Below are 230,686 nucleotides of genomic sequence, written 5' to 3'. Positions count from 1 at the left end.
AGATTTAATCTGACAGACACACATTTTCTGGCATCGATCTTCAAACTGCTCGAACAGGTAGAGGCGGATAGTCAATATTTAGTCTTTGTTCTAGCCTCTTGCCAATTGTTTTCAGTCTTCCTCTGCGTTCTTTGTGTCTTCCTGTCCGACGAGTTGTTTGGCGGAACGGTGAACCTTGCCTCTTCCCTTTTATTATCACTTAATGTCAATCCGTGCCCGCCTGACCTGTCTTTCGTGCAAGCAATTCACGTCTAATCTTTTATATTGCAAAACATCCCCCCTCTTTTATAATAACAACAAAATCAATTGTGTATCTAAGGCCTAGACACTCAACAACAAGAAGTTGACAGAAATGACAAAACTTACTGTTGAGACAGACAACACATGATAAATTGAAGGAATTTGAGAATAAACACGGGAAATTTGATAGAAATTCTTTTTACGGCAAAGTAGATGATTTAATTCTTGTTGAATAGAAAGGAGAGTTAAATATGAAGAGGTGTTTACATCTTTATCCTGTCTCAATAGTTTTTATGATCATTATTCTGCAGATTATCTCAGGCTCTACGGCAACGGTGGCAGATGATATGAAAAAGGATGGGGTAAACAGAGAGGGAGTACAGAAAGAAGTACGAGAGAGAGAGAAACTCTACAGATATAAATGTTCTCTCTGTCATCCACTACCGGACACTGATGCTTATAGTTCCTATGAACACTGGATAAAGGTCATGAAAGCCATGCACGAACCCGGGAGATACAACGAGTCGGTAAATACAGAAGATGATGCTGTAATAAAGGAGTACCTGAGGTTTATGAGCCAGAAATGATAACGGTATGAGTATATTAGACTAAAGATTAGATGGAGAAGAAAGATACTATCCGCTGTCCAGCATCTAGTATTTTACTTCTCTCTTTTAGTGTCAATTCGTGCCCGCCTGACCTGTCTTTCGGGCAAGCAATTCTCGTCTAATCTTTAATATAGAAGACAAGGATATTATTGTTTTAAGAGTAGGGCATAAAAGAGCAATGTATAAAAGGAAGTAGATAGCTTTTCTGTAGCATTGATTATCCATCTTACCATTTGCTTGTTATCGGCTGTTTATTGTAGCTTCATTTCCAACTTGATTGGAAATCTGAAAGCAGCACAAGGATAAAATTGACCGGCTAATTATTCATCTTTGACAAAAAAATTTCTTCTTTTATTTTTTTTCTGTGTTTATCTGTGAAAAACTGTGGCTGAATTTATCTTTCATTCTTTTTCTGAGTTCTCTACGACTTCGCGTGAACAGCTCTTTTGCTTTTTAATTAGTACCTTGTCCTCCCCGCCCGAACGTACTGTTCGGTACGGACGGGGGTGTCTTTTATCTGGGAAAATTCGTGAAATTCGTGTCCAGTCTTTTACTATGAATACCTTGATCACTTATCAATACAGAGACGCATCCAACTACAAGGAGTATGATACCGTAATTATCAGTGGCTTGCTATCCTTAAACGATGTTGAGGAATATCTATATGAAAAAGAGCTTTTCATTCCTTCAGAAATCGGCCTGAAAGACCTGCAGCCGGATAACCTGAACCAGGATGATCATATCTGGCATGAGATACTGGAAATCAAACACTCACACGAAAAGCCTACGGTAAATATTTCTGCTGAAGAGATAGTATCTCATTTCAGAAAAGCTTCTTTAGAGGAATGGAACATACTTGAAGCTTCAAAACGAATAGGGTTATCTACATAAAGAGGAACGATTTTTATTCACTATATTACATAATATTATTAAATGCGATGATCTAACCTTAAGGGTTAGAAGTGTTTTAAAAATTGTATTATGATTCAACAAGGACTCTACGAACAGCTTATAAACAAATTGATTTCATCTAAGTTGAATGATTTAGATAGAAATAATTTCTACATAAATGAAACTGCAATTGATAAGGACGAAGCTGCTGGCATTCTTTCGCAATATTTGTGTGATGTCATCAGGTTTGCCTTAAATTTAATATCTGGTGATGAGAAAATTGAAAAACAAATAGAACTGTCTAACAAAATTATTATCTTATTACGAGATGAATTAAACAATGAAGAGTTTGATGACAATTTGATTACAACAGAGGCGAGGGTTCTTTCCGCTATTTTTTCAAAAATTGATGCCAGATTTTCTGACATAAAAAAGCACTTGAAAGAAATTACTCCTTACACGGGACTATCTCAAAGCGAATTATTCACTGGTAACAATGCTGGCATCTCGCTTGAAAGTGAAATCAAAAAGGAAATCCTTTCTTCAGATAGGATTAATTTTATAGTCTCATTTATTAAATGGGCAGGAATACGAATATTTGAAAATGAATTATTAGAATTTACTAAAAGAGGTGGGAAACTTAGAGTAATCACAACTTCTTATATGGGAGCAACAGACTTTAAGGCGGTAGAATTCCTCTCCGAATTAAGAAACACAGAAATAAAAGTTTCATATAATTCTAATAATGAAAGACTACATGCAAAAGCATATTTATTTTGTAGAAATACTGGATTTCATACAGGTTATATTGGTTCATCCAATATTTCTCGTTCAGCTTTAACTAACGGCTTAGAATGGAATCTTAAAGTGACCACGAAAGAAGTTGGACATATTATTGACAAGTTTCAGAAAACATTTGACACTTATTGGCAGGATAAAGAATTTGAGCTATTTAAAAAAACACTTCATTCAGAAAAATTAAGATCTGCTATAAAAAGCGAACGAATAACAGAAAGAAACAATCCCTCCTTCTATTTTGATATTAAACCTTACCATTTCCAGGAAGAAATTCTAGAAAAACTGGAAGCGGAAAGAATAGTTCACAATCGTTATAGAAATCTAATCGTTGCCGCCACAGGAACTGGGAAAACTGTTATATCTGCATTTGATTTTAAGAATTATAAGAAACAGAACACAAGTGCTAAGCTCTTATTTATTGCTCACCGGAAAGAAATATTACAACAAGCCCAAAAAACTTTTCAAGGTGTCTTAAGAGATAACAACTTTGGTGAATTATGGGTTGATGGAATTGAACCAGAGAAATATGATTGCATCTTCGCTTCGATTCAAACGCTGAACAACAGAATTGACACATTGAATCTTTCGAAAACATTTTATGATTTCATTATTGTAGATGAAGTCCATCACATAGCTGCATCAAGCTACAGAACGATCTTAGAGCATTTTAAACCGGAAATAATTTTAGGGTTGACAGCAACACCTGAAAGAATGGATGGCGAAGACATTCTCAAAGACTTCTGCAACTGCATTGCTGCCGAAATAAGATTGCCAGAAGCATTGAATAGAAAACTTCTATGTCCTTTTCAATATTTCGGAGTTACGGACAGTATTGATTTATCGAATGTAGAATGGCGCAATGGAAGATATTTGCCAAGCGAATTAACACATATCTACATGCATAATGACAAGAGAATTGGCGAGATAATTTCTAATTTGCGTAAATATTTAAGTGACATAAATGACGTGAAAGCACTTTGTTTCTGCGTAACACAAGAACATGCTAAATACATGGCTGAAAAGTTTTCACTTGTGGGCTTTAAGTCCGATTATTTAGTCAGTTCAAGACAGCATTTAAGAGATGAGATAAGAACAAAATTCTCAAAGAATGAAATTAATTACCTTTTTGTTGTCGATATTTTTAATGAAGGTGTTGACTTACCAAACATTGACACAATTTTGTTTCTACGACCAACAGAAAGCTTAACAATTTTTCTTCAGCAACTTGGAAGGGGTTTACGATTTGCAGAGGGGAAAGATTGTTTAACAATATTAGATTTCGTTGGTAATTCACGACCAGAATATGATTTTGAGGGAAAATTTAGAGCGTTGGTTGGAAAAACATGTACTTCTATTCAAAAAGAGATTGAGGATGATTTCCCTCACTTGCCTTTAGGGTGTACAATTATTTTGGAAAAAAAAGCAAAAGATTCTATTCTTGAAAATATTAAAAAAGCAACATCCTTTAGCAAAAACCAATTACTGACAAAACTCCGAAACTTCAAACACCAAACAACTCTATCTCTTAATCTAAAGAACTTTTCAACGTTCTACCACATTCCGCTTCAAAGCATTTACAAGAGAAAAAACTGGAAAAGATTATGTGTTTTAGCAGAGCAAATTGAAGATTACTCTACTGAAAATGAAAATGAAATTTGTAGAGTAGTCAAAAACATATGGCTTTCTTGTAATTCATATTCCTATTTTAAGTTTATTTTATCATTAGCAAAAAAAGGTTTTTGTATAAATTTCAACCAATTCAATGAAAATCAAAAAATCATGTGTCTAATGCTTCATTATGATGTTTGGCAAGCAGCTGGTAATTTTAATTCACTAGAAGAAAGTATCAAAACAATCGGATATAATAAAATTCTAGTTGAGGAAATAATTGACGTTCTTGAAATACTAATTGACAAAATCGACTTCATTGAAAGAGACATTGATCTTCCATTTGCACAACCTCTGAAAATTCACAGTAGGTATACAAGGAGCCAAATATTAGCAGCATTCGGATTTCACACTTTCACAAAGGAAAGTAAAAAAAGAGAAGGGGTTGCCTTTAACAAGGACAAAAACACAGAATTGCTTTTTATTACTCTTGATAAATCCGAAAAGGATTTCTCGCCAACTACTTTATATAACGATTTTGCTATTAGTGAAACCCTTTTTCACTGGCAATCACAAAACGAATCTAAACCTGATAGTGGCAAAGGATTATCTTATATACAGCATAAGGAAAAAAAGATGAAAATTCTTCTTTTTGTACGAGAAAAAAGCAAGGATGAGTTTGGCAACACAATGTCATTTGTTTTTCTTGGCGAAGGCAATATAATTGATTATTATGATTCAAAACCAATGAACATCAAATGGAAACTTAATGAGCCAATGCCTCCTTATCTCTGGAAAGATTCGGCTAAAATGGCTGTGGGATAATCTTAATATCTAGATTCCCGTTCAAAAGATAGCCTGTCCGAAGATACAGGCGGGCAGAAATAACAGAGGGTCAAACCTTGATCAGTGATTAGCAGGCAGTAATACGCTTCTCTTTAAATGCTTACATCAATGAAAAAAATTCATTCCATTTGAGAATCCTGATAACAGAACTCTTTCTTAATTTGCCGGAAAATGGAGAATTAAAGGAGTCAACACTTGAAAAAAACATCTGTCAAATATTCCGTCTTGAAGGACAATGAACAGCTTTTTGCTTCAAAATATAGGCTGGTTCTTCCCACAGAAGAAGAATTGAAAACAGAACTAGAACGAGAAATTCTGCTAATTGAAGAACAGCAAGCTGGCAATGAAAAATAACAAACGATATATACAAAGAAGAGAAATTACTAAAACAAGGTGTTGATATTTTAATGAAACAAATAGGGCCAATAGAGACGAGATTAATGGGAATCCAGGAACTGGAAAAAAGAAGGGGCAGACATTTATTATTGTATACAATGAAGTACTATTGTTATGGATGAACTGATGCTACTTACTGATGGAAGTGTAAATATTCAGTCAAAAACTGGATATGGGGCTTACCTCGCTGTGTCAGAATGTGGACTTTCGTTGGATTTGTTGAGAGCGTACGTGAAGGTGAAGCGATTTGAGCATACGTCTTCAACGAAACTGGAATTGCAGACTCTGTTATGGGCACTAAAGGATATACAAACATTGGAGGCCAAAGTGACAGTTTATACCGATTCTCAAAATATCATGGGTCTGCCGGGAAGACGTGAGCGGTTTGAGCAAAACGGTTATCTTTCAAAAAAAGGCAGGCTCCTCAATAATCATGAACTATATCAAGAATTTTATAGAGTGACCGATCAGTTGAATTGCAGATTTGTTAAAGTGCGTGGACATCAGAGATCGAAACAGAAAGATGATATAGACAGGCTTTTTACCCTTGTGGACAGAGCATCAAGGAATGCGTTGAGAGGAGATAGACAAGTTTGAAGTGCCTGATTTTAAAAGGTTTGAGGATCTACTTTTCTCTTTTGCAGAGAGAGTGGGGCATGTAAGTGGTATTCTCAAAGTGATGCCGGAAATAACCCAGACTGATACTATGATCGATATGATGGTTTCTGAAGCTATTAAAAGTTCAGAAATTGAAGGAGAATATCTAAGTCGCCGGGATGTCATCTCTTCAATCAGAAAAAATCTTGGACCCAATCGGAATATTGTGCGTGTTAAAGATAAAAAAGCGGAAGGTGCTGCGGAGCTGATGATTGATGTTCGAGATTCATACGCTGAAAAACCTACTCAAAAAAACTATATTCATGGCACAAGATGATTATGAAAGGGAGTAAAGGCAAATAAAACATTACTAAGCCTGCCTTACAGATTTGCAATTTAGCTGCAAATTTGTAAGAATTGTAATGTGTTCTCCATATGAGCTGGTGACCATAAAGATAGTAATATTATAGACTATAATGTCAAATCTTCCTTTCCCACCCGAAAGACTAATGGTCAAACCCTGACCAGTGATTAGCGGATATTAATGATTGTCTCTTATTACCTCAAGTCCTACATTTCAAACGTAATCAATTGGATGAACCAGGGGCAAAGGGAAAACCTTTTATCTTTTGTTTTACGAAATATCAGCAAAAATACGGTTCCGACCATTCTCTTTTGCTCGATACAGAGATTTGTCTGCAGCTTTAATCAAGTCCGTTTCATCTTTATTCATACAGGGGTACGTCATCGTAACCCCGAGACTGACGGTAACCCCCGGAAAGGAGTTAGAATATTCGTGTGGGATTGCTAAATCACGGATTGAATGAAGTATGGCATTAGCTATTTGTGTTGACTCCCTGATGTCAATATTACCCAGTATTAACGCAAATTCTTCACCACCATACCTTGCAGAAAGGTCGCTGGGCCTTTTCGCATATGAATTGAGAACAGTACCAATCTTTTTCAGACATTCATCACCTGCTACATGGCCGTAATGATCGTTGAAGAGTTTGAAATGGTCAACATCTAATAGTATCAGTGACAAAGGCTGTCTCAACCTCTCACATCTACGCCACTCCTTATTTAAGAATTCATTAAAAAATCTTCGATTCGCTAAACCTGTAAGGCCGTCCAGTCGGGAACACCTTTGAATCTCTTCTTCGGCAAGTTTTCTCTCGGTAATGTTCTGGTGTGATATGACTAAGTGATCAGGATATTGCCAGTTTAAGGGTGTGACCCGCATAATAAACCATCGTTTTTCGTCCTTACTGTGGCAGGGGTACTCCATGTAGAATGAATCAAGTTTATTCCGGGCAACTCCTCTGATTCCATCTGCCGCAGTCTTTCCGTACTCTTCATCATTCTCTGCTGCTTTATCACAAACTTCCAGGTAATTGACCTGCTGCCATTCACTTGTTATGTCAAGCTGATTAGCAATGCCGAAATCTATCCATGCCGTGTTAACGTATTGTATCATGCCTTTCTGGTTGATAACTACTATGTGTTCCCTAACGGAATTAACTATCGATTTGAAAAATTCTGTGGAATGACTCATCGTGTTTTTGTTTTGTTCTCTTTTTGTTTTCATAGTTATCATTGGCAAACCTCGATCAGTGATAAGGAAAGAGGGTCAGGTCTTTAATATTGATAAATCCAGACAAGTAGGGTGCATTCCATGCACCGCTAACAACGTTGGATACGGCAATGGTGTTATATATAAACAAATACTTGATTATGCTGTCATATTTCTGGTGCGTAAAACGCACCCTACAATTTTTGTTTCCGGATGTAGAATGTTTTTGGTGGGCAGTGCCCACCCTACAGCGACTATGATTATCTTTTGTTTTATTTTTAGCAATTTTAATTTTCGTATTTTTTCTATCCGTTCTTCTTGCCCGGCCAGCCCGACAACCAACCCGATAACCAGCCCGACAATCAGACTGTGTCACAATTTCATTCTGAGGCTTTAGCCGAAGAATTTCTATTATCAAAATCGTTGTAAACATTAGATCCTGAAACAAGTTAGTTCAGGATGACAAATCGGACGCTTTTACTATTATAACACAGTCCGGTAGTCGGGCAGGTCTTTCAGCGTTCATCCGTTGACAAATGATTATTCAGCTTTCTTTTCCTGTGGCGATAACCATAATTTACGGCAATATAGATAAGATACGGACTCATAAATATAATGAGGTTCCCCAATGTTGTATCCCATGAGCTACGGAATAAAATCAGTGCAGCAGTACCAAGAAAAACAGATATTGTATAAATGATAAGACTCGAAGTTATCAGCCTGAATTTATTTCTACTTTTCGTATAAGCCATTATACCCTCAGTGCTTCCCGTTTTCTTTAATCTCTTCTGAATTTCTCTATGATCCTGTTAATTTAATTATCGGTAAAGAGAGAGATTTTTTTAGACACGAATTAACACAAAAAACAATAATGGCCACAAAAAAGACAAATAAAGTTCACGCTAAGGCACTATGAGCGCAAAGAAAAGAAAAAGCAATATTATAGGAAAAAACGCGGAAGACAAAAAAATTGAGCCACTAAGGCAGGAAGACACGAATTTCCTGCCCGAAAGACAGGTCAGGCGGGCACGAATTGACACGAAGAAAAGCTGCAATAACTGTTAAATCGTGATCTCAAAGCTCAATATTAATTCCTTGGCCACCATAACTTTATTTCACTTTAACCATTTCTGTTCAAGCACAAATGGAAATTAAATTAAAGATTGACTACTGACAAACGATTCAATTCCTGCTTTAATAGAGCAAAGATATACACTGCTAAAAACCAGATGGATTGAATAACAAAATGACAACGCAACAAATGATAAATCTCAGGAAAGCAAGAGTTATAGGAAGGGTTTAAAACCCAATGTTTTATCATGTATTTTTTCCCTTAGTTCCTGCATTCCTTAGCGAATTAAGTTTTTTGCATCCTTCGTGTGAAGGATTAAGGAATTAAAATGACGAAAGAGTTTGATGCATATTGTGAGATGCAACAAGAGTACCGCAGCTTTGTAAAGCTCAACTATACCCCCCTGTATACCCATCTCTATACTTTAAACACAGATATCTTCGTTCCATCATTTTTACAGGCGATAGAGCTTAATACACGGGAGGCACTCCAGCAGATATTACATGAAGAGTATCCGGGTATCTATTCATTCGATGTCCTGAAAGCGGAATTCTGCAGTCAATTAATAGAGGAAATTATGTGGTTTGAAGCCTGGTGCAAAAAACAGCAGGTTACCATTAACAGACCAAACAGTATGAATAACTACGGAGCCGTTCTTGATGATTTTGGTTTTGACTCTTTTCTTAACCGACTTATGACTGAATACATCTCTCCGTTATCAACACTGTTGTTCAATGATACCGGAGGAGGCTCACTCGACGAGCATCACGGATTTGTTGTGGAATATAAAATGGGGAAAGATGAGTCTCTCGGCTTTCATTCCGACGATAGTGATGTCACCTTCAATGTGTGTCTGGGCAGAGAATTTACCAATGGCACAATCTATTTTAACGGATTGCTGTGCCGTATGTGTCAGCAAATATTATATTCGTCATCCGCATTAACACAGGAACAAGTCGAAATTGAGCATAAAATCGGCCGAGCCCTTTTACATAGAGGTCTACACCGGCATGGAGCGAACGATATTACCAGTGGTGAGCGTTATAACCTGATTTTGTGGTGCAGAAGCAATCAATACCGGACACAGAACAACTCTGGTGAATGCCCGGACTGGTGTGACAATAAGCGACTATAGTATAAATAAATACCGAAGTTATTAAGAAAAGGGAATTTCTTTTTAATTCCAAAGTTCAAAGGCAAATAGACAAAAAGGGAGATCCGCGCACCCATGGGACAGGAAGGCGAAAGAACTGTTCACTGCCAAGCTTTGCGAGAATGTTATTTTTTCATTGACTACAGTATTGATCCGTTTTTTCGTGGTTAATTTTCCCTTTTCTCTTTTAGTGTTAATTCGTGCCCGCCTGACCTGCCTTTCGGGCAGGAAATTTGTGTTCCTGCCTTAGTGACTACATTTTTTCTTCTCAGACCTCCTGGCTTCCCTACGGTGGACCTGTTTTTTCTCTACGACAGCTCACATCAAATTTACAACTAGAAATATTGAGGTAAAAATGGTATGTTCCTCTTCAGTCTGTTTTGCATGATTGTGTCTTAATTAATCTGTCAGAAAGTCCGGAGTTTACCCATATGTTAAAAAGAGATAAAAAAGCTGAATTTCTTGAGGTCGGTATTGTTTCCCTGAAATACCAATTCACTTCCGAAAAAAAATACAGTAAGCCCCCTCTGTCAAAGGCAAAATATAATAAGTTACTGGAACTGCAGAGCAGTGACCCGATACAAGTTATGGAAGCAGCAGATGTTAATCAAAGATGGTGGATGTTTCAGGATGAGTTCTTCGTGGAGGACGAAGAATTAAACGCGGGTGACGTAAAGGCATTTGCCCTTAAAGGGACCAGGAAGAAAAAGAGTTAAAAAGTGAGTGAAATATGCAGTGCATCATCCCTGCCCGACTAATGACAGGCCGGCTTCATGAGTATTTATAGCAGTGACACCCGATAAACAGAGATGCAGTTACCGCACTCCAAAAAGCAAGAAACAATTCATTCCTTATATGAACTCATGAATATCTGTACTTATAATATTGGATTAAACAGCTTTCGGAAAGAAGATTTGTAGAATAGTGAACTATGATTGATCCGTCTTTTCGGTTTGTCTTTTTTTATCGCGTCTCTCATTCCGATTGCGTAAGCTAATACATCTTTCTGCCAGTCAATTTTTATATTATAGTTTTTAACACTTTTCTGCATAACGTTCAGGTATTTCCACAGCACGGTCTTCTCTCTTTTCTCTTTTGTCAGATTGTTAATTGAACAACAGAGACTTTGTTTGTAGAGATTACAATTAAAGCAATTTGATTTAAACTCTATACAATATCCACATTTACCAATGACGTTTAAAAAAGAAAAACCTCTCTTTGTATGGAATCTAATGCGCAACCTTGCCAGGATTACAAGCAGCTTCCATTTCCGGTAAGACATTTCCCAATTTTTTCTTGATATGCCTGTTGATGCCTTTCCTGAAGCTGCTGAATGGTTTTCTTCCGCGAACAAACCATCCTGCTGGTAATTTCGATGCTGTAATATTTTTTCTGACATAGTTATACTATACAAAATGTAAAGACGATTCAAATTTCCATAAAATAGAGGTTCCAAACAGAAAAAGTATCTAACCTTGGTTGGGCTATTATAGCAATTGGTGTACCATAGCCTTGAAATGTCAATCCGGGAGTGGTAAGCCTGTACGATGCCACCATGTATCTCTTTTTAACATAGCTACTTATGCGAGATATAGGCAAAAATCATAATTATCTACCAGTTTATCCAGGCAGCAAAAAAATTGTAGCATTATGAAACAAGTGAGAAAAATAATATAACATGAGAAAAAATTCTTGATGTTTCATAGAGAGGGCGGAGGATTATAATTACAATAATTTTCAAGTAAAATTAATTGAAGAGACAAGGAAGAAAAAAGTTAAAAGCAGCTGACGTGGATAGAGATGATTTAAAGGCCTAAATTGTTCAAACTGTGCCCTCTTATTTAAGGCACTATTAACTTCTTTCTACAATCCGGATTCCTTCCTGAGAGTATCTGCAATATCCGTCTTTTCCCATGTAAAATCCGGATCGTTTCTTCCGAAGTGACCGTAAGCTGCAGTTTTTTTATAGATAGGCTTCAACAGGTCAAGCCTTTTGATGATTTCCCCGGGATTAAGGTTAAAGTGTTTTTTGACAAGCTCTACAATCTTCACTTCCGGTATCTTGTTTGTACCTGATGTATCAACATTTATAGATGTAGGTTCAGGAATTCCAATTGCATAGCTTACCTGCACTTCACACTTATCAGCCAGTCCGGCAGCAACAATGTTCTTTGCAATCCACCTTGCAGCATATGTCCCTGATCTGTCAACCTTGCTCGGATCTTTGCCGGAGAGAGCTCCACCGCCATGCCTTCCCAGACCGCCGTAAGTGTCTACGATTATCTTTCTGCCAGTCAAACCGGTATCGCCTTCAGGTCCGCCAATTACAAACTTTCCTGTAGCATTGATGTAGATCTTTGTCTTATCATCCAGAAAGTTACCGCAAACGGGCCTGATTACATGCTCGGCAATGCCATTCCTTAACTCTTCTTCCGAAGTCCCGTCAATATGCTGCTGGGCTATAACAACAGCGCTTAGTCTGACAGGCTTTCCATCATGGTATTCCACGGAGACCTGGGTCTTTCCATCAGGACCAAGGTCTTTTAGAATCCCCCCTTTCCTGGCATAAGCAAGTCGCATTGCCAGCTTATGTGCCATCATTATGGGCAATGGCATCAGTTCATCAGTTTCATTAGTGGCAAATCCGTACATCAGACCCTGGTCACCGGCGCCTTGTTCCCTTCCGATACCTTCATTTACTCCTTGTGCAATATCCGGACTCTGGCCATGAACACTCACCATTACACCGGCATCATCACAATCAATTCCGAATTCAGGGTTAGTATAACCAATTTCCCTGAGAGTACTTCTCACAATATCCTGGATTTCAACATAACCCGTTGTCGAAATCTCTCCTGCAACTATTACGAGCCCTGTTGTTGTCAGACATTCTGCGGCACACCTCGCATTCTTATCCTGCTTCAATAACGCGTCCAGTATTGCATCGCTTATCTGGTCACAAATTTTATCAGGGTGGCCTTCTGTCACGCTTTCTGAAGTAAAAAACTCGATCTTTGCCATTTTATAAGTCTCAAATTGATTGAAATTACTTTTTACCTATAAAGAAATAGTATCAACATTGAATATTCCTAAATCTTAAGTTACAAAGACAATATATTTCTGTCAATATGTATATTATAACATTACTAATTCTCATATCAGAACATGGAAATAGGTAGAATCGCTGATATGGTACAGGAGGCGGAAGAGAAGCTGTCGCCTTTACAGATAAAACTCAAGAAGTTTGGCAAATGGCTCGGCTTTGTAACGATCGGTATCTGCATTGTTGTCTTTGGTATTGGAGTTTTGAGGGAATACCTGAAAGCAAAGAGTGTAAGAGACGGGAAGAAGGAATAGCATCGCCACTCACCCGTATTATCCTGTGCCGCTCCGTTGTTACTTGCCTTTTGTATATTTTTTATCTATAATTCCATTCCGTTTTTTTCAATTGATCTATCTTTTGATATCCAATTGTATATGTAATCATCTCCTTTTCATTATTTTTACCATACAGAAACAAATGTGTGTGTTTTTATTTTCGAAATGTTTTAATAAATTGGTTGAGGTGTTTTTATGGGAATGTTAGGCGCTGCACTGGTATATGTCGGTTTTGTATTGTTTATGAATGGTCTGAAAACACTTGGAAAACTTAAGGCTATCCATGTTATCCCCATGAATCTATTTACCGGCACACTCATTGTTACCAGTGCGATAAGGACCGTACTGCTCCATGGAGAAGGGATTACACCATATTTTCATGCAATGCAGTCTCTTCTGTTCGGATTCACCTACTTATGGGTAGGTATCAACTCAATATGGAGTCTGGAGGATGATGGATTAGGATGGTATTGCCTGCTGGTTACTGTGGTAGCGGTGCCAACCGCATTCACCACTTTACCGGATAAGGGCATGCTCGTACTCTGGTTGATGTGGGCAAGCCTGTGGTTCATGTTCTTTCTCCTGCTAAGCCTGCGTATAAAAATAACAAAGGCTACTGGTTACTGGACCATTGTTAATGCCATTGTAACTGGAGCGGCTGGGTATACTATCCTGATTAAAGCATGGCCATGGCTGTAACAGACGGTTATGTTAATCACCGTAATCTACCATAGATGCGGAATCCGGAGTATGGCTTTTGTGCAGAGCCTTCGCTTTCTCAAAACTACTGGTAGCATAACAGTATTGGCAGCCGGACAAACAGGTATTGTACACACCAATGTCTCTACTTACTACGCACCCACATGACTTTCTTTGAGACGGATCTTTCTTGTGAGTGACATTTATCCCGAACACTTTTTCTATGTAATTGTTATCTATACACTTACCGGGCTGTATATTATATCTTTTTAAATCCGGATCTTCAGCACAACTGACAACCTCCATCTTATTCTGTTCTGCAATGCCAGCTAATGTATACATAAACTTATCAAATCGCTTATCACTTGTTTTATTGCAATCAACTATTTTCACGCCATTATCTTTCAACAACTTTAACCGTTTTGTCAGTTTAGGGTAAAAATCCAGCAGGCTGATTACAGACCGTTTAGTATAATTTCTCAGGGTTTCTGCAATCCGTTTATATGTTTCAATATGAAAATCGATATCTGTACTATTGCTTATTATAACAGGGTCATAACGCCAGATAACCTTTTCAGACCCGATAAGGCCAGACAGCTTTTTAAATACTTTCAGTGAAGACGATAGAGATGGTGTCGTGGTGTCAATGAGTCGCGGATTATTCATAACCGTGTATTGAAAATAGTACCGGTAGCCAAGTTGATTCAGTTCTTCTAGATATCGGATCAAGGGTTGCGGATTTCTTGTCCAGAAGACAATGATTGTAACATCTTCGGGGCGGAGAGAGACACGGGAGCACTGTTTTCTGTTAAAAGGATTTGGAACGGTACAAAAGCCGGAACGTATTCGATTAATAAACCACTGAGCATAATAGGCAGGAATGTCTGTTCTTCTACTTGCACTTACAATCAAAAGTGTTCCTCCGCTCAATGTTAATTGATCATCCGCAAACCTCTAAATCCTTAAAGCCCTTTATCGCTCAATTATTAACCTTCCATCTATTTATAGTTTAACACCAGCAATCTGCCGGGAATTCTTCTCCCCTTAAGTTCAACTATCGAGAGGGAAGTATTCATAATATTTATTTTATTGGCATACTCTTCCAGAGTAAGATCAAGTGCGGCCATAATCAGACATTTTGTAACATAAGCGTGTGAAACTACCAGGATGTTACCCTTACTGTTTTCACTGAGAATTCTTATTAACTCTTTCTTTTTTCCGTTGTAAAAATCGAAAAAAATATCACCTCCGGGAGCCTTAAACTTATAAAGGCTTTTCGCCCTCAACTCAGTCAGTTCAGGGAATAGACGGTCCGCTTCTGTCACGGACAAACCACATAATTCCCCGAAATTAAAATCCCTCAGGCCTCTTGAGATCAGTATTTCATGCAATGGCTGATTCCGTTCTTCATTAATTAATTGAGCCGTATGTATTACTCTATGCCAGTCACTCGAATAAATTTTTTTTATCGAAATGTTATTAAGCTTTTTTCCTAAATTTCTAGCTGAAGTCACGCCTTCAGGGCTTAATTGATCGCCCTCCGGTGTCCATGGCTGAAATATTCTATCGGCATTCAAATGTGTCCTGCCATGGCGGGTAAAAATAATTCGAAGAGTATCCTCATCTTCTTTGAGAAGAACTTTCTCTGCATCTTCAAAGGTCGCGTAAACTGTCTCCATAAACTATCCTGAAATTGAGTGGTTCTTATTTTAACTTTTGCGGTTTATCCAGCCCCTTATTAGTCCATTGCCTACCGAGTTCTCCAACTGATTTTGGAAGGTCAACATTTGGCACTTCATAGCGATACATCCTCCTACGCTCACGGAGCTTTTCTGTTGAAACGCCAAACTGCTTATCACGTTTATCAATCAGCTCTTTACTGATCTGGCCATCAGCACCTGCAGACCACATTAATAAAGGCGCACCCATCGGTATGTCTGTATCCGGATCGGGCCATGTATGAAATGTTTTCCCCCATGTATTTAAAAATCCCTCAAGCGCTATATCTCCCATATCATACAGATCAGGTACAATAAGTTGCCCTGATACTATTTCATATGCATGAGGATGCCAATACATTTTTTCATTATGCGGCAGATTCTGATACGTATCATTACTGATAATATATTCTATGCCAAGGAGTTTAGCTGGCGCTTCTTTGGAATCATATATTACACATTGATGGAGGTCTCCTTTTTCCAGTTTGAGGCTGCGCATTGAACAATAGTGGTGCGCCTCTACCTCAAACTCCGGATTGTTCTTGGCAATATGAAACGCACACAAGTACAAGTGAATATCTTTAACGGGGTCCGCATACTTCAGCTTTGTAACGTTATCAACACCATGCCCTTCCTTCTTTCCCGCATAAATTTCTTTATGTGCAGAAATCGTTATTCCAAGAAAGACCGCAATTCCGATTACTGCCAGTTTGCTTATTATCTTTTTATGGTAATAATTAGACATTTTTGCCTCCTTTCGTATTAATAGTTAAATTCTAACCACTGAGGAAAGCGGGAAATTCAGGAAAACTAAACCACTATACACTGAAAGCCCCTTTCGTTTTATGAAATACATTAACCTTTTTATTTGGCATTCCCGACTCGATCGGGAATCCAGGCTTTCCTTACTCTCTTGATTCCCGTTTTCCTGTTCCCGCCAGAATGCACGTCGGGCTGGCGAACGGATTCGCCCGGGCGGGTACGAGAATGACAGGAGTCAAATTCAACACTGTCATGAATAAAACGATAGCTAAGAGCCTTGCACTTTAAGTACAAAGTTTAAACCAGCTTGCTGATACAATAAAATCAGGTATTATCCATCCATTGAAATATGTAGTCCGTTTCCCAAACTGGCATATTAGAGATCCGTTTGAAAAACGAGGATACGGTTGCTTTTTTCTCTCTATTGAGAGGAATTTAAAAAAACTATCTTCTTTGATGTTAGACAGTAATTATAGAAGATGCAAATAAATTCTCATTTGGATAATTTGTTTTTTTCTTTTATAATTTCAGGAACTTAGTAATTGGAGAGAATAATTTCTTTTATTTATTACATTTCAGGAAGGAATATATTATGGCAAAGAATGTCCTTGTCCCAATAGCAGATGGCAGTGAAGATATTGAGACTGCGAGTATTGTAGATGTTTTGAGTAGAGCAGGCGCTACGGTGACAGTTGCCTCTGTCTGCGCTTTACAGATTACTGCTTCAAATGGTTTGAAACTGATCGCGGACCAATTAATTTCAGAATGTGTTAATAATTCGTATGATCTGATTGTCTTGCCTGGCGGCATGCCCGGTGCAGAACATCTACGTGACTCTAAAGAGTTGGTGAAAATGTTGAAGCGTCAGCAAGAGGAAGGCAAACTGTATGCTGCAATTTGTGCATCTCCATTTGTAGTATTGCATCATCACGGTCTACTGGCAGATCGAAAGGCAACTGCGTATCCTGGCTTTGCAGAACAACTGGAGAATTCAGATTCTATTGATTCACGGGTAGTAGTTGATAAAAACTGCATAACAAGTCGCGGCCCCGGAACAGCTGTGGAATTTGCCCTGAAACTGGTAGAGGAGCTCTATGGAGAGCAGAAGGCAAAAGAGATTGCAGAGGCAATGCTAGTCATTTAATAATTAAGGAATTGAAGAATTTAGAGATTCTGGATTTTCATATATCCATTATCAGGGGGCAATGTTCATGGTTGATTCTGGTTTGCTGCCTGTACCTACACGTTTCGGTTCAATCTACAAGTGTGAACCGGCAACAACAGATCAGTTATCCTTTCGAATCATTCTCTTATTCTCTTTTTGTGTAGTATCAGCGAGAGATCCTGTCAGGGGAGTTACCTTTCCATAAAGAACACAACCCTTGCATGATGGATCACATTTAATTCTCAGCCGGTTACAATAATAATCACGTGTCAGATGTGGACAATCCCAGCTCATTTTTCATCTCAAAAAAATTCTTAATTTATATAATTTACTCATCAGTCCAAAAACTCTTTCTCACCGGTAATCAAGTCTTCATATGTCTCTCTTCTCCTGACAGTCGAAAAACTATCACCGTCTACTAATATCTCACATGTACGCGGCCTTGTGTTGTAACTGGAACTCATGGTAAAGCCGTATGCACCGGTACTGAAGAAGGCAATCAGATCACCCTCCTTTACATCGGGAAACCACCGCTCTTTTGCGAGAACATCACTACTCTCACATACAGGACCTACGATATCTACCAACTCCAATCTTTTATCCGAACCTTTCTCTTCCCCCGGAAGCTCTACTTCCGGCATAGGCACATCGGTTTTCACAGGCCAGGCCCTGTGGACGGCATCGTATAGGGATGGACGGGCAAGGTCATTCATTGCCGCATCACAGATAACAAATTTCTTCCCCCAGGTAGCAACCTTTATATAGGTTGTTCTGGTCAACAGTATCCCCGCATTCGCGATAATAAATCTCCCGGGTTCCATTACAACCTTACAACCGAGTTTCTTTATTAAGGGCACAATATCTGCTGCATAATCACGCGGCCTTTTCACCTTCTCACCCGTATACGACATACAGTATCCACCTCCAATATTGACGTATTCAATACCCTGTTTACCCTTCTCATCAAGCGTTTCCTGGACAAATTTATATACTTTTTCAAGGCCCTGTACATAGGGCCCGGTTGAATAAATCGGTGAGCCAAGGTGTACGTGTATACCTTTGAGATCTATATTTTTATAATTATCGATATTCTTTATTAACTGACTGGCGCTTTCAAAGTCAATTCCGAATTTGTTCTCCTTCTTACCTGTAGTTGTCTTGTCATGGGTCTTGGCGTCAATGTCAGGGTTGATTCGCAAAGCAACCCTCCCTCTCTTCCCCATGGACCCTGCTATCCTGTCAATATTAGCCAGTTCTGCCGGAGACTCAACATTGAACATGAAGATATCATTTTCCAATGCGTATTTAATCTCCTCAGACGTTTTACCTACTCCTGCAAAGACGATTTTGTCCGGGCTGACACCTACTTTCAGTACCCTGTATAGCTCACCTCCGGAAACGACGTCAAACCCGGAACCTGCATCAGCCAACACCTTAATAACTGACAAATTAGAATTGGCTTTAACAGAGAAGCATATAAGAGGATCTACCTCTTCAAACGCATCCCTGATTTCAATAAAATGTTCCAGGATAGAATTTTTGCTGTAAATATATGCCGGGGATCCTGCTTTTTCTATTATCTCTTTTACCTTTACGTCTTCGCAATATAATTCATTATTCAGGTAGTTAAAAAAATCAAAACTAGTCGTCATCCTCTTCTCCATATTCATAAATCCACCTCAGTGTTCACAAAGAACACCGGGTTAAATTATTAATAGCAATGAAACTTCATTTTATCCAGCAACCTGCCTGATTTCACTATTCTAACGACAGTCCTCTTGAAAGAGAGGACTACGTTTTTTATGTAGGCAACCCCGTATTTAACAAGCCATTAACTTTTTAAGTTTTCTTTCCCACGCACTAATCTGCTTCTTTACAGACCCGGGAGAAGTCGAACCGTGACTTTTAAATTGTTTAATATAATTCTTCACACCCAGAACCCTGTAAACATCTTTGCCAATGAAAGACGAATGTCCTTTAAAATCCTCCAGGCTGACATCACTCAACTCCTTACCGTTTTTGCTGCATACCCCAACCAGTCTACCGACAATCTCATGTGCCTCCCGGAAGGGAACACCTTTCTCAACAAGATATTCCGCTAAAACCGTAGCATCCAGAAACCCTTTTCTGCAGCTATTCTCCATATTTTCAAGCTTCAGAGCGGTCTTGTTTATCAACTCTTTAAGGATAGACAGGCAATTCTTCACCGTGTCGGACGAATCAAATATCGGCTCTTTATCTTCCTGCATATCCCTGTTATAGGAGAGCGGGAGCCCTTTCATTAAAGTAAGCAGAGAGAACAGGTTTCCGTACACACGGCCGCATTTGCCCCTGATAAGTTCAAGTATATCCGGGTTTTTCTTCTGCGGCATAATGCTGGAGCCTGTACAATAGGAGTCGTCAATGTCCAGAAAATCAAATTCCTGGCTTGACCAGATAATCCACTCCTCACAAAATCTTGAGAGATGCATTGAAATAATAGACAACGCTGAAGCATATTCCAGGCAGAAGTCTCTATCGCTTACAACATCAAGACTGTTATTAAAAGTAGAAGCAAAGCCAAGGAGCTTACTCGTAATTTCAGGATTTGTATCAAGTGTCGTACCACCCAGAGCACAAGCACCAATCGGAGATTGATTCAGACGTTTCAGACAATCAACCAATCTCGTACGGTCCCGTTCAAACATCTCTACGTAAGCCAGGAAGTAGTGTCCGACCAGGACAGGTTGAGCATGTTGAAGGTGTGTAAAACCCGGCAATATACCATTCCATACGGGTTTAGCTTTTGTAACAATCTCCTGCTGCAGGTTGAGAATTATCGTTATTATTTCCTGAATCTGATCCCGGGCCCAAAGTCTCAAATCCAGAGATATCTGGTCGTTTCTGCTTCTGGCCGTATGAAGCTTCTTTGCTACATCACCTATCCGCTTGACCAGGGCAGACTCAATATTCATGTGTATGTCTTCATGTTCTGCCTTGAACTTAAACTTGCCGGTTTCAATATCTTTCAGGATGCCTTTTAAGCCTTTGATAATCGCATTTTTCTCTCCGGTCGTTAACAGTTTGCATTTCGCCAGCATTGTAGTATGCGCTATGCTCCCTTCAATATCGTATTTGTACAAACGGCTATCAAACGATATCGATTCAGTAAATGATTCGACCGAAGAAGCTGTTTTCTTTTTGAATCTTCCTCCCCACGCTTTTTTAGTTGCCATAGTTTCTTCTCATTTAAGTTTTTTTCGTGTTCTAAATATATCCAAAGGCATTATTTGTGTCAAGTTCTATATATACTTCAATACACACCTAAATCTTATTAATTCTTTTACTTAGAGCAGGCAGAAAAAATTCTGCAAGGAATTATTATTTGCCATGCACCAGGCTCGCAATGGAGATCAAAGGTGGAAAAAACAGAAAATGCAGAAAACTTCATATTTGAAGAAATTTTCACGCAGAGGAAAGAATTATTTTCTTTTGAGTTTTGTTTTCTTCGTTATTATATTACCAGGAAAAAGATAGCATTATATCCATTCCTGGAAAAATGTGATGCTTTAACATATCACCTCTTCGTCTTCACGTGAAGAATTACAAGTTACGAATAAAAATTGACTAATGGCAGACAAACTAACATATTCTCAGATAAAAGGTGTTACAACAACGGACAGGGATTTATGTGTTGTCGCCGGTCCTGGCTCAGGAAAAACGCGTGTTCTCATTGAGCGATTTGCTAACATTGTAACTACCCGCCAGGCATCAATAAATGAAATCCTCACTCTCACTTTCACGGAAAAGGCTGCAAATGAGATGAAGATAAGGGCTGCCGGTCTGTTCGAACGGAAAGGAATGGAAAAGGAGCGACAGGAGATAGAGTTTGCATATCTCTCTACCATCCATAGTTTCTGTGCTCGATTACTCAGAGAAAATGCGATAGAAGCAGCGTTGGATCCCCAATTTCGTGTTATGGATGAACTCGAAGCCGACAGGTTGAAAGAGCGTGCGCTGGAAAACACCCTTAAGGCGCAAACAGATGAAAAAACTCTTGATGCATTTCTGAATAAAATCTTCTGGAAGCAAACAGATTCAAAAACGAGCGGACTTAAGTCTTTCAAAGAAAACCTGATGCAGCTCTATGAGAAAATCAGGAACGCGTGTGTGCCGATTGAAGAAACGGTAAACTTTAATGATTTGTCATCAGATATTTCAGGTTCTTATAACAAGAGCAAAGAGTTGATAAAAGAGATCAGGCATATCTACTCAGAGAGCAAACTTACACCTAAAACAAGCGAAAAAGTAGAATACGTTTTAGAACAATGGAAGACCTCACACATACAAAGTGAAATAGATAAGCTATACTGCGGCAAAGAAGAAAACCACCCCTTCTCCCCTCCTTCCCGCCCGGCCATGCCGTTCAGACGGGCACAAAGAGGGGAAACAAAAGAAGCAGAATCCACTGGAAGTTCAATTGATACTAACGAACAATCCATAAGAGGCGACATTGCCCTTGCATTGTTGAACAAAGTGAAAACCATTCACTCTTCCATAAACCTGCAGGTTTCAAAAGACGTAAAAAAAATCTTGAGCAACTTACGCGACGAATTGAAAACACTAATAGCATCAATCGTTGAAGATTATTCAATATACAACAAGATAATGCTGAGGAACTTTCTCTTAAATTTCAGCATTGCTTACTCAGAGCAGAAAAAGGCAGAGAGCCTCATCGATTTTACCGACCTTGAAGTAATAACAATAGAGTTACTGGAAAACAGAGAGCACATAGCAAACGAAATAAAACGAAAATTCAAGCACATATTAGTAGATGAATTTCAGGATATAAGCAGATTACAAAAAAAGATAATTGATCTCATAAGAAGCAAAGATAATCTGTTTATAGTAGGAGACGCAAGACAATCCATTTATGGCTTCAGGAACGCGGATGTTGAGATATTTCAGGACATTCAGAATGAAATAGATTCCGAATCTTTAATAAGCCTGAATAAAAACTTCCGAAGCAGACCACAGATCCTGGATTGCATAAACCATATATTTAAAGAATTATGGCCGAAAAACTTGACCAGCAAGGATAGTACTGCTTCTCCGTATAAAAAAACTCCAGGACTTTCACTCCCTCCTTACGACAGTCAGAACTGCATGGCCGGGCAGGAAGGAGCGGAAAAACGGGTGGTTGAGAACACTCAACTAAAACCGGGAGCAGAATTCTCCGAGAAGTCTCTCCCATCAATCGAGATAATTGTTGCCGAAGGGAAAGATAAGATTGGGGCTCGAAAATGGGAATCCATAGAGATTGCAAAACGGATAAAGGAGATTGTTGACTCAGGCGAGATCAAGATAACAAACAAAAGAGAGCATGAAAGAGATATCTCCTACAGGGACATTGCTATCCTATTCCGCAGTACAAAAGACATTAAGCTCTACGAACGCAGCTTTTCGCATCTTGATATACCCTATTATGTTGTGAGTGGAAGGGGGTTTTATAATACAACAGAGATTACGGACTTGATTAACCTCTTAAAGGTTATTGAATCACCCCTTGACGAGATAAACCTGGCGGCAGTCCTGAAGTCTCCGTTTGTCGGGATAGATGATGATGTCCTTTTCAAGTTAGCAGACCACGCTCATAGTTCTAATCAGAAACACCTGCTTTACCAATCCCTGAATGTCGTTGATTCTATAAAAGAGATCGAAAAAGATTCGAGGGACAGGATTATCCAATTTGTTCAATTACTGAATGAAGTACACAATATTAAACCCCGAACCTCATTATGGAAACTTATCTCCTTCATCCTCAGGAAAACCGAATTTCAAACAAAAATGCTTCTTTTCTCAAATGGAAAAAAGAGATATGCAAACCTTAGAAAGCTGGTAGAGTTATGTAAAAACCAGGAAGAGTTTGAACCTTTGGCATTAAAAGATTTTATTGAGATTGTAAATAGTTATAAATTCAGGGAGATCAGAGAATCCGAAGCACCTATAGAATCTGAGGAGGATAATGTTGTTAAAATGATTACAACACACTCAGCGAAAGGATTGGAATTCCCGGTTGTTATTGTTGCCGATACTGACAGAGACAATACAAGGTCCTCAGACTATTTAGTATACTCAAAGGACCATGGAATCAGCTTTAAGATACTTAACCCATCAACCAATGAAGCGGAAATACCTCTTAGTTATGAACAGATTAACGATGAAATAACACAAAAAGAGTTACAAGAGTCAAAACGGCTGCTCTTTGTTGCTATGACAAGGGCACAGGAACACTTGATACTGTCAGGGGGAATAAGCAAAAGCAGATCCAGAGGAGACAGTGACAAAGGGAACTGGTATAACTACATCTCTGCCTCCCTTGACCTGAACGATGAATCTAAAGATGAGCGGAAAACCATAAAACTCGGACTGGATTCATCACGCCTGATCGAGGTGAAACATACGTGCATAAAGGGAGAAAACAGACCGTCTGCCCAAAAAGAGGAGAGCAAACTGAAAACAGGAAAAAGGCTAAAACTTATGACTCAACATAGAAGGGAGATAGCAGCATGCAATAAAATCGATACTCCATCACCTTCAGAAAAGATTGTAGAAACAGGAAAAAGGGTTTTATCAAGAATTAACTATAATGCAGAGATTGATAACCGTCACTATGTATACTCAGTTACAGAGCTGCTCAAGTTTCACTTCTGTCCGCAGCTATACTATCTCAATTCCATTCTTGGCCTGCAGGGATTAAGAGAAAAAAACATGGATCGCCCACATTCCGTTGAAGAAGATGAAAACAGACTGAATGATGATGAAATACCTGGACAGGAGCTGGGAAATATCGTACACAGCATCTTTAAGAAATATGAGTTCCCGGAAGACAATCTCAATGAATATATCAAAAAAGAACTATGTGTCTATGCTCCGTATAAAAATCAGAAAAGCGTAGACCTTATCGCAAATTGGGTAAAATCATTCTACAATAGCAATATAGGGAAAGAAGTTCTCTCAAGTGAACAGTGTAAACGTGAAAAATCATTTATTTTTAACCACCGGAACAATCATATAAGGGGGCAGATAGATCTTTTCTTTTTTGATAAAAAAGGCGTATTAAAAATTATTGATTACAAGGCAAATGATATAACCATTGATGAAATACCGGATAAAGTAAAACTTTATCAACTCCAGATGCAGCTTTACGCCCGAGCGTTGCAAACAATTTATGGAAAGAAGGTGGATGAAACCATACTCTACTTCCTTATACCGGATAAATACGTAGTAGTAGATACGACGGAAAAAGCATGCAGAGAACTGGATTCAACCCTGGATAACTTTTTCATAACACATAAGGATGGAGTGTTTAAAAAACTGAGAGATCAAAGATGTCAATGGTGTGAGCACAGTACGATATGTTAGAAAAAGATCTACCTGGATGGTATGGACCCCGTCCGAACGGTAAGGGCGGGCGGGAACTTGTTTGTCCTTGTTTTAAAATGTTTTGGTTCAGTCTGCTTGCCCGAATAGATATAGGCGGGCAAGATTGAATCTGGAAAGAGTAATTATCTTGTACTTCCGGTTAATCCTGTCTAAAATTGAAAAAAATGAACAAAAGCAATTTGCTTCGTAAAAGATTAGCGGAACCGGGCATAATATTGAGTCCGGGTGTGTATGATTGCCTATCAGCCAAAATAGCAGAAAGGACAGGTTTTGAGGTATTGTTTACTTCCGGTTTTGGTATCTCAGGGTCACTCCTCGGCTATCCTGACTATGGTCTGTTAACAGCTACTGAAATGCTGAATGCTGCAGGGAATATTTCTCAATCCGTAAATATACCTCTTATTGCCGATATTGACACAGGCTATGGAAATCCTGTCAACGTTGTACGTACAATTAAGGATGTTGTCAATCTTGGAATTGCAGGTGTTATTCTGGAGGACCAGATGTGGCCAAAGAGATGTGGCCATCTTGATGGCAAACATGTCATCACCATGGAAGAGCATGTAGAGAAAATACGTGCAGCCAGATTTGCCAGTGGAGAGAGTGGACTGGTAATAGTTGCAAGAACGGATGCACGTGCTGAATTGGGCCTGGAGGAAGCAACCAGGCGTGGCAAAGCATATTATGAGGCAGGTGCAGATATCATCTTTATTGAGGCACCTCAAACAGAAGAAGAACTCAAGAAGATACCATCAGCGCTCCCCAATGAGCCGCTATTAGCAAATATGATAGAAGGAGGAAAAACTCCCTGCCTTAATGCAAGAGAATTGGAAGAAAATGGTTTCAAAATAGGAGTCTTTGCACTATCCGGACTGTTTGCCGCAACCAGGGCAATTGAAGATTGCTTTCGCTTTCTCAAAGAGAATGGTACCACCTCCGGCTTTGAGAACATTTCATCATTTCAAGATTACAAAGAGCTCATTAACATAAAGAAATATAAGGAACTGGAAGAAAACTTTCTTATACGTAAACCTTCTTCTTAAGTAAATTAACAATAGATGGAGAATCAATACTGATAGCACTTCGACTCCCTCAGGATGACGTCACACGGGACGGAGCCGAAGGATGGTTTTTATCGTGACAAAGACTTGAGCCTTGTCTATTTCCTCTGAATAAGCAATGATTTCAACTCTGCATGTATCTGCTTCTGTTTGATCCTGTCTTTTGCAATCTCTATGTTGAATTCAGCATCAAGTTTATCAGGGTTATAAGCAAGGACTTCTTCCCATTTTAAAATAGCATCTTCAAATTTATCTTGTCTGTACAATTTAATTGCACTGTCTAATAACTCATTGGTACGGCTTATTTCTGTATCGGAAGGTTTTGAAACAGATTCTAATTTTTGCAACTGACCCCCCAATCCTTCCAGCTGAGTTCTTAAATCTTCAATTTGAGCAATTAGTTCCTGTATCTGTGGCCCCACTGCATCAAGTTGGGCTTTCATTATCTCTTTATCTTCATCTATGAGTACCAGATTTTTTTTGATCTCATCAATCATCTTTTCGGTTTCTGCTAATCCCTCTTCCAGGTGGCTTTTAATTGTACTTTGAGTGTTCAGTATAGTTCCAATCCCTGACTGTTGTGTATCAAGCTTATCTCTGAGAACATTGATTTCCGGCTCTATGTCATCAACGCTTTTGGACAGGGTATTTAATTTTTTATCCAGGACAACAACTCTTTCGGGCTGGTTAATACATCCACTACTAAGCAATACAAGAGAAATTAATGTAATTGCTAATAAGCAAAAAAATGTTGGATATATTTTATTCATGACTTTCTCTCCTTTTTGTACAAGTTTTGTAAAGGATATACCAGTATGTAATTTCTGAAAAAGGGTTTAAATACCGGAATTAATATAGCATTTCAACTAAACGGTTTAAAGAGGAAAATATGCTTTAATATGCTCTCGTTGTTGTCCAGATGCTGCCGGCTTATAGTTTGTTTCACGTCAGGCTCTTTGCTTTACCATTAATGCCCTGAATCGGTTCAATGTAGCGGAAAGTTCATAACTTCTGAATTCAGCAAAATCACCCCTTGCTTCCCGGTCACTTAAGCAGTCCAGCCCTTTTTCTTGAATATCTGCCAAAACTAACCGGCAAATTTCTTTTATGCTTTTCTCTCCGTCAATATATCGGCTGGCATAGTGAATAGCATAGCCTATGGCCCTCAACTGACTGGGATGTACAAGTTGTTCGACTGCGCTGACCTGGACTTTATGTATGCCGAATTGCACGTAGAGAAGTTCATCTATCTTGATATCCACCGACCTTTTACCTCTCTCCGCACTCAGTTTATTTGGTAATGGAATGCGCTGTGTTAATGAAAGAGATATGGTATCCAGTCTTTTTATAGCAGGACTTTCTTTAACTATTTGATGGGCTTGTGAGGTCAAATCATGAGGCCTGTATTCAATCATCCCTATAACCGCGTCAGCCAGACTGAAGTAGTCTCCACTTCCTCCCATAACAATCACGGTTGAGACCCCTTTCTCTTCATAAAGACTGCGAACATGTTCTACAAACGGCGTAATCGGTTCTTTGTCCTTAGCGATAAGGGCCTTCATTCGTAAATCACGAATCATAAAGTTTGTTGCCAGTGTGTCCTCATCCAGTAAAAGTGTTTTTGCTCCCACTTCGAGCGCCTCCAGGATATTAGCTGCCTGAGATGTACTTCCGCTGGCATTGGCAGTAGAAAATCCCGTGGTATCCTGATTAAACGGCAGATTAGAGATAAAGGGGTCTATATTCAGGTTTTGAATACTGCGTCCGTCCTCCGCCCTTATCTTGACAGCATCAGAATTAGTTACTACAAACTCCCTGCCGTCATCAGGAATGTGGTTATAGACACCATACTCCAATGCGCTTAAGAGAGTTGATTTTCCATGATAACCGCCACCGACAATCAATGTCACTCCCTTACGAATGCCCATCCCTGTTACCTCACCATGATTTGGCAATGTCATACTTACTCTCATCGATTGACAAGCCTGGAAATGGATAACTCCTTCCGACCTGAGTGGTCGTGGGTCAACACCACTTGCTCTGGGGAGCACAGCATTATCTACGATAAATGCGATCAAATCCTGTCCCGACAGACCATCCCTGATAAATTCAGCGTCTTCAATGGTCTCGATATGGCGATACAATATGTCTGACGAGAGTCTTTCATAACACAATGACTCATTTACAATCAGTGGAATAGTTTCCGAGAACATTCGTGCGGCTATTTTGCCGGCGATCTTACGCCCAAAAGCGGGTAGTCCAACCAGAAATCGCGCTTCGATATTATTATTTACTATTACCATGGCAGATGTTTTTAGTACTTCCTGACCCGGACGGTCTATTTCTATAGCACCACTTTTCCCAGAGCCCTCTCTTTGTGTATTATGTTTTATAATGGAATGATAAAACCGTCTCGTCAGAAAATCACATAAGGCAATTTTCCTACACTCATTATGATATGTATTTCCAGGGAATCCGGCTGTACTTATAGGGATTCTGACTCTTGCTTTACTTGGAACGGCAAATGGGTCTCCCTGGACATGGTCAATCCACATTTTATAACCATGGCATTCATAACCTCCTTTTATAACCTTATAAGCAGGGTAAGGCTTACCATCCACTCTTGTTAATGTCTGGAGTAGTTCATTTTGAGATTTCATCTCTATCTTGCTAAACAAAAAACTTTTATTGTCAGTTTTAATCAAGCTGTCCGAGAACAAGCAAAAGCACTATTACTATGTTATTCTATGAATTTATTCCTGAATACTAAACGCATTATTATATCATAAAATCTCCTTTTTTGTTTAGTACTTTGTTTGGCAGTTTAGTTGAGATTCATTTCTACATTAACCATGATTTGTATTGCTTAACAAAAACACTCCTTTATAATAATATGATATTTAACATTTGATGTCTCTGTAATTTAAAAAGGTGAGTGTAGAGTGAATAACATTAGCGATTCCGACTTGCAGATAATCTTAGAATTGTCTGTAAATGTGGGAACAAACTATTTAATGTGGTATGGGACCCATCAGGACCTGACCACAAAGCAGATACGTGAGGAATATGATTGTTGTGATGAGTTACATAAGGTGCTGGACGATTATGATCCTGATGGTGACAAAGGCCTTGATTCAAAACGACTGGCGGTAATGGTATACGAATACCTCGACAATAAATATTCAAAAAACCATGCAATACTCTATAGGGTCGGGTTTTCGATAGCACAGCAGACACTTGGTCTTTCAGCCAGACTGTCCACAAGCGACGAAGAGGATTCAGATAAATCGATAAACGACATATTGCCTGAACATATGAAAAATCTTAAGAGCAGGCTCAAAGGCATTTTACCATCTGATATAACAAAAACGGTTCTTGAGCTTGTGAGAAAAAAAATAGAAAAGGCCGGACTTGAAGTAGATATTGGTGATCTATTGGTCGAGGTTTTTAATAAAGTAGCTTTTCCGGAGAAAGGACGAAAGTTTACCGTTACAATGGGAGAGGGGCAGAAAACATACCAGACCTTTACGGAAATGATCGGTGACCTTCTCAGTTGTAGCGTGCAGGGTTTTACAAAAAGCTGTACATCTTTAGATGACCTGAACAATAAAGGTAAGTTTATGGAATCAACAGGTATCATTGTTGCTGATTTCCTGAAAAAGAACAAACATATCTTACAGGTAAATGAAAGCTATTTCCTTGAAGAGTTGAGGCAGTCCAGCCAATCTGATACCGACCAACCCGCTTTATCTTTCGATAAACTTGTTCTTTGTGCAATTGGTGGAATGGTCGAAGGCTATTGGCTTAAGCATCAACAGCAAAAGTATGATTCACCAAACTGAAACTATTTGTATGAACACATATTTATTTAAGGAGCTGTATTGTGAGAAGAGTACTGACAAACATAATAAAAAGAAAATCGCTATTAATTGTGATTTTGATATTAAATATTTGCTTAACTACCAAAGACACATTCGGGGCTGAACCGGAAGCGAACACAGAGGGGACAGCAACAGAGCAAAAAGCAGTAGCGAAATCGACAGAAAAAGCTGCCGATGAAAAAAGAAAGGACGGAGAATGCACTGAAGGTGACTGTGAAAACGGTAGAGGCACGAAAGTATACCCTGATGGCACTCAATACAAAGGTGAGTTTAAGGATGGCAGAAGGAGTGGGCAGGGCACCTATACATATTCGGACGGTGGCAATTACACAGGAGAGTGGAGTGACAATTTGAGACATGGGAAGGGAACAGATACTTTTACAAATGGAGTAATATATGAAGGAGACTGGGCGCTTGGGAAAAGAGATGGACAGGGAAAACTGTTCATGCCGGACCTAGGTACATACGAAGGAGAATGGAAAGAGGGAAAGAAAAACGGACAGGGTATATTTACTTTTGTAGAAGGTGGTAAATACGACGGAGAATGGGCTGATGGCATGTGTAATGGAAAAGGTACTCGAATATTTACTAATGGCAACAAATATGTTGGTGAATGGAAAGACTTTGCCGCTACCGGTGGCTGGTACTTCTGGCCGGACGGAAGCAAGACATGGTCTTACATGAACGAGAATTGGGAGTGGATCCACAAAGACTCAAGGCCAGGACATACTGACCACTGAGTTTTGCCTCGGTATACAGCAAAATACTTTCTCTGCAAAATCATGAAATATCAAACAAATATTTTTTTGTTCGTGTGTTTCGTGGACTTTTTGGTTAAAGTGAAGCAATCACCCTGCATAAAAAAAGCTATATTTATACTCGATCAATATGAAAGTAGTAGGTATCGAAACATCAGGTTTTATCGGAAACATAGCAGTCTGTGATGCCAACAGAGTCGTCTGCAAAAAAACGTATAGCAAAAACTTGAGCCACGGTAAAGAGATTGTCTCTTCTTTAGAATCAATCTTTAAAGAAATCAACTGGGATCCGAATGATATAGATCTGATTGCCGTCAGTATAGGACCCGGCTCTTATACTGGCCTCAGGATAGGTGTTACATGCGCAAAAACTCTGGCATACGGATTGGAAAAGCCGGTTATTGACGTACCAACACTTGATGTATTAGTAGAGAATGTAAAGGATAATTACGCAAACGCAAAAATCATTTGTCCTGTTATTGATGCAAAGAGAAAGAGTGTCTATGCGTGTATTTATGAAAGAAGCAATAATACATATAAAAAAGTTACAGATTATTTAATTATTTCACCTGACAGGCTCATCGACATCCTTCCTGAATCGACCTTGATTTTTGGAGATGGCATAACACCTTACAAACATATTTTCGCAAAAAAAGAGCTTACAATATTATCGGATCAGAAGCTGAGTATTACTGATGCGGCCAACGTTGCCAGATTAGGCCTGCAAAGATATGAAAATGGTAGACGCTGTGAAGTTAATGCGCTTGCACCACTATATTTAAGAAAATCAGAAGCAGAGGAAAAGCTGGAAGGGCGCAGGCTAAAGCCTGCGGCTACCGATTATTAAAAACCATTTTATACCTCCTGATCATTTACTGTTCTTCAACAGAATCAGCCAGTACAACAACCTTATTCCCTCTGACTTCCATAAAACCTCCACCCAGAGTCATTGTAACTACTTTCTCACCGGGCTCCGTAATCTTAAACGGACCCGGTTCAAGTGATGTTACAAGAGGAGTATGATGAGCCAGAACACCAAGATGCCCACTGGTCCCATGGGCAACTAGAGCAGTTACCTCTTTACTATAGACTATCTTCTCCGGAGTAATTACATCTAAATTATAAGTACTTTGTGCCATTATTTTATATTAACCTTGTTCATAATAGAGTGTTTAAATATTACGATTTAGCTTCCATCTCTTTCGCTTTTTCTACAACTTCTTCTATGCCACCGACCATATAGAATGCCTGTTCAGGAAGATGATCATGTTTGCCGTCAAGAATTTCCTTAATACTTTTTACGGTATCCTCAATCTTAACATATTTACCTTTTATGCCGGTAAACTGTTCTGCCACAAAGAACGGCTGAGACAGGAATCTCTGTAGCCTTCTGGCCCTGCCCACTATAAGTTTGTCTTCTTCGGACAGCTCTTCCATACCCAGGATCGCAATGAAATCCTGCAGGTCATTATAGCGCTGTAAAACTTTCTGCGTGTCTCTTGCAGCAGTATAGTGTTCATCTCCGACGATAAGCGGATCAAGTATACGCGAAGTTGACTTTAAAGGGTCAACAGCAGGATATATACCCATCTCCGCTATCTGCCTGGAAAGCCATATTGTTGAATCCAGGTGAGGGAATGTTGCAACCGGAGCAGGGTCAGTAAAGTCATCCGCAGGTACATATATAGCCTGCATAGAAGTAATAGAGCCTTTCTTGGTAGAGGTAATTCTCTCCTGCAGGTCTCCCATCTCATTAGACAGAGTCGGCTGATATCCAACAGCAGAAGGCATACGTCCCAAAAGCGCTGATACTTCTGATCCTGCCTGTACGAAACGGAATATGTTATCTACAAATAAGAGCACATCCTGCCCCTCAGAATCCCTGAAATACTCTGCCATGGTAAGCCCTGACAAGGCAACCCTTAATCTCGCACCCGGAGGTTCGTTCATCTGACCAAACATGAGGACTGTTTTATCCAAAACTCCCGACTCTTTCATTTCAAGCCAGAGATCATTTCCCTCTCTCGTTCTTTCACCTACACCGGCGAAAACGGAGAATCCTCCATGCTCACTGGCAATACTTTTGATAAGCTCCATGATAAGAACGGTTTTCCCTACACCAGCACCACCGAACAGTCCAACCTTTCCTCCCTTTGCAAAAGGAGCGAGTAGATCAACAACCTTAAGACCGGTCTCAAAAACGGTTGTAACCGCCTCCCTTTCCTCAAACGACGGTGGCGTGCGATGAATAGGAAGGCGTTGCTTTGCCTTTACATCACCAATCTTGTCAAGCGGTTCCCCAAGCAAATTGAATATCCTACCCAGTACTTCCCTGCCTACAGGCACTGATATAGGTTCCCCTGTATCAATAACTTCAATTCCCCTTACCATTCCGTCTGTCGGAGCAAGCGCAACACATCTGGCAGTATCGTTACCAATGTGTTGTGCCACCTCTGCGACAAGGCTGATGTTTCTCTTTTTATCCTCGATCTTCAAGGCATTTCGAATGGGAGCCAACTCCCCTGGGGAAAACCTTACGTCAACCACAGGCCCTATTATTTGTACTACTTCCCCTTTATTCAACGTAATTACCTCTCTTTCCTTACAATACTATTATCATTAATTTTCATATTATCACATAAAATCAATTATGTTTTCCTTTATCAATTGACTTTTTATATTTTAACTCATAAGCATGAAGAGTGACATACCAACAATCAGCTTGCCATTGCCTCTGACCCCGACACAACCTCCAGCAGTTCCTTGGTAATAGCTTCCTGCCTTGCCTTGTTATACACCTGCGTAAGATCGCCTATTATCTCTTCCGCATTTTCTGACGCGGCAATCATCGCCATTCTTCGCGCCGCATACTCTGCTGTCAATGACTCGAATATTGCCTGGCGCAACTGGCATTCAAGATATTTTGGCAGTAGCTTAGAAAAGATTGCATCTGAAGACGGCTCTAAAATGCTATCTCCCTGCAAAGCCCTCTTACCTTCAGCCTCTGCGGCATCTGCATCAATATTCTCTAAAGGTAATAGTCTGACCCGGGCAGGATCAGATTTCATCACGGTTTTGAATTTCGTATAAACCAGATGAATTTCATCAAAACTGCCTCCTTCAAAGTCATTAATCATCTTAGCGACTATTTCAGATACTTTATGATCTCCTGCCTTCAGCGAAGAGAGCCCTATCTCTTCTACTGTATCGGTATAATACTCATCGATCGTATATGGCCTGTTCTGAAAGAAGATATTGCCCTTCTTACCCATCAAATATAAGCTTATTTCCTTCTGGGAGTTTTCCTTAAGAAATTTAAGTGTATACTGTATAGCATTTGTATTATACGCACCGCATAATCCCTTGTCAGAAGTAATTAGTAAGACCATAATCCTCTTTACTTCGTCTTTTGGCTCACAGAAGTGCGCCTTCTCAGGGGTAGACCCGGTCAGATTACTCAATATAGATGTAATGTTCTGAGTATACGGACGTGAGGATATCGCTCTACCTTCCGCTTTTTTAAGACGGTTAGCGGCAACCATCTCCATTGCACGGGTAATCTGTTTGATGTTTGTAATACTTTTGATTCTATTTTTTATATCTCTGGTACTTTCCATAGTATTTCTTCTTAAGCGTTAAATCCTTTCTTGAATTCTGAGAGTACCCTGTTCAGGTTACTTGCAGTATCCTCTTCAATCTTCTTCTTCTCTTTTATTGCCATAGCAATTCCTGAATGTTTGTCTCTAATTTCCTGCAGAAATTTACTTTCGAAATCTTTTATTCTTTCAGTCGGCACATCATCCAAATGACCATTAATAGCGGCAAAGATCATTATAACCTGTTCTTCTACCGGTGCAGGTGTATATTGAGGCTGTTTCAATATTTCAATCAACCTTTCACCTCTGGATAACTGGTCCTGTGTTGCCTTGTCCAGTTCTGAACCGAACTGGGCAAATGCAGCCAACTCTCTATGTTGTGCAAGATTAAGTCTCAGCGCCCCCGCAACCTTCTTCATTGCAGGAATCTGCGCGTTTCCACCTACTCTTGAGACCGATAATCCCACACTAATAGCAGGACGAACACCTGAATTGAAGAGATCACTTTCAAGATAAATTTGTCCGTCTGTAATTGAAATTACGTTAGTAGGAATATAAGCAGCATAATCACCGGCCTGTGTTTCCACTACCGGAAGAGCAGTTAAGGAACCTCCTCCGAGCTCATCATTTAATTTAGCAGCTCTTTCCAACAAGCGAGAGTGAAGATTAAAGATATCTCCGGGGAACGCTTCTCTACCCGGCGGTCTTCTTAACAGCAACGACACCTGTCTATACGCAACAGCATGCTTATAAAGATCGTCGTACATGATAACAGCATGCTCACCTTTATCTCTGAAGTATTCACCCATAGCACAACCTGAATAAGGAGCAAGATACTGCATAGGAGCAGGATCACTTGCAGAAGCAACAACAACGATAGAATTCTCCATAGCGCCTTTTTCTTCAAGGGTTTTGATCACACCCGCCACCGTAGAAAGTTTCTGTCCTATTGCCACATATATACTGACGACACCCGTATCCTTCTGGTTCAGGATTGTATCAATAAGGATAGCAGTCTTACCGGTCTGCCTGTCACCAATTATCAATTCTCTCTGGCCTCTCCCAATTGGTATCATAGAATCGATAGCCTTTATACCTGTCTGTAATGGCTGAACAACCGGCTGTCTTTCAACAACATTGGGAGCAGCACCTTCGACCGGCCTTGATTGATCTGAAACTATTGGACCTTTTCCATCGACTGGCTGGCCAAGTGCGTTTACTACTCTTCCAAGCATTCCTTCTCCAACAGGAACTTCCACAATCCTACCTGTCGTCTTTACGGTATCGCCTTCTTTAATATCTTTATCAGTACCCAGCAACACACAGCCAACATTGTCCTCTTCCAGGTTAAGGGCTATTCCAAAAATCCCTCCCGGAAACTCCAACAATTCGTTTGACATGCAGTCATCCAGTCCATAGACTCTGGCAACGCCGTCTCCAACCTGGAGGACAGTACCAACGCTCTCCATTTTTAATTTGTCTTCGTACTTCTCTATTTCCTGCTTTATTATAGAAGCAACTTCATCTGGTCTTACAGTCATACCTCATATACCCCCACAAAATAAAAACGCCCTTATGCAAAGGCTGTCTTTAACAAACTCTTTTTTAAATTTTTCAGATGGTTAGTGACACTGCCATCAATTATGTTATTTTCTATTCTGACAATCATCCCACCAATGATATCTTTATTAACTTCCGTTTCTATTAGAACTTTTTTCTTCGTCAGCTTTTCCAGGTTTTTCTTCAATTTAGCAAGTCTGTCTTCGGTCAATGGGATTGCAGTTTGAACTATTACGGGCACAATACCTCTGATTTTTCCAGCAACGCCTTTGTATACGTCCGGCAGAAAATCCAGCATCCTTTCCCTTCGCTTATCAATAAGAACAGAGAGAAGGTTCTTTACCCACTTACTGGAACACTGAGACACAAGAACCTTATCAACAATTCCTTTTTTATCGGTTTTTGTAATTGCCGGATGGTATAGAATATCACGAAATTCTTTACTCGAACTCAGTAGCTGCTTAATACCATCAAGATCTTTTTCTATATCACCGGTATCACCATGTTTAACAGCAACTTCATACAATGCCAGCGAATAACCTTCTATTAAGCTATTTTCTATCAAGACAGCGCCCCCACTCCCTTAATAACATCATCCACTAATTTTTCTGCTGTTTCACGTTTTGTCGACTGTTTGATCAATCTGGAAGTTGAAAGAATTGTCAAATCCACAACCTGATTTCTGACTTCTGCCAGCGCCTTCTTTCTTTCCATATCGATATTCTTGTGGGCTTTGGCTTTTTCATCTGCGACAGCTTGATGTGCCTCTTCCAACATTTTGCCACCAACGTCCTTCGCCTTATCTACTGCAGCCTGAATCTTTGCCTCAGCAGCCTCATCAGCCTTAACCGCTTTCTGCTGATACTCTTCCTTAAGTCTTGCAGCTTCTGCCCTGTCATCTTCACTTTTCTTGTACGTGTCTTTTATCTCATCAGCCCTGGATTTTATTATTTCTTTAATCCTGCCGAAGAGAAATTTCTTCATCAACACCAATAGTATCAGAAAACCTACTGCCTGGATGAAGACCATTTTAAAATTAACGCCTAATGCTTCTAATAAATTCCCCACATTTATTCTCCCATGTTACCGCTTTTAGTTTACTGACCAAGTCATTAATCAAAAATATTTTTTGTCAGTACCTATTACTTATATATGTTAATAATCCTAGTGCAGAAAGCCTTACATATTTTTAACTTTAAAGGCCTTTTCTGTAATTTGTTCAGATGGAACCCTTAAGATGATTTTTATGATCTGGCACAACACATGACTTACCAGAAAATCATTAATACCTTAATTCAGCAATTGAACAGTATTAATAGTTAAGGCATATCAATACGGCTCGCCACACTAGAAATTATTGTAAGGGGTACCTTGACACACTAGCAATAATATTAATGTGAAAGCACTTTTAAAACTGAAGCTGCATCCGGCAATTTCCCGAGCAGAATAAACGACAGAACAAGCGAGTAGATTGCCAGCGCTTCAATAAATCCCAGACCGATGAACATAAGCATCTGAATCTTCCCAAAAAGCTCTGGCTGCCTTGCTACTGAAGTTGAAGCTCCATGGACTGCAATCCCCTGGCCTATTCCACAACCAAAAGAGGCAAAAGCCAGCATACCAATTGCAATTGCTACACACGCAAAATAAATCATTTTCGAAATCTCCCTTCTCTAAAAATTATAAATGTTTCTCTCCAATTGAGCCCGCTATATAAAAACTAGCCAAGAACGCGAAAATAAAGGCTTGGAGTGATGCTAATAGTAAATCCAATAAAACAAACGGGAAATGTATCGGTATAGGAATCAAACCAAGTAATAAAGGAGAAAGTCCTATAAATATCGAGAGAACCGTATGCCCTCCCATCAAATTCCCGTAAAGACGCATTGAAAGAGATAACGGACGTGTCAAGAACTCTGATATAATATGCAGAGGAAACAGCATTGGAGACATCCAACGTGGCTCTCCCATCATGTGCTTAACGTATTTTACCGGCCCGTTATGTTTGAGTCCGTAATAATGAGTGGCAACAAATACCAGTAAGGTAAGCGCCAGTGTTGTATTATAGTTTGTCGTTGGAGAATGCAGCAACGGAATCTGGCCTATGAGGTTCATTATCAGAATATATAAGAATAGAGTACCTACAAAAGGCAGAAACTTATCTGACATCTTCCCAAGAATTGATTTCACAAAACCGTCAAGTGCTTCCACTAAAAGCTCAAGAATTGCCTGCACTCCTCCCGGTATTTTCTTCAGATTACTCGTTGCAATCATTGAAAAAATACCAAGTAACGCAATAATCATCATTGACATGACAATCGGAAGCAGCTGGTGAAGTGTAAGCCCGAATATTTCAGCATGTTTATCTATAGGCAGCAAATCAAAAAATGTAGGAAGCTCAGGTACACCCCCACTAGAACTGCCATGTGTCTCTTCTGTCAAACCTTTACTCCTTCTTAAACAATAAACTATAAAGCATTCTCAACTATCTGATGAGTATGAATATTCGAAACAGAATCTGATTTAATATCTAAACTTACATCATGTTCTGAAGAATCGTTCTCTTTGTACTCGGTACCATCATGTTTGGCCTTATTGAGAAAATTTACTAAAACCATGCTTACGACCATTGAAAGCACTACCATCTGTACTATTGAAATACCTATAAAAAAGGCCAATAGGTGAATTGGTAGATATTCAAAGATAAGATAAAATACCAAGGCCAACACCAGTATCTTTCCGGTACCCATAAAGGCAAACAACATTGACTTTGTTGTAGATCCCTTGTTCGCAGATTGCGCCCCTATATCAGCAAATGTTTCAGGATTAAGCCCCTGAAACATATATTTTATAAATTGCCACAATGCAAGCGATGTACAAAAACTGATGACAATACCAATTGCAAGACTAAGGGTAATGTCGAATGATTTGTAGCGGAAAGAAATCAGTATCATCAATACCGACACAAACAGCGTCGTGTAAAATGCCTGTTTTACAAAATTCTTCTTAACTGTTAGCAGTTTTTGTGATTTATTATACAAATCCATTATCAATTTTCCTTATCTTTTTCTTCAATTTCCTTAATCGCCTTCTTCAGCACATTACAGATTTCTACAACTCCTGCAGTTAAGCATAGCAGAAGCGAAGCAATTAGAAGCCATGGTTCTGTACCAAGCTTCGAATCCAGATAACGCCCTCCAAAATATCCGCCCGCAAGGCAGGCGGCCATCACAAACCCTAAACTACTGGTAAGCCCCAAGGCACGAAATGTGCTTCTGGAATCATCAAGATTCAATACGCAGATTCTCCGCTCATTTCTTTAAAGTCTTCATAACTTGACAACTGGCAGCGATTGTCGCGTCAATATCCTCTTCACTATGCACGGTTGAAATAAAAGCAGCCTCAAACTGAGAAGGCGCGAGGTATACCCCTTTTTCCAGCATGCCATGGAAATAAGATGCATATCGTTCAGTATCGCATTTTTTAGCAGACTCATAGTCTGTCACTTCCCCCTCACTGAAAAACGTACACATCATCGATCCAACACGTGTATGATATGTTGGGATACCTGCCTCTTCGGCAGATCTTTTCAGACCTTCAGCCAGCCTCTTTGAGTTTCTCTCCAGCTTAGTATAAACACCCCTCTTTTTCAGCTTTTCCAGAGTAGCAATGCCGGAAGCCATTGCCATCGGATTTCCTGATAACGTTCCCGCCTGATATACTGGACCGGTTGGCGATATACAATCCATTATCTCCGCTTTGCCGCCATATGCCCCTACCGGCAATCCACCTCCAATTACTTTACCAAGAGTAGTTAAATCGGGGGTTACTTTTTGCAGCGCCTGCACTCCCCCATGAGAAACCCTGAATCCTGTCATTACTTCATCGAAAATCAGTACAATACCATATTTATCCGCAATTTCTCTTAACCCCTTTAAATATCCTTTTTTGGGCGGAATAACCCCCATATTCCCTGCAACAGCCTCTATTATTATACATGCAACACTTTCACCCTTTTCCCGACATACTTCCTTTACGATGTCAAGATTATTATAAGGCATTGTTAATGTATTTTTTACATAATCTTCCGGAACACCAGGGCTTGTCGGAACACCTAATGTAGTCGCCCCCGAGCCAGCCTGTACAAGAAGGCCATCTACGTGTCCGTGATAACAACCATCAAACTTAATAACAATATCTCTCCTGGTATAACCCCTTGCCAGGCGAATAGCACTCATTGTCGCCTCTGTTCCGGAATTAACCATCCGGATCTTCTCGATTGAAGGCATAGCATCTTTTACGAGCTGGGCCAGATGCGTTTCCAGTTCCGTCGGAGCACCAAAGCTCGTACCTTTCTTCAGGACCTCCTTCAAAGCTTTTACGACAGACTTATCAAGGTGCCCTAAAATCAGCGGACCCCAGGAAAGCACATAATCAATATATCTATTGCCATCGATATCATTAAGATAGCAACCATGGCCCGATTCTATAAAAAGAGGATCGCCCCCTACTGCCCCAAAAGCCCTTACCGGGCTGTTCACACTGCCGGGAATACTTTTAAGGGCCTCACTGAACGCATTTTTTGACTTTTCAACAGTTAGCATATTACAAAACTCTTCCTGATATCTCTAAAATTTCTGGAATTTTTCAAAAAAATTTAACATATCAATAATGGTTTTTAATGTCAATAATAAACTGAAAATATTAAAGAAAAATCTGGCTGCTTACACCCACCTTACACTGACAGACAGTTTTCAAACCTTCCTAATATTGACGTGTCTTCTTGTCAAAATACTTCTGCCATACATTCTTACATGTTAAATCATCTGAAACATCAGGGTTTTTGTAGCCGCATACATATGTCTCTATATCGTACTGTTTTGCTAATAACGATATACTCTCATACTTTTTCAACCTGAAGTCCAGATTTAAGGCATTGACCCTGGACTTACTGGACAGAAGCCGCATGTCAACTTTATCGCGGAAAGCCTGAGTGATTTTTTCCATGATTTTTGTGTGACCTAGTTCCTCAGAAAGATTTCTGTTTATGATTGGCCTGAGAAACAGATAATTAAGACCTGCACTTTTTATACCCACTTTACCTACAATCTTTAACAACGGACCGAGATTGCCGGCAGAATCTGTCAATCCGGGAATTAATGGATCGAACCTTATTTCAGGCAGTATCCCTATTTCGGCTAAAGCACTTATATTTTTTAATCTGGTACCGGGTGTTGCCGCATGTGGCTCAATCCTTTTTTGAAACTGTTTGTTTAAAGTCGTCATCCCTATATGCGCATTGACTTTATTACTATGTGATTTAAACAAGGCAATAAATCTATCCGGGATACGCCCTTTCGTAAGAAAACTTACCCCAATACCTTTCCGCAGCAAAAGAGCCATTACACTATAAGCAGCATCTAAAACCTGTTTTACCGGTTGAAACGCATCACATGAAGAGCTGAAGTATACAAATTTCGGCAGTCTCCTTTTACGGCTTAATTCATTTTCAAGTTTTTCGACCAGGTTGGCGTACAATACAATTGTCCCGTCTCCCGGATAATTCGAATATCCTCTAGCGTAGCAATATGAGCAGAGATGTGCGCATCCGGCAGTAAGGTTAATGGTTGGTATATTATCAAGACACTTAAGAGTCGATGGAGAGAGCACACTGGATTTTCGCTCTTTATGGACTACTTTCATATTTCCTTCTTTATTTCCCGCATCTTAATCTTACCATCTACCAGCAACTCTTTTTTGATTTTTGGAAGTTTTTTTACTTTTGCTTCAACCTTCAGTGCCGAACTCTTGTCTCCAACCCTCTTTTTCAGGACCAGTTTTAAAGGGGCTTTTCCTCGTAAGTATTTTGATCCTTTTTTATCATTTCTCTCGTGCTCTTCAAATCTTCTTTCCACATCAATAGTGATGCCTGTATACAAGCTCCCATTTTTACATCTAATCAAATACAAAAACCAGTTATTCATTTACTTAGCTGCAGTGCCCATTTCCCAAACAGGCTTAATACTTTTCCCGTTTGGGAAACTGGCACTACACACTCCCGACCAAATCTTTTTTACAACAGGACTATTTCTTTTTTTCAGCTTTTTAGGGTTTAGCCACTTTCTTTCCCATGCCACGGTTTGGACGAAAAGGCCTTTTTCTTGTTTTTCTTCCTTGAGGTGTGCTACCCTTTTGGAGCGGATCTTTGCCTAGCCAGTATGGAGATATTTTATTTCTGTTAATCAGCTCACGAAGATCAGAAAGCTCATGCCTGGTTATAAATGTCAAAGCCTTTCCCTTTTTACCCATTCTTCCGGTACGTCCCGTTCGGTGCGTATATAGTTCTTTCCCTCGCGGCAAACTCCAGTTGACAACATGCGAAACATGCGAAAAGTCAAGACCTCTCCCTGCAACATCACTGGCAAGAAGGTACCGGATTTTCATATTTTTGAATTGCCTGAAAACCGAAGAACGTTTGTCCTGGCTGAGCCCTGCGTGTATATAGCCAACATCTTCAAAATCCTTCCGGATAGAACTGAACAGTTTATCAACCATGTGACGGGCATTACAGAAAATAAGCACCTGCTTAACATCCTCCTCATTAAGATACTTGACTAGAGCTGCCTGCTTCTCTTTTGGGTGGTGATAGGTAAAATAGTGATCAATACTTTCCGGTGCTTTCCTTTCTGTAATAAGCGAAATATGTTTGGGATCACGCAAACAGTCATGAGCTAGTGTTTTAATATCTTCAGGCATAGTCGCGGAGAAAAGAAGGGTCTGATGCTCATGAAGGATACATGACATGATGAATTCAATATCTTCGAGAAACCCTACCTTGAGAAGCTCATCCGCTTCATCAAGAATGGCACATTTCACATGCTTAAATGAGAGTACTCCACTGTACAGATAATCCAGAAGCCTACCAGGTGTTGCTACCAGTATATGCACGCCATGCTTAAGCTTGGCAATATCTATATCTTTGTCGAACCCCCCATAAACAGCAAATGGAATAACATTGGTTTTTTTCGAAATCTTCTGTATCTCTGTTACATACTGTATGCACAACTCACGTGTCGGAACAATTACAAGTCCCTGAATTGCGTTGAGCTCAGGATCAACTTTCTGTATGAGTGGTATAGCACAGGCGGCAGTCTTTCCCGATCCTGTTTCAGCAAGAGCACAAAGATCATGTCCATCTGAAATGATCGGATAGGCGGCCTCCTGAACAGGGGTCATATCTTCATATCCCATTGTCTCAAGAGATTTTAGAATATCGGAAGGAATGCCAAGTTCACTGAATTTCATAAATTATTTATCTTTCTTTACAAGGTTACAAAAGGCTTTAAGACGGTAATTGGGGATACTTCCTTGATTAAGTGTGTAAAAATGGTTAATATACCTGATTATCCTCTCTTTTATTATCATAATTGTGGACACTTTACAGCGTGAGTGGTGTTGGTAATGAATGAATACTGGGTATGCATTAACTTTCTACTAATGTTTAGATTGCAATACAAAATCTAAAAATGACAACTACCATAAAACAAGTACTGTATAGTACCCTAAAATGGATTTAATTGCTATATAAATGTTTTGATAATATAAAAGCATAACAGGAACTGTCCTATAGTTATTCATTCCGCATAATGGCGAATATTTAATTAATGCTTAAAATGAACAAATACCCTTCCAAAGTTTTTACGGTCCTTATTAATACGGTGATACTGGTTTTTAATGTCAGGACGTTCAAGGAAGCGCAGGACAGTTTTCTTTAGCTGACCACTCCCTTTTCCGGGAACGATTTCCACGAGAGCAATCCTTTTTTTGCAGGCTTCCTCTATTACACGATTGAGCTCTTTTTCAATCAATTTTCCATTTTTACATATTTCATGCAAATCCAGTTTTAGTTTTGCCATAAAATATCTTTGTACAAAGGCATTTAATTTTCACTTGAATGAATGTTTATCTGTTTCACTGACACTAGACACTGCAATTACAATTTCAGCACATGCTCTTGCATCCGACAAAGCGTCATGATGATTTAACGGGATGTCTAAATACCGGCATACATCCGGTAACTTTGTCGGAAATATCCCAAATTCCTTCCTTGCCAACGTTACTGTACATTCAAACGGAATTGATGGTGGCAAAATATCTGATTTTTCACAGCAGGCGTTTAACACGGAGCGGTCAAAGGATGCATTATGCGCGGCGATAAAATCTGCGCCATTTAACAGGCTTTTCATTGATGGCCATAACTCCCTGAAATCCGGTTCCGAAGCTACCATATCCCATGTGATTCCATGTATGTAGGTAAATTCGAAATGCTTTCTCGGTGGACGAATAAACCGATGCTCTTTTTGAACGATTTTTCCAGATTCAACCCGGACCATGCCCAGAGCACAGGCACTGTCTCTGCAACGATCAGCAGTTTCAAAATCTATGGCAACAAAAATATCATTCATTATTTTCTTTCCAGCATCGACATTTTGTCCGAGAATAAGCACAGTATCATTGATATGTCATTCTGAAGGAGGAGTGATCCCTGCCCGAGGCAGAGAAAACCTCTTTACGTCAAAGCAATAAAATAAAAGGTGCTTAAAACCAAGGCACGGATTTCTGTAATTGCCTGTGAGATAAATTTCTAAGATGTTTAGTTACCGATACTGAAGTAAATTACTTTTTACCTCCGTATATGGCTTCCCGATACTCTTTCCAGAAACAATCTACCATGGAAAATCCTGCTTTTATAAGGAGTTGAGTCTCTTCTGTAATGGAAAGAGGATTATCACCATCTCTTTTTTCCTTTGTTGTATATTCAGACTCAATATATTCCAAAGTTTTCTCCTCATTCTTCATACTTCGGGATCTCTCTTGCGTCCCTTTGTATAGCAAGCGACGATACAGCGCTTCATTCGCAGGATTAACGGCATTAAAAATGTCACAATTGATAAACCAACCATCTGGTTTGAGTATTGAGTGAACATATTTAAATAGTTTCAGCTTTTCATCTCTCAGTAAATGATGGAGTGCGAAAGCAGAAACTACTGCATCCAACCCAATAATATTTTTTGTTTTTTCAGATAATTCCTGAAAGGTTGATGTTTTGAATGTGATCTGTCCCAATTGCGCCTTAAGCCTTATCTTTGCCTTATCGATCATCATTCCTGCAGCGTCTATTGCAACAACAGAAGCATGTGGAAACATCTCAATTATTTTATGAGTGAGATAACCGGTACCCACACCAAGGTCTAGAATTTGTATTTTTTTATATCTATCAAAAGGTAGTACTTCGCAGGCAATTGATGCCATGTGTTTACGATTTGGATGCCAGACATCCATATCCAAATCATATGTCGCGATAATATCACTGCTATTAAAAGCGTATGCTGTCTCTCTCTGGTTATTTTCAGGCATTCAAATACCTCATAAAAAAATCACAAAGATTTACAAAAAACCCCCAACACCATTTAACAGATATTGGGGGCTTTCACGTCTTCATTATAATAATATTTACAATTACTCTATATTTTTATATGCAGCCTTCTCTCGTCAACTTTTACAATAAAATATATGAGTGGACTTAATAATATATTTATAATTTGACAACATTTGAGGCCTTAAAGCCTTTTTCGTCTTTAACAAGCTCAAAATCTACTTTGTCCCCTTCTGCAAGGCTCTTGAAACCCTCACCCTGGATTGAAGTATGATGCACAAAAACATCATCACCATCATCCTGAGAAATAAAACCATAACCCTTTGAATCGTTAAACCACTTGACTGTACCGGTCGGCATACTGAAAATCACCCCCTTCTCTATAAAGAAAAATAAACAATAAAAAAGGCGACAAGGGTACGTCCCTTGTCGCCTATCTATTACGGAATATATGGTATTAATGTATTTAATGGTATTAATTTTGGTGCTATACAAATTAACGAATACTAATATTTAAGACGCGTTAATGATATCAAACATAATTTCTTAAAGCAAGACAAAATAATGTTTTAAAAACATAATTTATTATTTACTCATGAAGGGTATATTTCATATAATCCTAAAATTAAATTCTATCCGAAGTTTTGGTAGGAGAGGAGAAGACATTTTTCGGTATTTTACCATTTCCACTTATTAAGAACTTACAAGTTTGAATAAATGAAACAGGAAACAATAGTAAAAAATTTAATAAGAGATGATATCTCTTCTTCACCTCCTTTTACTGTCTCTGAACTCCCACACAAAGCAAAGCTGGACCAGAACGAATCACCATTTGACCTGCCGGATGATGTCAAGGTGATATTACTGAAAAAGCTCAGGGAATATCAGTGGAATCGATACCCACAACCGTCTTTGTATGCAAATGTTAAAAAAACTTTTGCTAAAGCAATCGGGTTCCCACCGGATAACCTGATACTTACTATAGGCTGTGATCAGCTTATTCAAGGCATTTATCTTATTTGCGGTGGACATGATCGGAATGCATTGGTCTTTGAGCCTACGTATCCTATGTTTTCACATGCTGCAAGGTTTAACCAGACCGATGTGACCAGAATACAACTTGCCGCAGAAGAAATTCCGACTAAAGATCACATTAACAGATCAGAGCACAACATTATCTTTATTGTTGCACCTAATAATCCAAACGGGGCCTTTCCTGAAGAAGGTGTTATAGAAACGGCTCTTTCTAAAAACTCGTTAATATTTGTTGACGAATCATATGTTGATTTCTCTAAACGAACATGGTCTCACCATTTAAAAGAGCATCCTAATCTCTTTATCGCCCGCTCAGCATCAAAGTCATGTATGGCAGGACTACGTCTGGGATTTGGCATAGGCCACCCTGACATTATTAATGCCATGGAAACCACTTTTACAGCGCCATATCATTTAAGTTGTCTACAACTGGTAATCGCAAAACACTTTGATCTTATACTGCCTCACCTGAAAAACCATGCGGATACTATTATTTCGGAAAGAGAACGCGTTGCAAATCAGTTCAAAGAGATGGAAATACCTTTTATTCCATCACAAGGAAATTTTATTCTATTTAAGGTTAAAAACCCACCCGGTATTTTTCAGCGATTATCTGAATCCGGTGTGCGTATACGCAGTCTTCATACCATCCCTGGACTGTCTGATTATGTTCGTGTAACAATAGGCAAAAAGGAAGAAAATAATTTGTTTCTTGAGGAACTTAGAACACTCCCGTATAAATAAAATGATGAAAGAAACAATAATAGAAGAATTTGTTGAAAAAATAACATACGGCAATAACAAATACTCTGACCGTTTTTTTGAAATTTTTTCAGCACGAGGATTCTTGTTGGAGAGAGACAGTGGTACTGGAATAGTAAGGCTAAGCCGGGAGTCACATATCGATGATTGTGAGTTCCTGGAGGTCCTGCAGAATATTAACTATAAAGAGATTTATAAAAAACCACATTTCGATTCTATCGACGAGGCCGGTGAAGAAAATGTTTCGCAACGTCAACACGCATACTTTGACGCCATCGACACTCAGCTTTTTGACATAAACAATATTAAATATTTACATGAACTGTTTTCGCATGTTATCCCTATTGACGAATTTCGTTTAAATTGGATACGGGATTGGTATGGTAAATTCAATCAATTCAAGGGAATTGTAGATTTGCCAAAAATACGGGTCTATGATTTGGAACCATTTATAGCCCGTTTTGCAAAAGCGATATCTTCTATTGGAATATCAACATGGTCATCATGCGAAGGACATTGGGGTACGACTGCCTATATCATCTTTGATAGAAAGTATCATCTTGTCTGGTTTCAAACATTATTGAACAAGTTCATAAAGAAAAAGCTGGACCTTGCCTGCAATTGGAAGTGGCTGAATAATCGCGGCACCATAAACCATCCCGGAGCTGACACATTGGAAATGTATTTAGAGCTCCAGGAGATTGCTCGATTGATTTACAAATATAGAGATGACTTAATAAATATAAAAAAGTATATAGCATCGCTTCTTACAACCGAACATAAGAAAATGAATAAAAAAAATCTGCTCACTGTTTTTGAGGGTTTTTTTGATGTTGCAATTACGGTGAACCAAATAGACATTTTAACCATTTGAACTTTACAATAGCTCTTTTCTTTTCAGGCTTTTTAAAACAACCATTGATTTAGTATATATTTTAGCTATGCTTTACAAAAAGGAAATAAAATATGAATAATGTAGACTTGATGAGGGACACAAACATTTCAACTATCTGTGAAAAGCTTAAGCAGGATGGCTTTCAATTTAAGGATGAAAAATTTGACTACCTTGATGTCCGTATCGCCTTCGGCCAACAATTCAAAATGTCCTGGCTCAAAACAACACAAGTAAATATATTTGCGATTATGGGTATTGTTGAGAAAATAAGTGGAGAATTTGTTGAGGCTTACTCCAGGATGGCACTGAGTTACGCGATGAAAAATCATAAGCTCTTCCCAAAACAGATGCATAATATTACCGCAAGTTTTCCACTCCTGATATCAACTTATATAGATAACGACGCGAAACAATGGGTCCAGCAACAGTACAAAAGCCAGCTTGGCTTTCATGAAATTCCTGTTATCCTTGATTCCGGTAATAACACCCTATTGCATTGTGATAAATCTAAACTGAGTTCAGGAATTAAAAAATTCCTGGCCGGCCTTATTCAAAAGTATTTTAATACAGTAAATATATAACTTTTAATATTTTACAGTAAATGAGAAATACTGTAAAAAGTGAAATGACAGAATTATGGATGACGAAATAGCGGTGTTGTATCTCAAGTCAACCTTTTTAATCTTTTCCTAATGCAAACACCACCCATTCCCGCAAGGCCGATGCCGAGCAGACACACTGTGGCAGGTTCAGGGACAATCGTTGCTGCAAGCGTTTCTCTATTAGAGAGTAATGTTGCAGCGAGTTCGATTTCAGAGAGTACAAAATTGCCATCCGCACTATGACCTGTCCCAAGGTGAGGCAACAAACTGACATGTTCTAAAAACTCCCAGTCTTATACCCGTTATACCGCTGAAAGCACCAGTAAATCCAACGTCATAAATGGCCTGGCCTGGCAGTGTATTTGGTATTGTTTCACTTGCCAGAATACTGCTGTTGCCAAGTATTGAAAATGTCAATCCTGCAACACCAGTTACGGTTGGGTTTGTAAGTACTGTCCAATTTGTTTTCCATCAAAAATGAATAGTTTTTTTATATCAATTTGAGACGAAGATCTTATCTTTAAACAAAACCATGTGTTTTAAAAAATAAACACTATAAACAAAAATAATTAATTGTCTGGCGAAAGTGAATAGTCTTTTTATAACAGCTTGTATTGTTAATAGTTTATTTCTATATTATAGTAAAAGGAGTAAATTCCAAGTTAATATCTACTTGTCAATGACATGATGGATACTATGCATTTTAAATTTTCACAAATTTTATTGAGAACTACATTATAATGAACAAATATACCTTATTTTTCTTACTGATACTATTAGTTGTATATATAGTGAGTCCACTGGATCTGTTTCCATTTGTTTTTGATGACCTTATAGCGTTAGGATTTTTACTCTATTTCTGGCGAAAGTTCAAAAACCGAAAAAATCAGAGAGGCTATAATTCGGGAAAGAGGTCACAATCAAATATAAAGAGTGAACCTGTTGGACAAATGAGCTTGGACGAAGCATACAAATTACTCAATGTTAGTCATGAAACCCCATGGAGTGAGGTACAAAAAGCATATAAAGAGAAAATGGCCAAGTCCCATCCGGACAAGGTTGCTCACCTCGGTAAAGAGCTTCAGGAAAAAGCAGAGGAACTCACCGTTGAGATCAATAAGGCCTACAATATAATTAAACGCTATAAAAGTTGATTAAACTCCAAGTAGTTTACACTAAGCTTACGAATGTACCTGGTGGAACGTGGTTACAAAACCCGCCCGTGTCGAAACGGGCGGGGGGATTTTATTGGAATATTGTAATAGCTGGCTTAATTTAATACTCTCCATAAGCTAATCAAAAGGAACATAGTTGTTTTCTCCATGATTACCGCCAGCAGGCAGACCGGTTTTTAAAAAAACAGAAATTATCAACTTTGTGGCAGGCATAATCATCCCTTTCCATGCTGAACATTCTCCACCATAAGCTTCGAAATCGCTTTTGCAAAAGCAGCAGAATCTTTTGGCTTGGAGCCTTCTAATAAAAGAGCCTGGTTATAAAGCAGGTCAGTATAATCTGCAAGAACTTTACTCTTCCTGTCTTCTTCAAATATTTTATTCATAGATTCAAAGATCGGATGTGTTGGATTTATTTCAAGTATTCTTTTCCTCTCCGGCACCTCCTGACCCATCGACTTTAAGAGTTTTTCCATCTGTGGATCCATCTCTCCCTCATCACCGACAAGGCAGCAGGCAGAATCTTTCAACCTCCCTGAAAGCCTGACCTCTTTTACGTCATCAAGACGGTCCTGTATAAGATCCAAAAGTTTTCTGTATTTTTTGCCCGCCTTCTCCTTTTCATCTTTTTCAGATTTATCCAGAGTAACATCACCCTTTATAACAGACTTGCACTTCTTTCCCTTATACTCAAAACTGCTCATAATAACATCATCAACGTCTTCCAACATAATAAGGACTTCGTAATCCTTGTCCTTAAACGCCTCAAGGTATGGTGAAGTCAACGCTTCATCCAGTGATGAACCGGTAATATAATAAATCTCCTCCTGCCCCTCCTTCATAGCATTAACATATTCAGGTATAGTCCTGAATTTGTCCTTGTCCGCTTTTGTAGAATGAAAAATAAGAAGCTCTCCAATAGACTCTCTTCTATCAAAATCCATATGGACACCTTCTTTCAGAATCCTGCCAAATTCCTTATAAAACTTCAGATATGTTTCAAACTCCTTCTCTTTCATATCACCTAACGTTGCAAGCACTTTTTTAGTAATACTGTTTTTTATAACTTCAATCTGCCTGTTGTTCTGCAATATCTCTCTTGAAACGTTTAATGGCAAATCAGAAGAGTCCACAACTCCCTTTACAAACCTCAGGTAAGGCGGTATTAACTCTTCGCAATGATCAATTATTTTTACCCTCTTGACATAAAGGGTTGGACCAACTTTATACTCTTTATAGTAGATATCAACAGGCCTCATTGATGGAATGTAAAGAAGTGATGTAAACTCTGAAGCTCCCTCTGCTTTGTAGTGAACTACCTTTGCCGGATCGGTAAAATCGTGAGAAACATGTTTGTAAAATTCATTATACTCGGCGTCAGATATATCGGATTTATTCTTAAGCCAGATCGCCTTTCTCGAATTAAGAATCTCTTCTTCCTTCACCTTTACCTTTTTCGTCTTATCAAGCTTGCTCTCTTCCTCTCGTTCGATATCCATTACAACCGGATGCTCAATAAAGTCAGAATATTTCTTTACGGTACTCTTTATCTCCCACTCTTCAAGATAGTTTTTTTCATCTTCTTTAAGGTACAGGGTTACGTCTGTGCCTTTACTCTCTTTTTCCACATCTTCAACGGTAAATGAGCCGTCTGCACTGGATTCCCACTTAATACCACTTTTATCACCTGCCCCTGCCTTTCTTGATATGACAGTAACCTTGTCCGCAACCATGAAAGTTGAATAAAATCCGACACCAAATTGACCGATCAATTCCGGATTGTCTTTAACCTCTTTGCTTTGGAGAGCAGCGATAAACTCCTTTGTTCCGGAATGTGCAATCGTTCCAAGCTCCTTCACTGCATCATCTTTTGTCAAGCCGATCCCATTATCGCTGATAGTTAACGTTCCGGCATCTTTGTCAGCAATAATCTTGATTTTCCAATCCTTTTCATCTTCAAGAACCTCTTTGTTTGTTAAAGACTCAAAATGTGCTTTGTCAATTGCGTCAGATGCGTTGGAGATAAGCTCTCTGAGAAAAATCTCTTTGTGAGAATAAAGAGAGTGTACCATTAGATCAAGGATCTGTTTTACTTCAGTTTTAAATTCCATTTTTTCTACTGTCATTATAATTTACCTTCCTAAACTTGATTTAATTGTTTGCAAGAAATAACATGAATTTTCAATAACTTGAGGGATACTTCCAGATCTCTGAATTATCCATTCTTACTCCTTTCCACCATGACACCCACCAGCACAATACCATTCCAACGGAGTAGGATACAAGGAGAGGGGCAGAACCTTCTATGCCTTTTGCCCGGGGAAAGCCCTCGGTCCTGTTTGTTCGAGGAACGGGATGCATTCCTCAATTCATTGAAAATTTATCAGCTAGTCATATTTAAACAAAAACTTAATAAATGTCAATAAATGGTTCTAAAAAAATGAACTTCTCAGGCTATTTCCTTTCGTTTAAAGAGGAAGACAGCTACCCACATAACAGCTATACAATATATAGTGCTATGCATTATATTATAAACAACATATTGAATGACGATGCAGTCCTTCCAAAGTAATGCTGGAAAAACAACTACTTTATTGATTGCTGCCATATTGAGGTTTTGAAAATTTGGGAACACGGTATAGCATATTGTAATAATAGCACTTAGGCCAGCTTCACCATAGCTATGAATAGGTAGAATATAACTGAAAGCGTTACAGCATATAAAAAAAAACAGGCATATAGTTAAATTTGCAATTGTATTGAAATAGAGAGACACAACAAGAGAGACCGTTGTCATTATCATAATTTGTAATAAGGAGAAAGCTATGCCTAGTATGCAAACTAAATCAACCAGACCTGCAAGATTTGCTATATCATTCTGAATGGTATTATAATTTCTCATTATTAAAGCTACTTCGAGAACAAAACCTTGAAAAAAAACTATCAGGAAGGTTGCCGCTAGAATCCCCAGGTATTTACCTAAAATAAAATACACCTTTGATACGGGCTTAGATAGCACGATCAGCACTGTTTGCCTTTCAAATTCACCGGCAATCATGATAGAAGAGGACAGGCACCCCGAGAGCAGACCACAGATTGTTATAGTAGAAACCGCCATATCTCGTATCATTCTTGACTCTTCTCCAAACGCAAAAAAAGTAAACCCAAAGGACATTAAAATAATAAAACAGCCTGATAAAAGAATAATATAATAAAAAGGCTGCCTGACAATCTCCATGAAGTTACTGAAAACTAATGAAACAAGAAGATTCATTGCTAAATAAGCCCCCCATTAAAAAAACACAAAATCAAAAGACTAGACATTGCGCAAAACAGCTAAAAAGCCTTTTGGCGTTAAATATATTTCCCTTGAACTTTATAACATAATTTGTTACGTAATACCTTATATTTTATCTAAAATAATAATTTTTTTAACTTGTACTCAAAAAAAAAAGAGGCAAAAATGGCTAATAAAGAAAAACTTGGGCGAGGCTTAGAATCTTTGCTGGGAGAGGCAATCGGCATAGAATCTGGAGAAAAAATAATGCAGATCAAGCTAGCTGAAATTCAACCAAACGACGCACAGCCTCGCAAACAGTTTACACAACCCCAAATGGAATCCCTTATAAACTCCATACATGAACATGGAATACTACAACCCATCATTGTACGCTCTACAAGCAAAGGATATAAAATAATTGCTGGAGAGAGGCGATGGAGAGCATCGAAACAATTAGGAATAACAGAAATCCCTGCAATTGTCAAAAAAGCTGATAGCCTTAAAACTATCGAACTGGCATTGGTGGAAAATATACAGAGAGAAGACCTGAACCCGATGGAAAAAGCCACTGCTTTTTCTGAATTGAAAAATAATTTTGGACTGACTCAAGAACAAATAGCGACAAAAGTCGGACAAAACAGGTCAACCGTTGCCAATACGATCAGATTACTTGATTTGCCAGAAGAAGTACAAAGCTATGTTTCACGTGGAACAATTTCAATGGGTCACGCGCGCTCTCTTTTATCTTTGAAAGACCCGGTTAAGCAAAAATCCTTGAGCGAGAGGATCGCAAGGGAGGATCTCTCTGTTCGTGAGGTAGAGATGATCACTTCAGAAAAAAAAGATCGTGAAGATTCGATAAAAACAGCTAAAGAAATGCAGCCAACTCCAAAATTAATCAAATCGCATCAAATCCTGGACCTGGAAGACAGATTAAGGATGGCAATTGGAACAAAAGTCTCTATTATGGAAAAAAGCGGGAAAGGCAAAATCACTATTGAATTTTCAAATAATAATCAATTTGAAAGCATTGTGGGAAAGATAATAGCTCTGGCTGATTAGAATAAGTAAAAAAAAGGAGATAAGTATCTTTTTTTACAATGTAGAGGTATGGGTAGGGGCGTATTTAGTTTTTGTACGGAAATGAAGTTCATAATACGCCTCCCATCCGATCGCCAGTCTTTTTGTTTTTTAAAATAGCAATAATTTAAAAAACTTTAAAACCTGTTTACGCTCTGAATTTATACACACCTCTTCTATAGCCCTTTTGTTAATAATATTACATTCCTTAAAGGTTCCCAGGTGTGTGGCGTGCAGAATGGTGTTTTAGTTGTTTCGGCCTTCTATTAATCTCAAATAGCCTTCCGCGCATCCTTTGGCCAAGCCCCTTACTCGGCCGATATACCTTGTCCTCTGCGCAACCCCAATAGATTTTCTTGCATCCAGCATATTGAATGCATGAGAACATTTCAGGACATAGTCATAAGCAGGAATAACAATGTCCTCTTGCAGTAATTTTTTGCATTCCTTTTCATACATATCGAATTGTTCAAGAAGCATAGATGTGTCCGCCAATTCAAAATTATACTTCGAGAATTGTACCTCGTCCAATTTGTGTACATCACCATAGGTGCTGCCCTCCACCCATTCCAAATCATAAACCGACTCCTTCTCTTGGATAAACATTGCTATTCTTTCGAGGCCAAAAGTTAGCTCAAGCGATATCACATCCAGCTCAATCCCTCCAACCTGTTGAAAATAGGTAAATTGAGTTATTTCCATACCGTCAAGCCACACTTCCCATCCTAGACCGGTAGCCCCCAAGGTAGGTGATTCCCAATCATCCTCCACGAAACGAATATCATGCTTGACCAAATCAACTCCGAGAGCACGCAAGCTGTCCAAGTACAAAGCCTTAGCGTTTTCTGGCGATGGTTTTATAATTACTTGAAATTGGTAATAGTGTTGAAGCCTGTTCGGATTATCACCATAGCGCCCATCAGTAGGTCTCCTGGAAGGTTCGACATAAGCACACTTCCATGGTTTGCTGCCAAGGACTTTCAGAAAAGTCGACGGGTTAAAGGTACCAGCGCCAACCTCTATATCGTAAGGTTGCATTATCACGCATCCTTTGTCCGACCAGTATTTCTGAAGATTAAGTATAATTTCCTGAAATGTCATCTTTTACTTTTAAAATTTATTTATTATTTGTATGTGAATGCATGTCCTTGCCGCAATCAGAAACCTTTCCCTTTGCCACTTCTATAACATGCGGTATTGCATCCAGTATAACCCCTAAACATTCCGAAACTGCTTTTGGGCTTCCGGGAAGATTAATTATCAGAGTGTCCTTGTACATTCCTGCCACCGCTCTTGATCCAATAGACCTTGGAGTAACCTTAAAGCTTTCTGCTCTCATAGCCTCCGAGAAACCGGGCAGTTCCTTTTCAACAACATCCCTGGTTGCTTCAGGAGTTACATCCCTGGGACTGACTCCGGTTCCACCAGTTGTCAAAATTAAATTTGATTTTTCAGCAAAACTCTTTAGTCTCTGAGATATGATATCCCGTTCATCCGGCACAATCTCATAGGTGGTAACATCAGCATTGATTTGTCTAAGCTTCTCCTTTATCACCTCTCCGCTCTTGTCTTCTCTTTCGCCTCTAGAACCTTTATCGCTAATTGTTAGAACTGCTGCTTTTATCATTTACGAACCCTATATAATCGTCAATTTTAATTTCGCCGCCTTCTATTACTTCCGCAAATATACCTTCCCTTGGCATGATACAATCACCTACCTGGTAATAAATATTGCATTTATCGTGACACTCTTTTCCAATTTGAGTAACCCTGACTAAAGCATCATTACCAATTCTTAACTCACTGCCAATAGTAATGTTAGAGTAATCAACACCCTCTGTCAACACATTCTCTCCAAAGTCACCTGCGTCTAGTTTGGCACCCTTATCTTCCATCACCTTTCTACCTTCTGTAGAAAGCAGGCTGATCTGACGGTGCCAGGAACCTGCATGCGCATCACCCTCCAAGCCATGACCTTTAACTAACTTACACCGTTTAACATCCTTTTTCTGAACACCTTTTTTCGTACTTATACAAATTGCAACAATTTTTCCCATAACCAGATATACCAAAAATTTTATTGTTTATTTTCACTGACGACAATCGTTAAAGTGCCAAACCATATCATGTACTCCATAAATTTATAATGATACCAGAACATTATTTAAATAGAGTCGTTTCACAAATTTGAGTCAAATAGTTTCATACTATACATTATTAAGCAAAACATCTGTGGTCACTCAATAACCATTAAAAGCTTTACTATCACGACAGCATTACAATATATTGTATTCATTTATCATTGCCGTACAATATATGCCATTTTGTGGCAGTCGGCAACAGTGCAGAGAGCTATTATTGAGACTGACGGATTAACAATTCTTCTCTGGAGATATGCTACTACAATCAGGGCAATATCTTCAAGACTAAAATATTAATTTTAAATCATTATAATATCTAGCTAAAATATGATTCAATTAATATAAGAAAACATTTTTGAAAGCTGTCAACTGTCAAATAGAATTATATGAAGAAAAACTCCCTATACTATTTCTACATTATAGTACTTTTATATATAATCGGTGCCGTTTTTGATGGAGTCGCTATATATAACCACAGCAAAGAGTATGTAAAAGATAAATCCGGTTATGTGGAGATATTGAATTTTGAAGACCGTATACTGAACGTTGAGGAGTGGATGTTTACCGGTTCAGGGTGGGATAGCAAAAAGTCTACTTCGACAGAAAAATTGAAAGGCTCAGAGGTACATTATAATGCCGCATTGACCTCCTCATATTATTTTATTGTAAGTTCTGCTGCTTTCATACTCATGGTGCTATTCGTCTATTGGGGAGGAAGTCATTTATTCAAGGTAGTCGGCTTAAGCATGATTACTATTGCCCTTGCTTGTCTGGTGATAGGCATAATTACCCCTATGTTGGAGATTGGGGCATTCAGCACAAACCTTACTATACCCTTAAAATTCACCATGCCTTTTATTGGAGAGCTTGATATCCCTGACAAGGTTTTCGAAGGGAGAATGTACTACTATTTCCAGAGCAAATCGGTTATTGATCTTATCTATGTTCTTCTGGAAAGCAGAAACTATGTAGTGGCAGTTTCCATCTTTGGCTTTAGTGTACTTGTACCATTCATTAAACTGACATTGTCCGTCCTTTTATTACTGAGCAGGCATTTCAGAAATAGCGGACTTGTTATTAAAACTGTAGGCAGGATAGGCAAATGGTCTATGGTAGATGTATTTGTCGTTGCGACATTTCTCTCCTACTTATCATTTTCTAATATGAATTCCGGAATAGACACTGAAGCAAATACATTAGTTGGACTCTACTTCTTCTTGGGATACTGTATCCTTTCAATAGCATCTTCACAAATTATTGATCTTGCAGTAAGAGAGGAGCATGACACGTTTTGATAATTATGTACCGCACAATATTTGCTGTTGTCTGTTTTCTAACAACCGGACTTCCATCAATTACCCGATGTATCATGATGAAAACTTTAAAGATACTTCCTTTAAGCCTTCATTCGTCCCGACAACAGTAATTTTGTCACCCTTTTCAAACCTGATATTTCCGTGTACAAACACAGTTTCTCCTGCCCGTTGGATGGAAAGAATAAGAATATCGAGTGGCAGTTTCAAGTCACTGAGAAGAGTTCCATATAAGTCTGGATTCGTTACCTCAATATCGATAATATCCTTATTAGAAGTCATCCCTAAGAGAAGTGATGAACCCGCAGGTGATCTTACAAAATGATCAAGGAGGCTTACAATTGCTGTTGATTCAATTACAGTCAAAGCACCAAGTTCTTCAAAACGTCTTGAGATATCTCTTTCATCCAGGTCCACTACTAATTTCGTTTTTGGAAAATTCTCATATGCTAATTCACAGATATTATAGCTGTCATCATCAGGAAGTATCGTGACTATCGTTCCCGCACTGTTGCATCCAACCTCTTTCAATGTTTTTAAAGAGAAGTCATCAACCGGTATCAATTCTGTACCATGACTTGCAGCTCTTACACTGTCCCTCAATTCTGTAGAGATAACTTTTACATTCCAGAAGTGAGATCGTAGCTGTATGTCGAGTGTAATTGCACGAGCATCCTGACCAAAAATTATCGCACTTCGTTTTGACTCACTTCCAAATTTATCGCGCAAGTGAGACTCTTTAACCAGAACCAGGACCCACTTAAAAAGTAGAGGTCCAACCAATTGATTTAGTATAATAATTGCCATTATTATTGAGGAGAACTCTCTTCCCCAGTCAGGAAACTCTACGGCCACCTCTTTTGCTAATCCCAGTCCGACACCCGCCTGTGTTATATACCCCATCCACGCAAGTCGATTGTGCCGCATCCGCTCTCCCGCAATTACACCACCGGTAAAGGTACCAACAAATAGTGAAAATATTCTAACGAAGAAAAGAGCAAGTGCAATATGCCAGACGCCAGCGAGAACATCTAACTCCATACTCGCCCCCGCAAGGGTGAAAAAAATTATGTAAACCGTAGGACCCGCTTGCTGGAGAACTTTGCTCAATTCATTTCGTCGATTCGTAAAATTTACGACAAAAAAACTTCCAATCATACATAATAGCAGAGGTTCCAGGAGTACTTCAAAAGAGAGGTATTGGTCAGATATTTCTCTTAAATACTCGGAAAATAGAAAGACCAAATATCCGGTTAATAAAACAAAAGCAGTCTTTATTTTATCGGGAACTCTTAAAGACAGTACTCCCTGTAAAATCTTTCCAATTACAACTCCCAGCACTATAGATATCGCAAATTCACCCAATAGGAGCAAAACAAAACTATAGTCAAAATTCAATTGTGTAAAGATAGCATCAGCAATAGTTGAAGTTATTGCAAAGATCATAATTACCAGAACGTCTATAACAACAGTAACCCCAATGACTGTCCTGGTAAAGCGACCCTTGGCCCGCATCTCTTTTATAATAGCGATTGCCGAAGCCGGGGATCTTGCTACTAATATTGCCCCTGCTAAAAGAGCAATTGCCAGCCTGGATGGATTAGGCATGTCGCTCATAAATGGAATATAGTCTGCTATTAAATAGACGGCTGTACTGCAAATAATAAACGCGCCAAGAGCAAGAGATGTTGTAATGATCCTGATACTGCGAAAGTGGTCTTTGTACTCTTTTAAAAACAGTTCTGAACCTGCAGCAAATGCGATAAAACCAAGTGATAATTCATCAACAAAATGGACCTGTGTAATGACTTCAACATTGATAAGCTTTAATACATAAGGGCCTGCAATAACACCGGTAAAAATAAAGCCACTTATAAGTGGTAGCTTTATTTTAGAAAAATATTCTGCTATTTGTTTTGATGCCAGCGCGACCATTCCAAAGCTGGCTACAAAAAATAAAATTGTCAAATAATCATCCATAAGTATCTCTCGTCAGTTTATTTAAGAGATGAGATAAAGGGCAATTGTCTTTTAGAGAATTTGTTAGGTTAGTAAAATTATTGACAAAATTCAAGTGCTTTTCAAAAATTAAGCCCTGAATTGTCCACTTTAGAAAAAAAGTGGAGAACCCATTACAAAAACGTTGAAAACTTTATGTAATGTTAATCTTCAGTGAAGTTTTAACTCATTTTTCGTAATTGTTTCTTTATGTTTCCGACGTTTTACGGAAGAAATTATTATCAGGAATCCAGAGTAATAAAAGTATAGAGAAGATTACACTATTAATTGTATAATACGGTTGCCTCTCAACTAAAAATGCTTCAGGATTGTATTTTGAATTATTTATGAATAAAAAGATAGAGAAATATAATTAATACCTGGGAACAGGCTCCATTTTGATACTACCGGTAAAATCTATTATTCTGTGTACTATGCTACAAAGTCTCTTTTGAAACCAATTGAATCAGTGTTGTAAAATATTCGACATGCAAGAAAGGTTTTTAGTCTTAGGAAAGGCCGGTAGTGGCAAAACACATCTTGTTCTTCAGAGATTTCTTCATTATGTTGAGGGACACAAGGAGGATAACGTTCTATTTATCCTGCCAACTCACAGCCAGGTTGAACATATCAGAGACCATATCTTAAGGAGTTCCTCTTACGAAGGTTATCTGGATACGGGGCTTGTCACCTTCTCCGGCCTTGCAACTAAAATAGTTGATCATATAGATAATTTACTTTTGCGGAAACCTCTCAGTGAAAGAGAAAAGGACCTAGTCCTTTCAAACGTTCTTAAAGATGCCAATGCCGGTTATTTCTCTGAGGTTTCAAATTATGCGGGTTTTAAAAATGCCTTTTTGAGTTTTGTAAGAGAGATCAAGGAAAATTCACTTGATCCAACTGCCTTTAAGGACTTACTCAAAACAGTTCAAGTCAGCAAGGCACTTTCACCCTTCAACCTGAAGTGCAACGAACTACTCTCTCTTTATAGTAGCTATCAACAGGCTCTGATCAAAGACAGTGTAATTGACAAAGAAGATCTCTTAACACAAGCGTTATCAACTCTTGACAAAACCACTTTTCCAGAAGTTGAAATGTTATTAGTAGATGGTTTTCACGATTACACACAACTGGAACTGAAATTTCTAAACAAATTGTCTTCTCTTATACAAAATGTTTATATCACACTGCCTCATCAAATCTCTGATCCGGTACTACCTGCTTTCCGGATTTCTAACAAAACCTTCTCCAGGCTTTCAAGGTTGGAGCTTAAGGTAGTGAAGCTTAATGAAAACAGAAGAACTCCCTCTAAGATGTTAAGATATATTGAAACCAACATATTTTCCCCTTATGACAACCAATCATCCCATGAATATATTATTCCGAAAGAGTCATTACAGATCACCGTTGCTGCTAATGTGCAGGATGAGGTGGAACAAATCGTCCGTAGAATTAAAAAACTGACTTATGAGGAAGGATACACTCTCAGTCAAATTGTAATAATATTCAGAAACATAGAAAAGTATCAGGGTATAGTTGAAGACACATTTACAAGATTCAGCATTCCGGTAAGAATCTACAGCAAAAAACTTTTAAAAGAGAATCCCTTGATTAATTCCATAATTAATACCGCAAGAATATATACTCAAAAGTGGCAGGACAAAGCTGTCTGGAAGACATTGAAATCTAATATAGGTATAGACAGAAACATTATCTATACATTAGAACAGGAATACCTGAAAAAAGGCAAAACAGACGATTATAATAAGTGGTTGAGACTTGCCTCTCTTCCAGAATTAGAATCTGTTACTGATTTCCTGAAAAAGTTAAAGAAGATTTTTAGCAAATTAGAAAAAAGGAACACGTTCCGTCATTTTTGCGACTGCTTTACTGACATTGTGGCCCTGTTTTACATACCGGCTTTTGGATCATCTGGCAAACCTGATGACAGGTATCGGACTGACACCGCAGAAAATAATTTTAACAGAGAAATCACAGATCTGATGAAATCTGATGCTGGGGCATTAAGAGAATTTCTCACTATCATTAACAGTGCAACCATAGAAGAACTTGCCGGTGGTACGAAAACCATTTCATTCGAAGAATTCATTCACATACTTGAATCACAGGTAGACTTGACATCATATAAGAAAATAGACAGAAGAAAAGAGGTAGTTAATGTTATCAACGTACTGGAAGCCAGACAGTGGGAAATGCCTGTAGTCTTTTTAGGAGGTTTATTGGAAAAGGAGTTTCCACGCCAAATTCGTGAGGACATTTTTCTGAAGGATTATTACAGAAGCAGGTTGAACGCTACTGGAAAGATAGTCCTGAGGGAGGCCAGTGAGCAGATAGACGAAGAGAGGTATCTGTTCTATATAGCCATTACGCGTGCAAAGGAGAGGCTTTATCTCTCCTACCCATCTACGAACAGTAACGGCAGTTTGACGCTACCCTCATTTTTCCTTTCTGATATGCAAAAGTTGTTTTCTAAAAAGGAGCTTGAAGAGTTTACGACATACAGAAAAATTTCAAGTATAATTCCCGAGCCTGAAGAGATCGCTGGATCCACTGATGCAAAGAGTTATGTCTATTATCACCTTAATACCCCCTGTACATCTAATAGAGAGCAATACGAAAAAGATATCGCATTGTGGCTCTACAACAATACAGAAGATAAAGACTTATTAAGGGAAGAACTCCGCTCGTTAATCGTATTGGCCGATTCCTACAATAATCTGATGCTGAAATTATCTGACAAAATGGTAATAGAAAAGATTAGTAGGGAGTGTACAAGGTTTTCTCCTACAAAGCTGAAAGACTATGCCCAATGCCCTTACAAATATTTTGGAAGAACGACGCTGAAACTCAGGCAGTCTATCCCGAAAACACTGGATTTATTGATGCAGGGCAGTATCATGCACAAGGTCCTTGAGAAATATTTTAATGAAATTAGAGATGTCACAGAAATATTTGATAACATTTTTTATCAAAAAACAAGGAGAATTATTATTGGATTTGAGGAATTGAAGATCAAATATGAGATGATAAAGACTCTACTGGCATTTGAATCTTTGGAAAAATTGTTAAATGAGCCAACATTCAAACCTTCCCTTTTGGAAAAGGAGTTCGGGAATGATGAATTGGCAACATTGAAAATCAGTGATGGCAAGAAAGAGAGTATCGAACTCTCGGGTAAGATTGACAGGGTTGATATCTCAGAGGTTGACGGGAAAAAAATAGGTTTAATTATTGACTATAAATATGGACAGACAGAATTCAAAAAAACAGATTTGGAAGAAGGACTGGATTTACAACTGCCAATCTACCTGCTTGCATTGAGAGACGTGTTTAAAATTGTACCCGTTGCCGCAGAAATTTACGCATTGAAATCATCTAAAAAGACCGGAATATACAATCAGGAACTAATTGATAATCTCAACCTCAATATAAAACCAGTGAAAAAATCACTTTCGGTTGATAATAAAGAGTTTAACAAGATGTTGAAAAATGCTGAAAAACATATCCTGAAATTCGCAAGAGAGATCCGAAACGGAAGGATTGAACTTGCTCCGGCAAATATAGATTTTTGCGGTGAAGGGATCTGCGATTTCGCGAACGTCTGCCGTATTGATAAATGGCGATTGAGTTGATTATTAGACATAAATTTCTTGCCCGAAAGACCGGTCAGGCGGGTACAAATTGGTACAAAAAGCTAAACAAACGACTGGACACGGATAAACATGGGAGTATTCCAAAAGTTAATCAATCTTATGCCACCCCATGATGTCTACATAGAGACACATTTGGGCGGTGGCGCAGTTATGCGGAACAAACGTCCTGCCAGAAGTAATATTGGGATAGAATTAGACCAGGATGTTGTTGAAATGTGGACGAATGTTAAACCACCAGGTTTTGAATTGGTCCATGATGACGCAATTAATTATCTGAATGATTATCCTTTCACTGGCAACGAGCTGATATATTGCGACCCACCGTACCTTCGCGAGACAAGAAGGAAGAGTGGTCGGCTCTATAAATATGAATATAGCCATAAAGACCACACGGTACTTTTGGAATTATTGAAATCACTTCCCTGCATGGTGATGATATCCGGTTATGAGTCGCTTTTATACAGAGAGTCTTTGAAGGGATGGCATACACATAGTTATCAGGCGGCCTGTCACCATGGTGTGGCGACAGAGTGGCTATGGATGAACTATAATATTCCGGTGGAACTACATGAATATCGTTATCTTGGCAATAACTTTCGTGAACGAGAACGGATAAAGAGAAAAACACAAAGGTGGACGGCGAGACTTCAATCAATGCCAATATTAGAGCGCCAGGCGTTACTCTCTGCGATGGATATAGTCAGGGAACAATAGAAATATTTTAAGAGGAGATATTTTTGGGTTTTGCGGCGAGAAAAGCAGAGTCATCAGAGAACTGGAGAACTTTATTTTATGACTTTTTGGACAAGCGACTTGACAAGATTGAGCGAGAGTACCCAATGGAAGATTTAGGAGAAATCTCAAAAGCTGTTTTTCAGGAAAGATCCGAAATATTGGGTCAGATGATCCTTGGATTGATAAAGAGGAAGTTCGGTCATTTATTGAATCAGCAAAATTGTGACTGCCCCGATTGCGGCAAAAGCATGCAAAGGCACGACAAATTATCCAGGACAATCCAGACCCTTGCGGGTCAATTTGAATTGGAGAGACCTTATTTTTATTGCAGAGCGTGCAGTTTTGGAAATTATCCATTAGATGAAGCCCTTGGGTTGTCTCGATCCTCGAAACAGTATGATATACAGGATGTTGAAGCCTGGTTGTCTAGCGAAACCGCTTATGAGACGGCCAGCGAGACCTACGAGAGGATAACTGGTGTAAAGCTAAGCGAACATCATATGCATGAGGCCACGAATACCATAGGTCAGGAAGTGGGGATTTTAGATATCTGTCCGTCTAAAGAAGAGATTCACAAAAAGATAGAAAACATCTCAAAGAATAAGTTTCGTCGTCCCATTATGATGCTCGCCCTGGATGGAGCCCACGGCCCGATGCGTCCAGAGCCCAGCCCTCACCGCCGCAAAGAGAAAAGAGGAAAAGGAGAATGGAAAGAGATTAAAGGTTTTAGGCTTTATCTCATCGATGGTACAAGCATTAATCATTTAATCAGCTGGCATCAGGTCTGCGAAGATCACGAATTAGCTCAAGATCTAGTGAAGATCAAGGAGGCAGGTCTTATCCCCGAAGCGGAGATACGCTTGGGAATCATAGGAGACGGAGCTCACTGGATTTGGAACCGTTGCAAAGAGATATTTCCCTCAGCAAAAGAAATCCTCGACTACTACCATTGCTCAGAGTATGTACATGGTGTGGGTAACGCACATTATGGAAAAGAGACAAGAGAGTCTCGCCAGTGGTGCGAGGCGACTTTGACAAGAATACATTTTGGCGACCACGAAGATGTGCTTGGCGGTCTTGGAAAGATGAAAGCGCAAACTCAAGAGGTTCAGGATAAAATTGATAAGTTTTATACCTACCTTACAAATCATTGCGAAAAGATGCATTACGATACCACCAAGCGAGGAGGGTATCACATTGGTAGCGGTGCGATTGAAAGCGCTAATAAATTCATTAGCCATACAAGGCTTAAACGATCAGGAGCTTGGTGGTATGCCCAAAATGCTAATAACATGCTCAAGATCAGATGTGCGAAATATAACGGTACGTACGATAAAATTATCGAAAAATACAAAAAAGACGACCAAGAAAGAATTAAAAACAAAAAATCTAGGAAAAGTCTCCGACTCGTTAAATAAATTTACAAAAAAATGGGAATACTCCCGATAAACATGGAAAAGATAAGTGAATGAAGAATTTTAGGTATTCGCATTGGAAATAAAAAGTCAAAAACCACTAAACAGTAGACTACATGGAAGAATTACTTTTAAAGATATGTATGGTAAATTATAAATCTATATTCAACAATAACTCATGTTCTCTGTTTAAGGCTTCTGTTTCAAGTTCTTTAACCCGTTTTGAAGTTTTGTCGATAAACGCTTTGTTTTTTATCGCTTTCAAGTTGATTTTAATATTGTATATGGCGGACAGAACTGCCGTTCTTGCCATCATAACTGCAACGGCACCGTCTGTAACGGTATTTTTATTTCCCTTTTTCACGGCCTTTCCGGCCAGTTCCATTACCTGGATAGCATATTCAGCTACGTCTAATGGCACTGTGACTGCATGTTTCAACCCACGTTGAATCTTCTGTTCTTTAAGGTACTTTTCCTCTTCGCTATTACCTGGCAGCTTTATTGCAGCCATCACATCATCATAAGCATTAGAATCGCTATCAATAGTCAGGATAAGGTCATTTTTCAAACGTAAAGCACCTTGCGCAACGGCTTTCATCTCATCACCAACATCATCATAACTTTTTTTACCAATAGTCAAGTTTGCTACCATTTCAGTCAGACTTGCCGCAAGCGCGGCGCTTAAAGCTGCCACGCTTCCCCCACCGGGAGCTGGAGAATCCGATGCTACCTTTTTCAGAAACTCTTTTATGGTCAGTTCTGATAACATGATTTATTTGCTTTATCAAATACAATTATACCGTTTTTAATAACTTTTTCCACACAACTGACACCGATATGATAAGGGATAAATTTATATGACGGAAATTCCAGGATTATTAGATCCCCGAATTTTCCCACATCAACACTTCCTACCTTATCTGCTCTGTCAATTGCCGCAGCCCCATTTATCGTTAATGAGGTAACCGCTTCTTCTATTGTTAAGCCAGTATAAAGAGTGGCCAGAACAAAAATCAGTGGTATCGATTCAGTGTGACAACTCCCAGGATTAAAATCTGTTGCCAGCGCTACCGCACAACCCTGATCAACAATATTTCTTCCTTTAGCATATGACTCCTTCAGACTGAATGCTGTTCCCGGTAGAAGTGTAGCTACAACACCTTCATCTGCCAATTCAGCAATGCCCTTGTCAGAAGCATGGAGCAGATGGTCGGCTGAAATCGCGCCAAGTTCAGCTGCCAGTTCAGTGCCGCCAAGTTGAAAGATTTCATCTGCATGTATTTTCAACTTAAACCCAAACTCTTTTGCTTTAGTTAGTAACCGCCTTGACTGTTCTACCGAGAATACCTCTTTCTCGCAAAAAACATCACAAAATTCAGCAAGGTTTCTATCGACGACTTGTGGCATTACATTGTCTACCATGTAGTCAATAAATTTCTCTTCTCTGTTTTTAAAATTTTCAGGGACCGCATGTGCCCCAAGAAAAGTCCTGACAATATCCACAGGATGATGTTTGTCTAATTCAACCATGGCTTCCAGCTGCTTTATCTCTGTCTTTTCATCCAGCCCATAGCCGCTTTTTCCTTCAATAGTAGTAACACCAAATGACAACATTGAATCAAGACGTTTTCTCCCCGACACTATCAACTCTTCCCTGGATGCTTCCCGAGTAGCATTTACTGTTGCAACAATACCACCGCCTCGTTTCATTATCTCCATATAATCTTCTCCACCCAGTCGCCAGGAAAACTCCTCAGCTCTATAACCACCAAAGACAAAGTGGGTATGGGAATCAATAAATCCGGGTAAAACAGCCTTACCCGTTGCATCAATAGTATCGAACTCTGTTTCAGTAAACTTTTCCAAAACCTCCCCGGACTTGCCGACAGCCGTTATTACCCCTTTTTCGATAACCACTGCTCCATCATTAATTATATGTAACTCGGACATATCTCCCCCCTGTTTAGCCTGAAACCCACTGCAGGTTACAAGCTGGGAGGCGTTTTTGATTATTACATTACCTTTCATATGTTTTTCTCAAATGCGTTTGAAACAAGTTTATCCACGAGTTTATCATCTGCAATAAAAGGGAGCGTAATGTGATCTCTCCCTATACGTTCAATATTATACTTGATACAGGTTTCAATCGAATTCTCATTTCTTGCCCAGCTTCTCCTTGCAACACCGCCCATGACGTCCCAGGGTATTGCCAGTCGGATGATGTTGTCTACTCTCTTGCTTCCGTCCAGTACGAGCCCAAAACCACCGTTTATCGCCTTTCCAATACCGACGCCACCGCCGTTGTGAAGTGTGACCAGGCTCATACCCCTTGCAACGTTTCCTGCAAAACACTGTGTAGCCATATCTGCCATAATATTACTGCCGTCCTTTATATTTGCCGTTTCTCTGAATGGCGAGTCGGTACCTCCAGTATCGTGATGGTCTCTGCCAATCATCACCGGTCCAACCTCTCCATTACGGACCATTTCATTGAATTTGAGTGCAATATTCATTCTACCCGCGGAATCCTGATATAATATTCTTGCCTGTGTACCTACAACAAGGTTATGTTTTTCTGCATCTCTGATCCAGATATAGTTATCTTTATCCTGGAATCTTGCGTTTGGGTCTATGCATTCCATGGCCGCTTTATCGGTCTTGATGAGTTCATCTTTCTTTCCACTGAGGCAAACCCATCGAAACGGGCCATATCCATAATCAAATAAAACCGGCCCCATGATATCTTCGACATAAGAGGGAAAGACAAATCCCTCGGTTGTATCTTTACCGTTTTTGCAGATTTCTTTAACGCCAGCATCAAATACCGCCTTTAAGAAGCTGTTTCCATAATCAAAAAAGAATACCCCTCTATCTACCATAGTCTTTATCAATTGAAAGTGACGCTTTAACGACCGATCTACATATTCCTTGAATTTTGTGTGATCCGTCTTTAGTAGTTCTGTGCGCTCTTCGAAGAACAAACCTTGAGGGCAATACCCACCTTCGTAAGCTGCGTGACATGAGGTCTGGTCGGATAACAGGTCAATGGCAATACTGTTATTTACGGCATACTCCAGCAGGTCTACAATGTTTCCGTAAAATGCAATTGACAGGGTCTCTTTTTTCTGTTGATACTCTTTCGCCAGATTGAATGCTTCCGCCGGATCATGAGCAATCCTGCCAATCCAGCCCTGTTCGTGCCTTGTCTGGATTCTTGAATAATCAACCTCAGCAATGATGCCGACACCATTGGCAATCTCTACCGCTTTGCCCTGCGCACCGCTCATTCCGCCAAGGCCGGAAGATACAAACAGACGTCCTCGTAAATCTTTATCTTCTGCAATTTCGAGTTTCAATCTTCCGGCATTCAGGATAGTACTGTATGTGCCATGAACAATACCCTGCGGCCCGATATACATCCATCCACCAGCTGTCATCTGGCCGTAATTTGCAACACCAAGTGCTGATGCTCTGTGCCAGCTCTCCTGATCATCAAAGCAGCCCACCATGAGGGCGTTGGTAATTATCACCCGTGGTGACTCAGGTGCGGATTCAAATAGACCGACCGGATGGCCTGATTCGATGACCAGCGTCTGATTTCGCGTCAACTCTTCCAGATATTTCTTGATAAGCCTGTACTGCATCCAGTTTTGACACACCTGTCCCGTCTCACCGTAGGTAACCAGTTCGTAAGGATAAAGTGCGATATCAAAATCAAGATTATTATCGATCATTACCTGAAACCCTTTCCCCTCTATGCAGTTACCGTTGTATTGATCAACCGGTTTAGAGGCTATCTTTCCTTTCGGTCTGAAACGGTATCCATAAATCCTTCCTGTAGAAAGTAGCTCCTCTAGAAATTCAGGTGCCAGTCCTGCGTGCCATTTTTCGGGGGTATAGCGAAGCGCATTTTTTAAGGCGAGTCCCGTCTCTTTCCGGGATAAAGTAAACTCCCTTTTGGGAGCCCTCCTGACACCTTTAACAAAATCAGGCATTTGGGGTAATTGATTAAATATCTCTTCGAGTTGGATGGTCATTGCCACGGAAATATCATTATTGTGATTCATTCCCTTTTCCTTTAACCTGAAAATAGTTTCCCTATCTGGTTCCTCTCAGGAAGCAGACAGGGAAACTGATTCTGACTTTCGATACTTTATATTTTTGTTGTGCCTTTAGTTTATTCACTCAGGCGAGTTTCGTGGTACCTTGAAAGAACATGAAATTTTCTCATAGATAGATATGTGTTCGTTGTAATCTGATTTTTCATCAAGCTGAAATATTTTAACCCTCAAGAACTTATGAATCAAAGGGAAATTATCAGTAATCACTATTGCTGTTTTTCCCTTTATACCAGTAATTTTTATTTAAGTAAGCTTTAAATCTCATTATAAACTCAAAAAAAAGTTGTAATATTAAGATATTCTGTTTTAATGAGCCCATTTGAAACATTATTTCCTGCAGATATATGGCAAAGAAAGATTAAAAATTATCTATAACATGATTCGAATACTTTTCGATTTTCAAACATCTATAACACTATAACAATCAGGAGAGAGCAAAATACAATGTCATTCTTTGGACTAAGCAAGAAAAATATCATAGCAAAACCGGGTTTTAATCGCTGGCTTGTACCACCGGCATCTATTGCAATACATTTGTGTATCGGTTCTGTTTATGCGTGGAGCATGTTTAACCCCGCACTGATTAAAGTAATCGGTGGGGCGGCAAGTTCTGCTGACGACTGGTCTCTTGGTCAGGTAGTCTGGATTTTTTCCGTTGCAATTGTCTTTTTAGGACTAGCTGCAGCTTTTGCGGGAAAGTGGCTCGAAACCGTTGGCCCCAGAATGGTTGGTTTTGTCGCGGCCTGCTGTTGGGGTGGGGGCTTCATGATTGGTGGTGCGGGCATAATGACCCATCAGTTGTGGTTAATTTACTTCGGATATGGTGTTATAGGCGGTTGCGGACTGGGACTTGGATATGTCTCTCCGGTCTCTACTCTCATACGGTGGTTTCCTGATAGAAGGGGTATGGCCGCCGGAATGGCCATTATGGGTTTTGGTGGTGGTGCTATAATAGCAAAGCTCAGCATTGATAACCTGCTGGCATGTTTTTATAAAGCACCGGAATATTTAGGTGCGATAGATGCCGTTGAACTGGTTACGGAAGGCGGCAGGCGGTTTGCTGAAATTGCAGGACAGCTTACTGAAGTAGTTGTCGTTGGAGCCAACGACGTTTCAAGGATGATTGTACCCGGGGAACCGGGTGTTTACGTAGTTAATTCCGGGTCTACCGGCGCGACTGAAACGTTCTTTACGCTGGGAATTATCTATTTTGTCATCATGACAATAGCTGCTTTTTCCTATAGAATTCCCCACGAGGGCTGGTTGCCTCAGGGTTGGGTCCCACATACTGCCGAAAAAGCAGAGAGCAAAATGATTTCTCAGAACGATGTTCACATAGACCAGGCGCTGAAGACCCCTCAGTTTTATCTGCTCTGGGTCGTCCTCTGTTTTAATGTTACTGCCGGTATTGGAGTTATCGGCGTGGCAAAAACCATGATGTCAGAAATATTTGGTTCTACTCTGCCATTCATTGTTGATGCGGCATATGCGGGTACATATGTCCTCATGATCAGTGTCTTCAATATGTTAGGTCGCTTTTTCTGGGCCAGTATTTCCGATTACATTGGCCGTAAAGTAACCTATTACATATTTTTTGCTCTTGGTATTTTTCTCTATTTGTCTATACCCTATACGGCTATCAAAGTCCAGGCTTCTCCTGCTGCAATATGGCTGACTATTTTCTACGGCGCTACCATGATAATTTTTACCATGTATGGAGGGGGCTTTGCGACGATTCCCGCTTACCTTGCCGATATATTTGGGGCCCGCTATGTAGGGGGTATTCATGGCCGACTGCTTACCGCATGGAGCACTGCGGGAGTTCTGGGTCCACTGGCAATTACACAACTCCGGGAGGCTTCGCGGATAAACGCTATTGAAGGACTTGCTGCAAAAGCTGACCCTGCAGTTTTTGAACGGACATATGGCGCCGGAATAAGCCAGCTTTCACAGCTCGTCGAACAGAAAACAGTAACAATTTCCAATCTCATGGCAATCGTTCCAAGCGGAGTTACTGACCCTTCTCCAACACTATACAACACAACAATGTACGTTATGGCCGGTTTATTGGCAATCGCTCTTATTGCAAACGTATTCGTTAGGCCTGTCCATGAACGACACCACATGAATGGTGACTGATTAAATAGAGATAAGAGTCGATTGTCGATTCTCCTGTTCCAATAAGGTAATCATGTTATGTAGAAGTAGATTGGAATATAAGAAATTTTTAGTATCCTGCCTGCCCTGGACTGTTACGGTTCAGGGTTTAGCTTTCCAATTCTTGAATTCAATAATCCTTAAATAGTATTTCGTACTTGCCCGAACAACCATTTGCCAGCCCGACATACATTCTGGAGGCGGCTAAAATACTAATATCTTTCTTCTCTCTCTTGAGCCTGTAAATAAAAATCTGTGGCTAAAGTTCTCCTTATTCTTTCATTTGAGCTCTTGGCTCCTTTTGTCCGGCGAGCGGTGAGTTTTTATTTTACTTTTCCCTTCAGTGTCAATTCATGGAGTTTGTGTCTAATCTATTATATTGCATTTGTAGCTCAATTGGGCTATGCTGGATAAACTTTAGTTATAATAAAGGAGTGTAGAAAAATGAGCAAGACTAAAACTGCAACAGTAAGAGCACGAATTAATCCGTCATTGAAGAAAGAGGTTGAGACTCTTTTTGAAAAATTAGGATTATCCACGACTGAGGCAATTAACCTTTTTTACAAACAGGTCAAATTGAGAAACGGTTTACCTTTTGATGCAGTTGTTCCCAATAAAGTAACAGGAAAGGTCTTAAAAGATACTGATACCGGCAAGAATCTTGTACGCTGTGAGGATGCCAATGATATGTTCAAGAAATTGGGAATCTGATGTTAACTCCAGTATACACAAGGCAATTTGCAAAAGACCTGAAAAAGATGCAGAACCGTGGAAAGTCATCAAATAAGATCAAGAACATAATGCATGATCTTGTAAATGGAATTCCTCTTGATGCCAGGTATAGAGACCACAAACTCGTCGGTTACTATAAAGGTAGACGAGAGTGTCATGTCGAAGCAGACTGGCTCTTAATTTATAAAACTACAGAAGAAGAGATAATATTTGAAAGGACCGGAACACACTCAGACCTCTTTAACTAAATTTCTCTTACATCTTCTCTTTGCGTCTTTCGCGCCTCCTTGTCCTCGGCGCCTTTTGTCCGGGGAGCGGTAAATCTTTTCTCTTTTAGTGCCAATTCGTACCCGCCTGACCTGTCTTTCGGGCAAGCAATTTGCCAATAATCTTTCATATTGCAATTCCTGTAGTTCTGGGTTATTCTTAGGCAAAAGTATCTAAGGAGGAATAATGAAAGGGAAAATAAAGATCATAGGTATGATTGGAATAGTAGCATCCGTAACAAATTTGCTAATCAATGGGTGGCACATTTTGGGAATAATTGCTCTGGTGTTATTTTCCGCAATATTTGAAGCAACGTTCCATATTCCGACCAAATCCTCTTAATCAATGAGCCAGAAAAATGAATACGGATTGTAACGACTTGAATCCTTAAAAAAAGAGATTAAACGAAATACATATGCAATTCGTATGTTTAAACCGCTTTCAGACAATACAGAAAACAAGTGTCAGGTTCTATGAAGAGTTAACAAACACGGTCAAGCCAAAGATTGATTGTCCATGCCACCCACCTGCTACTACCATTTTGCTTTGAATCTTAGACTTGCATATTGGATTGTTACCAGTTAAAATATTCCATGGAATTAAATCACGTTGGTATCATTAATAAGAACGAAGAGCAGGCGCTGAAGTTTTATGTGGATTTTCTTGGTCTCAAAAAGACAAGAGAGATTCTCCTGCCATCGGAACTTTCACAGCAGCTGTTTTCTGTTGACAAAGAGATCAAGGTCCTGGTTGTCGAAGGCGAGGGGATAAAGATCGAGGTATTCGTATCGGATTTTCAACCTGAAAATCCCAATTTCACCCATTTCGCTATAATGGTAGATAGTCTGTCAAATCTTACGGGAAAGGCAAAGCAGTTTGATGCAAATGTCATCATCGGGAAATATAAGGATAAGACCGTCTACTTTCTCAAAGACTTTTCCGGTAACTTAATTGAAGTGAAACAGAAACCGTAGAAGTGGTGTAAATAATTTCTTTAGCATTTTATCGATCCTCGAACAAAAAGCGCCGCAAAGCTGATAAAGAACTTAGAGTCATTTGTTAATTAACTGAAAATCCCGGCATATTAACTCGGCAATTAAATACGTGAATATACTATCCAAATATATTACAACTTCTGCATGAAAAAAACCGATGCAAGAAAACTAACAACAGAAGAACAGCAGCAAACACGCAGCCAAGCAATTCGTCTTCACCCCAAGTGTAAACGGGTCGATTTGATCTCTACCGTTACGAATCAAGGCAAAGTGAGTTGATGGTATATGAGAATAAAATAAATTTTGATACTCTCATAAAGTTTTTGAAACGTCTCATTAAAAAATCAGCAAGAAAGGTATTTATGGTTCTTGGTAATTTAAAGGTGTACCATTATAATTGTCAGCCAAATCAACACTTATGAATATTTGCGAGGGACAATATTAATAATTCGCTAAGACAAACCTGTTTCAAAGATAGATTCCTTTTTCTCCTCATCTCTATATTGTGCCTGCTGGTTATCTCACCCATCTTTAAGGACTTTATAGGTATTCGTGTCCTGATGGATGTATTTTTTACGACTACCTTGATATTCGGAACCTACGCTGCAAGCAGGAAAACCTATATTGCCATCATTGCTGCATCGCTTGCCTTGCCAATGCTCGTCTCAATCTGGCTAAACCGATTTGTAGATATACCTTTTCTGATTTTCGTGGGAGATTGCTTTGTAATAGCATTTCTGGTTTTTCTGATAGTAGTTATCCTGTCTTTCATATTCAACGAACGCGAAGTTACAATCAATGTTATCTATGCGTCAATTGTTGTTTATCTGCTCATTGCCATAATGTGGGCGTTCGTTTATTCAGTTGTTGAGAGTATTCACCCGGGATCTTTTGCCACAGGACAAGCTCAAATCGAGGCAGGCAGACGCCTTTATATTTACTACAGTTTTGTTACTATCACAACACTGGGTTACGGAGATATAACTCCCACAACGGATCTGGCAAATACCTTCTCATTTCTTGAGGCTGTTACAGGACAGCTTTATATAGCCATACTGATTGCAAGATTGGTCGGTATTCACATTGCACAATCAATGAGTAGAGAAAAACAGATTAAGTAGCATATAAACACATCATCGTCCAGCAGTTTCAATTGATCAGCTATATGTTCTGATAGAATGTGTCATGCTATTGTCGGCAGTTATAAGTCAAACAAACAGGGACATCAAACAAAAGAATACCTCATTCAAAATTCCTTGAAGCAGATTCCTCTTGCAGCTTTTCAATAATCTCTTTTGCCTCTTTTAAGCGAAAATCCCAAATGAAGAATTCAATCTCGTCCATAGCCACCGGTTCCTCCGAAAAAAGCATCACTGCACGAAGCCCATCCGTCCAGTACTGGTCTCCGAGGATAATTTCACGGGGTTTTTCAGGTGTGGCAGCACCAACACCTTCAACCATACCCAGCTTAGTTAGGCCCTGTACAGCCATGACGTCCATTATCAGATAGTCGCGAGCGTCGTCCACTTCCGGGTCAACCGCATGAGTCGTAAGGTTCCATACGCCTGTTGTCATCCGAATACCTATATCGCGGCTTATTTGTCCAATCCAGACAGACATACCACAGAAGATCCATGGCGTAAGCCAGAGACGCATATGGTTACGCTCATTAACAGAATCTCGCCCCTTCTGGAGAGCAATATCTTGAGCCCTGCCAAATACATATTGGGGACTGATCGGGGCGTTCAAGTACATATTGCCCGTAATGAATGCCTTTGCCATCTTTAAGCCGGTAGAAAATGTGACTGCTTCTGTTTCGTCCCATCCGGCACGAGCAAGAGCACCGTATATCAAATCCGGCCTTCCGACCAGTACAATATTAAGAGGATCACCGTCTTTGGTATCCTTCTCGTTTCGTGCACAGCATTGGAAATCAAAGAGTTTTGCGCGAAAATCCTCTTCTTTATCAAATTTAATGAATTCCTCCGGTTGGTATAGATCATCAAAATTAACGCGCATATGGTCGGCCTTAATGCCAGGTACAGGTATGTAGAAAACAACTGTTCTGACCTGCTTCGGGCCAAACATGACAACTGGCACTACCTTGGTGCCAAAACCGAGGTTTGTAAATACAAAACCTGACTCTGTTTCCCCCGGATTTATGAGTATGTCAAGGGCCAACTTTCTGTAATCCTCTTCCATTTGCTTATTTTTGTCTTTATCCGACACCCTATTAATTTCTGCCGCCTCTGTGGAAGAAAAGTATTTTGGGTCAATAGCTATAACGATAATGGCAAACGGGGTATCTTCGTTATTTATAATCTCCAGCCATACGGGCTGGATCCCTTTCTTTGCCAGCGGTCTGCCGAATATCTGTTTGCTCTCTTTGGGTGATAGCACCGATGCTGTCACCGTCAACTTGCCAACTTTCTTAGTCTGTGAGCGTTGATGAAAATTTACTTCATTAATAGGTATTGGATTATATGTTCCGCAGGCAGAAATCAGAACAAGCATAATAACAGCCGTCAAACTTTGTATTGTAATTTCTATTTGTACAAACTTCATTGACATTATTCTTTCTCTGTATATTTCTGTTCCAGTTTTTGTATCGCCGCTTTTACACTTTTGGCAAAATCCCAATTAAAAAAATCAACCTTGTTCATGGCTATTCGATCATCTGACAAGAGTAGTACTGCACGTTTGCCTTCAGTCCAGTACGGGTTGCCAGACAATGTTTTTCCCGGGGTTCCCGGTGAGGATTTACCCATGCCTTTGACGACCCCAAATTTAGCTAGTCCCTGAACCATCATAACATCCATAAAAAGGTAATAATAAGCATTGTCAATATCCGGGTCAATTTTGTTTGCAAGGTTCAATGATTTGTGCTTTCGTTTAATACCAATATCACGGCTGATATTACCAATCCATACGTTCTGACCTTTGAATATCCATGGGGAGAGCCAGAGGTTCAGACGGTTACGATTGTGTAAGCTGTCACGTCCTTTATGTAGTGATATATCCTGTTCACGGCCGAAGAGATATTGCGGTGTGGCTGGTATACTTAGCGGAAACTCACCCGAAAAGAAAGCTTCTGCTGTTTTAAGCGATGTTGAAAACGAGAAAGCTCCGGGTTTCTTCCATCCAGCCCTGGAGAGTGTATCATGTATCACATTGCGATTTCCAATCAATACAACATTGAGAGGTACATTATCGTTACTATCACTTTCGTCACGTGAACAGCATTGGAAACCGGCAAGCTTTGTTCGAAATGTTTCCTCTTCTTCAAACATGACAATCTGACCCTGCTTATAAAGATTGTCAATATCAATATCTTTATCTTCGCCTTTAAAACCGGTAACAGGAATGTAGAAAACAACTGACCTGACCTGCTGCGGCCCGAACAGGACAACAGGAACAACCTTTGTTCCTAGATCAAACCGCGCAAATACAAAACCTGACATTGTCTCCCCCGAAGGTATGCGGATATCAATGGCCAGTTTTCTGTAATCATCAGCAATTCTCTTATTTGTTTTTTTGCCTGCCACCCTGTGCATATATGCCACTTCGGACGCGGAAAAATATGTTGGATCGAGTGACCGGGAGATGAGGAAATACGGTAATTCTTCACCATTTTTAATCTCCAGCCAAACCGGCTGGATCCCCTTCTCTGCCAGCGGCCTGCCGAATATCTGCTCGCTCTCCTCATGTGAGAGAACTGCCGCAGTCACCGTTAATCCTCCAACGGCCTTAGTCTGTGAGCGTTGGAGGAAGGATACTTCTTCCAACGGTGTCGGATTGTATGTTTGACAGGCAGGAAGCCACACTATCAATAAAGTCAGGAGTCCAAACACTGCTGTAACTCGAACTTTTTTTGTCATCATTATTTCATCCATAATTATTGCATAATTAGAATTATACATGTTTATACTGTAGGGGCTGTTTCCCAAACAACCCTTATTATCAGACTCGTTTGGGAAACGAGCCCTACAATTTATTTTTCACTTATTTTGAGATTGTTACAGGAACGATATTTATAGACACATCTGTTACCGCCAGCTTTTCGATTCGTAATATTAATAGCAGCCTTATGTAGATCAATAATATTTCTTGTTACCGACAGACCAAGTCCTGTTCCCATACCTTCTGGCTCCGTAGTAAAAAATGGTTCAAATAACTTACCGCAAAAACGCCTTCCACATAAGAAACTTTTTCTCCACTGCTGTTAGTGAGTGGAACACCGTATAAAATATATGGAGTTCCGTTAACCCTGATTATATTATACCAATTCTGATTAAGAGGAATCGGTGATTCAGATGTATGCATATGGTCTCGACCGCTCTAATATTTTCATGGTCATTGTCCAGGTATTTTGCAATTTTATTCCGGTCAAGATCAAATATATTGACAATTACTGAATGACCTACCCTGGTATAACGACAGTTACGTAGCTTCAAACCTCGCGAAATTAAATTATCAAGTATGCGTTGTATTATTTAATGTTAGTCTAATATTATATTATTGTTCCCTAGAAAATATTTTTGAATTATTCTATCAACTTCTATTTTAATAACATCATCTTCACGGCCAGCATAATCTTCATAGAGTGATCTGGCAATAGTACAAAAAATATCTATTAACACTGAATCAAAATGGTTTCCAGTGTTCTCACGGATTATCTTCATTGTCTCTTCAAATGTAAAAGGTTCCTTATATGGGCGTCTGGAACACAATGCATCAAAAACATCTGCAATGGAAAATATTCTGGCTGTAAAAGGAATACTTCCTCCGCTAAGTCCATTAAGATAGCCATCGCCATTCAGCTTTTCATGGGGACTGCCAACGACTTCTCCAGCATCCTTCAACCATTCTGACTGCTCTAATATTTGTAGACCCTGTGTGACGTGGCTTTTCATGATATCGAATTCACTGTCTGTAAGATTACCGGGTTTAAGAAGAATATTATCAGCTATGCCAATCTTTCCTACATCATGAAAAAGCGCCCTTAATCAAGGTTCGAATATTGTTCTTATCGAGTCCAGCAGCTTCTGCAAGTCGCACAGAGTAAATTACTACACGGTAGTTATGCGCATCAGTATCGCAATCACGTGTCGCGATTGCACTTCCCAAGACCTTGAGAGTTTCCAATTGTGAATCTAAAAGTCTGTAATTCAGCCTGGTAAGTCTATTCATTAATTTAATTATTACTGGATATAACAGTCCGGTTGTTACAAGAACAATAGAGATGATGATTAAGGTAGTCTTTAAAGCTCTGCATCTAAAGTCTGCTACTACTTCTGAGGAGACAGCAAACGCTCCTACTATATTAGCAACTTTTTCTCCATTGCTGTTAGTAAGAGGCACGCCGAATTTAATATAAGGATTTCCTTTGATCCTGATTAGATCATACCAATCCTTATTATAAGAAAGCGGTGATTGAGAGGAATGCATATGTGTCTCAACCGTTTTAATATTTTCATGGTTACTATCAAGAAATTTTGCTACTTTGTTCTGATCAAGATCAAAGATATCAATAAAGACAGAATGTCCTACCTTTCCATAACGACTGTTGCGTAGCTTCACACCTCGCGAAATAACATTATCAAGTACGCGCTGTATTCCCTCGTGGTCTGGCAAGCCGGGTTCGTCCAGTAAAGAACCAGCTTCTGCATTAAAATGAACGGTTGCCTGAAGTGCACGGTCGAGTACTACCTCACCAACCTTATTACGTTCTATGAGTAGTACTGCTACTCCAAGGATAAAAGAGATTATTATACCTGCTATAGCAAGCCTTGTGGCCAGTATCCTGTGGATAGATACTTTGTTGTAATGTTTTATCTGTTTACTCCCCATATCTCGCTTCTTCATTATGTGTATGTTAGAGATGGAATATCAACTTATAATTATAAAGATGCCGGTTACAAAATATTTAGTTAACCATTTTATTCCCTGCCGCGTGTCTCGTCTAACCAGGTCCTCAACCTCATTGCCCAAAATTCAAAAGCTGTTTCTACAGCTCCCCACTTGGTGAAACCTTCTATTTTTCCACCCGGTCTCCTGTCTATTGCGACACCAATTCGTTCATTGGTCAAAGAAGCAAGTATCTCCACTTCTATTGATACCTCTCCAACGCCGGTATATTTTTCGGTTACTTCTTTTTTTACGGTACTCAAAGCTAATCCTACAGGTAAAACAATTGTAATGGCACCCATACCGGGTTTGTTTGGGACAACATCCGTTATTGCAAATCGAAGCCACATTACATCTGGTCAAGGTTATGTAACTAATGGATAAGCTTCTTAACATAATCGAATAAGTTTGCCGCCCCAAGTAGCAACATCTTTTCCTCCTCCTCTGTGTATGAGGTAGCCCCCCCTTTATCAACCGATTGAGTCGTTATTGCTCTTTTAACCACACCTTTAAGCCATACTCAAGTACTGACCCAAAGTCTCTACTCTTATAAATTTCCCTTTTATGAGAACTATTTGATCCGTAAACATCGAGATGAAACTCGCTTACTCTCCTTTTCCGCATACCCCAAAATAAAAGTGGTCATCATTGTCTACTTACATGCTCATTTTCTGATTTCAGCTTTAATAGTACGCCTTAATGTTAACCATTTTCTATCTCCTTTTGATTCATCCGACGTTTTTTTCTAACATAAGCCCCATCATTTAAATTAAAGTTACTTATTAAACCTGACTGTTAAAACGTTTTTCCAATCTAATCGCTCGCTCTTTACAACGCATAAAACTTAATATTTACAAGCTTTTTTCTCATTTTAACAACTTTACTCGCTATTCGTCATAATATCACTTATTGGAGAAAAAACAAGATAGACAAAAGTTGCATTTTCACTAATTTTTGTTAGATATGACGGCGATAACTTGAAGTTTTCAACAAATACATTTAAAACGAAGGAACGTCAATTAGCGTTAAATACCATCTACCTATTGAATATACGATCTCCCTTCCAATCATTATCCGGAGGAGTTTTTATAAACCAGATACAAGCTTCTTTCAGGTGTATTACCGACTTCTCCTTTTGATAAGAAGGCTTAAGCATGTTCAAATGGCTCATAGCTTTGGAAAAATCTCTTTTAAGATAGAGGCTGAAGGCCTCTTCATATAGTTCCTTGTAGAGCCTCATATCTTTCGGGACCTGGTCAATCGGGCCAAGCAATTCGAATATCTCTTCTACCTGGAGCTTACCTTTAACAGCACCACGGTCTACGTGACGAAACATGAAAAGATCATCTGTTTGTGAAACAACAGATGAAGTAACGAGGATCCTGGTGCCATAATATTTGTTCAATTCTTCCATTCTGCTTGCCAGGTTTACATTGTCACCAAGTACCGTGTAATTTAGTCTTGAACTTGCTCCAACGTTACCTACGACCGCTTCACCAGTTGATATGCCGAAACGTGTTACAAATTCCGGCTTTCCCGACACTTTCCACATTTTGTTCAGATCATCAAGTTTATTTAAACAATTCCATGCCGCTCTTACCGCAGACAAAACGTGTTTTGGATTATCGAGAGGTGCACCCCAGAATGCCATAACTGCATCTCCAATAAACTTATCTACCGTAGCATTCTCTTTGCTTAATTCTTTGAACATCAAATTGAAATATTCTTCTAAATGAGATGTCAACTGCATAGGCGACATCTTTTCAGATATCGTAGTAAAGCCTTGTATGTCGGTAAATAGTATAGTAACATCTGATGCTTTTCCTCCTATTTTAGCAGCATCACCACGATCTAACAGTTGTCTGACTATGTCTATAGGTATATATCTTGAGAAAGCATCAAGTGCAATACGCATACGTTCATTTGCTTCAGTCAAGTGGTGTATTTCTCGAATTGAAGTTTCAGGTTTACTTTGTTGCCTGACGTCAAGCTGACGAAGGGATTGTACCTGTTGAACAAGCCCATGAATCGGTTTTGTAAATCTCCTTGACAATATAAGTGCCATGATTGTTGCAATGATGCTTGCAATCGCTGAAATTGCCAGGATAAGTAAAAATTGGAGAGTAACGTTTCCAAGAATATCAGATGAGGGAATAAGTGTACAGATCCAGGATGGATTGTCATTCCTTTTTGATCTTGTCAGTTTTGAGAAAGCACACCACCATGTATTACCACCGGAGGAAACTTTAAAGTTACCACCATCAGGTTTACCCGATTTTTTCCATAATTCTACAGCACTGCTGATTTCCTCAATTTCAAGGTCCCTGACATCCTTAAAGAGATATTTCTCGATGGCGTTTGCTGCAGTAAATTTATCACCAGAGGGTAGTGCAGTTACTTTTTCGTTGTCAAGCATGATAAATATTTTACCATTCGGACTGGGTTTGAATCCGGTAGTAAAAGATGTGAGGTCTTTGTGCAACATGTCAAATGCAAGTATGAAGGAATTTTGATTCGGTTGAAAAACCTGGATTGCAACTGTAATACCAGGTTCTTTTGTAGTATAAAACAAGTAGGGTTGTGTCCAGACCGGAACTGTCAAATCTTTAGCATTAATTGCAAGCTCATACCATGGTCTTCTGCGTGGATCATAATCACTGTCCTGCATCTGTTTTTTCTGAAATTCCAGTTTTCGATTGAATATAAGCCATTGTACCTTTTTTGAATCCCACTTCCCAGGGCGTACAAGTCTATTTTTCCAGCAGTTTTCACTCTTCAAAATAAGATAACCATTTCCATCCGCATCGCCTGTGTTAATTGAGGTGATATATGGTATCTGGTCCATTATAGGGGTAAAGAAGTGATTAAGCTTTTCTGTATTGTTTACATCAAGTAGTCCTGTTTCAAAAGATCTTTTTGTTTGGAGCAATGCATTATGTACTGGCGTACCGACTGAGTTTAGAAAAGAGTTTGTCTGGACGACAGCATGGTTAAAGAATGAGATAGATAGTTGGTTCGAAATCCTGGAGCCTATAAATATAGTAGAGCCAAGGAATAAAGCTGACTGTATTAGAATGAGAAGCAGGAAACTGTAAAGAAGACTCCTGCGCATAGTGATACCTTTTTTCATTGTGGCTTTCCGGCATCTTTATGTCTTTAGGTCTTAAGAGCTTTCATTGGAACTGGTTTCATCTTAAAATTCTCGACAAAGATTGCATAAAGTGAAGGCACGACGATCAAAGTTAATACCGTGGCCACTATCAAGCCAAATATCATGAGCCATGCCATGCCCTCCCATAGTGGACCTCCGGCCAGAGCGAGGGGCAGAAGACCACCAATTGTAGTAAGTGTAGTCATGGCAATAGGAAGCAAACGTACCTGGCCTGCCTGTACAAGACACTCTCTAAACTCCTGAATACTGAGTCCCATAATGGGGCCTGAACCGTCACATTCTTCTATCTTTTCCTTGATGAGTGTATCGGCAAATTCGATAAAAATAATGGCAGTGTTTACGACAATCCCGAAAAGGGCCAGCAGGCCAAGCTGAGGCATAAATCCCAGTGCATTACCGGTGACATATAAACCGAGGAATGAACCAATGAGTGCCAGTGGTAGTGTAGTGAGTATGATAACGGGTTTTGCAAAACCATTGTACTGAATAACCAGCAATAGGATTATCATCAGGAGTGATATCCCCAGTGAAAGGCTCAATTCACCCTTGGCCTGTTTAGACTCAAACAGCTCACCGCCAGCTTCCCACCAGTAACCGGGAGGAAGATTGTCTTCCCATTGTTTAAACTCTTCGCTCTCTAACAGGCCCGTTACTATGTCATTCGCTCGATAGCCTGGTTCAACCCGTGCCCGTACCTCGATTACGCGCTGTAGAAAACGGCGGTCAATCCTTGCGGGTTTCCAACGTGGCTGAATCTCTGCGACAGAGTCGAGTGGGACTTTTCCGTATTTACCTTCCACATAGGCAAAACGAATTTCTTCAAGAGACCCTCTCTGTTCAGACGGCAGGCGAAGGTAAACGGGGACAAGATGGTCTTCCTCTCTGAAGGTAGTGATATAATGCCCTGAGAAATAGGCATTTAGTGTCTGGGCAAGGCCAAGGTTAGTTATGCCTGCAAGATTTGCCTTATCCTCATCTACATCAATGTGCAGCTGGTAAGCGGATGAGCCCCATGTGTCATAGTTATCCCACGTCCCCGGTTGTTTGCGAAGGAGCACCTCAAGACTATCTGCCTGTTCACGCATAACGGTAAGATCGGCAAATCCCACCCCCAGTCTGGGCCCGAAAATCCTGATTCCTATGGGTGCGTCTACTGAAGGCCCCATGACCAGTTCACGGGGTATAATACGGGCGCCTGTCACTGGTTCAATATTCAGTTTCGAATCTCCCTCTCTGGTCATACGACGGATCTCCTTAACATATCTGGAAGTAACGAGGCCGTTAGTTGTCTTTACTATGATTTCGGCATAGTTGGGCCTTGCTGACTCCGGGTTCCTGCCCAGGTACCAGCGATCGCACCCCTTACCAACGACTGATGTCATGCAGTTTAGACGCTGGCCAGGATTACCTTCTTCGTCTGTATAGGGGCTGAGCTTACGGATTATATCTTCCACACTTTTCGTAATATCATCCGTCTGATGAATATTGGCGCCTTCCGGGAGCCAGACCTCCACGGCAAACTGGTCTCTCATATCCTGTGGAAAGAACTCCGATCCAACCGGGAGCATCATTACGATAAATAACAGGCCGAATGAGACGGCGAGAACAACGAATCTTGCCTTTATGCAGATACGAGCAATGTTCGGGTATAAATCGAAAAACCAGCTCTTCTTCTTTTCAACAGGAGGTTCATTTACCGATTTTTTATGGCCTTTCCCCATCTTCCGCTTAAACCACTGAGCGAGTTGTATTACAGGTGACATGGACTGGTGAGGATCTTTGGGAGGCCTGATAAACCAGTAGGCAAGTAAGACACAGAATGTCATTGCCAGAATATAGCTGAAGGCCAGGGTAACCGTAAGAGTGACCGGGAGACTGTATATGTATTCGTATGTTGAACCCTGGAGACCAATGAGCATGGGATAGAAGGCGGCGATAGTGGTACCTGTCGCAATGAGTATGGGAAATGCGAGTTGATTGGCACCTTTTAATGCTGCATCGAAATTGGACATTCCTTCCGCCTGTAGCCTTCTGGTCTGGTCACATATCTGCACTGCGTTATCCACCAGCATACCCAGCGCAATTATCATTGCAGCAAGTGATATCTGTTCCATCTGCACGCCAAAGACCGTGATTATGGCAAGTGATCCTATAATTACGAGTGGTATGTTTGCACCCATCACCGCAGCAGACCGTAAACCCACCATCAGGTAGACTACTAATACGACAATAACAACAGCACCGACTACATTTGCGATGAAATCACTGATCTTGCGTGTGACAGTTTCCGACTGGTCTGTAACGGAGGAGACAGCTATGTCAGGAGGAAGGACCTTTTGTACAGCCGTTAAGTTATGTACTACCTTTTTTGCATCTGCGCAGACATCAACAATGTTTGCACCTTTTTTCATGGTGAAGGCAACAATGACGCATGTCTCTGAGGTACGAGGATCTCCATAACGTGAAATCACTTGTGGTGGATCTTCATAAGAACGTATAACTTTAAGGTTTAAATCATTCAGGTATACCGGCGCACGGGCAGATTCTTCGCCTATTGTACCCACAACAATGGAATTTAACTCACTCGTTGCGTCTATGTCTCCACTGGGTTTAACCGTAAATCTTCCTACATTGGTGTCAATTATGCCACCCGGAGCAATTACGTTACGTCGAGAAATCAGTTCACCCAGTTGAGTAGTGGTGAGAGACAATTGGGTCCAGGTGCCAAGGTCAGTTTCTATGTAGAGCGCTTCGTTACGAACTCCTGTACGTACCACTTTGGCGACACCGGTAAGGAGCTTTAGCTCGTCTTTCAATCTTTCTGAAAAAATATCGAGTTCGCGATAAGTGTAGCGGTTTTCAGGTTTGATTACGTCCTCTCCGAGTAGTGGTACCTGGTAGAGGGCCATGATCATGATATTGGTGTCACCGAAGTCATCTATGACTACCGGCTTGATGCCAGGTTCGGGCATTGGTACACGATTGACTCGTGAACGTACCTTGTCCCACATCTGTGCTACTGCGTCACCCGGGGTAGGTCTGTCCAGTTCTACGTATACTGCAGATCTTCCCATGGATGTCTCGGAACGTACCCAGCGAATACCATCAAGGGTATTAACCTCTTCCTCAATGGGAGCCGTTATTAATTCTTCTATTCTTTCAGCGGAAGTACCCGGCCAGTTTGTCAGGACCTGACATGTACGTACTGTATACTCGGGATCTTCCCGGCGCGGCATGTTAAAGTAACTCAACATCCCCCATAGCATGAGCAGCGCTACCAGTGCAATGACAATAGCCTTGAACTTGAGTGAAAAAGCAGAGAGGCTCATTGTTTCATCTCCGCTATGTTGATGATCCTGACAGATTCATCGTGCTGAAGGAAATGAATATGGTTTGTAATAACCTGTGACCCTGCAGTCACCAGGTTGGCATCATCAGGATTGAATGCTTCCAGTCTAAATAACTCACCTACGTTATCTAAAATGTTCACTTTTACCTTCTTCGCTTTACCGTCAACAGCTACAAATATCTCACCTGTTCTATCATCAATGGGTTTGATAGAATTCATTGTAAGGTAGAGTCCGGTTTTTGGGATTTCTACCCCCAAAAAGACTTGTATAAGCTGACCCGGGAGCAGACTCCACTGCTTTCTTGCTACCAGAACCTGGTCACCATCCTTGACGTTATCAGGAACATCCATGGCAATCAAAATTCCGGGAGTGAGTTTGCCGACATCAGAAAGTTCCCGCATGAGGTATAGGCCCTGAAAGTTCATTTGACGTTCACCGGGTTTAACTCTAAATTTTCTGAGTGTAATGAGAGGCTTCTCCGGATCAATATCATCACCGAGTTTCTTATCCGGAGCAGTCCATACAAAATAACCATTATCATCTTTCCGCAAGGCGCGGTTCTCTTCCACGAAGAAAGGACTCTTCTCATCATCTTTAATTGCCCGTTGCAGATGCATGTAATCTGAAATGCGAGGGTATTTAAGCAGTGGATCTTCCTGTTGAATATCACCATAATATTGTTGGTTACGGGTGATAATAGAGACTCGAAATGTTCTTGTCTCCGGGTCAGCAACAGTGGCTTTTTCGTAAACACTCCCGTATATGGGTTTTTGATTACCCGGCAGGTAAAGGTTTACAGTATCACGGAGTTTCAGACTTTCGGCTGTCTTTGATGAAACAGAAATGTCTACTTTGATAGGGTCCATCATGACGAGGTGTACTACCGGTGTACCTCTCTGTACATAACCGCCGGCTTCTACATAAACTTCGGAAACTTCTCCTGAGAAAGGAGCGTGGAGGACACACCTTTCAAGATCATATTCTGCCTGCTCGAACTGTGCTTCGCTGGCATCGCGGTCTGCAGTGGCACGAATAAAATCGACCTCAGAAATTGCCTTCTTATCCCATGCCAGTTTTTTCCTCACATATTCGGCCTGTGCACGCTCATTATCTGCCAGGGTCGCTTTTAATCTTATTTTATAATGCCGTTCATCAATTCTGGCAAGGACATCACCCGGAATATGTACCTTGCTGTCTTCTTCCCAGCGCCCTTCAAGGTTGGTTCCCATTTCCACGATCCATTCCAGCCGTCCACTGACTTCGAAGGAGATATCCTGTTCCTTCCAGGACATTACTGACCCCGTCAGCTGTAACGGTTTGACAGGATCAATCTCACGCAATTCAATTACTGTAACAGGCCGTGGACTCTGTATGGTTACAACTGCATCATTTTCTCCGCAACCTGCAAGTATAACAATACTTGCCAGGAGGAGAGGAAGCAAAGTGGATTTGATGGAAAAACTTAAAAGATTTTGATTCGGATAGGAAAATAGATAATAGTTAATTATATTGCGCATATCACCTCTGCCTTTAAAGAATGAATGTTATTTGTCATGCTATCGAAACTATTCATGTTTCTCTGTTCCAGGATCCCACCCGCCTCCTAATGATCTGTATATGCTGATAAGATTCTGTATCACTTTTCCTTCGCTTTCTGCGAATTGATCCTCCTGCTCAAACTGAAAACGTTCCATTTCCTGGACGTTCTGAAAGTCTGTCAAACCGGATATATATAGTGTTCTCACAAGATCAGTTGACTTTCTTGCTGCTTTGACTGAACGTTCCAGCGCATTCCGGCGAACTTTTTCCTGAACATACGAAACCATTGCATTTTCGACATCTTCGAGGGAGTTGAGTACGGTTTGTTCATAACGGTTCAATGCCTGCTCGGTGCGAGCATCCTCTACTCTGATCTTGTTTCTCACTCGACCTCCATCAAAGATATTCCAACGAAATGAAGGACCAAAACTGTGCATTCTGCTCTTACTATAGGAAAAAACATCACTGAAATCATTTGCCGCAATCTCAAAGGTTCCGAATAAGGAAAAACTCGGATACAGGTCAGCCTTAGCTACGCCAATCAAGGCTGTTTGAGCAGCAAGCTCACGTTCCGCCTGACGGATATCAGGACGCTGCCTCAGAAGCTCAACCGGCAGGCCAAACAGTATCTGCCCTGACGGTTTTGGGATGGAAGTCCGTTTTTCTAATTCATCATGAAGAGCATCCGGATGTTCACCAAGCAAGACTCCAAGGCGATTAATTGTTTGAACAAGTTGCATTTGCAGGGTTGGGAGTGTAGATTCCGTTTTTGCAAGGTTTAATTTTGCTTGCTGGACATCAAGATCAGGAGCTAACCCTACATCAAAACGGTCCTTTGTTAACTGTAGTGATTTGCGCTGCGTTCCTATGTTACCACGCACGTACTTGATGCGGTCCTGAAGGGCACGCACTTCGACGTAATTAGTGGAAACATCAGCATAGAGCATAACGAGTACATCACGGTAATCTTCCATCGAAGCATCAAGGCTTGCATCAGCAGATTCAATCGACCGATCGATCCTTCCCCAAAAGTCAATTTCCCATGAACCCTCCCCGCCAAATTTGAAGAACTCGTCCGTTCTTGATCTCTGTGTAGTAGGAGGAAGAAATGTGTGAGGTGAGCGCATCCGTCTTGCGTCTCCTGTACTGTTTAAATCCGGGAATCTCTCTCCGGACTTAATCCCTCTATTGGCACGCGCTTCTTTAATTCTGGCAAAGGCTTCTTTTAGTTGAAGATTACCTTGATATGCTCTTTCAATTAATGTGTTGAGTACAGGGTCCTTTAATATCGTCCACCAAGTTTGAAGATTTGCTTCACCATCTTGAAGCCCTTTTGTTATTTCCTGATGCCAGGCATCCTGCATCTGTAGTGTTGGTGGTGAGTAATCTGGCCCTAATTTTGGACCTATATCAAAACAGCCTTGAAGCAAGAATAAGGAAAATATTAAATAAGGGGCCAACTTTAATGTATAGCACAGTGGAGACCTTTTCATGTATTTTCTCTCGATATTTTTTATCCTGATTTTATTAATACAAACAATTATTAAGATTTTGTAAATCAATATAAATAAATAAACATTCAGATGCCTGAACCTAATCAATTCTATACATACACTTAACTACTAATCAAGAAGAAAAGTATTGCTGTTAACCAGCTACTTCAAAGGTCTTGGGTATTCTGAAGTTGCTTCTTATCGATGACGCCTGTTTTATTTAAGCGATATACCTGTGACTCAGCTACGTCCTTATCCTATGATTACACAGCATCGTTTATTAAATTTAATTTTATAATTGTAATAGTTCGCACTATAATAAAAGGTTAATTTATTTTTTTTCTCGTATGAAAAAAGGAAGATGAAACTATATGAAACAAGTTTTTAGATTGTGCTGCAACCAATATTCGGGCACAAAAAGAGTTGGATTGTGTATAGCTCTAACGATAGGAAGCTTACTGTTTATTACTGATTATTGTAAAGGTCAGGCATCAGACCAACCTGTAGAATATGAAACACCCGGGGTCATAGACGCATACGAAATCTTACCTCCGAATCTGCTCGAAGGCAAGGACTTCTGGATGGGCAGAAGGGTAGTATCCTATGGGCTTAACAACCGCTACACAATTAATTCCCATTTTGGCAAATTTGAGGCAAATGGTGAAGAGATGCTGCACGGCTATCATACACATGTAAAGCCGATAAAAGAGCTGGTCCCTGTTCGTAAATTCGCAGTGGGATACACATCCGATCAAACAGTTGTTGCTACTTTTCCAATTGATCTTCTTTACTGGACAGAACTTGCTGATCTTGGTTCAACGGCTCTAGTTAAATTGGATTTGACAGGTCGTCCTATAAAGAAAACAGAGCTTTGGTTTACTGGATCCGTTACGCTTAGAGCCATGCAGGAACTTAACGCCAGAGGGTTGGTAATTAATGAACGAGCAGGTGAAGTATTAATGCCGGTAACTGATCAATAAATTGAATCTTCACTAAATCCTGTCACTCATAAATAACGATATATTAATTAATATATCGTCGTACCTGTCAAGAAAGGTAGATATTACATGAAATACGTAAAGATTATTGGGTTGATAATAGGATGTTTATTAACCGCACATGTTAGCAAAATTTATGCCAAAGATAGCCGCTCAGTTATAAAGGTTGGAGTATATGTACGCGGCGAAGAGAACCTCAATGGTGTGATAGAAGATTACGTTAGTAAGGAGCTTAAAAGTCTTGGTAACATAGTGGTAACCTTTGTTCAGCTTGACTGCGCGATTGACATTGTAGTAAAAACACTGAATAACGGTAACCGTAGTACCAAAAACGGTTGTGCGATTTCCGTAACCATTATTGACCGGTTTGATACCCTTCCGATAACCAGGGCGATTGAAGAGCTGGATATGTTGGTCCCGAAGATCAGAGCTCAACCGTTAGTAATAAAACAGCTGGAGGCACTGTCGAAAAAGTTAGTTGGTATTGTAATAAGCACTGCTAATATTAAAAGTTTTCAAAACAGTTTTTTATATACAGGGAGCGCGGGGCAATTACGTGAACTATGCTCCGGAATTATCAAAGATTTTAATAACGAATATTTGAAGAAGAGAAAGAAAGCCATGCAGAGAAAATATACCTTATCCTTAGCCACAGATTCTACTGAGGAGGCATCATATTAGACCTCAACTGTAGAAATGTAAGCTTATTGGTCCCAAAATGAGATACGTACAAAAAAAGGTATTCACGAATATAAATCTTTAAATCCCACCCTTTATAGTGGTTGTGTTCAAACTCTCCAAGTACCCGTTCGGCTTCCTCGATCCCAAGGCCGTTTTTCACGGTAAAATAGTAATCGAGCGCTAAATCCCATTCAGGGTTTTTGTTGTAAGTTACCCCAAACTTTTCTGCACTTTTAATGACCGGTGAATACTTGGTCAGGTCAAAAGTCCCAAAACCGATTGAGTGAACGTGTTCTTTGTTGTTTTCTAAAAATTGCATGGAGGATCTTGCATCTTCATAAGTCTCACCGGGAAATCCGAAGAAACCCATCACGTGGTTCCATACACCATGCATGGATGAGAGTTCCAGACTCTGTTGGATTTGTTCCGTTTTGGTTGCCTTACCCATCAATCTGAGCACTCTTTCACTTCCGGTTTCAAATCCCATATGTAAAAATTTACACCCCGCTTCCTCAGCAGTTTCCCATACTCCGTTGTCCAACAGACTTTCTTCAAACCGTAAGTGTGTAGACCATACGATATGTAGATCAGCTTCAATTAATTTTTTTGTTAACTTTTTGAATAAAGCCGGAGGGTATGACTCATCGGGAAAGTGAAAATGTGTTACTTGATATCGATTTTTCAGATAATTAATGTCCTCAATAATCTGATCTATATTTTTTGTCCTGTATCCAGCAGTGTAACCTTCTCCATGATCACAGAACTCACACTTTCCCCAATAGCATCCTCTGGTGGCAAGGTAAGAGAGTATCTTATCCGGCACAAAATATTTGTCGAGAGGAAGTCCATCAAAATCGGGTGGCGGTAATCTTGCCATATCCTCAGCCGTAGTAACGGTAGATGTATATATTCCGTTACAATTTTTATATATGAGGTTGGGTATTGTTGAAAAATCACGGTCTGTTCCGATCGCATTTATTAGCTGCAAAAATGCCGTTTCTCCTTCATGCATGATAACCGTATCGAAAAGAGAAAATAGATTGGAACTTTCTGGTAATACATCACGTAATCTGGTAACCGTGTTTCCTCCAATAGTAATATGAATACCGGGAAAGTCCTCTTTGATCATCGAGCAGAATGTCATGGAAGAGAAGAGTTGCTGACTCAAGACAATGGAAATTCCAATGACATCAGGCTTTTCTTCCTCTATAGCAGGTTTGAGTATGTGGTTGTACACATCTCTGTATACATTTACCTGCTTATCCTCAACTGCATCAAGAATATCGGAAGATATAAACAATTTATAACCTAAGTCAGTTTCCATAGGGGGTATACAAATCCTGGCCGGGGCGTAAACAAGGGATATAACCTGCATCACTTCACGAAAAACACTCATTGCCCACTCTAGTTTATCCACATTATAGAATTCCTGTGAACGTACAATGGTTTTAGCGGTCTCTGCCTTTCTGGCAAGCATGGTAATATAAGGATCTGTACATTCATTAAGAGACTGCTGCAATTTTAGTACTTCGTGAGAATATCCTGGGTCTCTCGATACCGTCTTCAACCGTTCCAATTGTTTGGGGATTTTCTCAAAAACAAGCTGAAGGCAATTTTCGCTGAAAAACCAATCATACATTTCCAGATTCACGTCCTTCTGGGCAACACGATGACCGGCTCTCCTCAAAAAAGCTGTCAGCGTAGGCAGGCTCAAATATGGTTTGGAGGGATACCAATCAGGGGGAAAGACCAACATCACCCTCTTCCCGGAGACTCCGGATTGTCGGGAAGAACGAAATGTATGTGGTTGAACATTTTGACCTTTTGTATAGTCAATTCTCATGTAAAGTCCAAAGTGTATTTTACTAATTTATAAACCTAATGTTTACTGCTCTTCTTTCCCTCGTTTTCTGCTGCTCTTTTACCTGCTGCACTGTTCTCCGGTTCAAGACCTTGTGTTTTGACAAGTAAATCAACAATAACTTTGGATTCATGGTGAGTAAACCAATCTTTTTTCAATTCCTCCCTGGCCAATAAGCGCATATCAGCAACAGTCTCTTTCCAGTCTCTTCTTGATTTACGTTCCAGGAATATCCTGCCTGCGTCATGGCATATCAGGCATTTATCGACTATTTTCTGTGCCACTACGTCATCACGCATTATTGTTCCTCTTTCGGTAAGATATTCTATTATGACAGGAAGGTCCTCATCAAGGAACAGTTCCGGTGCATTATCTCTCATCCTTGTTACTGTTTCCTGCCACTCTTCTCCCGTTTTATCTGCTAAAAGAACTCTGTCCACGCAATGACACGCTGTACACCTGTCGATAAAGAGCAAACGTGCATCATCATACTCTTTCTTCTTAGGAAAGGACCCTGTTATTCCCTCTTTTGAGCCAAGAATTTCTGTAATTATCTGATTGCCCTCTTCACGAGTAATCCACGATGAGCTTTTTGCAATCATTCTGGCTACACACGATTGCCACTCCTCTGCCGTTTTTGGATCTGCAAAAATTCTTTCAAGTGAATGGCATTTTGAACATTTCGATTCGTATAAGTATTTCCAGTCTTCAAACGGAAAAGGTTTTTCTATTTCCTGAGACTGGACATTAGTCCCTGAAAATATAACATATATTGTAAGTACTATAAGCAGTGAGCTAAAACGTCTCATACAAATTATCATTATCCACCTCTTTATTTTGTAAATTATCTACTAGCTCGGTGCATATGTCGAACAGTACATATGCACAAAACGTATAGAAATGCTTGACTTTCTCACCTCAAGCACCTTGCTTCCGGTGTATGGCATAGTAATATCAATATAATTATTATCACTATCAAAGTATCCAGCTTTTATGATCTGCCATTCACCATCTCTTTTTTCCAGTCTTGTGGTAACCGTAACTTCCCCTTTTTCACCTGAAACACGTATTATTAGATTTGCCTTTCCGGATGCTCCATTAAAAACCTTACTGCTTTCTATTATACCAAACTCGATTGTATTACCAACCTCCTGTTGCACCCACATGTTTGCACCTATGTATTGTTTAGACAATTTATATGCATCAGAATCCTTCAGCAGATACACTACTCCTGCAATCAAACTGAGAAGCATAAGCAAGCACACTATAATCAGCGATGTTAACAGTTTTATCCTCACCGGGCCGGGACTAGGTTGCTGATTGGTTTGAACTGGTCTTGATTCAGCCTTAATGACGTAAGTCCCCGCAATCTTATCGTGCCATGCTTGTCTGTCAGGGTCTATAGCTATCCAGAGATAACCCAATCCTAGTGGTATTGCGGACAAGAAAGAGGAAACTGTTCTAACTACTATTTGTTTGATACTTACCTGCGAACCTTTTATAGAGATAATTCTAATCCCAAAGACATTGTAACCGGGAGTGGCACCCCTGTAACTCTTAAACCATAGCATATATGCCCAGAAGATTATTGTACTCAACATCCAGTCGCTGAACCCGAGATAAGAGGTCCCTGTTAAAGAAGCTAGTGCCAGCAATACGACATCTACTGATTTATACGCCATACCCAGGATTGCTCCGTCCAGGAAGTTGGCAGCAAAACGCCTCCAGAAGCCGCAATAATCCTGTCTATTGTATTTGACATGTTCGGCATCAGTTATCGGTTCATATTTGTCTATATCGAACCCTTTCATTTTTCTGATTAAAGGTTACAGGACCAGGCTGTATTTTGGAGGGAGTTGATGTCTTTCAGGGAAAAGTACTTTTTCAGTTGAATGGAATGGTTTCTATAAACTCTCCTGGCTTACTTATTTTTAAGACATTCAAGGCCTGTTCAGGGCTTCATATTCCTCATAGAGAGATTCTTCTTCATTACTGATCCTTTTTGTAAGGGCAGTGAGAAGATTTTCATAATCTTCTGAAAGTTTATCGAGATCCATACCTGAAAATCCTTCAGAATATTTTTCAAAAAAGCCTTGCACAATGGTTGATACATTCTCCATATCCATTTCAAACAGATCTAATGTATCTTTTATACTATTGCTATGCTCAGCTTCTTTTTTGAGAGTCGGGTATAGTTGATCATCCTCTATACCTAGATGTGCAAGTAAACTCACTTCTAAAGACATCAGTTTATCTTGCCCCTCCTTAGAGAGAATACCCAGTTCTTTTACTTCTTCGAGTTTGGCAAGGATTTCAGAATGTTCCTTTTTAAGTTCTTCAATCAGTATTGACATCTCTTTTCTCCTGATCTGTTAGAATTACGCCAGATTTCAATTTCTCTTTTAGAAGTAATGATTTGAGTTATTTATTAAAACCGCCTTCAAATTACTGTATTATCATGCGTACAAAGGATCATTGGTCCTGTATAACAAAGTTTGCCCCGTCATCTGTTGAAGGTATGTACGAACCGATAGGGCACAATACCTTACTATCAGTGTCACAACGTATGACAAGCTTCCATAATGCATCAAGGCTCTCTTTCTCATGCTCTGATTCCGGAATAATTTTTATCCTGGTATCACTTTCCATTGAAATTTTCATTTGAAACTCCTTTCTATATTTTTGTATCATACGAATTAGTTCGTTCTTTTTGTTATCTTTGTTCACTTCATTGTACTGTAGATAACATCAATTTCAAGCTAATTTGAGCAATTTAATAGACTCTAAATCGGTGCCTGACAATTCTTTGGAATTAGCGAAAACATAACGGAGTCATATATCTTGTCACGTACTACATGACGGTTTCTATGGATACCCTCCCTGACAGCTCCAACCTTTTCAGCAATGCGTTGACTTGCCTTGTTCCGCACTGCCGCGACAATCTCAAGACGCGTGAAACCCAGAGTTTCAAATCCAAACTGACTGATAAGCTTGACCGCAGAAGTAGCTATTCCATTTCCCACCTGACTTGCTCTGGTCCAATAACCAAGATTTGCAAAGTTGTGTTTCCGGTTAATTTGATCAATGGCGCATCCACCAAAAAAAGTATTCTCTTTAGCACTAAAAATAGCAAAATCATATTCAACACCTTCCGTCCACATCTCCTGTCTGGAGTCAAGCCACGATTTACAGTCTGATATAGAGTACTCAGGGTGACACCATGGTGCCCATTTTAACATCTCTCCCATCGTCTCTTGCACACCCTCGCAAATTACGGCAGCGTCTTCCGGTTGGCAAGGACGTATGAAAATATTTCCGTCAGTAAGCTTTATTTTATTTTCCATCCTTCAACATTACCTTCAAAGCACTTTCTATTTTATTGGAAACCGTCGTAGACATATTTACCTTGTTTTCAAGCTTTTTTCTCAATTTGTTGGCTCTATTTTAACCTAACCCGAACTAAAAACGAAAGAGTTTTTGTGTTTTCAAGTAATCTACGGTATTATTATACTCTTAACGCAAGTAAAATCAATTACCTGTTCGCTCAAGTTCGTCGATATTATAACCCTATGCGAGTAATTTACAATAAACTAATTACAGAAACCCACGCTAAAAATATTTGAGACAAGAGATCATTGGTTCAGGCAATGTCATAAAATACAATCTCTTATAGGTTGTAAAAACCTCTTCCTTGACAGACCGGTCTGTCTGGTGTATATTGAGTCATGTTTCATCAAGTTAAAGACAGTCCTCGAGAAAAAATAATAGATACTGCTTTACGTTTATTTTATGAGCAGGGGTATCTGGCCACAGGTATCAATCAGATTATTACTGAATCGCAGGTTGCAAAGGCAACGTTTTATAGTCACTTTTCATCTAAGGAAAATCTCTGCGTCGCATATCTGCAGGCCCGCCATGTCATCTGGATGGAGTGGTTGAAAAATAGTGTCGAAAGTCATGCATCATCTGAAGAGTGCTTGCGCGGAGTATTTGTTTTTTTGAGGGAGTGGATGGTGAAATGTAATTATAGAGGATGCGCTTTTTTAAATATCGCGTCTGAAGTACCTCCACTTAACAATAAAATTCGGGCTGAGGTAGTCAAGCATAAGGATGGTCTGAAAACATATCTGAGGCAGTTAATTTCATTAGTAAAGGATTCTCATAAACGCTATAGGCACATTAATGTTGAGGCAAATGCCGATATGGTATATGTATTAGTCGAAGGTGCTATTGTTGCGAGTCAGAATTATGGACATGTATGGCCAATTGAAGCATCTGAGGAAGCAGCGTGCAAACTCTTGAAAATCTGAAAAAAATGTTAGCACTCACGATGAGAGACCTTGAAGCTTTTTACCCGAGGAAAGTCCTTGTCGTGTTGTGACAGGGGAAGAAAAAGTTTTTCATCTACGTGTTGGATAATTACTTTTTATTTTTACGGATTTCATTATTAAGGAGATGAAAGAATGGGACACAGGTTCTTAGTTGATACTTATGAAACGGAACGTTTAAAAACACTCAGCACATGGAGTACATTTAAGGATGAAGACATGTCAAGACGCCCCCATCCTCAGGACAAAAGAGGGAGGAACGCGCATGAACATATGGTGCATCAATGTATGGGAGAGAATGTGTGGTTCTGTAATATGCTTGGAATCGATGTAGGTGCGCCCCCATTACCAGAAGAGGAAACACGCCTGGAATTTATTAAACGATATGCAGAGGATTCAGGCAAACGACTGGAAACCCTACGTGAAAAAGATGATGCATGGTGGGATGAGGAGGTGAAATTCTTTAATGTTTCTCGCTCGCGAGCCTGGGTTCTTACCAGAAGGATTGCCCATACGGCACACCACCGCGGACAGATGACAATGCTGCTGCGTATGGCAGAAAGGGATATTTACAGCATATATGGACCAACTGCAGATACCGGTGGTCTGATGCAGAATAAAGCAGAGACAATTTATCCATATCCCGATATTGAAACCCTTATAAAAGGTGAGAGCGCCGGAGGTAATAATAAGGCTCCGCTACCCGGTCCCGGAGATAAGCCTTGTACAGAACGTCCGGAACAGGTATAAGAAATTTTTCAGTTGAGCGCCTCTCTTACAGACAGATGTATACATTTATGAGGAATTTCAAAGTTTTTGTTATTGTATGGTGACAGGGACAAGCTCGTTTATCTGTGCAAAGTATTACAATATACTGATAGATAACATGGACAAACTTTGTTTGTCCGTGTTATCAGTACAGGTTATCAAGAAAGTCGTTAAAGGCCTAATTCATTTCTCAAACCCTTAAACAGGAAGGAACTGGTGAATTCGGTTTAAAATTAAAAAAAGAACTTGGAGAATTATCAATAATGAAGCATGATAATCAGGTGATTGAAAAGATTAGTACTATACTGGCCAAAAACAGTGAAGAGTCAGGATCGGTATTGACCGGTAAATTGGAAAAGCTCTCGAAACAATTGAGTAGACTCCTTCCTGACGGAATAATAGTCGCCTTTTCCGGTGGCATTGACAGCGCTATGCTTTTATGGGCAGCAAAAAGAGTGAAGGATGAAAATGGTGGCAGGCTACTTGCTGTAACCACTGACAGCCCCAGTTTGTCACGGACAGAACTGGAAGCTGCTTTAAAATTTGCAAAGGATTTGAATGTAGACCACAGAATTAAAAAGAGCGAGGAACTTCTTGATGAAAAATACATTCAGAATGACTATGATCGGTGTTATTACTGCAAGACGGAGCTTTTTGATATTACTGGCTCTATCTCAAAAAACGACAAATATAAATGGGTATTGTACGGTTATAATTTATCTGACGGTGATGATGTTCGACCCGGCCATAAAGCGGCACTGGAAAATAACGTAATATCCCCACTTGCCGACGCCGGTTTTACAAAAGAAGATATCAGGGCCGTTCTTCGGTCTAACCATTTGGCCATTGCTGAGAAAGCGGCAAGCCCCTGTTTGAGTTCGCGGATTATGACAGGAATTTCTATCACGGAAAGGCGATTAAACGATATTGAAGACATGGAAGCTATTCTTAGAAAAACTGGCATAAAGATTTTTCGTGTCCGCCTTTGTCAGGAAAACAGAGGACTCTTTTTACGAATTGAATCAGTGCCTGAAGAGATGCAGGCAGTCTTGGAACAACATGAGGTCCTCGTCGCTGAAGGCAAAAAGCGCGGGTACAAATGGGTGACTCTTGATCTGGAACCTTACAGGATCGGTGGTGGTGTCTCTTGAAGAGGGGCAAGTGTCATTCTTATGTTTTCCAAGTAAATTTATTTGTAGTATTCCTGAATCGGCTTAACATCGAGTTCTCCGCTTGATACTGACCTGATTGCGCTCTCCACGGCTATAGCTCCCGGAACGGTTGTGAAGTAAGGGATGCCTGATATAATTGCGTTACGTCGGATGTTATAAGAATTTTCTTGTGAAATTTTTCCTTCAGCTGTATTTATTACCATTTGGATATCACCATTTTTCAGATGATCTATTACATTAGGACGCCCCTCATATTCTTTAAGGACAGTGGTTACGGGAGTGCCTCTCTCTGCTATAACCTTCGCGGTCCCTCCCGTAGCTGAAATCTTAAAACCTGATTTGTGAAGTTTATAGGCGATATCAACTATAGGTGCTTTGTCTTTATCCCTGACACTTATGAAAACAGTACCTGACAGTGGAATTCCTCCCTCTATGGCCATCTGCGCCTTGGCAAACGCCTTCCCGAAATCAGTATCAATTCCCATAACTTCACCGGTTGATTTCATTTCCGGTCCGAGGATGGTATCTGTGCCATGAAACCTGACAAATGGAAAAACAGCTTCCTTTACGGCAACATGATTGCTTTTATTATTACTTAGATTCAACTCCTTTAGTTTGCGTCCGGCAATAACCTGAGATGCTATTTTTGCCAGTGGAATACCAATCGCCTTACTGACAAAAGGTATTGTCCTGGATCCACGTGGATTTACTTCCAGTATATAGACAACTTCATCTTTTACGGCAAATTGAATATTAATAATACCAAGGACATTCATCTCCAGGGCCAGAGCTTTCGTCTGAGCTTTTATCTTATCTATAATATCCTCTTTTATGGAATAAGGAGGCAATGAACACGCACTATCTCCTGAATGTACACCAGCCTCTTCTATGTGTTCCATAACACCGCCAATAAAGACATCCTCACAGTCACACACGGCATCAACGTCTATCTCAATTGCACCTTCAAGGAATTTATCTATTAATACCGGATGTTCAGGTGAAACGTCAACCGCATGTATCATATACTCTTCAAGTTCATCTTCATCAAAAACAACTCTCATCGCCCTGCCGCCCAAAACATATGAGGGTCTTATCAATACCGGATAACCTATTGAAACTGCAATCTTTTTGGCTTCTGCGAATGACCTTGCGTTTCCGTTGTCCGGCTGTAGAAGATTGAGTCTGGAGAGGAGTTCTGCAAACCTTTCACGGTCTTCAGCCATATCAATACTGTCCGGTGATGTACCAAGGATCTTAACACCCGCATTGAACAGTGGTACCGCCAGTTTCAATGGGGTTTGTCCTCCAAACTGCACAATAACCCCTTCCGGTTGCTCCTTCTCAACTATTTCAATAACGTCCTCAAAAGTAAGGGGTTCGAAGTATAATCTATCAGATATATCGTAATCTGTGCTTACAGTCTCCGGATTACAATTTACCATGATTGTTTCAAATCCCATCTCTTTTAAGGCCAGTACTCCGTGCACACAACAGTAGTCAAATTCAATACCCTGTCCTATACGGTTAGGACCGCTACCCAGAATAATTATTTTCTTTTTTTGTGTAGGATTGGCTTCGCATTCGGTCTCGTATGATGAGTATAAATAAGGGGTGTAAGCCTGGAACTCCGCGGCACAGGTATCCACAACCTTAAATACAGGACGAATATCGTTCTTCCAGCGATAGTCTCGAATATTAAGTTCGCTTGTATTTAACAAGCTTGCCAGCCGAATATCAGAGATGCCATATTGCTTTGCTTTCTTTAAAAGAACAGGATCTATTAAGTAGCCCGAATCAATTGCCGTTGTATCATTCTCTGAAGTGGTTGGTATATCTCCAGGTTTATGCTGGTTTTTGATCTCTTCTTCCAGTTCAAGTATCTGTTCTATGTTATACAGAAACCATTTGTCAATTCTGGTAATTTCATAAATCTCATCAATGTTCATCCCCATACGCAAGCCGTCAACAACAGACCATATCCTGTCCCACGAAGGGTTTAACAGATGCTTTTTAATGAATTCTTTTTTCTCTGAATCGTTTAAGGCTGTTTTACTGTGGTGTTCGGATAATCCGTAGCGGTTGATTTCAAGGGACCTTATCGCCTTGCTCAGGGACTCTTTGAACGTACGTCCAATCGCCATTACCTCGCCAACTGATTTCATATGCGTAGTAAGGACCTGGTCCGCGTCAGGGAATTTCTCAAAGTTAAATTTTGGAATTTTAACTACGCAATAGTCAATAGAAGGTTCAAAAGAGGCCGGTGTGTAACGAGTAATATCATTTGGTATCTCATCAAGCGTATAACCTACCGCCAGTTTTGCGGCTATCTTTGCAATCGGAAAACCCGTCGCCTTGGACGCCAGGGCAGAACTCCTGGACACCCTAGGGTTCATCTCGATTGCAATTAATTCACCGTCAGACGGATTTATCGCAAACTGAACATTAGACCCCCCCGTTTCAACACCGATTTCACGTATGATCTTGATTGCAGCATCTCTCATTATCTGATACTCTTTGTCAGTTAGGGTTTGTGCGGGAGCCACAGTTATGCTGTCGCCGGTATGGACGCCCATGGGATCGAGGTTTTCTATCGAACAGATTATTACAACATTGTCTTTGCGGTCTCTCATCACCTCCAATTCGTACTCTTTCCATCCCAAGATAGATCTTTCAATGAGTACTTCATGGACGGGACTTGCTTCCAGTGCGAAGTTAACGTACTCTTCCAACTCCTCAATGTTGTAAGCCACATTGCCTCCTATTCCTCCCATGGTAAAAGATGGACGAATAATAACGGGAAACTTTACTTCTTCTGTTATCTCCTTTGCGTCTTCAAGTGATTTTGCGTTGCCGCTTGCCGGAACCTTGACGCCTATATTGCTCATAGCTTCTTTAAACTTCTCTCTATTTTCCGCTTTGTTTATAGCCTCCAGTTTAGCACCTATCAGCTCTACATTATATTTATCTAGAACGCCCTCTTCGGCCAGACTAACGGAAAGATTCAGTCCCGTTTGTCCTCCCAGTGTTGGAAGCAGGGCGTCTGGCCTCTCTTTCTCAATAATTTTTGTTAATATTTCAGTCGTCATCGGTTCGATGTACGTACTGTCCGCAACTTCCGGATCGGTCATGATCGTGGCCGGATTACTGTTTACGAGGACTATTTTGTAACCCTCCTCTCTCAGTGCCCGGCATGCCTGTGTACCGGAGTAATCGAATTCACACGCCTGTCCTATTACGATTGGACCTGACCCAATGATGAGTATTTTGTTTATATCAGTTCTTTTCGGCATATTATTAATTATTAAAACGTAATATTTAGAAAATACGAAAAAAGAATAACGAAACTCGAAGCAAATCAAAAATCCAAATGATATAATGACCAAAAGGGTTTACTATGTTTTTTTGAATTTTAGTTATTCGATATTGTTTCGGATTTCATGTTTAGGGTTTTTAATTTTCCATCATTTCAATGAATTCATTAAAAATATAACTTGAATCGTGTGGACCTGGTGATGCTTCAGGATGATACTGGACGGAAAATACCGGTACTTCCAGACATCTTAATCCTTCTATGGATTTATCATTAAGATTAATGTGAGATATCTCTACTTTACCAAATCTGCCGCTCTGTCCATTGTTTAGCGATTCTCCATCAATTGCAAAACAGTGATTCTGCGACGTAATTGCCACTTTTTCTGTCCTTAAATCCATGACAGGCTGGTTGGCGCCATGGTGTCCGAATTTTAACTTAAATGTTTTGTATCCTAATGCCTGGGCGATAATTTGATTACCCAGGCATATGCCCATAACAGGTTTATTGCCTATTATACCTGTTACATTTTCAACCATATAAGGTACTGCAGCCGGATCACCGGGACCATTTGAGATGACAACACCGTCAGCTTTCATTGCTAGCACATCCTTTGCACTGGTATTAGCAGGTACTACGGTTACGTTACAATTATAATTCCTCAACTTCCTCAGAATGTTATATTTAACTCCACAATCGTAGACTACTACATTATACTGTTTGTATTGTTCAGGTTGTTCATGGTTACTTCCACTTGCAGTATTAATGACTGTTTCGGCGTCTTCCCAGTTGTAGGTTTTATCACACGAAACCTCTTTGACCAGATCTTTTCCCACAAGTCCGGACAATCCACTGGCCTTTGAAACAAGACTTTGATGGTCTGAGTCTTCAGTAGATATTATGCCTACCTGCTCGCCACAATCCCTTATATGTCTTGTAAGGGCCCTTGTGTCTATTCCCTGAATACCTATAATTCCTTTATTTTCTAAAAATTCATCCAGGCCCATACTTGATCGCCAATTACTGGGGAATGGGCTAAGTTCTTTAATAATAAACCCTTCCACGTGTGATTGTGTTGACTCATGATCTTCTTCGCAGATACCATAGTTGCCTATCAACGGGTAGGTCATATTTACGATCTGGCCCTTATAAGAAGGGTCTGTAAGTATTTCCTGATATCCGGCGATACTGGTATTAAATACGATCTCACCTGATGTTTCCCCTTCAGCACCAAAGGAAACACCTTCAAATACCTTTCCGTCAGAGAGAGCGAGGATGGCTTTTTTAGTCTTCATTAAGAATTAGTAATTTAATTATACAGGAATTATATTATTATTTTAAGCCTTTGTCATATAACAAGATAAATATGATTGCCATTCTTAACCCTTTGCTTCCTGTCTTCTGAACGCAATGAAGAATCTCGTTCTTCATTCTGAATAACATGTTAACGAGCTAAGTCAGCCGAAAGATCTCATTTAACAATTAAAACAAGTAAAAGAGATATTCTTGTAAATTGTTATGCTTCTCAACTTTAGGTATTTCAAGCACTTTTAACTTGAAACTTTCAGCTAATAGTACTCGTTCACAACTTAACTGTCAAGTTGGAGTATTTTTTCGCTTGACAGTAATTATGCGTCTGCTATCATAACTCTGTACATAGAAAAGTACTTAGGAGAATAATGATTGTTTTTTATTAGATGTAAGTTGAAAGAAGAGTGCATAGTCTACGAATGAAAAGGAGAATCTCTATGCATGCGGCAAACAAATTTCTGACATTGCCAAATTTGATCAGCTTTGCAAGAATATGTTTTATCCCTCCTTTTGTAATCTGCTTAATTCAGGTCCAGCATCATAACTTCTACAGATACATTGCATTAGGCGTGTTACTCATAATTGGTTTAAGTGATGTTTTAGATGGATATCTTGCTCGGAAAAGAGGAGAAATAACAACCTTTGGTAAGTATCTTGATCCTGTTGCTGACAAGCTGCTTCTATTAATTGCCTGTTTTTTGCTCTCTTCAGATAAATTGTGGTCCGGACCCAGATTTCCTGTCTGGGTACTGGCGGTAATTGTAAGTAGGGAAATGCTGTTTTCATTCGGAATGTTAGCTGTCTTTATTACGATAAAACGCAAAATAAAATGGCAACCTAATAAATTGGGAAAGTTAACGACATTTATGCAGATCATGGCAGTTATCGCTGTACTGCTTGGAAACCACTTTTCCTTGAACACTTTTGCGATTTTATGGTGTGTAGTCGCCTTTGTTACTTTACTCTCAGCGATAAACTATACCTATTTGGGTGTCAGACAATTATAAATAATTATTAATTTGTCTCTATTGCAGAAAGCTATTTTTATTTTTTGCTGTAGGGTTCGTTTCCCCGCCTTAATCACTAGTCGTGCAGGCCAAACGGACATTTATCTTAAGGCTGTTTACCCGCCCGGAAGAATCCATTCGGATAGTGGAAACAGCCCCTACATTTAATAGTAGAGAAAAAACAAGGAAGGTTATAAGTTATGTTTAATACAATTACAGAGGTTATTGAAGATCTGAAACAGGGTAAGATGGTTATCGTTGTTGATGATGAGAGTCGTGAAAATGAGGGAGATCTGACGATCATTGCGGAGAAAATTACACCTGATATCATTAACTTCATGTTATCGCACGCGAGGGGTATAATCTGTCTGACGATAACAGAAGAACATTCAAAGCAGATAGGATTAACACATATGGTAACAGAAAATACATCAAGTTTTCAGACTCCGTTTACGGTAACGATAGACGCGAAAGAGGGTATAACAACAGGTGTATCTACAAAGGACAGAGCAACGACGATATTAAAAGCCATAAGTGATGAGTGTCTTCCCGGTGATCTTGACAGGCCTGGACACGTTTTCCCACTCATGGCAAAAAATGGAGGGGTTCTGGTGCGCGCAGGTCATACTGAAGGTGCTGTTGATTTAGCCCGCCTGTCAGGCCTACATCCTTCAGCGGTAATATGCGAACTCATGAATGAAGATGGGACAATGTCAAAACTTCCGGAACTTATAAAGTTCGCGGAAAAACACGAGATGAAAATGTGCACCATTGCGGATATCATCAAATATCGCCATGAACAGGAGCGTTTGATAGAAAAACGTGTTTCCGTTAATTTGCCTACAAAATATGGAAAATTTGTTTTACATCTTTATCGTTCGTTTACTGATGAATACCTGCATCTGGCTTTGTGTCTCGGGAATATTGGCAGTATGGATAATTCACCTTCTTCGATACAGACAGATCCGGTCTTAATACGTGTGCACGACGAGTGTTTAACCGGTGATATTTTTGGTTCTGTTAGATGTGATTGCGGAGAACAACTTCACAGCGCATTAAAGATGATTCAAAAAGAGGGTAAGGGTGTTTTGCTCTACATGCGACAGGAAGGCAGAGGAATTGGGCTTGAAAACAAGCTGCACGCTTATGCACTACAGGAGAGTGGGCTGGATACTGTAGAGGCAAATAAAGAGCTCGGTTTTAGCGCGGACAAACGTGATTACGGAATAGGCGCTCAGATACTCAGGGACCTGGGAATAACGAAGATGAAACTTCTATCAAATAATCCTAAAAAATTTGCGGCCCTGGCAGGTTATGGATTGGAAATTATAGACCGCGTCCCTATCGTTGTAGCGCCACAAGAAGAGAACGAACAGTATTTGCGTACCAAGAAAGAGAAACTAGGACATATTCTATAAGGTTCGCAAAAAAATGAACAAGTATAATAAATATATAGCTGAATTTTTAGGTACACTTCTCGTCGTTTTTATAAGCGCTGGTGCAATTTGTGCGGAACACTCCGTAAATTTGACAGGCGGGCAGAGTATAGTTCCTGTGTGGGTAATAACCCTGTTTGGCATAGTGATAGCTGCTATTGTTTATGCGACAAGCTATATCGCGGGTTCTCAAATTAATCCTGCGGTGACGATTTCTCATTGGGCTACCGGGAGGATGTACGCGGGTACTGCGCTTTACTATATCTTATCTCAACTGGCAGGTGCTGTATTAGCGGCGTACTTCTTGAGAATACTATTTCCCACTGCAATTCTTAAAGTTCATTTAGGCACATGTCTTTTAGGTAATGGAGTCGAGTTATGGAAAGCAGCATTAATAGAATGTGTCGTTACTTTCCTGTTTGTATTTACCATTTTTTCAACTACTGTTGACAAAAGGCTATCAAAAATCCTGTCCGGAGTTGCAATTGGTTTAGTCTATATGTTCGGCGTATCGATCAGTTCAACATTCAGTGGGGGAGCACTGAACCCGGCGCGTGTTTTTGGGCCTGCGGTAGTATCCGGTCATTTCGACAACCACTATATCTGGTGGCTGGGGCCAGTATCCGGTGCGCTTGCAGCTGGATTTCTCTACGGCAAAGTTTTCAAAAAGAAGAGTGATTAAAAAGAATTATCACCGGTAAAATAGAAAAAAATCTGTTAATGCTTGAGGCGTTCATCCCCCTTTTATTGTTATTGGATTGTGCATATTGTCGATTCAATTGACAATACCAATTTGGACAAATCTATTCGCCATAGCTATTCCCTGATTATCTTTCAGCCCCATCTCATCCTCCTTTTTCACCTCAAGCTCAATAAACGGTGAAGATTGGCTTTCGTGTTGTAATTTTTCAACCATGGCTGGCAGAGATTACTCTTTTTCTATTTATTTGACAAACGGGGCTATAGGAACTAATATTATTTCAGAATATCTCTGTTTATAACGATCAAACAGGATATTTTTCCAATAATACAACAACTGTTAAAGATAGTTTTCTCTCATGTTGAAATTTCTATAAAGAGGAGTCAGGTGTAATGCAGACAATTCGAATTGGATATATCAGGCAAGTCATAGTTAGCTCTATTTTTTTTATGTCATTAATGATGGTGGCGCAAGGTACAAGTATACCAATGGTGTTTGCAAAGGACAAGGAGTTATCACCGGAAATACAATTGGATTTATTGATTAGATCTGCAACAAAGGATATGGAAGCTGAAAGATGGGAAAGTGCGGTACAAAATTTTGAGAAATCAATGAAACTGGGTATTGATCTTCCGGGAGAATTTCATTTTCTCTATGGAAAAGCTCTTTTAAAAACGGGAAGCTATACCTTTGCGTTGTCAAGCCTTACTAATTATCTGACATTAGAAGGTCAGGAAGGGAAACATTATGAAGAAACAATTACTTTAATTGTAGATGCCAAAAACAAACAAGATGAAGAAAAACGCCGGACTACAGAATCGCATCATCATCAGACAAAAGCCGCTAAAGAAACTGAAGATGGAATGGTGTTTGTTAAAGGGGGATGTTTTGATATGGGAGATATCTTTGACACAGGAGAAAATGATGAAAAACCTGTGCATACAGTATGTGTGGGTGATTTTTATCTGGGGAAAACAGAAGTGACCCAAAAACTGTGGGTAGAAATAATTGGCCACAATCCATCTAAATTCCAATGTGGAGATTGTCCGGTAGAGAGAGTAAGTTGGAATAATGTACAGGAATTTATCAAAAAGTTGAATGAGAAGACAGGGATGAATTACCGTCTTCCAACCGAAGCTGAATGGGAATACGCGGCAAGGAGTGGTGGCTGGAAGGAGCAGTGGGCGGGGACAAATGACAAAGAGAAAATTGGAGAGTATACCTGGTACGGTTTTACTGCCGATGGACGAACTCATGGCGTTGCAGAAAAAACGCCAAATGAACTAGGCCTCTATGATATGATGGGAAACGTATGGGAATGGTGCTCAGACTGGTATGACAATAAATATTACGAGCACAGTTCAAGCAAAGATGCTCAAGGCCCCTCAGAAGGCAAAAACCGGGTTTTACGTGGTGGGGGTTGGCGCAGCAAAGATAAGGGTTTACGTACGACTGATCGTAATGACTTTATTCCAACCAGCAAAAAATTCAGCGATATAGGCTTCCGTCTTGCAAGAACTCCATAGTACGGCACAGTAAAAATTGAATAATTACTATTTTAAATATTTCTTTAAATTTCGATAAAAATTCTCATACACACCTAATGCTATTAAAACTCTTGAGCAAGGGAGCTGTGAATTAAAGGGATCTCGGCCTCTAATACTGTCCATTGTTATAGATTTATCATTATTATTTATTTGTTTGATATCAAATCATCACTATAAATTTCCTTTTAATCATAAATCTAAAATCGTTATTCGTAAATTAAAAATTACTCTCTTGTCAAATGCCGGTATTTCATTCGATGCGGCTGATCGGCTGCTTTTCCGAGTCTCTTTTTTCTATCTGCTTCATATTCTGAGTAATTCCCTTCAAACCACTTGACGGAACTGTCTCCCTCAAAAGCAAGTATATGCGTTGCAATACGGTCAAGAAACCATCGGTCGTGAGATATAATGACTGCGCAGCCTCCAAAGTTGTCCAGGGCCTCTTCAAGAGCACGCATGGTATTTACGTCCAGATCATTTGTTGGTTCGTCCAGAAGGATTACATTAGCACCCTCTTTTAACATGCATGCAAGATGAACTCTATTGCGCTCACCACCTGAAAGCACGTCTACTTTTTTCTGCTGGTCCGCACCAGAGAAATTAAAGCGCGCAACATAGGCACGGGAGTTTACTTCGTTATTTCCAAGTTCAATCGTATTTCTGCCCCCTGATACAATCTCCCATATTGTTTTTCCCGGATCAAGGGTATCACGCTCCTGATCAACGTAAGCAAGTTTAACGGTATCACCAATCTTAAGGGTTCCGGAATCGGGTTGTTCCTTGCCTGTAATCATCTTAAAGAGCGTAGTTTTACCAGCACCGTTTGGGCCTATAATTCCAACAATACCTCCAGCTGGCAGGGAGAATGACATCTCCTCAAATAGGATTCGTTCTCCAAATGCCTTACTTACATTTTCCGCTTCAAGAACAATATTGCCAAGTCGTGGTCCAGGTGGAATAAACAGCTCAAGGTCCTTTTCCTGTTTTGCGGCGTCCTGTTTGAGGAGCGATTCGTAGGCATTAATACGTGACTTTGCTTTTGCGTGACGGCCCTTGGTGGACATATGGATCCATTCCAATTCCCTCTGTAACGTTTTCTGGCGTTCTGATTCGCTTTTTTCTTCCTGTTTAAGGCGGTTCTGTTTCTGTTCAAGCCAGGAAGAGTAGTTGCCCCTCCACGGGACACCCATCCCCCGGTCAAGCTCAAGAATCCAGCCGGCAACATTATCAAGAAAATAGCGGTCGTGTGTTATTGCAATCACGGTTCCTTCAAACTGTTGAAGATGTTGTTCAAGCCAGGCAACTGTTTCGGCATCCAGATGATTGGTCGGTTCGTCCAGGAGTAATATATCCGGCTTCTGTAGTAAAAGCCTGCACAGCGCCACACGTCTTTTTTCACCGCCTGAGATAACATTAACCGGTGTATCTCCGGGAGGACAACGTAGAGCGTCCATTGCCATTTCCAGTCGCGACTCGATATCCCACGCGTTCTGCTTCTCGATCTCCTCCTGAAGTTTTCCCTGGCGCTCCAGAAGCTTATTCATCTCATCATCGGACATGGGTTCGGCGAATTTTTCACTGATTTCGTTATACTCCTTGACAATGTCAACAATCTCCTGCAGACCTTCTTCCACAACAGCTTTAACGGTTTTGTCCGAATCAACTAATGGTTCCTGTTCAAGATGCCCTATTCTATATCCGGCAGAGAGTCCGGCCTCTCCGTTATACTCTTTATCAACACCTGCCATAATACGCAGAAGCGAACTCTTCCCTGATCCGTTCAGACCCAGCACACCAATCTTGGCTCCATAGAAATATGAAAGGGATATGTCCTTAATCACGGTTTTGTTCTGGTACGATTTATTGACCTTCATCATTGAATAGATAATTTTTTCAGATGTATTACTCATTAGGCTTTGTCCTCGATGTTTATGTTATTTAAAGTATAATTAGTGATTGATAAGAGTGTAATTCGTTATGAATACACATTCAATTTCATTTTCCAGGAATTATCTTTCCCAGGACTACACTCTCCTTTGCGCCTGTGACGGAAGGGACGTTTCCAGGATTACCACATATTGTTTCGTTAGCAAGGATAGCAAACGCGACAGCCTCCTTTGCATCTGAAGGGATACCAAGGTCATCAATCTTTTTTATACTTACGTTTCCAAGATAATTTTCCAGGAATTGTAATAAGACAGGATTATGCACTCCACCACCACTTATTATAATCTCAGAAATTTTATGTGATGGGTGAATGAATTTTCTATAGCTGTCTGATATTGTTTTAGCAGTAAAGGCGGTAACTGTAGCAATCGCATTATGGATATCCATGTTGTCCTGTTTTAATCTCTTAAATAAATCATCAGAAAACTGAATACCAAAATCCTCTCTTCCCGTTGTTTTCGGTGGAGGTTTCGATAAATATGGGTGTGTACACAGCCTGTCTAACAAATCTTGATTCAATCTGCCTTTTGATGCCAACTCACCATTTTTATCATACTTTAGTCTTCCATCTGTTATGATCTCTGCAAACCTGTCTATTATCATATTGCCCGGTCCATTATCAAAGGCGATTATCTCTTCTATATTTCCGCCAGCATACAAAATTGTAACATTAGAAATACCGCCAATGTTTTGTATTACCCGCCCTATCCCGTCTCTTCCGAATAAAATAAAATCACTATATGGTACCAGAGGTGCTCCCCCCCCATCTGCAGCGATATCTCTTGTCCTGAAATCGGCAACAGTGGTTACTCCGGTCTCCTGAGCTATTACGGAAGCTTCGCCAATCTGCAACGTTGACCTCACCTCCTTATCATTTTGTTCTTTCAGAGAAGAGATATGATAAATTGTCTGTCCGTGGGAACCGATAATATCTATCTCTGAAAGAGGAATTGACATTTTTTCGGCAATCTGTGTGACCGCATCGGCAAATAGCTTTCCTAGTGTGAAGTTCAGTTGGCAGATTTTGTCAACGGTTCCTGTCTCTTTACAGGAAGTTTTAAATATTAACTTCCTTATCTCATCATTATAAGGGAATGTCTCAAATCCTATAATGTCTACTTCGGTTGACATACCATTTCCGGTTATCTTAACCAGACATGCATCAATACCGTCACATGATGTACCGGACATAAGGCCAATAACTTTACGGCTCTCTTTTTCTCTTAAACGGATTAAATTCTCAATCGACATGCTGTTTTAAATAAGTAAACCATTGACCATCCTTTTAATACAAAAAAAACAGATTCCCGTACAGCCGTTCACTAAGATAACCTGGGTGCCGTGTTCAAAAAACCATCTCCATGGCCTGGTTAATCACATCGGCCTCGATGTCCCGGTTATCTGCATTAAAGTGGATACTCTGCTCAAGCTCAACAAAAAACTACCTGGCTCAATGGTAATTCCATAGGCCATCACCGGGAAAAGGACCAGGATGAAGGACAGCAAAAAAACGCGCTGGGTCAGGCGGAACATAGCTAACTCCTTAAAGCCTGAACAATCAAATCATAAAAGTCGTGTAAAAGATGCTAATGATAATATAAGAACCTTATCGGTTTTTCAATAAAGTTTTCATCAAAATTTCGCCTTGAAAAAATAGTATACACAGATGAAAATGGAATTATTATACTATCCAGTAGCGCACACAAATAAAATATTAGATTCTCCCAATCATGAAAAATAATCAAGGGCAAAAACTTTCTCGTTCTATGAATCTGTTTGATATTGTCTGCCTTGGCATAAACGGCATTATCGGGGCAGGGATATTTCTTTTACCTGGCAAACTAGCGGCAGTTACAGGCCAATTTTCAATCATAATATTTGCCATTTGTGGTCTTTTATGCCTTGCAATAGCACTCTGTTTCGCTGAGATGGGAGGGATTTACAATGAAACAGGAGGCGCATATATTTATGCAAGAAATACCTTTGGCCCTATGATTGGTTTTATGGTCGGCTGGATGATGTGGCTCTCATCCATAATCGGCTGGGCAGCAATGGCAAAGGGTCTTCTCCTATATGTAAAATTCTTTTCTCCATCTCTTTCTGAAGGGAGGATTGGTGAATTCATAGTAATCAGTCTTATTCTGGCTATGGGAGTTCTCAATTTGTTTGGGGTAAAAATCGGTGCGAGAGTTATAAACTTTTTTACTATAAGCAAACTAATACCAATCTTTGCCTTTATCGCATTTGGATTCTTTCATATAGACACATCTCATCTGGGCCAAATATTCTCTTTGGAAATCAACAGTGTTGGATCTGCAATCGTTATTGGATTATTTGCTTATACAGGATTCGAATATCTGGCAGTACCGGCAGGTGAAATGAAAAAACCCGGAAGGGATATACCAGTTGCTTTTGCTATTGCAATCCTTGTTACCACACTTATCTACATTCTTATTCAAACAGTAGCAACAGGCACTTTTCCCGGTCTTGCACAATCGGAAAAGCCACTGGCAGATGCAGCCGTAAGCTTTATGGGTTCAACAGGTGGGGTTTTAATTGCTATTGGTGCACTCCTCGCGATAGCGGGTGTTAATTCGGGTATTGCTTTGACTGGACCGAGAAACCTTTTTGCCCTGTCAGCGGATGGTTTTCTGCCGGAAATTTTCACAAAGATACATCCGAAATATCACACACCTTATGTGGCAATAGGTGTTAACACCGTTTTGACCTTAATATTATCACTGACAGGCACTTTTGAATATTTAATTTTTGCCAGTGTGCTGGTGAGTATTCTACAGTATATTCCGACATGTCTGGCTGTTATTGTTTTAAGGAGAAAGCGCCCAGATGTATCGAAAAGCTTTAGAGTACCGGGTGGATACATAGTTCCCAGCCTTGCACTTTTAACTTGCTTCTGGATTTTATTACAGGTAAAACCTGTAATAATTCTCGCTACACTTGTAGGGGTTGCGTTATCTCTGCCTATCTACTTTTTCAGAAAGTAAACAACGAGAAGATAATATTGAAATGAATACTACTTACCTACTTTAAAAATCTCACAACTGCAACTCTTTTTCTATACAATTTACTCTCTCTTTAGTCTGCCATATTCTGATTGCCATCAAGTCTCGGATGTAGCCAAACATAATATTTGATCTCCGTTCTTCAATGATATAGGTGTAAGCGTCCATCGCCTTGTTGTAATAATTGACCTTTTCATTCTCATATAAGAGAGCTAACTCTTCGTAAAGATTACCAATTCGACATTGCGCGTTAAAAGGTGTTATTCCCGTAAACTTATCTATTATTTCCTGAAATTTTATTGTTGCCCTTTCATAGTTGATTTTCGTCCCTTCATCATCGCCTACATCATAAAGCGCCAGGCCCACATAATGATAAGCCTCTGCAACTGCATATGAATGTTCCTGCGCCTCTTTCTTAACCCCGTCTTTAAGTTCCTCAAGGATATTTCTGTATCTTCTTTCAACCGCCTCAACAAGACTGATACTTAGAGGGATCTCAGAATCTTCCAGCTCATTCTGACTCTCTATCCTTACAGATGGGAATAGCAAATTCGACAGGCCTTCCAGGCTCAATCCTTTAACAAAATAGAGCTCACTGACAGAATGAAATGTTTCATGTTTCTTCCTGTAAGCAGTAACTATACCTATCTCTTCTTTGCTGATGCCGAATTCCGCATTCAAAAACAGTGATAATTCTTCATCGCTTGCCCGGTTCAATTTTTTATGTAATTTCAGTAATTTGATTAATACTGCCAGCTTATAGGAAGGTGTTTCTCCGTGTAAGACCGTCCTCCTGTAAAAAATAAGCCACGGATTTCTGCAGGAAAAATTGAGTTGTCTTTTATAGTCATAAAAGATTTCCAGCGCTACTCCAAGCTTGCATTTTTCCAGAGTCTTTGGATCTTTATAATTGAGTCCTTGATATATTTTATCAATTCGATCAAAATATTCTTCGATTATGTCTCTCATCTGTATTGTGTGCACCTTCCGATGCAATTTCAATTCGTGCGGGCTATATTCTAATGCTTTGTTATAGTGTTCAAGAGCGTCTTCATATAATTTGTTGCGGTAGTCTTTGTCTCCATGATATTCATAAAATCTTTTGACCATTCTCCTTGGCCTCAGCTGCTCTTTATCTTCTTCATCTAAATGGCCAGATTTTTCGAAATGTTCTATTATCTCCTTTGGCGTCTGTAAGGATTTTTTTGTAAGAAAGTCTAATCCTGAAATGTATTCATACACGGAATTACATCTCTGTAGCATGTCGTTGCTAATACCTTTGCATATTTTGGCCTTTTGAATACAATCTCTTGCCTCTTGAAACAGACCAAACTCGATGTATGTTTTTCCTAATTGGACGAGCAAGCTTACTTCAGCATCGCCATTTACCTCTTTAATATCTTTATATTTGGACAAAAGTGTACCAATATGCGTCTTATACAAAATAGGAACAATTTCAACTCTATTTTCCGCAACTCGAACAACGTAGACATTAATATCTCCGGATTCCGGATTTATTTTCATACCAGGGACCACTTTACCATCAGTAAACTTTATCCATGGTGTCTCCTTAATAATGCTTGCAGTAAAGACATTATCATTTCTTTTAACCAGATCATTTAATGTCAATATCCTGTCCCATGGTATTTCTCCCTCTTTCTCTGTGCCGGGCCTAACAATCTTAAAATTTTTTAAAATATCTACTTCATTTTTTCTGAAAAGACCCCAATTCTTTAATTTTCCCAATAGCCGTTCTTCACGAGCCACCTCAAGTGGCAATATCCTTAATGTCATTTCTCCTCCCAGTTGCGCGACTATTATTCCACTCAAAACCGCTTCGGGAACACCTCCCACTCCTATGATCATATCAATCTCGCCCTTTGTTACTGCAAATGTGGGTGTGAGATCATCTTCTTTTACACGGATTACTTCTGCGCCTAATTTCTCGATGGTTTCTATTAGTTTTTTGTGTCTCAACCTGTCCAGGACAACAATCTTCATTTTTTGTATTTCATCATCAATATTTTGCGGATTGATCTCCTTATTTTTATCTTTAAGTACCTTTTCAGCCATAAGCTTCATGTTTTTTGTAATACCATGCGTTATATTTACCCCGGCGTCTTTGTATTTGTTTCCAACTATAGCCTTTACACAATACATATCGGGTGAATTAAACAACTTCTGTCTTTCGCTATAGCCAACAGCAACAACTACGCCTCCCTCAGATTCCGGATCAACTAAACAACGATCATTCTCGAAGGCACTAAGCACAATATCTGCCTCACAATCTTTTTGTACCGTTTCAGAACCCAATCTTTCGCCTATATACAACATTGGCATCTCTTTCCGCTCTCCCTCCGCGTTTACCACATAAGCCTTCCACCAGTTGAAGCTATTATAAATATGCCTGAACCACCAGACCGCCATACGTCTTGCACGAAATACATTGAATTCTTCTCCGTTAGTGCTGAAATACCTTAAAGTCCTTGCGGCAACGATCCCGACAGCATGTCTCAATTCATTTCTTTTAGATAATTGAAGGCCATTTTCAGAAGAAACCTTCAAATCAAAATGTTCCGGAATATGGGCATCTTTAATAAGAGGGTCATCTATTTTTTTGAAGTCAATACTATTGTCTTTTATGAATGTGGAATTATTTCCCACCGGTTCTTCTTTAATAATATCACTCATGTCTTGTCTTTGCTTAAAAAACGATAAACCTGATTATACTTATGAATTATTTCAGGTGTTGTTTCTTCTCTAATAGTCACTTCTACGAGCATTATTCAGCACTAAGTTATTTATATCAACAGTAAAAAAAGATTGCAAATTAAAAGCACCAATTTTAAAGTTTTTACATATTTTCAGGAACAAGACGAGAAATTGACTTTCAAAAAGAGTTTTGCTAGAATTTTTGACTGTACTGAAAGTATTCTATAAATCACATATCATGTATATAAAATAATCATACAATTTAATGAGAGGCCCAACGATGACAACACTTCGACTCCCCGCCTGAATGAAGAAGTCGGGCAGGCGCTCAGTGCGACGCAATCCTGAACACCTGCCCGTACCGGATTGGACGCGGAGTCGAAGGATAGCCTTTTATTGCTAGCAACTTAATTAATAAATGGGTCTTTTTGAGGTTTCAATTAGAGGAAAAGAAAATGCAGAAATGGTTGAAAAAGGAAAAAGAGTTACGCGGAAAAGGAATTGCTGATAAACAAATTGAAGAGACCGTGGCCTTTTTACGCCAAAAAGGCATCGATACGGTCTGGGATGTACAGGCAGCATACGACTCAAGTCTCTTTGGGCTTAAGGATAGATGCTCTTTTGGAAGTCATGGCCTCTGCTGCCGTAACTGTAACCTTGGGCCATGCAGACTGGATGGTGAAGAGATATCATTTCACACAAAGATTGCAGTGCCCAGGTTAAAGCGTTCCTCTTGTGGTAAAACAGCCGATAATATGGTTGCCGGAATGTTCCTGCAGACTGTTCTGCGTGGTACAAGTTCTCACATTGGTCATGCAATACATGTTGCAAAGTTATTCGTAAAAGCTGCTGAAGGTTCTGATAATTTTCCTATAAAGGCAGAAGCAAAACTCCATGCGGTTGCCTGCGAACTTGGTATTGACACAAACGATAAGAACACCCTTGATATTGCCAGAGAGGTTGGTCAAAAGGCAATGGAAGACCTTGTTGGCCCAGGTGAAGGTCCAATGAGCTTTGCACTTGCTCTTGCTCCGAAAAATATTGATAAACTCGTAGATGCAAACCTCATCCCACAAAAAGGAGCTGCCGAAACAATAGTACAGGGGATCCACAGTACTGCCCAGGGAATGATGAGCAGCACTGATCACTTGATTATGTCGTGTCTGAAATTTGGAATAATAGACGTACTGGCGCTTTACATCTCTACTCAACTTCAGGACATCTTACTTGGTGTCCCCACACCAAAGGAAGGCAAAATCGGGATGGATGTCCTGGACAAAGAGAAGGTTAATATTCTGGTACACGGTCACGTACCCGTACTATCAGAAATGGTAATCAACTATGCGGACAAACTTAAGGAAAAAGCGATAGCTGCAGGCGCTAAAGGTATAAACATCGTAGGGACTTGCTGTACTGGTACCGAAGTGCTGATGCGACTTGGAATCCCTATGGCAGGTAGCACGATCATGCAGGAACTTATTGTTGGTACGGGAGCGGTTGATGCCGTATGTGTAGACGTGCAGTGCGTATATCCATCACTCTCAGCCATGACAAAATCGCTTCACACTCGATTAATTACTACCATGCCGGAACTGAGAATGGACAACGATACCTACATAGAATTTACACCGGACAACGCTGACAAAGCTGCCACTCAGATTGTAGAAGAAGCTATTGCAGCTTACAAAGATCGCTCAGTGGACAGGGTATTCCTGCCAAAGACAAAAGGGAACAAATTGATGGGTGGCTTTTCTACAGAAGTTTTGATTGAAATTTTTAATAAAATAAACCCTGATGAACCGTTAAAGCCATTAGTTGATTTTATTATTGACGGTTCTATTCAGGGTGTAGCGGTAATTGCCGGATGTCTGTCTTCAAAAATTCAAACCGATATGAGCTTTGTAACGATGGCAAAGGAACTGCTCAAAAACAACGTCCTTGTGCTCGCAACAGGTTGTGCAGCAACTGGTTGCGCAAGGCATGGTTTGTTAAATGGGGAGGCAATGCATCTGGTTGGCGATTCACTCAGGGGAGTACTTAAAACACTTGGAAAGTCTGCAGGGTTGAATGGGTCTATGCCGCCAATTCTGCATTTCGGCTCATGTGTTGACAACTCCAGGTGTGCGGTACTGGCATCTGCAATCGCTGACTATCTGGAAACCTCAATAGACAAACTCCCCCTGGTGGCGAGCGCTGCAGAACATGTTGTTGAAAAAGCTGCCGCTATCTACATGGGCGTCATCTCTCTTGGTATAACCACTCACATCGGTGTTACACCAAAACTGGGAGGCTCTCCATACGTAATCAATAAACTCACAAAAGAGATGGAAGGAATTACCGGAAGCACCTTAATAATAGAAATCGATCCCAAAGAATCTGCAAAGGCTATGATAAATCATATTCAGAAAAAGAGAAAAGAACTTGGGATTTAAACCTGAAGGTTGCTTCTTCAATTCCATTCGAATCAGAGCTTCTTTTATAGCATTAGGTAATTAATAGTTTACACAAAAAGTGATACCATCCATCCAATGAATCACAAATTGTGGCTGTTTCACACGTCCCCGCCAGAACAACCTTGTTGCGCTGGTGAACGGATTCGATTGGGGTGGGCAGTCAGTCTTTGTCACACGGCTCATTTGGCCTGGCCGATTTGTCATTCAGGCAGAAACAAGTCATACAATTCTGATCTAGCCCGAGTTTACAAGTTATGACGAAAAACTACCAATACGGTTGTGTAACATTATTTATATCAACAGGTTACAAACAACCAGTCTGTATTACCCTACCAACACACGATAATGGAAAAGCACAAAAACGTAAATATGCGTAACTATCTAATGTTCAATATGTTACATGATATTTCCCTAATTCTACAAGCAAGGAAAGCTCTTGAAATAGGCCGTAACTTGTAAACTCGGGCTAGAATCGCTCAACTTAAGCCATATTATCCCACATGAATAGCAGTTAAAATGAAAAATGAAGGTTTGCCCTCCCACTGCTTTGAAAAAATCAGAAATTTTTTATGAAATCTGCTCCGCGTTCTATGGCTAGTTTGTTTACCTCAAAGAAGGGTTCTTTCCTTCCTTTTAAGACGTTTTTCAGGCATGAGAGGAATATTGGGATGGAAACGAGATTTTTTACCTCGTTATACGCCCCCAACATAACCATGTTTGATGCTACGACGTTTCCAATATCATTCGCGATCTTTGTCGCGGGAATTCTGAAGATGTCTATGTTCATTTCATTGTCTATTTTATCAATCATGGATGAGTTTAGAAAGAGCATGCTGTTCGGTTTGAGAAGGTCTTTGAACTTCAGGTAAGATGGAAAGTTCATCATAATAAGTGCGTCTGCTTCTTCGATAACAGGAGAAAAAATTTCTTCATCTGAAACAGTTAGATGGTAATAAGCCGTTCCTCCGCGTACTTCAGTACCATACGAGGGGAAAAAAGTCACATTTTTTCCTTCAAGCATAACGGCTTGCGCTATCAGCCTGCCAAGGAGCATCATCCCCTGTCCTCCCAGACCCGCTAAAATAACTTTTTCTGACATCTTAATTTTACCTTTCTAATTCCGACCTTCCCAATCTTTGAAAATACCCAGAGGAAAGGCTTTGATCATCTCCTCGTCTATAAATTTTATGGATTCAACCGAGCTCATACGCCAGTATACCGGACATGGGGAAAGGACTTCTATCAGAGAAAATCCCTTTTTCTGTATTTGAGTGTTAAAACCCTTTTCTATTAACTGTTTTGTTTGGATTATATTTTGAGGGGAGGTCACGGACGCCCTGGCAATAAATCTGCTACCGTCTATAACGGAAAGTAGCTCACATATACGTAAGGGCGCACCATCGCTCTGTTCGTTGCGTCCCTGAGGAGTTGTTAATGTTTTCTGGTTGATCAGTGTTGTTGGCGCCATCTGTCCGTTAGTCATACCATAGACCGCATTGTTTACAAAAATCACGGTGATATTTTCACCTCGGTTGGCAGTGTGTATAATTTCTGCAATTCCAATTGCTGCAAGGTCACCGTCACCCTGATAAGAGAAGATGATTTTGTCAGGGTGAACCCGTTTTATTCCAGTGGCTACTGCGGGTGGACGACCGTGGGCCGCTTCACACATATCTATATCCATATAATTGTAAGCCAATACCGCACATCCCACAGGAGCTATCCCGATTGTCTGTCCCTTAATATCCTTTTCGTCAATTATTTCCGCGATCAATCTATGAATGATACCGTGTCCACAACCAGGACAATAATGTGTTGGAGTGTCGATCAACGTTTCCGGTGTTTTATATACAGCTTCCATAATTTAATTTATTGTTTTCTTGTTGACAGATATTATTTCGGTAATCTTTTTGATGATATCTTTTGGAGAAGGAATACCTCCGCCTGTTCTTCCGTAAAAATGTACCGGACATCTGCCCAATACACTTAATCTTACATCTTCTACCATTTGGCCGGCACTCATTTCTACAGTAAGTATAGCACGTACTTTTCCAGCAATCTCTTGTATTATCTGAGAGGGGTATGGCCAGAGCGTAATGGGTCTTAATAACCCTACTTTTATATTTGGGGTCTTGTTTTTCATTAATACTTCTTTACATATCCTTGCGCATGTTCCGTAAGCAACTATGACAATATCCGCGTCTTCAGTATTAATTTCTTCATAGCGTACCTCTTTGCTCTTAATCAGGTTATACTTCTTTTGCAGTTTAGCGTTAAACTCCTCAAGTTCACCCTGTACCGGATAAAAAGACTTTATTATGTTTCTTTTTCTTCCGTTCGCTCCGGTCAGGGCCCACTCTTTTTTGTATGAATCAGGTCCGCATTTTTTGTTAAATATAACAGCTTCCATCATCTGGCCAAGTTGGGCATCTCCAAGGATCATTACAGGATTTCTATAACGATCAGCCAAATCAAATGCATCATAAACAAGGTCTGCTGTTTCCTGTACTGAACCAGGAGCAAGTACTATCGTGTAGTAATCCCCATGCCCGCCACCTTTAACTGCTTGAAAATAGTCAGCCTGGGAAGGTGAGATATCTCCCAGACCAGGGCCTCCGCGCTGTATATTTACAATGACGCTGGGAAGTTCGCTTCCGGCCAGATAAGAGATACCCTCTTGTTTGAGGCTGATACCGGGGCTTGATGAGGACGTCATTGCCCTTGCACCTGCAGCAGCACTTCCATGTACCATGTTTATCGCGGCAAGTTCACTTTCGACTTGAATAGCCGTTCCGCCTACTTGAGGCATTCTGATGGCCATATGCGTCAAAATCTCATTTTGCGGTGTAATCGGATATCCATAATAAAATCTGCAACCGGCCTGTATTGCCGCTTCCGCGCAAGCTTCATTACCGGTTAAGAGGTATTTTTTGTTCTCGTCAGTTAGCATCATAAGCGGGTTGCCCTCTCCAGTTCAATTTTTCTCTTAAGACATCGTAAAAAGTCCTTGTCTGTGTATCAATTAACTGCAGCTTATTTTCCGCTTTTTCAATAACTACTCTATCTCCAACTTTGACATCAAAGTATACTTGTCCATCTACGGTTAAGCCTATTCCTCTGGATTCAGAAATTTGTTCCATTTCAATCTTCGAACATCCGGAAACGATAAGAGGTCGGTTTGAAAGTGTGTGTGGGCAAATTGGAGTTATGGCAAATGCCTCCATCTCAGGCGTAACAATAGGGCCACCGGCGGAGAGTGAATGTGCGGTTGTTCCTGAAGGAGTTGACACGATCAGTCCATCGCAGCTGTAAGTAGTCACTATTTTTTCATTTACATAGAGCTTAATTGAAATCAATCTTGACAAAGAAGTTCTGGAGATTACGGCATCGTTTAAACCAACCGTTTCGTTAATAACGTGCCCGGCACGTACTAACCTGCAGGTTAATAACATTCTTTGTGATACAACAAATTCATCTGAACAAATTCTTTCCAGGGAATCGTTAATATCTTGTGAAGTGAGTTCAGCTAGAAACCCGAATTTTCCTAAATGCACACCAATTAAGGGGATTTGCTTGTCATTCAGCTTTCTGCTTGCTGACAGGATTGTGCCGTCTCCACCAAAAACAAAAGCGATATCGGCAGAAACGTTTTTCAATTCATGTTCATCAGAAATATCAATTACTGATAGATGCGATTTGTTACGAAACAAGGGTTCAAGCTTAGTAATTGTTTCTCTTATTTTTTTTCTACTTATATCGCCCAGGATTATGATTTTTTTCATATCAAATTAGAGGCTTTTTTATACTCTTCCTTCTTTTTGATACCGGCATGATCTGTAGTATTCCAGGCGGAAATAAAGTTATTGTAGATACCCTCCGCATCAAGATTAAGGGTTTTCAAAATAATATCACGAGAACCCTGTTCAACAAATCTGTCCGGGATACCCATTTTGAGTATATTTTCAGTATTAACACTTTTATCTACCAGTAATTCCAGAATTGCCGAACCAAAACCTCCAACTTTCGTGTGGTCTTCTACGGTAATAACTATTCGGTGGTCCTCTACGACTTTTATTATGAGGTCTTCATCTAGAGGTTTGGCAAAACGGGCATTCACGACGGTAACTTCAATCCCTTTTTCCATAAGCAAACGCGCGCATTCCATGGATGGATATACCATCGCACCATATGCAATTATTGCCCCATCCGGGCCTTCTCTCAGGATTTCACCTTTTCCGATTTCAATAGGTATACAATTACTATCAAGACTGCCTTCCGGTATATTTGCCCTTGGATATCGAATGGCAGCAGGGGTGTTGAGCTTTACTGCCGAATGCATCATTGCCTTAAATTCGGCGCCGTCTTTTGGAGCCATTAAAGTGATTTCCGGTAAATGTCTCAAGTAGGCTATATCAAAGACACCATTATGAGTAGGTCCGTCATTTCCCACGATTCCGGCCCTGTCTAACGCAAGTACAATACCATTTTCCTGTAAGCACACATCATGAAAAACCTGATCATACGCACGTTGCAGGAAAGTTGAGTATATTGCTGCCACTGGTTTAATTCCTGCTGATACTAACCCATTTGCCAGCCCAATGGCATGTTGTTCGCAAATCCCCACATCAATATATCTCTCCGGAAATTTTTTGCCAAATGCATCGAGGCCGGTCCCATCAGGCATTGCAGCAGTTATTGCCACTATGTCTTGATTAGACTCAGCGAGTTCAATAATAGTATCACCAAATACTTTTGTATAACTGATTTGTTTCGGGTCTTTTGGTTTTTCCTTCATTTTCCCGTTTTGCACCTGAAAATTTCCTGCACTGTGGTAGCGGGCAGGATTTTCTGAAGCAGGGTGAAAGCCTTTACCTTTTTCAGTAATTACGTGAAGTAATATGGGACCTTCTACATTTTTAATATTATGAAAGATATCGGTTAAAGTCTCAATATTGTGACCGTCAATTGGACCAAAGTAGTCAAACCCCAGATCCACGAAAATCTGTCCCGGAGTGATTTCACGTTTTAACGCTTCAACAATATGCTCGAATGAGTGTTCCATCCGCTTGCCAACGATGGGTAAAGAATGTAGCACATGGCGGACTTCTTTTTTGAAATCGGTGTAAAGAGGCGAAGTGCGAATCTTGTTTAAATGTTTTGATATCGCCCCTACTGTACCGGAGATTGCCATTTTATTATCATTAAGAATTACAATCAGGTTCCTTTTTAAATGACCGGCATGGTTGAGCGCTTCCAGCGACATTCCCGCACCAATCGCAGCATCTCCGACAATGGCAATAACCTTTCTATCTTCAATACCGTTTATTTTATCCGCACAGGCAATGCCAAGAGCCGCAGATATTGCATGTCCACTATGACCACAAATGAATGGATCATATTTACTTTCCTTTATATCAGGAAAACCGCTCAGCCCTTTATATTGTCTTAAGGTAGGAAATGCCTTTCTCCTCCCTGTTAAAAGCTTATGAACATATGTTTGATGCCCAACATCCCAGATTAACTTATCCTTGAGAAAGTCGAACGAACGGTGCAAAGCAATCGTAAGCTCAACTACTCCCAGATTTGATGCCAGATGACCGGGATTTGTGGAGACAACGTCAATTATTACATCTCGTATTTCCTGCGCTAAAACTGCTAACTCTTCATTATCCAGTTTTTGCAGGTCCTTTGGTGAGTCTATTTTTTCCAATATTTTTTGTGACAATTTTATCTTTCTTAAAACTTATATTAGAATCTTAACAGTTAATGTATATTGCTTACTTATGTACTATTCAGTAGTGGATGTGTCTGCATCAGTAGCATTTTTCATATTAAATTCTTCTGTACGAGTTTCTCCAATTGAATTTTTTAATAAGATATTAATCTTTTTTTCTGCTTTTTCTAAAACTTGATAGCACTGTTTGTATATTTTAATGCCACTTTCGTATTTTGCAAGTGTTTCATCTAAGGTCAACTCGTTTGTTTCAAGTTGTTCTACTATCTCTTCAAGCTCTTTTAATGATGTTTCAAAGTCCGGTTTCTTCATAAATCAGATCCTTTCAATTGAAAGGATTTCAGAGATAATACCTCCTCTGGATAGATTAGTTTTAATTTTGTCCCCTTCACTTAAACCTTTTATATTTCGAAGAGATTTATTGTCTTCCCGTCTGGTGGTAATGGTATAGCCTCTTTTCAAAACGTTCAAAGGACTCAAGCTTTCCAGTTTGCCCGCAATACCTGAGAGCTTTTCACGTTCAGTATTTAACGCGTGTGTTATATTTAAATTAAGCCTCTGCGCATATTCGTCCAGCCTCTGTTGCCACCTGTTCAGCCTGTCAAATGGTTGCCTCATCGCGTAGCTGTTCGCAATTCCAGCAAGTTTTTCCCTTGATAGTCTTAACTTGGCAGTTAGGGATTGTAAAAGTCTCGCTTTATATTTTTCTACTTTCTCAATCAGTAAATCTCTTCGGGGAACTACCAGTTCTCCCGCTTCGGAGGGGGTAAGGGCCCTCTTATCAGCGACCAAGTCCGCTATTGTTATATCAATTTCATGCCCAACTGCGGAGATAATGGGTATTCTGGAATTATATATGCTCCTGGCAATAATTTCTTCATTAAATGCCCACAGGTCTTCCAGGCTGCCGCCACCTCTTCCTGTTATAATTACGTCTATATCAGAGTAATTATTAAGTTCTTTAATCGCTTCAGCAATTTCCTGCGCAGCACCATCTCCCTGGACCTTTACCGGGTTAATGAGTATTTCAACATTGGCAAAACGACGATCAATGATATTTAGAATATCTTTGATTGCTGCTCCGGTAGGTGACGTTACTATTCCAATTTTCTTAGGTAAGAACGGGATAGTTTTTTTATGAGCATTGTCAAACAGCCCCTCTTTTTCCAGTTTCTCCTTCAGTTGTAGGAAAGCAAGTTGCAGTGCGCCTATCCCCTTCGGTTCTATTTTATTAATAATGAGCTGGTATTGCCCTCGTGGTTCATAAACGGTTACCGAACCAGAAGAGACTACTTCCATACCATCTTTCAGTTCAAATTTGATTTTGCTTGCAGCATTCCTGAATACGACCGCCTGCAATTGAGAATTTTTGTCTTTAAGTGTCAAATAAACATGCCCGGAACCCGGCTTTCTCACATTGGATATTTCACCCAAAACACTTATATTAGCAAATTTGTATTCCAGGGAGGTTTTGATTTTCCTGCTGATTTCTGAAACGGTAAAAAATTTCTTGCCTATTTCGTCAGGAAAGCGTTCCAATGATTCTTGATTTGTCTTAAAATCCAGAAAACTATCAAGCATATTTACATATTAAATTGTTTGTATATATAAAAACTTTCATTCTTACTTATGTAGCTATACAGTTTTATCATGCTCCAAATACTCAATTTGATAAATCAAACCGCTACAATAAAGACCTTTAACTACCATTGGGTAATTCAGAATTACCCAACGATAATAGAGGATTTAGTAATTGTCGTCTTCAGTCACTCTGATTCTTTTTATTCTTTCTGCTTTACCTGTTTCCCTGTTTACGGTTATAACCACTCCTTCAATATGGAGATCTTTTTCTGCTATGTCATATCGGGTTGGTACCTGGGTTACTATTGATTTTAATACACGATCAATATTTCTTCCTAATATCGATTCGTGCGGACCTGTCATGCCCAGATCTGTGATATATCCAGTCCCTTCAGGCAATACCCTTTCATCGGACGTCTGTACATGTGTGTGGGTCCCAACAACAGCGCTTACTCTGCCATCTAAATACCACCCCATCGCTATTTTCTCAGATGTTGCTTCGGCATGCAAGTCTACGATAATAATGTTTGTCTGTTTTGAGAGCTCTTCTACAGCAGCATCTGCCGCCCTGAAAGGACAGTCTATGGGTTTCATGAAAGTCCGTCCCAAAAGATTGATTATGCCAATAACACAATCTCCTTTTGATTTAATGGCAACATGGCCTCTGCCATAAGCCAATGGTGAGTAGTTTGCCGGTCTGAGTATCCTTTGATCAGATTTCAAAGAATCGTAAATCTCTTTTCTTTTCCAGACATGATCACCCATCGTTATTGCGTTAACACCGTAAGAGAACAGTTTCTTGGCAATATCAACGGTTATTCCGGAACCTCCTGCTGCATTTTCCGCATTTGCCATGCAGAAATCTATATTTTGTTCTTTGATGAAATTTTCAAGTTTCTTTTCTAGAACCTTTCTTCCCGGTTGTCCAACAATATCTCCTATCGCGAGGATATTAAATAGCATTTAGCAATTTTTTATATTTGAATTAAATAAATGGTGTACGAAACACGTTTTTATTGAGTCGTCACTCTTTCAGTTACACATGTTAAAGAATACTTCTCAAGTTATTCACAACCAAATTTCGATTTATTTTTCAGTTGCTTTTGAATGATTCAGGTTTATACTGAAGCAATTAGATAGGCAAAAGGGCCGCCTCTTCTCTTATTCGCACATTATAACCTCTTCCTATCATCCTTTCAATGAAATCTTGGATCTCAAGAAAAGAAAATATTACCTGTTTAAAAGTTCCTTATAAGGTTTTTTCGTGTAATTTATTGAAACAATTTTACATGCTATAGAAATAGATGGTATCAACAGAATATATACTTATACAAAGCTATTATAAGACACTCTCTTTATTATTCAATTCTATTAAAGTTACCGTTAAAGAAGGAAACGAGATAGAATTTTTCCATGTGGTTGAAAATGTAAGTTATTTGATAAGGCTTAAAGCTGATTCCGATCGCAAATTGATGTTTATAGGAAATGGTGCGAGTGCCGCAATTGCAAGCCATATGACAACCGATTACTGGAAAAATGGTGGCATTAGATCGATGACTTTCAACGAGGGGCCACTTCTTTCATGTATCAGCAATGATTTTGGTTATAAATATGTTTTTGAAAAACCAATTGAAATGTTTGCTGATAACGGTGATATACTAATTGCAATTAGTAGTTCCGGCAAATCAGAAAATATTTTAAAAAGTGTTTGCGCTGCAAGATCAAGAGAGTGTAACGTGATAACATTATCAGGATTTAAGAAAAACAACCCGTTAAACGTTTTGGGCTATTATAATTTTTATGTCCCTTCACAAGAATATGAACCTGTTGAAACAACCCACCTCTCTATCTGTCACTCTATACTGAATTGTATATTACGCAGCACTCCTTCATCAGACAAACAGGTGTAATTATGAAAACCATGACTTTAGAGAGTGACAGGAAAGTAAGTTTTTTTAATGATAAGTACCTTTGGACACTTCTGGCAATTTCACTTTCGGTAAGAATTTATCTGAGCTTTTTTACCTGTGTGATTAAAAATGACAGTGTCGCTTTTATGCAAATTGCAAAATATTTTGCAAACGGTGATTTCCTGAACGGACTAAGGCATGATTACCACCCACTCTATTCCCTCTTTATAGCTGCAGTACACAAGGTGATTCCAAATATGGAATCGTCCGGTACTATTGTATCTGTTTTTTTTGGCACATTAACGGTAATTATATTCTATTTTATAGGTAAAAGCGTTTTTGACCACAAGATATCATTCGTTTCTGCTATTATTTTAGCCTTCCATCCTTATGCTGTCAGGTTTTCCGCAGACATAATTTCAGAGTCTACTTATTTCTTTTTCTTCATATCTGCACTTGGTTCCGGTTATTTTGCGATATCAAAGAAAAAGCTTCATTTATTTGCACTATCAGGAATATGTTCTGCGTTTGCCTATCTTACTCGTCCTGAAGGAATAGGGATTATTATCATTGTTGCTGGCTGGTGTTGCATTAAAGACATCAATTGTGTCCGGTCAATATGGAAAGACAAACTTGCCTCAATCTCAATACTGGCCGTTTCATTTCTCGTCTTTTCATCACCCTATCTTATTTACATTAAAAATGAAACAGGTATGTGGCTACTTACCAAGAAAAGGAATTTGTCTCAAAAAAATATTGTAACAATTACGGAAAATCCAAACGGAGACGTATTGATCAACAAAAACACAGGCAATTCAACATCTGGTGTAGATACTAAAAAAAAACAAACTGCTGTCAACAAAATGAACACAAACAAGATATCAAAGGATGTTGAATATAAGAAGCCCGGTACTGAAAAAAAAACACTTGCAAATGTTAAACTCGTAAAAAAACCATCTAAAAGACTTTCTCTTAAAACCTATCTTGAAAGCTTATCATATGTATTAACAAAATACATAAGTACGTTTCATCCATTTTTATTTATTTTCTTTATAATCGGTGTAATTAATTGGTCCAGAATTAAGAAGGCACAATTCTTTGGGCTTTACCTGGCATCAGTAATTGCATTCTATTTGGTTGTATTGTACAGGTTAAATATCGTTAATATTGCAGTGTATAATAATATTTATCAGTATCCCAGCAGAAGACATTTAATGCCAATAGTTATTCCAGCTATCATTTGTGTGGGAATAGGAGTGTATGCTACTGGAATCTGGGTGCAAAAAAAATATCAGAGTAACAGTATGATAGCTGGCTTCAAAGAGTTACTTAAGAGCGTATGGATAATGCAGCTAATTGTATTGATGATTGTTATCAGTGTCTTACTGCCAAAAACATTAAAACCTCAACGCTTTGATAAATTAGGGATTAAAAATGCTGGTCAATGGGTAAAGGGGAATTCCCATAAACCATCTCCTCTGATTGTCAGTACTTCTGTAAGAAATGCTTATTATGCCGGAGGCGGGCACATTCAGATAGGAAATATTAATAACACACTTTCATTGGCAAAAGAGAAGAAAGTAGATTATATATTGCTTACGCAAAGAGAATACAATGCAATAGAAACAGAGTTGAAGCAATCTATAAAGAATAATAAAATTGAGTTAGCATACAAATATCCAGAGGAAAAACATTTAAACAGGCATAGTATATTTTTATACAAAGTGCTATATTGATAGTATCTTTGATAAAAACTACAATATATAGTATGTTGAGTAAAAAAGTTATTGACAAATAACTTTTTTATTGAATAATCGTTCACTTGATGAACGTTTTTTTAACAATCTTGTTCATTCTATGAACAGCCCATCGCTGTTCCTTTCAGCGAAGCCATATCTGATCCGCATCAACTAAGGTGATAATAATGAGAGAAGGTACAAGAGAGTTGGATATCCTGGAAAGGCTGGAAAATAACGCTCATCTAACGCAACGGGAGCTATCCAAAGAAGTTGGTATTGCCCTGGGACTGGTGAATCATCTCTTAAAAAAGATGGTCAAAAAAGGGTGGATAAAAATAAAAAATATTGATGCTAAGAAAATCAGATATTTAATTACTCCGGAAGGTGCCAGAGAGAAGTCGTCCTTATTATACAATAGAGTAGAAAGTACGATTCACTTCTATCTGGAAGCTAAAAAGGTAATTAGAGATAAAGTTATACACTTAAAAAATGAAGGTGTAAAAGATCTTTCAATATACGGAATAAACCATATTGCAGAAGTTCTGTTCATTGTGTTAAAAGAACTGGACTTGGAAATCGTTTTCGTAGTTGATGAAAAGAGAAAAGAAGAAGAGTGGTTTGGTTATAAGGTAATTGGTATGGACGAGTATATAAAATCCAATACGAGCGTATTAATCCTTGCTTCTTTTGATAAGAAAGAAATTGACAATTTTTACCAAGAACAAAAAAATATAAAGATTGTTGCACTTAGAGAATAAATAGTAGCCGACGCCAATGTAAGTTGCTGTACAGAGATATGTTATGTGTATTTTTATATGTAACTGAAGGGGCGTTGGTATGTACTGAAGGAAGGCTATTGGTTTTTTGCCAGCACGTCTCTTACTTATATCTTATTGTTGAAACCAGTAGAATACAAGAATATAAAAACAGAGATCTACTAAAATGAAAAAAAATATTGCAGTTGTAGGTGCTGGATATTGGGGCAAGAATCTGGTGAGAAATTTTTATGAACTAAATGCCCTTCGCACAATATGTGATGCTGATATAGATTTGGTCAATAGTTACGAATCACAGTTTCCCGGTATAAAATTTACTAATTCATTTGATGCTTTACTAAGCGATCCATCAATTGAGGCCATAGTCATTGCCACTCCAGCTGAATATCATTACCAAATGGCCAAAAAGGCTATACGTCATAAAAAACACGTCTTTGTAGAGAAACCTCTTGCTCTTCAACTTGAGCAGGGAGAGGAGTTGATTAGCCTTGCAAATCAACAAGGGCTTATCTTAATGGTAGGCCATATTCTCCATTATCACCCTGCTATTCAAAAACTGAAGGAACTTATTGATAGGGGTGAACTGGGGAAAATCCAATATATCTATTCTAACAGATTGAACATGGGTAAAATCCGTTCTGAAGAAAATATACTCTGGAGTTTTGCTCCCCACGACATATCGGTAATCCTTCTTCTTCTTCAAAATGAGCTTCCGGAAACCGTATATTCTACAGGCGGCAACTACTTACAAAAGCAAATCTCTGATGTAACTATGACCACAATGGATTTCAGAAGTGGAGTAAAAGCGCATATATTTGTAAGCTGGCTGCACCCTTTTAAAGAGCAAAAGCTGGTGGTTGTAGGTGATAAGAAAATGGCGGTCTTTGATGATGTAAGCACAGAAAAATTGTCTCTATTTCCCCATAGAATTGACTGGGTAGACCGTTTGCCAGTGGCATGCAAAGCAGAGGCAGAAGTTGTGTCTATCGGAAGCGATGAGCCTCTAAAAACCGAGTGTAAACATTTTCTTAAGTGCATTGAAGAAAACCAGATCCCTAAAACAGATGGAAATGAAGGCCTGAGAGTTCTTCGGGTTCTTCAGATATCTCAAAAATCTTTAAGTAAGAATGGTGAAAAAATTATTCTGGATAAAGATGGTAAATTACGAAAACCGGCAACAGAAAAACATTTCATACATGAGTCGTCTTATGTTGACAACGGGTGTGATATAGGTGCGAACACACAGATTTGGCACTTCTCTCATATTTTAAGAGATTCTAAGATAGGAGAGAAGTGTACAATTGGACAAAATGTATTAATCGGCCCCGAAGTAACCATCGGTGATAAGTGTAAAGTACAGAATAATGTTTCAATATATAAAGGGGTGACACTGGAAGATGGGGTTTTTTGTGGCCCATCCTGTGTGTTTACAAATGTATATAACCCAAGAGCCTTTGTAGAAAGAAAACATGAATTCATGGAAACACTTGTTAAGAGAGGGGCCACTATTGGAGCCAATGCGACAATTGTATGTGGAGTAACAATAGGCAAATACTCTCTTATAGGTGCAGGTTCTGTGGTAAAATGCGATGTGGCAGATTATGCTGTAGTTGCAGGTGTTCCCGCAAAACAAATTGGGTGGGTGTGTAAATGCGGAACAACCCTGAAGTTTAATGATGAACGCACAGTTTGTGGGTATTGTGGAGATAAATATTCATTAAAAGGGAACAAGTTGGAGGTCAATTAAATGAAAATTAAAGCTATCGTTGAAGGAAGCACTTTGAAACTAAATACACCGATAAAATTTAAAACCAATGAGTTTGAGATAAATATTGCAGACGAATATTTACAGAGAGAAGAGAAAATGGCGGGAATTGAATTTCTTGATTCTATCTGGGAAACAATAGGAGATTTTCCAGAGGGAAATATGAATTGGAAAGAGGAATGGCAAAAGTACTTGGAGGATAAGCATGGATAGCTTTTTGATAGATGTAAATATCCTGCTGGATGCAATTTTTAAGCGAGACATTAAAAGTATAGTTGTTATAGAAAAACTTATTGATCTTGGCAAAGAGCTTTATATTACTGCGTCAATGATACCAACACTCGATTATTTTCTCAAAAAACATAAAACCAATAAGGATAAATTTAAAGAGATTTTTCTTGGTAGTTTTAAAGTTATTACATCAACAGGAAAAGAAGGGGGGGATGCAATAGGATTTACGGATGGGGAAGATGCCCTTATAGCCCTTTCTTTCAAAAGAATTTGTCCCCGTGGAGTAATAGTAACCAAGGATAGTAGCTTTGAATCGTTTGGACTTTCTGTTTATACACCTGACAAATTACTACCATTTCTAGAAGATCGTACTTCCAAAAAGAATTTACAAATCCCCATGCTCGACCTTCAGGCAGAATATCGTTACATGCTTGAAGATATTGACCATGCAATATTGAACACCGTTGCCGAAACAAAATATATCCTTGGCCCGCAGGTAAAAGAACTCGAACAAAAAGTTGCTGCATACATTGGAGTAAAACATTGCATTGGTGTTTCCTCCGGCACAGACGCTTTGGTGCTATCATTAAGGGCGCTTGCCATAAAACTAAAAGGAGAGGAATATTTCGACAGATCGGACAGAATTATCACAACACCTTTCACCTTTACTGCTACTGGCGATGCCATTTTGCGTTCTGGCGCGACTCCCGTCTTTGTCGACATTTCTCCCACAACTTATAATCTTGACGAAAAAAAGGTCAGGAAACTTTTTAAATCGAAAAGCCAGGATCAGAAATCTAAAATAGTCGGTATTCTACCAGTCCACCTTTACGGACAATCTTGTGAAATGGATGAGATTATGAACATCGCCAAAGAACATAATCTGTTTGTTGTTGAAGATGTGGCGCAGGCTTTTGGCGGGACGTGGAATGGCAAAAAGCTTGGCTCAATAGGTGACGCAGGGACATTCAGTTTTTTCCCTTCCAAGAACCTTGGTGGATTTGGAGACGGTGGAATGATTTCAACCAATGACGATCAAACATCAGGTCTCATTCGAATGCTGCTTAAGCATGGCGGGAAGGATAAATATAATGTCGACCATATTGGATACAACGCGAGGCTAGACACCCTTCATGCTGCGATCCTTCTGGCAAAATTTAAAAATATTGACGAATTCAACGAACGAAGGCAGAAAATTGCGGAGATATACAATCAAGAACTTTCAGGTATTGAAGAAATAACTATTCCCGTAAATAATGTACGACATCTAAACGACTCGACATCAACTATTCCAAACGGTCATGTTTACCATCAATATACTATTAATGTTAAAAATGGGAAGAGGGATGAACTCCAAAAATATCTGAAAGAAGAGGGTATTTGTACAATGATCTATTATCCTGTTCCACTTCACAAAATGAAGGTATTTGGGAATAGAAGTAGAGAAATAGGGGAATTAGGAGTATCCGATCAAGTGGTGAATGATGTAATGAGTTTGCCAATTGAACCGTTACAAGAAGAAAAAGATACGATGTTTATAACCGCTAAAATTAAGGATTTCTTTACTAAGCAAGGACGATGAAAAGTCCCAAAATATTAGATTACCCACATAGAATAGTTATAGAGCTGACTCCACAATGCAATTTATCCTGCTCCATGTGTCCACGGAATTATATTGAGACTACTGACGGTTATATGAGCAAGAGTTTGTGGAAACGTCTAATTGACGATATTGCGAAGGCTGAGCCGGACACGATAATTTTGCCATTTTGGCGAGGGGAGTCACTACTTCACCCGGATTTTATAGAGCTAATACAGTATGCATTAAATAAATCATTGAGAATACATATTTCTACTAATGGCAACCTCGTTACCGGGGAATTTGCCGAAACATTAGCCTGCTGTGAATTTGTGACATTTAGCATACACACCCGGATAGGATATAAAAACGCAAAAAATTTTCTTTTATTAAAAGAGAATGATAAGCCGATTGTACAAGTCTCCTTTGTTAAAGGTGAGGATTCCGAAACAATGCTTCAAACGGTAATAAACAGCTCAGACTTAGATGGATTTGACAGTGTAAGACTCTATGAGGAACATACAAAAGATGGAATATTTGGGAAATCCGGAAGTTCATATGAAATTCCACGTACTTTTTGTCCAAAGCTGAATGATACCTTAGTAATTGCCTACGATGGATCCATATCCCGTTGTAATCATATTTGGGAAACAGAGAAAAAAATGAATTTCCATGATATGAGTATTAAGGATATTTGGAACTCAGAACGTATTCGAGAAATTCGTGAAAACTATCCCGACGAAGACTGCGGACCATGTGATCAATGGACCGGTCATACGTGCGGTGAATCCTGGTGTCTGGTAGATGGTGAAATAGAGCATAAAATATACGGAGAAATAAATAGGGTAGATGCAGAATGATTGAGTACAGAAAAATACCTATTACAAAACCTGTTTTTGATGAATCGGAAAAAGAGGCTATAGTAAAACCATTTGAGACGGGTTGGATAGTTCAGGGGCCATTTGTTGCAGAGTTTGAGAAGTCATTTGCCGAATTTACGGGCGCTGGATTTGCGAAGGCTGTGTCAAACTGTACAACCGCTTTACATTTAGCCTTGGATGTATCAGGAATAAAAGCTGGCGATAAAGTTATTGTTCCCTCCTTTACCTACGTTGCTTCAGCTAATGCTGTAGAATATACAGGGGCCAAGGTTGTTCTGTGTGATATAGACATTAAGACATTTAATATTGACGTTAACAAGGCAAAAGAACTTTTAGAAAATGATGTGAATAGAGAAATAAATGCAATTATGCCGGTTCATCTTTTTGGTCTATGCGCGGATATGTCAAAAATTATGGAATTGGCTAAAACGTATAGACTGAAAGTAATAGAGGACTCTGCATGTGGTTTGGGTGCGTGGATAGGAAATCAACACTCCGGAACTTTCGGCAATGCAGGATGTTTTTCGTTTCATCCAAGAAAGAGTATTACCACAGGTGAAGGTGGAATGATTATAACAGATAACGAAGAGAACTCCTATAAAGTTACTTCATTGAGAGACCATGGCGCCAGCAAAACAGATTTACAGAGAGATAAGGAAAAAGGGGGTTCATTGCTCCCTGAATTTAATACAAAAGGATACAATTACAGAATGACAGACTTCCAGGGGGCTCTTGGTGTCAGTCAGATGAAAAAGGCTAATTACATCTTGAATAAGCGGAGAGAAATAGCAAAAAGGTATGACGAATCGTTGAAAGATGTTGAATGTTTAATCACACCCTATGTTCCCGAAGGATTTGTACACGGGTATCAGTCATACGTTTGTACATTCACGAATGACGAAGATATATCCAGTCTTAGTATAGAAAAAATTGATAGATTAAACATAAAAAGAAATACACTTATGGAAAGATTGGAAGAAAGAGGTATTTCTACAAGACAGGGCACACATGCAGTGCATACCCTGGGATATTATAAAAAGAATTATAATTTCAGTGATGAAGATTATATATATTCATATGCGGCAGATAGATTGAGTATTACCTTACCACTTTATGCGGAGATGACAGACGAAGAGTTTGAATATGTAGTCAATGAGATTAAAGTATAAAGTTTAAAACATTAATCCGCAGATTACGCAGATGTTGTAGATTTCAAAGAAAGATCCTAGAACATATGAAATTATTGGCCCCGCCATGGAAGTGCATAAAGAATTAGGCTATGGTTTCTTAGAGGGTGTATATCAAGAATCGTTAGGGATTGAGTTTAAGAACAAGGGAATCCCTTTCAAATCGCAACCGGTTATTGATAGATTTTATAAAAGCAAACTTTTGGAAAAGAAATATCAGCCTGATTTCATTTGCTTTGATAAAGTAATCGTTGAGATTAAAGCATTAAGGTAGCTAGCGGGTATAGAAGAAGCTCAAATTATAAACTTTCTTAAAGCGACAACTCTAAAAGTAGGTCTGATAATTAACTTTGCCACAAAAACCTTAGAATATAGAAGATTTGTTAATAGTTACTAATCTGCGTAAATCCGTGAAATCTGCGGATTGAAATTATGTGTGGAATAGCTGGAATTTTTAATCTAAATGGTGCACCGGTCTCACCCGTTTTACTTCGCAATATGACGGATGCAATAGCACATAGAGGCCCGGATGGGGAGGGATTTTATACAGATAGTTTTATTGGGTTCGGGCACCGACGTCTTGCAATTATAGATCTTTCACCTGCCGGGCATCAGCCAATGATTACTGTGGATGGGAATTATGCCATAACTTATAATGGCGAGGTGTATAATTTCCAGGAAATCAGATTGGAGTTGGAAAGCCGCGGCCACAGATTCAGATCAAAAACTGATTCTGAAGTTGTGCTACATGCATATGTGCAGTGGGGAGAGGAATGCCTGAACCGTTTCAATGGCATGTTTGCTTTTGCCATATGGAATAAATCTCGACAAGAATTGTTTCTTGCCAGAGATCGTTATGGGATAAAACCGCTGTATTATACATTTGTTGGAACAATCTTCCTTTTCGCTTCAGAACAGAAAGCAATTTTGACTCATCCAAGGGTAAACAGGGAGGTAAATATGGAAGCTCTGATTGAATATTTTACCTTTCAAAATATCTTTACTGATAAAACTCTTCTTAAGGGTATCCGTATGCTTCCTGCCGGTCATTGGACAAAGTTGCGGCTAGGATCAATTACCAATAAACTTGAAACGGTCCGTTATTGGGATTTCAAGTTTATTGAGCCTGAGCAACCTGCCAGGGAGGAGGAATACCTTGAAGAGCTTGATCGCCTTTTCTGTCAAGCGGTCAACAGACAACTTGTAAGTGATGTCGATGTTGGTTCTTACCTTAGTGGTGGAATGGATTCTGGCTCTATTACTGCTATTTCAGCAACCCAGCTACCATACATTAAGACATTTACCTGTGGCTTTGATCTTAATTCTGCTTCAGGGTTAGAATTAGTATTTGATGAACGCGAGAAAGCTGAATACATGTCTTATCTTTTCAAGACTGAACACTATGAAATGGTCCTGAAAGCAGGGGACATGGAGAGAGTGCTTCCCAAACTTGCCTGGCACCTCGAAGAACCACGAGTAGGCCAGAGTTACCCAAATTACTATGTTGCTCAATTAGCTTCAAAGTTTGTCAAGGTTGTGCTTTCCGGTGCTGGGGGGGATGAACTATTTGGCGGATATCCCTGGCGTTATTACAGGGCTGTGGTAAATGATGACTTTGAACATTATATTGACAAGTATTATAAATTCTGGCAGAGACTTATTCCAAACAAAGTTATACATAAAGTATTTAGTCCTATATGGAACGATGTCAAACATGTATGGACTCATGACATTTTCAGGGATGTATTTCATGATCATGCTGACCGATTGAGTAAACCGGAAAACTATATAAATCATTCATTGTACTTTGAGGCCAAAACATTCCTCCATGGATTGCTGGTGGTGGAAGATAAGCTTAGTATGGCTCACGGTCTTGAAACGAGGGTCCCTTTTCTTGACAATGATTTAGTTGATTTTGCAATGAAAGTGCCTGTTCGATTTAAACTTGGTAATCTGGGAGAAGTTGTAAAATTGAATGAAAACGAACCTGGCCCAAAAACCTCAAAGTATTTTCAAAAAACAAGTGATGGCAAGTTGCTCTTGAGAAAAGTAATGGAACGATACATTCCCGCAAAGGTTGCGAATAGAGAAAAACTAGGGTTTTCTGCGCCAGATGCATCATGGTTTAGAGGTGAAAGTATAAATTATGTTCGCCAAATAATTTACAACAGTGATGCCATGATTTATAAGTTTATGGACAAAACTGCAGTCCAACAATTAGTAGATGTACATATTGAAGGTAAACAGAATAGGAGGCTTTTCATATGGTCTCTGTTAAATTTAGAAGAATGGTGCAAACAATTTTTGTCAAGTAAAGGTGGGGGAATTTAATAACAAAATAGTAAATTCCGGCATAGGATGTTTAATAGGTTGGTCTGTGGTTGAAAACCTCTATTCAAGATGTTTTGAGGTTTTTTGGCCTTAACAGAACAACTCTTTAGAATAAAAAGAAATGGAATGTTGTAATATCGGGTTTATTAGATTCTTGCAGTAACGGAGAATTTGTAAATATCAAACCCGGTGTAATTGTACACTGTACAGTAACTCTTCCAAAAGTGTTTATGGGAGAAAAAGCATTGAGTTGAATTTATAAAGAGTGATAAATTAAAATGATATTAGGTTTTATATCAGATGCCCATGGTAATTATTATGCGTTTGAGCTCGCGTTAAATATATTAAGGAAGAGAGGCGTTAATAAAATGGTGTTTCTCGGTGATGCCATTGGTTATATACCATCGATTAAAGTTGTAGAATATCTAATGGGCATGTCAGGTCAAGAGATCTGTGTACGTGGGAATCATGAGGATATGCTTCTTGATGGTAAATTTGATAAAAAACGTGATCAAATTTACCAATTATACAAGACAAAATCATTGATGAATCAGGCTTGTATCGATTTTATCACAAGCTGGGATAAAGTTTACACAATGTATACTCTGGCGGGGAAATTACTTTTTGTGCATGGAAGTCCAAAGGATCCAACGAGTGGTTATGTTTACCCAGATAGTGATTTGTCCGTTTTTGATATAGATGCAGATTTTGTTTTTATGGGTAACAGTCATTACCCATTTATAAGAAAACATCAAGGTGTGACCTACATTAATGTAGGTAGTTGTGGATTGCCAAGGGATGATGGGAGGTACGGATCAATAGCATTATTTGATACTGATACTGCTGTGGCTAGAATTATACGATTTGATATTCGTAGTTCCTCAGCCAAAACTCTTGCAGAAGTACCTGATGTTCACGAAACGGTAACAGCTCTCTTTGATAGAAAGGAGACAAAGTTGTTTGGAGAATTCTATGGTTGATAAACGGTTGCCAGTTTTGATTACGGCAATAGGTGGTGGAGGCCATGGCGAACAAATTCTTAAGGCCATTCGCCTTTCTAGTAAATATCAATATTTTATTGTAGGTGCAGATGCAGATGCAGAATGTTCTCAATCTAAACTTGTCGATAGGTTTGTTACACTACCGCTTGCTAATCATCCATGTTATATGAATGAACTATTATTAGTGTGCGGTCGATTTGGTATCAGAGCATTGTTTCATGGTTGTGAACCAGAGTTAAAACGGTTCTCTGCAGAGAGAGATCGTATTGAGGAACGTGGTATTTTATTGCCGATCAATCCAACACGGCTTATTAATGTCTGCATGAATAAGGAAGCAACGAACCAATTGCTTTCTGGCCTTGGTTTTGAAGCACCACGTTACCTGAGTGTAAAAACAAGAGACAGTCTCAAGCAGATCGATTGGTATCCCGTTGTAGTTAAACCTTCAGTTGGTGGTGGTGGTTCTACAAATGTCTTTATTGCCCAGAATACTACTGAATTACTGGGATTGGCAGATTATCTTGGGCTTGAATTAATTGCTGATAGCTTCATTATACAGGAATATGTAGGTAATCCAGAAGACGAGTACACTGTTGGTGTTCTTCATGATATGGATGGTAATTACATCAATTCGATTGCCGTCAGAAGATTGTTGTCCGGGCAACTTCATACCAAAACATCTGTGCCAAATCGTACCAAGAGAACTGATTTGGGTGCAAAGCTAGTGGTCAGTACTGGTGTAAGTCATGGGTATGTAGGGCGGTTCCCTGAAGTGACAGAACAGTGTAAAGAGATAGCAAAAGCAATTGGAGCAAAAGGCCCAATAAATATACAATGCCGTTTGATTAATGGCAAGGTAAAAGTTTTCGAGATAAATCCCAGGTTTTCTGGTACAACCTCTTTGCGTGCAATGGCTGGCTATAACGAACCTGAAGTGTTGATTAGAAAACACATATATGGTGAAACCATAGAGCAAGATTTTGATTACAATGAAGTATTGATTCTTCGTAGTCTTCATGAACAGATTTTATGATTAATGATGGTACAAAAATGAATATACTTAGATATAAACAATGTCCAGCATGTGGCGCAAGTGATATTTTCGCTTTTTATAACTATCTGGAACTTCCGGCAATTCTTTTCCCTATTAATGCAAATAAGTGCGATACAGTCAGAAAACACCCCTTGGTTTCATATTGTTGTAATGAGTGTGAACATATATTTTTAAATGAAATAGAACAGAAGTTTACGAAAAGTATATATGAAGATTATTACTATCTCTATCCCTTCAAGAATCTTGAGTCGATGCAGCAGCCTTATAGGGAGCCCTTTGATAGGGTTGTAGATTTGTATCTAAGAAAAAAGAGTGCTGCTTTGTTAGAAATTGGATGTGATAACGTAGAGCAACTTGAGCAGTTTCTAAAACGAGGTTACGACTGTACGGCAATTAATCCAGGTGCAACACAACATAATCTTGTAGAGTTTATAGATGGTTTCTACGGCGTTACTAAGCTGGATAAGAAATTTGACTATGTGATTTCTAGATTTAATCTAGAGCATATAATCAAATTTGATGATTTTTTCAACGCCTTGTCTGATAACCTAATGCCCACTGGAGTAGCTATTGCTCAAGTACCAAATGTTGAATATTTCCTAAAAGCAGGCATGCTTAACGTATTTGCCCATGAACACCCACATTATTTTTGTAAGACATCATTATTGATACTAGTGAGGCGTTATGGCTTTGAGGTTGAGTTTATCAACGGTGACATAGATCCTAGTTTAATTTGTGTTTTTTCTAAGAGAAATCAAAAATACAACCCACTCCAGTACTTAAATGTATCATTACACACCCTTGTTGAACTTCAACGAGTTATTCAAAATGCCTGTGAGAAGGTTGTTCTTTATGGAGCAGGGCTTTCTCTTACCGGGTTGTTGTATTCTAATACATTTAGCCCTGAATTACTGCAAAAGATTGTGGTTGTAGATGATAACCGATTTCTTTGGGGAAAATATATGCCAAACACAAGTGTCCAAATTATGTCGCCTAAAGAGATAGAATTGCATACACACTCTCTTATAATTCTCGTACTTGGGCAACAGTATCATAATGCTGTCTATCAAAGACTTATCAATGAAGAACGTTATCAAGGAAAGCTTATGGCGATCAGTTATGGCGGATTAAATGAATATAAAGGCGGTATAGAATAAATATGATTTCCCTTGAAAAAAACTTTTTAAATTAAAGAAATAATACAAACTATTCTGGCGGTGAACTAAAATGTTAACGAGAGTATGTCTATTTTTGAGGATTCTAAATGAACAGAAAGATTGTATTAACCAGAAAATTACTGATATTGCTTAGGGTGCTTATTGCCATCTTTGTTTTCCCAGTCGTACTTGTATTATGCATATTTCTAAAAAAACAAAGGAAGGAATTGGTATGGGGACCCGTTCCTATCATAAACAATAAGTATTGGTCTTCCATGATGAACAACGCTGGTTGGAGTTCTAAAACTTTGATGAAGTGCTTTTATCCGTCTATCAACAAGAGGGAGGATTATGATTTATATTTCGAGGATCTGGTATTAAAGTGGATCTGGCCGCCGCGCTTGAGACTTGAAGTGTCATCGTATTTTGCACTTTTGTATATTATTCGAAATGCGAGTGTTGTTCATTTGCCTTTTTCTGGAGGACCTTTGGGTGAAACACCACTATGGAGATTAGAAGCTTATCTATTCCGGTTGGCTGGAATTCGGACGGTGTTGATGCCTTATGGTGCAGACATGTATGTTTATTCACAAATAATTGATCCATCTTTAAGGAATGGCTTGCTATTATCTTATCCGGAGGCAGCACGAAATGAAAAAAGAATTGTAAGGCGTATCCAATATTGGTCTTATCATGCAGATATCATATTAAATGCATTTATGGTTGACTCTCTGGGAAGATGGGATGCTCTAGCATTTAATTATGGTTGTATAAATACAGACCTATGTGATTACAAAACAAAATACTCTACATGTGATGGAACGGTTGGAATTGTAAAAGTGATGCATGCTCCAAATCATCGAGGTGTGAAAGGGACAGAGTTTCTGATTCACGCAGTCGAAGAACTAAAGAAAGAGGGTTTAAAAATTGATTTAGTTTTACTGGAAAAGGTGCCTAACGACAAGGTTTTAGAGCTAATGCAGGAGATGGATATTCTGGCAGACCAATTTATATGTACAGGGTATGGACTGGCTGCTATCGAAGGAATGGCATCTGGTTTGCCAGTAATGTGCAACTTGGAACACGAAGCTTACACTCGTATGTTCCGCAGATATTCCTATCTCAATGAATGCCCTATTGTCTCAACGTCACCTGAAACGATTAAACAAAACCTAAAAGTATTAATCACAAACCCTGAACTACGTGAGCAGTTAGGTATGGCTGGTAGAACATATGTGGAAAAATATCATTCATATGAAACCGGTAAATATATATTCGGTTCTATTTATGATAAAATTTTACATGGGAAAGATGTTGATCTAATGAACCTGTTCCATCCATTAAAATCGGAATACAATAAACAAAAACCTCTAGTAAAACATCCCCTAGTAGAAAACCGTTTAACATAGAATTAGTTATGTGTCGTATTATCAGTGAAGCAGTCCTTTTTCCTTCCAGTTCTCCCAATATTATCTCTTATGAAACTACGGATTCGCGATCTCTTTAAAGACATTGTTGTATACGGTACTGGTGATATCTTACTAAGGTCTACCGCATTGATCACCATGCCAATTTATACCAGAATCTTTACATCGCAGGAATACGGCATTTGGAGTCTTGTTATCACTGTAATTGGATTATTAAATGGGATTTTGATACTTGGAGGTGATTCGGCTTATGCACGTTTCTTCTTTGAGGCCAAGTCCTTGCGTGAGAAGCAACTCCTTACTACTACATGGTTTGGATTCTTAACCTTATGGAGTGGTGGCATGATTTTGTTGTGTTTACCATTCTCGATGTTTTTCTCTCAGTGGTCGTTTGGAACAAACAAATATGGACAGTTATTCATACTAGCGTTAGTTACGGCTCCAGTTAGTCTCATAAACACCATGTGTGGTCAGGTCTTACGTAATCAATTTCGTTCAAAACTGTTCATTACGCTAAATTTCTTCTCGACACTTTTAAGTGTTGGACTGAGTCTGTTTGCTGCTGTTATTTTAGATCTTGGTCTTGTTGGAGTTCTAGGGGGTACCTTAATAGGGACAGTTATCATACTTCCGATACGTATATGGACAGCGCGCACTATGTTAAATCTGATGTTTTCATTCAGAGTGCTTCGAAATATGTTAGCGTTTGGTGTACCACTTGTGCCAACAACATTAGCCTATTGGATTTTTGCCAGTTCTGATCGACTTGTAATTGGAAAGTTGTCTACGCTTGACGAGCTTGGACTCTATACCGTTGCAATTACCGCATCCAGTTTACTCGGGCTCGTTAACGGTGCACTGGGGCAGGCTTGGTCACCTTATGCCATTAAAATATATGAGGAACAACCTAATGAATCGCCTGCATTATTTGGTATGGTATTGACGTATATCATGGTTGGTTTCGGGCTTTTGTGTGTTTTTATAACTACCTTTGCACATGAGGTATTGATGGTTTTGTCAACACCAACTTTTTATCCAGCAGCCATTGCTATGGGGCCTCTAACTCTGGGATTTATGGCTTACGCCTCAACACAGGTTACGGCTATCGGGATCTCTATCACTAAGAAGACAAATTACTTCGCTAGTTTCTCTTGGATGGCGGCAGTTATGAACCTCATTCTAAATATCTTGTTGGTTCCGAAGTGGGGTATGATCGCAGCGAGCTGGACAACCGCAGCATCATATACATTCCTTACGATTGCCTACTTTATGACATCACAGCGTTTATTTCCTGTTGTTTATGAAAAATGGCGGGTACTCGCTGTAGTTGGTCTTACATTTGGTTTCGTTCTATTAGTACCATTCTTGCCAGAGATGACACTTATTACTTGCTTGGTAGTCAAGATCATGTATTGCTTGATTTATGTTAGTTTCTTGTTTGTCCTGAGAATTCTGGATAAACGGGAGTGGCAAATGTTAACCTCGCTCTTATCTAAAAGAAATGCTGTAAGTGATGAAGGTGATAAGCAAGTGTGCTCTGAAACGCAAAATAGTTTTACTACAAGGATTTCCTAGTTATGAAGTTGTATGTTACTATATAACTATTTTTGGGCAGACAAACCTTTATGCCTAGTAGACTAAGCGATTGAGATTTGCTTAGATTTACACCGCAAACCCTTAAGGATTCTGAGAAAAAAAGGTTGGGAGAATAAATATGTCCAGTATATTGATTACTGGTGCGACTGGTTTCATTGGTAGTCACTTGGTTCGTGCTATTCAAGACAGGCACCAAATTTATGGACTGGTTAGGAAACTGACCGGCAAAAATCTTTTTACAGGAGTACATTGGATTGAGCAAGATTTGGCTCAACCGCTGGATTATTCACGTCTTCCAAACAATGTTGACATATTTATTCATCTCGCTCAATCCAGGTTTTACAAGCAGTTTCCTGACAAATCCAAGGACATCTTTGATATAAACATTCATAGCACGTTTCAACTGCTTGAATATGCAAGACAGGTTGGTGCAAAATGTTTTGTTTTTGCCTCATCTGGTGGAGTTTATGGCTATAGCTATGAGAAGTTCGTTGAAACAGACCCTGTTACTCCACTAAATTTCTATCTTAGTTCTAAGTATACTGCCGAGCTATTGATTGCCAATTACAATAAATTTTTCAATACAGTAGCCTTGCGCTTCTTCTTTGTCTATGGAGAAGGCCAAAGGGGCATGCTGTTTTCACGATTGCTGGAAAGGGCAAAGAGAGGTGAGTCTATCATCATTGAAGGACAAGATGGTATCAATATGAATCCAATCTATGTGGGGGATGCAATTAAAGTATTCGAACCCGCGCTATCTTTGCCATCTGACATCTACAATATAGCCGGTGATGAAGTAATAAGTATTAAGGATCTGGTTCTTATGATGGGTAGATTGGTTGGAAAAAGGGTTCGTTTAAAACATACTAAAAATGGAAGCTCTGGGGATATTTTAGGAGATAATGCCAAAATGAAGCAGAAATTAGAAATTTATCCCAAAGTAAGCTTAGAAGAAGGAATATCAAGGATGATAATTCATGAAGCATAATAAAACACTAAAGATTTTACATTGTCTCACACCAAAAGAGAAAAGGAGCATTTTATATTCAAGAAGCAATTGAACAAATCTGTACTGAGGATCAAAATAATGGAGAACCCCGACATATTGGTGATATAAATACAATATGCAACCTTCTGGGCAATTCAAAGATTACATTTGAAGATGGTATAAAAAAATATATTTAGGACAGTTTACAATGGCAAACAGCAAAAAAAAATATAAAATATTACACGCCCCGACGAGCGTAGGAGGGAATCCATATGGTCTGGCTCAGGGAGAACGGGCAATTGGTTTAGATAGCACAGTAGTTTATTTTAAAGATTCATGGCCTAATTATCCTTATGACATTAACCTACACATCGAACAGTACAAATTACTAACACAGTACTACAGGGTTGCATCATTTTTTTTTAAAGCTTTATGTACTTATGATATTTTTCATTTTAACTTTGGTCGCTCATTTTTACAATTCGATAGATTAGGATTATATGATGTTGATCTTCCAATTTATAGGAAAATTGGGAAGAAGGTTGTAGTTACTTTTAATGGTTGTGATGCCAGGCAGAAGAGTTACAGTAAATATAATTTCAATATTAATGCCTGTGCTGAAAGCACTTGTTACGGTGGTTTCTGTAATGACAAATCTGACTTTATTAAGAGAAAAAGGATAGAAAAAATTTCCAAGTATGCTGATAAGGTTTTTTCTGTAAATCCCGACTTGTTGCATGTATTGCCAAATGCCGAGTTTATTCCATATACGATTATAGATTTTCACAATCTACTTTTGTCACCGACTAAAAAAAACAAGGGCAATAGAATAAAAATATTACATGCACCTTCAGATAGAGGCGCTAAGGGTACAAAATATATACTGCCTGTTCTCAAACGTATAGAATCTGAACATAATGATGTTGAAGTTATACTTATAGAAAGAATCCCAAATAATAAAGCACTTGAGATTTATAAGGAAGCAGATTTGGTTGTTGATCAGTTGCTAATTGGTTGGTATGGAGGTTTTTCAGTTGAGGTAATGGCTATGGGTAAACCTGTTATTTGTTACATTAGAGAGGAAGATTTAAAATTTATACCAAAAGAGATGAAGGAAGAGATGCCAATAATTAAAGCTAATCCTGATAATCTTTACGAAGTACTTAAAGAAACTATAGAAGATAGAAATTCTTTACCAATGATTGGAGAAAAAAGTAGAGCTTACGTTGAAAAGTGGCATGATCCCATAAAGATCGCAAGTAGGATGAAGGATGTTTATGAGGATGATCCATTGTGTTAAAAAAATTGGCAATAGTATAATAGAAAATTGAACAACTTTAATTGACAATATGGCAGAGGATATCATTAGATTACTAATAATTAAACGAAACTTCATAGGATTCGTTCCTGCAATTTTCCCTTCTGGAGTAAATAAAAAGGTTGAGGGGAATTATTTTTAACCTACAGCCCCTCTAAGAATTATTTCCTGAAAATATTGAAATGTTATGTTACCAATAGCGCTAGGATATTTTTTGAGAGACTCTTTATATCAAAATGCAAGTCAGTAATTACGGTTTCTGAATGTATAGCTGATCTGCTCAAAAATGACTATAAACTTGCTAATCGCCCTTTGGTCTTAAGGAATACAATTTCATTTGAAAACGTTCCGTATTCAGAAAAGCTTCAAGAGCTTCTGACAATAAAAGATGGCAAAAAACTGATGATAGACTCATCTCAAAATTGTTTTCGGCAATAATCCAAAAACAATTTTGCCCGAGCATAACTGCAACTAAGATCTGGTTTTTTAAGAAGTCAAAAACCAAATCGATTTTAGTATATTTCACGGTGCAATATCTGAAGATCGCAAAATTAAGAGGATAATAAATATTTTATCAATCCCAGGAGATTTAAATGTTATGTTGGTCTTGATGGGTAAGATTGATAAAGACTATCAAATTTATCTGATTAACTTGAGCGATAAACTTGGGGAGAGAAACAGAATTGTATTTTGTTCGGGTTAGGTAAAATACAATGAGATCTTGGAGTATCTAAGCGGTGCAGACATTGAAATCTATTTAGTTAAACCTAAGCCGCTTTCTTATAAGTATTCTATGCCCAATAAATTATTTGAGGCGATGGCGGCCGGATTATCGATAGTAATAGATAAAGGATTTGTAGAAATGAGAAAAATTGTAGAAAAATATAAAGTGGGTATGCAGTAGACTCAGACAATGAAAGGGAATCTGTAAAAGCAATAAGGGCCTTGCTCGAAGACCGGGATTACTATCTTTCCTTAAAAGACAACATAAAAAATGCTAAAAATGAGTTATGTTGGAAGAATGACTCTAAGAAATTAATAAATCTTTATAGAACAATTAAAGATTAATGCAAAATTGGGTCTTTGTACTCATACTATTTATGTTTAATACACAACTTACAATAAATAATAAGCAAGTTTTTGCAATGCAAACTGACCGGGAGGAGAACCAAAATAAATGATGGTAAATTGTATTTTGAAATTTCCAATTTTGAAGAAATTTGGACAAATGGTACTTCAGTCAAGGATGCAGGTATGAGCTTGTAGAAGCAATAAGAAGAGAGGTTCATTTTACAGAGAATGATCCTGTAGTTTATGTTACTGATGCACATTAAGTTAAATGGTGAATCAGTCGAATATAGGTGGTATACTACTAGAGCGTGTGATGAAAAAGAGAAAACCTACCTGCACATCGTGGGTGAAGAAGGATTTTTTTATTCATACAAACCCATGTTCATTTGGGAATAAATAGTAACGATTTTTCAAAAAAGGAGATTATATTATGGCTACAAAAGGAAGCTTAATTTCTTCGATTAAAAGAGAAGAGAAAATCTGTGATTTAGCTGATCATGAATTAAAAAACAAATGTAAGTTTTTTGAAGAAAAATACAATTTATCTTCAAATGAATTTCATAATCTATTCCAGAAAGGGGAAATGGGTGATGAAGAAGACTTTTTTGAGTGGAAAGCCTTAATTGATGGAATTAGGGAATGGAAAAAAACTAAGGAGTGCTTAAAAGAGTTGATAAAATGATAGAGACACATTTGGATGAAATAGATAGAGTAATAAAAGATAATTCTTTAGTATTTTTTTCTGATATCCAAAGGGTTCATACAAGTCCCAATTCTGCCTATATTAAAGCGAAAGTTAAGTTTATAGATAATTCTCTTTTGAATTTTTTTCAGCATATTCACTTCAGAGAAAGTAACCCTATTATTAACTACCGATACCATTATATGGATTCCAAAAACAACTTGATATTTCGGTATGATAATGCGCCTCATTATCCAAATATTAGCACATTTCCTCATCACAAACACATTCTTTCAGGAATGAAAGAATCCGAAATGCCAAGTATTAAAAATCTTATAACTGAAATCCATCGACATATAATTAGAGGGATAATACCTTAATGTGTGGAATAACTGGAATATATTGTAGTAAACAGAGGGTTAAACCTGAGTGGATAGTAAGGATGAACAATGCACTCAAGCATAGAGGTCCGGATGATGAGGGTTTTTTGGCGATAAATACTAATGCAAAAGAAGGTTATGCTCTAGCTGGACCTGATAGTAAAGTGGATCATTCAAGGATTGAAGTTTTTGACAAGGAGGTAAACATGTTTCTTGGACATAGAAGGCTGTCCATACTTGATCTCTCTTCGCTTGGACATCAACCGATGAGCAACAGGGATAAAAATCTCTGGATAATTCATAACGGTGAAATTTATAATTATGTAGAATTAAGAGAAGAATTAAAGGCTTTAGGATATGACTTCTTCACAAATACAGATACGGAGGTTCTTTTAGCTGCATATGAAGAGTGGGGAGAAAACTGTCTGAGTAAATTAAATGGGATGTGGTCATTTGTTATTTATGACAAAAGAAAGAATGGGTTATTTGGTGCAAGAGACAGGACAGGTGTAAAGCCTCTATATTATTATTTAGATTCAAATTTCTTTGCTTTTGCTTCAGAAATAAAATCATTAAAAAGTATACCTATGTTTAAAACAGGTATTAATTCAAATGCGGTATTTGATTATTTTGTGTTTAACTGGCAGGAAAATGATGAGGAAGGATTTTTTAAGAATATTTATGAGCTTCAGCCTTCTCATGCATTTCATTATTGTTTATCAACAAACGCTTTTAAAAAATGGCAATACTATAGCTTAGAATATTCAGAAAGTTGGCAACGATTTGATAAAAGTAATTTGAAACATTTTACAGAAAAAATCAAAGAACGTATATTAAACGCCGTATCATTAAGACTTCGTTCGGATGTACCTGTAGGCTCATGTTTGAGTGGTGGTATTGATAGTTCTGCGATAGTATGTATAGTAAACGAAATTCTTGGAAAGGAGAGTATTGCTCAAATAGGTGAAAGGCAAAGCGTGTTTACCGCCTGTTATGAGAATGACAAATCAGTAGACGAAAGTAAATGGGCGCAGTTAGTAGCTGAAAGTACAAAAACTTCCTGGTATCGGACATTCCCTGATTCTAAGGATTTCCTTGAAGATTTAGAAGATCTGGTTTACACACAGGATATACCGTTTGGTTCTACAAGTATATATGCTCAATATAGAGTCATGAAGCTTGCAAAGGAATCTAATATAAAGGTATTGTTGGATGGACAGGGAGCAGACGAGCTTTTTGCGGGGTACCAGGCGTATTATAGAACATTTTTTGCGGAGATATTGAAAAATGTAAATATTGGTACGTTTGTAAAAGAATTGAAAAATCTTGATAATTCTCCAATAAATATGAGATTTTTACTTACATCCCTTGTAAAGTTGTATAGCGCAAGGTATTTTCCTTCTCCCATTAAAAAATATCTTTTTAAGGCTAATATCAAGGAGTTTAACTATTTGAATGCTGGTTTTTGGGATGAAAACAGTGAAAGATTAGAATTGCTAAAAGATAAAGCAGATACGTCATTGAACCATATGTTATATAAGCACATAAATAGGCAAAGTCTTAAATCTCTGCTGAGGTATGAAGATAGAAATTCTATGAGATTCTCAATAGAGGCAAGAACACCTTTTGCGGATGATATAGAACTCATTGAATATGTTTTTCAGATACCTTCTGTTTATAAGATACATAATGGTTGGAGTAAGTATATTTTAAGAGAGTCTATAAGAGGGGTAATACCGGAAGAAATTAGATTAAGGAAAGATAAAGTAGGTTTTGCTACACCTGAATTTAGATGGCTTAATGAAATGAAAGATGAATTGAAAGATTATTTCACGCCTGAGTTGGAAGAGTTTATTAATACTAAGAAACTATTAAAGGACTGGGATTTACTTATAAATAGTCAGGTAAAATGTGGCATAACCATTATTTGGAGACTTATAAATTTTGCTGTTTGGAAGAAGGTGTTCGGACTATGATTAATGTGGGTTTCAGGTTGCAAATTTCGGATTTTAATAATAAAACATGGAAGAATTAGAATAACCGTATACAAGAATTAACAGCTAGAAATCCAATATTTAATTGGTATTGCAATTGTGTTCGATGAGTCGTTGCCGACGTGGAATGCTAAACATGTAATAAATGCTTAAACCAAAATAAGAAATATCAATATATTTTCAACTGGCATTCGGGCCTGTTTATTAGAAAATGTTGATGGCCGTCTTACCTTTTGTGATTAGTATTAATAAATAATTATGAAACAAAAGAAAATACTGATGATCGCTTACTACTTTCCACCATTTGGAGGAGTGCCTGTACAAAGAACGATAAAGTTTGTTAAATATCTTCCGAAATATGGATGGCATCCATTAGTGCTGACAGTTCGAGATGGATACGATCATTTTCACCCAAATGATCCTTCCTTAATAAATAAGATTCCGGACGAAGTTGAAGTTATCAGGACCAGGGAAATAGGTACGATTGCCAGAGTTGTAAAATTCTTGAATCGTAAAACCAAAAAAGGTACCAACAAAACAAGTAAAAAAGCACTATTTACAAAAAAAATATTAAAGCTGAGAAAACTACTTTACAATACTCTCTGGTTTCCGGATGAAAAGAATTCCTGGGCGCCAAGTACATTTATTAAAGGTTTACGTCTTTTAGCAAAAGAGGATATATCTATCATATATGTATCCGGTTATCCCTGGTCTGCCTTTTTGGTTGGTAATTTTTTGAGTATGTTAGGAGGAGTTCCTTTAATACTCGACTTCAGAGACGCATGGACATTAAATCCAAGAAAGCTTTGGGATAATTGGCTCCATCGGTTATGGGAAGGCGTAGTCTTAAGACAGGCCAGTAAGGCTATATTTGCAACTAACACTATGCGAAAAGACTATATAGATAGATATCCGTGGATAGAAAAAGAGAAATTTATTACCATTACTAACGGTTATGATCATGACGACTTCAATCATTCCAGATTAAAAAAAAGAGTAGATGATAAATTATTAATAACTTTTACCGGTACCTTTAATGATAATGTTCCACCATCAGATATAGACCAAAGCCCATATTATTTTTTGCAGGGGTTGTCCAAATTGTTTAAAGAAAAGAACGTTTCTAGCATTATAAGAGTATACTTTGTTGGTGATTTTGGAAAAAACAATGAAACATTTGTAAAAGAGATGGGCCTGGAGAATGTTGTTGAGCTGAAGGGTCATGTTTCTCACGACAAAAGCCTTCAATATCAGGCCGAAGCAGATTTGTTACTACTCGTAATCTATACGTGTGAGCGTTCAAAATCTGTACTTACCGGCAAATTATTTGAATACATAGGTGCAAGAAAACCCATTCTAGCGTTAGTTCCTGAAGGAGAAGCGAAAGACTTGATAGTCAAAGATAGGCTGGGAATAACTGTTGATCCCAGGGATATAGATGGGATCAAAGACAGTATCCTCGATTTTTATGAGAAATGGAAAGACAATAAATTAAAATTTGAAGAAAATAATAATGTATTTGAAAAGTACGAGATGAGGGTGTTGACAAAAAAACTGGTTGACGTAATAGAAGAAGCATTTAATTAAGACATTATGTTTTCCTCATATGATTACTTCTAATAACAAAAAAGAAATTTCTATCCTGAATAAACTTGTATGGTTTGCAACAAAGTATCCGGAAGGTACGCTCCTACAGTTTCTAAGTTTAGTTGGAGCATATCAATATAGATTATTGTACCGCGTGTTCCACAAATATGTTCCGACTGGTGTTAAAGTGCTTGATTGGGGTGTCGGAAATGGACACTTTTCATTTTTTTTAGTGAAGGCTGGCTATAAAACCTTTGGTTACTCGCTGAACATGTTTCCTAAAGGGGTGGAACTTGCTGATGAACAATACCGTTTTGTACAAGGAAGCACCGGTGATCCTACGAACTTACCCTTTAAGGATTGCTCTTTTGATGCAGTAGCCTCTATTGGTGTCTTAGAACACGTAAGAGAAATTGGAGGAGATGAAGAAAAGAGTTTGAATGAGATATTAAGAGTATTGAAACCTGGTGGTGTTTTTATTTGTTACCACCTTCCTAACCGTTATAGTTTAGTAGAAATGGTATCAAGGTTTTTGCCTAAAAAGCATCACCATCGATACCGTTACACTTCAAGTAAGATATCTAAATTGCTAAATAATGCTCAGCTTAATCTGATATATATAAAACGTTACGGGTTTTTGCCACGTAACTTTTGGGGTAGAGTTCCAACTTTTCTAAGTAATTCTAAAATTATGGCATTATCCTGGAATACAATGGATATCTTTCTCTCTTTTCTTTTTTCTATTTTGTGTCAAAACTATGTTTTTGTAGTCCGTAAATAAATACTTCCCATTAATATAGTATTCTATGAAGAAATAAAGTTTTGACGGAGTAGCTTCTCTACATCAGAAGGTACAAACTTAGAAATATCACCTCCCAGGCTTACGACTTCTTTTATGAGACTGGAATTTAAAAATGAATATTCCTGGCTCGTCATTATGAACACTGTTTCCATATCCGCACTTAATACACGATTTGTAAGGGCTCTTTGGAATTCATGCTCAAAGTCCGATACTGTCCTGACACCCCTTAATATTATATTCGTTTCCACTTCCTTCATGTAGTCAGTCAGCATTCCATCAAAATAATCTATTCTGGTATTTTGCATTTCTTTGGTATTATTTGAAAGCATATCCATTCGTTCTTGAACTGAGAATATGGGATTCTTAAATGGGTTGTGACCAACCGCGACGATAAGTTCATCAAAGATTTTACTGCCACGTTTGATTACATCGATATGACCATAAGTAACAGGGTCGAAAGTGCCAGGATAAACTGCTTTTTTCATGATATGAATTAAAAAGGGTTAACTATTGCTGCTGCTGTTGTGGCACCAAAGTACCCAGGGACCTCAAACGGGATGTTGTGGCGCCTAATCCGCGAGGTAGAATACTAAACCTGACAATATTATCATCATCTCTGGTACCAATCTGATTAAGACTCATCGTCGCTATCCAATCATGAAAATATCTTGTGATTGAAGCGGAGCTGTATAAGCTTTCTTGATCAAAATCATTACCTCTGCCTATAGCGTCTTTTTCTTCAGTCCTGAAAGCAAATTGCTCGGTAAAGTTTACGCTCCATTTTTCACTTAATGACAATGTTGATGAGAAGAGGACTGTTGAGCTGATATTATCAATAAACCTGTTCCCAATTGAGAAATGCCATCTTGGAGAATTTGTGTATAGAAGGTTAAAATTAAAAATATCCACTCCTCCTTTTCTCAAGTTGAATTCATTTCCGTCTGAAAGGATAGAGATTTTGTCGGTCAATCTTATCTTATAATTCCATCCTATGTAATCATCCCGTTGCCTGTTAAGACCTGCACTACCGGGGAAAAGATTTAATTCTGTGTCTAAGTCAATAATATCTACCGTTTTCTTTTTCCCGGTTCTCCTCGTTTTGTCTGGAGTCTATTACGTAAGCCAAATTTGACTGATTGATATGTATCAAGCGCATCTATTCCATCAAACTGATTTAAGTCTTCCGGATCCTGAGTTACTATCGGCATGAAATTAAACATTAATTCCGGTACCATGATATGTCTCAACCTGTTTATATTTAATAATTTATTATATACACTATATGTCCGCGAGAGTGTTGTGCTGGTATTAAAGCCAATAGGAATTGCTACTCTTCCTCGCGGTGAACCGCTGCCTTCATTACTAAGGGTAACAGGATTCACCTTCACACTTTCACTATAACCGGTGAGTCGGAACCCTATGAATGGATTAAATCTTTGACCCATAAATCCAAAAGGAGCATTTAGCATATTGAAGGTATCAAACCTGACAGTTTCTTCCGGATCAAGTCGCGCTGGTGATCTGTCAAAAACTCTTTCCGCTGTCAACCATTCTCCACGACCCAGAAAATTAGTTTCAGCTTTCAAAGGTGTAATTCTATCAAACACCCTGTTTTGATATACCAACTCAGTTTCAGAAGTGAAGTTTAGTCTGCCGTCCCTGAAAGGCTCTCCAATAATTCTGTATTTTAATTCGGGAAATGATTCGTTTTTCCTGCTAAGTCTTACTGAGTCTACCAGAGTGTCGTATGTCCGTAATTGATGTTCTGCCAGGAATGTAGTTCCTCTATTACCTGAAATATTCTTCAAATATAATAAAGTAGTCCTGTCCTTTTGTATTTTGAATTCCGGTTGGAAATATTCTCTAAAGTAGCTTCTGTCACCAACATGTGATATTTCTATATCTGCTACCCAATTATTTAATAACTTTTGTCTGTGCCTCCATAAAAAATGCCCTCTGTTCTTGGAATCGACAGGGACATCATTGATGTCAAGTTCTTCATCATCATTTATGTAATATGTGTTGGCGTATCCATAATAATTGGGCTTTTTGTACTGAAAATCCAAACCAGCCGCCGGTCCTCTCAGTTCCAGAAAATCTGCGCTTAATGTTAAATCACTCCATTCGCTCAGTTTTTCACCAAAACCAAAACCGTATAGATCCCAATCGGTTGTAAAGAACCTCCCAAATCTTGTCGTTTTTCCAGTGTTCCATTCCTGGAGTCTCTTTGGACTCCTTTTTAAATTAAAGTTCAAATAAGGGAAATAAAGAATTGGGACCTTTCCAATCTTAAATACGTTATTTTTGGCGGTCAGAACTGACTTTTCACCCGTTTTAATTATTCTTAACTTTGAATATTTAAATCGATAGTGAGGATGCCCGAAACCACAAAGAGAAAAATCTCCATTATTTATCTCATAATTTCCTTTTGTGTTCTTTATCTCTTCACCACTCATAAAAACAGGTTTCTGTATTCTGACGGTAGGAGGTTTTAGAACACTACTGATTGTGCTATTGACAAAAAGGCCTTTTTCTTCCTTGATATTCTCAAAGATTTTTTCTGCTACGATTAAATCATCTTTACGTCTCAGGGTCACATTACCCTCAGCATATACTTCTTTATATACCTGCTTTGCCGGCTTATCTTGTTCACTCTTTTCCTGATCAAAGTATAAGATTACGTTATCAGCATTTAATGTTTCTTCTCCTTTTTTAATTCTAACGTTCCCTACTGCGACGATTACGCGAACATCATTTTCCAACCATGTATCAATATCGTCTGCTAATATATCTACCAACTCACCTGCCTCTGTAGTGCCTGTAGCAGTTTCATCTTTATATGGTTCGCCATTTTCTTTAGCCCTGAACTTTTCCGCTTGTACATATAATTCGGATCTTTGTTCATCCTCAAAGCTTTTTACTTGATTACGTGCAAGTATAGGTTTGACCGATATTCCGGCAGTAGTAACTAGCTCCAGATATGTTTCTTTAAAATCTTGAATATTCTCTTCCTGAAAGAGTGTTACATTACCACTACAATAAATCTCGATATTCCCTTCTACAAGTTGTCCTGTTTTGATCTCTTTAAACCAGATTATTACATTATCCGCAATAATACGGGCTTCTCCTTGCTCGATTTCTGCATTCCCACCTGCCTGGAAGACTCTAATTTCATTATTTTGCCAAGTTGAAATACTGTCAGCAGATATATGTATGGGATAGTGAGAAATGTTTTTTTTAATTCGTGCTCCCTGCGTTATATTTCTGTTGCAGAGTACAATTAGTAATACAACGAATATGGTTGATAACGATAATCTCATACAAGACCTAACGAATAATTTTTATTTAAAATAGCTTTCTACTATTACCATGGTAAAGGCCAATGCACATGAAGGAGTAAAAAGAAGAAATAATAGAAAAAAAATAGAATTATTTAGATGTGCAAAAAAAATCTTCGACCGTCTCTATAACGTAATCCTGTTCTTTCTGTGTTAATTCCGGAAAAATTGGAAGCGCCAAAGTCTCCTTCGCCGCCATTTCTGTTTCAGGCATGTCACCCGGTTTGTAGCCCAGGTCTGCCAGGCATTTTTGTAAATGTTGAGGGACCGGATAATACACTGCACAATCTATATTATTTGTTTTTAAATGCGCCATAAGTCTGTCCCGCTCTTTTACTCTGATAACATATAGATGAAAAACATGCTTGTTGAAGTCCATTACCTTTGGAGTTACCAAATCAAGCCCTTTCATCTTTTCGGTGTAATACGACGCTTTTTGCCTCCGTTCTTCACACCAATGATCCAGATGTCCCAGTTTCTTGATGAGAATGGACGCTTGTAATGTGTCTAGCCTCCCATTAATTCCTAAGGCAGCATGATAATTCTTTGGTTTACCGCCATGAATCCTCAACATCTGAATTAATTCTTCAAGTTTTTTACTGTTACATGTCACCATCCCGCCGTCACCCATCCCACCGAGATTTTTACTTGGAAAAAAAGAAAAACATCCCAGATCTCCCATTGAGCCTGCTTTCCTGCCTTTATATTCTGCTCCAACTGATTGAGCTGAATCCTCTATGACCCTTAAATCATGTTTCTTTGCTATTTCAAGAATCTGGTCCATATCTGAGCATTGTCCGTACAGATGGACGGGGATAATGGCTTTAGTTTTATTACTTATACTTTTTTCTATTAAATCCGGCCTAATGTTGAATGTCTCATGATCAATATCAGCAAAAACAGGTTTAGCGCCAACATTACAAATAGATTCAACAGTAGCAAAAAACGTAAAAGGTGTTGTAATGACTTCGTCACCATCACCAACTCCTAACGATTTGAGCGCAAGAATCAACGCATCTGTTCCGGAAGAGACACCTACAGCATGTTTCGTATTACAGTGTGAAGCAAAAAGACCCTCAAACTCTGTAACCTGAGGGCCTAATATGAATGCCTGACTTTCAAGGACATCCTGTATTGCAATGTTAATTTCCTCTTTTATACCATTATATTGGCGTTTTAAGTCAATCAAGGGAACTTTTGTTTTTGTTTTCATACTTACAGCAGAACTCATATTATCCTTTTATATAATAAATACTTATAGCTGCTCTCATCCCTTGCTGATTACATTCAATAAACGAAAGCAACCATAGCCACATCTGTTCAACAGACGAACACATGTATAGGTTGAAGAGCTACGATATAAAACTTATAGTAAAGCTTCTATTTCTTTCTTCTTCTAGCACGTCTTTTTAAGATATATTTTTTTCTATTAAGCCTGTGTTTCTTCTTTCCTTCAAAACCATTTGCCATAAAAATCTTCCCCGAAATTTAATAATAAAATTACATGTTTGTATGTACCCTGATATTATGATACTATTTTACCCGTTAGGACTTGACAAGTTGAATTCTGCGCCCTGTCATCTAAACCTTAAGTATGTCCCACTCTTTTTATCAAATCCTTTTAAGTCCTTAGCATTATACTATTTGTAAATTATTTTACAAGTGATTCTTTTCTGGAAATAGTCCTGATCCCTCTTTAAATAAGAGCTTACATAACTTTTATCAAATTTCAGCACAGAATGACACATCGTCCTCTTGTCGGAATCGTAATAGTATTCGCTATCGGCATATACACAAATAATCTAACAAATATTCCGTTTATTCTTGTTTTTTCTGCCGCAGCGTTTATTATTAGTGCGTACGTTATCTGCTCCATATTTCACTCTTTTCCAAATGACACTTATCCAACCGGAATTTTAACACTGAGAAATTGGAGAGTTTTAGCTCTTCTTATTCTTATATTTTTGACAGGTATTGCATATCATCATATTAGATATTATTCTCATCCAGTCAACAATATATCAAATTTCACTAAATCTGAAAAAATCCCCATACACCTGAGAGGTATAGTTGGACGAAGCCGCTATCGCGGAGAACAAAATCGGAAATTTATTATATAATGTAACCTCACACCCTCAACGGGAGGGTGAATCTATTAACAAATAGGAGGTTACAGGTCTATGAAAACATTATCTCAATCCGATTTCAACAAAAATTACCAAACGCATCTAAAGCACCTACGCTTGAAAGGACTCCGGCCAAAAACAATCGAGGCTTATTCACGTGCCATCCGACGGATCGGTGATTATTTTGACAATCAGATACACGATCTATCTGAACAGCAACTACTTGACTATTTTTCCAATCTCCTCAATACCCATTCATGGAGCGCAGTCAAATTAGACCTCTACGGACTAAAGTTTTTCTACACTCATGTGCTTCATAAGCGTTGGGAGCAAGTAAATCTTATTAAACCACCCAAAACGCAACGTTTGCCCGATATTGTCACCATTAATGAAGCCCACCAACTTTTCCAGGTGACGAGAAAACTCAGTTACCGGGCCTTCTACTTTGTTCTTTACAGTCTTGGTCTCCGCCTGGGTGAAGGACTACGTCTTGAGGTTAGCGATGTCGATTCTCAGCGAATGCGGGTGCATATCCGCGATAGCAAAGGCAATAAAGACCGTTTCGTACCCCTGCCAAAGGTAACCGTGAATCTCTTACGCCGTTTTTGGCTTGTTCATCGCAATCCTGTCTTTCTATTTCCAGGCCGTCATGGTGGCTTGAAATCAGCCCACCTGGCAAAAACACCTCTGAATAGAAATGGCGTTCAGGCCACTCTGCGTAAGGTAGCCCGGGAGTGTGGAATTAAAAAAAAATTACACCACACAGTCTGCGACACAGCTACGCAACCCATCTGATTGAGGCGGGTGTTGATCTGCTTGAAGTACAAAAAATCCTCGGCCACCACAGTATTTTAACCACTGCCAAATATACCCACCTGACCTCTCATACAAATCGTAATGCCTTGCAATTAATTAATGATTTGATGAATGGTTTTTCCATAGAATGGGGGAATGTTATATGATATCTCTCTCCTCTATAATTGAGACCTTCATTGCTGACTTTATCACTCTTTATCATGGTTCGATCCTGCCAAGTCAATTCAAAGCCCTGGCAGCCATGAAGGATTGTCGCACTACGCAAAGCCGCGTCATGCTGGTCCAATGTAATGACTGTGAAAAACAGGTTTTTGTACCGCACTCCTGCGGTAACCGCAATTGTCCTCATTGTCAGAGTCATGAGTGTCAGCAGTGGTTGGAGCGTCAACTGAAAAAAGAAGTGCCTGCTGACTATTTTATGCTCACCTTTACTATACCCAAAGAGCTTCGATCATTAGCATGGCAGCATCAACGCTTGCTTTACTCGATAATGATACAGTGTTGTTGGGAAACCGTAAAAACCTTTGTCCAAAATGACAGCGTATTACAAGGAAACGCTGGAGCCATCACTGTTTTGCACACCCACTCTCGCTCTCTCGATTACCACCCGCATATCCATCTGGTAATGCCAGCCGGGGCCATCAATCAGAAGAAAAAGCTTTGGAGCTTCAAAAAAAGCGAAGGAAAGACGCGGTACCTTTTCAATCACAAAGCGCTGGCTAAAGTGTTTCGAGCAAAAATGCTCGATGCCGTGAACAAAGCGGCTCTTACGCTTCCAGTTAATTATCCCAAAACATGGGTCGTCGATTGCAAATTTGTCGGCAACGGTGAAAAGGCACTGGTCTATCTTGGTCGTTATCTCTACAAAGGGGTCATTCAAGAGAAAGATATTATTACGTGCAAAGATGGTCAGGTGACCTTTCGTTACCAGGATAGTAAGAGCAAAAAAATGCTCACAAGAACACTTCCCGGCCCGCAGTTTCTCAGGTTGATTCTCCAGCATGTTCTACCCAAAGGTTTCAGGCGAACACGGAACTTTGGTTTCCTCCACCCTAATAGCAAACGCTTGATTGCATTGCTTCAGTACCTTACCGGTATCAACCCGAATAAGTCGTCAGCCTGGTTCAGAGAGCGTCCAAAGCTTACGTGCAAATGCTGTGGAGGAATAATGAAGATCATAAAAACGATGATACCTCCATCACACAAATCCAGGTCTTTCCCCTACAAGTTAACAAAAGAGGAGGCTGTTCTGGTTATGTAATCGAATCCGCTATGCATCTAAGATTTGCAAAAACGGCATTATCGGGTCGAGATGGCCCCCGTTTGCCCAAATTTGAGGTAAAATGGCCGAAAAACCATGTTCTGTAGCTCCTAAAGCATGACGACAGCAATTGAAAAATCCACTTCTTTGGCTTCATAGCTTCTGCGGTAAAAAAGAGAAGCAATCTTCATAAGATATTTTCTTATACAATGTTTAGCACCCAAACAACGGGCTTGTCCAACAAACGGTTCAGATTGTGGTTCGTCCCTCACACAATCTAACCTTATTCGTTATCTCACCACCGCTTAACAAATTTCTTCCAGATCCTCTTTTGCCTTCAAAGAAACCACGTCAAACGATGTATACTTTTCTGCTGAAAACTGAGGCTATAGAGAGTACGTCAGACAATGTTGAAAGCAACACATTGTTACGAAAGTGGAGAAAAATCTCAGGTACAATCAAAATAAATACCTATCTGACTCAACGAGAAGAAAGCACTCCTGTAAACAAGAGGCGTTATCTTTCGGAAGTTTTACAATATGGAGACAAGATAGAACTTATCGGTAATATATCAACACCATCAACATCTAGAAACCCCGCCCAGTTTAACTATAAATATTACCTTAGAAGGCAAAACCCACGTATTGAGGCCATAGCGAATGTTATCAGTTTAAATAATATAGAGTTTATATCAGGTGGCCATGGTAATTTGTTCTACACATTTGTCTATGGCCTGAAGAAGAGATTAAGAACGGTTATTGAAACACAGGTGAAAAAAGAGAGTGTCCATCTCATCCGTAGTATTTTACTGGGTGATCGTGAAAAAATACCGGAACAACTTATGGACGGTTTCTTAAAGACAGGAACAATACATTTCCTGGCAATCAGCGGATTACATGTGGGTATTCTGGTTATCTCTTTACATTTTTTATTAAGGTTTCTCAGGTTTAATACGAGATACGTGGCAATAACTGTCATACTAATCGTTTTTTTATATGCTGCCATTACAGGAATGAAACCTCCTATTGTTCGAGCAGGTATTATGGTAGCTATGTATTATGGCGCCTTTATTATTAACAGGCGTTGGGACCTTCCAAATAGTATTGCAGCGGCAGTGTTCATTATTCTTTTGATTAATCCTTCCGACTTGTTTAACGTCGGCTTTCAACTTTCGGTGCTCGCCGTACTTGGAATAATATTTACGTCAAACCGGTTAGAAAAATTTTTCTGGAAATCAACCCTTCTTGTACAGAAGCTGCAGGCAAAGGAAGAAAGAAACGAGTTATGGTTTCAATTAACCGCCTATTGTAGAAAAGCATTTTGCGTATCCCTGGGAGCCTGGATTGCAGTGATGCCACTCATCGCATATTATTTCAACATCGTAACCCCTCTAAACATTTTCTTGAATATCATAATTTTTCCAATGGTATGGATTATACTGGTAGGTGGTTTTATCGTATTAATAATGGGGTTGGTATTTCCTGTACTTGCCATACCATTTGCATATCTGGTTTCATATTCTGAGTTAGCACTGCGGAATCTGGTCCTCCTTTTTTCAATAAATTTTAAACCCTTTTTCTATACATCAACACCTTTGTGGTCATGGATTGTAATCTACTATCTGATAGTCATGCTTTTTGTACTGAGAGAGAGGATCAAGAGTAAGCTGAGTCATTTGATAATTGCAACCATGGCAATTTTAACTATTTATGTGTTTTCGGGTCTACCCGGACGGAGTCAGGATTGTTTGAAGCTAACATGTTTTGATGTGAGGCATGGGGCATCTTTTTTTCTACAATTTCCTAATGGTAAAAACATGCTTTTTGACTCGGGTACACGGGGAAATTATGATGTCGGTAAATTTGTAGTTGCGCCTTTTCTCTGGCAAGAGGGGATTAAAAAGATAGATACAGTTATTATATCTCATAAGGATGATGATCATTGCAATGGCATACCCTCCATAATCAACCGGTTCAATGTTGACAATATTTTTGTAAATAAATTTTTTCTGGAATCCGGGAATAAAGTTGAGTTGTTAAAGCTTTTTACAGAAAAGAGAATAAAGACAGGCTTATTGGCGGATGAGTTGGAAATTAAGGGATACGAACCTGTAAATATTGAGGTACTCAACCCCCCTGATAAGGATATATTAAGAAAGAGAGGCATTCTTGTAGATAACATACCGGCAAATGATTCCTCAAATGTACTGCTAATTGAATATATGGGCAACAAGGTACTCTTGTGTGGTGATATCGGCAAAATAGGAATTGAAATGCTTTTGTCAGGAGGTGACGACTCTGATGTAGATATATCTGCGGATATAATACAAATCCCTCATCATGGTGGTTTTATAATGAATACAAGTGATTTGGTCAAGAGAGTGAAACCTGTGCATGGAATAATAAACGGGATTGCGAGGGATATTTCTTCCTCCACAATTGAGCATTATCAGAAGTATGGAGTATGTTTACATAAGACGAATAAGAATGGAGCAGTGTCATTTACAATAAGCAAAGAAGGTATAAGTGTTTCAACGTTTCTATAGGTCTTTACAACAGACATGAATTGAAACCAAACTTTTCGTTGCGATAGCTACCTGGTTTAAAGTGTAGAAAATTCAATGTCACTCTACGTCATATCCATGATACCTGTCATCGGCCTCGATCTGGGAATTAGAGCCTGGTATTCTCTGATGAGTTAGTATAGAATGAATAAATTGCATGATTTGAAAAGTTGACTAAATAGCTTATTATCTCCTTTTTAGGAAGATTTCAATACTGGGTTCCCAGTAAAAGCAAGGCTGATCATATGCATGAATATTTGAATTTTATTAATTTACAAATACAAAACATTACCCAATATCAGATATTAATATGAATGTTATAACTGATTCTGTAGAAATATCTACACGTGGACACACAGATATAATAGATATTACACCTCAATTAGAACAAGCCCTGAAGGACTCAAAACTCAAATGCGGCAATCTTACTGTTTTTGTTTCAGGTTCTACGGCGGGAATTACGTCTATTGAATACGAACCCGGCTTGCTGAAAGATTTACCTGAAGCTTACGATAAAATTGCTCCTACCGGGGTTACGTATCATCATGATGCGGCCTGGGGAGATGGCAATGGTTATGCCCACGTTCGGGCGGCCATGCTGGGCGCTTCCTTCACTGTGCCTTTTGATAGCGGCAGGCTCCTGCTGGGGACATGGCAGCAGATAGTAGTAATAGATTTTGATAACCGGCCGAGAAGGCGTAACATAGTTGTACAAATGCTTGGTAAGTAGTTCCTAAATGCTATGCCGTTAATTAAAGACACATATTAAAATCTATGCAAACAAATATACTCGACAAGCAAGAGGTAATTGTTAATCTGTGGATGACCAAATGACCTGCAGTCATCTATATAGATATTTTTAATAGCTCTTTTTTTTGGGGGCAAAGAACCTTATATATTTCACTACAGCCTTAATATCTTCCGGGCTTAGTTTATGTTTTTGTGCCGGCATTTTTTTCTTTCCGTTAGTTATAGAATCGATCATTTGATTGTCTGTCACAGAATCCTGCCACTCGCCATCGGTAAAATCAGGGACTCCCAATTTCTTACCTCTCTTAGTCCCTCTACCATCCCTCTCGTGGCATTTTTTACAATCATTATTATATATTTTTTTATAATCTATTTTACCGGCAAATGTATCTGATGCGTTAAATTGAATTACAGAAAAAAACAATAAGACTACAACACCATAAAGAACTTTTTTTTTCATTTTTGTGCACCTTCATTAATTAATTAAATAGTAACTATCATTTCTATACCCGATTCCCATAAACAAATTAAACTGCAGAGAGAACAAGGTGACATAAATGCAAGCCTGCTTGAACTCTCTGCAGTAATAAAATACTCCCTGAGAAATACTCTGATCTATTTACCAAATGCCCTTATGATGGGTACCAATGCATGCATCTCTTCTGGAGTAAGTTTACCCTCAAATGGCATCATCTTGTCTTCAGTCCCCTTTGCAATCTGCTCTACAATCTGTTCGTCTGTTATACCGTCCTGGAACGCTTTTTCATTGAAGTCACGTGCGCCGAGTCCAGCCCCTAAATCCGTTTGACCGGTACCGTCTTCACCATGACATAAAACACAATACCGTGTATACAGACCCTGTCCATCAATATCACCGGCAAATGTTTCCGGCAAAACACAATATCCAATAGCAGCTTGTAAGAAAACTATAACCAATATTCTTCTAAACATTTTCTTTCCTCCAATAATTATTAGAAATATAGATTTAAATATTCATTTAAATCAGGGTTAGATAAAGGTATCACTTGATACCACTGCAACCTGATTATTCCGTCTTTACCTGGACTTTACCTTCCCACAGACCGTGTAAATTGCAACGGCTTATCGCCCTTAATGTTGTATCAATTCCTTGATGTCCCAGTTTTATAGGTATGGTAACCTCTGGCTTTGTCATTACCGGAGCAAAATCAAATCTTCCCAGATATACATTACCTACATAAAATTCAACCCACTGTATAAAATGTTCATTCTCATTCGGGTGTTCAATTTCCCCGACAGTAATCTTCACATCATAAAACTCGCCAGTTTTTAAAACAGATGGTACCATGATAACAGGCACATGTTTTTCCCCTACCGTTGAATCAGTCTCTACATCTTCCGGCTTGTTTAGCTTACAAAAAAGTGCTTTTTCATTAGACATTCTTTATACCCCTAAAAGAATTATAACTCCTTGAAATTTAAAAAAACAGATAAACTTTAATGAATCAGTTGTTTGCTGTTTACTATTATACATTATTAAACCCTCCATTCATAACAAAGAATGTTAAATTGTGTGAGGGACGAACCACAATCTGAACCGTTTGTTGGACAAGCCCGTTGTTTGGGTGCTAAACATTGTATAAGAAAATATCTTATGAAGATTACTTCTCTTTTTTACCGCAGAAGCTATGAAGCCAAAGAAGTGGATTTTTCAATTGCTGTCGTCATGCTTTAGGAGCTACAGAACATGGTTTTTCGGCCATTTTACCTCAAATTTGGGCAAACGGGGGCCATCTCGACCCGATAATGCCGTTTTTGCAAATCTTAGATGCATAGCGGATTCGATTACATAACCAGAACAGCCTCCTCTTTTGTTAACTTGTAGGGGAAAGACCTGGATTTGTGTGATGGAGGTATCATCGTTTTTATGATCTTCATTATTCCTCCACAGCATTTGCACGTAAGCTTTGGACGCTCTCTGAACCAGGCTGACGACTTATTCGGGTTGATACCGGTAAGGTACTGAAGCAATGCAATCAAGCGTTTGCTATTAGGGTGGAGGAAACCAAAGTTCCGTGTTCGCCTGAAACCTTTGGGTAGAACATGCTGGAGAATCAACCTGAGAAACTGCGGGCCGGGAAGTGTTCTTGTGAGCATTTTTTTGCTCTTACTATCCTGGTAACGAAAGGTCACCTGACCATCTTTGCACGTAATAATATCTTTCTCTTGAATGACCCCTTTGTAGAGATAACGACCAAGATAGACCAGTGCCTTTTCACCGTTGCCGACAAATTTGCAATCGACGACCCATGTTTTGGGATAATTAACTGGAAGCGTAAGAGCCGCTTTGTTCACGGCATCGAGCATTTTTGCTCGAAACACTTTAGCCAGCGCTTTGTGATTGAAAAGGTACCGCGTCTTTCCTTCGCTTTTTTTGAAGCTCCAAAGCTTTTTCTTCTGATTGATGGCCCCGGCTGGCATTACCAGATGGATATGCGGGTGGTAATCGAGAGAGCGAGAGTGGGTGTGCAAAACAGTGATGGCTCCAGCGTTTCCTTGTAATACGCTGTCATTTTGGACAAAGGTTTTTACGGTTTCCCAACAACACTGTATCATTATCGAGTAAAGCAAGCGTTGATGCTGCCATGCTAATGATCGAAGCTCTTTGGGTATAGTAAAGGTGAGCATAAAATAGTCAGCAGGCACTTCTTTTTTCAGTTGACGCTCCAACCACTGCTGACACTCATGACTCTGACAATGAGGACAATTGCGGTTACCGCAGGAGTGCGGTACAAAAACCTGTTTTTCACAGTCATTACATTGGACCAGCATGACGCGGCTTTGCGTAGTGCGACAATCCTTCATGGCTGCCAGGGCTTTGAATTGACTTGGCAGGATCGAACCATGATAAAGAGTGATAAAGTCAGCAATGAAGGTCTCAATTATAGAGGAGAGAGATATCATATAACATTCCCCCATTCTATGGAAAAACCATTCATCAAATCATTAATTAATTGCAAGGCATTACGATTTGTATGAGAGGTCAGGTGGGTATATTTGGCAGTGGTTAAAATACTGTGGTGGCCGAGGATTTTTTGTACTTCAAGCAGATCAACACCCGCCTCAATCAGATGGGTTGCGTAGCTGTGTCGCAGACTGTGTGGTGTAATTTTTTTTTAATTCCACACTCCCGGGCTACCTTACGCAGAGTGGCCTGAACGCCATTTCTATTCAGAGGTGTTTTTGCCAGGTGGGCTGATTTCAAGCCACCATGACGGCCTGGAAATAGAAAGACAGGATTGCGATGAACAAGCCAAAAACGGCGTAAGAGATTCAGGGTTACCTTTGGCAGGGGTACGAAACGGTCTTTATTGCCTTTGCTATCGCGGATATGCACCCGCATTCGCTGAGAATCGACATCGCTAACCTCAAGACGTAGTCCTTCACCCAGGCGGAGACCAAGACTGTAAAGAACAAAGTAGAAGGCCCGGTAACTGAGTTTTCTCGTCACCTGGAAAAGTTGGTGGGCTTCATTATTAGGGGCCCAATTCCGGCAAACGTGGCGCAATGGGTGGTTGTATAAGATTTACTTGCTCCCAAACCTTATGAAGCACATGAGTGTAGAAAAAAATTAGTCCGTAGAGGTCTAATTTGACTGCGCTCCAAGAATGGGTATTGAGGAGATTGGACAAATTCTCAAGTAGGTGCAGTTTAGATAGCTGGTGTATTCGCTTGTCAAAATTATCACCGATCCGTAGGATGGCACGCCAATAAGCCTGGCTTGTTTTTTTCCGGAGTCCTTTCAAGCGTAGGTGCTTCTTCCGGTTTGGTAATTTTACAAGAAATCGGATTGACATAAGGCTTTCATAGACCCCTAACCTCATATTTAATTCTAGATTCACCCTCCCGTCGGGGGAGCGAGGTTGCATCATATAATAAATTTCCGATTTTGTTCTCCGCGAAACCGGCCTCGCCCAACAATGCTTTTTAAACTATAATAATTGTTTTTGTTATTTACATTAAAACAAATAATTCTTTTGAATAGGTTCCAATATAATTTTTCTTACTAAACTCAAGAAAAAATGTGATAATTACCATTTTGTCAACGGATTGGGAGATGATTTATATTTAATGCAAAAGAATTTTAATGTCAAAATGCTCACTTTATCTGTGAAGATCTGTGGCAAATTTGTCTGTTTTTTCGTTTCAACTCGTGAAATCCTTGCCTAAGTTACACAGAACAAAGTACCCGACAAACCACGCTTGTCTTCTCCATGGAAATATATAATATGCTCGCCCTAAACATTGTCCATCTTTAATCTTTCTCACCTCATCTACCAGACCTATGGTGCACAGATGATACGGCCGGTAATCTAAAGCAAGAGAAGGTTTGCCGTCAACATACGCATTTTTAATGTAGGTATCAAACTTGAAATATTGAGGAAAATTTCTGCTGTTAAACAGATTAATACCATAGCCTTTTTTCTCTTTATAAAAAGGAGTAATAAACTTTTTACCAGTCCATTTCCCCAACGTACTTTTGAACGTAATTTTAATCACCCATGTTAACCACCAGGGGTTTTCTGGATTCAAAGCAAGGATCGCACCTGCGGTTTCACCGGCAACATCTTTATACACGGGCACTATTCCTCTATTAAATAACGTATCAAGATCAATGATTGGTCTTTTTTTAAATCGTTCAATGATCGCGATTGCATCTGTTTCAGAATATTGCATATATCTTGATAAGGTAACGAAAACACTATACACAGCAAGCGCATAGTTTAAAACGAGCGCCTGATACAATAAACCGAACATTTTAAAGTACTTCTCAAAGAAAGCAGGGAAAGGTGTGAATAAAAAAAGGCTTATGTACATGGGCGTTATTGTCATGTATATAAGCCTCTTAGATAGGTTAACCCTGAGGAATCACCCGATTAAGCAAAAGAGTAAATAAACACAATATATTTAACGCATGACTCACTCCTCTGGCAAAAATTCTACTTTTGAGGGACTGAAATTCCTGAATCATCTCGAAAATGCCTGTGCACGTCCGGGGAAAACAGGCCGGACTGAGTTCTCACTCCTGTTCACGATTTGTCAAGTAAGTCTTTAATCCACGTAATAGCAGCTATTGCATTGGGCAGACCAACCGTTGTAATGGCAAGTATACCAACGTGCATGATCTCTTCTTTTGATAACTCCGCCTGTAGCGCGTTTCTTACTGCAGAATGAACCGCACCCTCTGAATTGGTACCAATAGCTATACCAAGCTTTGCAAGCTTTCTCTCTTTTTCGTCTAAAGGTCCCGCATTGTGACATTGCGTCCCAAGGCTCTGGAAAGCCTCACAAACATCAGGGTACTCCCTTGCGATTTCCTTAAACGGTGCAGGTAATTCGTAAGACATTTTTCAACCTCCTGTAAAAGTTCAAATTTACCTTTTAAGACTATTTTTATGTTTTAAATCTCATTTAAGTCAAGCTGGTTGCTTCGTAGCAAAATCAAACAGCCGAACCTCCCACTCGCATTCCTGTTTTCATGAAAAATAACATAGAAAAACATTGAAATAAGAAACAATGGACTAGATGAAAGAAGTAGAACCGAAACAGCACCCTATTTCACCCCCCCTGGTCCATCTGCATAATTTTCGTGTTTTCACTTGAGACTCCAGCAACCTTGCAATAATTTCGCATTCTGGATTTATTTATTATGAAACCACTCCATACTACACTATATGAGCACTTGCCATACCAAATGTTACAAAATTAATTAGTATAACTATTTTTAGTAAACGGTTTGCAGCAAAATATAACCAATAACATAAATGATATATGTTGCGTGAAACTACTACTTATATTACTTCGCAGATATAAAAGATAGAATATTAATAATGTATTGAACTTACAAGCATGTCAACTAATCTACTTAAGCAGAAGCTATAAAATCGGTTATGATGTAAAATAGCAAGGTTTGGAATATGGGGTGAGGGGTCAATGTGATCCTCATCCCATATTTTTATGGTGCAGAACAGAAGACACTAATTTCGAGAACTTACACGAAAAAAAATACACACATTTAATTAAGCCGCTATTCCTTCGTGCTCCAGTCATTAACCGTTATATCAATGCGCAGGTTTTGTGCCCATCCCGGTGATTCGTCAGCACATTTATCAATGCGTCGGATCCTGATCTTTACAAAGTTCTTACCGGTTTCAATAACCTGTATTGCAAACTGGTCCGGCCAGTCGTTATCAACATTTTCCTCCTGTCTTGCCTGGCATATAACGGTACCAGGTTTTGGTGTGCTGAAGTTCCATCCAGTACATTTAATCGTCAAGTCACCGACTTTTTTGTGCTGGACATTAACGTAACCACAAACCCAGTTATTCCCTGATTTATTAATCTCTTTAACTTCTTGAGTTATCTCAGCAGTAGATCTGCTGCTCCCAAGCATTCCCAGACTACCTGCATCAGTTGATTTCCCCATTGTCTTCTCCTTTTACTAAGTGTGAGATCTTTGATCTACCGGTATATAACTTTGCTTAGCAGGGCCGGTATAAATTTGCCTGGGTCGTGCAATCTGCAACCTGTTAGTTGCGGTAGCTTCTCTCCAATGTGCAATCCAGCCGGGTAAGCGGCCAATGGCAAAAAATACAGGATACATATTTGTCGGCACGCCTACAGCACGGAAGATAATTCCACTGTAAAAATCAATATTGGGATAGAGCTTACGTTCGACAAAATATGGATCGCGCAATGCAACATCCTCTAATTCTCGTGCAATATCCAACAGAGGGTCTTTGTGTTTTAACACATCAAAGACCTTTGCCGATAATTCTTTAAGGATCTGGGCGCGTGGATCAAAGTTTTTGTAAACTCGATGGCCGAAACCCATCAGGCGAAAACCGCTTTCTTTGTCTTTTGCCATCTCAATACATTTTTTAACACCCAGATTACCTGAATGAATTTTCTCCAACATCTCAATCACCGCCTGATTAGCTCCACCATGTAGAGGCCCCCAAAGTGCTGCTATCCCGGCAGATATAGAAGCAAAAAGATTAGCACCTGAAGAAGCAACCATACGCACTGTCGACGTACTGCAATTCTGCTCATGATCGGCATGTAATATCAAAATTATATCTATAGCCCGTTTTATTTCCGGATGCACTTCGTAATGCTCGTGTGGTAAAGAGAACATCATATGCAGCAGGTTCTCCGCGTAACTGTACCTGGCCTTAGGATAGATAAACGGCTCGCCACGGGACATTTTATAGGAAAAAGCCGCTATCGTCCGGATTTTACTTATCAGGATTGCCGCCGCCTTCTCAATTTCCTTAGGATTGTGAGGTTTGGTAAGTACCGGATGATAACAGCTCAACGCATTAACCATTGCCGAAAGCATTGCCATTGGATGAGCATCAAATGGAAATCCTTCAAAATGGTGTTTCAGGCTTTCATGCAGGAGGGCATTATCCGTTAGCATATTAGTAAATCTCTCTCCCATCTCCCTGGTAGCAAGACTACCCCATATTAAAAGGTCCGCAACTTCAATAAAATTACTGTTCAGGGCCAGCTCCTCTATAGGTATACCACGATAGCGAAGAATACCCTTCTCTCCATCTATATAGGTAATACTACTCTGGCATGAACCGGTATTGCCATAACCCGGGTCAAGGGTAATATAACCAGTTTCTGAACGTAGCGTTGATATGTCTATCCCTTTTTCATTTTCCGTGCCTGTAACCACGGGAAGCGAGAACTCTTTTTGGTCGTCTTTTAGTGATATTGTTTCCATATTGTAATGCACTCCTTAGTCTCTCAAGCCGATAATTTATTGTTGCTTTTGTACGAGGAAGAGAGTTTCACTTTCTAATCTTTTACTAACTATTAATAACAGAAAAACTAAATGGCAATATGATATTAATATTTTGTCTCAGTAACAACTCTTTTTTTTCAATTGCTTCAAGATGTCAATGTGAAGTATGAAGGTTTTTCGGAGTATCTTTGCAGAACCTGTGATCCAGGCGTCATTTACGTTATTTGTTAATTATTTCTAGACCACTGCTTAATGTGGATCAACTGGTATTTTTGCTAACGATAGCTTATAGTCTATGTGCTTGGCGACTTGAGATTCCAAATTTTTCAGAAATTGGTAAGGAATTTCCCGATATCCCCAATTTACCAACCAGGAAGGTATCCAGCCACCCGGGTCCACATGAGCACGGAGCTCAACACGAGTTAAATTCCGGCCGATTTGCTCAAATATCCAGCTACTTTTCAAATGTGGAATGTGTACCCTGTCTGTAGTGCCAGGAATTACATCCGTTAGTTCAATACGCTCAATATCTACGCGTATAGTCTGTACATCCGGCTTGGAAGTTATAGACATCCTTGCGGCATAGTCCCGGTCAGATGTCGGCCAGACGCCAGCATAAACCGCATATATAATGAGCTCTTGGTCGCTAATTTTCTCAATTTTTTGTGTCTGTAAACAACGAGGCACCCAATCCGGATGTTCATCAGTATCAAGTATTACAGATAGATACTCGGAAACTGTTCCTTGAAGATTACCCACAGCGTTGAACTCAAAGAACTTCGATCCTTCAGTAATACGCTTGTAAACATTGATTCCATCGGCCTCATAAGCAAGATGCCACTCTTTCTCATCAGCTATCACTGCATTGAAAAACGACACAATAGCAACCAGGAGAAAAGTGAATAATGAAAAATTAATTAATCTCATGTTTTTTCAGGACATTTTTAATAAAAAATTTGAGAAAGCCCCCCTCTTACCCGGACACAGAATACCTGGAATTTTCCCCGAATAAAAAAAACCAAGAACCTTAATCCCCCTCCTTTCCACCCGTCCAAACGGCATGGCGGAGTGGAAAGGAGGGGTTGTAAATTCATAAGCCTTCTTCAAATTATCGAATAAATTTTTCAATTAACTAATCTTTATGTAGTAAGCATGCGCCGGTCAGATTGACCTCAACTGAATTGCTTATCAGTCAACCGCAAGTGCTCTCCTGTCTTCCATATCGTAAAGTTTTCTTTCTTTCTTCTCGTTTATTCCCAATGCATCACGCTTCTTCTCTATATGCTCCTTTATGAGAGTACCCATCTCCACAAGATCAGGAGTAAATGCCCACTTACCTCCTACTATCTCTTCCAGTCCCTCACTTAGAAATTTGTCAACATCCGGCGCTCCGGCAGCCGGTGACTTGGTACCAAACAACGTATATACTCCACTTGTTACAAAGTACTGACCAATGGCCAATGCCTTCTCATGCATCCAGTCAAGACAGACTCCCGCAACCGGCAACTCACTGATATCATTACCAAGCCCACCTTCCTTAACCATCTCTGAACATGCTATCAGTATCCTGCTGTTGTCTACACATGAACCGGCATGCAGTACCGGAGGCATTCCAACCGCCTCACACACCTCCCTGAGACCAGGCCCTGCAACCTCCATATGTTCAGGGACCATCATTCCTTCTCTCGCACACTCTGCTGCCGCACACCCCGTCTGGACGACAAGTATATCATTCGCTATCAAATCATTCACCAGGTTCATATACGGCAACTGATCCGGCCACAATATTGAACTCGTACAGCCTACCACACCAACAACTCCTCGTATCCTGCCATTCATTATGTTGTCATTAAGCGGCCTGTATGAAGCCCTGAACTTGCCTCCAAGCATATATTTTATTGTCTCGTGGGTAAACCCAACCACCACATCTGACTTCTTACCCTTTGGAATATATACTTTTGTCTTATCTCGGTTAGAAAAGTTCTCGATTGACAGCCTTACTATATCCTTTGCCTTTTCATAAGCGTTTTCATCGTTAATCTCTATATGCATTGCTCCATCTACTTTTGCCTTTGGTGAAGTCGTTATCATCTTTGTATGAAAAGCCCGGGCCACTTCTTCATCTCCCTGCATCACACACTGTATATCCACCACGATAGACTCTACAGCACCTGTAGCGATAGCCATCTCCTGCATCTTCATATGCCCCGCAAGCGGTATCCCATGTCTGAGCAACATCTCATTAGCAGTGCAGCATATACCGGCGATAGCGATACCTTTTGCACCAACGGCCTCTGCCTCTTTTACTAACTCCGGATCAGACGCTGCAACAGCTACCATCTCAGACATCTGCGGCTCGTGTCCATGTACAAGGATATTCACCTCATCTTCCTTGATTACACCAAGATTAGCCGTTCCGCGTGTAGGCTTCGGTGTTCCAAAAAGTATGTCCTGAAGCTCTGTCGCTATCATCGCACCACCCCAGCCATCAGCCAATGAGGTACGACACGCCTGCATTATAAGGTTTTTATAGTCCTGATCAGTTCCCATACCAGTACGATGCATCGATTCAGTAACCTCTCTGTCTATTGCACGTGGGGTAATCTTCAGTTTTTCCCACAACTTTATTCTGGCTTCCGGGGCTTTATTCGCAAACTTTTGAGTGCCATAGGCCTTGCCGAACTCGGCAAGGGCCATTTCACCAACCTCCTCGGCTATCTCATTTGTCTTACGGCCTTCCGTGGAAACATCAAATAACCTTGCGACTTCATGGAGCTTATTCACATCCGTAACGCGATAGCCCTTGGCCTCGCCTCTGGCGGTTGCTATCAAAAGCTCAGCAACCGATCTACCATGATCCGAATGTGCGGCAGTACCAGCGGCAACATAGCGGACAAAATGCCTCGCAGCAATTGTGTTCGCGTCAGCACCACATACACCTTTCTTCGGCCCTCTGCCAAACGGATCAACATTGCACGGCCCCATCTGACAATGTCTACAGCAGAGACCAATCTTACCAAAACCACACTGCGGCTGCTGCGCATCGTATCTGTCATAAGAGCTCTCTATGCCGTGCTCTTCCATCTTTTTAAGTAATTCAAGAGATTCCTGATCAGCACCTTCATAATTCTTTTTAGTTTTTTCAGTCATTTTATACACTCCTTTAAATTTGGCTATTTTCATATGAACGTTAGATAATAGCAGTTAAATATCATATGCAGCTTTTCCGTGTAAGTCTGACCCAATTGATATGTTAGTAAAACGATTCTCCTGAACAAAGGATTGTCGCTGAGTTATTTATTTAAAAAATTCACAGAAACTTGACTCACAAAATTAAAAATTCTAATCAAAACCACTAAAGAGATACTACTGTTATTACACAACAATGATTACATATTGTCAAATATAAATTTCAAATGTTATATGGAAATCCGGGACTTTCGGCTATGTCCGCACCTCATTTTTATATAAGTGGATATTTTTAAGAAAAAAAATATCTTTATATAGACACTAAAAGAAATGTTTCAAAAAATGGTGACTGGGAAAAATGGTGTGTTTTTTTCTGTAAGCGGTTGAAAAACAGGCTATCAGCAACCTGAATATTACTGAAAAAATAAGCACCCTATACGAAAACATGAAAACAGTTTTTTCAGATATATTTTCTTCACAATGGAGTGTTAATACATTAGATTTTGTATTTACAAATCCTGTTTGTAGAAATAACAAATATACAACAAAAAAGCGGCATACCTGCTACCAGTACGGCAAGGTTTACAAGAGAACTTCTCAATCATAATCTGATTTCTATAATAGAAGGTTCACCAGGAAGACGACCCACACTTTGTTCTTTTGAAACATTAGTGAAACTCGAAAGGGTTTAGGTATAAATTTGCCAGACGAACCTCTATATTCCATGCTATAGGTAAACATTTCTCCCTTTATGGCGTGCAGTAACCGCCGTACACCAGTTTTTTTGTGAGCGTCACGGATTAAATACGCATCATCATCCCCGCCTGCCATTCGTCAGGCAGGGATGATGCACTCCAATTTACCTCAGCTTTGCGCTAACTTTCCCTATTCGTAAGCAACTACGCGTATTAAGCCCATTGTTCCACCATCAACATTTGCGGTTGACGAATCACTAACGGAAACTACTTTTTTGATTTTGTTCTTCTTTATAAAATCATTGACCGTCTTATCAAGCAAGTCCAGTTCTTCCTTAACATGAAAAATTCTTAGTTGTGTACTGAATGTTTTTACTTTTACCATTATCTTTCTTCCTTAAAAAAAGGTTCATAATGTTAACCAAATACGAATAAATTATTACATACCCAAAAGCCCCTTCTGGGCATTGAGGATCTCCCAACCATGAAAGTTCAATTCAAATTTCTTCTTTTTATCATGACATTCCAGACACTTTTTATTACCTTTTTTAGCCCATCTCTGAAGGACCATAGCAGTCTTTGCCGTCTTTCCCGCATGAGTAAAATTCCCTTTTCCCGCATGGCAAAAGCTGCATTCGACATCCATCATTTCTGCAAGTTTAAACATTTTAGCTGCCACTTCCAGTTTCTCTGTAAACCTCTTTTTACCAGCGTGACAAAATATACATTTTACACCAAGCGCGACTGCTGCTTTCATCATAAACTTTGCCTTATCTCCTTTTTCTGTAAATTCAGTAACACTGACATTGTGACAGAAAGAACATTTTCTTCCTAACGCAGGAGCCACCTCCTCACTGCACTGCTGACGTTTTGCGTCTCTGCTTCCAATCAGGAAAGTTTTCAGTGATTCATCAGGCGCGGGTAAAGCTGATTCTTCCGATCTCAATAGCCCTGATGTGAAAACTATTAAAAAGACGATACTCATGATACTCAAATTTTTTATGATCTTTATCATTTGTAACAATCCTTTTAAAAAAAATTATAAAATAGTCGGGATCTATTTCTCTTTTTCGAGAGGATTCCAGCATTGGACTCCACTCGAAAAAGAGGGGCGGTTTCTCGCATCCCCGCCAGAACTTCATTGTCGGGCTGGCAAACGGATTCTTCCGGGCGGGCAAATAGTCTCCAACCAAGGTTCTTTTGACCTGCCCGTTTTGTCATTCAGGCGGAAAAACGAACCCTAAAGGAAAAACATAAATTCCTGAAGAAACAAAAACTATTTACAACGATGAGCCCATTTCAAATGCCATCCTCATCGCATCAGGATGCTTAAGAATGTCACCCTTATATTCCATATCTTTAAAAAGCAACTCACCCGAGTATTCTATATTCAGAGTGCTAAAAATAGCCTTTACACCATAAATGGCCCCTTCAAAAACTTCATTATAGTCTTTAGACCCTGCCGTGGAAATAAAATATCCTGAACGTTTCCCCCTGTCTGGGCTTATCAATGCCTCGTGAAGAACATATTTTCGAGACCACAAAGTCTGGCAGCGATCAATAAATGATTTCAGCTGGGCACTTACCCCACAAAAATAAATGGGAGAGGCAACGACGATACAATCAGCCTCAAGAAGTTTTTTATGCATCAACTGCATATCATCATCAATAATGCATTTACCACTCTTCTGACAGGAACCACAGGATGTGCATGGCGATATTTTTAATTTAGTAAGTATAATTAATTCGGTCTTATGACCGCCAGCCTCAGCACCCCTCATAAACTCCCTTATAAGAAGTTCTGTATTTCCGTTCCTTCTGGGGCTGCCGGCTATTCCCAATACATAAGCTGGTTTCATGGATAAGTTTATTTAAAAAAAACCGCTAAGAAAAACAGGAAGTTCAGAAAAAAGCATTAGAAAACAAATTATTTGTCTTTTCTCGCTTCCTGTAATTCCTGACTTCCTTAGCGGGTAATAATTGATCTATTCTTTTTTACAACCAGGGTATTATTTTGCAATAAAACCCGGTTTAGTCATTGATACAGGTGAAAGCAGTTCATCAAGTTTTTCTTCAGACATTAATTTTTTTTTCAGAATGATTTCCTTTATTGATTTGCCGGATGATAGCGACTCCTTTGCCACCTCTGCGGCTTTTGAGTATCCAATATATGGGTTCAAAGCGGTTACTATCGCCATACTGCCGGTGGCATATTGATAACACCGGGTTTCATTTACCGTTATACCTTTTACGCACTTATTTGTGAAAACCTTCAAGGCATTTGTCAGTATTGTAAGTGAGTCCAGTAGTTTGTACTGCATTACAGGCATCATGACGTTTAATTCAAATTGCCCTGCCTGGGATGCCATGGTAATAGTAAGATCATTTCCTATTATAGAGAAGCAGACCATATTCAGCATTTCAGCCATAACCGGATTAACCTTACCCGGCATGATTGAGGAACCCGGCTGTACTGCGGGGAGTGTTATCTCGGCCAGGCCAGTCTTTGGGCCTGAACTTAAAAGACGCAGATCATTTGCGATCCTGATCATCTCTAATGCTAATACTTTCAGAGTACCCGAAACTTCAGAAATAGAAGCATTACTCTGCATTGCCTCGAAATAATTGGAAGTGGCCCTTACATCTAAACCCGTTAATTTTTCCAACTCCTTGACAATCTTCCTCGCATAGCCAGGGTGGGTATTCAGTCCAGTTCCTACGGCAGTTCCGCCAATACCCAACTCCTTTAATGCGTCACTTGCCCCTTTTATCTTTTCTCCCGCTTTTGCAACAGATGTTGTGTAACCGGAAAACTCCTGACCAATCTTTATGGGCGCTGCATCCTGAAGATGTGTTCTTCCAGATTTTATGATACTATCAAACTCTTCTGCTTTTCCATGGAGTGCGTCTGCCAGTTCATCTACTAAAGGAAATAGCTCTGTTAAAAGAAATAACGCTGCAATCCTCATTGAGGTTGGAAAGACATCATTTGTCGATTGCCCAAAGTTGACATGGTCATTTGGATGTATAAAGGAGTAGTCTCCCTTCTCACCGCCTAAAGATTCAATTGCAATATTAGCTATCACCTCATTCACATTCATATGACATGATGTACCAGCGCCTGCCTGATAAACATCAACAATAAATTGGTCTTGAAACTCACCCGCTATTATCCTGTCAGCAGCGTTAATAATTGCATTGCTCTTTTTATCATCCAGGCATCCTAGCTCACTGTTCACCTTTGCGGCAGCCCGTTTGATATAGACCATGGACCTTGTAAAAACGGAATGAGGAGTTATACCACTGATCGGGAAGTTTTCCAGTGCTCTGACTGTCTGAGCGCCATAATATGCCTCTAGCGGCACGTTTACTTCACCTAAAGAATCTTTTTCAATACGGAACTGTTTTTTTTCACTATCCATTGAAATCTATTTCGTAATGTATATAGGTACACGAAGCATCGTGTCCCTACAATTATCAACCAACCTCTCTTTCGAGAGGACTCCACTCTGGAATCCTCTCGAAAGAGAGGTTCTGCAGAGAGACCTCTAAGAACACCTGCCTGTGTATGTGTGAGGCAGGTGTTCTTTATGCTTAACTATTCAGCCTTTACCGGCACAGAACCTTCCCAGAGACCGTGTAAATTGCAACGGCTTACTGCCCGCAACGTAGAATCGAGTCCCCGATGACTCAGTTTCAAAGGAATGGTTATCTCCGGTTTTGTCATTACCGGTGCGAAATCAAATCTTCCCAGATATACACCTCCGATATAGAACTCAATCCACTGTATAAAATGTTCGTTTTCATTCGGATGCTCTATCTCTCCAACGGTAATCTTTACATCGTAAAACTCACCCACCTTAAAAACAGCTGGTGCAGTAATAACGGGTGTATGTTTTTTCGCCACCGGAGAATCCGGCTCTACATCTTCCGGTTTATTAACTTTACAAAATAGTGCTTTATCATTTGACATTGTATCTCTCCTAAAAGATTCATAATATTATATTGTAATTTAAATACAAACCACAGGGTGCGGAAAGCTGTTTAAGCTGTTTAAGCAGCCCGAACGGTTTAAACCGCATTTGTTAACTTTAGACATTTCAAACTTATCATTCTTCTAAGGGAATAATGTATGCGATACCGCCCAGCAATTTGCCAACCTTACTTGTGGGGTGACAGGTGATACATCCTTTCATGACTGCATGTACACTGGTAACCACCCTCAGGTGGTCTTTGCCTTCAATGTTTTCAACCTTTTCAAAATATGTTCTTCCCGATATCATTGCGTTAATAGCGTCTCTCTCAAACCCATCTCTGGGGTTATTCTCCGGATTAAATGGAGTACCGGTTGCGTCCAGCAACCTCGTTTTGTACCAACCTTTCTTATCCATTGCTTTAAAAACTCTTTTAGATAATGTAGCAGCAGGCAGTACTGAAGGGTTATCAACATACTCTTCAGTAATAAGGACTATGTAGGTTTTATAAAGTTCATCAAGCGTCAGTGCCATCTTTCTCGCATGATCTAATTCCAAACCCTTAATCGATTTGTACAATTCCTCCATTACCTGTAAAGGCTTTTTAGGAATATCCATAAAATAATCTGCTGGCTCCTCCGCAGTTACTTTAGAACCAGTGAAGAATAACATTAAAATAAACACCGGAATTAACTTCACATTTTTCTTTGCCATGATGTGTATTCTCCTAATATTGTTAAATTAGAAAATAACTCGGTTTTCATAGTTCCCTATTGTAACAAAATAATCTATCAGGTGGTAATTTCTACAAATATTTATTTTTAATAACCATCATTTTTGTACGTGTCATTTCTTCCATAGAATATGGAATGCCACCCATACCAATACCAGATTCATCTCGACCACCAAACGGCATCCAATCAACTCTAAATGCAGTATGGTCATTGACCATGACTGCTGTAGCATTCAGCTTTTTTACAATCTCCAGGCTGGCATCAAGATTACTGGTGAAAGCGGATGCTTGAAAGGCGTAAGGCAAAGAATTCGCCTGTTCGATTGCCTTGTTTCGGTCTGCATAACTAAAGAGACAAACCACCGGACCAAATACTTCATAATTTGAAATTTTTGTATCTTCCGGTGGATTTAAAAGAACAGTTGGAGCATAATAGAAGTTCGAAAGCCGTTGGCCTCCACATAGCAAAACGGCTCCTTTTTCAACAGCTTCATTGACCCACTGTTCAACCCGATCAACTTCTCCGGGTTCAATAAGAGGACCTACTTCTGTTTTCTCATCCAGAGGATCACCGACAATAAGTTCCTTCGCCATAGCTGCTAACCTTTGTGCCACTTCATCACAAATTTTATCATGAACAAACACACGTTGCACAGAAACACAAACCTGGCCCGCATGATAGAACCCACCTTTAAGCAGCCCCGGTAACATCTCGTCTAAATCCGCGTCGGGTTCCACAATAACAGGAGCAGCCCCGCCATGCTCCAGTGCACAGCGCGTACCCGGCGATAGTTTTGATCGTAAATACCAGCCAACTTTGGCAGAACCGATAAAAGAGAGATAATTAATACGCGAATCAGTCACCAGTTTTTCAGTAAGTTCTGTCGCTCCAATAAAAGCGGTACACCAACCATCGGGCAAACCGGCCTCTTTTAAGATATCCATGAATGCGAAACAGGAGAGTGGAGTGGCTTTAGCAGGTTTAATAATGACAGGCGAACCCACGGCGATTGCCGGAACTGTCTGGTGAATAATTAAATTCAGAGGATGGTTAAAAGCACTCACTGAGGCAACTACACCAATAGGTTCTCTCATAGTAAAGGCCAGGCGTTGAGAAGAAGTGCGTGTATGCCCCATAGGGATCTGCTCTCCTTTTATCTGTGCAATATGTTCTACTGCAAGTTTAACTCCGTTGACCGCCCTTAAGACTTCCACCTTTGAATCATGGTATGGTTTGCCACCCTCTTCAGCGGCGTTCTTCGTCAACTTATCAATCTGCCCGGTCATAATTTGAGCAGCTCTTTCTAAAATTTCAATCCGTTCGTAGGCAGGCAGCCAACGCTCAGGATTGAGAAATAACCGGCTGGCTTTACTTAAAATATTCTCCAGTATTTCAGCATCCATCTCAGGTACTTCCTGGATTAGACTCTGGTCATGGGGTCTATTTACCTTGATAACCGTCATTTTATAAATCCTCTTTCTCTTGTTACAAAATACAGGTTTTTTCTTTGAGTAACACATTCAATATACTATGGTTTAAAGAGTAGTCAACGGCTAAATCAATCAGGTTAATACCAGGAGTATTCAGTGCTTTATCCAATTTATCGGAAAAATCCTGCACACTATCAGGACGATAGCCGACAGCTCCATAACTTTCAGCATACTTAACAAAATCGGGGTTATTATAATCCAAACCAAAATCATCAAAGCCCATGCCTGCTTGTTTCCACTTGATCATTCCATAAGCACCATCATTCAGAACAATTACTGTCAGGTCTAAGTTCAGCCTGGTGGCAGTCTCCAGTTCTTGAGAGTTCATCAGAAAGCCACCATCTCCACAAACGGCAACCACCTTCTTGTCAGGTTCTATAATTTTGGCAGCTATAGCAGACGCCAATCCCGCTCCCATAGTTGCCAGAGCATTATCCAGAAGAAGAGTATTTGGATGATAACATTGATAACTTCGGGCAAACCATATTTTATAAATGCCATTGTCTAAACTGACAATACCATTTTCAGGAACGTGTTCTCTTACTATACGAACAACTCTTTGCGGGAGTATTGGAAAACGATCATCCTTGACATATTTTGCTAAATGCTGCTTCACATCCTCTTGAATACGTTTGAAATACGAAAAGTCCCAGTTGACACTCTTTTCTACCACATGTCGAGCAAGATGTTCTACGGAAGTCGCGATATCGCCAACAATAATGAGTTGCGGGTAATAAACATCGTCCACATGTGCGGGGAAAAAGTTAACATGAATAACTTTTTGGCGATCAACCATAAAAAATGGAGGTTTTTCTATCACATCATGACCAATATTGATAATCAAATCGGCCCGGGAAATCGCGCAGTGTAAAAAATCATTATCTGACAATGCAGCTGTTCCTAAACATTGCGGATGCCTCGCATCAACTACCCCTTTGCCCATTTGGGTAGTAAAATAAGGAATTTGTGTTTTCTCAATCAGTTTCTTAAGAGCATTGCTTGTTCGCTTACGATTAGCTCCAGCGCCTATCAGGATTAGAGGCATCTTGGCTTCCTGTATCATCTTGGCTGCTTTTGAGATGTCCTGATCATCTGCGTCTGGCCTCCGATAACCAACTGTCTCAAATATGCGCTCTTCACACTCTTCGGCAGCAATATCTTCAGGCAACTCCAGATGCACTGCCCCCGGACGCTCTTCCTGGGCTATCCTGAAGGCTTCTCTAATCATAGATGGAATACTATTGCCGTTAACAATTTGCTTACTATATTTGGTAAGAGGACGCATCATATCAACAGTATCAATAATCTGGAAGCGGCCTTGTTTGCTTTTCTTTATTGGCTTTTGCCCTGTAATCATGAGCATGGGCATAGCGCCTAAGTTAGCATAAGCTGCCGGGGTCACTAAATTGGTTGCTCCGGGTCCTAGTGTGGAAAGACAAACTCCTGGTTTACCTGTTAATCGGCCAATGGTAGCTGCCATAAAACCGGCACCTTGTTCGTGACGGGTTATAATTAACTTTATTTTCGAATCTTTAAGGGAATTCAAAAAATCTAAATTTTCTTCACCAGGTATCCCAAACACATACTCGACTCCTTCATTTTCAAGGGCTTTAACAAATAAATCAGAAGCTTTCATCATTTTTTCCTTCCCTTTTTAACATCACTGAAAATGTTAAAAAAAAATTTTCTTGTACAAAAATAAGATCCTCACATTTAGCAATCTGTCTTGCCAGGTTAGATCTTTCTAATTGTGGCCATTGTTTATGAGAACTCCTTGTATCAGTCTCCAAATAGCCGTTTGTCCAGAATTCAATCACAAATAGCGTGCCCTTATAGATACCCGGGCGAGCAGGCATACGGAGATGACAACTTTAGAGACAATAATAATAATAAAATACACGCGCAAAAACTAACCGCAAACTAATGGTTCGGTAATATAAATAAATATCGGATTATTTATTTAAAATACTTTAATCTGATTTAAGCTGTTCTTCCTGCGATCAGGAAGAACAGCTTTTAACTACTTTTTAATGTAACTTATCACTAGCAATATTGATACCCACAATGAAATAATTACATACAAAATAAAAACAACCCATAAGCACTGATATAATAAGCCATTACACACAAAGGCGATATTATTAAAATAAAACCAAGTATTGGAATATTAATATATAGCGCATAAATTACGGCTAAAATCTTTGTTTAAAGCAGGTTTATGCGCAAATTTTTCGCTTTATTTTATAAAGCGTGTATATTATGTTTTTACATAAAATTGTAAGGCCTTGTCGTTTTAATCCTTACGTATTACCATATGTATTTGGCTACGAAAAAAAATTATTGGTATAAATATTGCTATCTTTATACAAGGACAACATTTATAAATACTTACCAGATGTTTAATATTTCTAACGATTATTTCATTAACACTCATTATAAAGGAAAATGATTATGTCAGCCAGGAGAACGTTTTTAAAATCATCATTAGCAGTAGCTGCCGGTGTGGTGGCAGGCCGTATATCTCCAGTATCAGCTGGTCCAACTTGTTCTTTCCCCAAAGGCATTGTTTATACAAAACATTATCCGGGTAAATGGTCTAAGAAGGTTAAAGGACACATGCCAAATGTAAAAGTTGCAGGAAATAAGGTAACCGTCACGACTATCCACGGTATGAGCGAAGAACACTATATCGTTAGACATACAATAGTTACCAAATGTGGAGAAGTGCTGGGAGAAAAAACTTTTTCCCCCTCTGATGCTACAGCAAAATCAGTATTTGAACTAAAAGATATCAGTTCTCAATATGCATGGGACACCACAACGCTTTACGCTACCAGCTTCTGTAATAAACATGATCTCTGGGCTGCCGAGTTTGAAGTATAATAATATCCAGACTTTTCATCGTTAAGGCGAAAAGCACTCTTCTTCAAATAAAAAAGGCGCCAACGGTTTTCCCACTCTATTTCAGCTGTGGAATTTGTCATCATTGTACATAAACACACACCGTTCTTGTAAATCACAAACTCTATTTTCATTAACAGAAGGTTTGCCCTATCAAAAGGTTGACTAGAATGATCTTATAAGGTAAACTATCCACTTATAATTAAGTTGTTTTTATTTCACACACAATTTTTTGAAAGTTTTAAAGATGGCAGAGCACGTAATCATTGGTAATGGCGTTGCCGGTATAAAGGCTGCGGAAACAATCAGAAAACATGACTCCGGTTGTAAAATAACAATAATTGGCAACGAAGCTTACGCTTTCTATTACAGGCCACAACTTCCGCAATTTGTTGCTGGAAAGATCGAAGAAGAGAGATTATGGGGAAAAAAGAAGATTTTTTATGAAGATAACAATATTACTACTTGCCTTGGTAAGACAGTAACCGGTATCAAGCCTGACGCTAATGAAATTATTTTAAAAGACGATTCTACAATTAATTATGACTCATTACTGATTGCAACTGGAGGGTTTATAAAAAGAAGGAGCTATCCAGGAAGCGACTTAAATGGAGGCATCGTCCAGCTGAAAACAATTGATGATGCCAAAAACATAAAGGAAAAGATTAAATCCGCCAAGAACGCGGTGGTAGTCGGAGAAGATTTTTTGACATTAGCGTTAATAGAAGCGTTACTTAGTAGCGGACTTGAAGTAACCTATTTATTACGTGGGAATAGACTATGGCCTGAAATCATGGATAAAGATGCATCTGATATACTTATGCAAAGATTAAAAGGCAAGGGCATTAAGGTAAAACATGAAACAGACATAAAAGAGGTGTTTATAAAAAACAGGTTAGTTAATGGGATAATCACAACAGATGGCGAACAAATTGACTGTCAGGTTCTTGGTATTGTTGATAAGCTGCAGCCCAGCATCGGTTTTTTGACGAATAGTGGTGTAAACACTGATAACGGTGTTTTGGTAAACAATAAAATGCTAACTAATTATGACAATATTTATGCCGCCGGTGATGTAGCTCAATTGCCAATCGACCCGGACTCTGAAATTCCTGAAATTAATGTCCGATGGTTAAAAGCGTGGCAACAGGGGCAGGTTGCAGGTTCAAATATGGCAGGAAATAATGCGGAATATGATGAGGTCGCAAGTATCAGCGCAACACAAATATGTGGAATTGATATAGTTTCAATCGGAGTCTCAAATCAATTAAATGGCGACTATGACATAGTGAGGGGTGATTACCCTCATCCCGAGATTGATGTTTATAAAAAACTTGTCTTGAAAAATGACAGAGTAGTAGGAGCTCTCTTTATCGGCAATGTTCAGGAAGCCAGAGAGATTACAAAGGTTATAAAAAATAAAACGAATTATTCAGATATTGATAAAAAGCTTTTAAAGCAGATGTTTGATATGTTTTCTCGAATAAGTAGTTTTCGTGGTTTTTTATGTCCTGTGTGTAAGCTTGAACTTCCAATACCACCTGACGCAAAGGCTGGAGATAAAATAACTTGTCCGGCTTGCGGTATTGAACTAAAAGTAACTGAGAAGATGTTAAAATAATTAATATAATAATAGAGAAAATGTAAAATGGGACAAAAAGGCCAGGTATATTTTTGTGAGATTTGCAGGCAAAAAGTCGAAGTGAAGATAGGTGCTTTTGGAGTGCTTGTCTGCTGTGGGCAGGAGATGAAACTTGTTGAGGGTATGATGGCAACCTGGACTTCAGTTCATCCCAACCCCGTTGGGGGAGCGACTTATATCTGCAAAAAATGTGGACAGCAAATAGCAGTTGTAGAAGAGACAGCAGGTATTTTGGAGTGCTGTGGGCAGAGAATGGAGCGAAAGAAAGCAGTCACTGATTAGATTATTAAGTAATATATAGAAATATTTTTTAAGACAGATAACTAAAAGAGCTTTTTATGAATAAATGGAAATGTGATAACTGTGGTTATGAACTTGATGTAAATGAGCCTCCGGAAAAATGTCCTTCATGTGATAAAACATGCGAATTCAGAGAAATAACCAATTATGTTCCTAAAGATTTCATTCCTGAAGATGAACAGAACGGAAAGTGAATGTAAATTGATATTTAGAACTGAATTTGACATTACAATTGATGGTGGCGGAGTGATTAAGTGCTGTAGCTGTAGGCAGATAATGATAGCAAAAAAATTATTATGCAAAACGAAAAGATAGAGTCGATTTTAAAGAGAGCTGCAGCTAAGGAAAATGGCACGTACATGCTTTACAAAAATGCTGCAGACAAGATGACAGATTTACAAACAAAGAGTGTCTTAAACAGGTTTGCAGAAGAAGAGCTGAAACATAAACAGATGCTTGAGGATTTTAATGCGGAAACGCTTGAAAAATTAAAAATTGAAACAGTTGAAACATCTCGACAGGGAATAACAGAATTCCTTACTGATACAGATGAAGGCCTTGGTGAAACCCCTGATTTTAAGGCCGTACTCGTTTATGCGGCAAAAAGAGAGAAAAAGGCCTATGAATTTTATCGCAATATGTCTGAACACGTGAAAGATTCAGATTTAAAAAAATTGTTTACCTGGCTGGCACAGGAAGAGACTAAACACAAAGAGGATATTGAGGCCCTGTTCTGGGATATAATGTATCGTGAATAATACTATATTATTAAGGAGGTTAAAAAAATGGCTCACAAGCAGCTGAAAGAAATTATGGATATGGCAATTCAATATGAAACTGACGCAAGTGAATTTTACGCAACAGCAGCAGATGTAGCAAAAGATCCTTCTGCAAAAACATTACTAAAGGAATTTGCAAGTATTGAACTGAAACATAAGGTGAAATTGGAAAACTTTAATCTAGACGATGTTGCTCATGAACATCATACCGTTCCACAAACACATGATCTTCATGTAAGTGATTATTTGATGGACAAAGAGATTACTCCGGATTCAACATCTCAAGATATAATGGTACACGCAATGAAGAGAGAACAGAAAGCTTATGAATTCTATGCCAGGATGTTAAAGGTTGTTACCAGTGAAGATGTCAAGTGCCTCTTTGAGGAACTTGCAGCAGAAGAGCTTGAACACAAAGAAAAAATTGAAACAGAATATGATGATGTAGTATATAAAGAAAACTGATATAAATCAGGGAGCTATAAAATGCCTTCGCATAAAACAGAATTATACTATTGTGAAATATGTGGAGCTGAAGTTGTAGTAATAAAAGGTGGGGATGGAACTCTGAACTGTTGTCGCCAGAAGATGAGGTGCAAGATTGATGAATAGGCTTTAATCTGAATCCACTGAAACACCTATCTATTAATGTCTTAATAATGAAAAACGGCATGCTTCAGTTCCCTAACAAAAAATGTACTCAGGGTTTTAGTTCTCCTTACATTGGTAAACAGGACAGACGACCGGATCAACAAAAACCTATTCTATTTTGTTTATCTCCAATTAATTCTCTTACGATACGATGAACCTCACTATTAACTACCAACTCATATTGCGAAAATATATCGTAATTTACTATTAGTAAACTACCGCCAGGCTGCAATATTTTCGCAATAATTAATTACAAACCTCATAGCCAACCTTGGGCGATATTGCTTGCCAATACTTAATGCTCTGCTATAATAAAGCTTATGATACAAAAAAGACTGTTGTCTGCGAAAATAAGTATTTGGCACTAATATTGCGGAATAATCCTTTATGAATGGAAAACTATCCAGATTAATTGGCGACATCATTGTAACTCACACCAGTCAAAAAACAGGCTATAAATATCCCCCTTTTTGTTGAGAGAAGGTGACCCCTTTTGCACGAGGGTCTACACGCATTAATTCAATGCCTACCGAAAATACTAATTAAATATAATCGTATTTTATTCATTTAAATTACAGAAAACCAGTGGTAAAATGAGACCTCACCAAGTGAAGAAAGTTAAACATATATTTATAATAGTTTTTTTGTATTTGTAACAACTACTGTATTGGCAATCCATAGTTGGCAATACAGTGATGCCTATGGGAACAAGAAGGAAGCACCTTTTATACAAAAGATTGGATTATAATTTAATATGCTATTATTTTATCCTTACCTTTAATATCCGCGATATATAAACGTCATGAACAATTCATACATGGCTACCCAAGAGACAAAAAAACAAGCTGATGACAGTACTGTGAGTTTAACCAATAAGTGTTCAAACTGTACACATTGTGGTATCGCCATTACCGATAGAGATAAATCCGTTTTCAATAATGATGGTGATGCATTTTGTTGTTGGGGATGCGAAACGGTCAACAAAATATTAAAAAAAGGAAACTTTTCTCTAATTAATAAACCATCTGCCAGCCTGCCTGAATATGATTTCCTGGATACCAAGTCTTTTTTGCAAGACTATTCGGCAGGCATTGATAATAACAAAAGTATGAGGTTTTTCGTAGAAGGCATTCAATGTACCGCATGCCTCTGGATCATCGATCAAATCCCTGAATGGGTACCTCAAGTTGAGAATGTACATTTAAATATGAGCCAGAACACACTGCTTATTTCATTAAAAGAACCGGGGTACTTTGGCAAAGTGGCATCTGTTCTCTCTGCTTTAGGTTATAAAGCCTACCCTATTAAAAGCCTTGATGAAGCAAAATATTTCCAAAAGAAAGAAAATCATCAGCAATTAATGAAATTGGGAGTTGCTGCTGCCTGTGCAGGAAATATTATGTTGTTCTCTTTTTCTCTTTACTCAGGGCTAAAAGGACAAATGGCCGTTTTATTTGGATATTTGAATCTTGCCTTTTTTCTACCTGTACTCCTCTACTGTGCCCAGCCGTTTTATAGAAGTCTGTGGCGTTCGCTGAAAACGGGACGTCCAAGTATAGACTTGCCAATTGTGGTAGCAGTAATTATTGGTTTTGTTCTAAGCCTGTTTAATTTAATCCAGGGCAATGATGATTTCTATTTTGATTCGCTATCGACACTAATCTTTCTACTTTTAGCAAGCAGATATCTATTGAGTAGAACCCAACAGACATTTATAAATAGTTCATATATGCAAACATTTCTTGACTCACAAATCTGTCACCGTTGGAATAACAAAAGTAATGATTATGACAAAGTTCCCGCAAGAAATTTAAACGTTGATGATAAAGTACTTATTAAGGAGGGAGAACGTGTCCCCTCTGATGGAATCGTCTTGAACGAATGGGTAAATATAAACCCTTCTATCCTCACAGGGGAAAGCCTTCCTCAAAAGCTCTTTAAAGATTCTTCCATCTATGCAGGCACTCAGGTTGTTGCGGGTTATGCAAAAATTCTGGTAAAACATACTGCTGGTAACAGCAGAATCGGACAAATACTGAAAAAAGTAGAGGAGCAGATTTATAATAAAACCCCATTAATTTCATTAACCGATAAGGCAGCACAATATTTCAGCATTTTCATCCTTGTAGCAGGAGCACTGTTTTTCTCCTTTTATATTAATATAGACCCTACTGAAGCGATTAAACGCACTCTCGCTTTAATCATTCTGGCCTGTCCATGTGCATTAGCCTTCGCAACACCACTAACACAAAGCTTGTCATTAAAAAAAGCCGCCAGGAAAGGCTATTTAATAAAAAATGCCGAATCTCTTGAAAAACTGAATTATGTAAAAAATGCTTTTTTTGACAAAACTGGTACGCTTACTCAAGGTCACTTTGAGTTTTTGTCATGGAAATCTCCTCTCTTTGCAGAATCGGATAATTATATTCCTGATCAGGAAACTCTTAATGCGATCTATTCAATCGAGGTGTATTCACAGCATCCTATAGCCAGAACTTTAGTAAAGCACCTCGAAGAGAAATGTATAAAGAAATTGCCCGTCCACTCTTTAAGAGAAATTCCCGGATCCGGAATATCCGGAATAATAGACAATGATAATTACAAAATAGTATCAGCGTTACCTGATGGAAATGACAAAGATGATACTGACATTATATCAAGCCTTGTTTCTATATATAAAAACGGAAAACTTATCGTATACGCATGCCTGGGTGATAGGCTTCATAGTGACGCAAAAGAGACAATTGCCCATATAAACTCCATGGGCATAAAGACACACATCTTGTCCGGTGACAAAAGTATACCTGTTTCAAGCGTCGCAAAAAAACTTCATATAGCAAATGAACAGTTTTCCTCGAATCTTATTCCTGAGAGAAAAAACGACATAATAAAAAATTTCCCTGACTCTTTAATGGTTGGGGATGGAGCAAACGATTCGCTTGCCATGTCTTCTGATACTGTGAGTATTGCAGTTCAGGGGAGCGTGGAAACTTGTTTAGTTGCCGCCGATATTTATGTCACCAGAAAAGGAGTTTCACCGGTAAAAGACTTGATCTTATTAAGCAAGAACACCTTTCGCGTCATAAAAAGAAATCTTGTTTTTTCTTTTATCTATAATTTTGCCGGTGGAGTTGCAGCCCTTTTGGGCTATATTTCGCCTTTTACGGCAGCGATATTGATGCCAGCCAGTTCAATAATAGTACTGTCTTCCTCTGCCCTGGGAACAAGGTTTTTGAGAAGATTTAACAAAATAAATTTTTCACTTAACAATTAAACTATATTTGATAGAATGACCAACCAACAATCATTATTGTTTAGAAGCTGTAAAGCTTATTACAATATTTAAGTCAGGCTGCTTGCCAGGCACAATAGTACCAAATACATTTATATTTATAAAATGGGTTATTACAGATGACGATTCTATATGTTATGATTCCTATTGCAATTATCTTAGTATCGTTTTTTGTCTTTTTTTTCTTATGGGCTGTCAAAGAGGAACAATTCGATGACCTTGAAACGCCTGCCCATAAGATACTGATTGATGACTGGAATGACAAACAAGAGAAAGTAAAGATTTGAAACCAACTCCAAATTATGGGAAAGGAACAGGAAAATGAGCTCTTCGAATGATACCAACTCCGGCGTGGTCCTGGTTAAATATAATGACAAAATAGTCAGGATGTTTACCCTTGCAACCATATTCTGGGTAACAATTGCTATGTTGGTGGGAATAATCATCGCTTTACAAATGGCAGTTCCACAGCTTAACATTACCGGATGGTTAACATTTGGTCGCTTAAGACCATTACACACCAATGCAGCAATTTTTGCTTTTGCTGGAAATGCCATCTTTGCTGGTATTTATCATTCTACACAAAGACTCTTGAAAACAAGGATGTTTTCTGATGGAATGGGTCTACTTCATTTCTGGGGATGGCAATTTATTATTGCTTTAGCCGCAATTACGCTACCCCTTGGTTTATCGCAGGGTAAAGAGTTTGCCGAATTGGAATGGCCTATAGATATTGCGGTTGTACTAATCTGGGTTGTCTTTGCCATCAATTTCTTTGGCACACTACTAAAACGTAATGAAAAACATCTGTATGTAGCTATCTGGTTCTACATAGCTACTATTGTTACTGTTGCGCTTCTCTATATTGTGAACGCAATAAGTATACCTGTAAGCCCATTCAAAAGTTACATAGTTTTTGCTGGTATCCAGGATGCCCTTGTTCAATGGTGGTTTGGACACAATGCCGTTGCCTTTTTCTTAACCACTCCCTTCCTGGGTTTAATGTACTATTATCTGCCCAAGGCAGTAAACAGGCCCATCTACAGTTATAGACTTTCAGTCATACATTTCTGGTCTCTCATTTTCATGTATATCTGGGCGGGACCCCATCACCTTTTAAACACCGCATTGCCAGAATGGCTTCAATTATTAGCTACCGTATTCAGCATTATGCTTTGGGCTCCAAGCTGGGGAGGAGCGGTTAACGGAATACTGACACTTCGAGGCGCATGGCATTTATTGAGAACAGATCCTATCATAAAATTTTTAGTTGCAGCCATAACCTTCTATGCAATGGCCACCTTTGAAGGGCCGCTTTTATCGATAAAGGCGGTAAATGCATTGGGACATTATACTGATTGGATAGTTGGACATGTACATTTAGGAGCACTGGGCTGGAACGGTTTTCTCTCTTTTGGAATGATATATTTTATCGTACCAAGATTATGGAAAACTGAATTATACAGTAAGACACTGGCAAACATCCATTTCTGGATTGGTATCCTGGGAATACTCTTTTATTACGTTTCCATGTTGGCAGCTGGAATTACTCAAGGTTTAATGCTGGGAGCTGTGGATGCAAATGACCGTCTTGTATACCCGGATTTTGTGGAAACGGTAATACGGATTTTCCCTCTATTCCTCTTCCGTGCGTTAGGTGGTATCTTGTTCCTGGGGGGTTTTATTCTCCTGCTTTATAATGTTTATAAAACGATAAAACAGGCGCCAAAAGAGCTGCCAGACGATACCGTACAAGTTAAAACATCCTCAACCGCACCGGTTCATGTTGAACATGGACATAGAAAACTTGAAGGAATGGCTGCCACATTTACTATTCTGGCCCTTATCGCCATATTAGTCGGCTCAATAATAGAGATTGTGCCAACGCTCTCTATAAATAAATACGTTAAAACAGAAAAGAAAGTTGAGCCTTTTACACCATTAGAACTGGCAGGAAGAGACATATACGTGAAAGAAGGCTGTTTTACCTGTCATTCTCAGATGATTCGCACACTACATTCTGATGAGTTGAGATATGGACCTAGGTCTACAATCGAAGAGTCCATGTATGACAGACCGTTTCAGTGGGGTTCTAAACGTACCGGTCCTGATCTGGCGCGGCTTGGCAAAAAATATCCGGATCTCTGGCACTACATGCACATGGAAGACCCACGAGCGGTTATTAAAGAATCGATTATGCCCGCTTACCCCTGGCTGATTACATCAAAAATCAATTTCAGCAGTTTGGGGGGAAAAGTATCACTTTTCAAGAAACTGGGTGTTCCTTATTCAGATGAGGACCTGTCTAATGCGGATAATCACGCAAAAGAACAGGCAAAGAAGATTGCAGAAGGCCTGAAAAAGCAGGGAGTAAAATTAGACGTATCAGACAGGGAGATAACCGCTTTGATCGCCTACCTACAGGCCCTTGGGCAGAAAGGAGGAGAATAATATGAAACAGCTGGCATTATCCCAATATAATAATATATATTTAATAGCAATCGCACTTTTTTTATTCTTATCTGTCTTTATAGGTGCTGTTTTTATGATTTACAGAAAAGGTTCGAAAAAACACTATGATTATTTATCTCAACTACCACTTCGTGAGGAGAATCTGACATGAGTGAAGATAAAACTCAACTGTTTGAAGACAAGTTATTAGAGGGCTATGAGTACGATGGTATCACTGAATATGATAACCCCTGCCCTAAATGGTTAATGTATATTTTCTACTTTACCGCCCTGCTGGCTGTTTTCCTTACCGGCTATCATTTTGGAAGTAACAGCAAGAATAAAATTCTGGAATCTTATGCAATAAAATTAAAAGAAGCGCAAACAGAGTCACAGGTATCGACAGAAGCGTCTATACAAAAACCTGAAGTAAACGAAAGTGAACTTTCATCTCTATTGCAAGATCCTGATGCCCTGGCAGATGGAAGAGAGATTTTTAGTGATCAATGTGCCCTCTGCCATGGGGATTCCGGACAAGGCATGATCGGACCAAATCTCACTGACAATTACTGGCTGCATGGCAAAGGGAAGATTAGCGATATAGCAGTTTCTATAAGAACAGGAATTCCGGAAAAAGGTATGGCCGCATGGGAAGAGAGAATGTCTGAAGAAGAGATCCTGCATATAGCCGCTTATATAAAATCGATACAAGGGACAAAGGTAGACAATGCAAAAGAACCTGACGGTGAGCTTGTAGAAGAATAAAATGCAGGAAAGTATTCAAAAACACCCGGAAGACGGTTTTCACATAAATCAGTTCCCAATGGCGGCACATGGTTTCTTTAGAAAATACAGGAACCTTTCTCAATGGGTGTTAATAGTCGTTTTCATCCTGCTCCCCTGGATTAAAATAAACGGCTTACCTTCCATCCTCATTAATATACCCGATCGCAGATTTACGTTCTTTGGTATCAGTTTCTGGGGACACGACGCGCCACTGCTTTTCTTTGTATTAGCTGGTTTTGCTCTGGCGTTGTTATTTGTTACTTCGGTTTGGGGAAGAGTATGGTGCGGTTGGGCCTGTCCTCAGACAATCCCTGTCGATGGACTATTCCGAAGGATTGAAACTCTTGTGGAAGGGAATCACATTGCCAGAAAGAAGCTTCACGAAACCTCTTTTGACAAAGAAAAAATTTTAAAGAGAGTTGTCAAATGGCTTCTGTTTTTCACTGTAAGTTTAATCCTGTCGCACACCTTTTTTGCATACTTTACCGGTCCTGGAGAGCTCCTGTCAATGTCCCTGGGCTCACCCTCTGAAAACATTTTTACCTTTTTAATAGTAAACACCACTACACTCATTATTCTCCTGAACTTCGGATGGTTTAAAGAACGCCTCTGCACAATCATATGTCCATACGGCAGGCTTCAGTCCGTGTTAATGGATGAGGATTCTCTTGTAGTTGCTTATGATGCAAAGAGAGGAGAGCCTAGAAAGGGGGGAAATGTTAAATCTGAAGAGAGGGGTGATTGTATAAACTGCTTTAAATGTGTTGCTGTCTGCCCCACAGGCATTGATATTCGTAACGGTATCCAGATGGAATGTATCGCCTGTACCTCCTGCATAGATGCATGTAACGAGATTATGCGGATAACAAATAAACCGAAGGGGCTTATACGATATGAATCTGAAAACGGACTGAAAGGCAAAAAAAAAATCTTCTGGAAGATGAAGACAAATATCTACCTCGGGTTGACTATTTTCTCAGTTATCGGACTGTTCTTGTTTATCTTTAACAGATCAGGTTTAGACATCACTGTTTTGAGGGCACATGAAAGCCCTTATCAGGTGCTTGAAACAGCAAAAGAGAAAACTTTAATCGCAAACCATTTTACGCTTAACTTTAAAAACCAGAGTACTGAAAAAATTGAAGTTGATATCATACGATCAGAACATATTATAAGCAAAGAGATAGAAGTTATTGCGGTAACGCTTCCGGTTACAATTCCACCTGGCCAGGCAAAGAAAAATCACATTTTTATAAAATTCCCAAAGTCGATTTTAGAGGGAAGAAGCTACCATAAATTCATATTACACATTGTGACAAAATCAAAAGAGAGAACACAGAAATATAGAAAGGAAATTACACTTGCTGGACCTGTCTAATAATATACTTAATAAGATAAACGACATGCTGCCCGCCATGGTACCTTTTTCAATTATTGCAGCCAGCATTATCGGCAGTATACACTGTGTCGGAATGTGCGGAGGGCTGGCAATGACAGCAGGTGCGCAAAGCAGAAAGGGCCTGTTAAATTATCACCTTGGACGCCTGCTTGGTTATTTCAGTGTGGGCGCTCTGGCCGGATTCCTGGGATCAGAGTTTATCAACTCTGAGATGAAATATATCTCTCTTGTCTCAACGGTTTTTTTAAGTATTAGTTTCCTGGTTATTGGATTCAACATCATGAGAAAAGGGCAATTACATATTAAACAACCTGCTTTCCTGAGGCTTTTTTACCAGAATAGGGTTGGCAGATTACTAAAAAGTAAAACCTCTCATTTTGTTTCAAGTTTCTTCATAGGTCTGTTGAGTCCCCTGTTACCGTGTGGATGGTTATACGGTTTTATTTTAATCGCGGTCGCGACAAACAACCCACTCTGGGGTGGGGTACTACTGACATCTTTCTGGATAGGAACTCTACCCGCACTTTCCGGCATTTCACTATTGGTTAAAAAACCAATTAAACATTTTAACGGTAAAGCATCAATATACATTGGCATTTTTCTAATGTTTATAGGTATTTCAAGTTTAATACTGAAACTATCCAATCTGGCAGTAGAACATTGCTGCCATTAATAATAACCTGCTTCAAGAAAGCTGGAGTGCAGTAACTGTGTTACTACTATTTTATTCAGCGTCATCCGGTTAGGTTTTTACGTATACCGCTTTTGTCATACCCGAATTCCTCGGAATCTATGTGACTCGTTCAATCTGGATTCCCGCACATCAAGTTAAAATTGATAAAAAACAGTCTGCAAGAAAATCGCTAATTCAATGCCATTGCCCATATCTACAAGATGTAGTACATTCTAAATACCCAATATTTTTCACAGAATTAACGATAATGTACATTGAATGGGTGGTATTTTTTTTTGTATAATGACACAAAGTTGAGGCGTGATTTAAAAACTGGACCATCCAGTTGCCTTTACACCAGTAGGGTAGGCACTGCCTACCTTTTTATTTGTGTTTAGATGAAAATGGCAGGCATTGCCTGCCCTACAAAAAAAATGTACGGAAGGTGAAAATAATTATGCCGAACTTTCGAAGAGCATTTGTACCCGGTGGGACTTTCTTTTTTACGGTTGTTACATTTAATCGGCAACGCTTTCTGACCCAACTGGAAAGTCGAAACATTCTTCATGAAGTTATTAATGAGGTGAAGAGAAAATATCCATTTAAAATTGATAGCTGGGTGTTGCTGCCGGAACATCTTCATTGTATTTGGTCACTACCGGAAGGAGATAGTGATTTCTCAAAGCGCTGGGGATTGATCAAAGCATGGTTTTCAAAAAGAACCAAAGGGTTTTTGTATAAAGATGAATGGATGACTAACTCAAAGCGTAAATATCGTGAATCTACAATTTGGCAACGGAGATTCTGGGAGCACATGGTCCGTGATGAAGATGATTTTAATAAGCATATGAATTACGTACACTTTAACCCGGTAAAGCATGGTTTGGTCAAAAGTGTCAATGATTGGCCATATTCAACATTTCATAGATGTGTAAGAGACGGGCTTTATCCACCGGATTGGGGTGGAGATGATTCAAGTAATACAAACGACACAAATTTTGGAGAATAGAACAGTAAAACTTTGGAATTTAGAGACCGATCTTGTGGTTAAAACATATGAGGGACATACAAATAGTGTTTTTAAAGTAGCCTTTAACCAGGATGAAACAAAGATATTATCCGGTAGCGCTGACGGCACATTGCTTGAATGGGATGTCATCACAGGTCGTGTAAGGGCGATTATTCAGGAGAATGGGGGAATGATTGATTGCTTTGCTTTAAGCTCCGACTTCCGGTATATAGTTACAGGAAGCAGAGACAAACTGCTTAGACTCTGGAATGCTGAAACCGGTAGGTTGATTAAAGAATTCGACACGTTTAACTCTGAGATATGGGCAGTAGCCTATTCTAAAAATGGAAAGTTTGTAGTGGCCGAAGGTAATTCCAATTCAATAGGTCATGAGCCAATTCGTCTCTATAATGTTAAGACTGGTATGCTCATCAAGGAGATGAATGGTCATACTCGTGACATTACGGCCTTTGATTTTATATCTGATGATGAAAAAATCATTTCATCATCATTTGACAATACATCCAGGGTCTGGGATGTAAAAACCGGAGAGTGTATTAATACCCTTGGAAGCGGTGATGTGATAGCAATCAGGTCTTTATGTATAAGCAAAGATGGCCGGTTTCTGGTGACTGCCGGTGGCAACGCGATGGTAAAGCTGTGGGAGCTTACAACCGGCAAGCCCCTTCAAACCTTTATTGGCCATGAAGGTATGGTAAGAGCTTCGTGTCTAAGCCATGACAACAAATATCTCTATACCGGCAGCTGGGATGGGACAGCAAGAAAATGGGACCTTAAAACAGGGAAATGCCAGGTAATTTACAAGGGCCATAAGTGTCGGGTTTATAGTATAGCATTAACTAATGATGGCACACGGCTCTTTAGCGGGACCATGGTTGACGCCCCTTCAAACCTTTATTGGCCATGAAGGTATGGTAAGAGCTTCGTGTCTAAGCCATGACAACAAATATCTCTATACCGGCAGCTGGGATGGGACAGCAAGAAAATGGGACCTTAAAACAGGGAAATGCCAGGTAATTTACAAGGGCCATAAGTGTCGGGTTTATAGTATAGCATTAACTAATGATGGCACACGGCTCTTTAGCGGTGACCATGGTGGCGCCGTAAAGGAGTGGGACACCACATCCGGTGAATGTATTGAGACGCTCTCAGGTTTTGATTATATTTGTCATCTGGATCATAACGGCAAGTATCTTGCTATTGCGAACGGGAAAGAGATTAGAATACACAACAGGGAGGATAACTCTACCAGGGATTTAAAAGGACATAATGAATATATTCTTGCTATTGTTATTCATCCTACAGAAAATAAATTAATCTCATGTAGCGAAGATAACACTGCCAAATCATGGGACATTGAAAGCGGCAAATGCATAAAGACTTTCACCGGCCATACAACAACTGTTTTTAATGTAGTAACGAATAATGACTGGAGCTACGCCTTTACCGTAAGCAATGATATGACCTGCAGGCAGTGGGACCTTGAAAGCCGACAATGTGTCAATGTTTTCAAGGGTCACAAGGCGGGTATTATCGGTCTCTGTTATGACACGACAACTAACCACATTATCACCGGCAGTCAAGATGGAACGGTGATGTTCTGGGATGTTGAAACAGGCAGTAATATCGCGACTCTACATATTTACAAAGACCATGCATTGTGGACATGTCCGCAGGAAGAGGGTATGGATGAGCGTTGGTTTTATACAGAGAATCCTGAAAAGCTAAAGATCGTTGAGCAGGATGAAGAGGGAAATATAGTAAACACCCTTGACCCGGACAGCTCAGAAAGAAAGGGCCATATTCAGGCTTACAACAGACAGGACATGGTAACCGCCAGGATCAGCAACCCCGACGAATACAAATGGAAGCAAATACACTATTAAATTACAAAAGGGAATCATTGTTCCCTTTTGTAATTTAATCATCATATATATAAGTCCATATTTCATAAACAATAACATCATACCACTAACACTTGTTCCGCTTTCTCCTACAGTTTATTCTATATGAGAATGAAAACCCAGCATAAAAGGGAAATTTCATTCCCGTTTTTGCTTAAAAAGATACTATTTTTTGTGATCAAACACACAAGTCATGTGTTTATAGCACCTTGCATATTTTGGCACACCCCTTGCTACGTTTAATAAACAAAGAGAGAAAAGATCTCAAAAAGAAATATAAAATTACAATAACGCTTAGTTTAAAGGAGGGACATAAAATGAAAAGGGAATTAATAAGATTGAATAGATTACCTTTATTCGATGCATTTAATGATGATATGAGCAAGCTGTTTGATAACTTCTGGAATACAAAATCTCCTGGGGGTGGATGGAATCCTGATATTGATATCGCTGAAACAGACAACGATATTATCGTAAATGCTGAAATCCCCGGAGTTGATCCAAAAAATATTGATATCTCAATTGTAAATGACATGCTGATAATAAAGGGAGAAAAAAAGGAAGAGAAGGAAGAGAAGGAAAAATCTTATCATCGGGTTGAAAGGACTTATGGTAGTTTCACCCGTACAATTGAACTTCCTGCACAAGTCAACAAAGAGAAGGTAGAAGCGAAGGAACATCAGGGCGTTCTTAAAATTATTCTGCCAAAGATGGAGAAGTCAGAGACAAAGAAGATTGCCGTTAAGAGTGCCTGAATTTGTAACATGTTGAGATGCGGGGTTTTGTCCCGCATCTCAACATTCAAAAATGGTTTATAAGAGAAATTTTATTAAATTTGAAAGGAGGTCTAACATGTTATTACCAGGAGCACTTGAAACATTATTAGGTTTACAGGAAGCAATGGATCGTTCATTTAATACAGGATTTTTTGATAGCGCAACAACGAGTCGAGGTGTGAATCCACCGGTCAACATTTTTGAGAAGGATGGCGAAATGGTTCTGGTCGCCGAATTACCCGGTGTAAAAAAGGAGGACCTGAATATTGAAGTGAAAGGAAACACATTACGACTTGCAGGAGAACGCACCATAAAGTACGGTGAAAATACCAGCTATCACCGTGTTGAGCGCGATTCCTCGAAATTTGACAGGACAGTGAGACTGCCCGTTAACGTTGAAGCCGATAAGGTAAAAGCGGAATATAAGGACGGTCTTCTTTTACTTACTCTACCACGTGCGGAAGCAGACAAACCAAAACAGATTACAATCCAATAATTATTTGAAAGGAGGATATCATGAGTAAGGAAACGAAAGATATAACAAAAGCTGAAAACAGGAAGCCGGAAAAAACCGAATATGCCGGGGAGAGAACCGTACCGGGAAAGTATTATATTCCTAAGACTGATATTGCAGAGACGGAAAAAAGCCTTGTGGTAGTTATGGATGTTCCGGGCGTTCGAAAGGAAAATGTAAATATCACTCTTGAAAATAACAACCTGGAAGTTGATGCCAAGATAGACCATTCACCTTATGAAAATCTTAATCCGGTATATACCGAGTATAATGTAGGTCATTATACCCGAAGATTCACCGTATCAAACATTATCGATACGGCAAAGATTGACGCGAATCTCTCTGATGGAGTATTGACTCTGACATTGCCAAAGGCAGAGGAATCTCTGCCAAGGAAGATTGAGATCAAGTAACTAAGATTGGCATAAGGTTTCTTTCAGTAAGTAACAAGGAATGGATGATTAAATTGAGTCATCACGATGACGTAAATTGAAATAATTCCTACACATCGAAAACTTTAATTTTTAACAGAAAGGAGGCCTACAATGGCTTGGCGAGATTTAATAACATGGAACAGGAAGAAACAGCAGCAGATGCAACCTGAACTTCAACATCCTGTTGCTACGCTTCATAGAGAAGTGGACCGATTATTTGATGATTTCTTTAGAGGTTTCGACAGATTTCCTTCCCTGCCTTTTAAGGAAGAGAGGTTAGTCGAATTTTCACCAAAGGTGAATGTAAGTGAAAATGACAAAGAGATTGAAGTTACCGTAGAGGTACCGGGAATGGATCAAGATGACGTTGATATTTCTTTGAGAGACGATGTACTCACTATTAAAGGAGAAAAGAAACAGGAGAAAGAGGAAAAGGATAAAGAGTATTATCATGTAGAGAGAAGCTATGGGTCTTTTTACCGTTCCCTGCAGGTTCCCTGCGAAGTTGAGCAGGAGAACATCAAGGCAGCTTTTAAGAAAGGTGTGCTCAAAATAAATCTGCCTAAGAGCACAAAAGCACAGGAAAATGTACGAAAGATTGAAGTTAAATCTGAATGATTGTGCAGAAGTTTTATGGGGGAGTATTTTCTCTCCCCCATAATGTTTTTCTAAATAAGCCTTGTTACCATATTCAACTATAGAGGATGATTGTGCCTTCTCACTGATTACCGTAGATTGACAGAGCATTGACTATCAACATGAATATGTAACAAAGTAATTTTTTTGATTGTATAGCAAAATACAAAAAAGAGTATGTAAAGCGACTTCATGCCTATTAGTTATTTAGGACAATGATAATAGAACTGATTAAATTTCTGCATGGGTTAGGAAGTAAATTTGAAAACACCATGGGAACAAATTTAAAACCGAGGTTGTATAAAAATTTGACTAGTTTTTTTACATTTTTACCGTTTCTTACGGGCTCTTTGCAAGATTGGCAAGGAGAAGCTATGTTCATCAGATTAAAAGAAAGTCTTGAAAATCAATTTTGCTAAGAGCAAAAAAAAGAAGAATATATATGGTATATGAGGGGCCATGAATAACTTTTTTAATTAAAAGGAGGTTAAAAATGTTTAATAATAAAAAATTACTGTTTAGCATTATAATCTTTATTTTTGTTATTAGCGTTACTAGTAGACCGGCTATGTCTAGAGAAATACTTTATGGCAAGGTCAATATCAATACTGCTGACAGGCATGAATTAGTTACACTTGGCGGTGTCGATCTCGCTAAAGCAGACGCTGTTATAAAGTACCGTGAGACTGTTAGAAATTTTAAAACGGTAGAAGAATTTTTGAATGTTCCAGGAATCAGCAAGGACATTTTTAACATAAATAAAGACTTTATTTATGTTAAACCTGGTAAAAAGTAACACCGGGAGAGTAAGAAACAGATTTTAAAAACTTTATTTTATGGTTCCCTCATATACCATTTTCTGAGTAGTTCCAGAAAACTTAATGAAATATTTTCTTTAAACTATAATTTTATTTCCTTCTGGTAAATATATCGGCTCTTACATTAGTTTAGTTTGTATTTACTTTTTACAGAATCCTATTGTACTAAGTGAACTAAAGGCTCAAGAAAGAATAACTTTACAATCTTTAGCAGAACTGTCACAAGCATATGATTTCGCGCATTTTGCTAAAATGTGTAATGAGCGCTTAAAAACCAGGAGAGATTGGTATAGTCAAGCTTGCACAAACAGCCTCGCCATGTTACAATTCATCTTATTATAAGAATATGGGAGAAATTGTAACATGGCAAAGACAGGGACTTACTCGTCAGCAAGGATAAAAAGGCATCTTGAACAGTATAAAATCGCCACGATGGAGGATTTAAAGAAAGTATTGGGCACGGATGTTCGGATGACGGTATTTAGGAAGTTGAGGGAATTGCCCTTGAGAACAAGTTATTCTCACCGAGGAAAATACTATGCGCTTGAGAAGACTATCAAGTTTGACGATCTCGGTTTGTGGTCTTCTCAATCTGTTTGGTTTTCAACCTACGGGACCTTGTTGGAGACTACAAAAGTATTTGTAATGAAATCTGAGAAGGGATATTCGGTTATCGAGCTTGATGATATTCTTCATGTTTCCGTTAAAGAGTCCCTTATTAACCTTTTTAAGAGGAAGTGTCTTTGTAGAAAAAGGATAGCTGGTGTTTACGTTTATTTCTCGATAAGTTCAGATGTTCAAACAAAACAAGTGATTCGCAGAAGGGAATATTTGTATGATCAAGATTGCAAATCAGGAAAGGTTGAAGATGGTTTGCTGCAACATGAATTGGAAGCAGCAATAGTATTGTTTTCAAGCCTTCTCAATGAAAAGCAAAAACGCCTTTATTCAGGGTTGGAAGCAATAAAGATAGGATATGGCGGAGATCAAATAATTTCAAAACTCTTAGGGATTGATTGCCACACCGTTGCAAAAGGACGAAAAGAAATTATGGACTATGATTTAGAGGTTGAACGTGTTCGTAAAAAAGGAGGTGGCAGAAGACCCATAAAAAAAAAGCCTGGAAATAGAAAAGATGATTGAAAATCTCATGGAATATGAAAAAACAGGAGATCCTATAGGGAAGGGCGTGAAGTGGATAAGAAGAACGCCTGGAAAAATTGCAGAACAATTGACTTTTCTTGGAATTGAAGTCAGCAGGAAAGCGGTTGGGACATTAATCAAAGAGTCGAACTATTCTCTTCGATGTAACAGTAAAAAAATATCAAATGGAGGCAAAAAGCTAAGAAAGGAAGAGCGGGAAGAAAGAAACGAGCAGTTTGAGTATAGCAAGAACAAGCGTGAGGAGTTTGTAAAACATGGTTATTCTGTGATAAGCGTAGATACAAAATCTAAAGAAATGATAGGCAATTTTAGAAATCCAGGAACCAGATACAAAAAAAATCCGATTTAGTTTTTGATCACGACTTTAAAAACTATGGCATAGGAAGAGCCATTCCCGGCGGGATACTTGATGTTCAGCGATATGAAGGTTTTGTACATGTATCCCAATCTCTCTGGGATAAAAAAGAAAACAAATTTACTTCAAGTGAAACATCCGAATTCGTAGTGGAAAATATTATAAAGTGGTGGAAATGCTATGGCAAAAGGATGTATCCTCACTCTGGAAAAATACTAATTTTAGTAGATTCTGGAGGTACGAACGGCTATAGATCCAGAATGTAGAAGTTAAAATTGAATGAATTACTCTGCAATAAATATGGTATGGAAGCTACAGTTTGCCATTATCCAGCCGGAGCCTCAAAATGGCATCCCATAGAACATAGGTTGTTTAGTGAAATATCTAAAAATTGGCAAGGCACTCCACTAAAAAGTTATGAAACTGTTTTGAAGTATATAAGAAGTACAAAAACCAATACGGGTTTAAACGTTAGAGCATACCTGATTAGAAAAAATTATATAAAAGGGAAAAAATTTCAGATGAAGATTTCAAGACTATTAAGATTAGGCCACATAACACTATACCAAAGTGGAACTATACACTTCTTCCAAACGGTGGATACATATCGACTAATTAATTGTTGAGAATTCTGGCCTCAAGATTGTAAAGTTATTTTTTCTCGGACCCTAAATAATGAGGAAAATTCTGAAAGTCAGAAGAAGAGTGGTGTTCTTGGTCCTCCTAACAAGGTTGTTACCCAACATGCTATAACGATAGATGATAAAATACTGAAATATACTGCCACCGCAGCATCACGGATAAGGAATCAAAGCCGGTCAGCAGGATATTTTATAGTAGCTATACTGTAAACGATCATTATGGCTATAAAAGGTCTGTCTCTTTCGTTTTCAATGGTGGTACCGGTAGCGTAATATGGAGCCACCATATCTACCTTTAAATGAAGAGGTTTTTAATCGTGGAATTGGAGAAGTGATTTTGGAGCGTTCCTGGCGGTTCTTATCGCTATTGGGAAGTCTTTGTGAGTAATATGTTCATTAAGAAAGGATGTTCGTAATGTTAAAATATCAGATAACTATCGGTGTGTTATGTTTTGCCCTCGGCGCCGCAGTACTGTTTGCTGTACAAAGCTATAGGACCAATGGAAAATATGAAATTACTACCATTGACAAATTATCCAATCATGAAGAAAGTATGGATAAAACACTTGATTCTTTCTTTGATGATGATTTCTTCAGATCCAGTAAATCCCCTTTTGATGAGATGAGAAGAATGCAGGAGAGCATGATGCGGCAGTTTGGTAAACTCGATGATGATCAAGGTGGTGGAATTTTTGATTCGTGGTTTAAGAATAAGTTTGGAGGAGGAGATCCCGGAGATATTCAAATTAGAGAAGATGAGGACTTTGTCTATTACGACGTTATTATCAAAGGTCTTTCTGATCAAAAACTCGATATCCGTGTGGAAGATGGACAGATAAAGATTTCCGGTACCGTTGAGAAAAAATCAGGAGAGAAAAGTAAAAATGGAAATTCCAGACAATTCTCAAGCTCTACATTTCGCCGTTCATTTCCTGTGCCCCAGGGAGTTGATAGCACCAGAGTAAAGATGGAGCACGATGGTGATAAGATCATTATCAAATTACCAAAAGTTGGGTGAGAATCAACGTAATAATATAATTGACAATATTAAAAAATGTAAGAAAGTGTATATTCCAAATCCCTCATATCCCATTTTCGAAGTCACCATGAATGCTGTACAGAAATATTAGGCGCAATATTAATTGGAGCTGTTATAATAAGCAGGATTGGTATCAATGAAGTGCTTACAGAAATTTATGTGTCGAGTACATCTATCAATGTACCACCTGTTCATATAAAAAATTACTGTATGTGCTTTTACTATTGATTTTAGCAGATACAGTATTGGAGATTATACGATGGCTGAGATTGAAAGTGGAAGAATAAAACATGGAATGTTTTCTCATTTCAAAGAGGACATTCCGGCTAGCATAGTAGTATTTTTTGTGGCATTGCCGCTGTGTCTTGGGATTGCATTGGCAAGTGGAGCGCCTCTATTTTCAGGCCTTATTGCCGGAATAATTGGTGGTATAGTAGTAGGGTCGATAAGTGACTCTGCGCATGGAGTGAGTGGGCCAGCGGCAGGATTGGCGGTAATCATTCTGGATGCGTTGGAGAGAATGGACTCTTTCGAGATATTTCTACTTGCTGTTATCATCGGGGGAGTGATACAAATAATACTTGGATTGGCAAGATCAGGTGTTATCGGATATTTTTTTCCATCTACGGTTATAAAAGGTATGCTCTCCGGGATCGGTATCATCATCATCTTAAAACAGATTCCGCATGCGTTCGGATTTGATAAAGAGTGGATGGGCAGTGATTCTTTTATCCAGGTAGACGGTGAAAACACATTTACATTAATCTGGAAACTTCTTCTCGGTCATATAACTCCAGGTGCAGTAATAGTTGCCGCTATTTCTTTAATGATTTTATTGTTGTGGGAATTGTATCTGACAAAAAAATATAGCATATTTAAATTGATACAAGGTCCCATAGTTGTTGTAGCCGCTTCTATCTGCTGCCAGCTTATATTAAAAAGTTATTTTCCTCAATATACCATAGGCGCGGAACACATGGTAAGTGTTCCGGTTGCAGGTAGTATTTCATCATTTTTTTCACAATTCAGCTTTCCTGATTTCAGCCAATTAGGTAATAAAGACGTTTATTTTCTAGGTGCAACGATTGCAATTGTCGCCAGCTTAGAAACGCTCTTATGTGTGGAGGCTACCGACAAACTGGACCCTCACAAGAGAGTTACCTCAACCAACCGGGAGTTATTTGCTCAGGGTACCGGAAACATAATATCAGGATTGATTGGTGGATTGCCAATTACACAGGTTATTGTTCGAAGTTCTGCCAATATTCATGCCGATTCAAGGACTAAGCTATCTACTATTCTTCATGGAGTTTTTCTGTTAATTTGTGTTGCATTGATTCCAGGTGTACTTAATCTTATACCATTATCCGCTCTTGCCTGTATACTCATAATGGTTGGATATAAATTGTCAAAACCTTCTCTCTTTATTCAAATATATAAACTTGGATGGGACCAGTTTCTACCCTTCATCGTCACTATTCTTGGAATAGTTTTTGTAGATTTGCTGGTCGGGCTGGGACTGGGGTGCGGTGTCGGAGCTGCTGTCGTTTTAATCCGTAACTACAAAAATTCTCATTTTTTACATATCGAGACAAGTAACGGAGAAAAACAGACAAGAATTACTCTGGCGGAAGATGTTAACTTTTTAAATAAAGGGGCAATTATAAAAGAGTTGTCAAGGATACCAGGCAAGACATGTGTGACCATTGATATGAGCAAAAGCAATAGTATTGATTATGATGTAAGAGAGGTAATAGAAGATTTCATTAAAACAGCAGAAGATAGAGATATTAATGTAAAACTGAAGTTGCCATTGGTTGAAAAAAATAGTAGAGAAGAGATTTACTCGAAAAAACTTGATAAATGGGTATTAGCACTACCGATCAAGGATAAATTATAACCAGTTTACGTGTTGCTTTTCAAAGATTTATATCCCAACAAAAGTTTTTTTAGTTTTGTGGGAACCAGTAAGCCATAAATTGTGTATTGTATAAAAAATTATAATATAATATTTAAATTAAATGATTATATAGATAATAAATTATTCACATGATAAGTATCAATAAACTGAGTCGAAATTTTGGATCTATAGTAGCCGTTAACGGTGTCACCTTTAACGTCGATAAAGGTGAGGTGTTGGGGTTTCTCGGCCCTAATGGTGCAGGTAAGAGTACGCTGATGAAGATGCTGGCCTGCTTTTTAAAACCGGATAGTGGGTCTGCTACAATCTGTGGGTACGACATTTTAAAGAGTCCGGTCGAAGTAAGGAAGTCCTTAGGCTATCTGGCTGAAAACGTACCATTATACAATGAAATGACTGTTGGTGATTTTTTAGGTTTTGTGTGTGACGCAAGGGACATTAAGAACAAAAGGCGAAAACAGGCGTTGGATCGTATTGTCCCAATGTGCTCAATCGAATCCGTATATCATCAGACAATCGAGACGCTCTCAAAAGGGTATAAACGCCGCGTGGGATTAGCGCAAACACTGATACACGATCCGGAGGTCCTGATCCTTGACGAACCTACTGATGGACTTGATCCTAATCAAAAACATGAGGTCAGGGAGCTGATAAACAGAATGTCTAAGGATAAATGTATTATTGTCTCTACCCATATTCTTGAAGAAGTAGATGCTGTCTGCTCCAGGGCCATTATTATATCGAAGGGGGAGATACAGGTTGACTCTACACCTGAAAAGTTAAAGGAAGAGTATAAGTGCGGTCTGGATGAGATTTTCCGAAGAATTACCAGGACGAAAGAGATTTAAATTAATTAACATAGGAAACAGTGAATGAATAGCTTTAATGCCGTATTCAAAAGAGAATTAAAGTCTTACTTTGCGACACCTGTCGCATACGTATTCCTTATTGTTTTTCTTTTCTTTTCAGGATACCTGACTTTTAAGCAGGGGTTTTTTGAAATAAGGCAGGCAGATATGCAGGTGTTCTTTATGAATATGCCGCTTTTATTTGTCTTCCTGGTACCTGCGGTATCTATGCGTCTCTGGTCTGATGAACGAAGGATCGGATCCATAGAACTTCTCCTCACTCTACCGATCACCGTAATAGAGGCTGTCCTGGGCAAGTTCTTTGCTGCATGGCTTTTCCTCGTAATCGCGCTGGCTTTAACTTTCCCGATGGTTATTACCGTCAGCTATTTAGGTGATCCGGATCCCAGCTTAATTATAATGGGATATCTGGGGAGCGCCCTGATGGCCGGAAGCTTTCTTGCCATCGGATGTTTCTTTTCGGCGGTCAGCAAAAATCAGGTGATAAGTTTTGTACTTTCAGTGGTTGCCTGTGCAATTCTTGTATATGCCGGCATGCCGACGACCCTTAACTATCTTTCAACTTTCTTACCTTCCGGTCTGGTTTCTGCCATCGGCAGCATGAGCCTTCAATCACATTTTGAATCTATCCAGAAAGGGGTCCTGGAGTTTAGTGATATTTCTTATTTCATTTTATTGATAATCGGATGGATTGCAGCGTGTAGTTTCATGTTAGATGAAAGGAAAACCGGTTAATGAACAGAATTATACGGGTAATTATCGGAGTAATCCTTGTCCTGGTAATTATGTTCAGCGCAATAAGTATTTGCCAGAATATAGGTAAATCAATTAAGGTTGATGTGACTGAACAGGGTCTCTATACGCTTTCAGATGGCACCAGGGCTATTTTATCCAAACTGAACCAGCCGGTCAGGGTTAAGCTCTATTACGCGAAAACCGCTGCTCTGAAGGGGTCAGATCAAATCCAGTATTTCAATAACTACTATCAGTTTGTAAAGTCATTACTGGAAGAGTATGTTTCTGCTTCAAAGGGTATGGTTGATTTGCAGATAATTGATCCAAGACCGTTTTCAGATGAAGAGGTACAGGCCCTGAGATATGGTTTGCAGAGATTTCCGATAACCGATGAGGAGAGTTTCTTTTTCGGCCTTGTAGTGCAGACACAGTTTGGAGTAGAAAAGACTATTCCTCTCTTTTCTCCTGAAAGACAAAATTTTATTGAATATGACATAAGTTATTTAATAGATACCGCAATAACAAGGCAGAAGACGAAATTAGGCGTTTTAAGCTCATTGCCTGTTATGGGTAGCAACGTAAGTGGTTACATGGCCCAGATGATGCGAATGCAGGGCCAGAAGACAGAACCTGCCTGGACGGTCATTGAACACCTACGCAAACAGTACGAAGTAAACAGTATTGCTGCTGATGTGAGTGAGATAAAGGATGTTGATATTTTACTGGTTATTCATCCAAAGGATTTGCCGGAGAAGACGTTATTTGCAATTGATCAGTTTGTGCTTAAAGGTGGCAGGACAGTAATTTGCGTTGATCCTCACTGTTTTGCGGAACAACCGGACCAAATGGCATTGCAGAGAGGCGTGCCCCCTTCCCAAAGTTCGGATTTGAATCTTCTTTTACGTAATTGGGGAGTAGAAATGCCAAAAAGGACTTTTGCCGGTGATCGTAATTTAGCGTTAAAGGCTTCAATAATGGCAAACCAGAGGCCAGAAAATATAATAGGCTTTCTCGGCTTGACTTCACAATGCTTTAATCCTGACAGTGTAATTACCGCTGATCTTAATCAAGTAAGAATGTTATTTCCCGGTGTGTTAAATGAAGTAGATAATTCTGGAGAAAAAGAGGATATTGTGAAGATTGACAGGAGACCACTTCTGGCGACAACAGACAAGGGTAACAGCTGGACTACCAGCAGTCCATATGAATTGATGATGCCAAACCCATCACAACTCATGAATAAGTTTGTAGAGGGTACAAAGCCGGTAATTATGGGATATCTGCTTACCGGCAAGTTTAAGAGTAGTTTTCCTGAAGGCATTGAGATCGAAGAGGAGATAGAGACAAATGAACAAGAAGCCGAAACTGGACCTGAAGGCCCAGGCAAAGAGAACAAAACCACCAAAAAGAGGGTAACGGGTGAAACAGAAGCAGCTGAAGATTGTACAGTAGCAGTTTTCTCAGACGTTGATTTTATAAGTGATATGGTGGCATATCAAAGGACATTTATTGGCAGTATGGCTATTGGAGATAACGGTACTCTCTTGTTGAATACAATTGATGAGTTGAGAGGATCCAGTGACCTGATCTCTATAAGATCACGTGGCAATATGAGGAGACCATTTGTAGTAGTTGATCGTATTGAAAAACAGGCAGAAAGAGAAACGGCAAATGAAGAGGCCAGAATAAATGCTGAAATTCTAGGTTTTCAAAATGAACTGAACGCTATCGTTTCAAGCGCTGAAGAAGGAGATGAGGAGATTATTGGAAGTTCGATTTTACAGAAAAAGAAAGATCTTGAAATTAAATTGCATGACGCACAACGAAAGCTTAGAAATGTAAAGATGAAGAGGCGGGAGAGGATTGAAAGCCTTGGCAATAAACTCAGGAATTTTAATATGTTAATGGCTCCGGCAATTATATTAATAATTGCCATAGTATTAGGCGTACGCCGATCTTTAAGAAAAAGACATTATATAAGTCATGCAAGTGATGCATAGACCAGAAAAACAAATCAGAAAGTTTGATTGAAAAACATTCAATATGAGCAATAAAAAACTTATAATTTTAGGTATTATTACCGTATGCATGGTTTCCTGGGCAATAGTTCAGGCACATTTTTCTAACAGAACCAGGAGTGCGATGGAGACATCAGCCCACCTTATTCAGGGACTGGATCCTTCAAACATTGATACTATCAGTCTGGGGACCAGCGATAAAGCGTTTACCCTGAAACGTGATGGAAACCAATTTGTTGTTGTTAACAAAGACAATTACCCCGCTGAATCAGCAGCTATAAACAGCTTTATAACATCATGCATGGACATAAAGGTTGAGGGACTTTTTACAGACAATCCGTTAAACCACAAAGACCTTGGTGTGGCGGAAGAAGATGCCAACAGTGTAATAAAATTTCTTACATCTGATTCAGAGCTACTGGTTGGTATTATTATAGGCAAAAACAAGGACCAGGGAAGCGGTACATTTGTCAGAGTAATTCCAGGCGACAAAGTATACGTTACACTTGATCGACCCTGGATTAAAGATGATGTGATGAATTATGTTAACAGAAACATTATTACCGTAGATCGTCAAGAAATTAAATCTGTAACTGTCAGCTCATCAAGTGAAACCTATAAACTTAAATCCGGAGATGATACAGAGGGGGTTGTAATAGAAGATCTTCCACCGGGCAAAAAGCAGAAAGCCGATGATGCGAAGAGCGTGTTTACGGTATTAAATAACTTGAGATTTGAAGATGTAATGAAAAACCCTACTGCTGATTCAGGGCTGACTTTTAATAAAGAGTACATTTGCTATTTGAAGGATTCAACGGTTTATACATTAAAAATAGCAAAAAAAGATGATAAATCATATATAACATGCAGTACAGAGTTTACAGACAAAACACCAGTTACAAAAGAGCAGGGTGTTGTCGAATCTGAAGAGGAACTAAAGAAGAAAGAAGCAAAACTATTAGCCCGGGAAAAAGCACAAAAGATGTCAGCACGGCACAAAAACTGGATCTACGAGATTGCCGAGTTTGACGCGAAAAAGCTGACAAAACAACTTTCTGAGTTGCTTGAAGAAAATAAAGTGGAAACAGAGAAAAAAATAGGTTTCTAAGTATACCATATCAAAGTCTCATCTTCTTACCATACTAACTAGAGCCACACAACTAAGTGTATAATACTTATTTGATGATAGTTTTAACATTATGTCAAGTGCAAATAATAAATGAGAAATTGTATCTAATTCAATAGGGTTTGATAACAAGGAATAAACTGGTAATATTGTCATTACTTTTGCAATTTTGCTGGAGGGGACATCTGTATTTTTGTGTTATTGGCCGTAAGGTGCGTGTTGAAAATGGTTAAAAACAGTTCAAAAAGATATTTACTAATTGTAGGTTTCGGAATTTGTTTTTGTACGCTTTTCGAATTGTCAGTTGCATATACAACTGAGGTTTCCAGGCATAACGTTGTTACTGTGAAAAGGAATAAGGCAGCACTGCAGGAAGGCGACATCGGATACGAAGAAGAGAAGCTTAAGAGAAGGCTGGGTGTTGATTCGTTAGCAGGAGCTGACTTGACAAAGACAGATCTACGATGGATCAATCTGCAGGGGGTGAACCTGGCGCGGGCAAACTTGCAGGGAACAGATCTATCGGGGGCAAATCTGAGAACGACGAACCTGAAGGAGGCGGATTTACGCGGGGCGGATCTGTCCCGGACAAATCTGGAAGAAACAGACTTACGTGGAACGAATCTAGCTGGCGCTAAAAATCTCTTCCTCCGGCAGATTGCTGTAGCTGTATATGATAAAAAGACAAAATTTCCGGATGGTATAACGTTTGGGGATATACCAAAATACAACAAGGACAGGTTGAAAAGCGCTTTAGGTATTAAAATGCTGGAAGGTGCGGATGCGAAAGGGATGTTATTGCGATGGGGAGATTTTGAAGGAGCGGAGATGCCGTGGTCATCCTTTCAGAAGGCAGATCTGACGGGAGCAAATTTATCACATTCAAATTTGTCAGCATCAAACCTGCATGATGCAAACTTGTGGGAGGCGAATCTTCAAAAGGCAAACTTGAAGAACGCGAGCCTGCAGGGCGCAAATTTGAAGCAGGCAAACCTTCAAAGGGCAGATTTGACAGGCGCGAGTCTCCAGGGAGTGGACCTCTCGGGAGCAGACTTACAGAAGGCAAAATTATTGGCAGCAAACTTGACCGGTGCAAACCTGTCAAGGTCGGACCTGCGCGATGTCGATTTACGCGGGGCCGATTTGAGGCAAGTAAAAAACATAACGATGAAGCAACTCGCACTGGCCATCGTTGATATACGTACACGCCTGCCGGAAGACATAACCTTCAAACAGATAGAACAGCACAAAGCTGATAAATAACCGAAGTCATAAAAAAATCCAAAAAAGAACTAAAGTTATTTCTCATAGTACCGATAAGAGTAACTAACGCAACACAACTGCTTATATTAAAAAAACAAACTTAATGTGGGGACCGGTACTTATGCAGAGAATAATACGTACTATTTACATTAGCTTCATTATATTAGCTTTTACAATAAATCCGGTAAACCCTCTTTCTCCTTTGGCCTATATAGGACACAAGGAAGTTTATGCCGCAACATCTGCAATACCCGCTAAATACCAAACAGCAATAATAAATATCAGGGACAGGCAGGCAGATACAGGCAGTATAATCTCAGAACATGTAAACATCAAAAAAAACGGATATACTACAGTGAAGATGTTAGAAATACCCGAACACCAATTGTCAGATGTTATAGAACAGTGGGGACAACTTGGCCATAAAATCAATGAATATACTATTAAAGATAAAGAGTTTATTAAATATCTGGTCTACAATGCGGATATCAGGTCTTACAGCTATACGGCAAATATGCCAAAGCTATACTTTCTTGTGAAGAAAGAAATAGCAGAACCGATAATATATGGCGGAAAGATAAAGAAATTTTTTAAAACAATATCATTTCACGGGTGGTTCAGAATAGCAGGAGCTCTGGATTCACAAGGCAATTATCGACAAGGTTATGAGCATTTGAGCACACAGAAAGAGGCACTCCTGAAATTATTTGACAGTGTTTTATCTGAGACAGTTAAAGGCAGTTACACAATTGTTGAACTATATACAGATGAACACGGGGAGAGAAAAGGCAGGTTTAAATTTTTCAAGACCGCTGAACAGACAGAACCTACTCTTGTACAACCCATAGATACCATGGCAGCATTTGTATTAACCATCTTGAATCTCGTACAGGAGAACCCCGGCGACCTTAACGTAAAAGAAGACCTGACAAAACCAATTGTGGAAAGGTTAATAGCAACAGCAAAGGTACAATCACAGAACAAAGTTGCATCTTCTGCATACATAAACCGTCCTGAAGTGCACCATAACTGAGCGGGTACGTGAGGATGATCCCTCCGTCCTCATCTGATTTATGAGTCGCACCAATCCAAACATGCACTTGTATCAATTTGTTGGGCCAATTTTTTGCCATCTATCTTTATTTATTTTATTTTTACCGACGAAGTAGGTCGAAATTGAAATTCTGTAGCTGGTTCAGGCTTGCCAGACCAACACGTTTTTCCGGCGGGCAGCCTGAATCTAAAAGTTTCGGTTCAATCAACACGATTTACGGTATTTTAAATCATTTGAACCAGTTAATGATTTAAAATACCGTAACACGCCTGCCCGAACGGGGTTACTGTACTCCATATTTAAGAGTATCAGATGGGAAGGTCTGTGCTTGTGTACGTTTTTCAATATCGTCATGAACATGTGGAAAGGCGGTATCGCCATCATTGCCTTTATCAGATACCGGCGTATCCGACGTTGGCAGAAATGAGAGTTGCTCTTTGATTCTTTCTTTAATACGCTTTTCTTCCTCTTCAATAAATGAGTTAACAATAGGGATTCTTAAAACTAACTCACGGACTACCTCCTCACTGGCCCTTGCCGCGTAAACGTCTCTCATGCTCATCGAATTCTGGAACGATGCGATTACCATATCAAGAGGGTTTGTTGCCACACGGATATCATTGTCATGCCTTACCTGTTCGCCTTCAAAAAAGAGAGAGCCGTCTTTCGTAGAAACACATTTGATACTTAATCCAATCCTGATCTGTTTATAGAGTGCGTAATAGGAGTTTTTATATTCTGTCACTTTGCCATATATCAGTGCATCAGCGCCAAGTATTCTGCCCAGCTCCTGGGCAGGCATCTTATATAACTCATTGGGTGTTGAGACCCCAAGTTCCTGCAACATACCGTCTATATACATTAGCTCTATATCTACAAATTCTCTTGACGCAAAATGGCCAAAGAAAAACCTTCTCAATCTGTTCGCGTAAGTCCAGTTCCAACCATCCGTCTTTTTCTTGCTAAACCTGGGGATAGGGACTGAGTTCAGGATATATTTACCTCCTACCAGATTATCAAAAGGGAGAATTGCGATCTTCCTGGGAGGGTCTGTATAGTAGTTGTCAGAAATTTTAAACTCATTATCTCCCGGGTCAAGCTGATACAATCTGTCCAGAGTCGTTTTCTTGCCATGTTCAGCAAGACCTGCTTCATCCTGAAAGAAAGGCTCGTCTCCCGTGGTCTTTCGATCACTGTTTCGAGAGAAACATCCCGCAGTGCATAATGCAATTAAAACTAAAACAATTAAACCTTTAAGGTTCTTTAAAAAAGAGATAAACCTTTTCATTAGATATTAAATTATAAGTTCATAAATATAAGCATCCATTGTATTTAAATAAAATACAACTGTCAATGCCTTTAAACTCCGGTCTTAAAAAAAAATTTCAGCCCTTCATTCCGGGTCATCCCCGGAAACTCTTTTTCTGGTCTGTTTTTTTTCAGATCGTTTTTTTTATTTTTTAGAATCTGTTCCTTCACATAGCGGGGTTTTCTCGTAAGGATCCGCTCTTTCTCTTCGATGTTTAATTCCATTAGCTTCACCTGGAGTCTTTTAAAGGCAAGCTCTCTGTTCTTAATTTGAGAACGTGATTCCGTTGCGACTACCCTTATCCCTGTAGGCTTGTGATATAACCTCACACAAGACATTGTCTTATTCTTGTGCTGGCCGCCGGGACCAGAGCTTTTATAATAGTCCAGCCGTACCTCTCTTTTCAAATTTTTAAGATCTATTGAGTATTTTTTCATTAGTAATTTCAAAGTCTTTGATTCTGTAGGGTTACATAGACAAACTCGTTTTGTCTATGCAACGCATTGTATATATACTGAAAACACTACGTAAGTTATCAACCAAAAAAAGTTGCCGAATGCTTAACTTGATGCATAGGAAATTCAATGTTATAACACTTCGACTTCGCCCAGTGTGACGTCATCGTGAGCGCCCGCCTTGGCCGGTAAGGACAGGGAGTCGAAGGATAGTCTTTCGTCTCTATAGTAATCTAACTTATTTCACATAGATTTCTGTTAATCATTCTAACTTTTTTTTCTCGGGAAGCACTCTTTTTTCTTACTAATTTACTATTAACCTGAACTGAGCGATTCTTGATCAGAATATGTAGGGCTCGTTTCCACACCCGGATGAATCCGTTCGCCAGCCCGACATTGAAGTTCTGGGGGGGGGTGGGGGACAGTCCCAAATTACCACTAACTATAAATGTATAAAAATTGGACGTTTTATCCGGTTTTAACATAGACGTACCAAATAATAAAAGTATAATAATGCGATGTGACTATGGCGATAAGGCAAATTGCTATAGGGGTTTAAGTGCATGGCAGTTTCAGGCAGAAAACGCATCGCCCCACACCAGGAACTCTGGCGTGATGTAATTGAGGCAACAGGCCAACCGCTGCTTTTCCAGGAATACAGGTCAACCCGACACCACAATACAGAGCAGGAAGCGCGAAATTAAAAAACCGGATAAACGGAAAGGAAGATTACTCAAATTAAACAGAGGCAGATAATACATGAAAAGAAAAAGTCATTTAAACATCCTGGTGATTAACAGTGGCAGTTCTTCGGTTAAATTTCAGCTTATTAATATGGCCGATGAGAATGTTCTGGCCAGTGGAATAGTTGAAAGGCTCGGACTGCCACAATCACTCATAAAATTCAAATTTGGTGACAAAGACCTTACCAGAGAGTGCGATACACTTGATCATAATTCTGCAATTTCAGAGATTATCGAAGACATCACACATAGCCAGTCTGGCGTTATTGGTGATAAGAGTGAAGTCGCGGCAATAGGACATAGAGTTGTCCACGGAGCAGAGCATTTCACGGAATCAGTGCTTATAACAGACAATACTATTAAGCAGATAGATGCCTGTAGTGAACTCGCTCCACTTCACAATCCTCATAATTTGAAGGGAATACTTGTTTGTAAAGAACTGCTGCCAGGCATTCCACAGGTAGCCGTATTTGACACTGCTTTTCACCAGACAATGGAAGATTATGTTTATACTTACGCACTTGACTATAAATTTTATGAGAAGTATAGATTCAGACGATACGGATTTCACGGAACAAGCCATTTCTATGTTGCGCACAAGGCGGCAGAGATTGTTGGTCAGAGCATTCAGGAATTAAAAATAATTACGTGTCATCTTGGAAACGGGGCCAGTGTTGCAGCGGTTAAGTATGGTAAATCTATGGATACATCCATGGGATTCACGCCTTTGGAAGGGCTGATAATGGGAACTCGATGTGGTGATGTTGATCCCGCAATGGTCCTCTTCATTATGGAGAAGGAGGGGCTCAGCCCGCATGAGTGTGACATGTTGATGAACCATGAATGCGGCCTGATTGGAATTTCAGGAATCAGTTCTGATATGCGGGACCTTATTAAGGCGTATCAAGAAGGAAACGACAGAGCAAGGCTCGCTTTACAGATGTACTCATACCGGATCAGGAAATATATCGGTATGTATTCAGCGACAATGAACGGTGCGGACGTAATTGTTTTTACCGGTGGAATCGGAGAAAACGCCGCACTTATAAGGAGTATGTGTTGTACTGACATGGAATATCTTGGTATTGACTTTGATGAAGATAAGAACAAGAAAGCTATTGGAATAGAAGGAGAATTGACCACTCAGAATTCTAAAGTCAGGGTGTTGTGTGTGCCAACAAATGAAGAGTTGGTAATAGCCAGAGACACGGCACAGATTATAGACAAACCTTAACGTTAAAGGAACAAACCAGAATGGCAAAAAATATCTACCTGGCATCTACCGGTCCAAAATCCGGGAAGAGTATAATCTGCCTTGGGTTAATTAATGCCTTCAGGGGCCTGGTGACAAATGTCGGTTACTTCAAGCCCATAGGCCAGAAATACAGAGCAAAAGATACTCACGATAAAGAATCAATAATGATAAAGGAAACATTCTGTATTGAAGACGAATTGAAATGCATTAACCCGGTCTCCATGAAAGAGTTAAATAATTACATAACAAATAATAATGAAGAAAATTTCTTTCACAAAGTACAGGACTCATACAGAAAAATAGCAAAAGACAAAGACATAGTTATTATTGACGGCACCGACTATTTAGGGATGAAGTCAGCTTTTGAATTTGATATAAATGCTGACATCGCGAATAATCTGAATGCCGAAATAATCCTTATTGAAGACGGATATGGAAAGTCGATAGCCGAAATATCCTCCGGTCTCTTAACAGCAAGAGAGTCATTTGTTGAACAGTCCTGTGATTTCCTGGGTGTTATTGTCAATAAAGTTGAGCCTGAAAGATTTGAAGAAGTTGATAAATCGCTGAGAAAGTTATTTAAAAAATGGAAAATAGATTATCTGGGTACTGTCCCACATGATATTACCCTGCCGAAACCACGCTTATACGATATCGCCAGAAGCCTTGATGCAGAAGTTCTGTTTGGAAAGAGTTTTCTTTCTAATATTGCGGTTGAAACCATAATCGCCTCGATGCACTTTGAAAATGCCATTAAGTACATTAATGACGGGACTCTTATTATTACCGGAGGGGATAGGACTGAGATACTACTTGGCTGTATAACATCCTTGATCTCCCCCTCCTGCCCAAACATATCGGGAATTGTTTTAACAGGAGATCTTGTCCCGAATGACAATATAATGAATATAATTGGGACTTTGTCTGATTTATCATTTCCTGTTTTCAGTGTAAGGAGCAACACAATAGAGGCTGCAAATAAAATCAACTCTCTTGCGGTCAACGTATCTTCAAATGATTTCCAGAAGATTGATATCGCGAAAGACCTGGTATACAGACATGTCGATTATGAAAAGATAAACGATAAACTGAAACTGGAAAAGATAAGGAAACGGACACCGGAAATATTCAAATACGAAATATTAGAGAGGGCATGCTCAGAAAAGAAATGTATAGTCCTTCCTGAGGGTGATGACGACAGGACTTTAAAAGCCGCGGTGTGGGCGAGGGACAGGGACATCGCCGATATAATACTCCTGGGAGACAAGGACCTGATTATGAAAAAAGTTGCCATGTCAGGATTGAAACTGGATAACGGAATCGATATCATAAACCCCAAAGAATCACAAAAATTTGAGGATTATGCTAACACCTATTATGAACTGAGAAAACATAAACATTACACAATGGATAACGCGCAAGACCGGATGCAGGACACAATCTATTTTGGGACTATGATGGTATATAAGGGAGATGCAGATGGGCTGGTTTCCGGCGCGGTCCACACAACAGAGCAGACAATCAGGCCTTCATTTGAAATAATTAAAACAAAGCCCGACATTAAAAATGCTTCCAGTATATTCCTCATGTGCCTGAAAGACCGTGTGCTTGTTTACGGAGATTGCGCGATCATCCCTATGCCGACTGCCGAGCAGCTTTCGGATATCGCCATCACAAGCGCGGATACTGCTGAAAATTTCGGTATAGATCCGTACATTGCCATGCTCTCATATTCTACCGGCAAATCCGGAAAGGGGCCGGAGGTTAATAAGGTAAGAGAGGCGACAGAAATTGTAAGGCACAAAAGGCCCGATTTGCTTATTGAAGGCCCGATACAATACGATGCCGCCATTGATCCGGGTGTGGCCAGAATCAAACTACCGGACAGCAAAGTTGCCGGCAATGCGACCGTCTTTATTTTTCCTGATTTAAATACAGGCAACAATACATATAAGGCGGTGCAGAGGACGTCAGGCGTAATTGCCATAGGCCCGATAATACAAGGCTTAAAGAAACCTGTAAACGATCTCAGCAGGGGATGTCTCGTGGAAGACATCTTTTATACTATAGCGATAACCGCAATACAGGCACAGTCATAAAATAGATATAATTATTTTTTTGCCATTCTCAAGAAAAGATTAATATGGTAAAATCTTTTTTTATCTATAAATCATTAATACTTATTAGGACTAATATATGGCGACGGTATTACCATTCAAGGGATTACGATATAATCCTGATAAAATAGAAGATATTTCTAAAGTGATTACTCCTCCTTACGACGTTATATCTGAAAATGAGAGAGATGACTATTATAAACTACATCCGAACAACATAATACGACTGATCCTGAGTAAAGAATTACCCGGAGACGATCAATCCAATAACAAATATACAAGATCCGGAGAATCCTTTGATACATGGAGAAAAGAAGAGGTTCTGAAAGAGGAGGCGGAGCCTGCTATTTATATCTATGCACAAGAGTTCACATTATCTGGTAAGAAGTACATACGAAGAGGGTTCATTTCTTTAGTCAAACTGGAAGATTTTGAAACTGGTGAAATTTATCCGCATGAACATACACTTTCAAAGCCAAAAGAAGACAGGATGAATTTGATGAAAGCCACTAACGCAAACCTTAGTCAGGTGTTTACATTCTTTGAAGACGAAGGGAGTAAAATATCAAACTTTTTGCATAAAGTGTCTGAAGGAGATCCGGGAAGCGGTGTAACTCATGATATTGATTTTACAGATATTTATGGTGTCAGAAATTCGCTCTGGCCCATAAAAGACAAAGCAATTATTAATGAGTTAATTTTACAAATGAAAGACCGGGCGCTGTTTATTGCGGACGGGCACCATCGCTATGAAACAGCACTTTTCTACAGAGATTTTGTAAATGGCAGTGATAAAGAACAAAGTAGTAACGGAGATTCTCCGTCAGACTATATCATGATGATGTGCGTCTCTATGGAAGACCCGGGACTTCAGATATTACCAACACACAGACTGGCCAGAAATATACTAGATCTTGATCCTGAAAAGATAAAGAATGCGTTAAATGAGATTTTTGATATCAGCGATTTGGGAAGTGATTGCAAGGCTGAAACATTAACACAAAAACTCAGTGAAGATGCACATAAACATAAAATTGCAATGTACATCGGTGAGAGTGAAAACAAACTCTATATTCTGACACTGCGTGACAAAAAACTTCTTGATCCGATTTTAACAGATGAATATTCTGAATGGAAAACTATTGATACCGGGATTTTACACGGAGTCATATTTGATAGGGTACTGGGTATTCAGGCAAGAAATATTTCAAAATCTGAAAGTGTCAAATATGTTCAGGGCATAGAAGATTCAGTGAGAAAAGTGAACGAAGGAGAGTTCCAGATCGCCTTTTTCCTTAACCCTACAAAAATAGGTCAGATCAGAGATATTGCAACCAAAAGACATAAGATGCCCCCCAAGGCAACATATTTTTACCCTAAACTTATGACTGGAATGGTTATCAGGCACATTTCTGACACCTGGTGATTGGCAATTAGCCAAGTGTTACATAATATTGTTGACTTTAAACTGGAATTTCACTAAAATACTTAAACGAAAATTGGAGCTTATCAAGAGTGGTGGAGGGACTGGCCCTGAGAAACCACAGCAACCGATCCTGGCAGCATGCCGGGATGTCGGTGCTAACTCCTACCTGTTAGGGGAAGATAAGATAAGAATGTCGCAGAGCCTCTTCTTATCTTGTGATTAAGAAGAGGCTTTTTTATTAATGTCTGGAGATGAATATGAGTTTTGTTAAAGGTCTTAAATGTAGAGAATGCGGAAAAGATTACCCTAAAGAGGCTCTTCATGTTTGCAGTTTCTGCTTCGGCCCGTTGGAAGTTGATTACAAATATGAAGAAATTAAAAAAGTAATAAGTAGAGAAAAAATTGAATCACGAGGGAAAACCATGTGGAGGTATAAGGAACTTTTACCTCTTGATGGTGAGCCTACTGTGGGGGCCCAGGTTGGATACACTCCATTGGTCAAGGCTGATAATCTGGCAAAAAAACTTGGCGTAGAGGAGCTATATGTAAAAAACGATTCAGTAAATTTCCCCACATTCTCTTTTAAAGACAGAGTGGTTTCAGCAGCTCTTTCCAAGGCGAAAGAACTCGGCTTTAAGACCGTTGCATGCGCCACAACCGGTAATCTTGGAAACTCAGTTGCCGCACAGGCAGTGCAGGGTAATCTTGAAAGCTATATCTTTATGCCCGCAAATTTGGAACAGGGAAAGGTTATAGGCACATCGATTTATGGAACAAACGTCATAGGTATAGACGGTAATTATGATGGTGTTAACAGGATGTGTTCAGAAATTGCGGATAAATATGGTTGGGCTTTTGCAAACATCAATATCCGTCCGTATTATGCGGAAGGTTCCAAAACTTACGGTTATGAAATCATAGAGCAGCTTGGCTGGAAGGCCCCTAAGCATGTAGTTGTGCCTATGGCAGGCGGCTCTCTGGTAATTAAAATAGGCAAAGCGGTAAAGGAAATGACAGAATTGGGATTAATCGATAAATCCAATACATCACTCTATGGCGCTCAGGCTTCCGGTTCTTCACCGATTTCTACTGCTGTAAAGAAAGGCAGTGATGTGATCGCTCCCGTTATACCGGATACGATTGCCCATTCTATCGCAATTGGAAATCCGGCTGACGGGTATTACTCTGTAAAGGCTATCAATGAGAGTGGCGGATATGCAGAAGATGTTTCTGATGATGAGCTGGTTGAGGGGATAAAGCTCCTGGCATCAACTGAGGGTATTTTTACTGAGACTGCGGGAGGCGTAACTGTAGCTGTAACAAAAAAACTTATAGATCAGGGTAGATTACCGCGAGATGAGTCTATCGTGATCTGTATCACCGGAAATGGTCTGAAAACGTTGGAAGCGGTAATGGATAAAGTAGAAAAACCGTGTGTAATTGACGCAAATATAGAGAGTTTTAACGCTTTTATGGAAAAAAGAGAAGTTTGTACTGCTTAAACGTTTTGACAATACACATGCGATTGAATAAAATGCAGCGCTGAGTTTAGCAAGAAAAAAAGGTAATATTCCAAAGATAACTTATATCATTAAAAAGAAAGAGGTATCGTCATGCCGGTTAAAGTAAGAATTCCAACACCATTAAGGTCGTTAACAAACGGATCAGAAGAAGTTACTGTAGAGGGTAACTCTATCAAAGAAGTGATTGATAATCTTGAATCTAATCACAAAGGATTTAAGGAGCGTCTCTGTGATGAAAACGGACAGATCAGAAGGTTTATTAATTTCTACCTTAATGATGAAGATATAAGGTTTAAAGATAACCAGGAGACTCCGGTCAATGATGGAGATCAGATTTCAATTGTACCGGCAATAGCAGGAGGACGCATAGCCGCCAGCTAATAGTAATATATTTTTGAGAGTACATATGTCTGATATAAAAGAGAACATTATAAATAGTATCAAAACTCTGATTTTACCCGAACTCAGTAAACTGCAGGAAGGGATAAACGAGATCCGCATCCGTCAAGAAGCTCTGGAAAAACAGATGGTGATGATCAATGAAAATGTTCTTAGTAATAGCAGGCGGATTGACGAAATAAACAAAAGAATTGATGCAATTAATCAACGAATTGACGATACAAACAAAAGCGTTAATGGGATAAATCAACGAATTGACGATACAAATAAAAGGTTAGATTTTGTTTACATAGAAATAGGAGAAATCAAAAAAGAAATGGAACGTTTGAAGCGAGAGGATTCCGTAACGGCAGATATACTCCACCGAATGGAAGTGCTTGAAGAACGGGTATTGTTAAAGCGGTAGAACCAGAATATCAAGATACAGTCAACTCCTTAGGTACACTTATATCTGACACTATCAGTTCTCCGGTATATTCTTTACCTTGTCCTTGAAAAAAGCCGGTTTTCGGAGCAACGAATGTGACTGTTTTTGCGGCTTTCACTGCAACCCCAAGCACAACACCATCATCACAACCCAAACCGGAAGGTATATCAACAGAGACAACAGGAATATCGGTTTCATTAATTTTCTCTATCAGGGTCCTTACAGGCTCTCTTACTTCACCGCTTAAACCCGTCCCGAAGATTGCGTCAACAATTATATTATAATCGTGAAGCGTTTTTACAACTTCCTCAATATGCTCTTCCTTTAGCTCTCGTATTTTAAAATTCATATTCAGCAGAATCTTCAGATTTGTTGAGGCGTCACCTTCAGAAAGAACACGAGATATCTCAGTTGTTAAAAAGACAGAGACATTCACTCCTTTATTATAAAGATGGCGAGCAATAACAAAACCGTCACCACCATTATTTCCTTTTCCACAAAATATAGCCACCCTGGCTTTATCTATCCCGGACAGCATCTTTAAAACCTCTTCCGCAACATTCCTGCCCGCGTTTTCCATTAATATAATTCCGGGGATTTCATATTCATCTATTGCTTTTCGGTCAATCTCTCTTATTTTATTCCGCCCTAATGCCCTTTTCGTGATATCCATAAAATACCTTTCTGCTTAATTTCCAGTATACTGAACTATTAGAATTATAGATCATTTTTCGCACATATTTCTTTAGCTGTCAATTCTTAAATAAACAGGCACAACCGTAAAAACTACTTGACGGTATATCGTATTTCATATAGTATAAATACATTGAATATTTGTAATTATTAGGAATAGGTGGTAGCTGAAATGGCAAAAGTCAGATGTCCCGGTAGTATGAAGACCATGGTGCCCGAGCCACTTGAAAGAAAGTGCCCTAAATGTGGCAGCATGATTGAGATCTGGAGTGACGAGGAGAAAGCAGACTGTACATGCGGGGAAACTGTATTTAAAGACAAAGCCCCTACTTGTGTGGTATGGTGTAGCGCAGCCGAAGAGTGCCTGGGTGACATATTTGATGTAAAAAAGATGAAGGAAGATGCGAAGAAGAAAGCTGCTGCTGAGGGAAACCCTGAATTTGTTGCTCAGGTTGCAGAGAAAATCAAGAAAGAAAAAGATAAAAACTGTGCTCAAGTTCAAAAAGATGCCAGGAGAGAAAAAGATTCTGGTAGCTAACGCGCTTTCCTTAATATGACACTTTACAAAACACTTTTACTCCTTGCCGGTTGCTGTTTTCTTAACCAGGTTGTGTGCCTGTCTTATCGGCTCTGGAAGTCGGCACCCACGACAGCTCTTCAAAATAAGACCAATGGACGTTTTTAAATCGATTTTGTGGCCTGGAGATACGAAAACCGGCTTAACGTTTTTTCTCGTTCTGAGCACCGCACCCACAACTTTATCCTGCACGGTAAGAGGGGAATAACAACCCATCTCTTCACCCACTTCATTATAATCACCTATCAGCCTGGTTTTTGCGCATCCGATTGTTGGTTTATCTAACAGCAACCCAATATGAGATGCCAAACCGATTCCACGAGGGTGCGCGATGCCTTGTGCGTCTAATATAATCACATCAGGGTTTGATTTAATCTTTGCAAATGCTTTCAGTAAAATTGGCGACTCCCGAAAGCTCAGTAAGCCGGGGATATAAGGAAAATCAACTATGCCGCTTGCCGTAACTGCCTCAACTCTTTCCATTGTTTTTAACTCAAACACCATTACGCTCGCATAAAACATTTTACCCTTCTTCGTACCTGTCGAACTGCGTTTACCTTCCCGGATGGTGCGTGTGGGTAAATAAGAAACATCTGCCCCGGCAATAATTTTAAAGTTTTTTGCCGCACATATTAAAACAATGCTCTTCTCTAATCTCCCCTGGATCTCGGCTGCCCTTTTATAGTCTACGTTCCATGGATGAAGTTTCTGATATTTCATAATAATGGATTATATACCCTTTGAACAAACAATTTTATGATAAATCTATAATTAATATAATATATAGGCTGAAGTTTGACGGTTTTTATTTTATTGGCTTTTCATCAAAAATCTGACACTTCAGAAAAAGAGAAAGCAGTTTAAAGGGTTCATGATATATACACCATGTCATAATCCTTATTTATTCAATCACTTAATAAATTTATATATACAGAAATAATATTTGGATGATTCGAATAGTATACTAATTTTAATTATAACTGGCGCATATTTGACAATTTATTTACCCATATACAGTTTGTTTTTGTTTTAAAACAGAAAAAAAGTATAATAAATATTTGTACGGAAACTCTGGCTATCTATTGTATGGACGACCAAGTCGGAAGCCCTAGATAATAAGGACCTTTTTCGGGTACAATGACCTCGTTTAAAGAATTAAGAGTTGCTAATTACAATACTTGAAATATTTCTTTATTGAAAACATACATGCTTTGGCACTATTATTGCGCTTATTCTTACTACTCGTGACTTAAAATGGGCTGCTTTGCAAATTAAAAATGTCTTGTAATTCATGGCCATCGGCAACGTTAAATTGATTCAGCATATTATAATACTAATCATTTAATTGTCCATGTTTTCCCCTCCGGAAGCCTGATAGGACTTGCCGGTGGCATGATTTTTTTCTTGACTTTACTTTTTATTTTGATTAAATAACGACCATTGTACGCAGTAGTTAGGTATGATTGCAGTTGATATTAGCCAGTTTGCGTCAGACGATATCAGCCGTTTTAGTATATTGAAAGTATTTAAAGCCTTTATATGTATGTGTATTTTCTGGTGTGTAGCGTCCGTTTATGCATGCTGGAAAATTATAGAATTTTAATTTTTTATTATGTTATGGGGAGGTAAATGAATGATAGCTAAAATCAAATTTTATTTGTTGCTGCCAATGTTCGCAGTTTTGATGTTAGGCAGTGTCTCTTTTGCGCAGAGTATAGATATGGAAGCGCTGAAAGCTGAACTTAGAGAAGAATTAAAGGCAGAACTCAAGCAAGAGTTAATGGCCGAACTTAAAAGCGAAACAAAGGCTGATATACAAGAGGCAACAATTGGCCTGAGAGATGTCATAACGGCTGATTTCAAAGACGAAATCAGGGCTGAAATAATGAGCGAAGATATCTCTTCCGCAGTTAATGAGGCAATGGCAGGCTCTGCAATTTTAAGCGGTTTGTTCAAAGGTGTAACCGTTGGTGGTTTTATCGATACCAATTTCATGTATAACCTGAGAAACTCCGGTGAAAATGTTTCTAACAGGAATGCAAATCGTAAGGTAAACTTCATAGGTGAAAATGATGACAACACATTTTCGCTACAAAACTTTGCAATGTTTTTTGACAAGGAAGCAACCGACGAACACCCGATAGGCTGGCAGGCTCATATATATATGGGCGAATTGACACAAGGTATTACTTTCTTTGGCCCTGGAAATGATGATGCCGCTTCTGCAGCAACTACTACGCTTGGAGGCACAGCAGCAGGCAGAACAGGCACCACTTTAGCACACTCTCATGATGCCTCTCTTGATGCTTCTGTTTCTGGTGCTAATGATTCAGGTACAAACGATAGATTTTCTTTAGCAGTAGCAAATATTACCTGGAATGCGCCGGTACTTGGAAAGAAACTTCCAATTACCATGGGAAAAATGTATACCTGGATTGGCTATGAGTTGGTAGAAAACATTGGTAACCCAAATTATACGCACGGTATGGTTTACAATAATGCGATACCATTTACACACATGGGTGTAAGTTTTGATGTAACTGAATTTCTTCCTAGTGACAAATGGGGATTAAAACTTTACTATGTTAATGGATGGGATACTTATATAGATAACAATGAGGGAAAGTCATACGGAGCTTACCTTTCTTACCAGCCTAATGACGATTTCTTCATCTCCCTAGCCGCAATAAACGGACCGGAAACATCTATGGATGGCTCTGGGGGCTTTAATGGCAGTAATTCCAGTCAAAATGTATTTATGTACGATGTGGTAATGACCTATGCATTACCACAGGTTGATAAGTTAAGCCTTGGGTTTAACTGGGACCACGGTCGTGCTAAGGAGAATGGTTTTGATGATGGCTCAGCAACTCTTGCTGCAGACAATAGCGCAGGCAGCAGCGCTCACTGGTGGGCGATGGTATACTATGCAATGTATGATTTCACTGATAATCAGCAGGGTGCTCTCAGGTATGAATATTTTGATGACGATGACGGCGCAAAGGGCTTTGGTCATTCAATGTATTCAATAACATATACGCATAATATTACCATTGCGAATAACCTTCTGCTGAGACCTGAAATCAGGTATAACAAGTACAATGTTTCAGACGCTCAAGAGGAAGCCGGTATGGGCCTGGTACATGGTGCTGATGGCGAATTTACTAATGACGATGAAATCGTACTTGCTTTTGGCACAGAATACGTATTTTAATGTTAATTGGTTACTGTTTTTATTATCTCCGTCTGCCATAATAACCTTTACCAATTGACAGGCGGAGAATTATCAAGAACTAAGTTTTTGATGTATGATGTATTTTTTATGCTGCGCAAATTTTAAAGTTTGTGTAGAAACCCAGGTCAAAACATTTCCTCCCCCGTTTTGGCTTGGGTTTTTGTATTTAGACTCGTATTTCCACACCAATTTTCATATAAAAAAGCTTTTTTGTAGACTCAACACTAAGCATAAATCTTTCATCTTGACAAATTGATTAAAATCTTTGATACTATTCTTTAAGTACGAATATGGAACTCCGAGATTGGAAGGTGCTATTAATCGATGAAGAAAGTAATTTTAATCGCAATGCTGTCGATATTAAGTTTCTCGTGCGTCGGGTATGCCAGTGACGCGTCTTTTATACGGCAAGACAGGGAGATGCTGATCAGGCTTGATGAATGGCAGAAGGCAATCAACAAAAGGATTGATGATTTAAGAAGTGAGCTTAAAGGGGATATCGCCAACTTAAGAGGTGAGCTTCAGGGCGATATCGCCGATTTAAGAAATCTTACATATGTGGTTCTTGCAGGAATCTTTGCCATTTTCAGCTTTGTACTGTGGGACAGGAGAACAACTCTTGCGCCTGCGGTAAAAAAAAACAGAGAGCTTGAGGAGCGGGAAGATAAGATAGAGCGAGTGCTGAAAGAGTTGGCAATAAAGGATGAGAAGGTGGCAGATGCGCTTAAACATGCGGGAATCCTATAAATTTGCAAATTGATTAAACTTGTGCATTAAAAACCAGCGTCATCTGGGTTAGAATGTTTTTGGAAGGGTCTGTTTGTGCAACTAATTCTTTGTAGCTGAATGGATATGCCGGTGATTATAACAATTTTTCTGTTGATTGCAGAAAATTTATAGTAAATTTGCAGTTGCCTGAAAAATTGACAGCATAAAGTTTCTCTCTAGTCCATTCGTCATAGTGTTAACGAAAGTTTTAAGTCAATAGTGCTTATCAGCTTGCAAAGCAGCTTGCCAACCAGATATACATTTTCACATGTGCAATAAAGTGAAAAACATACTACCTGTCTATCTATTCCCCCTTCAAATGGGGCTTTCTAATTTCCGTAGTTTTTCAGCTCCTCCATTGTCTCAAACGTAACCTGCTTTTCTCCATGCGATTCGGCGAGAGACCGAAGCTCATCAAACGTTGAAAATAGATCGTAACTCATTGCTGAAATCTGCTCGAAATCAATGCTCTCAATTCCCCAGAGAAAATCAAAACATTTTTTCCTGAGATCTTCACTCAGCTCTGGATAGCACTCAGCTATCTCCTTTTCTCTGGCATCCTGAGTATCGTAGGAAGGGTTACCGCTCTTTATAAGGCGACTGTCTATATATACATTCCACAGGTATTTATACCTTCTGAATGCACCGGTCCCTTCTGGTGGAACAAGACTTTCTTTATGTTGGAACTTCTCGTTTAACTGGTCAGCCACATGCATAAGCTCATGCCTGACCCGCCCCTCAAGGTTGTCTAAAGAGTCCACAATCTCCAGCAC

The 230,686-nt window shown here is 39.2% G+C and carries 209 protein-coding genes, 5 pseudogenes and 1 riboswitch; of the genes and pseudogenes, 111 read left to right on the top strand and 103 right to left on the bottom strand.

Going from position 1 to position 230,686, the window contains the following annotated elements; genetic code table 11:
* Positions 1 to 491 precede the first annotated feature (491 nt).
* From SCALIN_RS15530 to SCALIN_RS15505, 6 genes and pseudogenes are all read left to right on the top strand, one after another.
* Positions 492 to 827 (top strand): hypothetical protein, encoded by a 336-nt coding sequence (locus SCALIN_RS15530; RefSeq protein WP_096895368.1) that lies wholly within the window; start codon positions 492 to 494, stop codon positions 825 to 827.
* A gap of 576 nt (positions 828 to 1,403) precedes the next feature.
* Entirely contained in the window at positions 1,404 to 1,739 is a 336-nt protein-coding gene (locus SCALIN_RS15525) for a hypothetical protein (RefSeq protein ID WP_096895367.1), read from the top strand.
* Between the two features lie 90 nt (positions 1,740 to 1,829).
* Positions 1,830 to 4,970: a DUF3427 domain-containing protein gene (locus SCALIN_RS15520; protein ID WP_203415525.1), complete on the top strand. Its 3,141-nt coding sequence runs from the start codon at positions 1,830 to 1,832 to the stop codon at positions 4,968 to 4,970.
* Positions 4,971 to 5,201: 231 nt separating this feature from the next.
* Positions 5,202 to 5,345, top strand: a pseudogene (locus SCALIN_RS15515) (PDDEXK nuclease domain-containing protein); the annotation flags it as partial.
* Positions 5,346 to 5,501: 156 nt separating this feature from the next.
* Positions 5,502 to 5,984 (top strand): ribonuclease HI, encoded by a 483-nt coding sequence (locus SCALIN_RS15510; protein ID WP_096895366.1) that lies wholly within the window; start codon positions 5,502 to 5,504, stop codon positions 5,982 to 5,984.
* A 1-nt stretch (position 5,985) separates the two neighbouring features.
* On the top strand, positions 5,986 to 6,321 hold the full coding sequence (locus SCALIN_RS15505) for a DUF4172 domain-containing protein (RefSeq protein ID WP_162532354.1): 336 nt from the start codon (positions 5,986 to 5,988) through the stop codon (positions 6,319 to 6,321).
* Between the two features lie 297 nt (positions 6,322 to 6,618).
* Here SCALIN_RS15505 and SCALIN_RS15500 read toward each other — a convergent pair whose 3' ends face one another.
* Positions 6,619 to 7,581 (bottom strand): sensor domain-containing diguanylate cyclase, encoded by a 963-nt coding sequence (locus tag SCALIN_RS15500; RefSeq protein ID WP_203415523.1) that lies wholly within the window; start codon positions 7,579 to 7,581, stop codon positions 6,619 to 6,621.
* Between the two features lie 491 nt (positions 7,582 to 8,072).
* Positions 8,073 to 8,309: a hypothetical protein gene (locus SCALIN_RS15490; RefSeq protein ID WP_096895363.1), complete on the bottom strand. Its 237-nt coding sequence runs from the start codon at positions 8,307 to 8,309 to the stop codon at positions 8,073 to 8,075.
* Between the two features lie 648 nt (positions 8,310 to 8,957).
* On the opposite strand from SCALIN_RS15490, the gene SCALIN_RS15485 reads away from it, so the two are divergent.
* Both SCALIN_RS15485 and SCALIN_RS15480 read left to right on the top strand, forming a co-directional pair.
* Positions 8,958 to 9,764 (top strand): 2OG-Fe(II) oxygenase family protein, encoded by an 807-nt coding sequence (locus SCALIN_RS15485; protein ID WP_096895362.1) that lies wholly within the window; start codon positions 8,958 to 8,960, stop codon positions 9,762 to 9,764.
* Between the two features lie 449 nt (positions 9,765 to 10,213).
* Positions 10,214 to 10,498, top strand: a complete 285-nt coding sequence (locus SCALIN_RS15480) for a hypothetical protein (RefSeq protein ID WP_096895361.1) — start codon at positions 10,214 to 10,216, stop codon at positions 10,496 to 10,498.
* A 161-nt stretch (positions 10,499 to 10,659) separates the two neighbouring features.
* On the opposite strand, the gene SCALIN_RS15475 is transcribed toward SCALIN_RS15480, so the two are convergent.
* Together SCALIN_RS15475 and metK are read right to left on the bottom strand one after the other, a co-directional pair.
* Complete coding sequence (locus SCALIN_RS15475; protein ID WP_096895360.1) at positions 10,660 to 11,181, bottom strand: hypothetical protein; 522 nt, start codon at positions 11,179 to 11,181, stop codon at positions 10,660 to 10,662.
* Between the two features lie 464 nt (positions 11,182 to 11,645).
* Positions 11,646 to 12,803: a methionine adenosyltransferase gene (gene metK / locus SCALIN_RS15470; RefSeq protein WP_096895359.1), complete on the bottom strand. Its 1,158-nt coding sequence runs from the start codon at positions 12,801 to 12,803 to the stop codon at positions 11,646 to 11,648.
* A gap of 144 nt (positions 12,804 to 12,947) precedes the next feature.
* On the opposite strand from metK, the gene SCALIN_RS15465 reads away from it, so the two are divergent.
* Positions 12,948 to 13,139: a P-type ATPase actuator domain-containing protein gene (locus SCALIN_RS15465; protein ID WP_096895358.1), complete on the top strand. Its 192-nt coding sequence runs from the start codon at positions 12,948 to 12,950 to the stop codon at positions 13,137 to 13,139.
* A gap of 216 nt (positions 13,140 to 13,355) precedes the next feature.
* Complete coding sequence (locus SCALIN_RS15460; RefSeq protein ID WP_203415522.1) at positions 13,356 to 13,859, top strand: AmiS/UreI family transporter; 504 nt, start codon at positions 13,356 to 13,358, stop codon at positions 13,857 to 13,859.
* A gap of 12 nt (positions 13,860 to 13,871) precedes the next feature.
* On the opposite strand, the gene SCALIN_RS15455 is transcribed toward SCALIN_RS15460, so the two are convergent.
* The 3 genes from SCALIN_RS15455 to SCALIN_RS15445 all read right to left on the bottom strand — a co-directional run bounded on the left by SCALIN_RS15455 (position 13,872) and on the right by SCALIN_RS15445 (position 16,322).
* Positions 13,872 to 14,771, bottom strand: a complete 900-nt coding sequence (locus tag SCALIN_RS15455; protein WP_096895357.1) for a DUF1848 domain-containing protein — start codon at positions 14,769 to 14,771, stop codon at positions 13,872 to 13,874.
* 86 nt (positions 14,772 to 14,857) lie between these two features.
* A complete protein-coding gene (locus tag SCALIN_RS15450; protein ID WP_096895356.1) occupies positions 14,858 to 15,538 on the bottom strand; it encodes a histidine phosphatase family protein in 681 nt (226 codons plus the stop codon).
* A 25-nt stretch (positions 15,539 to 15,563) separates the two neighbouring features.
* On the bottom strand, positions 15,564 to 16,322 hold the full coding sequence (locus SCALIN_RS15445; RefSeq protein ID WP_096895355.1) for a DUF1264 domain-containing protein: 759 nt from the start codon (positions 16,320 to 16,322) through the stop codon (positions 15,564 to 15,566).
* Between the two features lie 609 nt (positions 16,323 to 16,931).
* Between SCALIN_RS15445 and SCALIN_RS15440 the strand changes: the two genes are divergently transcribed.
* On the top strand, positions 16,932 to 17,483 hold the full coding sequence (locus SCALIN_RS15440) for a DJ-1 family glyoxalase III (RefSeq protein ID WP_096895354.1): 552 nt from the start codon (positions 16,932 to 16,934) through the stop codon (positions 17,481 to 17,483).
* Between the two features lie 141 nt (positions 17,484 to 17,624).
* Here SCALIN_RS15440 and SCALIN_RS22365 read toward each other — a convergent pair whose 3' ends face one another.
* The 3 genes from SCALIN_RS22365 to argH all read right to left on the bottom strand — a co-directional run bounded on the left by SCALIN_RS22365 (position 17,625) and on the right by argH (position 20,719).
* Positions 17,625 to 17,798: a hypothetical protein gene (locus SCALIN_RS22365; RefSeq protein ID WP_162532353.1), complete on the bottom strand. Its 174-nt coding sequence runs from the start codon at positions 17,796 to 17,798 to the stop codon at positions 17,625 to 17,627.
* 41 nt (positions 17,799 to 17,839) lie between these two features.
* Positions 17,840 to 19,156, bottom strand: coding sequence for a diaminopimelate decarboxylase (gene lysA, locus SCALIN_RS15435; RefSeq protein ID WP_096895596.1), 1,317 nt, complete (start codon positions 19,154 to 19,156; stop codon positions 17,840 to 17,842).
* Between the two features lie 168 nt (positions 19,157 to 19,324).
* Positions 19,325 to 20,719, bottom strand: a complete 1,395-nt coding sequence (gene argH, locus SCALIN_RS15430; protein WP_096895353.1) for an argininosuccinate lyase — start codon at positions 20,717 to 20,719, stop codon at positions 19,325 to 19,327.
* Between the two features lie 183 nt (positions 20,720 to 20,902).
* Between argH and SCALIN_RS15425 the strand changes: the two genes are divergently transcribed.
* From SCALIN_RS15425 to SCALIN_RS15415, 3 genes are all read left to right on the top strand, one after another.
* The gene (locus SCALIN_RS15425) at positions 20,903 to 21,082 is read left to right on the top strand and encodes a hypothetical protein (protein ID WP_096895352.1); all 180 of its coding nucleotides are present in this window, start codon (positions 20,903 to 20,905) and stop codon (positions 21,080 to 21,082) included.
* Between the two features lie 31 nt (positions 21,083 to 21,113).
* Entirely contained in the window at positions 21,114 to 24,908 is a 3,795-nt protein-coding gene (locus SCALIN_RS15420; RefSeq protein ID WP_096895351.1) for a UvrD-helicase domain-containing protein, read from the top strand.
* A 185-nt stretch (positions 24,909 to 25,093) separates the two neighbouring features.
* The gene (locus tag SCALIN_RS15415; RefSeq protein WP_096895350.1) at positions 25,094 to 25,972 is read left to right on the top strand and encodes an isocitrate lyase/PEP mutase family protein; all 879 of its coding nucleotides are present in this window, start codon (positions 25,094 to 25,096) and stop codon (positions 25,970 to 25,972) included.
* Positions 25,973 to 26,088: 116 nt separating this feature from the next.
* Here SCALIN_RS15415 and SCALIN_RS15410 read toward each other — a convergent pair whose 3' ends face one another.
* Together SCALIN_RS15410 and SCALIN_RS15405 are read right to left on the bottom strand one after the other, a co-directional pair.
* Entirely contained in the window at positions 26,089 to 26,760 is a 672-nt protein-coding gene (locus SCALIN_RS15410) for a hypothetical protein (RefSeq protein ID WP_096895349.1), read from the bottom strand.
* A 177-nt stretch (positions 26,761 to 26,937) separates the two neighbouring features.
* Positions 26,938 to 28,650 (bottom strand): ABC-ATPase domain-containing protein, encoded by a 1,713-nt coding sequence (locus SCALIN_RS15405; protein WP_096895348.1) that lies wholly within the window; start codon positions 28,648 to 28,650, stop codon positions 26,938 to 26,940.
* 282 nt (positions 28,651 to 28,932) lie between these two features.
* Here SCALIN_RS15405 and SCALIN_RS15400 point away from each other — a divergent pair, with 282 nt between their 5' ends.
* The 3 genes from SCALIN_RS15400 (at position 28,933) to tsaB (ending at position 31,476) form a co-directional block, all read left to right on the top strand.
* Positions 28,933 to 29,832 (top strand): hypothetical protein, encoded by a 900-nt coding sequence (locus SCALIN_RS15400; protein ID WP_133111949.1) that lies wholly within the window; start codon positions 28,933 to 28,935, stop codon positions 29,830 to 29,832.
* Positions 29,833 to 29,873: 41 nt separating this feature from the next.
* Positions 29,874 to 30,611, top strand: a complete 738-nt coding sequence (locus SCALIN_RS15395) for an MORN repeat-containing protein (RefSeq protein WP_096895346.1) — start codon at positions 29,874 to 29,876, stop codon at positions 30,609 to 30,611.
* 148 nt (positions 30,612 to 30,759) lie between these two features.
* On the top strand, positions 30,760 to 31,476 hold the full coding sequence (gene tsaB / locus SCALIN_RS15390) for a tRNA (adenosine(37)-N6)-threonylcarbamoyltransferase complex dimerization subunit type 1 TsaB (protein WP_096895345.1): 717 nt from the start codon (positions 30,760 to 30,762) through the stop codon (positions 31,474 to 31,476).
* A gap of 25 nt (positions 31,477 to 31,501) precedes the next feature.
* On the opposite strand, the gene atpC is transcribed toward tsaB, so the two are convergent.
* The 18 genes from atpC to SCALIN_RS15300 form a co-directional block, all read right to left on the bottom strand.
* Positions 31,502 to 31,768, bottom strand: coding sequence for an ATP synthase F1 subunit epsilon (gene atpC / locus SCALIN_RS15385; protein WP_096895344.1), 267 nt, complete (start codon positions 31,766 to 31,768; stop codon positions 31,502 to 31,504).
* A 40-nt stretch (positions 31,769 to 31,808) separates the two neighbouring features.
* The gene (gene atpD, locus SCALIN_RS15380) at positions 31,809 to 33,218 is read right to left on the bottom strand and encodes a F0F1 ATP synthase subunit beta (protein ID WP_162532376.1); all 1,410 of its coding nucleotides are present in this window, start codon (positions 33,216 to 33,218) and stop codon (positions 31,809 to 31,811) included.
* A 128-nt stretch (positions 33,219 to 33,346) separates the two neighbouring features.
* A complete protein-coding gene (gene atpG, locus SCALIN_RS15375) occupies positions 33,347 to 34,246 on the bottom strand; it encodes an ATP synthase F1 subunit gamma (protein WP_096895342.1) in 900 nt (299 codons plus the stop codon).
* Between the two features lie 11 nt (positions 34,247 to 34,257).
* Positions 34,258 to 35,766, bottom strand: coding sequence for a F0F1 ATP synthase subunit alpha (gene atpA / locus SCALIN_RS15370; protein ID WP_096895341.1), 1,509 nt, complete (start codon positions 35,764 to 35,766; stop codon positions 34,258 to 34,260).
* Between the two features lie 32 nt (positions 35,767 to 35,798).
* The gene (atpH, locus tag SCALIN_RS15365) at positions 35,799 to 36,350 is read right to left on the bottom strand and encodes an ATP synthase F1 subunit delta (RefSeq protein WP_096895340.1); all 552 of its coding nucleotides are present in this window, start codon (positions 36,348 to 36,350) and stop codon (positions 35,799 to 35,801) included.
* Positions 36,347 to 36,853, bottom strand: a complete 507-nt coding sequence (atpF, locus tag SCALIN_RS15360) for a F0F1 ATP synthase subunit B (protein ID WP_096895339.1) — start codon at positions 36,851 to 36,853, stop codon at positions 36,347 to 36,349. The genes atpH and atpF overlap by 4 nt, the downstream gene beginning before the upstream one ends.
* A 323-nt stretch (positions 36,854 to 37,176) precedes the next feature.
* Positions 37,177 to 37,440, bottom strand: coding sequence for an ATP synthase F0 subunit C (gene atpE / locus SCALIN_RS15355; protein ID WP_096895338.1), 264 nt, complete (start codon positions 37,438 to 37,440; stop codon positions 37,177 to 37,179).
* A gap of 25 nt (positions 37,441 to 37,465) precedes the next feature.
* The gene (gene atpB, locus SCALIN_RS15350; protein WP_096895337.1) at positions 37,466 to 38,227 is read right to left on the bottom strand and encodes a F0F1 ATP synthase subunit A; all 762 of its coding nucleotides are present in this window, start codon (positions 38,225 to 38,227) and stop codon (positions 37,466 to 37,468) included.
* 26 nt (positions 38,228 to 38,253) lie between these two features.
* Positions 38,254 to 38,832 carry an ATP synthase subunit I gene (locus SCALIN_RS15345; protein WP_096895336.1) on the bottom strand — a complete coding sequence of 193 codons (579 nt, stop codon included), beginning with the start codon at positions 38,830 to 38,832 and terminating at the stop codon, positions 38,254 to 38,256.
* A gap of 2 nt (positions 38,833 to 38,834) precedes the next feature.
* Positions 38,835 to 39,080, bottom strand: coding sequence for an AtpZ/AtpI family protein (locus tag SCALIN_RS15340; protein WP_203415521.1), 246 nt, complete (start codon positions 39,078 to 39,080; stop codon positions 38,835 to 38,837).
* A 16-nt stretch (positions 39,081 to 39,096) separates the two neighbouring features.
* On the bottom strand, positions 39,097 to 40,389 hold the full coding sequence (hemL, locus tag SCALIN_RS15335; protein ID WP_096895335.1) for a glutamate-1-semialdehyde 2,1-aminomutase: 1,293 nt from the start codon (positions 40,387 to 40,389) through the stop codon (positions 39,097 to 39,099).
* A gap of 160 nt (positions 40,390 to 40,549) precedes the next feature.
* Positions 40,550 to 41,488, bottom strand: coding sequence for an SPL family radical SAM protein (locus tag SCALIN_RS15330; protein WP_096895334.1), 939 nt, complete (start codon positions 41,486 to 41,488; stop codon positions 40,550 to 40,552).
* Positions 41,485 to 41,769: a GIY-YIG nuclease family protein gene (locus tag SCALIN_RS15325; RefSeq protein WP_096895333.1), complete on the bottom strand. Its 285-nt coding sequence runs from the start codon at positions 41,767 to 41,769 to the stop codon at positions 41,485 to 41,487. Before SCALIN_RS15325 ends, SCALIN_RS15330 begins: the two co-directional genes overlap by 4 nt.
* Before the next feature lie 121 nt (positions 41,770 to 41,890).
* Positions 41,891 to 43,090: a DEAD/DEAH box helicase gene (locus tag SCALIN_RS15320; protein WP_096895332.1), complete on the bottom strand. Its 1,200-nt coding sequence runs from the start codon at positions 43,088 to 43,090 to the stop codon at positions 41,891 to 41,893.
* A 356-nt stretch (positions 43,091 to 43,446) separates the two neighbouring features.
* Positions 43,447 to 43,701 carry a Smr/MutS family protein gene (locus tag SCALIN_RS15315; RefSeq protein ID WP_096895331.1) on the bottom strand — a complete coding sequence of 85 codons (255 nt, stop codon included), beginning with the start codon at positions 43,699 to 43,701 and terminating at the stop codon, positions 43,447 to 43,449.
* A 30-nt stretch (positions 43,702 to 43,731) separates the two neighbouring features.
* Positions 43,732 to 44,250 (bottom strand): 3'-5' exonuclease, encoded by a 519-nt coding sequence (locus tag SCALIN_RS15310; RefSeq protein WP_096895330.1) that lies wholly within the window; start codon positions 44,248 to 44,250, stop codon positions 43,732 to 43,734.
* A 211-nt stretch (positions 44,251 to 44,461) separates the two neighbouring features.
* Positions 44,462 to 45,202, bottom strand: coding sequence for a class I SAM-dependent methyltransferase (locus tag SCALIN_RS15305; RefSeq protein ID WP_096895329.1), 741 nt, complete (start codon positions 45,200 to 45,202; stop codon positions 44,462 to 44,464).
* Between the two features lie 178 nt (positions 45,203 to 45,380).
* Positions 45,381 to 45,581 carry a cold-shock protein gene (locus tag SCALIN_RS15300; protein WP_096895328.1) on the bottom strand — a complete coding sequence of 67 codons (201 nt, stop codon included), beginning with the start codon at positions 45,579 to 45,581 and terminating at the stop codon, positions 45,381 to 45,383.
* Between the two features lie 357 nt (positions 45,582 to 45,938).
* Between SCALIN_RS15300 and SCALIN_RS15295 the strand changes: the two genes are divergently transcribed.
* The 3 genes from SCALIN_RS15295 (at position 45,939) to SCALIN_RS15285 (ending at position 48,494) form a co-directional block, all read left to right on the top strand.
* A complete protein-coding gene (locus tag SCALIN_RS15295; protein ID WP_096895327.1) occupies positions 45,939 to 47,000 on the top strand; it encodes a pyridoxal phosphate-dependent aminotransferase in 1,062 nt (353 codons plus the stop codon).
* 1 nt (position 47,001) lies between these two features.
* Positions 47,002 to 47,892 carry a hypothetical protein gene (locus tag SCALIN_RS15290; RefSeq protein WP_096895326.1) on the top strand — a complete coding sequence of 297 codons (891 nt, stop codon included), beginning with the start codon at positions 47,002 to 47,004 and terminating at the stop codon, positions 47,890 to 47,892.
* Between the two features lie 92 nt (positions 47,893 to 47,984).
* A complete protein-coding gene (locus SCALIN_RS15285) occupies positions 47,985 to 48,494 on the top strand; it encodes a hypothetical protein (protein WP_096895325.1) in 510 nt (169 codons plus the stop codon).
* 83 nt (positions 48,495 to 48,577) lie between these two features.
* Here the strand turns inward: SCALIN_RS15285 and SCALIN_RS15280 are convergent, their stop codons facing one another.
* Complete coding sequence (locus tag SCALIN_RS15280) at positions 48,578 to 48,781, bottom strand: PEP-CTERM sorting domain-containing protein (protein WP_096895324.1); 204 nt, start codon at positions 48,779 to 48,781, stop codon at positions 48,578 to 48,580.
* Complete coding sequence (locus tag SCALIN_RS21750; protein WP_133111947.1) at positions 48,753 to 48,932, bottom strand: hypothetical protein; 180 nt, start codon at positions 48,930 to 48,932, stop codon at positions 48,753 to 48,755. Before SCALIN_RS21750 ends, SCALIN_RS15280 begins: the two co-directional genes overlap by 29 nt.
* 323 nt (positions 48,933 to 49,255) lie before the next feature.
* On the opposite strand from SCALIN_RS21750, the gene SCALIN_RS15275 reads away from it, so the two are divergent.
* A complete protein-coding gene (locus SCALIN_RS15275) occupies positions 49,256 to 49,669 on the top strand; it encodes a DnaJ domain-containing protein (RefSeq protein WP_096895323.1) in 414 nt (137 codons plus the stop codon).
* A 236-nt stretch (positions 49,670 to 49,905) separates the two neighbouring features.
* Here the strand turns inward: SCALIN_RS15275 and htpG are convergent, their stop codons facing one another.
* Both htpG and SCALIN_RS15260 read right to left on the bottom strand, forming a co-directional pair.
* The gene (htpG, locus tag SCALIN_RS15270) at positions 49,906 to 51,816 is read right to left on the bottom strand and encodes a molecular chaperone HtpG (protein ID WP_096895322.1); all 1,911 of its coding nucleotides are present in this window, start codon (positions 51,814 to 51,816) and stop codon (positions 49,906 to 49,908) included.
* Positions 51,817 to 52,139: 323 nt separating this feature from the next.
* Positions 52,140 to 52,964: an ABC transporter permease gene (locus SCALIN_RS15260; RefSeq protein WP_133111945.1), complete on the bottom strand. Its 825-nt coding sequence runs from the start codon at positions 52,962 to 52,964 to the stop codon at positions 52,140 to 52,142.
* Between the two features lie 189 nt (positions 52,965 to 53,153).
* Here SCALIN_RS15260 and SCALIN_RS15255 point away from each other — a divergent pair, with 189 nt between their 5' ends.
* Entirely contained in the window at positions 53,154 to 54,032 is an 879-nt protein-coding gene (locus tag SCALIN_RS15255; RefSeq protein WP_096895319.1) for a ParB/RepB/Spo0J family partition protein, read from the top strand.
* Positions 54,033 to 54,296: 264 nt separating this feature from the next.
* On the opposite strand, the gene SCALIN_RS15250 is transcribed toward SCALIN_RS15255, so the two are convergent.
* From SCALIN_RS15250 to SCALIN_RS15240, 3 genes are read right to left on the bottom strand one after another with little or no spacing between them, the layout of a single operon-like run.
* Entirely contained in the window at positions 54,297 to 55,151 is an 855-nt protein-coding gene (locus SCALIN_RS15250; protein WP_096895318.1) for a glycine--tRNA ligase subunit alpha, read from the bottom strand.
* Positions 55,152 to 55,167: 16 nt separating this feature from the next.
* Complete coding sequence (locus SCALIN_RS15245) at positions 55,168 to 55,677, bottom strand: MogA/MoaB family molybdenum cofactor biosynthesis protein (RefSeq protein ID WP_096895317.1); 510 nt, start codon at positions 55,675 to 55,677, stop codon at positions 55,168 to 55,170.
* Complete coding sequence (locus tag SCALIN_RS15240) at positions 55,649 to 56,107, bottom strand: MOSC domain-containing protein (protein WP_096895316.1); 459 nt, start codon at positions 56,105 to 56,107, stop codon at positions 55,649 to 55,651. The genes SCALIN_RS15245 and SCALIN_RS15240 overlap by 29 nt, the downstream gene beginning before the upstream one ends.
* A 470-nt stretch (positions 56,108 to 56,577) precedes the next feature.
* On the opposite strand from SCALIN_RS15240, the gene SCALIN_RS15235 reads away from it, so the two are divergent.
* Positions 56,578 to 57,486, top strand: coding sequence for a paraquat-inducible protein A (locus tag SCALIN_RS15235; protein ID WP_096895315.1), 909 nt, complete (start codon positions 56,578 to 56,580; stop codon positions 57,484 to 57,486).
* A gap of 72 nt (positions 57,487 to 57,558) precedes the next feature.
* Here SCALIN_RS15235 and SCALIN_RS15230 read toward each other — a convergent pair whose 3' ends face one another.
* Entirely contained in the window at positions 57,559 to 59,484 is a 1,926-nt protein-coding gene (locus SCALIN_RS15230; protein WP_096895314.1) for a cation:proton antiporter domain-containing protein, read from the bottom strand.
* A gap of 506 nt (positions 59,485 to 59,990) precedes the next feature.
* Between SCALIN_RS15230 and SCALIN_RS15225 the strand changes: the two genes are divergently transcribed.
* The 3 genes from SCALIN_RS15225 to SCALIN_RS15215 all read left to right on the top strand — a co-directional run bounded on the left by SCALIN_RS15225 (position 59,991) and on the right by SCALIN_RS15215 (position 65,329).
* Positions 59,991 to 63,155 carry a PD-(D/E)XK nuclease family protein gene (locus SCALIN_RS15225; protein ID WP_096895313.1) on the top strand — a complete coding sequence of 1,055 codons (3,165 nt, stop codon included), beginning with the start codon at positions 59,991 to 59,993 and terminating at the stop codon, positions 63,153 to 63,155.
* Between the two features lie 90 nt (positions 63,156 to 63,245).
* Positions 63,246 to 63,890, top strand: a complete 645-nt coding sequence (locus SCALIN_RS15220) for a DNA adenine methylase (protein ID WP_096895312.1) — start codon at positions 63,246 to 63,248, stop codon at positions 63,888 to 63,890.
* Between the two features lie 125 nt (positions 63,891 to 64,015).
* Positions 64,016 to 65,329 (top strand): ISKra4 family transposase, encoded by a 1,314-nt coding sequence (locus SCALIN_RS15215; protein ID WP_096894570.1) that lies wholly within the window; start codon positions 64,016 to 64,018, stop codon positions 65,327 to 65,329.
* A 148-nt stretch (positions 65,330 to 65,477) separates the two neighbouring features.
* Here the strand turns inward: SCALIN_RS15215 and SCALIN_RS15210 are convergent, their stop codons facing one another.
* Genes SCALIN_RS15210 through SCALIN_RS15200 form a run of 3 tightly spaced genes read right to left on the bottom strand, consistent with a single transcriptional unit; the run spans position 65,478 to position 69,393 of the window.
* A complete protein-coding gene (locus tag SCALIN_RS15210; RefSeq protein WP_096895311.1) occupies positions 65,478 to 66,095 on the bottom strand; it encodes a cyclodeaminase/cyclohydrolase family protein in 618 nt (205 codons plus the stop codon).
* Positions 66,080 to 67,354 (bottom strand): imidazolonepropionase, encoded by a 1,275-nt coding sequence (gene hutI, locus SCALIN_RS15205; protein ID WP_096895310.1) that lies wholly within the window; start codon positions 67,352 to 67,354, stop codon positions 66,080 to 66,082. The genes SCALIN_RS15210 and hutI overlap by 16 nt, the downstream gene beginning before the upstream one ends.
* Positions 67,351 to 69,393, bottom strand: coding sequence for a urocanate hydratase (locus SCALIN_RS15200; RefSeq protein ID WP_096895309.1), 2,043 nt, complete (start codon positions 69,391 to 69,393; stop codon positions 67,351 to 67,353). The genes hutI and SCALIN_RS15200 overlap by 4 nt, the downstream gene beginning before the upstream one ends.
* A gap of 498 nt (positions 69,394 to 69,891) precedes the next feature.
* Between SCALIN_RS15200 and SCALIN_RS15195 the strand changes: the two genes are divergently transcribed.
* The 3 genes from SCALIN_RS15195 to SCALIN_RS15185 all read left to right on the top strand — a co-directional run bounded on the left by SCALIN_RS15195 (position 69,892) and on the right by SCALIN_RS15185 (position 72,584).
* Positions 69,892 to 71,586: an OFA family MFS transporter gene (locus SCALIN_RS15195; protein ID WP_096895308.1), complete on the top strand. Its 1,695-nt coding sequence runs from the start codon at positions 69,892 to 69,894 to the stop codon at positions 71,584 to 71,586.
* 462 nt (positions 71,587 to 72,048) lie between these two features.
* Positions 72,049 to 72,315: a type II toxin-antitoxin system RelB/DinJ family antitoxin gene (locus SCALIN_RS15190; protein ID WP_096895307.1), complete on the top strand. Its 267-nt coding sequence runs from the start codon at positions 72,049 to 72,051 to the stop codon at positions 72,313 to 72,315.
* Entirely contained in the window at positions 72,315 to 72,584 is a 270-nt protein-coding gene (locus SCALIN_RS15185) for a type II toxin-antitoxin system RelE/ParE family toxin (protein ID WP_096895306.1), read from the top strand. The genes SCALIN_RS15190 and SCALIN_RS15185 overlap by 1 nt, the downstream gene beginning before the upstream one ends.
* Here the strand turns inward: SCALIN_RS15185 and SCALIN_RS22360 are convergent.
* Positions 72,581 to 72,733, bottom strand: a complete 153-nt coding sequence (locus tag SCALIN_RS22360; RefSeq protein ID WP_162532351.1) for a hypothetical protein — start codon at positions 72,731 to 72,733, stop codon at positions 72,581 to 72,583. The genes SCALIN_RS15185 and SCALIN_RS22360 overlap by 4 nt on opposite strands.
* A 463-nt stretch (positions 72,734 to 73,196) precedes the next feature.
* Here SCALIN_RS22360 and SCALIN_RS15180 point away from each other — a divergent pair, with 463 nt between their 5' ends.
* Both SCALIN_RS15180 and SCALIN_RS15175 read left to right on the top strand, forming a co-directional pair.
* Entirely contained in the window at positions 73,197 to 73,577 is a 381-nt protein-coding gene (locus SCALIN_RS15180; protein WP_096895305.1) for a VOC family protein, read from the top strand.
* A gap of 581 nt (positions 73,578 to 74,158) precedes the next feature.
* Positions 74,159 to 74,719, top strand: a complete 561-nt coding sequence (locus SCALIN_RS15175; protein WP_096895304.1) for a potassium channel family protein — start codon at positions 74,159 to 74,161, stop codon at positions 74,717 to 74,719.
* 121 nt (positions 74,720 to 74,840) lie between these two features.
* On the opposite strand, the gene SCALIN_RS15170 is transcribed toward SCALIN_RS15175, so the two are convergent.
* The 11 genes from SCALIN_RS15170 to SCALIN_RS15125 form a co-directional block, all read right to left on the bottom strand.
* Positions 74,841 to 76,169: an LssY C-terminal domain-containing protein gene (locus SCALIN_RS15170; protein WP_096895303.1), complete on the bottom strand. Its 1,329-nt coding sequence runs from the start codon at positions 76,167 to 76,169 to the stop codon at positions 74,841 to 74,843.
* Positions 76,169 to 77,479 carry an LssY C-terminal domain-containing protein gene (locus tag SCALIN_RS15165; protein WP_162532349.1) on the bottom strand — a complete coding sequence of 437 codons (1,311 nt, stop codon included), beginning with the start codon at positions 77,477 to 77,479 and terminating at the stop codon, positions 76,169 to 76,171. The genes SCALIN_RS15170 and SCALIN_RS15165 overlap by 1 nt, the downstream gene beginning before the upstream one ends.
* Positions 77,480 to 77,589: 110 nt before the next feature.
* Positions 77,590 to 77,736 (bottom strand): hypothetical protein, encoded by a 147-nt coding sequence (locus tag SCALIN_RS21745; RefSeq protein ID WP_133111943.1) that lies wholly within the window; start codon positions 77,734 to 77,736, stop codon positions 77,590 to 77,592.
* Between the two features lie 361 nt (positions 77,737 to 78,097).
* Positions 78,098 to 78,556, bottom strand: coding sequence for an HD-GYP domain-containing protein (locus SCALIN_RS15155; RefSeq protein WP_230406641.1), 459 nt, complete (start codon positions 78,554 to 78,556; stop codon positions 78,098 to 78,100).
* A gap of 28 nt (positions 78,557 to 78,584) precedes the next feature.
* Positions 78,585 to 79,463, bottom strand: a complete 879-nt coding sequence (locus tag SCALIN_RS15150; RefSeq protein ID WP_133111941.1) for a hypothetical protein — start codon at positions 79,461 to 79,463, stop codon at positions 78,585 to 78,587.
* 74 nt (positions 79,464 to 79,537) lie between these two features.
* Entirely contained in the window at positions 79,538 to 79,855 is a 318-nt protein-coding gene (locus tag SCALIN_RS15145) for a DUF3313 family protein (protein WP_096895298.1), read from the bottom strand.
* Between the two features lie 23 nt (positions 79,856 to 79,878).
* Entirely contained in the window at positions 79,879 to 80,010 is a 132-nt protein-coding gene (locus tag SCALIN_RS23465; RefSeq protein ID WP_261341035.1) for a hypothetical protein, read from the bottom strand.
* 531 nt (positions 80,011 to 80,541) lie between these two features.
* The gene (locus tag SCALIN_RS15140) at positions 80,542 to 82,635 is read right to left on the bottom strand and encodes an adenylate/guanylate cyclase domain-containing protein (RefSeq protein WP_096895297.1); all 2,094 of its coding nucleotides are present in this window, start codon (positions 82,633 to 82,635) and stop codon (positions 80,542 to 80,544) included.
* A 26-nt stretch (positions 82,636 to 82,661) separates the two neighbouring features.
* Positions 82,662 to 86,006, bottom strand: coding sequence for an efflux RND transporter permease subunit (locus SCALIN_RS15135; RefSeq protein ID WP_096895296.1), 3,345 nt, complete (start codon positions 86,004 to 86,006; stop codon positions 82,662 to 82,664).
* On the bottom strand, positions 86,003 to 87,544 hold the full coding sequence (locus SCALIN_RS15130; protein WP_096895295.1) for an efflux RND transporter periplasmic adaptor subunit: 1,542 nt from the start codon (positions 87,542 to 87,544) through the stop codon (positions 86,003 to 86,005). Before SCALIN_RS15130 ends, SCALIN_RS15135 begins: the two co-directional genes overlap by 4 nt.
* A gap of 48 nt (positions 87,545 to 87,592) precedes the next feature.
* Entirely contained in the window at positions 87,593 to 89,059 is a 1,467-nt protein-coding gene (locus SCALIN_RS15125; RefSeq protein ID WP_096895294.1) for an efflux transporter outer membrane subunit, read from the bottom strand.
* Between the two features lie 371 nt (positions 89,060 to 89,430).
* Between SCALIN_RS15125 and SCALIN_RS15120 the strand changes: the two genes are divergently transcribed.
* Together SCALIN_RS15120 and SCALIN_RS15115 are read left to right on the top strand one after the other, a co-directional pair.
* Complete coding sequence (locus tag SCALIN_RS15120; protein ID WP_096895293.1) at positions 89,431 to 90,039, top strand: hypothetical protein; 609 nt, start codon at positions 89,431 to 89,433, stop codon at positions 90,037 to 90,039.
* 87 nt (positions 90,040 to 90,126) lie between these two features.
* A complete protein-coding gene (locus SCALIN_RS15115) occupies positions 90,127 to 90,738 on the top strand; it encodes a hypothetical protein (protein WP_096895292.1) in 612 nt (203 codons plus the stop codon).
* On the opposite strand, the gene SCALIN_RS15110 is transcribed toward SCALIN_RS15115, so the two are convergent.
* The 6 genes from SCALIN_RS15110 to SCALIN_RS15085 all read right to left on the bottom strand — a co-directional run bounded on the left by SCALIN_RS15110 (position 90,716) and on the right by SCALIN_RS15085 (position 95,943).
* Positions 90,716 to 92,581, bottom strand: a complete 1,866-nt coding sequence (locus SCALIN_RS15110; protein WP_096895291.1) for a B12-binding domain-containing radical SAM protein — start codon at positions 92,579 to 92,581, stop codon at positions 90,716 to 90,718. The two genes, SCALIN_RS15115 and SCALIN_RS15110, sit on opposite strands and share 23 nt — an antisense overlap.
* 35 nt (positions 92,582 to 92,616) lie before the next feature.
* A complete protein-coding gene (locus SCALIN_RS15105) occupies positions 92,617 to 93,408 on the bottom strand; it encodes a hypothetical protein (RefSeq protein ID WP_162532347.1) in 792 nt (263 codons plus the stop codon).
* A 42-nt stretch (positions 93,409 to 93,450) separates the two neighbouring features.
* Positions 93,451 to 94,410 (bottom strand): cytochrome c oxidase assembly factor Coa1 family protein, encoded by a 960-nt coding sequence (locus tag SCALIN_RS15100; protein ID WP_096895289.1) that lies wholly within the window; start codon positions 94,408 to 94,410, stop codon positions 93,451 to 93,453.
* A gap of 129 nt (positions 94,411 to 94,539) precedes the next feature.
* On the bottom strand, positions 94,540 to 94,953 hold the full coding sequence (locus SCALIN_RS15095) for a hemerythrin domain-containing protein (RefSeq protein ID WP_096895288.1): 414 nt from the start codon (positions 94,951 to 94,953) through the stop codon (positions 94,540 to 94,542).
* Positions 94,954 to 95,071: 118 nt separating this feature from the next.
* Positions 95,072 to 95,260, bottom strand: a complete 189-nt coding sequence (locus tag SCALIN_RS15090; protein ID WP_096895287.1) for a hypothetical protein — start codon at positions 95,258 to 95,260, stop codon at positions 95,072 to 95,074.
* Positions 95,261 to 95,382: 122 nt separating this feature from the next.
* The gene (locus SCALIN_RS15085; protein WP_096895286.1) at positions 95,383 to 95,943 is read right to left on the bottom strand and encodes a GNAT family N-acetyltransferase; all 561 of its coding nucleotides are present in this window, start codon (positions 95,941 to 95,943) and stop codon (positions 95,383 to 95,385) included.
* Between the two features lie 381 nt (positions 95,944 to 96,324).
* On the opposite strand from SCALIN_RS15085, the gene SCALIN_RS23460 reads away from it, so the two are divergent.
* The 3 genes from SCALIN_RS23460 to larE all read left to right on the top strand — a co-directional run bounded on the left by SCALIN_RS23460 (position 96,325) and on the right by larE (position 98,846).
* Entirely contained in the window at positions 96,325 to 96,909 is a 585-nt protein-coding gene (locus SCALIN_RS23460) for a TetR/AcrR family transcriptional regulator (protein WP_096895285.1), read from the top strand.
* Positions 96,910 to 97,062: 153 nt separating this feature from the next.
* A complete protein-coding gene (locus SCALIN_RS15075; RefSeq protein ID WP_096895284.1) occupies positions 97,063 to 97,677 on the top strand; it encodes a DinB family protein in 615 nt (204 codons plus the stop codon).
* Positions 97,678 to 97,958: 281 nt separating this feature from the next.
* Positions 97,959 to 98,846, top strand: coding sequence for an ATP-dependent sacrificial sulfur transferase LarE (larE, locus tag SCALIN_RS15070; protein WP_096895283.1), 888 nt, complete (start codon positions 97,959 to 97,961; stop codon positions 98,844 to 98,846).
* Between the two features lie 38 nt (positions 98,847 to 98,884).
* Here larE and carB read toward each other — a convergent pair whose 3' ends face one another.
* On the bottom strand, positions 98,885 to 102,157 hold the full coding sequence (gene carB / locus SCALIN_RS15065; RefSeq protein WP_096895282.1) for a carbamoyl-phosphate synthase large subunit: 3,273 nt from the start codon (positions 102,155 to 102,157) through the stop codon (positions 98,885 to 98,887).
* A gap of 160 nt (positions 102,158 to 102,317) precedes the next feature.
* Positions 102,318 to 103,472 (bottom strand): glutamine-hydrolyzing carbamoyl-phosphate synthase small subunit, encoded by a 1,155-nt coding sequence (gene carA, locus SCALIN_RS15060; protein WP_096895281.1) that lies wholly within the window; start codon positions 103,470 to 103,472, stop codon positions 102,318 to 102,320.
* Positions 103,473 to 103,907: 435 nt separating this feature from the next.
* Between carA and SCALIN_RS15055 the strand changes: the two genes are divergently transcribed.
* From SCALIN_RS15055 to SCALIN_RS15045, 3 genes are all read left to right on the top strand, one after another.
* Complete coding sequence (locus SCALIN_RS15055) at positions 103,908 to 104,495, top strand: CDP-alcohol phosphatidyltransferase family protein (RefSeq protein WP_096895280.1); 588 nt, start codon at positions 103,908 to 103,910, stop codon at positions 104,493 to 104,495.
* A gap of 200 nt (positions 104,496 to 104,695) precedes the next feature.
* A complete protein-coding gene (locus SCALIN_RS15050) occupies positions 104,696 to 105,913 on the top strand; it encodes a bifunctional 3,4-dihydroxy-2-butanone-4-phosphate synthase/GTP cyclohydrolase II (protein ID WP_096895279.1) in 1,218 nt (405 codons plus the stop codon).
* 13 nt (positions 105,914 to 105,926) lie between these two features.
* Positions 105,927 to 106,613, top strand: a complete 687-nt coding sequence (locus tag SCALIN_RS15045; protein ID WP_096895278.1) for an aquaporin — start codon at positions 105,927 to 105,929, stop codon at positions 106,611 to 106,613.
* Between the two features lie 93 nt (positions 106,614 to 106,706).
* Here SCALIN_RS15045 and SCALIN_RS22355 read toward each other — a convergent pair whose 3' ends face one another.
* Positions 106,707 to 106,847, bottom strand: coding sequence for a hypothetical protein (locus tag SCALIN_RS22355; protein WP_162532346.1), 141 nt, complete (start codon positions 106,845 to 106,847; stop codon positions 106,707 to 106,709).
* Between the two features lie 176 nt (positions 106,848 to 107,023).
* Between SCALIN_RS22355 and SCALIN_RS15040 the strand changes: the two genes are divergently transcribed.
* The gene (locus SCALIN_RS15040; protein ID WP_096895277.1) at positions 107,024 to 108,157 is read left to right on the top strand and encodes a formylglycine-generating enzyme family protein; all 1,134 of its coding nucleotides are present in this window, start codon (positions 107,024 to 107,026) and stop codon (positions 108,155 to 108,157) included.
* Positions 108,158 to 108,402: 245 nt separating this feature from the next.
* Here the strand turns inward: SCALIN_RS15040 and ettA are convergent, their stop codons facing one another.
* Both ettA and SCALIN_RS15030 read right to left on the bottom strand, forming a co-directional pair.
* A complete protein-coding gene (gene ettA / locus SCALIN_RS15035; protein WP_096895276.1) occupies positions 108,403 to 110,088 on the bottom strand; it encodes an energy-dependent translational throttle protein EttA in 1,686 nt (561 codons plus the stop codon).
* Between the two features lie 85 nt (positions 110,089 to 110,173).
* Positions 110,174 to 111,376 (bottom strand): anhydro-N-acetylmuramic acid kinase, encoded by a 1,203-nt coding sequence (locus SCALIN_RS15030; RefSeq protein ID WP_096895275.1) that lies wholly within the window; start codon positions 111,374 to 111,376, stop codon positions 110,174 to 110,176.
* Positions 111,377 to 111,891: 515 nt separating this feature from the next.
* Between SCALIN_RS15030 and SCALIN_RS15025 the strand changes: the two genes are divergently transcribed.
* Positions 111,892 to 113,130 carry an APC family permease gene (locus SCALIN_RS15025; RefSeq protein ID WP_162532345.1) on the top strand — a complete coding sequence of 413 codons (1,239 nt, stop codon included), beginning with the start codon at positions 111,892 to 111,894 and terminating at the stop codon, positions 113,128 to 113,130.
* 51 nt (positions 113,131 to 113,181) lie between these two features.
* On the opposite strand, the gene SCALIN_RS15020 is transcribed toward SCALIN_RS15025, so the two are convergent.
* Positions 113,182 to 115,839 (bottom strand): fructose-bisphosphatase class II, encoded by a 2,658-nt coding sequence (locus SCALIN_RS15020; RefSeq protein ID WP_096895273.1) that lies wholly within the window; start codon positions 115,837 to 115,839, stop codon positions 113,182 to 113,184.
* A 476-nt stretch (positions 115,840 to 116,315) separates the two neighbouring features.
* Between SCALIN_RS15020 and cooS (SCALIN_RS15015) the strand changes: the two genes are divergently transcribed.
* A complete protein-coding gene (cooS, locus tag SCALIN_RS15015) occupies positions 116,316 to 118,292 on the top strand; it encodes an anaerobic carbon-monoxide dehydrogenase catalytic subunit (protein ID WP_096895272.1) in 1,977 nt (658 codons plus the stop codon).
* A 577-nt stretch (positions 118,293 to 118,869) separates the two neighbouring features.
* Here the strand turns inward: cooS (SCALIN_RS15015) and SCALIN_RS15010 are convergent.
* From SCALIN_RS15010 to SCALIN_RS14975, 8 genes are all read right to left on the bottom strand, one after another.
* Complete coding sequence (locus SCALIN_RS15010) at positions 118,870 to 119,412, bottom strand: 2-oxoacid:acceptor oxidoreductase family protein (RefSeq protein WP_096895271.1); 543 nt, start codon at positions 119,410 to 119,412, stop codon at positions 118,870 to 118,872.
* A 15-nt stretch (positions 119,413 to 119,427) separates the two neighbouring features.
* A complete protein-coding gene (locus SCALIN_RS15005; protein ID WP_096895270.1) occupies positions 119,428 to 120,174 on the bottom strand; it encodes a thiamine pyrophosphate-dependent enzyme in 747 nt (248 codons plus the stop codon).
* A 3-nt stretch (positions 120,175 to 120,177) separates the two neighbouring features.
* Positions 120,178 to 121,266: a 3-methyl-2-oxobutanoate dehydrogenase subunit VorB gene (locus tag SCALIN_RS15000; protein ID WP_230406633.1), complete on the bottom strand. Its 1,089-nt coding sequence runs from the start codon at positions 121,264 to 121,266 to the stop codon at positions 120,178 to 120,180.
* A complete protein-coding gene (locus tag SCALIN_RS14995; protein ID WP_096895269.1) occupies positions 121,253 to 122,095 on the bottom strand; it encodes an NAD(+)/NADH kinase in 843 nt (280 codons plus the stop codon). Before SCALIN_RS14995 ends, SCALIN_RS15000 begins: the two co-directional genes overlap by 14 nt.
* A complete protein-coding gene (gene dxs, locus SCALIN_RS14990) occupies positions 122,092 to 124,038 on the bottom strand; it encodes a 1-deoxy-D-xylulose-5-phosphate synthase (RefSeq protein ID WP_096895268.1) in 1,947 nt (648 codons plus the stop codon). The genes SCALIN_RS14995 and dxs overlap by 4 nt, the downstream gene beginning before the upstream one ends.
* Before the next feature lie 63 nt (positions 124,039 to 124,101).
* A complete protein-coding gene (locus SCALIN_RS14985; RefSeq protein WP_096895267.1) occupies positions 124,102 to 124,359 on the bottom strand; it encodes an exodeoxyribonuclease VII small subunit in 258 nt (85 codons plus the stop codon).
* 3 nt (positions 124,360 to 124,362) lie between these two features.
* Complete coding sequence (xseA, locus tag SCALIN_RS14980; protein WP_420885440.1) at positions 124,363 to 125,586, bottom strand: exodeoxyribonuclease VII large subunit; 1,224 nt, start codon at positions 125,584 to 125,586, stop codon at positions 124,363 to 124,365.
* Positions 125,587 to 125,793: 207 nt separating this feature from the next.
* Complete coding sequence (locus tag SCALIN_RS14975) at positions 125,794 to 126,591, bottom strand: TIGR00282 family metallophosphoesterase (protein WP_096895265.1); 798 nt, start codon at positions 126,589 to 126,591, stop codon at positions 125,794 to 125,796.
* 341 nt (positions 126,592 to 126,932) lie between these two features.
* On the opposite strand from SCALIN_RS14975, the gene SCALIN_RS14970 reads away from it, so the two are divergent.
* The 22 genes and pseudogenes from SCALIN_RS14970 (at position 126,933) to SCALIN_RS14855 (ending at position 153,063) form a co-directional block, all read left to right on the top strand.
* A complete protein-coding gene (locus SCALIN_RS14970) occupies positions 126,933 to 127,538 on the top strand; it encodes an SIS domain-containing protein (RefSeq protein ID WP_096895264.1) in 606 nt (201 codons plus the stop codon).
* Between the two features lie 2 nt (positions 127,539 to 127,540).
* Positions 127,541 to 129,274 (top strand): ArnT family glycosyltransferase, encoded by a 1,734-nt coding sequence (locus SCALIN_RS14965; RefSeq protein WP_096895263.1) that lies wholly within the window; start codon positions 127,541 to 127,543, stop codon positions 129,272 to 129,274.
* Between the two features lie 188 nt (positions 129,275 to 129,462).
* Positions 129,463 to 130,035 (top strand): winged helix-turn-helix transcriptional regulator, encoded by a 573-nt coding sequence (locus tag SCALIN_RS14960; RefSeq protein ID WP_096895262.1) that lies wholly within the window; start codon positions 129,463 to 129,465, stop codon positions 130,033 to 130,035.
* A gap of 184 nt (positions 130,036 to 130,219) precedes the next feature.
* Complete coding sequence (locus tag SCALIN_RS23635) at positions 130,220 to 131,800, top strand: Gfo/Idh/MocA family oxidoreductase (RefSeq protein WP_096895261.1); 1,581 nt, start codon at positions 130,220 to 130,222, stop codon at positions 131,798 to 131,800.
* Positions 131,801 to 132,031, top strand: coding sequence for a hypothetical protein (locus tag SCALIN_RS14950; RefSeq protein ID WP_096895260.1), 231 nt, complete (start codon positions 131,801 to 131,803; stop codon positions 132,029 to 132,031).
* On the top strand, positions 132,024 to 133,631 hold the full coding sequence (locus tag SCALIN_RS14945) for a DegT/DnrJ/EryC1/StrS aminotransferase family protein (RefSeq protein WP_203415520.1): 1,608 nt from the start codon (positions 132,024 to 132,026) through the stop codon (positions 133,629 to 133,631). The genes SCALIN_RS14950 and SCALIN_RS14945 overlap by 8 nt, the downstream gene beginning before the upstream one ends.
* Complete coding sequence (locus SCALIN_RS14940; protein WP_096895259.1) at positions 133,628 to 134,488, top strand: radical SAM/SPASM domain-containing protein; 861 nt, start codon at positions 133,628 to 133,630, stop codon at positions 134,486 to 134,488. The genes SCALIN_RS14945 and SCALIN_RS14940 overlap by 4 nt, the downstream gene beginning before the upstream one ends.
* The gene (locus tag SCALIN_RS14935; protein ID WP_096895258.1) at positions 134,485 to 135,678 is read left to right on the top strand and encodes a DegT/DnrJ/EryC1/StrS family aminotransferase; all 1,194 of its coding nucleotides are present in this window, start codon (positions 134,485 to 134,487) and stop codon (positions 135,676 to 135,678) included. The genes SCALIN_RS14940 and SCALIN_RS14935 overlap by 4 nt, the downstream gene beginning before the upstream one ends.
* Positions 135,679 to 135,763: 85 nt before the next feature.
* Positions 135,764 to 136,093, top strand: a pseudogene (locus SCALIN_RS23145) (GxxExxY protein).
* 35 nt (positions 136,094 to 136,128) lie between these two features.
* Positions 136,129 to 138,027 (top strand): asparagine synthase (glutamine-hydrolyzing), encoded by a 1,899-nt coding sequence (gene asnB / locus SCALIN_RS14925; RefSeq protein ID WP_096895257.1) that lies wholly within the window; start codon positions 136,129 to 136,131, stop codon positions 138,025 to 138,027.
* 278 nt (positions 138,028 to 138,305) lie between these two features.
* Complete coding sequence (locus tag SCALIN_RS14920; RefSeq protein ID WP_096895256.1) at positions 138,306 to 139,007, top strand: metallophosphoesterase family protein; 702 nt, start codon at positions 138,306 to 138,308, stop codon at positions 139,005 to 139,007.
* Positions 139,000 to 140,061: an ATP-grasp domain-containing protein gene (locus tag SCALIN_RS14915; RefSeq protein ID WP_096895255.1), complete on the top strand. Its 1,062-nt coding sequence runs from the start codon at positions 139,000 to 139,002 to the stop codon at positions 140,059 to 140,061. Before SCALIN_RS14920 ends, SCALIN_RS14915 begins: the two co-directional genes overlap by 8 nt.
* Positions 140,058 to 141,239, top strand: coding sequence for a class I SAM-dependent methyltransferase (locus SCALIN_RS14910; protein ID WP_096895254.1), 1,182 nt, complete (start codon positions 140,058 to 140,060; stop codon positions 141,237 to 141,239). Before SCALIN_RS14915 ends, SCALIN_RS14910 begins: the two co-directional genes overlap by 4 nt.
* A 107-nt stretch (positions 141,240 to 141,346) precedes the next feature.
* Complete coding sequence (locus SCALIN_RS14905) at positions 141,347 to 142,648, top strand: glycosyltransferase (RefSeq protein ID WP_096895253.1); 1,302 nt, start codon at positions 141,347 to 141,349, stop codon at positions 142,646 to 142,648.
* Positions 142,649 to 142,717: 69 nt separating this feature from the next.
* On the top strand, positions 142,718 to 144,241 hold the full coding sequence (locus SCALIN_RS14900) for a lipopolysaccharide biosynthesis protein (RefSeq protein WP_096895252.1): 1,524 nt from the start codon (positions 142,718 to 142,720) through the stop codon (positions 144,239 to 144,241).
* Between the two features lie 139 nt (positions 144,242 to 144,380).
* Positions 144,381 to 145,250 (top strand): NAD-dependent epimerase/dehydratase family protein, encoded by an 870-nt coding sequence (locus SCALIN_RS14895; protein ID WP_096895251.1) that lies wholly within the window; start codon positions 144,381 to 144,383, stop codon positions 145,248 to 145,250.
* A gap of 208 nt (positions 145,251 to 145,458) precedes the next feature.
* Positions 145,459 to 146,550, top strand: coding sequence for a glycosyltransferase family protein (locus SCALIN_RS14890; protein ID WP_096895250.1), 1,092 nt, complete (start codon positions 145,459 to 145,461; stop codon positions 146,548 to 146,550).
* A 1,519-nt stretch (positions 146,551 to 148,069) separates the two neighbouring features.
* Positions 148,070 to 148,321: a hypothetical protein gene (locus tag SCALIN_RS14875; RefSeq protein ID WP_096895247.1), complete on the top strand. Its 252-nt coding sequence runs from the start codon at positions 148,070 to 148,072 to the stop codon at positions 148,319 to 148,321.
* Complete coding sequence (locus tag SCALIN_RS14870; RefSeq protein WP_096895246.1) at positions 148,318 to 148,701, top strand: toxin-antitoxin system TumE family protein; 384 nt, start codon at positions 148,318 to 148,320, stop codon at positions 148,699 to 148,701. Before SCALIN_RS14875 ends, SCALIN_RS14870 begins: the two co-directional genes overlap by 4 nt.
* Positions 148,701 to 150,677: an asparagine synthase (glutamine-hydrolyzing) gene (gene asnB, locus SCALIN_RS14865; RefSeq protein ID WP_096895245.1), complete on the top strand. Its 1,977-nt coding sequence runs from the start codon at positions 148,701 to 148,703 to the stop codon at positions 150,675 to 150,677. Before SCALIN_RS14870 ends, asnB (SCALIN_RS14865) begins: the two co-directional genes overlap by 1 nt.
* Before the next feature lie 276 nt (positions 150,678 to 150,953).
* The gene (locus tag SCALIN_RS14860; RefSeq protein WP_096895244.1) at positions 150,954 to 152,282 is read left to right on the top strand and encodes a glycosyltransferase; all 1,329 of its coding nucleotides are present in this window, start codon (positions 150,954 to 150,956) and stop codon (positions 152,280 to 152,282) included.
* Between the two features lie 19 nt (positions 152,283 to 152,301).
* On the top strand, positions 152,302 to 153,063 hold the full coding sequence (locus SCALIN_RS14855) for a class I SAM-dependent methyltransferase (protein WP_096895243.1): 762 nt from the start codon (positions 152,302 to 152,304) through the stop codon (positions 153,061 to 153,063).
* A 23-nt stretch (positions 153,064 to 153,086) separates the two neighbouring features.
* On the opposite strand, the gene coaD is transcribed toward SCALIN_RS14855, so the two are convergent.
* The 4 genes from coaD to SCALIN_RS14835 all read right to left on the bottom strand — a co-directional run bounded on the left by coaD (position 153,087) and on the right by SCALIN_RS14835 (position 157,635).
* Complete coding sequence (coaD, locus tag SCALIN_RS14850; RefSeq protein ID WP_096895242.1) at positions 153,087 to 153,569, bottom strand: pantetheine-phosphate adenylyltransferase; 483 nt, start codon at positions 153,567 to 153,569, stop codon at positions 153,087 to 153,089.
* A gap of 22 nt (positions 153,570 to 153,591) precedes the next feature.
* Positions 153,592 to 154,053: a hypothetical protein gene (locus tag SCALIN_RS14845; RefSeq protein ID WP_096895241.1), complete on the bottom strand. Its 462-nt coding sequence runs from the start codon at positions 154,051 to 154,053 to the stop codon at positions 153,592 to 153,594.
* Between the two features lie 98 nt (positions 154,054 to 154,151).
* Complete coding sequence (gene lptD, locus SCALIN_RS14840; RefSeq protein ID WP_096895240.1) at positions 154,152 to 156,404, bottom strand: LPS assembly protein LptD; 2,253 nt, start codon at positions 156,402 to 156,404, stop codon at positions 154,152 to 154,154.
* Positions 156,405 to 156,513: 109 nt separating this feature from the next.
* Positions 156,514 to 157,635 (bottom strand): DegT/DnrJ/EryC1/StrS family aminotransferase, encoded by a 1,122-nt coding sequence (locus tag SCALIN_RS14835; RefSeq protein ID WP_096895592.1) that lies wholly within the window; start codon positions 157,633 to 157,635, stop codon positions 156,514 to 156,516.
* 967 nt (positions 157,636 to 158,602) lie between these two features.
* Here SCALIN_RS14835 and SCALIN_RS14825 point away from each other — a divergent pair.
* Both SCALIN_RS14825 and SCALIN_RS14815 read left to right on the top strand, forming a co-directional pair.
* Positions 158,603 to 159,510: pseudogene (locus tag SCALIN_RS14825) on the top strand (tyrosine-type recombinase/integrase).
* Positions 159,507 to 160,625 (top strand): IS91 family transposase, encoded by a 1,119-nt coding sequence (locus SCALIN_RS14815; protein ID WP_096892569.1) that lies wholly within the window; start codon positions 159,507 to 159,509, stop codon positions 160,623 to 160,625. The pseudogene SCALIN_RS14825 and the gene SCALIN_RS14815 overlap by 4 nt, the downstream one beginning before the upstream one ends.
* A 110-nt stretch (positions 160,626 to 160,735) precedes the next feature.
* Here the strand turns inward: SCALIN_RS14815 and SCALIN_RS22350 are convergent, their stop codons facing one another.
* Positions 160,736 to 160,897: a hypothetical protein gene (locus SCALIN_RS22350; RefSeq protein WP_162532133.1), complete on the bottom strand. Its 162-nt coding sequence runs from the start codon at positions 160,895 to 160,897 to the stop codon at positions 160,736 to 160,738.
* Between SCALIN_RS22350 and SCALIN_RS14810 the strand changes: the two genes are divergently transcribed.
* Both SCALIN_RS14810 and SCALIN_RS14805 read left to right on the top strand, forming a co-directional pair.
* The gene (locus SCALIN_RS14810) at positions 160,882 to 163,170 is read left to right on the top strand and encodes a DNA internalization-related competence protein ComEC/Rec2 (protein WP_261341034.1); all 2,289 of its coding nucleotides are present in this window, start codon (positions 160,882 to 160,884) and stop codon (positions 163,168 to 163,170) included. The genes SCALIN_RS22350 and SCALIN_RS14810 overlap by 16 nt on opposite strands.
* A 328-nt stretch (positions 163,171 to 163,498) precedes the next feature.
* Positions 163,499 to 163,918: a secondary thiamine-phosphate synthase enzyme YjbQ gene (locus SCALIN_RS14805; RefSeq protein ID WP_096895236.1), complete on the top strand. Its 420-nt coding sequence runs from the start codon at positions 163,499 to 163,501 to the stop codon at positions 163,916 to 163,918.
* 129 nt (positions 163,919 to 164,047) lie between these two features.
* Here SCALIN_RS14805 and SCALIN_RS14800 read toward each other — a convergent pair whose 3' ends face one another.
* The 3 genes from SCALIN_RS14800 to SCALIN_RS14790 all read right to left on the bottom strand — a co-directional run bounded on the left by SCALIN_RS14800 (position 164,048) and on the right by SCALIN_RS14790 (position 165,358).
* On the bottom strand, positions 164,048 to 164,398 hold the full coding sequence (locus tag SCALIN_RS14800) for a c-type cytochrome (protein ID WP_096895235.1): 351 nt from the start codon (positions 164,396 to 164,398) through the stop codon (positions 164,048 to 164,050).
* 155 nt (positions 164,399 to 164,553) lie between these two features.
* Positions 164,554 to 164,889, bottom strand: a complete 336-nt coding sequence (locus SCALIN_RS14795) for a c-type cytochrome (RefSeq protein WP_096895234.1) — start codon at positions 164,887 to 164,889, stop codon at positions 164,554 to 164,556.
* Positions 164,890 to 164,983: 94 nt separating this feature from the next.
* The gene (locus SCALIN_RS14790; RefSeq protein ID WP_096895233.1) at positions 164,984 to 165,358 is read right to left on the bottom strand and encodes a class II SORL domain-containing protein; all 375 of its coding nucleotides are present in this window, start codon (positions 165,356 to 165,358) and stop codon (positions 164,984 to 164,986) included.
* 132 nt (positions 165,359 to 165,490) lie between these two features.
* On the opposite strand from SCALIN_RS14790, the gene SCALIN_RS22345 reads away from it, so the two are divergent.
* Positions 165,491 to 165,652 (top strand): hypothetical protein, encoded by a 162-nt coding sequence (locus SCALIN_RS22345; RefSeq protein ID WP_162532141.1) that lies wholly within the window; start codon positions 165,491 to 165,493, stop codon positions 165,650 to 165,652.
* Positions 165,653 to 165,762: 110 nt separating this feature from the next.
* On the opposite strand, the gene SCALIN_RS14785 is transcribed toward SCALIN_RS22345, so the two are convergent.
* The 17 genes and pseudogenes from SCALIN_RS14785 to SCALIN_RS14695 form a co-directional block, all read right to left on the bottom strand.
* The gene (locus SCALIN_RS14785; RefSeq protein WP_096892569.1) at positions 165,763 to 166,881 is read right to left on the bottom strand and encodes an IS91 family transposase; all 1,119 of its coding nucleotides are present in this window, start codon (positions 166,879 to 166,881) and stop codon (positions 165,763 to 165,765) included.
* A pseudogene (locus tag SCALIN_RS22845) lies at positions 166,878 to 167,428 on the bottom strand (tyrosine-type recombinase/integrase). The gene SCALIN_RS14785 and the pseudogene SCALIN_RS22845 overlap by 4 nt, the downstream one beginning before the upstream one ends.
* Before the next feature lie 25 nt (positions 167,429 to 167,453).
* Positions 167,454 to 167,774: a phage integrase N-terminal SAM-like domain-containing protein gene (locus SCALIN_RS22840; protein WP_203415517.1), complete on the bottom strand. Its 321-nt coding sequence runs from the start codon at positions 167,772 to 167,774 to the stop codon at positions 167,454 to 167,456.
* A gap of 349 nt (positions 167,775 to 168,123) precedes the next feature.
* Positions 168,124 to 168,735 (bottom strand): hypothetical protein, encoded by a 612-nt coding sequence (locus tag SCALIN_RS14770; RefSeq protein ID WP_096895232.1) that lies wholly within the window; start codon positions 168,733 to 168,735, stop codon positions 168,124 to 168,126.
* Positions 168,736 to 169,007: 272 nt separating this feature from the next.
* The gene (locus tag SCALIN_RS14765; RefSeq protein ID WP_096895231.1) at positions 169,008 to 169,325 is read right to left on the bottom strand and encodes a carboxymuconolactone decarboxylase family protein; all 318 of its coding nucleotides are present in this window, start codon (positions 169,323 to 169,325) and stop codon (positions 169,008 to 169,010) included.
* Positions 169,326 to 170,005: 680 nt separating this feature from the next.
* Entirely contained in the window at positions 170,006 to 170,404 is a 399-nt protein-coding gene (locus tag SCALIN_RS14760; protein WP_096895230.1) for a hypothetical protein, read from the bottom strand.
* 15 nt (positions 170,405 to 170,419) lie between these two features.
* The gene (locus SCALIN_RS14755; protein ID WP_096895229.1) at positions 170,420 to 171,712 is read right to left on the bottom strand and encodes a citrate synthase; all 1,293 of its coding nucleotides are present in this window, start codon (positions 171,710 to 171,712) and stop codon (positions 170,420 to 170,422) included.
* Between the two features lie 270 nt (positions 171,713 to 171,982).
* The gene (locus SCALIN_RS14750; protein WP_096895228.1) at positions 171,983 to 172,660 is read right to left on the bottom strand and encodes an START domain-containing protein; all 678 of its coding nucleotides are present in this window, start codon (positions 172,658 to 172,660) and stop codon (positions 171,983 to 171,985) included.
* Between the two features lie 261 nt (positions 172,661 to 172,921).
* Positions 172,922 to 174,883 carry an anaerobic carbon-monoxide dehydrogenase catalytic subunit gene (gene cooS, locus SCALIN_RS14740; RefSeq protein ID WP_096895226.1) on the bottom strand — a complete coding sequence of 654 codons (1,962 nt, stop codon included), beginning with the start codon at positions 174,881 to 174,883 and terminating at the stop codon, positions 172,922 to 172,924.
* A gap of 924 nt (positions 174,884 to 175,807) precedes the next feature.
* Positions 175,808 to 176,002 (bottom strand): hypothetical protein, encoded by a 195-nt coding sequence (locus SCALIN_RS14730; protein WP_203415516.1) that lies wholly within the window; start codon positions 176,000 to 176,002, stop codon positions 175,808 to 175,810.
* A gap of 54 nt (positions 176,003 to 176,056) precedes the next feature.
* Positions 176,057 to 176,632: a NapC/NirT family cytochrome c gene (locus SCALIN_RS14725; protein ID WP_096895223.1), complete on the bottom strand. Its 576-nt coding sequence runs from the start codon at positions 176,630 to 176,632 to the stop codon at positions 176,057 to 176,059.
* A 265-nt stretch (positions 176,633 to 176,897) separates the two neighbouring features.
* On the bottom strand, positions 176,898 to 177,476 hold the full coding sequence (locus tag SCALIN_RS14720; protein ID WP_096895222.1) for a flavodoxin family protein: 579 nt from the start codon (positions 177,474 to 177,476) through the stop codon (positions 176,898 to 176,900).
* Between the two features lie 150 nt (positions 177,477 to 177,626).
* On the bottom strand, positions 177,627 to 179,039 hold the full coding sequence (locus tag SCALIN_RS14715; protein ID WP_096895221.1) for an aspartate ammonia-lyase: 1,413 nt from the start codon (positions 179,037 to 179,039) through the stop codon (positions 177,627 to 177,629).
* Positions 179,040 to 179,215: 176 nt separating this feature from the next.
* A complete protein-coding gene (locus tag SCALIN_RS14710; RefSeq protein WP_096895220.1) occupies positions 179,216 to 179,590 on the bottom strand; it encodes a class II SORL domain-containing protein in 375 nt (124 codons plus the stop codon).
* Positions 179,591 to 179,726: 136 nt separating this feature from the next.
* On the bottom strand, positions 179,727 to 180,305 hold the full coding sequence (locus tag SCALIN_RS14705; RefSeq protein ID WP_096895219.1) for a c-type heme family protein: 579 nt from the start codon (positions 180,303 to 180,305) through the stop codon (positions 179,727 to 179,729).
* 91 nt (positions 180,306 to 180,396) lie between these two features.
* Positions 180,397 to 181,788 (bottom strand): aldehyde dehydrogenase family protein, encoded by a 1,392-nt coding sequence (locus SCALIN_RS14700; RefSeq protein WP_096895218.1) that lies wholly within the window; start codon positions 181,786 to 181,788, stop codon positions 180,397 to 180,399.
* Positions 181,789 to 181,810: 22 nt separating this feature from the next.
* Positions 181,811 to 183,451, bottom strand: a complete 1,641-nt coding sequence (locus SCALIN_RS14695) for an acetolactate synthase large subunit (protein ID WP_096895217.1) — start codon at positions 183,449 to 183,451, stop codon at positions 181,811 to 181,813.
* A gap of 815 nt (positions 183,452 to 184,266) precedes the next feature.
* Here SCALIN_RS14695 and SCALIN_RS14685 point away from each other — a divergent pair.
* The 32 genes and pseudogenes from SCALIN_RS14685 to SCALIN_RS14520 all read left to right on the top strand — a co-directional run bounded on the left by SCALIN_RS14685 (position 184,267) and on the right by SCALIN_RS14520 (position 214,965).
* Positions 184,267 to 184,698 (top strand): desulfoferrodoxin family protein, encoded by a 432-nt coding sequence (locus SCALIN_RS14685; RefSeq protein WP_096895215.1) that lies wholly within the window; start codon positions 184,267 to 184,269, stop codon positions 184,696 to 184,698.
* A gap of 265 nt (positions 184,699 to 184,963) precedes the next feature.
* Complete coding sequence (locus SCALIN_RS14680) at positions 184,964 to 186,337, top strand: FAD-dependent oxidoreductase (RefSeq protein WP_096895214.1); 1,374 nt, start codon at positions 184,964 to 184,966, stop codon at positions 186,335 to 186,337.
* Positions 186,338 to 186,364: 27 nt separating this feature from the next.
* Positions 186,365 to 186,640: a hypothetical protein gene (locus SCALIN_RS14675; RefSeq protein WP_096895213.1), complete on the top strand. Its 276-nt coding sequence runs from the start codon at positions 186,365 to 186,367 to the stop codon at positions 186,638 to 186,640.
* A 56-nt stretch (positions 186,641 to 186,696) separates the two neighbouring features.
* Entirely contained in the window at positions 186,697 to 186,852 is a 156-nt protein-coding gene (locus tag SCALIN_RS22835; RefSeq protein ID WP_203415514.1) for a rubredoxin-like domain-containing protein, read from the top strand.
* Positions 186,853 to 186,954: 102 nt separating this feature from the next.
* Positions 186,955 to 187,416 (top strand): ferritin family protein, encoded by a 462-nt coding sequence (locus SCALIN_RS14670; protein WP_096895212.1) that lies wholly within the window; start codon positions 186,955 to 186,957, stop codon positions 187,414 to 187,416.
* Positions 187,417 to 187,443: 27 nt separating this feature from the next.
* Positions 187,444 to 187,902 (top strand): ferritin family protein, encoded by a 459-nt coding sequence (locus tag SCALIN_RS14665; RefSeq protein WP_096895211.1) that lies wholly within the window; start codon positions 187,444 to 187,446, stop codon positions 187,900 to 187,902.
* A gap of 21 nt (positions 187,903 to 187,923) precedes the next feature.
* On the top strand, positions 187,924 to 188,049 hold the full coding sequence (locus tag SCALIN_RS23455) for a hypothetical protein (protein ID WP_096895210.1): 126 nt from the start codon (positions 187,924 to 187,926) through the stop codon (positions 188,047 to 188,049).
* A gap of 841 nt (positions 188,050 to 188,890) precedes the next feature.
* The gene (locus tag SCALIN_RS14655) at positions 188,891 to 191,362 is read left to right on the top strand and encodes a heavy metal translocating P-type ATPase (protein WP_096895209.1); all 2,472 of its coding nucleotides are present in this window, start codon (positions 188,891 to 188,893) and stop codon (positions 191,360 to 191,362) included.
* A 137-nt stretch (positions 191,363 to 191,499) separates the two neighbouring features.
* Complete coding sequence (gene ccoS / locus SCALIN_RS14650) at positions 191,500 to 191,667, top strand: cbb3-type cytochrome oxidase assembly protein CcoS (RefSeq protein WP_096895208.1); 168 nt, start codon at positions 191,500 to 191,502, stop codon at positions 191,665 to 191,667.
* 34 nt (positions 191,668 to 191,701) lie between these two features.
* Positions 191,702 to 193,831: a cytochrome-c oxidase, cbb3-type subunit I gene (gene ccoN / locus SCALIN_RS14645; RefSeq protein ID WP_096895207.1), complete on the top strand. Its 2,130-nt coding sequence runs from the start codon at positions 191,702 to 191,704 to the stop codon at positions 193,829 to 193,831.
* A 1-nt stretch (position 193,832) separates the two neighbouring features.
* On the top strand, positions 193,833 to 194,003 hold the full coding sequence (locus SCALIN_RS14640) for a cbb3-type cytochrome oxidase subunit 3 (protein ID WP_096895206.1): 171 nt from the start codon (positions 193,833 to 193,835) through the stop codon (positions 194,001 to 194,003).
* The gene (locus SCALIN_RS14635; RefSeq protein WP_096895205.1) at positions 194,000 to 194,596 is read left to right on the top strand and encodes a c-type cytochrome; all 597 of its coding nucleotides are present in this window, start codon (positions 194,000 to 194,002) and stop codon (positions 194,594 to 194,596) included. The genes SCALIN_RS14640 and SCALIN_RS14635 overlap by 4 nt, the downstream gene beginning before the upstream one ends.
* A gap of 1 nt (position 194,597) precedes the next feature.
* Positions 194,598 to 195,995 carry a cytochrome c oxidase accessory protein CcoG gene (gene ccoG / locus SCALIN_RS14630; protein WP_096895204.1) on the top strand — a complete coding sequence of 466 codons (1,398 nt, stop codon included), beginning with the start codon at positions 194,598 to 194,600 and terminating at the stop codon, positions 195,993 to 195,995.
* Positions 195,979 to 196,689 carry a sulfite exporter TauE/SafE family protein gene (locus SCALIN_RS14625; protein ID WP_096895203.1) on the top strand — a complete coding sequence of 237 codons (711 nt, stop codon included), beginning with the start codon at positions 195,979 to 195,981 and terminating at the stop codon, positions 196,687 to 196,689. The genes ccoG and SCALIN_RS14625 overlap by 17 nt, the downstream gene beginning before the upstream one ends.
* 457 nt (positions 196,690 to 197,146) lie before the next feature.
* Positions 197,147 to 197,698 (top strand): REP-associated tyrosine transposase, encoded by a 552-nt coding sequence (locus SCALIN_RS14620; protein WP_096895202.1) that lies wholly within the window; start codon positions 197,147 to 197,149, stop codon positions 197,696 to 197,698.
* Positions 197,699 to 197,732: 34 nt separating this feature from the next.
* Positions 197,733 to 198,626, top strand: a complete 894-nt coding sequence (locus tag SCALIN_RS14615) for a WD40 repeat domain-containing protein (protein WP_162532344.1) — start codon at positions 197,733 to 197,735, stop codon at positions 198,624 to 198,626.
* Positions 198,562 to 199,605, top strand: coding sequence for a WD40 repeat domain-containing protein (locus SCALIN_RS14610; RefSeq protein ID WP_096895200.1), 1,044 nt, complete (start codon positions 198,562 to 198,564; stop codon positions 199,603 to 199,605). Before SCALIN_RS14615 ends, SCALIN_RS14610 begins: the two co-directional genes overlap by 65 nt.
* Positions 199,606 to 199,940: 335 nt before the next feature.
* Positions 199,941 to 200,378, top strand: a complete 438-nt coding sequence (locus SCALIN_RS14605; RefSeq protein ID WP_096895199.1) for an Hsp20/alpha crystallin family protein — start codon at positions 199,941 to 199,943, stop codon at positions 200,376 to 200,378.
* A 97-nt stretch (positions 200,379 to 200,475) separates the two neighbouring features.
* The gene (locus SCALIN_RS14600; protein WP_162532343.1) at positions 200,476 to 200,895 is read left to right on the top strand and encodes an Hsp20/alpha crystallin family protein; all 420 of its coding nucleotides are present in this window, start codon (positions 200,476 to 200,478) and stop codon (positions 200,893 to 200,895) included.
* A 20-nt stretch (positions 200,896 to 200,915) separates the two neighbouring features.
* Positions 200,916 to 201,326: an Hsp20/alpha crystallin family protein gene (locus tag SCALIN_RS14595; protein ID WP_096895197.1), complete on the top strand. Its 411-nt coding sequence runs from the start codon at positions 200,916 to 200,918 to the stop codon at positions 201,324 to 201,326.
* A gap of 132 nt (positions 201,327 to 201,458) precedes the next feature.
* Entirely contained in the window at positions 201,459 to 201,965 is a 507-nt protein-coding gene (locus tag SCALIN_RS14590; RefSeq protein WP_096895196.1) for an Hsp20/alpha crystallin family protein, read from the top strand.
* Between the two features lie 511 nt (positions 201,966 to 202,476).
* Entirely contained in the window at positions 202,477 to 202,779 is a 303-nt protein-coding gene (locus SCALIN_RS14580) for a ComEA family DNA-binding protein (RefSeq protein WP_203415513.1), read from the top strand.
* A gap of 385 nt (positions 202,780 to 203,164) precedes the next feature.
* Positions 203,165 to 203,944: a hypothetical protein gene (locus SCALIN_RS14575; RefSeq protein WP_096895194.1), complete on the top strand. Its 780-nt coding sequence runs from the start codon at positions 203,165 to 203,167 to the stop codon at positions 203,942 to 203,944.
* Positions 203,937 to 204,946: pseudogene (locus tag SCALIN_RS23140) on the top strand (ISAzo13 family transposase). The gene SCALIN_RS14575 and the pseudogene SCALIN_RS23140 overlap by 8 nt, the downstream one beginning before the upstream one ends.
* Positions 204,947 to 205,376: 430 nt before the next feature.
* Complete coding sequence (locus SCALIN_RS14555) at positions 205,377 to 205,979, top strand: Hsp20/alpha crystallin family protein (protein WP_162532342.1); 603 nt, start codon at positions 205,377 to 205,379, stop codon at positions 205,977 to 205,979.
* Positions 205,980 to 206,295: 316 nt separating this feature from the next.
* A complete protein-coding gene (locus SCALIN_RS14550; RefSeq protein WP_096895590.1) occupies positions 206,296 to 207,900 on the top strand; it encodes a SulP family inorganic anion transporter in 1,605 nt (534 codons plus the stop codon).
* A 149-nt stretch (positions 207,901 to 208,049) separates the two neighbouring features.
* On the top strand, positions 208,050 to 208,769 hold the full coding sequence (locus SCALIN_RS14545) for an ABC transporter ATP-binding protein (RefSeq protein ID WP_096895189.1): 720 nt from the start codon (positions 208,050 to 208,052) through the stop codon (positions 208,767 to 208,769).
* Between the two features lie 24 nt (positions 208,770 to 208,793).
* Entirely contained in the window at positions 208,794 to 209,525 is a 732-nt protein-coding gene (locus SCALIN_RS14540; RefSeq protein WP_096895188.1) for an ABC transporter permease subunit, read from the top strand.
* Positions 209,525 to 211,525, top strand: a complete 2,001-nt coding sequence (locus tag SCALIN_RS14535) for a GldG family protein (RefSeq protein WP_096895187.1) — start codon at positions 209,525 to 209,527, stop codon at positions 211,523 to 211,525. Before SCALIN_RS14540 ends, SCALIN_RS14535 begins: the two co-directional genes overlap by 1 nt.
* A gap of 43 nt (positions 211,526 to 211,568) precedes the next feature.
* On the top strand, positions 211,569 to 212,651 hold the full coding sequence (locus SCALIN_RS14530; protein WP_096895186.1) for a DUF4340 domain-containing protein: 1,083 nt from the start codon (positions 211,569 to 211,571) through the stop codon (positions 212,649 to 212,651).
* Between the two features lie 243 nt (positions 212,652 to 212,894).
* Positions 212,895 to 213,932: a pentapeptide repeat-containing protein gene (locus SCALIN_RS14525; protein ID WP_096895185.1), complete on the top strand. Its 1,038-nt coding sequence runs from the start codon at positions 212,895 to 212,897 to the stop codon at positions 213,930 to 213,932.
* Positions 213,933 to 214,053: 121 nt separating this feature from the next.
* Positions 214,054 to 214,965 carry a hypothetical protein gene (locus tag SCALIN_RS14520; RefSeq protein ID WP_133111938.1) on the top strand — a complete coding sequence of 304 codons (912 nt, stop codon included), beginning with the start codon at positions 214,054 to 214,056 and terminating at the stop codon, positions 214,963 to 214,965.
* 304 nt (positions 214,966 to 215,269) lie between these two features.
* On the opposite strand, the gene SCALIN_RS14515 is transcribed toward SCALIN_RS14520, so the two are convergent.
* On the bottom strand, positions 215,270 to 216,274 hold the full coding sequence (locus SCALIN_RS14515; protein WP_096895183.1) for a GNA1162 family protein: 1,005 nt from the start codon (positions 216,272 to 216,274) through the stop codon (positions 215,270 to 215,272).
* 71 nt (positions 216,275 to 216,345) lie between these two features.
* Positions 216,346 to 216,732: a peptide chain release factor family protein gene (locus SCALIN_RS14510; RefSeq protein ID WP_096895182.1), complete on the bottom strand. Its 387-nt coding sequence runs from the start codon at positions 216,730 to 216,732 to the stop codon at positions 216,346 to 216,348.
* 581 nt (positions 216,733 to 217,313) lie between these two features.
* Here SCALIN_RS14510 and SCALIN_RS22340 point away from each other — a divergent pair.
* The 7 genes from SCALIN_RS22340 (at position 217,314) to SCALIN_RS14480 (ending at position 224,619) form a co-directional block, all read left to right on the top strand.
* On the top strand, positions 217,314 to 217,454 hold the full coding sequence (locus SCALIN_RS22340) for a hypothetical protein (protein ID WP_162532341.1): 141 nt from the start codon (positions 217,314 to 217,316) through the stop codon (positions 217,452 to 217,454).
* 55 nt (positions 217,455 to 217,509) lie between these two features.
* Entirely contained in the window at positions 217,510 to 218,727 is a 1,218-nt protein-coding gene (locus SCALIN_RS14505; RefSeq protein ID WP_096895181.1) for an acetate/propionate family kinase, read from the top strand.
* Positions 218,728 to 218,747: 20 nt separating this feature from the next.
* Positions 218,748 to 220,847, top strand: a complete 2,100-nt coding sequence (gene pta, locus SCALIN_RS14500) for a phosphate acetyltransferase (protein ID WP_096895180.1) — start codon at positions 218,748 to 218,750, stop codon at positions 220,845 to 220,847.
* A gap of 97 nt (positions 220,848 to 220,944) precedes the next feature.
* Positions 220,945 to 222,291: a DUF1015 domain-containing protein gene (locus tag SCALIN_RS14495; protein ID WP_096895179.1), complete on the top strand. Its 1,347-nt coding sequence runs from the start codon at positions 220,945 to 220,947 to the stop codon at positions 222,289 to 222,291.
* 77 nt (positions 222,292 to 222,368) lie between these two features.
* Positions 222,369 to 222,477, top strand: a riboswitch (SAM riboswitch).
* Between the two features lie 71 nt (positions 222,478 to 222,548).
* Complete coding sequence (thrC, locus tag SCALIN_RS14490) at positions 222,549 to 223,793, top strand: threonine synthase (protein WP_096895178.1); 1,245 nt, start codon at positions 222,549 to 222,551, stop codon at positions 223,791 to 223,793.
* Between the two features lie 111 nt (positions 223,794 to 223,904).
* Positions 223,905 to 224,195: a MoaD/ThiS family protein gene (locus SCALIN_RS14485; RefSeq protein WP_096895177.1), complete on the top strand. Its 291-nt coding sequence runs from the start codon at positions 223,905 to 223,907 to the stop codon at positions 224,193 to 224,195.
* Positions 224,196 to 224,220: 25 nt separating this feature from the next.
* Entirely contained in the window at positions 224,221 to 224,619 is a 399-nt protein-coding gene (locus SCALIN_RS14480) for an LUC7 domain-containing protein (protein ID WP_096895176.1), read from the top strand.
* A 10-nt stretch (positions 224,620 to 224,629) separates the two neighbouring features.
* Here SCALIN_RS14480 and SCALIN_RS14475 read toward each other — a convergent pair whose 3' ends face one another.
* Positions 224,630 to 225,313, bottom strand: a complete 684-nt coding sequence (locus tag SCALIN_RS14475; RefSeq protein ID WP_096895175.1) for an NAD(P)H-hydrate epimerase — start codon at positions 225,311 to 225,313, stop codon at positions 224,630 to 224,632.
* A 192-nt stretch (positions 225,314 to 225,505) separates the two neighbouring features.
* Between SCALIN_RS14475 and SCALIN_RS14470 the strand changes: the two genes are divergently transcribed.
* Positions 225,506 to 225,871: a hypothetical protein gene (locus tag SCALIN_RS14470; protein WP_096895174.1), complete on the top strand. Its 366-nt coding sequence runs from the start codon at positions 225,506 to 225,508 to the stop codon at positions 225,869 to 225,871.
* Positions 225,872 to 225,907: 36 nt separating this feature from the next.
* Here the strand turns inward: SCALIN_RS14470 and SCALIN_RS14465 are convergent, their stop codons facing one another.
* Positions 225,908 to 226,630 (bottom strand): endonuclease V, encoded by a 723-nt coding sequence (locus SCALIN_RS14465; protein WP_096895173.1) that lies wholly within the window; start codon positions 226,628 to 226,630, stop codon positions 225,908 to 225,910.
* Positions 226,631 to 227,543: 913 nt separating this feature from the next.
* Here SCALIN_RS14465 and SCALIN_RS14460 point away from each other — a divergent pair.
* Positions 227,544 to 229,124 carry an outer membrane beta-barrel protein gene (locus SCALIN_RS14460; protein WP_096895172.1) on the top strand — a complete coding sequence of 527 codons (1,581 nt, stop codon included), beginning with the start codon at positions 227,544 to 227,546 and terminating at the stop codon, positions 229,122 to 229,124.
* A 345-nt stretch (positions 229,125 to 229,469) separates the two neighbouring features.
* Entirely contained in the window at positions 229,470 to 229,892 is a 423-nt protein-coding gene (locus SCALIN_RS14455) for a hypothetical protein (protein WP_096895161.1), read from the top strand.
* A gap of 350 nt (positions 229,893 to 230,242) precedes the next feature.
* Here the strand turns inward: SCALIN_RS14455 and SCALIN_RS22335 are convergent.
* On the bottom strand, positions 230,243 to 230,686 hold a 444-nt coding region (locus tag SCALIN_RS22335; RefSeq protein ID WP_162532340.1), incomplete at its 5' end, for a hypothetical protein.

Source organism: Candidatus Scalindua japonica, from assembly GCF_002443295.1.
In the GTDB taxonomy this organism is placed as follows: domain Bacteria; phylum Planctomycetota; class Brocadiia; order Brocadiales; family Scalinduaceae; genus Scalindua; species Scalindua japonica.
Note: the sequence above shows the minus strand (reverse complement) of the source record. Positions and strands in the feature narration are given on the sequence as shown.

Coding starts and splice junctions, on each gene's coding strand:
- SCALIN_RS15030 (WP_096895275.1), bottom strand. CDS start 111,376: ATGTCGATTGAGAATTTAATCCGTTTAAGAGAAAAAGAGAGCCGTAAA.
- SCALIN_RS14640 (WP_096895206.1), top strand. CDS start 193,833: ATGAAACAGCTGGCATTATCCCAATATAATAATATATATTTAATAGCA.
- ccoN (WP_096895207.1), top strand. CDS start 191,702: ATGAGCTCTTCGAATGATACCAACTCCGGCGTGGTCCTGGTTAAATAT.
- SCALIN_RS14535 (WP_096895187.1), top strand. CDS start 209,525: ATGAACAGAATTATACGGGTAATTATCGGAGTAATCCTTGTCCTGGTA.
- SCALIN_RS22365 (WP_162532353.1), bottom strand. CDS start 17,798: ATGAGCTGGGATTGTCCACATCTGACACGTGATTATTATTGTAACCGG.
- SCALIN_RS14460 (WP_096895172.1), top strand. CDS start 227,544: ATGATAGCTAAAATCAAATTTTATTTGTTGCTGCCAATGTTCGCAGTT.
- SCALIN_RS14685 (WP_096895215.1), top strand. CDS start 184,267: ATGTCAGCCAGGAGAACGTTTTTAAAATCATCATTAGCAGTAGCTGCC.
- SCALIN_RS15275 (WP_096895323.1), top strand. CDS start 49,256: ATGAACAAATATACCTTATTTTTCTTACTGATACTATTAGTTGTATAT.
- SCALIN_RS15150 (WP_133111941.1), bottom strand. CDS start 79,463: ATGAAGAAGCGAGATATGGGGAGTAAACAGATAAAACATTACAACAAA.
- SCALIN_RS15345 (WP_096895336.1), bottom strand. CDS start 38,832: ATGGATTTGTATAATAAATCACAAAAACTGCTAACAGTTAAGAAGAAT.
- SCALIN_RS14545 (WP_096895189.1), top strand. CDS start 208,050: ATGATAAGTATCAATAAACTGAGTCGAAATTTTGGATCTATAGTAGCC.
- SCALIN_RS15405 (WP_096895348.1), bottom strand. CDS start 28,650: ATGAAATCTCAAAATGAACTACTCCAGACATTAACAAGAGTGGATGGT.
- SCALIN_RS15520 (WP_203415525.1), top strand. CDS start 1,830: ATGATTCAACAAGGACTCTACGAACAGCTTATAAACAAATTGATTTCA.
- SCALIN_RS14995 (WP_096895269.1), bottom strand. CDS start 122,095: ATGAAAAAAATCATAATCCTGGGCGATATAAGTAGAAAAAAAATAAGA.
- SCALIN_RS15195 (WP_096895308.1), top strand. CDS start 69,892: ATGTCATTCTTTGGACTAAGCAAGAAAAATATCATAGCAAAACCGGGT.
- SCALIN_RS14875 (WP_096895247.1), top strand. CDS start 148,070: ATGGCTACAAAAGGAAGCTTAATTTCTTCGATTAAAAGAGAAGAGAAA.
- SCALIN_RS22835 (WP_203415514.1), top strand. CDS start 186,697: ATGAATAAATGGAAATGTGATAACTGTGGTTATGAACTTGATGTAAAT.
- SCALIN_RS14915 (WP_096895255.1), top strand. CDS start 139,000: ATGGTTGATAAACGGTTGCCAGTTTTGATTACGGCAATAGGTGGTGGA.
- SCALIN_RS15085 (WP_096895286.1), bottom strand. CDS start 95,943: ATGGAAAATAAAATAAAGCTTACTGACGGAAATATTTTCATACGTCCT.
- SCALIN_RS14795 (WP_096895234.1), bottom strand. CDS start 164,889: ATGTTTAGAAGAATATTGGTTATAGTTTTCTTACAAGCTGCTATTGGA.
- SCALIN_RS14610 (WP_096895200.1), top strand. CDS start 198,562: ATGATGGCACACGGCTCTTTAGCGGGACCATGGTTGACGCCCCTTCAA.
- ccoS (WP_096895208.1), top strand. CDS start 191,500: ATGACGATTCTATATGTTATGATTCCTATTGCAATTATCTTAGTATCG.
- SCALIN_RS14835 (WP_096895592.1), bottom strand. CDS start 157,635: ATGAAAACAAAAACAAAAGTTCCCTTGATTGACTTAAAACGCCAATAT.
- SCALIN_RS14815 (WP_096892569.1), top strand. CDS start 159,507: ATGATATCTCTCTCCTCTATAATTGAGACCTTCATTGCTGACTTTATC.
- SCALIN_RS15245 (WP_096895317.1), bottom strand. CDS start 55,677: ATGATAAAAGCAGCAGTTCTAACAATTAGCGATAAAGGTTCTAGAGGC.
- SCALIN_RS15225 (WP_096895313.1), top strand. CDS start 59,991: ATGCAAGAAAGGTTTTTAGTCTTAGGAAAGGCCGGTAGTGGCAAAACA.
- SCALIN_RS22355 (WP_162532346.1), bottom strand. CDS start 106,847: ATGGTTGAAAAATTACAACACGAAAGCCAATCTTCACCGTTTATTGAG.
- SCALIN_RS14765 (WP_096895231.1), bottom strand. CDS start 169,325: ATGTCTTACGAATTACCTGCACCGTTTAAGGAAATCGCAAGGGAGTAC.
- SCALIN_RS14465 (WP_096895173.1), bottom strand. CDS start 226,630: ATGAAATATCAGAAACTTCATCCATGGAACGTAGACTATAAAAGGGCA.
- SCALIN_RS15240 (WP_096895316.1), bottom strand. CDS start 56,107: ATGGGAAAAATTGTTGCAATTTGTATAAGTACGAAAAAAGGTGTTCAG.
- tsaB (WP_096895345.1), top strand. CDS start 30,760: ATGAAAGTAGTAGGTATCGAAACATCAGGTTTTATCGGAAACATAGCA.
- SCALIN_RS15020 (WP_096895273.1), bottom strand. CDS start 115,839: ATGAGTGATATTATTAAAGAAGAACCGGTGGGAAATAATTCCACATTC.
- SCALIN_RS14580 (WP_203415513.1), top strand. CDS start 202,477: ATGTTTAATAATAAAAAATTACTGTTTAGCATTATAATCTTTATTTTT.
- SCALIN_RS15170 (WP_096895303.1), bottom strand. CDS start 76,169: ATGTCAATGAAGTTTGTACAAATAGAAATTACAATACAAAGTTTGACG.
- SCALIN_RS15025 (WP_162532345.1), top strand. CDS start 111,892: ATGAATCTGTTTGATATTGTCTGCCTTGGCATAAACGGCATTATCGGG.
- SCALIN_RS14700 (WP_096895218.1), bottom strand. CDS start 181,788: ATGACGGTTATCAAGGTAAATAGACCCCATGACCAGAGTCTAATCCAG.
- SCALIN_RS14920 (WP_096895256.1), top strand. CDS start 138,306: ATGATATTAGGTTTTATATCAGATGCCCATGGTAATTATTATGCGTTT.
- SCALIN_RS14680 (WP_096895214.1), top strand. CDS start 184,964: ATGGCAGAGCACGTAATCATTGGTAATGGCGTTGCCGGTATAAAGGCT.
- SCALIN_RS15510 (WP_096895366.1), top strand. CDS start 5,502: ATGGATGAACTGATGCTACTTACTGATGGAAGTGTAAATATTCAGTCA.
- SCALIN_RS15255 (WP_096895319.1), top strand. CDS start 53,154: ATGGCTAATAAAGAAAAACTTGGGCGAGGCTTAGAATCTTTGCTGGGA.
- SCALIN_RS14675 (WP_096895213.1), top strand. CDS start 186,365: ATGGGACAAAAAGGCCAGGTATATTTTTGTGAGATTTGCAGGCAAAAA.
- SCALIN_RS15210 (WP_096895311.1), bottom strand. CDS start 66,095: ATGTTATCAGAACTGACCATAAAAGAGTTTCTGAAAAAGGTAGCATCG.
- SCALIN_RS14715 (WP_096895221.1), bottom strand. CDS start 179,039: ATGGATAGTGAAAAAAAACAGTTCCGTATTGAAAAAGATTCTTTAGGT.
- SCALIN_RS15115 (WP_096895292.1), top strand. CDS start 90,127: ATGAAATACGTAAAGATTATTGGGTTGATAATAGGATGTTTATTAACC.
- hemL (WP_096895335.1), bottom strand. CDS start 40,389: ATGCTAACTGTTGAAAAGTCAAAAAATGCGTTCAGTGAGGCCCTTAAA.
- SCALIN_RS14855 (WP_096895243.1), top strand. CDS start 152,302: ATGATTACTTCTAATAACAAAAAAGAAATTTCTATCCTGAATAAACTT.
- SCALIN_RS14655 (WP_096895209.1), top strand. CDS start 188,891: ATGAACAATTCATACATGGCTACCCAAGAGACAAAAAAACAAGCTGAT.
- SCALIN_RS15325 (WP_096895333.1), bottom strand. CDS start 41,769: ATGAATAACTGGTTTTTGTATTTGATTAGATGTAAAAATGGGAGCTTG.
- SCALIN_RS14940 (WP_096895259.1), top strand. CDS start 133,628: ATGAAAAGTCCCAAAATATTAGATTACCCACATAGAATAGTTATAGAG.
- SCALIN_RS15420 (WP_096895351.1), top strand. CDS start 21,114: ATGGCAGACAAACTAACATATTCTCAGATAAAAGGTGTTACAACAACG.
- SCALIN_RS15175 (WP_096895304.1), top strand. CDS start 74,159: ATGGATGTATTTTTTACGACTACCTTGATATTCGGAACCTACGCTGCA.
- cooS (WP_096895226.1), bottom strand. CDS start 174,883: ATGACTGAAAAAACTAAAAAGAATTATGAAGGTGCTGATCAGGAATCT.
- SCALIN_RS15290 (WP_096895326.1), top strand. CDS start 47,002: ATGATGAAAGAAACAATAATAGAAGAATTTGTTGAAAAAATAACATAC.
- SCALIN_RS14475 (WP_096895175.1), bottom strand. CDS start 225,313: ATGGATATCACGAAAAGGGCATTAGGGCGGAATAAAATAAGAGAGATT.
- SCALIN_RS14710 (WP_096895220.1), bottom strand. CDS start 179,590: ATGTCAAATGATAAAGCACTATTTTGTAAAGTTAATAAACCGGAAGAT.
- SCALIN_RS15130 (WP_096895295.1), bottom strand. CDS start 87,544: ATGCGCAATATAATTAACTATTATCTATTTTCCTATCCGAATCAAAAT.
- SCALIN_RS14505 (WP_096895181.1), top strand. CDS start 217,510: ATGAAAAGAAAAAGTCATTTAAACATCCTGGTGATTAACAGTGGCAGT.
- pta (WP_096895180.1), top strand. CDS start 218,748: ATGGCAAAAAATATCTACCTGGCATCTACCGGTCCAAAATCCGGGAAG.
- SCALIN_RS15215 (WP_096894570.1), top strand. CDS start 64,016: ATGGAAGATTTAGGAGAAATCTCAAAAGCTGTTTTTCAGGAAAGATCC.
- SCALIN_RS15190 (WP_096895307.1), top strand. CDS start 72,049: ATGAGCAAGACTAAAACTGCAACAGTAAGAGCACGAATTAATCCGTCA.
- SCALIN_RS14575 (WP_096895194.1), top strand. CDS start 203,165: ATGGCAAAGACAGGGACTTACTCGTCAGCAAGGATAAAAAGGCATCTT.
- SCALIN_RS15005 (WP_096895270.1), bottom strand. CDS start 120,174: ATGGAAGCTGTATATAAAACACCGGAAACGTTGATCGACACTCCAACA.
- SCALIN_RS14770 (WP_096895232.1), bottom strand. CDS start 168,735: ATGTTCGGTTTATTGTATCAGGCGCTCGTTTTAAACTATGCGCTTGCT.
- SCALIN_RS22840 (WP_203415517.1), bottom strand. CDS start 167,774: ATGTCAATCCGATTTCTTGTAAAATTACCAAACCGGAAGAAGCACCTA.
- ccoG (WP_096895204.1), top strand. CDS start 194,598: ATGCAGGAAAGTATTCAAAAACACCCGGAAGACGGTTTTCACATAAAT.
- SCALIN_RS15450 (WP_096895356.1), bottom strand. CDS start 15,538: ATGGAGACAGTTTACGCGACCTTTGAAGATGCAGAGAAAGTTCTTCTC.
- SCALIN_RS23635 (WP_096895261.1), top strand. CDS start 130,220: ATGAAAAAAAATATTGCAGTTGTAGGTGCTGGATATTGGGGCAAGAAT.
- SCALIN_RS15305 (WP_096895329.1), bottom strand. CDS start 45,202: ATGCCTGAAAATAACCAGAGAGAGACAGCATACGCTTTTAATAGCAGT.
- SCALIN_RS14495 (WP_096895179.1), top strand. CDS start 220,945: ATGGCGACGGTATTACCATTCAAGGGATTACGATATAATCCTGATAAA.
- larE (WP_096895283.1), top strand. CDS start 97,959: ATGAAGCATGATAATCAGGTGATTGAAAAGATTAGTACTATACTGGCC.
- SCALIN_RS15250 (WP_096895318.1), bottom strand. CDS start 55,151: ATGACATTTCAGGAAATTATACTTAATCTTCAGAAATACTGGTCGGAC.
- SCALIN_RS14620 (WP_096895202.1), top strand. CDS start 197,147: ATGCCGAACTTTCGAAGAGCATTTGTACCCGGTGGGACTTTCTTTTTT.
- lysA (WP_096895596.1), bottom strand. CDS start 19,156: ATGACGACTAGTTTTGATTTTTTTAACTACCTGAATAATGAATTATAT.
- SCALIN_RS21745 (WP_133111943.1), bottom strand. CDS start 77,736: ATGGGAACAGGACTTGGTCTGTCGGTAACAAGAAATATTATTGATCTA.
- ettA (WP_096895276.1), bottom strand. CDS start 110,088: ATGAGTAATACATCTGAAAAAATTATCTATTCAATGATGAAGGTCAAT.
- SCALIN_RS14895 (WP_096895251.1), top strand. CDS start 144,381: ATGTCCAGTATATTGATTACTGGTGCGACTGGTTTCATTGGTAGTCAC.
- SCALIN_RS15480 (WP_096895361.1), top strand. CDS start 10,214: ATGTTAAAAAGAGATAAAAAAGCTGAATTTCTTGAGGTCGGTATTGTT.
- carA (WP_096895281.1), bottom strand. CDS start 103,472: ATGAAGACTAAAAAAGCCATCCTCGCTCTCTCTGACGGAAAGGTATTT.
- asnB (WP_096895245.1), top strand. CDS start 148,701: ATGTGTGGAATAACTGGAATATATTGTAGTAAACAGAGGGTTAAACCT.
- SCALIN_RS14725 (WP_096895223.1), bottom strand. CDS start 176,632: ATGATAAAGATCATAAAAAATTTGAGTATCATGAGTATCGTCTTTTTA.
- SCALIN_RS14860 (WP_096895244.1), top strand. CDS start 150,954: ATGAAACAAAAGAAAATACTGATGATCGCTTACTACTTTCCACCATTT.
- argH (WP_096895353.1), bottom strand. CDS start 20,719: ATGGCAACTAAAAAAGCGTGGGGAGGAAGATTCAAAAAGAAAACAGCT.
- SCALIN_RS14510 (WP_096895182.1), bottom strand. CDS start 216,732: ATGAAAAAATACTCAATAGATCTTAAAAATTTGAAAAGAGAGGTACGG.
- SCALIN_RS15105 (WP_162532347.1), bottom strand. CDS start 93,408: ATGAGACGTTTTAGCTCACTGCTTATAGTACTTACAATATATGTTATA.
- atpC (WP_096895344.1), bottom strand. CDS start 31,768: ATGGCACAAAGTACTTATAATTTAGATGTAATTACTCCGGAGAAGATA.
- SCALIN_RS14800 (WP_096895235.1), bottom strand. CDS start 164,398: ATGAAAAAAAAAGTTCTTTATGGTGTTGTAGTCTTATTGTTTTTTTCT.
- SCALIN_RS15410 (WP_096895349.1), bottom strand. CDS start 26,760: ATGAATAAAATATATCCAACATTTTTTTGCTTATTAGCAATTACATTA.
- SCALIN_RS23455 (WP_096895210.1), top strand. CDS start 187,924: ATGCCTTCGCATAAAACAGAATTATACTATTGTGAAATATGTGGAGCT.
- SCALIN_RS14480 (WP_096895176.1), top strand. CDS start 224,221: ATGTCTGATATAAAAGAGAACATTATAAATAGTATCAAAACTCTGATT.
- SCALIN_RS15100 (WP_096895289.1), bottom strand. CDS start 94,410: ATGAAAGGGTTCGATATAGACAAATATGAACCGATAACTGATGCCGAA.
- SCALIN_RS14515 (WP_096895183.1), bottom strand. CDS start 216,274: ATGAAAAGGTTTATCTCTTTTTTAAAGAACCTTAAAGGTTTAATTGTT.
- SCALIN_RS14870 (WP_096895246.1), top strand. CDS start 148,318: ATGATAGAGACACATTTGGATGAAATAGATAGAGTAATAAAAGATAAT.
- SCALIN_RS15530 (WP_096895368.1), top strand. CDS start 492: ATGAAGAGGTGTTTACATCTTTATCCTGTCTCAATAGTTTTTATGATC.
- lptD (WP_096895240.1), bottom strand. CDS start 156,404: ATGAGATTATCGTTATCAACCATATTCGTTGTATTACTAATTGTACTC.
- SCALIN_RS15315 (WP_096895331.1), bottom strand. CDS start 43,701: ATGGCAAAACTAAAACTGGATTTGCATGAAATATGTAAAAATGGAAAA.
- SCALIN_RS15185 (WP_096895306.1), top strand. CDS start 72,315: ATGTTAACTCCAGTATACACAAGGCAATTTGCAAAAGACCTGAAAAAG.
- SCALIN_RS15075 (WP_096895284.1), top strand. CDS start 97,063: ATGGGACACAGGTTCTTAGTTGATACTTATGAAACGGAACGTTTAAAA.
- SCALIN_RS15120 (WP_096895293.1), top strand. CDS start 89,431: ATGAAACAAGTTTTTAGATTGTGCTGCAACCAATATTCGGGCACAAAA.
- SCALIN_RS14975 (WP_096895265.1), bottom strand. CDS start 126,591: ATGCTATTTAATATCCTCGCGATAGGAGATATTGTTGGACAACCGGGA.
- SCALIN_RS14730 (WP_203415516.1), bottom strand. CDS start 176,002: ATGGTAAAAGTAAAAACATTCAGTACACAACTAAGAATTTTTCATGTT.
- SCALIN_RS15180 (WP_096895305.1), top strand. CDS start 73,197: ATGGAATTAAATCACGTTGGTATCATTAATAAGAACGAAGAGCAGGCG.
- SCALIN_RS14945 (WP_203415520.1), top strand. CDS start 132,024: ATGGATAGCTTTTTGATAGATGTAAATATCCTGCTGGATGCAATTTTT.
- SCALIN_RS15145 (WP_096895298.1), bottom strand. CDS start 79,855: ATGTGGCTTCGATTTGCAATAACGGATGTTGTCCCAAACAAACCCGGT.
- SCALIN_RS15445 (WP_096895355.1), bottom strand. CDS start 16,322: ATGTCTAATTATTACCATAAAAAGATAATAAGCAAACTGGCAGTAATC.
- SCALIN_RS14755 (WP_096895229.1), bottom strand. CDS start 171,712: ATGGAAACAATATCACTAAAAGACGACCAAAAAGAGTTCTCGCTTCCC.
- SCALIN_RS15010 (WP_096895271.1), bottom strand. CDS start 119,412: ATGTCAGAAAAAGTTATTTTAGCGGGTCTGGGAGGACAGGGGATGATG.
- SCALIN_RS14720 (WP_096895222.1), bottom strand. CDS start 177,476: ATGAAACCAGCTTATGTATTGGGAATAGCCGGCAGCCCCAGAAGGAAC.
- coaD (WP_096895242.1), bottom strand. CDS start 153,569: ATGAAAAAAGCAGTTTATCCTGGCACTTTCGACCCTGTTACTTATGGT.
- SCALIN_RS14890 (WP_096895250.1), top strand. CDS start 145,459: ATGGCAAACAGCAAAAAAAAATATAAAATATTACACGCCCCGACGAGC.
- thrC (WP_096895178.1), top strand. CDS start 222,549: ATGAGTTTTGTTAAAGGTCTTAAATGTAGAGAATGCGGAAAAGATTAC.
- SCALIN_RS14525 (WP_096895185.1), top strand. CDS start 212,895: ATGGTTAAAAACAGTTCAAAAAGATATTTACTAATTGTAGGTTTCGGA.
- htpG (WP_096895322.1), bottom strand. CDS start 51,816: ATGACAGTAGAAAAAATGGAATTTAAAACTGAAGTAAAACAGATCCTT.
- SCALIN_RS14750 (WP_096895228.1), bottom strand. CDS start 172,660: ATGAGATTAATTAATTTTTCATTATTCACTTTTCTCCTGGTTGCTATT.
- SCALIN_RS15465 (WP_096895358.1), top strand. CDS start 12,948: ATGGAAATAGGTAGAATCGCTGATATGGTACAGGAGGCGGAAGAGAAG.
- SCALIN_RS15500 (WP_203415523.1), bottom strand. CDS start 7,581: ATGATAACTATGAAAACAAAAAGAGAACAAAACAAAAACACGATGAGT.
- SCALIN_RS14910 (WP_096895254.1), top strand. CDS start 140,058: ATGATTAATGATGGTACAAAAATGAATATACTTAGATATAAACAATGT.
- SCALIN_RS14695 (WP_096895217.1), bottom strand. CDS start 183,451: ATGAAAGCTTCTGATTTATTTGTTAAAGCCCTTGAAAATGAAGGAGTC.
- SCALIN_RS15055 (WP_096895280.1), top strand. CDS start 103,908: ATGAAAAGGAGAATCTCTATGCATGCGGCAAACAAATTTCTGACATTG.
- SCALIN_RS15490 (WP_096895363.1), bottom strand. CDS start 8,309: ATGGCTTATACGAAAAGTAGAAATAAATTCAGGCTGATAACTTCGAGT.
- SCALIN_RS14665 (WP_096895211.1), top strand. CDS start 187,444: ATGGCTCACAAGCAGCTGAAAGAAATTATGGATATGGCAATTCAATAT.
- SCALIN_RS14485 (WP_096895177.1), top strand. CDS start 223,905: ATGCCGGTTAAAGTAAGAATTCCAACACCATTAAGGTCGTTAACAAAC.
- SCALIN_RS15485 (WP_096895362.1), top strand. CDS start 8,958: ATGACGAAAGAGTTTGATGCATATTGTGAGATGCAACAAGAGTACCGC.
- SCALIN_RS14470 (WP_096895174.1), top strand. CDS start 225,506: ATGGCAAAAGTCAGATGTCCCGGTAGTATGAAGACCATGGTGCCCGAG.
- SCALIN_RS15415 (WP_096895350.1), top strand. CDS start 25,094: ATGAACAAAAGCAATTTGCTTCGTAAAAGATTAGCGGAACCGGGCATA.
- SCALIN_RS14455 (WP_096895161.1), top strand. CDS start 229,470: ATGAAGAAAGTAATTTTAATCGCAATGCTGTCGATATTAAGTTTCTCG.
- atpE (WP_096895338.1), bottom strand. CDS start 37,440: ATGATTTATTTTGCGTGTGTAGCAATTGCAATTGGTATGCTGGCTTTT.
- SCALIN_RS14595 (WP_096895197.1), top strand. CDS start 200,916: ATGAGTAAGGAAACGAAAGATATAACAAAAGCTGAAAACAGGAAGCCG.
- SCALIN_RS15230 (WP_096895314.1), bottom strand. CDS start 59,484: ATGGATGATTATTTGACAATTTTATTTTTTGTAGCCAGCTTTGGAATG.
- SCALIN_RS15200 (WP_096895309.1), bottom strand. CDS start 69,393: ATGAATCACAATAATGATATTTCCGTGGCAATGACCATCCAACTCGAA.
- SCALIN_RS15220 (WP_096895312.1), top strand. CDS start 63,246: ATGGGAGTATTCCAAAAGTTAATCAATCTTATGCCACCCCATGATGTC.
- SCALIN_RS15040 (WP_096895277.1), top strand. CDS start 107,024: ATGCAGACAATTCGAATTGGATATATCAGGCAAGTCATAGTTAGCTCT.
- SCALIN_RS15050 (WP_096895279.1), top strand. CDS start 104,696: ATGTTTAATACAATTACAGAGGTTATTGAAGATCTGAAACAGGGTAAG.
- hutI (WP_096895310.1), bottom strand. CDS start 67,354: ATGAAAGGTAATGTAATAATCAAAAACGCCTCCCAGCTTGTAACCTGC.
- SCALIN_RS14520 (WP_133111938.1), top strand. CDS start 214,054: ATGCAGAGAATAATACGTACTATTTACATTAGCTTCATTATATTAGCT.
- SCALIN_RS22360 (WP_162532351.1), bottom strand. CDS start 72,733: ATGAAAGATTATTGGCAAATTGCTTGCCCGAAAGACAGGTCAGGCGGG.
- asnB (WP_096895257.1), top strand. CDS start 136,129: ATGTGTGGAATAGCTGGAATTTTTAATCTAAATGGTGCACCGGTCTCA.
- SCALIN_RS14590 (WP_096895196.1), top strand. CDS start 201,459: ATGGCTTGGCGAGATTTAATAACATGGAACAGGAAGAAACAGCAGCAG.
- SCALIN_RS14905 (WP_096895253.1), top strand. CDS start 141,347: ATGAACAGAAAGATTGTATTAACCAGAAAATTACTGATATTGCTTAGG.
- SCALIN_RS14965 (WP_096895263.1), top strand. CDS start 127,541: ATGAAAACCATGACTTTAGAGAGTGACAGGAAAGTAAGTTTTTTTAAT.
- SCALIN_RS15260 (WP_133111945.1), bottom strand. CDS start 52,964: ATGAATCTTCTTGTTTCATTAGTTTTCAGTAACTTCATGGAGATTGTC.
- SCALIN_RS15440 (WP_096895354.1), top strand. CDS start 16,932: ATGGCAAAGAATGTCCTTGTCCCAATAGCAGATGGCAGTGAAGATATT.
- SCALIN_RS15310 (WP_096895330.1), bottom strand. CDS start 44,250: ATGAATGATATTTTTGTTGCCATAGATTTTGAAACTGCTGATCGTTGC.
- SCALIN_RS14670 (WP_096895212.1), top strand. CDS start 186,955: ATGCAAAACGAAAAGATAGAGTCGATTTTAAAGAGAGCTGCAGCTAAG.
- SCALIN_RS14935 (WP_096895258.1), top strand. CDS start 134,485: ATGATTGAGTACAGAAAAATACCTATTACAAAACCTGTTTTTGATGAA.
- SCALIN_RS15525 (WP_096895367.1), top strand. CDS start 1,404: ATGAATACCTTGATCACTTATCAATACAGAGACGCATCCAACTACAAG.
- SCALIN_RS15235 (WP_096895315.1), top strand. CDS start 56,578: ATGAAGAAAAACTCCCTATACTATTTCTACATTATAGTACTTTTATAT.
- SCALIN_RS14970 (WP_096895264.1), top strand. CDS start 126,933: ATGGTATCAACAGAATATATACTTATACAAAGCTATTATAAGACACTC.
- SCALIN_RS14985 (WP_096895267.1), bottom strand. CDS start 124,359: ATGAAGAAACCGGACTTTGAAACATCATTAAAAGAGCTTGAAGAGATA.
- SCALIN_RS15330 (WP_096895334.1), bottom strand. CDS start 41,488: ATGAAAGTAGTCCATAAAGAGCGAAAATCCAGTGTGCTCTCTCCATCG.
- SCALIN_RS14635 (WP_096895205.1), top strand. CDS start 194,000: ATGAGTGAAGATAAAACTCAACTGTTTGAAGACAAGTTATTAGAGGGC.
- SCALIN_RS15045 (WP_096895278.1), top strand. CDS start 105,927: ATGAACAAGTATAATAAATATATAGCTGAATTTTTAGGTACACTTCTC.
- SCALIN_RS14900 (WP_096895252.1), top strand. CDS start 142,718: ATGAAACTACGGATTCGCGATCTCTTTAAAGACATTGTTGTATACGGT.
- metK (WP_096895359.1), bottom strand. CDS start 12,803: ATGGCAAAGATCGAGTTTTTTACTTCAGAAAGCGTGACAGAAGGCCAC.
- SCALIN_RS14550 (WP_096895590.1), top strand. CDS start 206,296: ATGTTTTCTCATTTCAAAGAGGACATTCCGGCTAGCATAGTAGTATTT.
- SCALIN_RS14760 (WP_096895230.1), bottom strand. CDS start 170,404: ATGGGGAAATCAACTGATGCAGGTAGTCTGGGAATGCTTGGGAGCAGC.
- SCALIN_RS15285 (WP_096895325.1), top strand. CDS start 47,985: ATGAATAATGTAGACTTGATGAGGGACACAAACATTTCAACTATCTGT.
- SCALIN_RS14555 (WP_162532342.1), top strand. CDS start 205,377: ATGTTAAAATATCAGATAACTATCGGTGTGTTATGTTTTGCCCTCGGC.
- SCALIN_RS14805 (WP_096895236.1), top strand. CDS start 163,499: ATGAATGTTATAACTGATTCTGTAGAAATATCTACACGTGGACACACA.
- SCALIN_RS15300 (WP_096895328.1), bottom strand. CDS start 45,581: ATGCCGACCGGTACAGTCAAGTGGTTTAACGATTCAAAGGGTTATGGT.
- SCALIN_RS14530 (WP_096895186.1), top strand. CDS start 211,569: ATGAGCAATAAAAAACTTATAATTTTAGGTATTATTACCGTATGCATG.
- SCALIN_RS23460 (WP_096895285.1), top strand. CDS start 96,325: ATGTTTCATCAAGTTAAAGACAGTCCTCGAGAAAAAATAATAGATACT.
- SCALIN_RS14600 (WP_162532343.1), top strand. CDS start 200,476: ATGTTATTACCAGGAGCACTTGAAACATTATTAGGTTTACAGGAAGCA.
- cooS (WP_096895272.1), top strand. CDS start 116,316: ATGCAGAAATGGTTGAAAAAGGAAAAAGAGTTACGCGGAAAAGGAATT.
- SCALIN_RS15475 (WP_096895360.1), bottom strand. CDS start 11,181: ATGTCAGAAAAAATATTACAGCATCGAAATTACCAGCAGGATGGTTTG.
- SCALIN_RS15000 (WP_230406633.1), bottom strand. CDS start 121,266: ATGATGCTAACTGACGAGAACAAAAAATACCTCTTAACCGGTAATGAA.
- SCALIN_RS15165 (WP_162532349.1), bottom strand. CDS start 77,479: ATGATGACAAAAAAAGTTCGAGTTACAGCAGTGTTTGGACTCCTGACT.
- SCALIN_RS14950 (WP_096895260.1), top strand. CDS start 131,801: ATGAAAATTAAAGCTATCGTTGAAGGAAGCACTTTGAAACTAAATACA.
- SCALIN_RS14540 (WP_096895188.1), top strand. CDS start 208,794: ATGAATAGCTTTAATGCCGTATTCAAAAGAGAATTAAAGTCTTACTTT.
- atpG (WP_096895342.1), bottom strand. CDS start 34,246: ATGGAAAGTACCAGAGATATAAAAAATAGAATCAAAAGTATTACAAAC.
- SCALIN_RS14960 (WP_096895262.1), top strand. CDS start 129,463: ATGAGAGAAGGTACAAGAGAGTTGGATATCCTGGAAAGGCTGGAAAAT.
- SCALIN_RS15135 (WP_096895296.1), bottom strand. CDS start 86,006: ATGAGCCTCTCTGCTTTTTCACTCAAGTTCAAGGCTATTGTCATTGCA.
- atpA (WP_096895341.1), bottom strand. CDS start 35,766: ATGACTGTAAGACCAGATGAAGTTGCTTCTATAATAAAGCAGGAAATA.
- SCALIN_RS15090 (WP_096895287.1), bottom strand. CDS start 95,260: ATGAAAATTTCAATGGAAAGTGATACCAGGATAAAAATTATTCCGGAA.
- SCALIN_RS14705 (WP_096895219.1), bottom strand. CDS start 180,305: ATGGCAAAGAAAAATGTGAAGTTAATTCCGGTGTTTATTTTAATGTTA.
- SCALIN_RS15095 (WP_096895288.1), bottom strand. CDS start 94,953: ATGTCAATACTGATTGAAGAACTTAAAAAGGAACATTCTGAAATCCTT.
- SCALIN_RS22340 (WP_162532341.1), top strand. CDS start 217,314: ATGGCAGTTTCAGGCAGAAAACGCATCGCCCCACACCAGGAACTCTGG.
- SCALIN_RS14790 (WP_096895233.1), bottom strand. CDS start 165,358: ATGTCTAATGAAAAAGCACTTTTTTGTAAGCTAAACAAGCCGGAAGAT.
- SCALIN_RS15460 (WP_203415522.1), top strand. CDS start 13,356: ATGGGAATGTTAGGCGCTGCACTGGTATATGTCGGTTTTGTATTGTTT.
- carB (WP_096895282.1), bottom strand. CDS start 102,157: ATGCCGAAAAGAACTGATATAAACAAAATACTCATCATTGGGTCAGGT.
- SCALIN_RS15140 (WP_096895297.1), bottom strand. CDS start 82,635: ATGAAAAAAGGTATCACTATGCGCAGGAGTCTTCTTTACAGTTTCCTG.
- SCALIN_RS15110 (WP_096895291.1), bottom strand. CDS start 92,581: ATGAGAATTGACTATACAAAAGGTCAAAATGTTCAACCACATACATTT.
- SCALIN_RS14605 (WP_096895199.1), top strand. CDS start 199,941: ATGAAAAGGGAATTAATAAGATTGAATAGATTACCTTTATTCGATGCA.
- SCALIN_RS14785 (WP_096892569.1), bottom strand. CDS start 166,881: ATGATATCTCTCTCCTCTATAATTGAGACCTTCATTGCTGACTTTATC.
- SCALIN_RS15295 (WP_096895327.1), top strand. CDS start 45,939: ATGAAACAGGAAACAATAGTAAAAAATTTAATAAGAGATGATATCTCT.
- SCALIN_RS15320 (WP_096895332.1), bottom strand. CDS start 43,090: ATGAAATTCAGTGAACTTGGCATTCCTTCCGATATTCTAAAATCTCTT.
- SCALIN_RS15125 (WP_096895294.1), bottom strand. CDS start 89,059: ATGAAAAGGTCTCCACTGTGCTATACATTAAAGTTGGCCCCTTATTTA.